This window comes from Streptomyces sp. NBC_00029 (assembly GCF_045160505.1).
GTDB lineage: Bacteria > Actinomycetota > Actinomycetes > Streptomycetales > Streptomycetaceae > Streptomyces.
Genome location: NZ_CP108292.1, coordinates 1857302 through 2085989 on the forward strand (window position 1 = coordinate 1857302; position 228688 = coordinate 2085989).

The 228688-nt window shown below is 72.0% G+C and carries 210 protein-coding genes, 3 rRNA genes, 1 pseudogene and 1 riboswitch (2 of these 215 cut by a window edge); of the genes and pseudogenes, 103 read left to right on the plus strand and 111 right to left on the minus strand.

The genetic code is table 11. The annotated features are described in order from the left end of the window. The 7 genes from OG753_RS08985 to OG753_RS09015 form a co-directional block, all read right to left on the minus strand. Positions 1-697, minus strand: partial view of an FAD-dependent oxidoreductase gene (locus tag OG753_RS08985; protein WP_405787999.1) — the 5' portion only. It extends 995 nt beyond the left edge of the window; only the first 697 of its 1692 coding nucleotides appear in the window; it begins with the start codon at positions 695-697; its stop codon lies off the left edge, out of view. Positions 698-703: 6 nt separating this feature from the next. Beyond that, positions 704-2008, minus strand: coding sequence for an MFS transporter (locus OG753_RS08990; RefSeq protein ID WP_327261279.1), 1305 nt, complete (start codon positions 2006-2008; stop codon positions 704-706). A gap of 8 nt (positions 2009-2016) precedes the next feature. Then, positions 2017-2802 (minus strand): SDR family NAD(P)-dependent oxidoreductase, encoded by a 786-nt coding sequence (locus tag OG753_RS08995; protein WP_405788002.1) that lies wholly within the window; start codon positions 2800-2802, stop codon positions 2017-2019. Positions 2803-2911: 109 nt separating this feature from the next. Beyond that, positions 2912-4357 (minus strand): MFS transporter, encoded by a 1446-nt coding sequence (locus tag OG753_RS09000; protein ID WP_405788004.1) that lies wholly within the window; start codon positions 4355-4357, stop codon positions 2912-2914. Between the two features lie 71 nt (positions 4358-4428). Next, positions 4429-5406 carry a ParB N-terminal domain-containing protein gene (locus tag OG753_RS09005; RefSeq protein ID WP_405788005.1) on the minus strand — a complete coding sequence of 326 codons (978 nt, stop codon included), beginning with the start codon at positions 5404-5406 and terminating at the stop codon, positions 4429-4431. A 195-nt stretch (positions 5407-5601) separates the two neighbouring features. Then, positions 5602-6504: a UTP--glucose-1-phosphate uridylyltransferase GalU gene (gene galU, locus OG753_RS09010; protein ID WP_405788007.1), complete on the minus strand. Its 903-nt coding sequence runs from the start codon at positions 6502-6504 to the stop codon at positions 5602-5604. A gap of 57 nt (positions 6505-6561) precedes the next feature. Continuing rightward, on the minus strand, positions 6562-7164 hold the full coding sequence (locus OG753_RS09015) for a TetR/AcrR family transcriptional regulator (RefSeq protein WP_327261284.1): 603 nt from the start codon (positions 7162-7164) through the stop codon (positions 6562-6564). A gap of 290 nt (positions 7165-7454) precedes the next feature. On the opposite strand from OG753_RS09015, the gene OG753_RS09020 reads away from it, so the two are divergent. Next, positions 7455-8636, plus strand: a complete 1182-nt coding sequence (locus tag OG753_RS09020) for an IS701 family transposase (RefSeq protein WP_405788009.1) — start codon at positions 7455-7457, stop codon at positions 8634-8636. 51 nt (positions 8637-8687) lie between these two features. Here the strand turns inward: OG753_RS09020 and OG753_RS09025 are convergent, their stop codons facing one another. From OG753_RS09025 to OG753_RS09035, 3 genes are all read right to left on the minus strand, one after another. Continuing rightward, positions 8688-10055, minus strand: a complete 1368-nt coding sequence (locus OG753_RS09025; protein ID WP_405788011.1) for a phosphomannomutase/phosphoglucomutase — start codon at positions 10053-10055, stop codon at positions 8688-8690. 105 nt (positions 10056-10160) lie between these two features. Further along, complete coding sequence (locus OG753_RS09030; protein WP_405788012.1) at positions 10161-11111, minus strand: NAD-dependent epimerase/dehydratase family protein; 951 nt, start codon at positions 11109-11111, stop codon at positions 10161-10163. Further along, the gene (locus OG753_RS09035) at positions 11108-11809 is read right to left on the minus strand and encodes a ScbR family autoregulator-binding transcription factor (protein ID WP_327261288.1); all 702 of its coding nucleotides are present in this window, start codon (positions 11807-11809) and stop codon (positions 11108-11110) included. Before OG753_RS09035 ends, OG753_RS09030 begins: the two co-directional genes overlap by 4 nt. A 106-nt stretch (positions 11810-11915) precedes the next feature. Between OG753_RS09035 and OG753_RS09040 the strand changes: the two genes are divergently transcribed. Further along, positions 11916-12923, plus strand: coding sequence for a ScbA/BarX family gamma-butyrolactone biosynthesis protein (locus tag OG753_RS09040; protein WP_327261289.1), 1008 nt, complete (start codon positions 11916-11918; stop codon positions 12921-12923). Positions 12924-13104: 181 nt separating this feature from the next. Here OG753_RS09040 and OG753_RS09045 read toward each other — a convergent pair whose 3' ends face one another. Next, positions 13105-13479, minus strand: coding sequence for a zinc ribbon domain-containing protein YjdM (locus tag OG753_RS09045; protein WP_327261290.1), 375 nt, complete (start codon positions 13477-13479; stop codon positions 13105-13107). Between the two features lie 23 nt (positions 13480-13502). Next, positions 13503-14180, minus strand: coding sequence for a TetR/AcrR family transcriptional regulator (locus tag OG753_RS09050; RefSeq protein WP_405788015.1), 678 nt, complete (start codon positions 14178-14180; stop codon positions 13503-13505). 64 nt (positions 14181-14244) lie between these two features. On the opposite strand from OG753_RS09050, the gene OG753_RS09055 reads away from it, so the two are divergent. Beyond that, complete coding sequence (locus OG753_RS09055) at positions 14245-15768, plus strand: monooxygenase (RefSeq protein WP_405788017.1); 1524 nt, start codon at positions 14245-14247, stop codon at positions 15766-15768. A 116-nt stretch (positions 15769-15884) separates the two neighbouring features. On the opposite strand, the gene OG753_RS09060 is transcribed toward OG753_RS09055, so the two are convergent. After that, positions 15885-16730: a helix-turn-helix transcriptional regulator gene (locus tag OG753_RS09060; RefSeq protein WP_327261293.1), complete on the minus strand. Its 846-nt coding sequence runs from the start codon at positions 16728-16730 to the stop codon at positions 15885-15887. A gap of 221 nt (positions 16731-16951) precedes the next feature. Here OG753_RS09060 and OG753_RS09065 point away from each other — a divergent pair, with 221 nt between their 5' ends. The 4 genes from OG753_RS09065 to OG753_RS09080 all read left to right on the plus strand — a co-directional run bounded on the left by OG753_RS09065 (position 16952) and on the right by OG753_RS09080 (position 21527). Then, positions 16952-18172 carry a serine hydrolase domain-containing protein gene (locus OG753_RS09065; RefSeq protein WP_405792580.1) on the plus strand — a complete coding sequence of 407 codons (1221 nt, stop codon included), beginning with the start codon at positions 16952-16954 and terminating at the stop codon, positions 18170-18172. Further along, positions 18126-18443, plus strand: a complete 318-nt coding sequence (locus tag OG753_RS09070) for a hypothetical protein (RefSeq protein WP_327261295.1) — start codon at positions 18126-18128, stop codon at positions 18441-18443. The genes OG753_RS09065 and OG753_RS09070 overlap by 47 nt, the downstream gene beginning before the upstream one ends. 261 nt (positions 18444-18704) lie before the next feature. After that, positions 18705-20771, plus strand: a complete 2067-nt coding sequence (locus OG753_RS09075) for a discoidin domain-containing protein (RefSeq protein WP_327261296.1) — start codon at positions 18705-18707, stop codon at positions 20769-20771. Between the two features lie 150 nt (positions 20772-20921). Beyond that, complete coding sequence (locus OG753_RS09080; RefSeq protein WP_401285111.1) at positions 20922-21527, plus strand: TetR/AcrR family transcriptional regulator; 606 nt, start codon at positions 20922-20924, stop codon at positions 21525-21527. Between the two features lie 109 nt (positions 21528-21636). On the opposite strand, the gene OG753_RS09085 is transcribed toward OG753_RS09080, so the two are convergent. Then, a complete protein-coding gene (locus tag OG753_RS09085) occupies positions 21637-23361 on the minus strand; it encodes an FAD-dependent oxidoreductase (protein ID WP_405788020.1) in 1725 nt (574 codons plus the stop codon). A gap of 147 nt (positions 23362-23508) precedes the next feature. Between OG753_RS09085 and OG753_RS09090 the strand changes: the two genes are divergently transcribed. Together OG753_RS09090 and OG753_RS09095 are read left to right on the plus strand one after the other, a co-directional pair. Next, positions 23509-24675: a SchA/CurD-like domain-containing protein gene (locus OG753_RS09090; protein ID WP_327261299.1), complete on the plus strand. Its 1167-nt coding sequence runs from the start codon at positions 23509-23511 to the stop codon at positions 24673-24675. Positions 24676-24688: 13 nt separating this feature from the next. Beyond that, on the plus strand, positions 24689-24940 hold the full coding sequence (locus OG753_RS09095; protein WP_314251526.1) for an acyl carrier protein: 252 nt from the start codon (positions 24689-24691) through the stop codon (positions 24938-24940). Between the two features lie 116 nt (positions 24941-25056). On the opposite strand, the gene OG753_RS09100 is transcribed toward OG753_RS09095, so the two are convergent. The 3 genes from OG753_RS09100 to OG753_RS09110 form a co-directional block, all read right to left on the minus strand. Continuing rightward, complete coding sequence (locus tag OG753_RS09100; RefSeq protein WP_327261300.1) at positions 25057-26115, minus strand: methyltransferase; 1059 nt, start codon at positions 26113-26115, stop codon at positions 25057-25059. Positions 26116-26150: 35 nt separating this feature from the next. Beyond that, the gene (locus OG753_RS09105) at positions 26151-27314 is read right to left on the minus strand and encodes a nitrous oxide reductase family maturation protein NosD (protein WP_405788022.1); all 1164 of its coding nucleotides are present in this window, start codon (positions 27312-27314) and stop codon (positions 26151-26153) included. Positions 27315-27511: 197 nt separating this feature from the next. After that, complete coding sequence (locus tag OG753_RS09110) at positions 27512-28057, minus strand: DM13 domain-containing protein (protein WP_405792582.1); 546 nt, start codon at positions 28055-28057, stop codon at positions 27512-27514. 266 nt (positions 28058-28323) lie between these two features. Here OG753_RS09110 and OG753_RS09115 point away from each other — a divergent pair, with 266 nt between their 5' ends. Both OG753_RS09115 and OG753_RS09120 read left to right on the plus strand, forming a co-directional pair. Then, positions 28324-28686 carry a hypothetical protein gene (locus OG753_RS09115; protein WP_327261302.1) on the plus strand — a complete coding sequence of 121 codons (363 nt, stop codon included), beginning with the start codon at positions 28324-28326 and terminating at the stop codon, positions 28684-28686. A 222-nt stretch (positions 28687-28908) separates the two neighbouring features. Beyond that, complete coding sequence (locus OG753_RS09120; protein ID WP_405788023.1) at positions 28909-32796, plus strand: helix-turn-helix domain-containing protein; 3888 nt, start codon at positions 28909-28911, stop codon at positions 32794-32796. Here OG753_RS09120 and OG753_RS09125 read toward each other — a convergent pair. After that, a complete protein-coding gene (locus OG753_RS09125; protein WP_327261304.1) occupies positions 32780-33349 on the minus strand; it encodes an XRE family transcriptional regulator in 570 nt (189 codons plus the stop codon). The two genes, OG753_RS09120 and OG753_RS09125, sit on opposite strands and share 17 nt — an antisense overlap. Positions 33350-33488: 139 nt before the next feature. Between OG753_RS09125 and OG753_RS09130 the strand changes: the two genes are divergently transcribed. From OG753_RS09130 to OG753_RS09165, 8 genes are all read left to right on the plus strand, one after another. Further along, on the plus strand, positions 33489-34268 hold the full coding sequence (locus OG753_RS09130) for an ABC transporter permease (protein ID WP_405788025.1): 780 nt from the start codon (positions 33489-33491) through the stop codon (positions 34266-34268). Beyond that, positions 34265-34984, plus strand: a complete 720-nt coding sequence (locus OG753_RS09135; protein WP_327261306.1) for an ABC transporter ATP-binding protein — start codon at positions 34265-34267, stop codon at positions 34982-34984. Before OG753_RS09130 ends, OG753_RS09135 begins: the two co-directional genes overlap by 4 nt. A 107-nt stretch (positions 34985-35091) precedes the next feature. After that, complete coding sequence (locus tag OG753_RS09140; RefSeq protein WP_405788027.1) at positions 35092-36090, plus strand: ABC transporter substrate-binding protein; 999 nt, start codon at positions 35092-35094, stop codon at positions 36088-36090. Between the two features lie 46 nt (positions 36091-36136). Continuing rightward, positions 36137-37246, plus strand: a complete 1110-nt coding sequence (locus tag OG753_RS09145; protein ID WP_405788028.1) for an aryl-sulfate sulfotransferase — start codon at positions 36137-36139, stop codon at positions 37244-37246. Positions 37247-37426: 180 nt separating this feature from the next. Then, positions 37427-38608 (plus strand): LLM class flavin-dependent oxidoreductase, encoded by a 1182-nt coding sequence (locus tag OG753_RS09150; RefSeq protein ID WP_405788030.1) that lies wholly within the window; start codon positions 37427-37429, stop codon positions 38606-38608. A 72-nt stretch (positions 38609-38680) separates the two neighbouring features. Next, positions 38681-40042 carry an NtaA/DmoA family FMN-dependent monooxygenase gene (locus tag OG753_RS09155; RefSeq protein ID WP_405788032.1) on the plus strand — a complete coding sequence of 454 codons (1362 nt, stop codon included), beginning with the start codon at positions 38681-38683 and terminating at the stop codon, positions 40040-40042. Between the two features lie 91 nt (positions 40043-40133). After that, the gene (locus tag OG753_RS09160) at positions 40134-41270 is read left to right on the plus strand and encodes an LLM class flavin-dependent oxidoreductase (RefSeq protein ID WP_327261311.1); all 1137 of its coding nucleotides are present in this window, start codon (positions 40134-40136) and stop codon (positions 41268-41270) included. Between the two features lie 244 nt (positions 41271-41514). Beyond that, positions 41515-41886, plus strand: a complete 372-nt coding sequence (locus OG753_RS09165; RefSeq protein ID WP_327261312.1) for a peptidase inhibitor family I36 protein — start codon at positions 41515-41517, stop codon at positions 41884-41886. A gap of 62 nt (positions 41887-41948) precedes the next feature. Here the strand turns inward: OG753_RS09165 and OG753_RS09170 are convergent, their stop codons facing one another. Then, on the minus strand, positions 41949-43514 hold the full coding sequence (locus OG753_RS09170) for a hypothetical protein (protein ID WP_405788034.1): 1566 nt from the start codon (positions 43512-43514) through the stop codon (positions 41949-41951). Between the two features lie 130 nt (positions 43515-43644). Continuing rightward, positions 43645-43839: a hypothetical protein gene (locus tag OG753_RS09175; RefSeq protein ID WP_327261314.1), complete on the minus strand. Its 195-nt coding sequence runs from the start codon at positions 43837-43839 to the stop codon at positions 43645-43647. A 289-nt stretch (positions 43840-44128) separates the two neighbouring features. Here OG753_RS09175 and OG753_RS09180 point away from each other — a divergent pair, with 289 nt between their 5' ends. After that, positions 44129-45103 carry a fibronectin type III domain-containing protein gene (locus tag OG753_RS09180; protein ID WP_327261315.1) on the plus strand — a complete coding sequence of 325 codons (975 nt, stop codon included), beginning with the start codon at positions 44129-44131 and terminating at the stop codon, positions 45101-45103. Positions 45104-45165: 62 nt separating this feature from the next. Next, positions 45166-47262, plus strand: coding sequence for an ATP-binding protein (locus OG753_RS09185; protein WP_405788037.1), 2097 nt, complete (start codon positions 45166-45168; stop codon positions 47260-47262). A gap of 155 nt (positions 47263-47417) precedes the next feature. On the opposite strand, the gene OG753_RS09190 is transcribed toward OG753_RS09185, so the two are convergent. Continuing rightward, the gene (locus OG753_RS09190; protein WP_030388211.1) at positions 47418-47603 is read right to left on the minus strand and encodes a DUF5999 family protein; all 186 of its coding nucleotides are present in this window, start codon (positions 47601-47603) and stop codon (positions 47418-47420) included. Between the two features lie 155 nt (positions 47604-47758). Between OG753_RS09190 and OG753_RS09195 the strand changes: the two genes are divergently transcribed. Both OG753_RS09195 and OG753_RS09200 read left to right on the plus strand, forming a co-directional pair. Then, complete coding sequence (locus OG753_RS09195) at positions 47759-48196, plus strand: SRPBCC family protein (protein WP_327261317.1); 438 nt, start codon at positions 47759-47761, stop codon at positions 48194-48196. A gap of 62 nt (positions 48197-48258) precedes the next feature. Further along, entirely contained in the window at positions 48259-49077 is an 819-nt protein-coding gene (locus tag OG753_RS09200; RefSeq protein WP_405788039.1) for a hypothetical protein, read from the plus strand. On the opposite strand, the gene OG753_RS09205 is transcribed toward OG753_RS09200, so the two are convergent. Then, positions 49074-50303, minus strand: coding sequence for an acyl-CoA dehydrogenase family protein (locus OG753_RS09205; RefSeq protein ID WP_327261319.1), 1230 nt, complete (start codon positions 50301-50303; stop codon positions 49074-49076). The two genes, OG753_RS09200 and OG753_RS09205, sit on opposite strands and share 4 nt — an antisense overlap. A 216-nt stretch (positions 50304-50519) precedes the next feature. Between OG753_RS09205 and OG753_RS09210 the strand changes: the two genes are divergently transcribed. After that, positions 50520-51164, plus strand: a complete 645-nt coding sequence (locus OG753_RS09210; RefSeq protein WP_327261320.1) for a TetR family transcriptional regulator — start codon at positions 50520-50522, stop codon at positions 51162-51164. 92 nt (positions 51165-51256) lie between these two features. Here the strand turns inward: OG753_RS09210 and def are convergent, their stop codons facing one another. Next, positions 51257-51823 (minus strand): peptide deformylase, encoded by a 567-nt coding sequence (def, locus tag OG753_RS09215; RefSeq protein ID WP_327261321.1) that lies wholly within the window; start codon positions 51821-51823, stop codon positions 51257-51259. A 123-nt stretch (positions 51824-51946) separates the two neighbouring features. Between def and OG753_RS09220 the strand changes: the two genes are divergently transcribed. From OG753_RS09220 to OG753_RS09245, 6 genes are all read left to right on the plus strand, one after another. After that, complete coding sequence (locus OG753_RS09220; RefSeq protein WP_327261322.1) at positions 51947-53185, plus strand: MurT ligase domain-containing protein; 1239 nt, start codon at positions 51947-51949, stop codon at positions 53183-53185. Positions 53186-53204: 19 nt separating this feature from the next. Continuing rightward, positions 53205-53933 carry a type 1 glutamine amidotransferase gene (locus tag OG753_RS09225; RefSeq protein ID WP_189973550.1) on the plus strand — a complete coding sequence of 243 codons (729 nt, stop codon included), beginning with the start codon at positions 53205-53207 and terminating at the stop codon, positions 53931-53933. A 215-nt stretch (positions 53934-54148) separates the two neighbouring features. Continuing rightward, positions 54149-55174: a 6-phosphofructokinase gene (locus OG753_RS09230; RefSeq protein WP_327261323.1), complete on the plus strand. Its 1026-nt coding sequence runs from the start codon at positions 54149-54151 to the stop codon at positions 55172-55174. 102 nt (positions 55175-55276) lie between these two features. After that, the gene (locus OG753_RS09235) at positions 55277-56233 is read left to right on the plus strand and encodes a cytochrome c oxidase assembly protein (protein WP_327261324.1); all 957 of its coding nucleotides are present in this window, start codon (positions 55277-55279) and stop codon (positions 56231-56233) included. Positions 56234-56265: 32 nt separating this feature from the next. Next, on the plus strand, positions 56266-56424 hold the full coding sequence (locus OG753_RS09240) for a hypothetical protein (protein ID WP_327261325.1): 159 nt from the start codon (positions 56266-56268) through the stop codon (positions 56422-56424). Positions 56425-56508: 84 nt separating this feature from the next. Then, entirely contained in the window at positions 56509-57219 is a 711-nt protein-coding gene (locus OG753_RS09245; RefSeq protein WP_327261326.1) for a lysophospholipid acyltransferase family protein, read from the plus strand. Positions 57220-57289: 70 nt separating this feature from the next. Here OG753_RS09245 and OG753_RS09250 read toward each other — a convergent pair whose 3' ends face one another. From OG753_RS09250 to OG753_RS09280, 7 genes are all read right to left on the minus strand, one after another. Next, entirely contained in the window at positions 57290-58969 is a 1680-nt protein-coding gene (locus tag OG753_RS09250; protein ID WP_327261327.1) for an alpha/beta hydrolase, read from the minus strand. Positions 58970-59160: 191 nt separating this feature from the next. Then, positions 59161-59925: an urease accessory protein UreD gene (locus OG753_RS09255; protein ID WP_405792584.1), complete on the minus strand. Its 765-nt coding sequence runs from the start codon at positions 59923-59925 to the stop codon at positions 59161-59163. A gap of 50 nt (positions 59926-59975) precedes the next feature. Continuing rightward, on the minus strand, positions 59976-60671 hold the full coding sequence (gene ureG, locus OG753_RS09260) for an urease accessory protein UreG (protein ID WP_327261328.1): 696 nt from the start codon (positions 60669-60671) through the stop codon (positions 59976-59978). A 22-nt stretch (positions 60672-60693) separates the two neighbouring features. Next, on the minus strand, positions 60694-61368 hold the full coding sequence (locus OG753_RS09265; RefSeq protein WP_405788043.1) for an urease accessory protein UreF: 675 nt from the start codon (positions 61366-61368) through the stop codon (positions 60694-60696). Positions 61369-61404: 36 nt separating this feature from the next. Then, entirely contained in the window at positions 61405-63126 is a 1722-nt protein-coding gene (locus OG753_RS09270) for an urease subunit alpha (RefSeq protein WP_405788045.1), read from the minus strand. After that, positions 63119-63430, minus strand: a complete 312-nt coding sequence (locus tag OG753_RS09275; RefSeq protein ID WP_327261331.1) for an urease subunit beta — start codon at positions 63428-63430, stop codon at positions 63119-63121. The genes OG753_RS09270 and OG753_RS09275 overlap by 8 nt, the downstream gene beginning before the upstream one ends. A 15-nt stretch (positions 63431-63445) precedes the next feature. Further along, complete coding sequence (locus OG753_RS09280; RefSeq protein WP_327261332.1) at positions 63446-63748, minus strand: urease subunit gamma; 303 nt, start codon at positions 63746-63748, stop codon at positions 63446-63448. Positions 63749-64060: 312 nt separating this feature from the next. Here OG753_RS09280 and OG753_RS09285 point away from each other — a divergent pair, with 312 nt between their 5' ends. After that, positions 64061-64453, plus strand: a complete 393-nt coding sequence (locus OG753_RS09285; protein WP_405788047.1) for a VOC family protein — start codon at positions 64061-64063, stop codon at positions 64451-64453. Between the two features lie 45 nt (positions 64454-64498). On the opposite strand, the gene OG753_RS09290 is transcribed toward OG753_RS09285, so the two are convergent. Then, positions 64499-64948 carry an ATP-binding protein gene (locus OG753_RS09290; RefSeq protein ID WP_327261334.1) on the minus strand — a complete coding sequence of 150 codons (450 nt, stop codon included), beginning with the start codon at positions 64946-64948 and terminating at the stop codon, positions 64499-64501. Positions 64949-65144: 196 nt separating this feature from the next. Between OG753_RS09290 and OG753_RS09295 the strand changes: the two genes are divergently transcribed. Together OG753_RS09295 and OG753_RS09300 are read left to right on the plus strand one after the other, a co-directional pair. Beyond that, positions 65145-66023, plus strand: coding sequence for a helix-turn-helix transcriptional regulator (locus OG753_RS09295; RefSeq protein WP_327261335.1), 879 nt, complete (start codon positions 65145-65147; stop codon positions 66021-66023). Between the two features lie 12 nt (positions 66024-66035). After that, complete coding sequence (locus OG753_RS09300; protein ID WP_327261336.1) at positions 66036-66266, plus strand: DUF397 domain-containing protein; 231 nt, start codon at positions 66036-66038, stop codon at positions 66264-66266. 46 nt (positions 66267-66312) lie between these two features. Here the strand turns inward: OG753_RS09300 and OG753_RS09305 are convergent, their stop codons facing one another. After that, positions 66313-67494, minus strand: a complete 1182-nt coding sequence (locus tag OG753_RS09305) for an 8-amino-7-oxononanoate synthase (RefSeq protein WP_405788049.1) — start codon at positions 67492-67494, stop codon at positions 66313-66315. Between the two features lie 157 nt (positions 67495-67651). On the opposite strand from OG753_RS09305, the gene bioB reads away from it, so the two are divergent. From bioB to bioD, 3 genes are read left to right on the plus strand one after another with little or no spacing between them, the layout of a single operon-like run. Then, positions 67652-68899, plus strand: a complete 1248-nt coding sequence (gene bioB / locus OG753_RS09310) for a biotin synthase BioB (RefSeq protein WP_405788051.1) — start codon at positions 67652-67654, stop codon at positions 68897-68899. Beyond that, entirely contained in the window at positions 68892-70214 is a 1323-nt protein-coding gene (locus OG753_RS09315) for an adenosylmethionine--8-amino-7-oxononanoate transaminase (RefSeq protein WP_405788052.1), read from the plus strand. The genes bioB and OG753_RS09315 overlap by 8 nt, the downstream gene beginning before the upstream one ends. A 1-nt stretch (position 70215) precedes the next feature. Beyond that, the gene (gene bioD, locus OG753_RS09320) at positions 70216-70980 is read left to right on the plus strand and encodes a dethiobiotin synthase (RefSeq protein ID WP_327261340.1); all 765 of its coding nucleotides are present in this window, start codon (positions 70216-70218) and stop codon (positions 70978-70980) included. Between the two features lie 54 nt (positions 70981-71034). On the opposite strand, the pseudogene OG753_RS09325 reads toward bioD, so the two are convergent. Next, a pseudogene (locus tag OG753_RS09325) lies at positions 71035-71304 on the minus strand (helix-turn-helix transcriptional regulator); the annotation flags it as partial. A 142-nt stretch (positions 71305-71446) separates the two neighbouring features. Continuing rightward, entirely contained in the window at positions 71447-71869 is a 423-nt protein-coding gene (locus OG753_RS09330; RefSeq protein ID WP_327261341.1) for a GNAT family N-acetyltransferase, read from the minus strand. Positions 71870-72076: 207 nt separating this feature from the next. Between OG753_RS09330 and OG753_RS09335 the strand changes: the two genes are divergently transcribed. The 5 genes from OG753_RS09335 to mug all read left to right on the plus strand — a co-directional run bounded on the left by OG753_RS09335 (position 72077) and on the right by mug (position 77422). Continuing rightward, entirely contained in the window at positions 72077-73411 is a 1335-nt protein-coding gene (locus OG753_RS09335; RefSeq protein WP_327261342.1) for a hemolysin family protein, read from the plus strand. After that, positions 73408-74433: a hemolysin family protein gene (locus tag OG753_RS09340; RefSeq protein ID WP_327261343.1), complete on the plus strand. Its 1026-nt coding sequence runs from the start codon at positions 73408-73410 to the stop codon at positions 74431-74433. Before OG753_RS09335 ends, OG753_RS09340 begins: the two co-directional genes overlap by 4 nt. 106 nt (positions 74434-74539) lie before the next feature. Next, positions 74540-75319, plus strand: a complete 780-nt coding sequence (locus tag OG753_RS09345; RefSeq protein WP_401689038.1) for an SGNH/GDSL hydrolase family protein — start codon at positions 74540-74542, stop codon at positions 75317-75319. Positions 75320-75437: 118 nt separating this feature from the next. Further along, positions 75438-76871 (plus strand): adenylosuccinate lyase, encoded by a 1434-nt coding sequence (purB, locus tag OG753_RS09350; protein ID WP_327261345.1) that lies wholly within the window; start codon positions 75438-75440, stop codon positions 76869-76871. Then, positions 76868-77422: a G/U mismatch-specific DNA glycosylase gene (gene mug, locus OG753_RS09355; RefSeq protein ID WP_405792586.1), complete on the plus strand. Its 555-nt coding sequence runs from the start codon at positions 76868-76870 to the stop codon at positions 77420-77422. Before purB ends, mug begins: the two co-directional genes overlap by 4 nt. A gap of 341 nt (positions 77423-77763) precedes the next feature. Here mug and OG753_RS09360 read toward each other — a convergent pair whose 3' ends face one another. From OG753_RS09360 to OG753_RS09370, 3 genes are read right to left on the minus strand one after another with little or no spacing between them, the layout of a single operon-like run. After that, positions 77764-78201, minus strand: a complete 438-nt coding sequence (locus OG753_RS09360) for a hypothetical protein (protein WP_327261348.1) — start codon at positions 78199-78201, stop codon at positions 77764-77766. A 40-nt stretch (positions 78202-78241) separates the two neighbouring features. Further along, positions 78242-78991 carry an ABC transporter permease subunit gene (locus tag OG753_RS09365; RefSeq protein WP_405788054.1) on the minus strand — a complete coding sequence of 250 codons (750 nt, stop codon included), beginning with the start codon at positions 78989-78991 and terminating at the stop codon, positions 78242-78244. 38 nt (positions 78992-79029) lie between these two features. Then, entirely contained in the window at positions 79030-79941 is a 912-nt protein-coding gene (locus tag OG753_RS09370; RefSeq protein ID WP_405788055.1) for an ABC transporter ATP-binding protein, read from the minus strand. Between the two features lie 108 nt (positions 79942-80049). Between OG753_RS09370 and OG753_RS09375 the strand changes: the two genes are divergently transcribed. The 3 genes from OG753_RS09375 to OG753_RS09385 all read left to right on the plus strand — a co-directional run bounded on the left by OG753_RS09375 (position 80050) and on the right by OG753_RS09385 (position 83132). Further along, positions 80050-81222, plus strand: coding sequence for a sensor histidine kinase (locus OG753_RS09375; RefSeq protein ID WP_405788056.1), 1173 nt, complete (start codon positions 80050-80052; stop codon positions 81220-81222). Positions 81223-81226: 4 nt separating this feature from the next. Further along, on the plus strand, positions 81227-81877 hold the full coding sequence (locus OG753_RS09380) for a response regulator transcription factor (protein WP_327261352.1): 651 nt from the start codon (positions 81227-81229) through the stop codon (positions 81875-81877). Positions 81878-81977: 100 nt separating this feature from the next. Continuing rightward, complete coding sequence (locus OG753_RS09385; RefSeq protein WP_327261353.1) at positions 81978-83132, plus strand: ROK family transcriptional regulator; 1155 nt, start codon at positions 81978-81980, stop codon at positions 83130-83132. A gap of 57 nt (positions 83133-83189) precedes the next feature. Here OG753_RS09385 and OG753_RS09390 read toward each other — a convergent pair whose 3' ends face one another. Then, positions 83190-83960: a GntR family transcriptional regulator gene (locus tag OG753_RS09390; RefSeq protein WP_327261354.1), complete on the minus strand. Its 771-nt coding sequence runs from the start codon at positions 83958-83960 to the stop codon at positions 83190-83192. A gap of 288 nt (positions 83961-84248) precedes the next feature. On the opposite strand from OG753_RS09390, the gene OG753_RS09395 reads away from it, so the two are divergent. From OG753_RS09395 to OG753_RS09410, 4 genes are all read left to right on the plus strand, one after another. Next, positions 84249-85100 carry an alpha/beta fold hydrolase gene (locus OG753_RS09395; protein ID WP_405788058.1) on the plus strand — a complete coding sequence of 284 codons (852 nt, stop codon included), beginning with the start codon at positions 84249-84251 and terminating at the stop codon, positions 85098-85100. Positions 85101-85351: 251 nt separating this feature from the next. Further along, positions 85352-86920: an alkaline phosphatase D family protein gene (locus OG753_RS09400; protein WP_405788059.1), complete on the plus strand. Its 1569-nt coding sequence runs from the start codon at positions 85352-85354 to the stop codon at positions 86918-86920. Positions 86921-87097: 177 nt separating this feature from the next. After that, the gene (locus OG753_RS09405) at positions 87098-88552 is read left to right on the plus strand and encodes a GNAT family N-acetyltransferase (RefSeq protein ID WP_405788060.1); all 1455 of its coding nucleotides are present in this window, start codon (positions 87098-87100) and stop codon (positions 88550-88552) included. Positions 88553-88810: 258 nt separating this feature from the next. Next, on the plus strand, positions 88811-90526 hold the full coding sequence (locus OG753_RS09410; protein ID WP_405788061.1) for a DUF885 domain-containing protein: 1716 nt from the start codon (positions 88811-88813) through the stop codon (positions 90524-90526). Positions 90527-90630: 104 nt separating this feature from the next. Here the strand turns inward: OG753_RS09410 and OG753_RS09415 are convergent, their stop codons facing one another. Beyond that, positions 90631-91236, minus strand: a complete 606-nt coding sequence (locus OG753_RS09415) for a rhodanese-like domain-containing protein (protein ID WP_405788062.1) — start codon at positions 91234-91236, stop codon at positions 90631-90633. A gap of 94 nt (positions 91237-91330) precedes the next feature. Here OG753_RS09415 and OG753_RS09420 point away from each other — a divergent pair, with 94 nt between their 5' ends. Continuing rightward, on the plus strand, positions 91331-91777 hold the full coding sequence (locus OG753_RS09420; protein ID WP_327261360.1) for an Lrp/AsnC family transcriptional regulator: 447 nt from the start codon (positions 91331-91333) through the stop codon (positions 91775-91777). Here the strand turns inward: OG753_RS09420 and OG753_RS09425 are convergent. The 3 genes from OG753_RS09425 to OG753_RS09435 all read right to left on the minus strand — a co-directional run bounded on the left by OG753_RS09425 (position 91767) and on the right by OG753_RS09435 (position 96656). Then, complete coding sequence (locus tag OG753_RS09425) at positions 91767-94778, minus strand: AAA family ATPase (protein WP_405788063.1); 3012 nt, start codon at positions 94776-94778, stop codon at positions 91767-91769. The two genes, OG753_RS09420 and OG753_RS09425, sit on opposite strands and share 11 nt — an antisense overlap. Beyond that, a complete protein-coding gene (locus tag OG753_RS09430) occupies positions 94775-95944 on the minus strand; it encodes an exonuclease SbcCD subunit D (RefSeq protein WP_405788065.1) in 1170 nt (389 codons plus the stop codon). Before OG753_RS09430 ends, OG753_RS09425 begins: the two co-directional genes overlap by 4 nt. Before the next feature lie 85 nt (positions 95945-96029). Next, positions 96030-96656 carry a YigZ family protein gene (locus tag OG753_RS09435; RefSeq protein ID WP_327261363.1) on the minus strand — a complete coding sequence of 209 codons (627 nt, stop codon included), beginning with the start codon at positions 96654-96656 and terminating at the stop codon, positions 96030-96032. Positions 96657-96709: 53 nt separating this feature from the next. Between OG753_RS09435 and OG753_RS09440 the strand changes: the two genes are divergently transcribed. Then, positions 96710-97234: a hypothetical protein gene (locus OG753_RS09440; protein WP_405788066.1), complete on the plus strand. Its 525-nt coding sequence runs from the start codon at positions 96710-96712 to the stop codon at positions 97232-97234. On the opposite strand, the gene OG753_RS09445 is transcribed toward OG753_RS09440, so the two are convergent. Further along, a complete protein-coding gene (locus OG753_RS09445) occupies positions 97223-97468 on the minus strand; it encodes a hypothetical protein (RefSeq protein ID WP_405788068.1) in 246 nt (81 codons plus the stop codon). The two genes, OG753_RS09440 and OG753_RS09445, sit on opposite strands and share 12 nt — an antisense overlap. Positions 97469-97669: 201 nt before the next feature. Between OG753_RS09445 and OG753_RS09450 the strand changes: the two genes are divergently transcribed. Continuing rightward, on the plus strand, positions 97670-98074 hold the full coding sequence (locus OG753_RS09450; RefSeq protein WP_327261366.1) for a CoA-binding protein: 405 nt from the start codon (positions 97670-97672) through the stop codon (positions 98072-98074). Here the strand turns inward: OG753_RS09450 and OG753_RS09455 are convergent. Continuing rightward, positions 98071-98685, minus strand: coding sequence for a cupin domain-containing protein (locus tag OG753_RS09455; protein WP_405792588.1), 615 nt, complete (start codon positions 98683-98685; stop codon positions 98071-98073). The two genes, OG753_RS09450 and OG753_RS09455, sit on opposite strands and share 4 nt — an antisense overlap. 106 nt (positions 98686-98791) lie before the next feature. On the opposite strand from OG753_RS09455, the gene OG753_RS09460 reads away from it, so the two are divergent. Beyond that, the gene (locus OG753_RS09460; RefSeq protein WP_327261367.1) at positions 98792-99658 is read left to right on the plus strand and encodes a DMT family transporter; all 867 of its coding nucleotides are present in this window, start codon (positions 98792-98794) and stop codon (positions 99656-99658) included. Between the two features lie 15 nt (positions 99659-99673). On the opposite strand, the gene OG753_RS09465 is transcribed toward OG753_RS09460, so the two are convergent. Next, on the minus strand, positions 99674-100450 hold the full coding sequence (locus OG753_RS09465; RefSeq protein WP_405788071.1) for an acyltransferase: 777 nt from the start codon (positions 100448-100450) through the stop codon (positions 99674-99676). A gap of 139 nt (positions 100451-100589) precedes the next feature. On the opposite strand from OG753_RS09465, the gene OG753_RS09470 reads away from it, so the two are divergent. Continuing rightward, entirely contained in the window at positions 100590-101135 is a 546-nt protein-coding gene (locus OG753_RS09470; protein WP_405788072.1) for a gamma carbonic anhydrase family protein, read from the plus strand. Here the strand turns inward: OG753_RS09470 and OG753_RS09475 are convergent. The 4 genes from OG753_RS09475 to OG753_RS09490 form a co-directional block, all read right to left on the minus strand. Beyond that, positions 101132-101821, minus strand: a complete 690-nt coding sequence (locus OG753_RS09475) for an ankyrin repeat domain-containing protein (protein ID WP_405788073.1) — start codon at positions 101819-101821, stop codon at positions 101132-101134. The genes OG753_RS09470 and OG753_RS09475 overlap by 4 nt on opposite strands. Continuing rightward, complete coding sequence (locus tag OG753_RS09480) at positions 101818-102489, minus strand: DedA family protein (RefSeq protein ID WP_327261371.1); 672 nt, start codon at positions 102487-102489, stop codon at positions 101818-101820. The genes OG753_RS09475 and OG753_RS09480 overlap by 4 nt, the downstream gene beginning before the upstream one ends. Before the next feature lie 58 nt (positions 102490-102547). Then, positions 102548-105058 carry a beta-glucosidase gene (locus OG753_RS09485; RefSeq protein WP_405788075.1) on the minus strand — a complete coding sequence of 837 codons (2511 nt, stop codon included), beginning with the start codon at positions 105056-105058 and terminating at the stop codon, positions 102548-102550. Between the two features lie 257 nt (positions 105059-105315). After that, positions 105316-105768, minus strand: coding sequence for a DUF4442 domain-containing protein (locus OG753_RS09490; protein WP_327261373.1), 453 nt, complete (start codon positions 105766-105768; stop codon positions 105316-105318). Positions 105769-105864: 96 nt separating this feature from the next. Here OG753_RS09490 and OG753_RS09495 point away from each other — a divergent pair, with 96 nt between their 5' ends. Together OG753_RS09495 and OG753_RS09500 are read left to right on the plus strand one after the other, a co-directional pair. Further along, on the plus strand, positions 105865-106881 hold the full coding sequence (locus tag OG753_RS09495; protein WP_327261374.1) for a hypothetical protein: 1017 nt from the start codon (positions 105865-105867) through the stop codon (positions 106879-106881). Positions 106882-106950: 69 nt separating this feature from the next. Continuing rightward, positions 106951-108312 (plus strand): MFS transporter, encoded by a 1362-nt coding sequence (locus OG753_RS09500; RefSeq protein WP_405788077.1) that lies wholly within the window; start codon positions 106951-106953, stop codon positions 108310-108312. Between the two features lie 75 nt (positions 108313-108387). On the opposite strand, the gene OG753_RS09505 is transcribed toward OG753_RS09500, so the two are convergent. The 4 genes from OG753_RS09505 to OG753_RS09520 form a co-directional block, all read right to left on the minus strand. Further along, positions 108388-109179: a spermidine synthase gene (locus OG753_RS09505; RefSeq protein ID WP_405792590.1), complete on the minus strand. Its 792-nt coding sequence runs from the start codon at positions 109177-109179 to the stop codon at positions 108388-108390. Positions 109180-109334: 155 nt separating this feature from the next. After that, on the minus strand, positions 109335-110189 hold the full coding sequence (locus OG753_RS09510) for a patatin-like phospholipase family protein (protein ID WP_405788079.1): 855 nt from the start codon (positions 110187-110189) through the stop codon (positions 109335-109337). Positions 110190-110343: 154 nt separating this feature from the next. Next, positions 110344-111525, minus strand: coding sequence for an elongation factor Tu (tuf, locus tag OG753_RS09515; RefSeq protein WP_327261377.1), 1182 nt, complete (start codon positions 111523-111525; stop codon positions 110344-110346). A 287-nt stretch (positions 111526-111812) separates the two neighbouring features. After that, positions 111813-112529, minus strand: a complete 717-nt coding sequence (locus OG753_RS09520) for a DNA alkylation repair protein (protein ID WP_405788081.1) — start codon at positions 112527-112529, stop codon at positions 111813-111815. 49 nt (positions 112530-112578) lie between these two features. Between OG753_RS09520 and OG753_RS09525 the strand changes: the two genes are divergently transcribed. From OG753_RS09525 to lnt, 5 genes are all read left to right on the plus strand, one after another. After that, the gene (locus OG753_RS09525; RefSeq protein WP_327261380.1) at positions 112579-113307 is read left to right on the plus strand and encodes a VTT domain-containing protein; all 729 of its coding nucleotides are present in this window, start codon (positions 112579-112581) and stop codon (positions 113305-113307) included. 48 nt (positions 113308-113355) lie between these two features. Continuing rightward, complete coding sequence (locus tag OG753_RS09530; protein WP_327261381.1) at positions 113356-114234, plus strand: undecaprenyl-diphosphate phosphatase; 879 nt, start codon at positions 113356-113358, stop codon at positions 114232-114234. Between the two features lie 114 nt (positions 114235-114348). Continuing rightward, positions 114349-114525 (plus strand): hypothetical protein, encoded by a 177-nt coding sequence (locus OG753_RS09535; protein WP_199920758.1) that lies wholly within the window; start codon positions 114349-114351, stop codon positions 114523-114525. Between the two features lie 69 nt (positions 114526-114594). After that, a complete protein-coding gene (locus OG753_RS09540; RefSeq protein WP_327261382.1) occupies positions 114595-115062 on the plus strand; it encodes a nuclear transport factor 2 family protein in 468 nt (155 codons plus the stop codon). A 139-nt stretch (positions 115063-115201) separates the two neighbouring features. Beyond that, a complete protein-coding gene (gene lnt, locus OG753_RS09545; RefSeq protein ID WP_405788083.1) occupies positions 115202-116770 on the plus strand; it encodes an apolipoprotein N-acyltransferase in 1569 nt (522 codons plus the stop codon). Here lnt and OG753_RS09550 read toward each other — a convergent pair. Beyond that, positions 116715-117620 carry a Gfo/Idh/MocA family oxidoreductase gene (locus OG753_RS09550; protein WP_327261384.1) on the minus strand — a complete coding sequence of 302 codons (906 nt, stop codon included), beginning with the start codon at positions 117618-117620 and terminating at the stop codon, positions 116715-116717. The genes lnt and OG753_RS09550 overlap by 56 nt on opposite strands. Before the next feature lie 83 nt (positions 117621-117703). Here OG753_RS09550 and OG753_RS09555 point away from each other — a divergent pair, with 83 nt between their 5' ends. Then, positions 117704-118228, plus strand: a complete 525-nt coding sequence (locus OG753_RS09555) for a DinB family protein (RefSeq protein WP_327261385.1) — start codon at positions 117704-117706, stop codon at positions 118226-118228. Positions 118229-118404: 176 nt separating this feature from the next. After that, complete coding sequence (locus tag OG753_RS09560) at positions 118405-118944, plus strand: hypothetical protein (RefSeq protein WP_405788085.1); 540 nt, start codon at positions 118405-118407, stop codon at positions 118942-118944. A gap of 45 nt (positions 118945-118989) precedes the next feature. On the opposite strand, the gene OG753_RS09565 is transcribed toward OG753_RS09560, so the two are convergent. The 18 genes from OG753_RS09565 to OG753_RS09650 form a co-directional block, all read right to left on the minus strand. Then, positions 118990-119580 carry a hypothetical protein gene (locus OG753_RS09565; protein ID WP_405792592.1) on the minus strand — a complete coding sequence of 197 codons (591 nt, stop codon included), beginning with the start codon at positions 119578-119580 and terminating at the stop codon, positions 118990-118992. A gap of 95 nt (positions 119581-119675) precedes the next feature. Further along, positions 119676-120344 carry a uracil-DNA glycosylase gene (locus OG753_RS09570; RefSeq protein ID WP_327266689.1) on the minus strand — a complete coding sequence of 223 codons (669 nt, stop codon included), beginning with the start codon at positions 120342-120344 and terminating at the stop codon, positions 119676-119678. Between the two features lie 124 nt (positions 120345-120468). Further along, positions 120469-122052 (minus strand): ABC transporter substrate-binding protein, encoded by a 1584-nt coding sequence (locus OG753_RS09575; protein ID WP_327261387.1) that lies wholly within the window; start codon positions 122050-122052, stop codon positions 120469-120471. Between the two features lie 152 nt (positions 122053-122204). Beyond that, on the minus strand, positions 122205-122966 hold the full coding sequence (locus tag OG753_RS09580; RefSeq protein ID WP_327261388.1) for an SDR family oxidoreductase: 762 nt from the start codon (positions 122964-122966) through the stop codon (positions 122205-122207). 27 nt (positions 122967-122993) lie between these two features. Beyond that, positions 122994-123755, minus strand: a complete 762-nt coding sequence (fabG, locus tag OG753_RS09585) for a 3-oxoacyl-ACP reductase FabG (RefSeq protein ID WP_327261389.1) — start codon at positions 123753-123755, stop codon at positions 122994-122996. Between the two features lie 168 nt (positions 123756-123923). Further along, positions 123924-124307: a DUF3037 domain-containing protein gene (locus tag OG753_RS09590; RefSeq protein WP_030718859.1), complete on the minus strand. Its 384-nt coding sequence runs from the start codon at positions 124305-124307 to the stop codon at positions 123924-123926. Then, positions 124304-125152, minus strand: coding sequence for a HipA family kinase (locus OG753_RS09595; RefSeq protein WP_401285475.1), 849 nt, complete (start codon positions 125150-125152; stop codon positions 124304-124306). Before OG753_RS09595 ends, OG753_RS09590 begins: the two co-directional genes overlap by 4 nt. Positions 125153-125450: 298 nt before the next feature. Then, entirely contained in the window at positions 125451-126749 is a 1299-nt protein-coding gene (locus tag OG753_RS09600; RefSeq protein ID WP_405788087.1) for an ATP-grasp domain-containing protein, read from the minus strand. A 67-nt stretch (positions 126750-126816) separates the two neighbouring features. After that, positions 126817-127908 carry a dipeptide epimerase gene (locus OG753_RS09605; RefSeq protein ID WP_405788089.1) on the minus strand — a complete coding sequence of 364 codons (1092 nt, stop codon included), beginning with the start codon at positions 127906-127908 and terminating at the stop codon, positions 126817-126819. A 48-nt stretch (positions 127909-127956) separates the two neighbouring features. Next, positions 127957-128691, minus strand: a complete 735-nt coding sequence (locus OG753_RS09610) for an RraA family protein (RefSeq protein ID WP_327261393.1) — start codon at positions 128689-128691, stop codon at positions 127957-127959. Beyond that, positions 128688-130019, minus strand: coding sequence for a hypothetical protein (locus tag OG753_RS09615; protein WP_405788091.1), 1332 nt, complete (start codon positions 130017-130019; stop codon positions 128688-128690). The genes OG753_RS09610 and OG753_RS09615 overlap by 4 nt, the downstream gene beginning before the upstream one ends. Then, the gene (locus OG753_RS09620) at positions 130012-130848 is read right to left on the minus strand and encodes an aminotransferase class IV (RefSeq protein ID WP_327266690.1); all 837 of its coding nucleotides are present in this window, start codon (positions 130846-130848) and stop codon (positions 130012-130014) included. The genes OG753_RS09615 and OG753_RS09620 overlap by 8 nt, the downstream gene beginning before the upstream one ends. 172 nt (positions 130849-131020) lie before the next feature. Next, complete coding sequence (locus OG753_RS09625) at positions 131021-131797, minus strand: TenA family transcriptional regulator (RefSeq protein ID WP_383190040.1); 777 nt, start codon at positions 131795-131797, stop codon at positions 131021-131023. A gap of 65 nt (positions 131798-131862) precedes the next feature. Further along, complete coding sequence (locus tag OG753_RS09630) at positions 131863-132852, minus strand: hypothetical protein (protein ID WP_327261396.1); 990 nt, start codon at positions 132850-132852, stop codon at positions 131863-131865. Further along, a complete protein-coding gene (dapE, locus tag OG753_RS09635; protein ID WP_405788092.1) occupies positions 132849-133949 on the minus strand; it encodes a succinyl-diaminopimelate desuccinylase in 1101 nt (366 codons plus the stop codon). Before dapE ends, OG753_RS09630 begins: the two co-directional genes overlap by 4 nt. Continuing rightward, a complete protein-coding gene (locus tag OG753_RS09640; RefSeq protein WP_327261398.1) occupies positions 133946-135295 on the minus strand; it encodes a hypothetical protein in 1350 nt (449 codons plus the stop codon). Before OG753_RS09640 ends, dapE begins: the two co-directional genes overlap by 4 nt. Continuing rightward, positions 135292-136710 carry an MFS transporter gene (locus OG753_RS09645; protein WP_405788094.1) on the minus strand — a complete coding sequence of 473 codons (1419 nt, stop codon included), beginning with the start codon at positions 136708-136710 and terminating at the stop codon, positions 135292-135294. Before OG753_RS09645 ends, OG753_RS09640 begins: the two co-directional genes overlap by 4 nt. A 548-nt stretch (positions 136711-137258) precedes the next feature. After that, positions 137259-138257 carry a LuxR C-terminal-related transcriptional regulator gene (locus tag OG753_RS09650; protein ID WP_327261400.1) on the minus strand — a complete coding sequence of 333 codons (999 nt, stop codon included), beginning with the start codon at positions 138255-138257 and terminating at the stop codon, positions 137259-137261. A 594-nt stretch (positions 138258-138851) separates the two neighbouring features. Between OG753_RS09650 and OG753_RS09655 the strand changes: the two genes are divergently transcribed. The 12 genes from OG753_RS09655 (at position 138852) to OG753_RS09710 (ending at position 152188) form a co-directional block, all read left to right on the plus strand. Continuing rightward, positions 138852-139238 carry a hypothetical protein gene (locus tag OG753_RS09655; RefSeq protein ID WP_327261401.1) on the plus strand — a complete coding sequence of 129 codons (387 nt, stop codon included), beginning with the start codon at positions 138852-138854 and terminating at the stop codon, positions 139236-139238. Positions 139239-139333: 95 nt separating this feature from the next. Further along, the gene (locus tag OG753_RS09660) at positions 139334-139543 is read left to right on the plus strand and encodes a hypothetical protein (protein ID WP_327261402.1); all 210 of its coding nucleotides are present in this window, start codon (positions 139334-139336) and stop codon (positions 139541-139543) included. Between the two features lie 464 nt (positions 139544-140007). Continuing rightward, on the plus strand, positions 140008-140733 hold the full coding sequence (locus tag OG753_RS09665; protein ID WP_405788096.1) for a TauD/TfdA family dioxygenase: 726 nt from the start codon (positions 140008-140010) through the stop codon (positions 140731-140733). Between the two features lie 86 nt (positions 140734-140819). Continuing rightward, positions 140820-141854 carry a diiron oxygenase gene (locus OG753_RS09670; protein WP_405788098.1) on the plus strand — a complete coding sequence of 345 codons (1035 nt, stop codon included), beginning with the start codon at positions 140820-140822 and terminating at the stop codon, positions 141852-141854. A 103-nt stretch (positions 141855-141957) separates the two neighbouring features. Further along, the gene (locus OG753_RS09675) at positions 141958-143268 is read left to right on the plus strand and encodes a KamA family radical SAM protein (protein ID WP_405788099.1); all 1311 of its coding nucleotides are present in this window, start codon (positions 141958-141960) and stop codon (positions 143266-143268) included. 68 nt (positions 143269-143336) lie between these two features. Next, a complete protein-coding gene (locus OG753_RS09680) occupies positions 143337-144782 on the plus strand; it encodes a GNAT family N-acetyltransferase (protein ID WP_405788101.1) in 1446 nt (481 codons plus the stop codon). Beyond that, positions 144779-146029, plus strand: coding sequence for an Ldh family oxidoreductase (locus OG753_RS09685; protein ID WP_405788102.1), 1251 nt, complete (start codon positions 144779-144781; stop codon positions 146027-146029). The genes OG753_RS09680 and OG753_RS09685 overlap by 4 nt, the downstream gene beginning before the upstream one ends. Then, positions 146026-147360: an acetyl-CoA carboxylase biotin carboxylase subunit family protein gene (locus OG753_RS09690; RefSeq protein ID WP_405788104.1), complete on the plus strand. Its 1335-nt coding sequence runs from the start codon at positions 146026-146028 to the stop codon at positions 147358-147360. The genes OG753_RS09685 and OG753_RS09690 overlap by 4 nt, the downstream gene beginning before the upstream one ends. Continuing rightward, positions 147357-148709, plus strand: coding sequence for a GNAT family N-acetyltransferase (locus OG753_RS09695; protein WP_405788105.1), 1353 nt, complete (start codon positions 147357-147359; stop codon positions 148707-148709). Before OG753_RS09690 ends, OG753_RS09695 begins: the two co-directional genes overlap by 4 nt. After that, positions 148706-149626 carry a branched-chain amino acid transaminase gene (locus OG753_RS09700; RefSeq protein WP_405788107.1) on the plus strand — a complete coding sequence of 307 codons (921 nt, stop codon included), beginning with the start codon at positions 148706-148708 and terminating at the stop codon, positions 149624-149626. Before OG753_RS09695 ends, OG753_RS09700 begins: the two co-directional genes overlap by 4 nt. Positions 149627-149801: 175 nt before the next feature. Then, a complete protein-coding gene (locus OG753_RS09705) occupies positions 149802-151058 on the plus strand; it encodes an ATP-grasp domain-containing protein (protein WP_405788108.1) in 1257 nt (418 codons plus the stop codon). Continuing rightward, positions 151055-152188, plus strand: coding sequence for an alpha-hydroxy acid oxidase (locus tag OG753_RS09710; RefSeq protein WP_405788110.1), 1134 nt, complete (start codon positions 151055-151057; stop codon positions 152186-152188). The genes OG753_RS09705 and OG753_RS09710 overlap by 4 nt, the downstream gene beginning before the upstream one ends. A gap of 120 nt (positions 152189-152308) precedes the next feature. On the opposite strand, the gene OG753_RS09715 is transcribed toward OG753_RS09710, so the two are convergent. Beyond that, on the minus strand, positions 152309-152923 hold the full coding sequence (locus OG753_RS09715) for a cysteine hydrolase (RefSeq protein ID WP_327261413.1): 615 nt from the start codon (positions 152921-152923) through the stop codon (positions 152309-152311). Positions 152924-152999: 76 nt separating this feature from the next. On the opposite strand from OG753_RS09715, the gene OG753_RS09720 reads away from it, so the two are divergent. After that, positions 153000-153458, plus strand: a complete 459-nt coding sequence (locus OG753_RS09720) for a pyridoxamine 5'-phosphate oxidase family protein (RefSeq protein ID WP_327261414.1) — start codon at positions 153000-153002, stop codon at positions 153456-153458. Between the two features lie 113 nt (positions 153459-153571). On the opposite strand, the gene OG753_RS09725 is transcribed toward OG753_RS09720, so the two are convergent. Next, a complete protein-coding gene (locus tag OG753_RS09725; RefSeq protein ID WP_327261415.1) occupies positions 153572-154492 on the minus strand; it encodes a LysR family transcriptional regulator in 921 nt (306 codons plus the stop codon). Positions 154493-154565: 73 nt separating this feature from the next. Between OG753_RS09725 and OG753_RS09730 the strand changes: the two genes are divergently transcribed. Continuing rightward, positions 154566-155567, plus strand: a complete 1002-nt coding sequence (locus OG753_RS09730) for a DMT family transporter (RefSeq protein WP_327261416.1) — start codon at positions 154566-154568, stop codon at positions 155565-155567. A 540-nt stretch (positions 155568-156107) separates the two neighbouring features. On the opposite strand, the gene OG753_RS09735 is transcribed toward OG753_RS09730, so the two are convergent. Then, positions 156108-157442 carry an aminotransferase class I/II-fold pyridoxal phosphate-dependent enzyme gene (locus tag OG753_RS09735; RefSeq protein ID WP_405788114.1) on the minus strand — a complete coding sequence of 445 codons (1335 nt, stop codon included), beginning with the start codon at positions 157440-157442 and terminating at the stop codon, positions 156108-156110. Between the two features lie 37 nt (positions 157443-157479). Between OG753_RS09735 and OG753_RS09740 the strand changes: the two genes are divergently transcribed. Further along, positions 157480-158199 (plus strand): pyridoxamine 5'-phosphate oxidase family protein, encoded by a 720-nt coding sequence (locus OG753_RS09740; RefSeq protein ID WP_405788116.1) that lies wholly within the window; start codon positions 157480-157482, stop codon positions 158197-158199. On the opposite strand, the gene OG753_RS09745 is transcribed toward OG753_RS09740, so the two are convergent. Further along, complete coding sequence (locus OG753_RS09745; RefSeq protein ID WP_327261419.1) at positions 158181-159149, minus strand: EamA family transporter; 969 nt, start codon at positions 159147-159149, stop codon at positions 158181-158183. The two genes, OG753_RS09740 and OG753_RS09745, sit on opposite strands and share 19 nt — an antisense overlap. A 162-nt stretch (positions 159150-159311) precedes the next feature. Continuing rightward, the gene (locus tag OG753_RS09750) at positions 159312-160268 is read right to left on the minus strand and encodes an EamA family transporter (RefSeq protein WP_327261420.1); all 957 of its coding nucleotides are present in this window, start codon (positions 160266-160268) and stop codon (positions 159312-159314) included. 172 nt (positions 160269-160440) lie between these two features. On the opposite strand from OG753_RS09750, the gene OG753_RS09755 reads away from it, so the two are divergent. Then, positions 160441-160869 (plus strand): SRPBCC family protein, encoded by a 429-nt coding sequence (locus OG753_RS09755; protein WP_327261421.1) that lies wholly within the window; start codon positions 160441-160443, stop codon positions 160867-160869. Between the two features lie 87 nt (positions 160870-160956). Here OG753_RS09755 and OG753_RS09760 read toward each other — a convergent pair whose 3' ends face one another. Next, positions 160957-161577: a PadR family transcriptional regulator gene (locus OG753_RS09760; protein ID WP_327261422.1), complete on the minus strand. Its 621-nt coding sequence runs from the start codon at positions 161575-161577 to the stop codon at positions 160957-160959. Between the two features lie 387 nt (positions 161578-161964). On the opposite strand from OG753_RS09760, the gene OG753_RS09765 reads away from it, so the two are divergent. Beyond that, positions 161965-162807 (plus strand): PhzF family phenazine biosynthesis protein, encoded by an 843-nt coding sequence (locus OG753_RS09765; RefSeq protein WP_405788119.1) that lies wholly within the window; start codon positions 161965-161967, stop codon positions 162805-162807. A 40-nt stretch (positions 162808-162847) separates the two neighbouring features. On the opposite strand, the gene OG753_RS09770 is transcribed toward OG753_RS09765, so the two are convergent. From OG753_RS09770 to OG753_RS09780, 3 genes are all read right to left on the minus strand, one after another. Then, positions 162848-163579: a hypothetical protein gene (locus OG753_RS09770; RefSeq protein ID WP_327261424.1), complete on the minus strand. Its 732-nt coding sequence runs from the start codon at positions 163577-163579 to the stop codon at positions 162848-162850. A gap of 89 nt (positions 163580-163668) precedes the next feature. Beyond that, on the minus strand, positions 163669-164508 hold the full coding sequence (locus OG753_RS09775) for a CPBP family intramembrane glutamic endopeptidase (protein ID WP_405788120.1): 840 nt from the start codon (positions 164506-164508) through the stop codon (positions 163669-163671). A gap of 114 nt (positions 164509-164622) precedes the next feature. Beyond that, entirely contained in the window at positions 164623-166155 is a 1533-nt protein-coding gene (locus tag OG753_RS09780; protein WP_327261426.1) for a glutamate-cysteine ligase family protein, read from the minus strand. A 487-nt stretch (positions 166156-166642) separates the two neighbouring features. Between OG753_RS09780 and OG753_RS09785 the strand changes: the two genes are divergently transcribed. Together OG753_RS09785 and OG753_RS09790 are read left to right on the plus strand one after the other, a co-directional pair. Next, the gene (locus tag OG753_RS09785; protein ID WP_327261427.1) at positions 166643-167263 is read left to right on the plus strand and encodes a hypothetical protein; all 621 of its coding nucleotides are present in this window, start codon (positions 166643-166645) and stop codon (positions 167261-167263) included. A 261-nt stretch (positions 167264-167524) separates the two neighbouring features. Beyond that, positions 167525-167713: a DUF5999 family protein gene (locus OG753_RS09790; protein ID WP_030009772.1), complete on the plus strand. Its 189-nt coding sequence runs from the start codon at positions 167525-167527 to the stop codon at positions 167711-167713. A 90-nt stretch (positions 167714-167803) separates the two neighbouring features. On the opposite strand, the gene gcvP is transcribed toward OG753_RS09790, so the two are convergent. Continuing rightward, the gene (gene gcvP / locus OG753_RS09795) at positions 167804-170689 is read right to left on the minus strand and encodes an aminomethyl-transferring glycine dehydrogenase (protein ID WP_405788123.1); all 2886 of its coding nucleotides are present in this window, start codon (positions 170687-170689) and stop codon (positions 167804-167806) included. Between the two features lie 194 nt (positions 170690-170883). Next, positions 170884-170982: riboswitch (glycine riboswitch) on the minus strand. A 112-nt stretch (positions 170983-171094) separates the two neighbouring features. Between gcvP and OG753_RS09800 the strand changes: the two genes are divergently transcribed. Beyond that, a complete protein-coding gene (locus OG753_RS09800; RefSeq protein ID WP_327261429.1) occupies positions 171095-171460 on the plus strand; it encodes a PRC-barrel domain-containing protein in 366 nt (121 codons plus the stop codon). Between the two features lie 74 nt (positions 171461-171534). On the opposite strand, the gene OG753_RS09805 is transcribed toward OG753_RS09800, so the two are convergent. From OG753_RS09805 to OG753_RS09865, 13 genes are all read right to left on the minus strand, one after another. Continuing rightward, a complete protein-coding gene (locus tag OG753_RS09805) occupies positions 171535-172944 on the minus strand; it encodes a DNA polymerase IV (RefSeq protein WP_405788125.1) in 1410 nt (469 codons plus the stop codon). Between the two features lie 43 nt (positions 172945-172987). Beyond that, complete coding sequence (locus tag OG753_RS09810) at positions 172988-173626, minus strand: MerR family transcriptional regulator (RefSeq protein ID WP_383202915.1); 639 nt, start codon at positions 173624-173626, stop codon at positions 172988-172990. 180 nt (positions 173627-173806) lie between these two features. Beyond that, positions 173807-174280 carry a bifunctional nuclease family protein gene (locus OG753_RS09815; protein WP_007262890.1) on the minus strand — a complete coding sequence of 158 codons (474 nt, stop codon included), beginning with the start codon at positions 174278-174280 and terminating at the stop codon, positions 173807-173809. 51 nt (positions 174281-174331) lie between these two features. After that, entirely contained in the window at positions 174332-175105 is a 774-nt protein-coding gene (locus OG753_RS09820; RefSeq protein ID WP_327261432.1) for a MerR family transcriptional regulator, read from the minus strand. Positions 175106-175150: 45 nt separating this feature from the next. Further along, positions 175151-176098 carry an FHA domain-containing protein gene (locus OG753_RS09825; RefSeq protein ID WP_327266691.1) on the minus strand — a complete coding sequence of 316 codons (948 nt, stop codon included), beginning with the start codon at positions 176096-176098 and terminating at the stop codon, positions 175151-175153. 85 nt (positions 176099-176183) lie between these two features. Beyond that, entirely contained in the window at positions 176184-177047 is an 864-nt protein-coding gene (locus OG753_RS09830) for a DUF881 domain-containing protein (protein WP_405788127.1), read from the minus strand. Positions 177048-177052: 5 nt separating this feature from the next. After that, positions 177053-177385 (minus strand): small basic family protein, encoded by a 333-nt coding sequence (locus OG753_RS09835; RefSeq protein ID WP_007262894.1) that lies wholly within the window; start codon positions 177383-177385, stop codon positions 177053-177055. Beyond that, positions 177382-178290: a DUF881 domain-containing protein gene (locus OG753_RS09840; protein ID WP_327261434.1), complete on the minus strand. Its 909-nt coding sequence runs from the start codon at positions 178288-178290 to the stop codon at positions 177382-177384. Before OG753_RS09840 ends, OG753_RS09835 begins: the two co-directional genes overlap by 4 nt. Before the next feature lie 111 nt (positions 178291-178401). Beyond that, positions 178402-180897 (minus strand): mannose-1-phosphate guanyltransferase, encoded by a 2496-nt coding sequence (locus OG753_RS09845; protein ID WP_327261435.1) that lies wholly within the window; start codon positions 180895-180897, stop codon positions 178402-178404. 100 nt (positions 180898-180997) lie between these two features. After that, the gene (locus OG753_RS09850; RefSeq protein WP_327261436.1) at positions 180998-181588 is read right to left on the minus strand and encodes a CDP-alcohol phosphatidyltransferase family protein; all 591 of its coding nucleotides are present in this window, start codon (positions 181586-181588) and stop codon (positions 180998-181000) included. Between the two features lie 140 nt (positions 181589-181728). Continuing rightward, positions 181729-181846 (minus strand): 5S ribosomal RNA (gene rrf / locus OG753_RS09855). A 76-nt stretch (positions 181847-181922) separates the two neighbouring features. After that, positions 181923-185044 (minus strand): 23S ribosomal RNA (locus tag OG753_RS09860). Between the two features lie 283 nt (positions 185045-185327). Beyond that, a 16S ribosomal RNA gene (locus tag OG753_RS09865) occupies positions 185328-186851 on the minus strand. Together the 16S, 23S and 5S rRNA genes form the textbook arrangement of a ribosomal RNA operon. Positions 186852-187591: 740 nt before the next feature. On the opposite strand from OG753_RS09865, the gene OG753_RS09870 reads away from it, so the two are divergent. Both OG753_RS09870 and ptsP read left to right on the plus strand, forming a co-directional pair. Further along, the gene (locus tag OG753_RS09870) at positions 187592-188041 is read left to right on the plus strand and encodes a PTS glucose transporter subunit IIA (protein ID WP_327261437.1); all 450 of its coding nucleotides are present in this window, start codon (positions 187592-187594) and stop codon (positions 188039-188041) included. A gap of 74 nt (positions 188042-188115) precedes the next feature. After that, positions 188116-189786: a phosphoenolpyruvate--protein phosphotransferase gene (gene ptsP, locus OG753_RS09875; RefSeq protein ID WP_405788128.1), complete on the plus strand. Its 1671-nt coding sequence runs from the start codon at positions 188116-188118 to the stop codon at positions 189784-189786. 78 nt (positions 189787-189864) lie between these two features. Here the strand turns inward: ptsP and OG753_RS09880 are convergent, their stop codons facing one another. Both OG753_RS09880 and OG753_RS09885 read right to left on the minus strand, forming a co-directional pair. After that, positions 189865-190812 carry a hypothetical protein gene (locus OG753_RS09880; protein WP_405788129.1) on the minus strand — a complete coding sequence of 316 codons (948 nt, stop codon included), beginning with the start codon at positions 190810-190812 and terminating at the stop codon, positions 189865-189867. A gap of 64 nt (positions 190813-190876) precedes the next feature. Next, positions 190877-192859, minus strand: coding sequence for an acetoacetate--CoA ligase (locus OG753_RS09885; protein ID WP_405788131.1), 1983 nt, complete (start codon positions 192857-192859; stop codon positions 190877-190879). 221 nt (positions 192860-193080) lie between these two features. Between OG753_RS09885 and OG753_RS09890 the strand changes: the two genes are divergently transcribed. The 4 genes from OG753_RS09890 to OG753_RS09905 all read left to right on the plus strand — a co-directional run bounded on the left by OG753_RS09890 (position 193081) and on the right by OG753_RS09905 (position 196912). Next, a complete protein-coding gene (locus OG753_RS09890; protein ID WP_327261441.1) occupies positions 193081-195435 on the plus strand; it encodes a TIM-barrel domain-containing protein in 2355 nt (784 codons plus the stop codon). A 205-nt stretch (positions 195436-195640) separates the two neighbouring features. Further along, entirely contained in the window at positions 195641-196111 is a 471-nt protein-coding gene (locus OG753_RS09895) for an SRPBCC domain-containing protein (protein ID WP_405788132.1), read from the plus strand. After that, positions 196108-196482 carry a metalloregulator ArsR/SmtB family transcription factor gene (locus OG753_RS09900; protein ID WP_327261443.1) on the plus strand — a complete coding sequence of 125 codons (375 nt, stop codon included), beginning with the start codon at positions 196108-196110 and terminating at the stop codon, positions 196480-196482. Before OG753_RS09895 ends, OG753_RS09900 begins: the two co-directional genes overlap by 4 nt. Further along, complete coding sequence (locus tag OG753_RS09905; RefSeq protein ID WP_327261444.1) at positions 196475-196912, plus strand: SRPBCC domain-containing protein; 438 nt, start codon at positions 196475-196477, stop codon at positions 196910-196912. The genes OG753_RS09900 and OG753_RS09905 overlap by 8 nt, the downstream gene beginning before the upstream one ends. 32 nt (positions 196913-196944) lie before the next feature. Here OG753_RS09905 and OG753_RS09910 read toward each other — a convergent pair whose 3' ends face one another. Beyond that, complete coding sequence (locus OG753_RS09910) at positions 196945-197454, minus strand: NUDIX domain-containing protein (protein ID WP_405788135.1); 510 nt, start codon at positions 197452-197454, stop codon at positions 196945-196947. A 29-nt stretch (positions 197455-197483) separates the two neighbouring features. On the opposite strand from OG753_RS09910, the gene OG753_RS09915 reads away from it, so the two are divergent. Genes OG753_RS09915 through OG753_RS09930 form a run of 4 tightly spaced genes read left to right on the plus strand, consistent with a single transcriptional unit; the run spans position 197484 to position 200222 of the window. Next, positions 197484-198164, plus strand: a complete 681-nt coding sequence (locus OG753_RS09915) for a M15 family metallopeptidase (protein ID WP_327261446.1) — start codon at positions 197484-197486, stop codon at positions 198162-198164. Between the two features lie 13 nt (positions 198165-198177). Beyond that, positions 198178-198522, plus strand: coding sequence for a DUF962 domain-containing protein (locus OG753_RS09920; protein ID WP_327261447.1), 345 nt, complete (start codon positions 198178-198180; stop codon positions 198520-198522). 45 nt (positions 198523-198567) lie between these two features. After that, positions 198568-199035 carry a Zn-ribbon domain-containing OB-fold protein gene (locus OG753_RS09925; RefSeq protein ID WP_405788137.1) on the plus strand — a complete coding sequence of 156 codons (468 nt, stop codon included), beginning with the start codon at positions 198568-198570 and terminating at the stop codon, positions 199033-199035. Then, positions 199032-200222 carry a lipid-transfer protein gene (locus tag OG753_RS09930; protein ID WP_327261449.1) on the plus strand — a complete coding sequence of 397 codons (1191 nt, stop codon included), beginning with the start codon at positions 199032-199034 and terminating at the stop codon, positions 200220-200222. Before OG753_RS09925 ends, OG753_RS09930 begins: the two co-directional genes overlap by 4 nt. A gap of 179 nt (positions 200223-200401) precedes the next feature. On the opposite strand, the gene OG753_RS09935 is transcribed toward OG753_RS09930, so the two are convergent. Genes OG753_RS09935 through OG753_RS09950 form a run of 4 tightly spaced genes read right to left on the minus strand, consistent with a single transcriptional unit; the run spans position 200402 to position 204758 of the window. Next, positions 200402-201028: an ATP/GTP-binding protein gene (locus OG753_RS09935; RefSeq protein ID WP_030389931.1), complete on the minus strand. Its 627-nt coding sequence runs from the start codon at positions 201026-201028 to the stop codon at positions 200402-200404. Beyond that, positions 201009-201452 carry a DUF742 domain-containing protein gene (locus OG753_RS09940; protein ID WP_405792595.1) on the minus strand — a complete coding sequence of 148 codons (444 nt, stop codon included), beginning with the start codon at positions 201450-201452 and terminating at the stop codon, positions 201009-201011. The genes OG753_RS09935 and OG753_RS09940 overlap by 20 nt, the downstream gene beginning before the upstream one ends. A gap of 43 nt (positions 201453-201495) precedes the next feature. Continuing rightward, positions 201496-201933, minus strand: coding sequence for a roadblock/LC7 domain-containing protein (locus OG753_RS09945; RefSeq protein WP_030016314.1), 438 nt, complete (start codon positions 201931-201933; stop codon positions 201496-201498). After that, a complete protein-coding gene (locus OG753_RS09950) occupies positions 201930-204758 on the minus strand; it encodes a nitrate- and nitrite sensing domain-containing protein (protein WP_405788140.1) in 2829 nt (942 codons plus the stop codon). Before OG753_RS09950 ends, OG753_RS09945 begins: the two co-directional genes overlap by 4 nt. 465 nt (positions 204759-205223) lie before the next feature. On the opposite strand from OG753_RS09950, the gene OG753_RS09955 reads away from it, so the two are divergent. Then, a complete protein-coding gene (locus tag OG753_RS09955) occupies positions 205224-205655 on the plus strand; it encodes a hypothetical protein (RefSeq protein WP_327261452.1) in 432 nt (143 codons plus the stop codon). A gap of 147 nt (positions 205656-205802) precedes the next feature. Here OG753_RS09955 and OG753_RS09960 read toward each other — a convergent pair whose 3' ends face one another. The 3 genes from OG753_RS09960 to OG753_RS09970 form a co-directional block, all read right to left on the minus strand. Continuing rightward, positions 205803-210512, minus strand: coding sequence for a hypothetical protein (locus OG753_RS09960; protein ID WP_405788142.1), 4710 nt, complete (start codon positions 210510-210512; stop codon positions 205803-205805). Positions 210513-210580: 68 nt separating this feature from the next. After that, entirely contained in the window at positions 210581-211483 is a 903-nt protein-coding gene (locus tag OG753_RS09965) for a hypothetical protein (RefSeq protein ID WP_327261454.1), read from the minus strand. Positions 211484-211703: 220 nt separating this feature from the next. Next, a complete protein-coding gene (locus tag OG753_RS09970; protein ID WP_327261455.1) occupies positions 211704-213209 on the minus strand; it encodes a hypothetical protein in 1506 nt (501 codons plus the stop codon). Positions 213210-213307: 98 nt separating this feature from the next. On the opposite strand from OG753_RS09970, the gene OG753_RS09975 reads away from it, so the two are divergent. The 5 genes from OG753_RS09975 (at position 213308) to OG753_RS09995 (ending at position 217315) form a co-directional block, all read left to right on the plus strand. Further along, complete coding sequence (locus OG753_RS09975; protein WP_327261456.1) at positions 213308-214102, plus strand: 5-oxoprolinase subunit PxpA; 795 nt, start codon at positions 213308-213310, stop codon at positions 214100-214102. Next, entirely contained in the window at positions 214099-214722 is a 624-nt protein-coding gene (locus tag OG753_RS09980) for an allophanate hydrolase subunit 1 (protein WP_405788145.1), read from the plus strand. The genes OG753_RS09975 and OG753_RS09980 overlap by 4 nt, the downstream gene beginning before the upstream one ends. Beyond that, complete coding sequence (locus tag OG753_RS09985) at positions 214715-215602, plus strand: biotin-dependent carboxyltransferase family protein (RefSeq protein ID WP_405788147.1); 888 nt, start codon at positions 214715-214717, stop codon at positions 215600-215602. The genes OG753_RS09980 and OG753_RS09985 overlap by 8 nt, the downstream gene beginning before the upstream one ends. A 73-nt stretch (positions 215603-215675) precedes the next feature. After that, positions 215676-216248, plus strand: coding sequence for an RNA polymerase sigma factor (locus OG753_RS09990; protein ID WP_405788149.1), 573 nt, complete (start codon positions 215676-215678; stop codon positions 216246-216248). Continuing rightward, positions 216245-217315 (plus strand): hypothetical protein, encoded by a 1071-nt coding sequence (locus tag OG753_RS09995; RefSeq protein ID WP_405788151.1) that lies wholly within the window; start codon positions 216245-216247, stop codon positions 217313-217315. Before OG753_RS09990 ends, OG753_RS09995 begins: the two co-directional genes overlap by 4 nt. Positions 217316-217419: 104 nt before the next feature. On the opposite strand, the gene OG753_RS10000 is transcribed toward OG753_RS09995, so the two are convergent. Both OG753_RS10000 and OG753_RS10005 read right to left on the minus strand, forming a co-directional pair. Further along, the gene (locus tag OG753_RS10000) at positions 217420-218817 is read right to left on the minus strand and encodes a HEAT repeat domain-containing protein (protein ID WP_327261461.1); all 1398 of its coding nucleotides are present in this window, start codon (positions 218815-218817) and stop codon (positions 217420-217422) included. Positions 218818-219149: 332 nt separating this feature from the next. After that, positions 219150-219572 carry an ankyrin repeat domain-containing protein gene (locus OG753_RS10005; protein WP_383203908.1) on the minus strand — a complete coding sequence of 141 codons (423 nt, stop codon included), beginning with the start codon at positions 219570-219572 and terminating at the stop codon, positions 219150-219152. Positions 219573-219904: 332 nt separating this feature from the next. Here OG753_RS10005 and OG753_RS10010 point away from each other — a divergent pair, with 332 nt between their 5' ends. Both OG753_RS10010 and OG753_RS10015 read left to right on the plus strand, forming a co-directional pair. Next, complete coding sequence (locus OG753_RS10010; protein WP_007262923.1) at positions 219905-220099, plus strand: hypothetical protein; 195 nt, start codon at positions 219905-219907, stop codon at positions 220097-220099. Positions 220100-220168: 69 nt separating this feature from the next. Further along, positions 220169-221761 carry a hypothetical protein gene (locus OG753_RS10015; protein ID WP_405788154.1) on the plus strand — a complete coding sequence of 531 codons (1593 nt, stop codon included), beginning with the start codon at positions 220169-220171 and terminating at the stop codon, positions 221759-221761. A gap of 57 nt (positions 221762-221818) precedes the next feature. Here the strand turns inward: OG753_RS10015 and OG753_RS10020 are convergent, their stop codons facing one another. Then, positions 221819-223321, minus strand: coding sequence for a PLP-dependent aminotransferase family protein (locus OG753_RS10020; RefSeq protein WP_405788156.1), 1503 nt, complete (start codon positions 223319-223321; stop codon positions 221819-221821). Between the two features lie 225 nt (positions 223322-223546). Here OG753_RS10020 and OG753_RS10025 point away from each other — a divergent pair, with 225 nt between their 5' ends. The 3 genes from OG753_RS10025 (at position 223547) to OG753_RS10035 (ending at position 226499) form a co-directional block, all read left to right on the plus strand. Next, the gene (locus OG753_RS10025; RefSeq protein ID WP_327261465.1) at positions 223547-224317 is read left to right on the plus strand and encodes a glycerophosphodiester phosphodiesterase family protein; all 771 of its coding nucleotides are present in this window, start codon (positions 223547-223549) and stop codon (positions 224315-224317) included. Between the two features lie 66 nt (positions 224318-224383). After that, positions 224384-225811, plus strand: coding sequence for an MFS transporter (locus OG753_RS10030; protein WP_327261467.1), 1428 nt, complete (start codon positions 224384-224386; stop codon positions 225809-225811). A 313-nt stretch (positions 225812-226124) separates the two neighbouring features. Beyond that, complete coding sequence (locus OG753_RS10035) at positions 226125-226499, plus strand: RNA polymerase-binding protein RbpA (RefSeq protein ID WP_007262928.1); 375 nt, start codon at positions 226125-226127, stop codon at positions 226497-226499. A gap of 153 nt (positions 226500-226652) precedes the next feature. Here the strand turns inward: OG753_RS10035 and fxsA are convergent, their stop codons facing one another. The 3 genes from fxsA to OG753_RS10050 form a co-directional block, all read right to left on the minus strand. Further along, positions 226653-227222: an FxsA family membrane protein gene (gene fxsA / locus OG753_RS10040; RefSeq protein WP_405788157.1), complete on the minus strand. Its 570-nt coding sequence runs from the start codon at positions 227220-227222 to the stop codon at positions 226653-226655. 125 nt (positions 227223-227347) lie between these two features. Then, positions 227348-228145: a polyprenol monophosphomannose synthase gene (locus OG753_RS10045; protein ID WP_405788159.1), complete on the minus strand. Its 798-nt coding sequence runs from the start codon at positions 228143-228145 to the stop codon at positions 227348-227350. A gap of 305 nt (positions 228146-228450) precedes the next feature. Then, positions 228451-228688 carry the final stretch of an amidohydrolase gene (locus tag OG753_RS10050; protein ID WP_405788160.1) on the minus strand. The gene runs 1391 nt beyond the window's last position, so the window shows 238 of its 1629 coding nt (coding positions 1392-1629); the start codon falls outside the window, past its right edge; the stop codon is at positions 228451-228453.

The following is a 228688-nucleotide window of genomic DNA, read 5'->3' on the forward strand; positions in this document are numbered from 1 at the left end:
CGGTGTGGGCCCACCACAGCTCCCGGTTCGGGTCGTTCTGCTCCCGGGTGGCCACGACCGTGCGTACGCCGCCCCGGCCGTCCGTCACCACCACCTCCACGGCGTAGAGGTGGTCGACGACGAGGCCGTGGGCCCGGGAGAGGAGGCCGTAGCCGCCGCCGGCTATGTGCCCGCCGGCTCCGACGCTGTAGCAGATGCCGCCGGGGATCGTGACGCCCCAGCCCTTGTACAGGGCCTCGTACACGTTGATCAGGCGGGCGCCGGCCTCCACGACGAACGCCCGGAACTTCGGGTCGTAGCCGACGTGCGTCATCTCCGAGAAGTCGATGATGACCTGGGTGCCGGAGTGCGCGGCGAAGTCGGCGAAGCAGTGGCCGCCGCTGCGCACCGAGACCCGCTTGCCCGCACGGACCGCGTCTCTCAGCGCGCGTTCGGCGTCCGCGGTCGAGCGGACCATCTTGATGTAGTCGGGGCGGGCCACGAAGCGCTGGTTGTTCCCGGTGGTCAGCATTTCGTAGCGCGGATCCCCCGGCCTGACGACGGATCCGGTCCCGGCGGCCGCGGGCGCCGCTCCGGAGGCACCGGGAGCGTGGTCGGCGGCGGCCGCGGCGGGCCCGGACAGTGCGCCGGCCACCGCCGCGCCTCCGACGACGGCCGCGCTGCGGGTGAGCATGGTCCGGCGATCGACACCGTTCATGTGCGTCTACCTCGACTTCTGTTCGACGATGGGATGGGTGCCGTACCCGGCACCGGCGGAAGGGTGCTGTGCGCAAAGCGGTCCGGTGGGAGCGGATGCGTTGGGGAGGGGTGCGGTGGGGAGGGGTGCGGTGGGACGCGATGCGCCCGGTTGCGCATGACGCCCGCGGCTCCTGCGGTCGAGCCGGCCGGAGAGCGCCGCGGTGCCCAGTCCCGCCGCGGCCAGTCCGGCACCGATCCAGGTCGGCGAGGTCCACCCCAGGCCATGGGCGACGGCGAGACCGCCGAGCCAGGCCCCGAGGGCATTGCCGAGGTTGAAGGCCGCGATGTTCGCCGCGGAGGCGAGGGCCGGGGCCCCGGCGGCCTGCTGCATCACGCGCGCCTGCAGCGGTGGCACCGTCGCGAAACCGATCGCCCCGAAGGCGGCCAGGGTGATCGCGGCGGGCACGGTGGCCCGCGAGGTGAAGGTGAAGATCACCAGCACCAGGCAGAGGCCACCCAGGATGAGGTACAGGCTGGGCATCAGGGAGCGGTCGGCGGCCCGGCCGCCGAGTACGTTGCCCACGCACAGACCGACGCCGAAGAGTACGAGGAGCCAGGCGACCGCGCCGTCGGAGAAGCCGGCCAGTTCCGTCATCATGGGCGCGAGGTAGGTGAAGGAGGCGAAGACGCCCCCGAAACCGAGGACGGTCGTGGTCAGCGCCAGCCACACCTGCGGCTTGCGGAAGACGGCGAGTTCGCCGCGCAGGGCTCCGCGTTCCGGCGCCGGCTGCGCCGGGACCAGGGCGATGAGGCCGAGCAGCCCGACGACCCCGATGCCGGTGACCGCCCAGAAGGTCGATCGCCAGCCGAACTCCTGGCCGAGGAAGGTGCCCAGGGGTACGCCGAGCACATTGGCCAGGGTGAGGCCGGTGAACATCAGGGCGATGGCGCTGGCCCGCCGGTCGGGGGCCACCAGGTCGGCGGCCACGACGGACCCGATCCCGAAGAACGCGCCGTGCGTGAGGGCGGCGATCAGCCGCCCGCCCATGAGGGCGGTGTAGTCGCCGGCCAGGGCGCAGAGCAGGTTGCCCGCGATGAAGACGGCCATGAGGACGACGAGCATGGTCTTGCGCGGCAGCCGGGCACCGGCTGCGGTCATCAGCGGTGCGCCGACGACCACACCGAGGGCGTAGCCGGTGACCAGCATGCCGGCGGAGGGGATGGAGACGGACAGGTCGTCGGCCACTTCCGGGAGCAGACCGACGATGACGAACTCGGTCGTCCCGATGCCGAAGGCCCCTATGGCGAGGGCGAGCAGGGAAGCACGCATCGGCCCGGTCAGACCTGTCGCAGGGCGCCGCCGTCGACGCTCCACTCGGCGCCGGTGACCTGGCCCGCGAGGGGCGAGAGCAGGTGGGCGACGGCGCCGGCGACGTCGTCGGGGGTGCCGATGCGGCCGCTGGGGAGTCGGCGCACCTCGCGGATGAAGTGGTCGACGGCCTCGTCGGCCGGGAGGCCGAACCGCTCGCCGAGCTGCTCGGCGAAACCGCCGGGCGCGTCGAAGAGCGCGGTACGGGTGGGCCCGGGCGAGACCACGTTGGAACGTACGCCCCGCGGGCCGAACTCCGCGGCGAGGGACTTGGACAGGGACAGCAGCGCCGTCTTGGTGGCGGCGTAGTCGACGATGCCCGGGTCGGGGAACCGGGCGGCTTCGCTCGCGATGTGCACGAGGGCGCCCGCTCCGGTCTCCAGGAGCGCGGGCAGAGCGGCGCGGGTCATGCGGACCGCGGAGTGGAAGTTGATCTCGAAGGTGCTCTTCCACTGCTCGTCGGTCACGTCGAGGAAGCCGGTACGGGACTGCAGCGCGCCGACGTTGTTGACGAGGCCGTCGAGCCGGCCGTGGCGTTCGATGACCGCGTCGGCCACCTGGCGGGCGGCGGTGGGATCGGTGAGGTCGGCGGCGACGGTGCTGACCCGGTCGCCGAGGGCTTCGGTGTTCCAGGGCTTGCGGGCGACGCCGACGACGGTGGCGCCTTCCGCCGCCAGGAGGCGGACGGTTGCCTCGCCGATTCCGGACGACGCGCCGGTGACGAGGTACACGCGGTCTTCGATACGGAGGTCCATCACGTTCCTTGAGAAGGAGGGAGGCGGCCCCGGCACGGTCGACGGGAGCGGTCTGACGACCGTGCCGGGGGCGCTTCCCGGAGGGAGGGGAATCTCTGCGGCCGGGAAATCAGCCGGCGGCTGCGACGTCCTTCGCGGCCTTGGCGCGGAGGAAGAGGACGGTGGTCAGGATGCCGACGACCACGATGGCGGTGTTGACGATGACCGCGGTGGTGATGCCCGCGTGGATGTCGGTGTTGGCGGCGGCGACCGCCGACATGATGGGCGTGCCCATCGTGATGCCGATCTGCTGCGTCATCGTCGCCAGACCGGTCGCCATGCCCTGCTCGTGATCCGGCAGACCGGTCGTCGCGGTCACCATGAACCCGACGATCACCAGCATGTTGCCGACACCACCCGCGAACGTGGCCATCAGCAGCAGCCACATCGACGCCGAGGTCTCACCCAGAGCCACCAGGCTCAGCGTCGCCACCGCCTGCAGCACACCACCGATGATCAGCGTCGACCGCGTACCCACCGCACCGATCACCCGCGGAGCGATCGAACCACCGATCACCGTGCCCACGCCCAGCACACCGAACGACAGACCAGCCGTCAGCGGCGAGAAGTCCAGCACCTCCTGCAGATACAGCGTCATCAGGAAGACCAGACTGGTCTCCGTCAGGAACGCGATCAGACCCGCGATGTTCCCCCACGCGACCGTCTTCTTCTTCAGCACCGAAACCGGAACCAGCGGATCCGAACTCTTCGCCTCGATCGCATAGAAGACGACCAGCAGCACCACACCCGCCGCCAGCCAACCCAGCGCCGACGGAGCACCCCAACCGTGCTCACCCGCCTGCGTCAACCCATAGATCAGAGCCAGCAGACCCAGCGTCACAGCCGTCGCACCCGGCAGGTCCAGCTTCGGACGCACCGACGGACGCGACTCCTTGATCACCGTCGGAGCGATGAACAACACCGCCAGCGCCACCGGCACGTTGATGAAGAACGCCCACCGCCACGAGAGCAGATCCGTCAGAACACCACCCAGGATCGCCCCCGTCGTGAAACCCGCCGACATCAACGCACCGTTCAGGCCGAGGGCCTTCTCACGGAGCGGACCCTCGGGGAACGAGGTGGTGAGCAGGGACAGACCGGCCGGCGTCACCGCGGCGGTCGCAAGACCCTGGAACACTCGCGCCGCGATCAGCATCTCCGGCGACGTCGCCAGACCGCCCACGAGCGAGGACAGACCCAGTACCGCAAGGCCCACCAGGAACAGCCGTCGACGACCGAACAGGTCAGCCACCCGCCCGAACAACAGCGTGAAACCAGCAGCACACAGCGCGAACGACGTCGCGATCCACTGCAGATTCGACAACGAGAAACCAAGCCCGTCACCGATCACCGGCAACGCCACATTCAGAATCGAGAAATCAACCGCCAGCATGAACTGCGCCACCAGCAGCACCACAAGAACCAACTTCAGACGCCCGTCCAGACGAACGGGCCCCTCGGCTCCTCCCCCCTCCCCTGAACCCGCGTCAACACGCGCTCCCTCGACAACCGACATCGCCATACGTCCTTTCGATCACAACTGGGGGCCTTCCACGTCGAAGGCCGGTACTCGCCGGGGAAACCGGCTCAGGCAGGGGTGTGCGCCGAGGCGCGGCGCCGTAGTTCGTCGGACAGCTCCTGCCAGTCCCGCGCGCACTGGGCGGCCGCGGCGGCGGCCGTCTCCACGCGGTACGGGGGTATTGCGGCGACGATCCGCTCCCACTGGCGCAGCCCGCTCACCTGGAGGTCGAGCATGCGCAGGAGGAGCCTGCCCGCCTCGCTCAGCCTGAGCAGGGGGTCCTTGCACAGGCCGGTGACCAGTTCGGGCAGCGGCTGCCCCCGGCCCCGCGGGGGTACCGGGGGCGGGGCGGGGGCCGGGGTCCCGGCGGAACGCCGCTGGGCGGCCGGTACGGGATCGGCGCCCTCTCCGATCCGGCGCCGCACGTCCCTTACGGTGGAGGGCGCGATGCCCGCCTCCCGTGCGATCTGCCGCAGGGACGCCGTGGGCCGGCCGGCCAGCAGCCTGGCGGCGGCCTCCCGGCCCCGGATCGGATCGGCCGGCCGGAGACGGCCGTCCTGGCCGACGCGGCCCGGCGGTGCGGGCCCCGGCGGCTCGCGGCGCCGTAGCGTCGCGACGGTCCGGGCCGCCAGTCCGGTCCGCCGCGCGATTCCGCGGTCGGACCAGTCGGGGTGGGACCGCAGGATCCGTAGCGCCGCCGAGGTCCGCTCCGCCTGGGTCAGCGGGAGTCCGTGACTGATGTTGGCCTCGACCGAGAGCACGAACGCGTCCTCGGCACTGCCGTCGAAGAACGTCACTCCCACGGTGTCCTGCCCGCGCAGTACGGCGGCCCGCAACCGGTGCGTTCCGTCGATGACCCGCATGGTGGGGCGGTGCACGAGCAGCGGCGGCAGCGTCCGGCCCGAGTGGGCGAGGGCCTGTGCGTGGCTCTCGTCCACGTGCACGGTGCGGGGGGAGTCGCCGGCGAGCAGGGTGCCGACCGGTACGTCGACTGCGACAGCGACGCCGGGGGTCTGCGGCTCACGTCGCGGGTTCGCCCTGTCCATGTGGTTCACCTCCTTCCCGGCAGTCGGTGGTTCGGATGCCGCTCCGTTCGGCGGCCACGGGGAAGAAATTACGTAATTACCGTTCGGTAACCCAGCTGGAGCCCGAACCCCGCTGAGATTTGGGCAAGTTGGCGAGGCAGGTGCTGGTGGGGCGGGCGACCGCGGAAGTTCACCGGTCGCCCACCGAGCTGCGACTCAGACCGCCACGAGCTCTTCCGTACGTACGAACTCCCGCAGCCAGGACAGGAATTCGGGGCCGAGGTCCGCGCGCTCACAGGCGAGCCTGACCGTCGCGCGCAGGTACTCGGCGCGGTCCCCGGTGTCGTAGCGCCGGCCGGAGAACACCACGCCGTGCACGGGACGCCCGGCCCGGACCAGCGCGCGCAGCGCGTCCGTGAGCTGGATCTCTCCGCCGCGCCCCGGGCTCGTGGCCCGCAGGACGTCGAAGATCTCGGGGTCGAGGAGGTACCGGCCGATGATGGCCAGGTTGCTGGGCGCGGTGCCGGGCTCCGGCTTCTCCACCAGCTCGGTGATGCGTACGCCGTCGCCGCCCGCCGAAGGGTCCACCGCGGCGCATCCGTACAGGTGGATCGCCTGCGGATCCACCTCCATGAGGGCCACGACGCTGCCGCCGAGCCGTTCCCGCACCTCGGCCATGCGGGCGAGCAGGGGGTCCCGGGGGTCGATCAGGTCGTCGGCCAGGAGGACGGCGAAGGGCTCCCGGCCGACATGGGGCGCGGCGCACAGGACGGCGTGTCCGAGGCCCTTGGGATCCCGCTGGCGCACGTAGTGGATGTCGGCGAGCTCGGTGGAGGCGCAGACGCTCCTCAGTTTGTCCTGATCACCCCGGCGCTGGAGGGCCTCCTCCAGCTCGTAGTTGCGATCGAAGTGGTCCTCCAGCGGCCGCTTGTTGCGGCCGGTGACCATGAGGATGTCGGACATCCCCGCCGCGACGGCCTCTTCCACCACGTACTGGATGGCCGGCTTGTCGACCACCGGAAGCATTTCTTTCGGTGTGGCCTTGGTCAGCGGGAGGAATCGCGTGCCGAGCCCCGCGGCGGGGATCACTGCCTTGGTTATCCGGTGAGGTGAATTCATGCCACCGACGCTAGAGCGCCCCGCGTTCCGGCGGCTTGAATTACCCCGCTTCTTCTCCTACTTGGGCAATTCCATTTCTGTCGGCGCCGCGATGGCCCGCCGGATGAGCCGCCACAGGTCCCCGAGTTCGCCGGTCACCGCGCCGGGGGGCTCGCCCCGGCCGCGGCGCGCCCTGGCGACGACTCCCCCCACCAGATGCGCCGTCAGCAGGGTGGCGGGGCACGGATCGACCTCCGGGTCCAGCTGCCCCTGTTCCGCGGCCTGCACCATGAGCTCCTTGACCTGCGGGAGCCAGCATCCGCACCAGTCGGGTCCGGCGCCGACGCGCTCCTGGGTCAGCCGCGCCGCGGCGCGTACGGCCGCGTCCGTCTCGATCAGCCCGCCGAGGGCGAGGACGAGCGCGGAAACGGTGTCCAGCGCCGGGCCGCCACGGGACGTCACGCCCTCGACCACTCTGCGGGTGGCGGCCCGCCCGGAATCCTCCACGGCCGAAGCCAGCTCTCCTTTCGCCGCGAAGTGAAAGGTGAGAGCCCCGATCGAAATTCCGGCGGAACGGCTCAGCCGGGAGAGGGAGGTCCCGTCGTACCCATTGCGGTCGAATTCAGCGGCAGCCACCGAGATCAGATGACTACGGGTGCGTACGCCGCGCTCTTGCTTCACCACTGCACTATCACTGCCATCCAGGTCGTTCCTCACTCGCCATTGCGCCCGCGGGGAGATGGCGACCTCCAGCGTCGCCCCGGCGACCGCCTCCCACAACGCCGACTTGTCGAAGAAGCGCCCCTGCCCCGCCACCACGCGCCGACCCCGTCACCGGCGCCGCCGGCTCCCCCGCCCAACGTGCCGAAGTCGCGGGGAGGGCGCCATACGTTCTCTAGAAAAAAAACGAACGTTCTGTATTCTACGAAGGCGACGGCGCACGCCGACGTCCACAGTGGAGGGGGAGACGGATGACGACACGGACAAGGACCAGAGCCCGGGCCGCCGGCGACACGGACCTGGCCGAGTTCACGGAGCGCCTCTTCGGCCACTTACCGAGGGCCGACCAGCGACGCTGGGCCCGGGTCTACCTGCAGGGGCTGCTCACCACCCCGGGGAAAAAGTCCGTACGCAGGCTCGCGGCGTCCGTGACCGAGTCGCCCACCGCCTCCCAGTCCCTGCAGCAGTTCATCAACGCGAGCCCCTGGGACTGGAATCCCGCCCGCACCGAGCTGCTGCGCTGGGTGGAGGAACGGCACCCGGTACGGGCCTGGACGATCGGGCAGGTGTGCTTCCCCAAGCGCGGTGAGCACTCGGTCGGCGTGCACCGCCGCTTCGACCCCGCTGCCGGACGCATCGTCAACTGCCAGCTGGGTTTCTGCCTCTTCCTGTCGCTGGACGGCATGACCGTGCCCGTCGACTGGCGCCTCGCGCTCCCCGAGACGTGGGTGGCGGATCCCGTGCTGCGCCGCCGGGCGCGCATCCGGCCCGAGGTCGCCCACCAGTCCCCGGAGGCCCTCGTCCTGGAGCTCGTCGACTCGATCGCGGCCCGCACCACGTCGGCGCATCCGCCCGTGGTCGCCGACCTCAGCCGCCTCGGCGGCGCCGCCGGGCTGATCGGCGTACTCGGCCGCCGCGGCCACGACTTCCTGGTGTCCGTCCCGCCCGCCCTCGCGGTCCGCGCCGCCGGCCTGACCCAGGGCGGCGACGCCACCGCGGGCGACTTCGCCCGCCTGGGCAACACCAGCCACCCCTGCTCCGCGCCGCTCACCGGCCCCCACGCCCGCCCGCAGCGGCAGCGCATCCACTCGGCCCTGGTCAGGGTGCCGGAAGGCGAACCGGGGGCCCGTGGGACGCACCAGATCTACCGGCTGTTCGGCGAGCGGCGGCAGGGGCCGGGCCGGCCGGGCGGGCCCGTCTGGCTCACCAACATGAACCGTCACCGGATGGACGATCTGTTGCACCTGGTGCGGGAGGCGGGCCGGTCCACCGCGGTACTGGGCTCACTGGCGAACGACTTCGGCCTCCTCGACTTCGAGGGGCGCTCCTTCCCCGGCTGGCACCACCACATGACGCTGATGTCGGCCGCGTACGCGTACGCCCTGCGGCAACGGCAGGAGCATGGAGGACTCGGCGGGCGGCGGCCCGCCTGAGCGGGCGCCCCCGGAGGAACCCGGCTCGGCGGGGAACCGGGCTCCAGTGGCTCAGGCGCGGATGAGGGTGAGGACCTCGTCGCGGACCTTGGCCAGGGTGGCCTCGTCCCGCGCCTCCACGTTCAGCCGCAGCAGGGGCTCGGTGTTGGAGGCACGGACGTTGAACCACCAGTCCCCGCCCGTCACCGTCAGGCCGTCGAGCTCGTCGAGGGTGACACCCTCGATATCTCCGTAGGCGTCCTTCACCGCGGCCAGCCGGGCCTTCTGGTCGCCAACCGTCGAGTTGATCTCACCCGAACCCGCATACCGGTCGTAGGAAGCCACCAGCTCCGACAGCGGACCGTCCTGACCACCCAGCGCCGCCAGCACGTGCAACGCGGCCAGCATGCCCGTGTCCGCGTTCCAGAAATCCTTGAAGTAGTAGTGCGCCGAGTGCTCACCACCGAAGATCGCACCCGTCCTCGCCATCTCCTCCTTGATGAAGGAATGACCCACCCGCGTACGCACCGGCGTGCCGCCGTTCTCCCGCACCACCTCCGGCACCGACCAGGAGGTGATCAGGTTGTGGATGACCGTCCCCGAACCGCCGTTGCGGGCCAGCTCACGCGCCGCGACCAGCGCAGTGATCGCCGACGGCGACACCCCCACACCCCGCTCGTCCACGATGAAACAGCGGTCCGCGTCACCGTCGAACGCGATCCCCAGATCCGCGCCCTCCGCCAGCACACGGGCCTGGAGATCCACAATGTTCTTCGGATCCAGCGGATTCGCCTCGTGGTTCGGGAACGTCCCGTCCAGCTCGAAGTACATCGGCACCACATCCAGCGGCAGCCCCTCGAACACCGTCGGCACCGTGTGACCGCCCATGCCGTTGCCCGCGTCCACCACCACCTTCAGCGGCCGGACCGACGCCAGGTCCACCAGACCCTTCAGATGCGCGGCATACCCGGGAAGGGAATCCAGCTCCGTCACCGTGCCCGGGGCCGTGCCCTCGGCAACCACCGGAGCACCGTCCTGCGACCACTTCTCCACCAGCGACCGGATCTGCGACAGACCCGTGTCCTGACCCACCGGAGCAGCACCCGCACGACACAGCTTGATGCCGTTGTACTGCGCCGGATTGTGCGAAGCCGTGAACATCGCACCCGGCAGACCCAGCGAACCCGACGCGTAATACAGCTGATCCGTCGAACACAGCCCGATCAACGTCACATCCACACCACGCGCCGCCGCACCCCGCGCAAAAGCAGCCGACAGACCCGGCGACGACGGACGCATGTCATGACCGATCACGATCGCCACAGCACCCGTGACCTCCACGAACGCCCCACCGAACAACTCGGCCAGCGACTCGTCCCACTCGTCCGGCACAACGCCACGCACGTCATACGCCTTGACGATGTTCGAAAGATCGGGCATTTCCACTCCTTCAGGGGTGACGGGATGTGCTTCGGACGCTACCTGCCGCCCGGCCCGGCGCGGCCCGTCCACGCCCCATCCCGCTGAGGCTTTGGCAGATAGCCGTCACCCCGGGGCGACCCCGCCCCGCTCCCTGTACCACTGCGCCGCCGGGCCGAGCCGGCTCAGCGGACCGGGCCCGGGTGCGGTCCCGGCGAGTTCCCATGCCGCGTCGGCGCGGTACCAATGGTCCCGGGCCAGCAGCGTGAACTGACGTTCGCTCACCCATCCCGGGGTCGCGGCCAGGGCGTCCAGGCATCTGAGCCACGACCAGTCGGTCGCGGGCCGCGCCGGCAGTATGCGGTGCCCGGCCAGGGCTTCCATCAGGTCCCGGTTGCGCACCGGCTCCGGGTGGTGGGCGTGCAGGACGCCGCCGGCATCGGCCGCGGCGCCGAGCGCGAACGCCGCGATGAGCCGCGCCAGGTCGTCGACGTCGACGAAGGAGGCCATCCCCTCCCCGCCGCCCCACCGGGCCGGCACCCGCCGGAAGGCGTCGACCAGGGCCGGCACCGCCCACCGGTCGCCCTTTCCCAGTACCAGCCCCGCACGCAGGACCAGTCCCCCCGCGTCGAGCACCGGCGCCTCCCCCGCCAGCCGGGCGGCGCTGGCCGCCGACACCGGGGCGGGTGTCAGCGCGCCGATGTCCTGCCCCCGGTGCGGTCCCGGCCCGTAGACGGCGCAGGTCGACAGGTGGACGATCCGTCCCGCCCCGGCCCGCCGGGCCTCTGCCACCAGGGCCGCGATTCCGGCGGAGTTGACGGCGGCGCACCGGCCGGCGTCCGGCCCGACGTAGGAGGCCAGGGACAGCAGGACGTCCGCGCCGTCGCAGATGCCATGGAGGGAGCGCCCGTCGGCGAGGTCCGCGTCCACCCAGCGCGCGCCGTACGCGGCCGCGGGGGGCGGCGTACGGGACACCGCGCGCACCTGGGCCTGCGGGTCCTGCGCGGCCAGTCGGCGCAGTACGGCCGACCCCACGAATCCCGTCGCGCCGGTGACGACGATGCGACGGGTGCTCAAGCCCGCTTCCCCGAAGCCGGCTTCGGCTCGGACTCCGGCTCCGGCTCCGGCTCCGGCTTCGCCTTCGGTGCGGCCGGTGGGAGCGTCAGGCGCAGGCCGCCGCGAACGGCGTCGGCCGCCACCGCCGGCAGCAGGTAGCGCCACAGCGAGGCGATCCGCTGCGGCAGATCGGCCCGGCCGGTGGAGGCCTGGGAGAAGAGCTGCGCCCCGGTGAAGGAGCTGACCAGCACCCAGGCCAGTTCGTGGTCGTCGACGTCCGGCTGGAGCTCTCCCTTGGCACGGGCGAAGCGCAGCTGCTGGCGGAACTCCAGGACCCAGGCCTGGTAGGCGACGTCGTCGCGCAGACCGAACTCACCCTGCTCCACGGCCAGTCGTACGCCGGCCCGGAGCACCGGATTGTGCTGGAGCTGCTCGGCGAGGTAGAGCGTGATGTCCACCAGGTGCTGCAGGCCGTCCTCGCCGGCGGGGAACTCCAGGCCGTCTCCCTGGCCGACCATGACGGCGTAGGCGAGTTCCTCCTTGGAGCTGAAGTGGAAGTACATCCCGCCCTGCGTGACGTCCGCCCGCTTCATGATCTTGCTGATGCTGGCTCCGCTGAAGCCGAACTCGTCGAAGACCTCGGCCGCGGCACGCAGGATCGTTGCTTTGGTCTGAACTGCCCTGAGTTGCGGGGCCCGTTGTTGCTTCCGTTCTGACATGAGCACCTAACTAATCTCGACAAAAAAAACGAACATCCTTTATTTTAGGACCTGCGCCGAACAAGCACCAGCCATGTCCGACGTCCAGGGGGGCTCAACCATGACCATGTCTACTGATCACTCCGCCTCACCCGTCGCAGCGCTCAGCAGCGCCTTACCGCGGGAGTACGTACACAAGAGCGCACACTCGGAAGTCCTGCTCACCGGGTGGCGCACCGTCGCGCCGGACGAGTACGTCGTCACCGCCCAATGGCCCCGCACCCACAGCTTCTACACACCGGACGGGGGCCACCACGACCCCCTGCTCCTCGCCGAATCCGTCCGCCAGGCCATCCCGCTCCTGAGCCACGTCGCGTACGACGTGCCCTTCGGCCACCGCCAGATCTGGGACACCTTCAGCTACTCGACCAACGCCGAGGCACTCACCGTCGGCGCGACCCCGGCCGACATCTCACTGCACATCCGCTGCTCCGGCATCTCGCGCCGCGGCCGCAGACTCGCGGGTCTCACCATGCACGTGACCGCGACGCGCGACGGACAGTTCCTCGGCACCGCCGAAGCCGGCTTCACCAACCAGCCGGAAGCCGTCTACCAGCGCCTGCGCGGCGGGAACGCGGACCTCGACGAAGTCGCCGCCCGCACCATCCCGCTCCCGCCGCCGCTCACGCCCCGCCGCGTGGGCCGCGACCGCTTCCACGACGTGGTCCTCTCCCCCACCAGCTCCACCCGGCGCGCCCAGCTCCGCGCCGATGTCACCCACCCGATCCTTTTCGACCACCCCGTCGACCACGCCCCCGGCATGCTGCTCCTGGAAGCCGTGCGCCAGGCCGCGTACCGTTCCGCGTTCCCGCGACGGGGAGTCCTGACCGACATGGAGATTCGCTTCTTCCGCTACGCGGAGCTGACCTCAGCCTGCTGGATCGAGACGCTCCCGACCGTCGGCCGGGCAACCGATCCGGACCGTCACCGCCATCCCGTGAGCGTTGTCGCCCGCCAGAACGGCGAGGAAGTCTTCACCGCGACGGCGACCATCACCGCCACGGCGGCCACCACCGGCGCGGCGGCCACCACCGGCACGGCGCCCGCGCCCCTGCGGGTCTACGCCACGCCCTGACCGTCCGCCTGTACCCACCCGCATGCCGCCCGCAGGGGAGGGCCGTTCGGTGAGGTCCTCGGCCCCTGAGCGCGCCGGCTCATGAGCCGCCCCTCCCGAACGGCCCGGCCCCGGCCGCCGGCAGGAACGACGAAGGCGCCTGATCGGGACGTGCCCGACAGGCGCCTTCACCCTGCGCGGGTCAGACCTTCCTGACCACGCTGGACTTCAGCTGCATCGGGCCGAACCCCTCGATCCTGCAGTCGATGTCGTGGCCGTCGACACCCTCCACCAGGCGGATGTTGCGCACCTTGGTGCCCGCCTTGATGCCGCTCGGGCTGCCCTTGACCTTCAGGCCCTTGACGACCGTCACGGTGTCGCCGTCGGCCAGCACATTGCCGACCGAGTCCTTGATCACCCGCTCCTCGGCCCCGTCGCCGGACTCACCGGACCGGCCGGGCTCACCCTCGGCGGGCGGCCACTCGTGCCCGCACTCGGGACAGACCAGGAGCGCCCCCATCTCGTAGGTGTACGCGCCCGCGCATTCGGGACAGGGAGGCAAGGGGTTCTCAGTCACCTCGTCAGTATATTTCAGGGGCATCACCGCAGGTCGGCGCCCGTTCCGCGCAGGGTCCGCAGCCCCTGCAGGAGCAGGGACAGGCCGAATTCGAAGTGGGCCGCGTAGTCGGTGCCGGTGAGCGTGGGCAGTACGGCCGCGAGCTGCGGGTACCGCTCCGGGTCGGCGGCCAGCCGCAGGCGCCGCGGATCCGCCGCCGCGTCACCCGGTGACGACTGGAGCGCGGCCTGCTCCTCCAGCGTGTGGCCGATGGTGAAGTGGACCACCGCCATGAGCGTGCGCGCCGCGCTCTCCCCGCCGAAGCCGCCCGTGCGCAGCACCCCGATCACCGCTTCGGCGAACCCGAGGGTGTGCGGCCCGGTCGCGTGCGTGCCCGCGTAGACCCGTGCGCCGTCCCGGCGGGCGAGCAGCGCCGTACGCATGGCCCGGGCGAGGGCGGCCAGCTGCTCGCTCCAGTCGCCGTCGGTCCGCGTCGCCGCAAGGCCCTCCAGCATGCGTTCCGCCATGGCTGTCAGCAGGTCGTCCTTGGTGGCGAAGTACCGGTACAGCGCCCCGGCCTGCACCTCCATCGCATCGGCCAGGCGGCGCATCGTCAGCGCGTCGAGGCCGACTTCGTCCAGCAGGTCCAGGGCCGTGCCGACCGTCCGGGTGCGGTCGAGGCGGGCCGGGCGGCCCCGGGCGGGGGTTGACGGGGAACTCATGGCCCTCACTATAGTGAACAGCGTTCACGTGAACACTGTTCACTAATTGTGGGAGGCATCATCGATGGATACCGATGTGATCGTCGTGGGCGCGGGCCCGACCGGGCTGATGCTCGCCTGCGAGCTGGCCCTGGCGGGCGTACGGACCCGGGTCTTCGAGCGGCGCGCCGAGCCCCAGCAGGACTCCCGGGCGCTGACCCTGCATCCGCGCACCCTGGAACTGATGGACCTGCGCGGGCTCGCCCCCCGCTTCCTCCGCCTCGGCCGGACCCTGCCCGGCTGGCACTTCGCCGCCCTCGACACCCCGCTGGACTTCGCCGCGCTCGACAGCCGCCACGCGCACACTCTCTTCCTGGCCCAGGCCCGCACCGAGGAGCTGCTGGCGGAGCGGGCACACGAACTGGGGGTGGAGATACACCGCGGGCACGCGCTCACCGCCCTGCGGGCGGACGAGGACGTGGTCGAGGCGGAGGTTCGCGGTCCGGACGGGGCCCCGCGGACCCTTCGCGCCGCGTACCTGGTGGGCTGCGACGGCGGGCGCAGCTTCGTACGGCGGGCCGCCGGAATCGACTTCCCGGGCACGGACGAGACCCTGACCGGGGTACTCGGCGACTTCGCCGCGGTCGCGGCCGATCCCGTGGCGCTCGCGGCCGCGCGCGACGCGGGCGTACTCGTCGTTCCGCTGGAGGGCAGCCTCACCCGTTTCGTGTACGTCGATCCGGAACGAATGCGGACGCCGTCGTCGGTGCCGGTCACCCTGGAGGAGTTCCGTGCGGCGCTCGTCCGGATCTGCGGCTCTGACCTCGGGGTCGACGGACCCCGCTGGCTCTCGCGCTTCGGCAACGCCACCCGGCTGGCGGCCGCCTACCGCTCCGGCCGCGTACTGCTGGCCGGCGACGCCGCCCACATCCACTTCCCCGCTGCGGGTCAGGGCCTCAACACCGGGCTCCAGGACGCCATGAACCTCGGCTGGAAGCTGGCCGCAGAAGTACGCGGCTGGGCTCCGCCCCGTCTCCTCGACACCTATCACGCCGAGCGCCACCCCGTCGGCCGGTCCGTCACCGAGAACACCGAGGTGCAGACGCTGCTCGCGGAACTGCCGCTCGTGGCCCGGTACCGGCGGCCGGCTGCCGCGCTGCGCGGGCTCTTCGAGGACCTGCTGCGCATCCCCGAGGTCAACCGCCGGATCGCCGGCCAGGTCTCCGCGCTCGGCACGGCCTACCCGGCCACCGACCCCGACGCCGATCCGCCGGCCGGCCGCAGGATGCCCGACATCGGTCTGAGCGCTGCCGGTTCGGAGGCGACACGGGTCTACGAGCTGTTGCACCGGGGCGGCTTCGTCCTGCTGCGTCTCGCCGGGGTGCGGGACCCGCACGTGGAGCCGTACGAGTCCCCCGCCCGTCATCCGTACCTCAGCTGCGTCAGCGCCCGCGCGGCCGAGGACCACCCGGACCTCGACGGGGTGCGCGAGGTCCTGATCCGCCCCGACGGGCACGTCGCCTGGGCCACGCGCAGCGACGACGCCGGCCGGCGTGCCATCGACCGCGCCACGGCACTGACCGCCTGGATGTCACCCCCCGCGGCCTGACCCCGCACACGTCAGCGATCCCTGCGCCACAGGGGCCCCTGTGCCGGTGGTCGAATGACGCGGCTCTCCGGACGACGGTAGGACAACTGCACGGCATACCGGCGCTCGTGCTCGGCTCACCCTTCGGCGCAAGCCGATCGGCGGGCCGCGGCGGTCGGCGTGCCGGCGAGGAGGGTGAGGGCGCGGGCGCTCGGGGTGTCCGGTTCGGCGTGGTAGACCACCAGTTGCTGGCCCGGCGCACCGCGCACGTCGAAGGACTGGAAGGTGAGCGAGAGCCGGCCGACGTCGGGGTGGTCGAGTTCCTTGGCCTCGTAGGTCTTGCCCCGGACGGTGTGCGCGGACCAGAGCGCGGTGAAGTCGGCGCTTGCAGCGACGAGTTCGCGGACCAGGGCGCGCAGTCGCGGGTAGTGCGGGTCGAGGCCCGTCGCGTGGCGCAGCCCGGCCACCACCGCCTCGGCCGCGCGGTCCGGGTGGACGAAGAACCTTCGGGCCGCGGGGTCGAGGAAGGTCATCCGGGCGAGGTTGTCCCGCCGCGCGAACGGCGCGAAGAGCGCGTCGGCCATCGCGTTGGCGGCCAGCAGATCGGTGGCCGGGTTGAGGACGAACGCCGGGGTGTTCGTGTACCCGTCCAGCAGTTGCCTCAGCGCGGGCCCGACCGCCTCCCGCGGCTGCGGCCGGTCACCGCCCGGTGCGGTACCCGCCAGCCTGAACAGGTGTTCCCGCGCGGCTCGGTCCATCCGCAGGGCGGCGCTGAGCGCGTCGAGGACCTGCGAGGAGGGGCCGCGCTCGCGCCCCTGTTCCAGTCGGGCGTAGTAGTCGCTGTTCACTCCGGCCAGAACGGCGACCTCCTCGCGGCGCAGCCCTGCCACGCGGCGGCGGCCGTAGGAGGCGAGCCCCACGTCGCCGGGCCGCAGGTGTGCGCGCCGGGCACGCAGGAAGTCTCCGAGATCGCTGCTGGTCACACCTTCAGGTTAGGAGGCGGCTCCGGGTGGCGGAACTGCCCTTGCTTTTTGGCGCGTTCCCGCTCCTCCGGTGCCCGCCCGAGCTGATGATCTTGCGTAGGCTCGTGAGCGACCGACCTGACCCGCTCGCCACCGACCCGGCCGGCTCGCCACCGACCCGGCCCGGTCGGCACCGGACGACCGGATTCCGCCCCCACCGGAGGAGCATCGTGCCCCTGCCCATGAACCGACGCCTGGCCCTCGGCGCAGCCCTGCTGGCGGTGACGGCCGCCGTGGCTCCGGCGACCACCGCCCACGCCGCCCCGGTCACCCAGGCCCCCGCCCCGGCCACCACCCCCGACCTCGAGGCGCTGACGCAGGCGCTGCGGAACACCACCGCCGCCGGAGCCCCCGGCGCCATGGCCCGCTTCAGCGGCCCCGGCGGGGTCAGCGTCCGGACGGAGGGAGTGCGCGACAAGGTCACCGGCTCGGCGATGGACCCGCAGGCCCGGTTCCGGATCGGCAGCGTCAGCAAGACGTTCACCTCCGTCGTCCTGCTGCAGCTGGTGGACGAGGGCCGGATCGACCTGGACACCTCCGTCAACCAGTACCTGCCCGGACTGCTGCCCGACGACCGGATCACCGTCCGTCATCTGCTGAGCCACCGCAGCGGGCTGGCGGACTACACCAACGCCATGTTCGAGCACACCGTGCCGGGCTTCGAGTCCGTGCGCAACAAGGTGTTCAGCTACCAGGAGCTGGTGAACCTCTCGCTCCGCGAACCGCGGACGAACGAGCCCGGAGCCACGTACCGGTACTCGAACACCAACTTCGTCGTGGTCGGCATGCTCATCGAGAAGGCCACCGGCAACGGCGTCGCCCAGGAGTACGAGCGACGCATCATCAAGCCGCTGAAGCTGCGCAACACCTCCTACGTGCACCCCGGCACGCAGATCAAGGGTCTGCACGCACGCGGCTACCTCCACCCCGACGAGGCCGGCGCGCCGTTGGTCGACTCCACCGAGCAGACCGTGTCGTGGGCCCAGTCCGCCGGCGCGGTGATCTCCAACCCCGCCGATCTGAACACCTTCACCTCCGCGCTGCTCCGCGGTCGGCTGCTGCCCGCGCGCATGCTGGACGCCATGCTCACCGTGACTCCGACCGACACGACGAACACCCGGTTCTACGGACTCGGCCTGCGCCGCTACGACCTGTCGTGCGGCACTTCGGTCTACGGGCACACGGGCACCGTGCAGGGCTTCTACACCTACGCGTTCTCCACCCGCGACGGCCGCCGCAGCCTCTCCGCGATGGCGAACACCTCGAACAAGGGGGAGGCGAACACGGCCCTCGGCGGGACCCTGGAAGCCGCGTTCTGCGGGAAGCCGGCCGCGAAGACCACGGCGCGCGGATTCGGTGTCGCCCCTGCCGAGATGGACCTGCTCGAGCACAACGCGCGCTGATCCCCTGCCCGCCCCCGGCCCTTCCCGCCGAATCGACAGCGGGAAGGGCCCCGTCGAGGCGGCGAGCGCCTGCCTCCGGGACGCCGCCGGCCTGCTCGGGCTCGAGCGGCCGCAGCTGAACGACCTGCGGGCGCGAGCCCGGTCCACGGCTCCCGAGCCCACGGACGTCGAGTACCGGCTCGAGGACGACAAGCGGCTCTTCCACGCGGCGACCGCCACCTACGCCCGGACCTTCCTCGGCGTGCCGACCTTCCGGCCGGAGTCCGGCTGACCGCGGCGGCCCCGCCGCACACCCGCACGCACCGGCACGGTCACACCGGCGCACGGCCGCACGGCCGCACAGCCACACCGGCAACTGACGATTCATCAGGTCAAGCGTCCCGGACTATTGACTCCGTCGACGGCAGTCGAGATTCTCGTCCCACCGTTTGTGCGGTCCATGACAAGCCACGCCTGTGGCCGTGACGCGTCGTGCCCTCGAACGGATCCGGCTCCCCGACCGTGCCATCCGGCTGACCTTAAGACGTGAGTGATGACCATTTCTCGACAAACGCACCACAGGCGTAGGCCCCTGGCGGTCCTGTCATTGCTCCTCGCCGTGGTGGCCATGGTGCTCGGCCCCGTCCCCAGTTCCGCCGCCGACCCCGGCTGGTGGAACCCGGTGGCGCGCCCGGCACCCGACTCCGACATCAACGTCACGGGCGAGCCCTTCAAGGGAACCGACGCCCAGGGACGGGTCCGGGGCTTCGTCGACGCGCACGACCACCTGATGTCCAACGAGGGCTTCGGCGGCCGCCTCATCTGCGGCAAGCCGTTCTCCGAGGCGGGGGTCGCCGACGCGCTCAAGGACTGCCCCGAGCACTACCCCGACGGCACGCTGGCCATCTTCGACTTCATCACCAAGGGCGGAGACGGCAAGCACGACCCGAACGGCTGGCCGACCTTCAAGGACTGGCCCGCCCACGACTCGCTGACCCACCAGCAGAACTACTACGCCTGGGTCGAACGGGCCTGGCGCGGCGGCCAGCGCGTGCTCGTGAACGACCTCGTCACCAACGGCGTCATCTGCTCGGTCTACTTCTTCAAGGACCGCGGCTGCGACGAGATGACCGCCATCCGGCTCGAGGCGCAGAAGACGTACGACATGCAGGCCTACATCGACAAGATGTACGGCGGCCCCGGTAAGGGCTGGTTCCGGATCGTCACCGACTCCGCGCAGGCCCGCGACGTGATCCAGCAGGGCAAACTGGCCGTGATCCTCGGGGTCGAGACCTCCGAGCCCTTCGGCTGCAAGCAGATCCTGGACGTCGCGCAGTGCAGCAAGGCGGACATCGACCGCGGCCTGGACGAGCTGCACCGCCTCGGGGTGCGCAGCATGTTCCTGTGCCACAAGTTCGACAACGCCCTGTGCGGGGTGCGCTTCGACCAGGGCGCTCTCGGCACCGCCATCAACGTGGGCCAGTTCCTGTCGACCGGGACCTTCTGGAAGACGGAGAAGTGCACCGGCCCGCAGCACGACAACCCCATCGGCCTGGCGGCGGCGCCCTCGGCGCAGAAGGAACTCCCCGCCGGCGTCACGGTCCCGAACTACGCCGCCGACGCCCAGTGCAATACGCGCGGGCTCACAGAACTCGGTGAGTACGCGGTGCGCGGCATGATGAAACGCAAGATGATGCTCGAGGTCGACCACATGAGCGTGAAGGCCGCGGGACGCTCCTTCGACATCCTGGAGTCCGAGTCGTACCCGGGTGTGATCTCCTCGCACGGCTGGATGGACCTGGACTGGACCGAGCGGGTCTACAAGCTCGGCGGCTTCATCACCGCGTACATGAGCGGCGCCGAGGGCTTCAGCGCCGAGGCGAAGCGGACGGACGCGCTGCGCGACAAGTACAACGTCGGATACGGCTACGGCACCGACATGAACGGCGTCGGCGGCTGGCCCGGCCCGCGGGGGGCAGACACCCCGAACCCGGTGCGCTACCCCTTCCGCAGCACCGACGGCGGCTCCGTCATCGACAAGCAGACCACCGGTTCGCGCACATGGGACCTCAACACCGACGGCGCCTCGCACTACGGGCTGGTCCCCGACTGGATCGAGGACATCCGCCTCGTCGGCGGCCAGGGCGTGGTGGACGACCTCTTCAAGGGTGCTGAGTCCTACCTGACCACCTGGGGGAACTCCGAGAAGCACAAGTCCGGGGTGAACCTCGCCGCGGGCTCCTCGGCCTCGGCGTCGAGCGCGGAGTGGTGGAACCCCTTCGTGAACTTCTCCGCGGGCCGCGCCGTGGACGGGGACGCGGGCTCCCGCTGGGCGAGCGAGTGGAACGACAGCCAGTGGCTGCGCATCGACCTCGGGTCCGCGAACCGGGTGGGGCGCATCACCCTCGACTGGGAGGCCGCGTACGCGAAGGCCTACCGCATCGAGGTCTCGACCGACGACACGAACTGGCGGACCGTCTGGTCCACGACCGCGAGTGACGGCGGTCTGGACACGACCCGCTTCTCCGGGGTGTCGGCACGCTACGTCCGTATCCAGGGGCTCCAGCGCGCGACCCAGTGGGGGTACTCGCTCCACGAGGTCGGCGTCTACAGCAGCTGATACCGCTGAGCGGAAGTCCACGGGCCGGGGCCGGCCGGATCTGCTGATCCGGCCGGCCCCGGCCGCCTTCCCGGGCCACCTCACCACGCACCACGCATCACCGCACACCGCACACCGCACACCGCACAGCACGAACCGAAGGGAACGCCCATGGCACGGATGCCGTCGGCCGAGCGACGCCGGCAGCTGACCGAGGCCGCGATCCGCGCCATGACCCGCGACGGTGTCGCCGGGACGACGACCAGGTCGATCTCCGCCGAGGCGGGCGTGTCCCTGAGCGTCTTCCACTACTGCTTCGACTCCAAGCAGGCCCTGCTCGAATCCGTCATCGCGGCGATCACCGATCACAGCGTCACGCTGGTGCTGGAGGCGATCCAGCCGAAGGCCACCCTCAGGGAGACCGTCCGGGCGGGCTTCCAAGCGTACTGGGACCATGTGTCCGCGCACCCGGGCGAACACATGCTCACCTACGAACTCACCCAGTACGCCCTGCGCCGCCCGGGCTTCGAGCACCTGGCACGACGGCAGTACGAGCGGTACTGCGACACCTACACCGAGCTGATCGAACAGCTCCGGGACCACATGGCCTTCGAACTCCGCGTGCCCGTGCGCGTGCTGGCCCGCTATCTGGCCGCCATGACCGACGGACTGACGCTGAACCACCTCGTCCTCGGGGACGACAGGATCGCGGCAGACATCATCGACATGATCACCGACCACGTCGCCGGCCTCGTCGCCGGGGAAGGGACGGCGTAGTCCGGAGCGCGCTTCCCCGGCGCCGCCGCGTGGATCTCCCGGCGCGTGCATGGCCGGAGGGCGCCGCCGCGTGGGGAGATCCACGCGGCGGCGCCCTCCGGCCGTTGCGTCAGGCCCGGTCCAGCAGGGTGGTCAGGACCTCGTGGAGCACCGCCTCGGGGTCCGCCACCGCCTGCGGTGAGCGCCAGGCCACGAAGCCGTCCGGGCGGACGAGGATCGCGCCCTCCGGGGTCGTGCCGTGCACCTCGGTCCAGTCGGCGCCGTTCGCGGGGATCAGGTCGGCCTCCGGCCCGGCGCCGATCGCGTACGCGGCCAGGGGCACGCCCAGTTGTTCCGCGACGGACCGTGCCGCGGCCCGCCACGGGGTGCCCTCGGAGCTGAGCAGGACGAAGGAGCGCTCGTAGAGGTCCACGGTGGAGATCGGCTCCGGCTCCCCCGGCCCGCAGAGCCACATGTGCGGTGCGCGGCTGCCCGGGTCGCCGCAGAGCCGCATCCGTTCGGGTACGACGGGCTGCTCCGGGTCGGTACCCAGGACCGCGCCCCGGGTGTAGCGGTAGCCCATGGCCACGGAGAGGACCCCGCCCTGCCGGCCGGCGCCGCCGCGCGGGGCGGCCTCGGCGGCCCCTGCCTCGGACGGGGCCTCGGGCTCGGACAGCGGCAGCGGCGCCGGAATCGCCTCGGGAATGATTTCCGGGTCCGGCTCGTATCCCGGGTGGCTGTGCTCCGCAGAACGGGCCGAGGCGCGCTCGCTCGTCGCCCGGGCCACCGGAAGCCGCTCGGCTTCGTAGGTCTGCAGCAGCCCCGGCCCGGCCGTGCCGTCCAGCACCGCGGCGAGCTTCCAGGCGAGGTTGTGGGCGTCCTGGATGCCGGTGTTCGAGCCGAACGCCCCGGTCGGGGACATCTCGTGGGCGGAGTCGCCGGCCAGGAAGACCCGGCCGGCCGCGTACTTCTCCGCGACGCGCTCGGCGGCGTGCCACGGGGCCTTCCCGGTGATCTCGACGTCCAGGTCGGGAGAGCCGACGGCCCGGCGGATGTGCTCGATGCATCGCTCGTCGGTGAAGTCCTCCAGCGTCTCGCCCCGGTCGGGGTGCCAGGGCGCGTGGAAGACCCACCGCTCGCTGTTGTCGACCGGCAGCAGGGCCCCGTCGGCGTCGGGCTTGGTCAGGTAGCACACGATGAAGCGCCGGTCGCCGACCACGTGGGCCAGCATCCGGGACCGGAACGTGATGCTCACGTTGTGGAACAGGTCGCCGGAGCCGCTCTGGCCGATCCGGAGCTCCTCGCGCACGGGGCTGCGCGGCCCGTCGGCCGCGACGAGATAGTCCGCGCGCACCGTGCTGTGCTCCCCGGTGTCCCGGTTCTTCACGATCGCGGTGACCCCGCCCGGGTCCTGGGCGAAGGAGAGGAGTTCGGTGGAGAAGCGCAGGTCGGCCCCGAGGGAGGGGGTCACGGACATCAGGACCGGCTCGATGTCGTTCTGGCTGCACAGGCACCATGACGACGGGCTGAAGCGCGCGAGCGCCCCGCCCGGGTCGATTTCCTCGAAGAGCCACTCCTGATCGTCACCGGTCAGCGAGCCGCCCTGCAGGATGCCGTGGTTGTCCGCCAGGACCGCGGCGGCCTGTCGGATCCGGTCCTCGACACGGGCGACCCGGAAGAGCTCCATCGTCCGTACGTTGATACCGCGTCCGCGTGGGTGCATCGAGGTACCCGCGTGCTTCTCGACCACCATGTGTCTGATGCCATGCCGGCCGAGGAAGAGCGAGGTGCACAGACCCACCAGCGAGCCGCCCACGATGAGGACCGGGACGTGGTGGTCGACGTTTTCCTTCATGGCTCTTCCATGCCCTGTACGAGGCCGTTTCCCTCGCCCGTTCACCCGCTTGGTTCTCCCCTCTCGCGCCGCACGGCTCAAGGGACAACGATCGGGTCGGGTGGCGCCGCCCCGTGGCGACCGTGTGGTCTCGAAGGAGTGTGAACGATGACAACCTTGTCGGAACGGATATCCCAGTCCGCCTTCGACGGCTCGAGGCTTCGGGTCGTGCTGCTGCTGGATCTGTACGACGGTGCGCAGAATCAGTTCCTGGAGGTGTACGAACATCTCCGCAAGCAGGTGTCCTCCGTCCCCGGACACATCAGCGACGAGTTGTGCCAGTCGATCGAGAATCCGTCGCAGTGGCTCATCACCAGTGAATGGGAGAGCGCACCGCGGTTCTTGGCCTGGGTCAACAGCGAGGAGCACGTCGCCTCGGTGCAGCCGCTCCACGGCTGCGTACGGGACACCCGCTCGCTGCGTTTCAGTGTGCTGCGGGAGACCGGCAAGGGTCCGGGTCCCGCCCCCTCCTTCTCCGGCCCGTTCTCGGCCGCCACCTCCCCGGACGCCGCGGGCCAGGCCCGGGGCAGTCTTCAGGTGGCTCCGCGGCGCGGGGACGGCGTGGTCCGCCACGCGCTCACCTTCACCGTGAAACCGGGCAGCGAGCCGGTGGTGGCGGAGCTGCTGGCCGGGTACGCGTCCCCGCAGGCCCAGGTCGACGAGGGCACCCGGCTGCGCCGCACCTCGCTGTTCATGCACGGCAACCGTGTCGTCCGGGCGGTCGAGGTCGAGGGCGACCTCCTCGCGGCCCTGCGCCACGTGGCCCGGCAGCCCGAGGTGCGGGCCCTGGAGGAGGCCATCAACCCGTATCTGGAGCAGGACCGGGACCTCAGCGATCCCGGATCGGCCCGGGTGTTCTTCACCCGGGCGGCCCTCCCGGCGGTGCACCATGTGGCGGCGGGCGGCCGCGAGAGCCCCGACGTCCGGCGGCACGCGCTCTTCTACCCCGCGAAGGACGGGTGCGGCATGGCGCTCGCCCGGCTGCTCGCCGGGCAGGACGAGGCGGCCGTGGACGACCCGACGAGCCCCATCGAGGGCAGCACCGTCTTCCAGCGCGACGACATCGTCGTCCGGCTCCTCGATCTGCGCGGCCCGCTCGACGCGCGGCCCGCGCTGGCCCTCGGCGTCGAGGGCGGCCACAAGGCGGCCGTGCTCGCCCGGCTGCTCGACAGCGCCAAGGACGGCGTCCCCACCACCGACCAAGAGATCGCACGCTTCCTCGCGCGCTCTGAAATGCGCCTGATCACCGACCGGCGAACGCCGGCCCAAGCCTGAGGAGTTGTCCGACATGACCGCTCGACTGACCATGGAAGAACTGGCCGCTCTCATGAAGAAGGGGGCCGGCGTCACCGTCGACCCCGCGGCCATGGCGAGCCGCCCCGACTCGGGCTTCGACGAGTGGGGGCTGGACTCCCTGGGGCTCCTCGGCATCGTCGGTGAGCTGGAGAACCGGCACAGCAAGCCCCTCCCCGCCGATGCGGACCGGTGCAAGTCGCCGCGTGAGTTCCTCGACCTCGTCAACAACGCCCTGGCGGCCTGAAGCCGGCTCCCGGGCACGTCACGCGCGCCCCGGACACGCCCTCGAGACCGGCTCCGTGCCGGTCTCGAGGCGTGTGCGGGCCGACTGCCCCGCCGGCCGTCCTATGCCGGACGGCATCACGCGGGCACGGTGCACTCGAACGCGTGCAGGTACGCGTTGACCGGCCGGATCTCGCCGATGACCAGTCCGGCGTCCTCCATGCGGGAGCAGAGGCTGGCCTTGGTGTGCTTGGCGCCGCCGACGTTGAGCAGCAGCAACAGGTCCATGGCCGTGGTGAACTTCATCGACGGGGTGTCGTCGACCAGGTTCTCGATGATCACGACTCTGGATCCGGGGCGGGCCGCCTCGACGACGTTCCGCAGGGTCCTGCGGGTGCTGTCGTCGTCCCACTCCAGGATGTTCTTGATGATGTACATGTCGGCGTCGACCGGGATGGCCTCACGGCAGTCCCCGGGAACGATCTCGGCCCGCGCGGCGAGCTCGCCGCCCTCCCGCAGCCGGGGGTCGGCGGTGGCCGCCACGCCCGGCAGGTCGAGCAGGGCGCCCCGCAGCATCGGGTGCTTCTCCAGCAGGCTCGCCAGTACGTGCCCCTGGCCGCCGCCGATGTCCGCGACCACCGAGATCCCGGTGAGGTCGAGGAGCTCCGCGACGTCCAGCGCCGACTGCATGCTGGAGGTGGTCATGGCCCGGTTGAACACGTGGGCCGACTCGTGTGCGTCCTGGTGCAGGTAGTCGAAGAACCCCTTGCCGTACAGCTCCTGGAAGACGCTGCCGCCGGACCGGACGGCGTCGTCGAGCCGCGGCCAGGCCTGCCAGGTCCAGGGCTCCGTGCACCACAGGGCGATGTAGCGCAGGCTGTGCGGGTCGTCCTCGCGCAGCAGGCGCGACATCTCCGTGTGGACGAACTTCCCGTCCTCGGTCTCCGCGAAGATCCCGTAGCAGGACAGGGCCCGGAGCAGCCGTTGCAGGGGCAGCGGCTCGGCGTTGACCGCCGCCGCGAGTTCGGCCGCGGTGGCGGGGGACTCCCCGAGGGCGTCGGCCACCGTGAGCCGGGCCGCCGCGCGCACCGCGGCGGCGCAGGCGGCGCCGAAGACGAGCTCCCGCATGCGCATGGCCGGCTGGGGGGTGTGCTGGGGGGCGGGGATCGGGGTGGGGGTGGGACTTACCGTGGTCATGCGGCCTCGATTCTGCTGATCAGGGGGATCACGCGTCAGCACATCCCGGCCGGCACGGAGGACCCGCACCGGTTGTTGACGAACCGGTTGCCCGTGCCTGTGCCCTGGTTGGCCAGGTCGGCCGGCTTGTTGTCCCGCACCACGTTGTCCCGGATCACGTTGTCGGTGTTCGTCGCGCCCACGAAGCTCTTGAACAACAGGATGCCGCCCGACAGCGGGGAGGCTCCGACGTTGCCGCGGATGGAGTTCGAACGGACGACCGTCTCTTCCGCCCCGGTGAGGACGATGCCGACGCCCTGGATGTCGGGGAGGCGGCTGTTGCCCTTGCAGAACTTGTTGTTCTCGTGGATCCGGTTGCCTCGGATGGTCATGTCCCCGGCGCCGGGCTCGCCCTCGTCGCCGACGACGAAGATGCCGCCGCAGTTGCCGGTGACGCTGTTGCCGTAGACCGCGAGATTCCTCACCCGCCGGACCGTGACGCCGATGCGGTTGCCGGTCAGCGTGTTCCTGCGGACCACGGCGCCCAGGGTGTCGGTGGCACCGCCCTCCCGGTCGACGGTGTTGGCGATGAACAGGCCCGACTCGGCGTTGTCGCGGGCGACGTTGTCGCGGAAGAGCCCTCGGGTGGACCTCTCCTGGGCAATGCCCCAGGTGCCGTTGTTCTCGGCGGTGACCCGCTGGACGCTCAGCCGGTCGGTGTAGGAGGCCCATACGCCGTTCCGCTTGAAGCCCGAGACCGTCAGCGACCGGATGTCCACGCCGACGACGGGCTGCTCCGCCGTTCCCATGACGCAGATGCCGGTGTCGGCCTGGGAGCAGGCGAGCGCCCGGCCGGACGCCCCCGGTGCCACCGGCGCCCCCGAAGCGCCGGGGGCCGGCGCCACGGGCGCGCCCGGTGCAGTCGGCGTGGTCGGCCTGGCCGGCGTGGTCGGCGTGACAGCCGTGACCGGCGGCTTGATCACCGTCCCGGCACCCCACCCCCGCAGGGTCAGCCTCTTGGTGATCAGCACGTTCTCGTAGTAGGTGCCGGGCATCACGGTGATGATGTCGCCCGGCCTGGCGGAGTTCACCGCGTCCTGGATCGAGTCGCCCGGGTGCACTCGGCGTCCGGCCGCGGACGCGGACGGCGCGAGCACGCCGAGACCTGCGGCCATGACGACTGCGATGCACGTGAGGGACTTGATTTGTCGGTTCGTCACGATCCCGAAGTTATGGGCCATGACGACCTCTCGCCACACCCCGTGAGCGGATGGATACATCCCGTGGGCAAACGGCCGTATTTTGACGTCCGGAGGAGTGGATAGTCGTACTCCGGGCGACGGCCGAACGGGGGTGACGCCCGATCAGCTCCGGCCCTACGGCGTGTCGCCCGGCCCGCGGCGGGCCCGGCGGCCGGTCACACCGCGGCGAGAACCGCCGCTCCGAAGGAGACGTCGAAGCGGTCGCACCAGATGGTGACGCTGGAGAAATCGGCCACGTTCACGCTCGCGGGGACCTGGTAGTTCTGGTCCCCCTTGTTGCCCTTGAGCTTGCCGAGGCTGACGTACTTGCCGTCGTCGAAGACGCGCCAGCCCGCCACACCCTCCTTCACCGGGGCGTCGGTCAGCCAGACCCTCAGATCCGGGCCGTTGCTGGTGTCCAGGTTCGACAGGCGCAGGGTGTGGGACCCGTCGGGGAGCCGGATGAGCTCCGCCTCGCCGGTGGTGCTGTGCTCGTGGCTGATGAGCGCGCCGCGGGCGACGGTCACCGGAGCGGCCGGGGCGCCACCGGGTGCGGCCGTGGGAGCGCCGGAGCCGGTCGGCAGGGCGGCGGCCGGCAGCGCCTCGCGCACGGTCTCGTCCTGCCACAGCTTCCACGGCTGCAGCCAGTACAGCCCCGCCGCCAGCACCACCGTCACCGCGATCGCCACCGCGGCCCACAACCGTCCGCGCCGCCTCGTCACTGTCACCGTCACTGCCGATCCCTCTTCCTCACCTGGTCCGTCGTTACGGATTCAACGCGGCCGGGCCGCCCTGCGCCAGGCCCGCTCCCATGACGAAAGTCTTACGTCCGCCGAACCGGGCCGTTGCCCCCTGCTCCGTGTCCGGGCTGGTGGCAGGGGGTTTCCCGGGCGGCGGGGCGATGGGCAACGGGCAACCCGTCGACCCCGGTGCGGGGCCGGGGCAGGCTGAAGCCGTCAGCACGAGGCAAGCACCCCAAGGGGACATCATGCGCAAGATCTTCCGCGGCGCCGCCGCGCTCGCCACCTCCGTCGTCGCCGTGATCGCGCTCAGCGGCACGGCCTCGGCCGCACCGGCGGACGCTTGGGCGGGCTGCCCGGACGGGGCGGTCTGCATCTACCCTCAGAACCAGAACCCCGCCGTCAAGCCGACGCACGTCTTCTACGCCTACGGGGCCCACAACCTGAGCAACCAGTTCGGGAACCACTGGGTCCTCAACAATCAGTACGGCGGTGCGACCGCAAATCTGTGCACGGGCTCCGGAGGCCGGGGCTGCGGCGGCAACATCGCTGCCAAGACCGGGGTCTACGCCGACCTCACGCCCATCAACTCGATCCGGCTCAACCCCTAGCGGCACCCCTGCCCCAGGAGCGCGCGGAGCCTTCGGACCGATGGCTCCACGCGCTCGTGTGCTGGTCATATCGGCCTGAAGGTGCGGCCGTCGGACCCACCCCCGCTGTACCCTGGGCGCTGCCGTACCGCTGCCTGGGCGCGCATTGCCATGGGGGATGTCTTGGGGGATCCGGACCACCGGCGGAAGACCGGTCACCAGCACGAATCCGACGACGCCGCAATGCCCTTTCCCGCCCAGTTGAGGCGTCTGCGGGTGCAACGCGGTCTGTCCCTCGCGGACCTCGCCCGGCAGACGCATTACAGCAAGGGCTATCTCAGCAAGATCGAGACCGGCTCGAAGCGCGTCACCGTCGACGTCGCGCGGCGCTGCGACGACGTACTGCGGGCGGGCGGTGAACTTCTGCGGATGGTCCACGAAACGGGTCCGCGCGACGCCGGGAGCGACGGTGCCGCCGGCGGCGGCGGTGCGGGGCTCCGGGCAGGCCGGGGCGGGGCCTGGGCGGACGCAGGTCCGCAGGCCGGGGGCGAGTGCCCGTACCGCGGTCTGCCGGCCTTCACCGCGCGGGAGGCGCGCTGGTTCTTCGGGCGGGAGCGGGCGACGGCCGAGCTGGTCGAGCGGGTCTTCGAACGGATCGGCGGCGGGCCGCTGATCCTGGTCGCCCCCTCGGGGGCCGGCAAGTCCTCCTTGCTGAACGCCGGTCTGGTGCCGGCGCTGCGGCGCGGCGGCTTCCCGATGCCGGGCTCCGACAGCTGGCCGGTGCTGCGGTTCACGCCCACGGCGCGACCGCTGGAGGAGCTGCTGGACTGCGCCGCGAAGGTCCTGGGCGGCGATCCGGGTGTCACCGCGGCCGAGGTCCGGGAACGCCCGGACGCGCTGCTCGAGGCCGTCCGGCGGCTCTCGGGCCGTCCCCCGGCGGACGGCCCGGACCGGAGGCCTCCGCCTCCGCGTCCGGTGCTGCTGGTCGACCAGTTCGAGGAGCTGTTCACGCTCTGCTCCGACGAGGGCGAGCGGCGCGCATTCGTACGCGTTCTCTGCGCGCTGGCGGCCGGCCGGTCCGGGCCGGCGGGCCCCGGTCCCGACGGTCCCGGGCCGGACGACGCCGGACCCGACGGTGGCGAGCCGGACGGCGCAGAGCCGGACGGTCTCGATCCCGCCGTCGTCGTGCTCGGCGTACGGGCCGACTTCTCCGGGGACTGCCTGGACCTGCCGGAGCTCGCGCCCGTGTTCACGGGTGGCCTGTTCGTGCTCCCCCCGATGTCCCCGGCGGAGCTGCGGGAATCGATCAGCCGTCCGGCCGAGCTCGCCGGTCTCACCCTCGAACCGGGCCTGTTCCCACTGCTGCTGCGCGATGCCGGCCTGCGCGACGATCCGCCCGACCGGATTCCCTCCGGGGTGCTGCCCCTGGTCTCGCACGCCCTGATGGCCACCTGGCGGCAGCGCGAGGGCTCCACCCTGACGGTCGCCGGGTACGAGCGCACCGGCGGGATCCAGGGTGCCATCGCCCGTACCGCCGAAGAGGTGTTCACCCGCCTGTACCCGGCCGAGCAGAACACGCTCCGCCGCGTCCTGGTGCGACTGGTGCACGTCGCCGACGGTACGGGGGCCACGCGCCGCAGGATGGGCCGGACCGCCCTGATGGAGCAGCTGGCGGACGCGGGCCCCGCCGCGGCCGCCCTCGACACCTTCGTCCGGGCCCGTCTGATCACCCTGGACAGCGACTCCGTCGAGATCACCCACGAGGCACTGCTGCACGCCTGGCCACGGCTGCGCGGCTGGATCCGCGCCGACCGGGCCGGGCTCCTGATCCACCAGCAACTGGCCCACGCCGCCGCCGAATGGGAGCGCGAGGGCCGCGACCCGTCGGCGCTCCACCGCGGCACCCGGCTGGACACCGCCCGGGCATGGGCCGACGAGCACGACGGCCGGAGCCGGCTCGGCCCGCTGGAAGCGGCCTTCCTGCGGGCGAGCCAGGAGGCGCACGACAGCCGTGAGCGGCAGGCCGGGCGTCAGGTGCGGTTACGGCAGCGGATGCTGGCCACGCTCGTCGTCCTGCTGGTCCTCGCCGTGGGCGCCGGGGGCCTCGCCTACCAGCAGCGCTCGGGTGCCATCGGCCAGGAGCGCGTCGCGCGTTCGCGGGCACTCGCCCTGCAGTCCGCGGCGCTGGCGGCGGGCCGGCCCGAGGCGTCGATGCTGCTCGCCGGACAGGCGTACCGGGCCTCGGCGACGAGCGAGGCACGCGGGGCGCTGCTGAGCACCCAGTCCCAGCCGTTCATCGCCCGCCTGGGCGGGCACGGCGGGCCGGTCAACGCGGTGGCCTTCGGGCCGGGCAACGGCCTCCTGGCCACGGCCAGTTCCGACGGCACGGTGGCCCTGCTGCGAGTGGCCGACCGCCGGACGACCGCGAGCTTCAGCATGCCGGGGCGGGTGCGTTCGGTCGCCTTCAGTCCCGACGGCGGGACCCTCGTGGCCACGTCGACGGACGGGGCGGCGCGGCTGTGGGACACCGCCGGCCACGGCCGGCGGGCGCAGCTCCCGGCGAGTACGAAGGGGGCCCGGGCCGTGGCCTTCTCGCCCGACGGGCGGACGCTGGCCGTCGCCGGCGCCGACGGGACGATCGGGCTGTGGGAGGCGGCCGGGGAGCACCGTTCCCTCGGGTCCCTCACCGGCCACACCGGGCGGGTCAACGCCCTGGCGTACGCCGCCGACGGCCGGACGATGGTGTCGGCCGGGGCCGACCGGACCGTACGCCTGTGGGACGCGGACCGGGCCGTTGCGCTGGCCGTCCTCACCGGGCACACCGACGAGGTGCTGGGCGCGGCCTTCGCCCCGGACGGCCGTACGGTCGCCACGGGCGGAGTGGACCGCACGGTGCGGCTGTGGGACGTGGCGGGCCGCCGGACGACCGCCACGCTGACCGGGCACAGCGACGACGTCAACGGCGTCGCCTACACCCCGGACGGGACGACGGTCGTCAGCGCGGGCGGCGACGGTACGACCCGGCTGTGGGACGTGGCCGGGGGCCGGGCGACGGCGACGCTCGCCGGGCACACCGACTACGTCCTCGGGGTCGCCGTGGACGGCGGTGGCGGGGTGCTGGCCACCGCCGGTTTCGACCAGTCGGTGGTGCTGTGGGACCTGCGGGGCGCGGTGCTGACCTCGCGGCCGTTCACGGAGATCTGGCACGCCGCGTACAGCCCGGACGGGAAGCGGCTGGCGACCGCGGAGGCCGATCACGCGGTCCGGCTGTGGGACGTGGCGGAGCGCCGGGTCCTGGCCACGTTCGAGGGGCACGGCGAGACGGTGTTCTCGGTGGCCTTCGCACCTGACGGGCGGACCCTGGCCTCGGCCGGGTCGGACGGCACGGTCCGGCTCTGGGACACCGCGGCCGGCGCGAGTACGGCCGTGCTCACCGGCCATGGCGGCACCGTGTTCGCGGTGGCCTTCGCCCCGGACGGCCGGACGCTGGCCTCGGCCGGGTCGGACGGCACCGTACGGCTGTGGGACGTCGCGCAGCGCCGCCCCCTCGCCGTCCTCGCCGGCCACACGGACTTCGCCAACGACGTGGCGTTCAGCCCCGACGGGCGGACCCTGGCGAGCGCGGGGGACGATCTGACGGTCCGGCTGTGGGACGTGGCGGGGCGCCGTCCGCTGACCGTCCTGACCGGCCACCGGGGTGCGGTGCGCGGGGTGGCCTTCAGTCCGGACGGGCGAACGCTGGCGAGCAGCGGCAACGACGGGACCGTACGGCTGTGGGACGCTCAGCGCCACCGCTTCGAGGCGGCGCTGTCCGGTCACACCGGTTCCGCACGGGGCATCGCCTTCTCCCCCGACGGCCGGACCCTCGCGAGCAGCGGCAACGACCGCACGGTCCGGCTGTGGGACGTGGCCGGGCGCCGAACGGTGGCCGCGCTGTCCGGTCACACGAACGCGGTGTGGGGCGTCGTCTTCGCCCCGGACGGGCGGACGGTGGCCAGCAGCAGTACGGACGGCACCGTTCGCCTGTGGGACCTGGACGTCGGGGCGCGGCTGGCGGCGATCGGCCGGCTCCGGGAAGGATCCGAGGGGCGGGACGGGGGTCCGCCCCTCGGGCTCAGGCGTTCGCGATGACCAGCAGGGTGCGTGCCGCGTCCGGGCCCGACAGGCGGCAGCGGTGCGGGACTTCGCCCCGGTGGTGGGCGCTCTGTCCGGCGCGCAGGGTGAGCGGGTCCTCGCCCTCGACCTCCAGGACGATCTCGCCCTCCAGGACGTAGAGGAAGTCCTCGCCGGGGTGTTGGAACCAGCCGCGCTCGCCGCGGCCGGGCTCGAAGTGGTGCTCGTACGCCTCCATCAGGGTGCTGCGGCCGCCGGGGATGAGCACGTGCGCGACCTGGCCCGCGGCCTCCTCCACCCGGATCACCTGGGGATCGCTCTCGTGGCTGACGGCGCCGGGCCGGCCGGGCGGCCGCAGGAAGGTGCCGGGGGTGACGTCCAGGGCCTCGGCGATCCGGTAGATCGAGCTGAGGCTTGGCGTGGCGAGTCCGCGTTCCAGCTGGCTGAGGAAGGGCTGGGAGAGGCCCGATCGGGTGGCGAGGACGGCCATGGAGACGCCGCGCTGTTTGCGGCAGCCGCGGATCACCCTTCCGACCTCGATCGCTTCGGGCGTGGGTTCGGGGCGAGACACGCAGGTGAACGTACCCCATCGCCCCTTCGGCGCCGGGGGGCCTCGGGAGGTTTCGCACTGCCGCAACACTCCCGTCATAAGCGTGGTCAATTATTGACCTCACTTATCAACGCGTCCGGAACGAACGAGGAGCCGCCCCGTGCACGCCACCCCCTCACCCCCCGGCCGGGGCCTCGCCGGGCTCGGCCCGGCCCTGGGCGCGGCCGGCGTCGTGCTCACGCTCTGGTACCTCCTGGCCCGCTTCGGCACGGTGGCCCCGGGGCTGCTGCCCACACCGGGAGAGACCGCGGCCGCCCTCGTGGACAGCGCCCGGAGCGGCGCCCTGGCCGCCGATCTCGGCGCCAGCCTGACCCGGGCCGGACAGGGCTTCGCGCTGGGCGCCGTCATCGGCAGTGCCCTCGGCTTCACCACCGGTTACCTGCCGAAGGTCTCCGCCGCCGTCACCCCCGTGGTCTCCTTCCTCCGGCCGATCCCGGCCATCGCGCTGGTGCCCCTCGCGACCGCCTGGTTCGGCATCGGCGAGAGCGCCAAGCGCCTGCTCATCGCGTACGCCGTCCTGCTCGCCGTCTGGCTGTACGTGCACGACGGGGTGTCCCGGGTGCCGGTCTCCCACCTGCGGGCGGCCCGGTCGCTGGGGGCTCCGCTGCACCGGCGGTTCACCGAGGTGCTGCTGCCGGCCGCCGCCCCCGCCGTGCTCGCGGCGCTGCGCTACGGGGCCTCGGTGGCCCTGCTCGCGCTGGTGGCGGCCGAACTGGGCGGCGCGGACAGCGGGCTGGCGTACCGCCTCCAGGTGGACGGCCAGTTCCTGCGGGTGGACCGGATGTTCGCGGGGCTGCTCGTCCTCGGGCTGCTCGGGGTGGCCGTCGACCTCCTGCTGGCCTCCGTGGGCCGCCGGTTCGTGCACTGGAGCGCCTCATGAGCCTGGACGTAAGGCTGGAGGGGCTGTCGGCCGGCTACGGCACCGCCGCCCCGGTGCTGGAGCGCACCGACCTGGAGTTCCCGGCGGGCTCGTTCACGGCGCTGCTCGGGCCCAGCGGTTGCGGCAAGTCCACGGTCCTCAACATGGTGGCGGGCTTCGTACGGCCCGCCTCCGGCACGGTGACGGCCGGGGGCCTGCCGGTGCACGGGCCGGGCCCGGAGCGGGGCGTGGTCTTCCAGCACTACGCGCTGTTCCCGTGGCGCACGGCCCGCGGCAACGTCGAGTTCGCCCTCAAGCGCCTCGGCCTGCCGCGCGCCGAGCGCCGCCGGCGGGCCCTCGCGGCACTGGCCGAGGTGGGTCTCGCGGACGGCGCGGAGAAGTACCCGGCACAGCTGTCGGGCGGCATGCAGCAGCGCGTGGCGCTGGCCCGGGCGCTGGCCGCCGAACCCGAAGTGCTTCTGATGGACGAGCCGTTCGGCGCGCTGGACGCGCTGACGCGGACCCGGATGCAGAGCCTGCTGCGGGAGCTGTGGCAACGCCGCGGCACCACCGTCCTGTTCGTCACGCACGACATCGACGAGGCACTGGCGCTGGCCGAGCGCGTGATCGTGCTCGGCGGAAGTCCCGGGCGGGTGCTCGCCGACCACGCCGTGCCGGCCGGGCCGCCCGACCCCGGCCTGCGCTCGCTGATCGCACGCCATCTCGGATCCGGATGACCGGGGTGCCCGATCCCCCTAACGACCGCCCGCCCGCCCATCCGCCCGTCACGGCCCACGGCCGACGCCCCACGAACCCCCTCTTGTCCCCGGAAGGACTGCTCGCCATGCTCAGACCCCGCGCGGTGGCCGCCGTACTGCTGGCCGCCCTGCTGTCCCCGTTCGCTGCGGCCTGCGCCGGCTCCCCGTCGAGCGCGCGCGACGGCGGGCGCCCGGCCGTCACCATCGCCGCGAGCGACCACCTCGGCGGCGCCCCGGTCCATGTCGCCGAGGAGGGCGACCTCTGGTCGGCCGAGGGCATCGGGGCCACCGTCACCACCCACCCCACCGGCCGGGACGCGCTGAACGCCGTGCTCGGCGGCCAGGCCGAGCTCGGGGTCGTCGGTGACCTGCCCGCCGTGACGGCCGCGCTGGGCGGGCGCGAGCTGCGGATCGTCGCCGACCTGTCCCGGTTCTCCGACTGGCGCCTGCTCACCCGCACCGACCGGCGGATCACCGGCTTCGCGGCGCTGAAGGGCCGCAAGGTAGGAGTCCCGCAGGGCACGAACGTCGAGTACGCGCTGTCGCGGATGCTCGCCTCGGCGCAGCTCGCCGCGGCGGACGTGACCGTCGTCAACCTCGCCCCGAACCAGGTCACTCCGGCCCTGGCCCGCGGGGACATCGACGCCGGGGTCACCTTCCCCAGCTTCTACGACGCCGCACGCACCGCGCTGGGCGGCGCCTACGCCGAACTGCCCTTCACCGGATACACGGCCAGGACCCTCCTGGTCGCCGGACCCGCCGCGACCGAAGAGGGCACCGCCGCCGTCCTGCGCACCCTGCTGCGCGCGCAGCGCGAGCTCGCCGCCGACCCGGCCGCGGCGCGCAAGGCCGTACTCGCCCAGTCCGACGGTGCGCTGCAGGCCGGCTACGTCGACACCTACCAGCCGCGCTACAGCTACGGCGCCACCCTCTCCCCCGAGCTGCTGACGCAGCTGGAGGAGGAGGCCGGCTGGGCCAAGGCCGCCCAGGACCTGCCCGGCGCCGCCGACCGCGCCGCACTGCTGCGCCACCTGACCCCCGGCCCCCTGACGGCTGTCGACCCGGCCGCCGTCACCGTCCGCTGAGCCACAGCCTCGTACGCCCGCCCCACCGAGCCCAGGAGAGATCCCCATGACCGTCGACCAGAACACCCTGCGCCGCCGCGGCGTCGGCCTGATCGCCCACGACCCCGAGCGCAGCTACGGCGGCCTCACCCTCTACACGCCGATCACCAGCGCCGGCGAGATCCACCTCGTCGACATCGAGGGCCGCCCGGTGCACACCTGGACCTCCCCGCACCCGCCCGGCCGCCAGGCCCAGCTCCTGCCGAACGGGAACCTCTTCTACGCCGCCAAGGACACCGGCGGCCCGACCCTCTTCCCCATCTGGGACGTCTACCACGGCGGCATCTTCCAGGAGCTGGCCCCGGACTCCACGGTGCTCCGCGAAGTGCGGCACCCCTTCCACCACCACGACGCCTCGCTCCTGCGCAACGGGAACCTGATCATCGGGGCCGTCGAGCCGCTGGACCCGGCCGACGCGGCCCGGATCCGGGGCGGCATCCCCGGATCCGAGGCGCCCGGCGGGGTGATCTACGGGGACGTGGTGTACGAGCTGACCTGGGACGGGGAGATCGTGTGGCGCTGGGCCGCCATCGAGCACCTGGACCCGGCACAGGTGCCGCTGAACAGGCACTTCGCCCGCAACCACTGGCCCATGGCCAACACCGTCAACGAGAGCGCCGACGGCTCGATCGTGGTGGGCTTCCGCAGCGCCTCCACCACGGTGTCGGTCGACCGCGCCGACGGGTCGGTCCGGTGGCGGATCGGCCCGGACGTCCTGGCCCAGCAGCACCACCCGCACGAGCTGCCCGGCGGCACCGTCCTGGTCTTCGACAACGGCACCTACCGCGACACCACTTCGGTGCCGTACTCGCGGGTGCTGGAGCTCGATCCGCGCACCGGCAAGGAGGTGTGGTCGTACGAGGACAACCCGCCGCAGAACTTCTTCAGCCCGTACATGTCCAGCGCGCAGCGCCTGCCCAACGGGAACACCTTCGTGGCGGAGGGCTCCTTCGGGCGGCTCTTCGAGGTGACCCCCGCGGGGGAGGTCGTGTGGGAGTTCGTGGTCCCGCAGTTCCGGTCGTTCGGCGACGGCGTGGGGCTGGAGTCCTCGGCCGGCGCCCAGAACTCGGTCTTCCGCGCCTACCGGTACGCCGCCGAGCGGTTTCCCTGGCTGTGAGGAACGCCCGGCCCCGGCCGGCGGCCCGGGCAACACCACTGCCAACTTCTCTTAATATTGCGGTCATTGTATGGCACAGGTGTCAGGCGTAGCGTTTTCGGCAGAAATCGATGGCGGTTCGGAGACGTGACCCCGCATCGGCTTCCTTTCCGAACGCCGAGCAGGAAGGCGCTATTCCACGTGTCCGATTCCTCAACGCCCCCGGCACCCCTGCACCTCGCCGTCTCCCTCGACGGCGCGGGCCGGCACCCGGCCGCCTGGCGCGAGCCGGGTGCCCGGCCCGCCGAGCTGTTCACCGCCCGCTACTGGGCCGGTCTCGCCTCCGAGGCCGAGACCGGACTGCTCGACTTCATCACCTTCGAGGACGGCCTCGCCCTCCAGTCCTCGCTGCCCGAGGCATTCGACGAGCGCCCGGACCGGGTGCGCGGGCGTCTGGACGCGGTGCTCACCGCGGCCCGTGTCGCACCCCTGACCCGGCACATCGGGCTGGTCCCGGCCGTGACGGCCACCCACACCGAGCCCTTCCACATCTCCAAGGCCGTCGCCACGCTCGACCACGTGAGCCGCGGCCGCGCCGGCCTGCGGGTCCAGGTGTCCGGACTCCCCCACGAAGCACGCCACTTCGGACGGCGGACCGTGCCGCTCGCCGACACAGAGCTGTACGCGGAGGCCGCCGACCACGTCGAGGTGATCCGGCGGCTGTGGGACAGCTGGGAGGACGACGCGGAGATCCGGGACGTGGCAACGGGCCGGTTCGTCGACCGCGACAAGCTGCACCACATCGACTTCGAGGGCCGTCACTTCAGCGTCAGGGGGCCGTCGATCACCCCGCGCCCGCCGCAGGGGCAGCCCGTCGTCAGCGCGTCCGGCGCCGGCGAAGCCTCGTACGCGCTCGTCGCCCGGTCCACCGACGTCGGGTACGTGGCCGCGCACGACGGCGACCGTACGCGCGCCGCGGTCGCGGCGATCCGGCGCGCCCGGGAGGCGACCGGGCTCACGGCGGACCCGCTCCACCTCTTCGGGGAGCTCACGGTGTTCCTGGACGAAGATGCCCCGGCGGCCGGCGCTCGCCTGGAACGCCTCGACGCGCTCGCGGGGCTCCCCCACGGCGCCGACGCCGGGGTCTTCACCGGAAGCCCCGGACAGCTGGCCGACCTGCTCCTGGAGCGGCGGGAGGCCGGCCTGTCGGGCTTCCTGCTGCACCCTGGCGTGATCGCCCACGACCTGCCCGCCATCACCCGGTCGCTGGTGCCGGAGCTCCAGCGGCGCGGCGTCTTCCGCCGGGAGTACGAGGCGGACACCCTGCGCGGCCTGCTCGGGCTGCACCGCCCGGGCAGCCGTTACGCGCGCCGGGCCGCCTGACCGCCTCCCGGTCCGCCTCGCGACCCGCTTCCCGACCCGCCGCCCGTCCCGGACCTTCCGGAAGGACGAACCATGAGCAGCAAGCCGCTCAAGCAGATCCATCTCGCGGCCCACTTCCCGGGCGTCAACAACACCACCGTCTGGAGCGACCCGGACGCCGGAAGCCATATCGACTTCGACTCGTTCATCCACTTCGCGCAGACCGCCGAACGGGCCAAGTTCGACTTCCTCTTCCTCGCGGAGGGACTACGGCTGCGCGAACAGGGCGGCCGGATCCACGACTTGGACGTGGTCGGCCGGCCCGACACCTTCACGGTGCTCACGGCCCTGGCGGCGGTGACCGAGCGCCTCGGCCTCACCGGCACCATCAACTCCACCTTCAACGAGCCCTACGAGGTGGCCCGCCAGTTCGCGACGCTCGACCACCTCTCGGAGGGCCGGGCCGCCTGGAACGTCGTCACCTCCTGGGACGCCTTCACCGGCGAGAACTTCCGGCGCGGCGGATTCCTGCCGCGCGAGGACCGCTACTCCCGCGCCCAGGAGTTCCTGGCCACCGCCCACGAGCTGTTCGACTCCTGGGACGGCACCGCGATCGCCGCCGACGCCGGGTCGGGGACCTTCCTGCGGGACGCGCGGGCCGGGACCTTCGCCCACCGGGGCCGGCACTTCGACATCGAAGGCCGGTTCAACGTGCCGCGCAGCCCGCAGGGCCGACCGGTGATCTTCCAGGCGGGCGACTCCGAGGAGGGCCGGGAGTTCGCCGCGGCCGGCGCGGACGCGATCTTCGGCCGGTACGGGACCCTGGAGGCGGGCCGGGAGTTCTACGCGGACGTCAAGGGCCGGCTCGCCGCGCACGGCCGTACGCACGACCAGCTGAAGATCCTGCCCGCGGCCACCTTCGTCCTCGGGGACACCGATGCCGAGGCACGGGAGACCGCCCACGAGGTGCGCCGGCTCCAGGTCAGCGGGCAGACCGCGATCAAGTACCTGGAGCACGTCTGGAACCGGGACCTGTCCGCCTACGACCCGGACGGCCCGCTGCCCGCGATCGATCCCGAGCCCGGGGAGAACACCATCGCCCTGGGGCGGGCGAGCGTACGGCAGTTCCGCGACCCGCTCGCCACCGCCCGGCGGTGGCGGGAGCTGGCCGGGGCCAAGAACCTGTCGATCCGCGAGCTGGTCATCGCCACGACCGCCGAGCAGACCTTCGTCGGCTCGGCCGCCACGATCGCCGGGGCCATCAACGACCTGGTGCAGGCGGACGCCGCCGACGGGTTCATCCTCGTCCCCCACATCACCCCGGGCGGCCTCGACGGCTTCGCGGACTCCGTCGTCCCGCTGCTCCAGGAACGGGGTGTCTTCCGCGCCGAGTACGAGGGCTCCACCCTGCGCGACCACCTCGGGCTCGCTGCTCCGGCCCCGGCCCCACGCTGAGCCGGCGGGCGGCCACCGCGCGCCGCGCACGTCGCAGCAGGCGGTGGCTGCATACCGTCCCCTTCCTCTCCGACCTGCAAGGAGTCCGGCCATGCCCGGCATCCCCCTCGGGGTCCTCGACCTCGTCCCCGTGTCGTCCGGTTCCACGGCCGCCGAGGCCCTGCGGCACAGCATCGATCTCGCCCGGCGGACGGAGGAGTTCGGCTACGCCCGCTACTGGTTCGCCGAGCACCACCTCAACCCCGGGGTCGCCGGGACCTCCCCGGCCGTCGTGCTCGCCCTGACCGCCTCCGCGACCTCGGCCATCCGGCTGGGCTCGGGCGCCGTACAGCTCGGGCACCGCACCGCGCTGTCGACGGTCGAGGAGTTCGGCCTGATCGACGCGCTGCATCCCGGGCGCATCGACCTGGGGCTGGGCCGCTCGGCGGGCGGGCCCCGGCCGTCGGAAGGTCCGGCCGCGCCCCCGGTCACCCCGGTGGTGGACGGGTACGCCCCGAACGGGCTGCGGATTCCGGACCGCTTCTCCTTCGCCCATCTGCTGGGCCATCCGCGGGTGGCCCTCCAGCAGCAGCTGCTGAACCTGCCGGGGGCGCGCCCGCAGGAGTACGGCGAGCAGGTCGACGACGTGCTCGCGCTGCTGCGGGGCGAGTACCGCTCCCCGGAGGGGCTGGAGGCGCATGCCGTTCCGGGCGAGGGGGCCGACGTACAGGTGTGGATCCTGGGCAGCAGCGGCGGGGTGAGTGCGGAGACGGCCGGCCGCAACGGGCTGCGGTTCGCGGCCAATTACCATGTCAGCCCCGCTTCGGTGCTGGAGGCGGCGCACGGGTACCGGGCAGCATTCAAGCCGTCGGCCGAGCTGGAGCGGCCGTACCTGACGGTGTCCGCCGACGTGGTGGTGGCCGAGGACGAGGAGACGGCGCGCGAGCTGGCCACGGGGTACGGGGCCTGGGTGCGCAGCATCCGTACGGCCGAGGGGGCCATCCCCTACCCCACCCCGGCCGAGGCGCGGGCCCTGCCCTGGACCGACGCGGACCGGGAGCTGGTGGCCGACCGGACGGAGACCCGGTTCGTCGGTTCCGCCCGGACCGTCGCCGATCATCTGGAGCGGCTTCAGGAGGCGACCGGTGCGGACGAACTGCTGATCACCACGATCACTCACGGCCACGAGGACCGGGTGAGCTCCTACCGGCTGCTGGCGCGGGAGTGGCGCCGCCGGGGGCTGAGCTGACGAAGTCCGTGACGCGTACCGGCCGTCCGGTTCCGCCGCCGAGGACACATGCCCTCGGCAATGGCGCGTAAGCGTGGCCCGCTGACGGAAAAGCCTCTACCGTAGAGACAGTTTCCTCCTACATCCTTGTGGGGTCGGGGCGGACGACGGATCGCGTTTCGCGCGCCCTGCCGAGCACGACCGGTAGTCCCCATCTTCTTCGGGCCGGTGCCCGTACATGATTCCGAAAGGGACTGACTCAGCCATGCGTCGTATTACCTCATTGGCCGCCGCCGGATTCTCTCTCGCCATTGTCCTGGGGTCCGCGCCCCTTGCCGCGGCAGGTGAGAGCCGTGCCGCCGCGTACACGTGCAACTCCGGGAACTTCTGTATCTACAGCGACTGGAACGGCGGCGGGGACCGCTGCGAATTCCCCGACGCCCAGCGGGCGAACACGGCCGACAACTGCGGGTTCATTCAGCGGGGGGCCAATGTGCGCTCCGTGTGGAACGGAAAGAACAACCGCGTCCAGTACTACACGAACACCAACTACAAGTCGCGCGTCGGATCAACCCCGGGCGGTGAGGGCGGCAATCTGATGGGCAACTACCAGATCCGGTCCTTCAAGAAGCAGTAGGGCCCCGGGAGCGCCGTTTCCTCCGCCGGGGCATCGCCGGGCGGAGGAAACGGCGCTCGCCGTCAGCTGTCGCGGACCGAGACGATGCCGTTGAAGACACCGACGTAGGCGGTGCCGTCGGGACCGAGGGTGATCGGGGCCCAGTTGTTGTCGTAGAGCGGACCGGTGCCGGTCAGCTGCCGCCAGCGGCGCTCACCTGTGCGGAAGTCCACAGCCGTGAGGTACCAGGCGTCGATGCCCAGGAAGTTGGGCTCCTTCTCGTAGAAGTAGAGCAGCCCGTTCGCGGTGGAGAGCTTCGGGACCACGGAGGGAGCGCGGATCGAGCTCTCCCAGACCGTGTCGCAGCCGCTGCCGTCGGCGCGGACGTCGATGCGGGTCACTCCGCCCACGACGGACTTGCCCAGCAGCAGGGTGGTGGGGTTCTCGTAGCCGTAGTTGTTCTCGACGACGATGCTGTTCCCCCAGGTGATGAGGGAGTTGTCGGTGGTCGAGGCGCCGGATCCGAACACCGGCACCTTGCAGACCAGCCGGCGGTCCGCGGGGACGTCCGCGCCCCACCGGTAGACGAGGACGTTCATCCGGTCGTCGGCGTTGTCGGTGATGGCGACGTAGTCCCGGCCGAAGAGGTCCGGGGTGGTGCCCGACCCCTGGTTGACGGAGCCGGGCTTGGCGGCGGTGCCGCGGTCGTACGTCTGGCGCCACTGCACCTCGGGGGTCCCGTCGGCGGCGGCGCGGAAGCTGTAGAGCGCATGGTCGGAGACGATGGAGACACCGTCCTCGGCGACCGAGAAGGAGTTCTGGATCTCCTCGCCCCGCAGCTGGACGGAGCGGATCTGCGAGGTCGCCGGGTCCACCGTGCCGACGCGGCCCTGGCGGGTGACCCACCAGATCCGCCCGCTCCAGTCGGGCATCACGGAGGTGACCGGGTCGCAGGTGCCGCTGGGCCACAGATTGGTCCAGGTCACGCAGTCGTGCGGGACGTGTCCGGTGAGGTCCCAGTCGTTGTCGACCGTGAACTTCCAGCTCCCGTCCGGGCTCCGGGAGTGGGACAGGCGCAGGACGTGCTGGCGGGAGTCGGCCAGTACGGCCCGGTCCCGGTCGTCCAGGTAGAAGTAGGCGCCGCCCGAGGTGTCCTTGAAGATCTTCGCGAAGTCGAGCGAGGTGATCGCCTCGACCGTCGACGAACGCTGCGGGAGGGGGTACTCCGCGAGCGTGGCGAGCGTACGGGGCTCCAGGAGCTTGACCTTGAAGCCGGAGAAGGTGCCGCACACCGTGACCAGCCGGCCGGCGGAGTCGAAGGTGGCGGTCGCGCACTCGCCGCCGAGGGCGGCGATCTTCTCGCTGGTCACCTTCGGGTTCCGGCCGAGCGGCCCCGCCCAGGGGGAGGTGGCGCTGCCCGCCGCGTCGGAGTGCATGCCGCTGCGGCCGTTGGGCGCGAGGTAGGGGTGCTGCGGCGGCGCCTGGCCGGGCAGCGGGCCGGCGGCCGCGGGGCCGCCCTCGTAGTGGGTGACCAGGCGGTGGCCCGGGGCCTTGGGTATCTCGTCGGCCTGGGCCGGAGAGCCGCCGTACATCACCGTGAGTGCGGCGACGACGGGCAGCACGGCGCAGTTCAGCGATCTTCGGAACATCCGGACCTCCTCCATGTCTCTGCAGCGTTGTTGACGTTGCGTCTGATGTCGCGCCGCCGCCAGACGCTAGATCGCACCGCTCGAGGAGTCCATGGAGTCGCCGGATGATTCACGAAGGCGCAACAGTCGATCACGGATTGAGGCTGGAGACCACGTTCGCGGTGGCCGTCAGGCCGTCGTTGATGGTCGCGGCCATGCTGCTGCTGGCGAGGTAGAAGCCGAGCAGCACGCAGACGACCGCGTGCGAGAGCTTGAGCCCACCGCCCCGCAGGAAGATCCACGCCAGAATCAGGAGCAGGACGACCACCGAAAGGGAAATCACCATCGAAACCTCCTTATTCGCCGCCATGGTGGCGCAGGAGGGGGTGCCTTCGGGCGAAAGACGTGTCCGCCGTACGGGTGTTGACCGTCCGTGACGGCAGGTCAGTCCTTGACGATCTCGCCCCGGCGGGTCGTTCGGCAAGGCACCCCCGGCTGCCGGACCTGAGCAGAAGAACACGAACCCGGTCACACCGCGGGCCCGGGCCCGCGGGGGTCCCGCAAGGGTCTTGTGGCGTCACCGCGCTCCGTGCCATATATGTCTAGACCTTTAAGGAAGCCGAGGAAGGCACCCCGTGCGACGCAGCGCCCCCACGCTCGCCCTCCGCCTGGCCGGCCTGGGCCTGACCGGCCTGCTCGGCCTCACCGGCCTCACGGCCTGCACCGCGCCCGACACCGAGCCCCCGCCCGCCCCCGCCGGTCTGACCGCCCAGGCCGGCAGCGCCACCAGCGTGCACGTCATGTGGAACGCGGCGGCCGACCACGACGGTGTGATCGGCTACCAGGTCTTCGAGGCCGGCCACCTGGTCCGCGAACTCCCCGCCGAGAAGACCATGGTGGACATCACCGGCCTCACCCCGCAGACCGGCTACACCTTCACGGTCCGGGCCGAGGACGCCGCCGGGAACCTCTCCGGGCCCGGCCCGGCCGCCCTCGTGACGACCCCGGCGGTCAAGGCCGAGGACCGCACGGCCCCCACCGCCCCGGCCACCACCACCGCACGGGCGACGGGCCCCCGTTCCGCCCGGGTGTCCTGGACGGCCTCGACCGACGACACGGGCGTGACGGCCTACGACGTCTACCAGGGCGGCGTCCGGATCCACACCGCCGGCCCCGCCGAGAGCAGCACCGCCCTCGACGGCCTCCAGCCCGACACCGTCTACACCCTCACCGTCCGGGCCCGAGACGGGGCGGACAACTCCTCGCCCGACGGCCCGGCGGTCGACGTGACGACCCCGCCCGCGTCCGGCGACGGCCCGGGCACCGCCCCCGCCGAGTTCACCGCGGCCGCCTCCCCGGGGACGGTCACGCTGACCTGGACCGCCCCGGACACCGGCCGCCCGACCACCGAGTACGAGCTGTACGTCAACGGACTGCCCACCACCGTCATCCAGTTCGGCGCGGGTGCAGTGCCCAGCGGCCGGGCCGAGCACCGGCTCACGGTGACCGAGCCGGCCGGCACGGTGTGGGCCGTGAAACTGCGGGCCAGGCTCCCCGACGGCAACTGGGGATCCTTCTCCGCGGAGCGCCGGATCACACTCGCCGCGTGAAAGAAGGCACCGATCCGGCCTGAACGGCACGGCCGGACGGGAAGATCGCGCACAATACATCCGTGTTCGGTGAGTACTCGTTCCATGACAGTCAGGCAGACTCCGCAGACGGCGACCCCGGTCCGGGACCCTGCCCGGTGCCGGGCAACCTGCCCCCGGAACCAGCGAGCTTCGTCGGCAGGGAGTGCGAACTCCAGCTGCTCGACGGCCTGTTGCGCGAGCGAAGACTGATCACCCTCACGGGGGTGGGCGGGGTCGGCAAGTCACGGCTCGCCCTGCGGGCGGTCGCGACCGCCCGCCAGACGCGGCCCGACGGGGTCTGGTGGGTCGAGCTCTCCCCCCTGCGCGATCCGAGCCTGCTCACCGCCACCGTCGCACATACGGTCGGGCTCGCCGACCACTCCCCGCGCCCTCCCGACGAGGAGCTGTGCGCGTGGATGGCCGACAAGGAACTCCTCCTGGTGCTGGACACCTGCGAGCACCTGGTGGCCGACTGCCGCCACCTGGTCGGCGAACTCCTCCAGTCGGCCCCCGGACTGACGGTGCTGGTCACCTCGCGGGAGCCGCTCGGCATGCCGAGCGAGGAGGTCCTGCGGGTCCGGCCGCTGCCCTGTGACGGCCCCGAAAGCGACGCGCTCGCCCTCTTCCGGGCCCGCGCCCTGGCCGCGGCCCCGCGGGCGGCGGCCGTCTTCACCGACCCCGCCCGGACCGAGGTGGCCGCCGAGGTGTGCCGGCGCCTGGACGGCATCCCCCTCGCGCTGGAACTCGCGGGCGCCCGGATGCGGTTGTGGTCGCTGGAGGACGTGGCCGAGCGGATCGGCCAACGCTTCGAGATGCTCTCGGACGCCCGGGCCGCCCAGCCGCGCCGGCACCGGACGATGCGCACCACCATCGGCTGGAGCCACGAGCTGTGCGAGCCGCTGGAGCGGCTGCTGTGGGCCCGGCTCTCGGTCTTCACCGGCGACTTCGACATCGCCGCGGCGCGCGCCGTCTGCTCGGGCGGCCCGCTGCCCGCCGCCCGGGTGGAGCGGGTACTGGCGGGCCTGTCCGCCAAGTCCGTGGTCCTGCGCACCGAGGAACGCGGTACCGGGCCCCGTTACCGGATGCTGGACACGATTCGCGAGTACGGGCAGGACTGGCTGGACGAGCTCGGCGAGGCGGGGATCGTCACCGACCGGCACGCCCACTGGTACGCGGCGCTCTCCCAGGCCGCCGACCGGGGCTGGATGGGCCCGGGGCAGGTGGACTGGTTCCGCAGGATCTCCGCCGAGCACGCGCAGCTGCGCACCGCCCTGGAACACCTGCTCACCGCCGACCCGACGGCGGCCCTGGAGATGGCCGGGGCCCTGTGGTTCTACTGGTTCGCGTGCGGGCACGTGAACGAGGGCCGCGGCTTCCTGGAACGGGCCCTCGGGGCCGCTCCGCGCACGGGGACCGCGTACAACCAGGCCGTGTGGGCCCTCGGGCTCACCGCGCTGCTCCAGGGCGACATGGACGCGGCCCGGCTGCTGGGGGACGAGTGCACGCGGGACGCGGCCCGGCTCGCGGACCCCGAGCGGGAGCTGCGTGCGGCCTACCTCGCGGCGTCGTCCGTCCTGATGCCCGGCGACCCCGTGCGGGCCCTGCGGCTCGCCGGTCCCCGGGCCCGGGCGGGCCACGGCGGGCGGACGAGCGGCACGGGCTGGCTGATGTGCCGGCTGGCCAACAGCTACGCCCTGTGCGACCTGAAGCGCTTCGAGGAGGCGACCGAGGAGGCGGGGGCCCTGCGGGAGGCGTGCGCGGAGCTCGGCGAGCGCTGGCTGCGGGCGTACGCGGACTACGTACTGGCGGTGGCCGCGCTGGGCCTGGGCGACCACGGGGAGGCGGCCCGGCACGTACGGGCCATGCTCTCCGGAAAACGCCTGCTCGGCGACCGATTCGGCATCGCGCTGGGCCTGGACCTGCTGGCCACGGCGGTGGCCGGGCTGGGTGACGGGGAACTGGCGGCGCGGCTGCTGGGCACCGCGCACGCCTGGTGGCGCACGGTGGGCCGGCCGCAGATGGGCTCGCCCTCGCTCACGGCCCTGCGGGACCGGGGCGAGCGGCAGGCCCGCGCGGCGATCGGGGACGCCGCCTACGAGACGGCGTTCCTGGGCGGCGCGGCTTCGCCCACCGGCTGACTGGTGGCGGCCGGTGGGCCTGGAGAACTGCCTAAATCCTGGGCTCCCGTCAGTACGGGAGGGGTCTGCCCGACGGTGTGCGCAGGTCCAGGTCTCGGGGGGCGGGCTTCGGAACGGGCTTGCGGATCAGCTGCTGGCGCATGCTGCCTCCTCGCTCAGACCAGGGCCGGGCGGCGGGGTTCCACCGTGCGGCTGTCGGGGAGCAGTTCACCGGTGTCGTCGAACATCACGACCCCGTTGCACAGCAGGCTCCAGCCCTGTTCGGGGTGAGAGGCCACAATGCGGGCGGCGTCGTGATCGGCGCTGTCGGCGGTAGGGCAGGGTGGCTGGTGGGAGCACATGGCGCACCTCCTCGCGAAGTGGGGCGGGAGCGCCGGTGGTCACCCGGTCGATTCCGCGATCCACGGTGGCGGTGAGTATTACTGATCGCCGCCCCCGGACGGAACCCATATTCGCCGTCCAGTTCAGGGTGTGTATGCCCGATTACCATGCGCTCATGCCCGCTATCCGGATCGTTCACCACACGTCTTTGCCGCCGGTCGAGGCATGGCCGAGGCTCACTGACTGGGAGCGCCACGGCGCACAGGTCCCCCTCACCCGGACGATCATCGAGACGCCTCCCCCGACGCACGCCGGGACGATCTTCACGGCGCGCACGGGCGTGAGCAGGATCACGTTCGACGACCGCATGGAAGTGGTGGTCTGGCGACCCCCTGCGGAGGGTTTGTCGGGATTGGTCCGGCTGGAGAAGCGCGGACGGACGGTGACGGGCTGGGCGGAGATCGAGATCCGTCCCCTCGCCGCGGGCGGCTCGGAGATCCACTGGCGCGAGGAGCTGCGCTTCCGGGGCCTCCCCCGCGCCCTGGACCCCCTGGTCGCGGCGGCGGGCCGGTTCCTCTTCGGGCGGGCCCTCGCCCGGCTGCTGCGACCCTGACGGCAGGGCTTATCGTGCCGTGATCACCACGCCGGTGATCACGACGCGAGCGAGGAGATCCCGTGGCCACTCCGCCACAGCCGGAGAACGGCGCCGGCCCGTACAACCCCTACACCGCACCCGTCCCGCCGCAGAGCGGCCCTCCGGGCCCCGGGCACGCCGGAGGGCCGTCGTACGGCGCGTACGGCGCCTACGGCGCGCACCCGGAGCCGGGCCGGTACGGGTGCCAGGTGTGCGGGGCGTGGCCCGCCGCGCACGCGACCGTACGGGGCCACCAGGGCATCGTCGTGCTGATGCGGTTCCTGAGTGTGCGGGGACCGTTCTGCCGCGACTGCGGGCTCTCCACCTACCGCCGCATGTCGTCGGACACCCTGTGGCAGGGCTGGTGGAGCCCCCTGTCCGTCTTCATCGCGCCGGTGACCCTGCTGATGAACCTCGGCCCGCGCTCGGCCTACCGCAGGCTCGCTCCGCCGTCGGGCGGCCACCGGCCCGCGCTCGACCCCGGCAGGCCGGTGTGGCGCCGGGCCCCGGCGCTGATCCTCATGGCGCCGGTCCTGCTCGTCCTGCTGGCCGTCCCCGCCCTCATCCTGCTCGGGATGGTGGTCGACGACCCTCGGCTGGCGACCGGGCAGTGCGTGCGCAACGAGGGCGACTGGGCCGAACAGGACCTGCGCGTCGAGTCCTGCGCCTCGCCGCGCGCCGAGTACCGCGTCACCCAGGGGCCGGACACAGCCGGTGCGCCCTGCGCCCCGGGCGATTACATCGCCGACCCCAAGTACGGCCCGGACGCGTTCACCACGTTCTGCCTCACCGGGCTGGGCCGGGCGCAGGGTACGGTCCCGGCACCCGGCGCCCCGCCCGCCGGCGTCCGGGCCGCCTAGCGGATCGGCATGCCGGAGATCGTCCGGGCGATGACCAGGCGCTGGATCTCGCTGGTGCCCTCGAAGATGGTGTAAATGGCGCTGTCGCGGTGCATGCGCTCCACCGGGTACTCGCGGGTGAAGCCGTTGCCGCCGAGGATCTGGACCGCCTGGGCGGTCACCTTCTTGGCGACCTCGCTGGCGAAGAGCTTCGACATCGAGCCCTCCGCCGACTCGAACGGCCGGCCCGCGACGGCCATCCAGGAGGCCCGCCACACCAGCAGCCGGGCCGCGTCGATCTGCGTGCGCATGTCGGCGAGCTGGAAGGCCACGCCCTGGTTGTCGATGATCGGGCGGCCGAACTGCGTGCGGGTCTTCGCGTAGTCGAGGGCGACCTCGTACGCCGCGCGCGCCGTGCCCACGGCCATCGCGCCGACCGCGGGCCGGGAGGCCTCGAAGGTGGCCATGGCCGCGTTCTTCACGCGCTCGCCCCCGCCGCTGCGGGCGCGCTCGTGGGCCCGCGCGAGGCGCTCGTCGAGCTTCTCCTTGCCGCCGAGCAGGCAGGAACCGGGGATCCGTACGTCCTCCAGCACCACCTCGGCGGTGTGCGAGGCGCGGATGCCGTGCTTCTTGAACTTCTGGCCCTGGGACAGGCCGGGGGTGTTCGGCGGGACGATGAAGGAGGCGTGACCCTTCGTTCCGAGCTCCGGGTCGACGACGGCCACGACGATGTGGACGTTGGCGATGCCGCCGTTGGTCGCCCAGGTCTTGGTGCCGTTGAGCACCCACTCGTCCTTGGCCTCGTCGTACACCGCGCGGGTGCGCATCGAGCCGACGTCGGAGCCGGCATCGGGCTCGGAGGAGCAGAAGGCGGCGACCTTCACGTCGTTCTGGTCCCCGTACATCTGCGGGATCCAGGTCCCGATCTGCTCCTCGGTGCCGTTGGCGACGACGCCGATGGCCGCGAGTCCGGTGCCGACGATGGACAGCGCGATGCCCGCGTCGCCCCAGAAGAGCTCTTCCATCGCCATCGGGATGCCGAGGCCCGTCGGGTCGAAGAACTGCTGGGCGTAGAAGTCCAGCGAGTAGATGCCGACCTTGGCGGCCTCCTGGATGACGGGCCAGGGAGTCTCTTCGCGCTCGTCCCATTCCGCGGCGGCGGGGCGCATCACATCGGCGGCGAAGCCGTGGATCCAGTCCCGTACCTGCTTCTGGTCGTCGTTCAGCTCCATGGTGAACTCCGCCATGTCCCCTCCACCTGTCTGTACTCGTCCACTGCGGAAGTTACTAGCGGTAACCTACGCGAAGGCCACAGTCTGTTACCGGCGAGTAAGCACTGTCAAGCACCGCCGCCACAGCCACGAAGCCGGACGGGGTGTCCGCCGATTCGATCGTCAGGGCGCGCCGGGTGTTACGTTGCGTGGGCGTCAGGCACATCGCAAGGGCGGGGAGAGAAACGCGTCATGGAGACCACTCAGCAGACCGGGGAACCGGGAGCGGCCGAACGCCGTCGGCGGGAGCTGCTCGAAGCCGCCGACCGGGTCGTGCTCAGGGACGGCCCCAAGGCCTCCATGAACGCGATCGCGGCGGAGGCCGGCATCACCAAGCCCATCCTCTACCGGCACTTCGGGGACAAGGCCGGCCTCTACCAGGCCCTGGCCGTCCGGCACACCGACGCCCTGCTCGACTCCCTGCGGGCCGCGCTCGACGCCCCCGCCGAGCGCCGCCGCCGGGTGGAGGCGACCCTCGACACCTACCTCGCCGCCATCGAGGCCCGCCCGCAGGTCTACCGCTTCCTCATGCACCCGGCCGAGGACTCCCACAGCGCGGAGCGCGGCTTCGACGTCGGCCTGCACTCGGCGCCGCTGCTGCGCCGGCTCGGCGAGGAGCTGGCCGAGGTGATCGGCGAGCGGGTGGACCTCGGACCCGGGGGCGAACGGCTCGCCCGGATCTGGGGCCACGGCATCGTCGGCATGATGCACGCGGCGGGCGACTGGTGGCTGGGCGAACGCCCCTGCGACCGCGCGGAACTGGTCGCGGGCCTCACCGACCTCCTCTGGGGCCGCCTCGCCACCGCCGGCAACCGCACCGACGGCCCGGGCTTCTAGGCCGTCTCCCAGCGGTAGCCGGGGGAGGGTCCGGGCGGAGCCAGGTGCCCGGCGGAGCCGGGTTCCTGGGGCCCGGCCCCAGACCCCGGGCCTCAAACGCCGGCGAGGCCGGAAATGCCGTCGGCACCCCAGGGGGTCTTGCGGATGGCACGCCGCAGGCGACGGGCTCGCAGGCCCGTCACGCGATCCGCGTACACCGTCCCGTCGAGGTGGTCGCACTCGTGCTGCAGGCACCGCGCGAAGAAACCGGTGCCCGAGATCCGGACGGCCGCCCCGTCGGAGGTGACTCCCTCCACCACCGCGTGGTCGAAGCGGAGCGTGCCCGCCTCCAGCCCCGGCAGGGACAGGCAGCCCTCCGGCCCCAGGAACTCGTCCCCGTCGGCCGACACCAGCCGCGGGTTGACGATGTGCCCGACGTGGCGGACGTCCTCGTCGTCGGGGCAGTCGTAGACGAACACCCGCTGTCCGACGCCGATCTGGTTCGCGGCGAGCCCGACGCCCTCGGCGGCGTACATCGTGGCGAACATGTCCTCGATGAGCCGGTCGAGATCCGGGCCGAATTCGGTGACCTCCGCGCACGCGGAGTGGAGCACCGGATCACCCAGCAGGCTCATGGTGCGGACGAGGCCGGTGGTACCGGGGATGGGGCGCTGTCGCATGGCCGTAAGCCTACGACGGGCGACTATATGAGGAGATCCGCGGCGGGGCGGGGGCGCCGCGGTCAAGGCTCCGGCCGGTACTGGATAGGCTGGGGCCGACCGACGCAAGGAGGACAAGGGACGATGGCAGGCAACACGGAGCCGCTTTCGCCGCGGGCCAAGCTGGCCGTGACGGCGGGCAAGGCCGCGGCGGCGGTGTCGCGGGCCGCGGGACGCGGAAGCGGATCGGTGATCGGTGGCAAGGTCGCACTCAGGCTCGACCCCGATCTTCTCGGCGCGCTGGCGCAACATCTCGATGTCGTCCTCGTCTCCGCGACGAACGGCAAGACCACGACGACCCGGCTGATCGCGGAGGCCCTGCGGGCCAGCGGTCCGGTCGTCTCCAACGCCCTCGGCGCCAACATGCCGGCCGGCATCACCTCCGCGCTGGCCGGCGGCTCGGACGCCAAGTACGGCGTCATCGAGGTCGACGAGAAGTACCTGGCCGGAGTGGCCCGGGACGTCACCCCCAAGGTGATCGCCCTGCTCAACCTCTCCCGCGACCAGCTGGACCGCGCCGCCGAGACCCGCATGCTCGCGGAGAAGTGGCGCGAGGGGCTCCAGGGCTCCAAGGCGGTCATCGTCGCCAACTGCGACGACCCGCTGATCGTGTGGTCCGCCTCCTCCTCCCAGAACGTGGTGTGGGTCGCGGCCGGCCAGGAGTGGAAGGACGACGCCTGGTCGTGCCCCTCCTGCGGTGGCGTCATGCAGCGCCCGGGCGACGACTGGTTCTGCGGCGAGTGCGGCTTCCGTCGCCCGACCCCGACCTGGGTGCTCTCCGGCGACCACGTCCTGGACCCGCACGGCAGCGCCTGGCCGATCCACCTCCAGCTGCCGGGCCGCGCCAACAAGGCGAACGCGGCCACCTCGGCCGCCGTCGCCGCCGTCTTCGGCGTTCCGCCGCAGGTCGCGCTGGAACGGATGTACCAGGTGCAGGCCGTCGCCGGCCGCTACGACGTGGTGAGCTTCCAGGGCCGTGAGCTGCGGCTGCTGCTCGCGAAGAACCCGGCGGGCTGGCTCGAAACGTTTTCGCTGATCGATCCGCCGCCGACGCCGGTGATCCTCTCGGTGAACGCGCGCGGCGCCGACGGCACCGACACCTCCTGGCTGTGGGACGTGGACTACCCGCGCCTCGCCGGTCACCCGATCTTCGTGATCGGTGACCGCAAGCTGGACCTCGCGGTCCGCCTCGAGGTCGCCGGCCTGGACTTCCGGGTGTGCGAGAGCCTCGACGAGGCCGTGCAGCTCGCGCCGCCCGGACAGATCGAGCTGATCGCCAACTACACCGCCTTCCAGGACGTGCGCCGCCGCGTCGGCAACTAGTACCCATAAGGACAAGAGCATGAGCGACAACAGCCTGCGTCTGGTGTGGGTCTACCCCGACCTGCTGAGCACGTACGGAGACCAGGGCAACGCCCTCGTGGTGGAACGCCGGGCGCGCCAGCGCGGCCTGGACGTGCAGCGCGTGGACGTGCGCAGCGACCAGCCGATCCCCACCTCGGGCGACATCTACCTGATCGGTGGCGGCGAGGACCGTCCGCAGCGCCTGGCCGCGGAGCGCCTGCTGCGCGACGGCGGTCTGGAGCGTGCCGTCTCGAACGGGGCGATCGTCTTCTCCGTCTGCGCCGGGTACCAGATCCTCGGCAAGGAATTCGTCAACGACCAGGGGCAGCGCCAGGAGGGGCTCGGCCTGCTGGACGTCGTCACCGTGCGCGGTGAGGGCGAGCGGTGCGTCGGCGACGTCCTCGCGGACATCGACCCCCGTCTGAACCTGCCGCAGCTGACGGGCTTCGAGAACCACCAGGGCGTGACCCACCTCGGCCCGACGGCCAGGCCGTTCGCCCGGGTGTCCATGGGCCGCGGCAACGGCACCGGTGACGGCACCGAAGGCGCGTACAACGACACGGTGTTCGGCACCTACATGCACGGCCCCGTGATGGCCCGCAACCCGCAGATCGCGGACCTGCTGCTGAAGCTGGCCCTCGATGTGAACGCGCTGCCGGCCATAGACGACCGGTGGTACGAGGCGCTGCGCGCGGAGCGCATCGCCGCCGCGACGCAGCCCGCGTAGCACCCTCCGGACCGCTCATCGGGGCGGCCCCGCAATCATGTGTTCGGCCCGGTTTTCCCTAGGGGGAACCGGGCCGACGTGGTTTCGTACGACGAGTACGACCAGCATGTGGAGGATGGTTCAGTCCACCGCTCCGGCGCTTGTAGGGTGGCCGTAGTTCCAACCGGACGACGTGGTCCGGTCGTCGGCCCACGTTGCAAAGGTCCGTTCCTGCCATGCGCATAGGTGTGCTCACTTCCGGTGGCGACTGCCCCGGTCTCAACGCCGTCATCCGCTCCGTCGTGCACCGTGCCGTGGTCGACCACGGCGATGAGGTGATCGGCTTCCACGACGGCTGGAAGGGCCTGCTGGAGGCGGACTACCGCAAGCTCGACCTCGACGCCGTCGGCGGCATCCTCGCCCGCGGCGGCACCATCCTCGGCTCCTCCCGGGTCCAGCCCGCGCACCTGCGCGACGGTGTGGAGCGCGCCCGCGGCCACGTCGCGGACCTCGGCCTCGACGCGATCATCCCGATCGGCGGCGAGGGCACCCTGAAGGCCGCGAACCTGCTCTCCGAGGCCGGTCTGCCGATCGTCGGCGTCCCGAAGACCATCGACAACGACATCGCCTCCACCGACGTCACCTTCGGCTTCGACACCGCCGTCGGGGTCGCCACGGAGGCGCTGGACCGGCTGAAGACCACCGCCGAGTCCCACCAGCGCGTGATGGTCGTGGAGGTCATGGGCCGCCACACCGGCTGGATCGCCCTGCACTCGGGCATGGCGGCGGGCGCGCACGCGATCGTCGTCCCGGAGCGCCCCTTCGACATCGACGAGCTGACGGCGATCGTCGGCGAGCGGTTCTCCGCGGGCAAGCGGTTCGCGATCGTCGTGGTGGCCGAGGGCGCCAAGCCCAGGCCCGGCTCGATGGACTTCGAGGAGCGCGGCAAGGACATCTACGGCCACGAGCGGTTCGCCGGCATCGGCAACCTGCTCGCCGTGGAGCTGGAGAACCGCCTGGGCAAGGAGGCCCGTCCGGTGATCCTGGGCCACGTCCAGCGCGGCGGCACGCCGACCGCGTACGACCGGGTGCTCGCCACCCGCTTCGGCTGGCACGCGGTGGAGGCTGCGCACCGGGGCGAGTTCGGCATGCTGACCGCGCTGCGCGGGACGGACATCGTGATGGTGCCCCTCTCCGAGGCCACCTCGACCCTCAAGACGGTTCCGGCCGAGCGGTACGACGAGGCGCAGACCGTTCTCTGACGTCCCTGTTCTGCGCCCCTTTTGTCCTGGGCCGCCCCCGCGCGCAAGAGCGCTCGGGGGCGGCACTAATGTGGTGGGGCACCACATCAAGGGAGTGAACAGATGGATCACAGCGGGCACGGCATGGACATGAACATGGACTTGCCGCCGTTCACTCTCGGGCGTGGTCTGGAGTTCTCCTTCGACGCCTTCTTCCTGTTCGCCTCCCTGGCCGGGCTCGCCCTCTACGCGTGGGGCGTGCTGCGGCTGCGCCGGCGCGGGGACTCCTGGCCGCCGGGCCGGACCATCGCCTTCACGGCGGGCGTGCTGACCGTGATCCTCGTGATGTGCACCAAGCTGAACGACTACGGCATGGTCATGTTCAGCGTGCACATGGTCCAGCACATGGTGATCAGCATGGTCACCCCGATCCTGGTGCTGCTGGGTGCTCCGGTGACGCTGGCCCTGCGTGCGCTGCCGCCGGCCGCCCGCGGCTCCAAGGGGCCGCGCGAGCTGCTGCTGATGCTGCTCCACAGCCGGTACATGAAGGTGGTCACCCACCCCGCGTTCACGATCCCGATGTTCATCGCGAGCCTGTACGCGCTGTACTTCACGCCGCTCTTCGACTTCCTGATGGAGAGCCGCACGGGGCACATCGCGATGATGGTCCACTTCCTCGCGGTCGGCCTGATCTTCTTCTGGCCGATCATGGGAATCGACCCGGGTCCGCACCGGCCGGGCTATGTGATGCGGATGCTGGAGCTGTTCGCGGGGATGCCCTTCCACGCGTTCTTCGGCATCGCCCTGATGATGGCCAGCCAGCCGATGATCAAGACGTACGCGAACCCTCCGGCGTCGCTCGGCATCGACCCGCTGCTCGACCAGCAGTGGGGCGGCGGCATCGCCTGGGCCTTCAGCGAGATCCCCTCGGTGCTGGTCCTGATCGCCCTGGTGTACCAGTGGTACCACTCCGAGCAGCGGGCCGCACGACGGTCCGACCGCGCCGAGGACCGCAACGGCGACAAGGAGCTGGAGGCGTACAACTCGTATCTCGCCTCGCTCCAAGCGCGTGGCCAGTAGCGCGATCCCGCCTTCGCGCGCCACCATGGGGCATGACCGGATCCGTTAAGGCGATGGCCGTCATGACCTTCGCCGCACTGGTGGCCGTAGCCGCGTACTCCGTGGCCCTCGGCAGCAACGGCTGGCTGTGGTTCGGCTGGGTGGTGCTGGGGCTGCTGACCGCCGGGATGGCCGCTTCGCGCAATGTCTGAGCAAGGTCTCGTCCGCCCCCTGCATCCCGCGACTCACCGTCCGTAAAATGGCGGTGACAACGGGATATCGACAGGAGCGGCCTGGTGTTCTACCACTTGCTCAAGCACGTGTTGCTCGGTCCCATGCTGCGGCTGCTGTTCAGACCCAGGATCGAGGGCCTGGAGAACATCCCGGCCGAGGGCGCCGCGATCGTCGCGGGCAACCACCTGTCGTTCTCGGACCACTTCCTGATGCCCGCGATCCTCAAGCGCCGGATCACCTTCCTGGCGAAGGCCGAATACTTCACCGGCCCCGGGGTCAAGGGCCGGCTCACCGCCTTCTTCTTCCGCAGCGCCGGGCAGATCCCGGTGGACCGGTCGGGCAAGGACGCCGGACAGGCCGCGCTGCGCGAGGGGCTGGGAGTGCTGGCCAAGGACGAGCTGCTGGGCATCTATCCGGAGGGTACGCGCTCGCACGACGGCCGGCTCTACAAGGGCAAGGTGGGTGTGGCCGCGATGGCCCTGGGCGCCGGGGTGCCCGTCGTGCCCTGCGCGATGGTCGGCACCTTCGAGATCCAGCCGCCCGGGAAGAAGATCCCGAAGATCCGGCGGGTGACGATCCGCTTCGGTGAGCCGCTGGACTTCTCCCGGTACGCCGGGATGGAGGGCGAACGGGCCGTCCTGCGGGCGGTGACCGACGAGATCATGTACGCGATCCTCGGACTCTCCGGCCAGGAGTACGTCGACCGGTACGCCGGCGAGGTCAAGGCCGAGGAGGAGGAACAGCGGAAGAAGGCCCGGCGCTCCGCGCGCTGAGCCTCCTCCCGCCCGTCCGCTCCCCGCCCGTCCTGCCAGGGACGGGCGGGGAGCTCCGTCCCGACAGGGCCTAGCGGACGGAGGGGAGCTCCTGCGGCGCCGGGAAGACCGGGGGGCCGGCCGGGGCGTCGGACGACAGCGACTTCGCCGCGGCCGGGGCCGGGGCCACCGGGGTGGCGTGCGGGTCGCACGTCACGTCCTTGGCGTCGACCTTGCCGGTGAGCAGGTAGGCGTCCACCCGGCTGTTGATGCAGGGGTTCAGCAGGCTGGTGACACCGTGCGAGCCGGCGTTCTTCTCGGTGATCAGACGCGAGCCGGCGAGGCGGCGGTGCAGCTCGACCGCGCCCTTGTACGGCGTGGCCGCGTCCCGCTCGGACTGGACGATCAGCACCGGGGGCAGCCCGCGCTTGGCGCCGACGGCGATCGGGGTGCTCTGCTTGGACTTCCAGGTCGCGCAGGGCAGGTTCATCCACGCGTTGGACCAGGTCAGGAACGGGTACTTCTGGTGCAGCTTGGTGTTGTCCCGGTCCCACTTGGACCAGCTGGTGGGCCACTTGGCGTCGGCGCACTCGACGGCGGTGTAGACGGCGTTGCCGTTCTCCGAGGACGCGTTGCCCTTGACGTCCGTCATGTCCGGGGCGATGGCGTCGATGAGCGCCTGCTCGTCACCGGCGGCCCAGGCGGCGAAGGTCTGGGCGACGGGCACCCAGGAGGAGTCGTAGTACGGGGCGCCCTGGAAGAAGCCGATGAGCTCGGCCGGTCCGACGATCCCGCCGAGCGGGTTGGCCTTGGCCTTGGCGCGCAGCTCCTGCCACTTGGCCTCGACCTTGGCGCGGGTGTTTCCGAGGTGGAACACCGCGTCGTTCTTGGCGACCCAGTCCTGCCAGTCGTTCCAGCGCATCTGGAAGGCGACGTCCTGGCCGAGGTTGGCCTCGTACCAGATGTTGTCCTGCGACGGGTCCACCACGCTGTCGACGATCATGCGGCGCACATGGGTCGGGAAGAGGGTCGCGTAGACCCCGCCCAGGTAGGTGCCGTAGGAGACGCCGAGGAAGTTCAGCTTGGACTCGCCGAGGCCGGCGCGGACGACGTCGAGGTCGCGCGCGGTGTTCGGCGTGGTCATGTGCGGCAGCATCTCGCCGCTGCGCTCCTTGCAGCCGTCCGCGTACTCGGCGGCGAGCTTGCGCTGGGCGCGCTTGTCGGCCTCGGAGTCCGGGACCGGGTCGGCCTTCGGGGCCTTGACGAACTCCTGCGGGTCGATGCAGGAGATCGGCGCCGAGTGACCGACACCGCGCGGGTCGAAGCCCACGAAGTCGTAGGCCTTGGACGCATTGACCCACAGCGGGCTCTTGGTGGTGACGCGGCGCGGGAAGCGCATGCCGGAACCGCCGGGGCCGCCGGGGTTGTAGACGAGCGCGCCCTGGCGCTCCTCCTTGGTCCCCGTGCTGCCGATCCGGTCGACGGCGATGTCGATGGTCTTGCCGTACGGCTTCGCGTAGTCGAGCGGGACCTTCACCCAGCCGCACTGGATGGGCTTCTCCAGGCCCCAGTCGGCCGGGCAGTCCTTCCAGTCGATCCCGGTGCGGGCGGCGCGGGCGGCGGCGATCTGCACGCCCAGGGCCTCCGGCAGCCTGATGTCGTGGTCGGCGGAGGCGGAGGCCGCCACGGCCGGCGGGGCCAGCAGCAGGCTCGCCGCGAGCGTTCCGGTGATCAGTGTGGCGGCGCTCGCCAGCGCCGCGTTGCGTATCACGTGGTTGTTCCCCCTGCGTCAGATGCCGCCGTGGGCGGCCTGGTTGGTCGGGTCGGTCGGATTCGGTCGTCGGGGTGCAGAGGGATCTTGTCTTCTGACCGGGACCCGGCGACAGGGCCGGATCGACTTCTTTGCCAACCCGATAACCGGAAAGGCGTGTACCGCTGAGCGGTGCCTGATGCGTCCCGCTTTCACCGGCCGTAGGTGCGGCAGGCCACGTCGAGCAGCTCGCGCACCCGCAGGGCGTCCGGGGCCAGGGCCGTAACGAGCACGGCGGGACCGGCCAGCGGTGTCACGGCGGCGAACTCCCCCAGGACCGCCGCCGCGGGCGGAGCCCCGGCGAAGGCGGGGTCCACGACGAGGAGTTGGCCGAGGGCCCGGTGTCCGGCCAGGCCCGCCGGGCCGTCCCAGCCTCCGGGTGCGCCGGGGCCGCAGGCGAGCTCCTGGTCCAGCAGGGGACGCCCGCCACGGTCGACCGTGAGACGGCTGCGCAGCAGGCCCGGAGCCTCCCCGGTGCGGCCCAGTACCTGCTCCTCGCGCAGCACCAGGCGTGCGGTGGGAGCCAGCCGGACGTGAGTGCGCACCCTCAGGTCGCTGCCGCGCACCGAGACCAGCGGCTCGGGCAGCCACCGCACCGACGCCTCGTCCTCCAGGGTGAGGTGCACGTCGTAGCGTGCGGGCCTGCCCGACCGGCCGGGCAGGGCCAGCGTGGCCGCCGCCGAGGAGAGCGCGAGGTGCGCCCCGGGGCCGGCGGTGGCCTCGACGGTGAGGTGGTCCCCGCCGAGCGGGGCGCTCATCGCGCCGACCAGCACGACCCCGGCCCGGGCGGCCGAATCCGAGCGGGTGCGGCGCAGCGCGAGCGGGCCCTCCCCTGCGAGCAGTGGGAGGGCGGTGCCGCCCCGGCCGTCGGCCACGGCATGGATGCGGGCGGTGGCGCGCAGCCCGGCCGGGGGCACCGAAGGCGCCTGCTCGGTGTCCTCGGTGCTGGTGGTGCCGGTCGCGCCGCTCACCGCGTGGACCAGGCGGCGATCCGCTCGCGCACCCAGGCGGCCACCGGGCCGACGCCCTCGGGGCCGCGCAGGGACTGGAAGGCGACGGGGAGTTCGCCGCGCTGTGCGGCGGCGTCGCGGGCCATCCGGTCGAGGTCGGAGCCGACGTGCGGGGCGAGGTCGGTCTTGTTGACGACGAGGAGGTCGGCGGTGGTGACGCCGGGGCCGCCCTTGCGGGGGATGTCGTCCCCGCCCGCCACGTCGATGACGAAGATCTGGGCGTCGACGAGTCCGCGGGAGAAGGTGGCGGTGAGGTTGTCCCCGCCGGACTCGACGAGGATCAAGTCCAGTCGGCCGTTCTCCCGGAAGGCGTCCTCCAGTTCCTCCACGGCCTCCAGGTTGGCGGAGATGTCGTCGCGGATGGCGGTGTGCGGGCAGGCGCCGGTCTCGACGGCGGTGATCCGCTCGGGCGGCAGGACGGCCTCGCGGAGCAGGAACTCGGCGTCCTCACGGGTGTAGATGTCGTTGGTGACGACGGCCATGGACAGTTCGGTGCGCAGCGCGCGGCACAGGGCGGCGACGGTGGCGGTCTTGCCGGAGCCGACGGGTCCGCCGAGTCCGATGCGCAGGGCCCGCCGGGTGCCGTCGGGCCGCAGGGGATCGGCGCTGCGCGTGTGCCGGTGGGGGTAGGTCACCGCGTGGTCGAGGTGCATGGGGGGTGTCTCCTTCGGGGGGTCAGGAAGCGAAGAGGCGTACCGGCCAGTCGGCATGAACCTCTGCCGAGATGTCCAGCAGTGGCGAGGAGGCCGCGGGCAGCGCGTCCGGGCCCTGTGAGCGGGCCCGCAGCGCGGCCCGCTCCGCCCGGGCCGCGACGGCGTCGAGCTCGGGGGCCAGACGGGCCAGTACCCCGCTCGCCTCGAAGGGGTCCAGGCCCAGCAGCCGTACCGTCGCGGTGGCGGGCCCGCCGACGCTCTCGTACGCCGCCACGTGCGCGGCGTCCTTGGGCCCGAGCCCGGCCGCCCGGGCGGTGACTCCGAGCACCACGGGCTGGTGGGCCCCGCGCGGGAACGCCTCGGCCAGGGCTTCGAGTTCGGTGGCGGGCCAGGTGGCCCGGGCGGCGCGCATCAGCTGCCGCCCGAGCCGCCGGGCCGCGGTGCGCAGTGCCGGCGAGGGGGTGCGGGCATCGGCGGCGGCGTCGAGTACGGCCGGGTCGAGCCCGAGGGCGGCGGCCGCGGCGAGCGCGGCGGCGGTGAGGCCGGCGGTGTGCAGCCGGCCCCGGCAGAAGTCCTCCAGGGTGGCGGCGTCATGGATCCGGCCCGCCTTGCAGGCGGCCTCCGCCCCGCCGGAGTGGGCGTGGCCCCCGGCGGGGAAGCGGCCGTCCGCGAGGACGAGCAGCGCGGCGCGGCTCATCGCAGGAATCCTCGTCTCAGAACAGATCAGAACAGGTCAGAACAGGAAGTAGCGCTGGGCCATGGGCAGTTCCGCCGCGGGCGCCGGTTCCACGGCCTCCCCGTCGATGGTGACCGTGAAGGTGTCGGCGTCGACCTCGACCCTCGGCATGGCGTCGTTGCCCCGCATGTCGGCCTTGCTCAGCTTGCGGGTGCTCTCGATGGCCACGAACTGCTTGCCCAGGCCGAGCCGTTCGGGCAGCCCGTCGTCGAGCGCGGCCTGCGCGGTGAAGTTCAGGGAGTTCAGGCCGGGCGCGCGGCCGTGGCTGCCGAACATCGGGCGGGGCAGGACGGGCTGCGGGGTGGGGATGGAGGCGTTGGCGTCGCCCATCTGCGCGTAGGCGATCTGGCCGCCCTTGATGACGAGTTCGGGCTTGACCCCGAAGAAGGCGGGGTTCCACAGCACCAGGTCGGCCAGTTTGCCGGTCTCGACCGAGCCGATCTCGCGGGCGAGCCCCTGGGCCACGGCGGGGTTGATCGTGTACTTGGCGACGTAGCGGCGGGCCCGGTGGTTGTCCGCCGGCCCGTCGCCGGGGAGAAAGCCGCGGCGCTTCTTCATCACGTGGGCGGTCTGCCAGGTGCGCAGCACGACCTCGCCGACGCGGCCCATGGCCTGGGAGTCGGAGGAGATGATGGAGATGGCCCCGAGGTCGTGCAGGACGTCCTCGGCGGCGATGGTCGAGGGCCGGATCCGCGATTCGGCGAAGGCGAGGTCCTCGGGGACGGCCGGGTTGAGGTGGTGGCAGACCATCAGCATGTCGAGGTGTTCCTCGACGGTGTTGACGGTGTGCGGCCGGGTGGGGTTCGTGGAGCTGGGCAGTATGTTCGGCTCGGAGACCACGGTGATGATGTCGGGTGCGTGCCCGCCGCCCGCGCCCTCGGTGTGGTACGAGTGGATGGTCCGCCCGCCGATGGCTGCGAGGGTGTCGGCGACGAAGCCTGCCTCGTTGAGCGTGTCGGTGTGGATGGCGACCTGGGCGCCGGTCTCCTCGCAGACCCCCAGGCAGGCGTCGATGACGGCGGGGGTGGCCCCCCAGTCCTCGTGGATCTTGAATCCGAGGGCGCCGCCGCGCAGTTGGGAGTGCATGCCCTCGCGGGACATGGTGTTGCCCTTGCCGAGCAGGCCGATGTTGACCGGGTAGGCCTCCAGGGCCGCGAACATCCGGGCCAGGTGCCAGGGCCCGGGGGTGACGGTGGTGGCCTTGGTCCCTTCGGCCGGTCCGGTCCCGCCGCCGACGAGGGTGGTGATCCCGGAGGCGAGCGCCTCCTCGATGACCGTCGGGGAGATGAAGTGCACGTGGGCGTCGACGGCACCGGCGGTGAGGATCTTCCCGTTGCCCGCGATGATCTCGGTCTCGGGGCCGATGACCAGTGCGGGGTCGACGCCGTCCATGGTGTCGGGGTTGCCGGCCTTGCCGATGCCGCAGATCCGGCCGTCGCGGATGCCGAGGTCGGCCTTGACGATGCCCCAGTGGTCGAGGACGACGACCCCGGTGAGCACGGTGTCGGGGGCGCCCTCGGCCCGGGTGGTGCGGGCCTGCCCCATGGATTCGCGGATCACCTTGCCGCCGCCGAAGACGGCCTCGTCGCCGGCCCGCCCGGGGCCTCCGGCGAGGTCCTGCTCGATCTCGACGAACAGGTCGGTGTCGGCCAGCCGGATCCGGTCGCCGGCCGTGGGCCCGAAGAGGTCGGCGTACACCTGGCGGGAGAGCTCAGCCATCGAGCGGCCCTCCGGTCTCCCCGCGCAGCCCCGGTACGGTGCGCAGCCCGCCCAGCGGTACGAGTTCCACCGCGACCGGGATGCCCGGCTCGAAGCGGACGGCCGTACCGGCGGCGATGTCGAGCCGGAGTCCGCGGGCGGCGGAGCGGTCGAAGTCGAGGCCGGGGTTGGCCTCGGCGAAGTGGTAGTGGGAGCCGACCTGGACCGGCCGGTCGGCGGCGTTGAGCACGGTGAGGCGGGTGACGGGGCGGCCCTCGTTGAGGGGTACCGCGCCGTTCCCGTGGACGATTTCGCCGGGGATCATGCGGGGCACTCCGTTTCAGACGATCGGGTCGTGGACCGTGACGAGCTTGGTGCCGTCCGGGAAGGTCGCTTCGACCTGGACGTCGTGGATCATCTCGGGGATCCCCTCCATGACCTCCTCGCGGGTCAGGACGGTGCGGCCCGAGGCCATCAGCTCGGACACGGTCCGGCCGTCGCGGGCCCCCTCCAGGAGGTGCGAGGTGATCAGCGCGATCGCCTCCGGATGGTTGAGGCGGACCCCGCGCGCCCTGCGCTTCTCGGCCACATCGGCGGCCACGTGGATGAGCAGTCTCTCCTGCTCGTGCGGTGTCAGTTGCACGCGTATCACCAAGTTTCCGGGACAAGATCAACGAAGGGCGGGGCGACCCTACCGGTCGTCAACACTTTGTTGACCTGCGCATATCCGAGCCAAGCGTCTCTTGCCCAACACGGGGAAAGGCTTTCCGTCCCGACCACCACCGCTTTACCGGATCATGGATGATCATTGGCGGTCGAACGTGGCCGCCACGCTAAGCCCCGCGCTTTTCCGCTGGGTTAACCCAGGTTTCGGGCGGGTACCCGGTTCAACTCCGTTGTCCCACGGGCCCGATTCCGTATACAGCACCGCAGACAGATCTCATCGAGGAGACAGATGTTCGTCAACGCCGTCAGGCACATCACCTTCGACGCTCTCGACCCCTACCGGATCGCCGAGTTCTGGTCCGCCGTGACCGGCTTCGCGATCCACCCCGACGACGTGGAGGGTGACGACGAGGTCATGCTGGAGTCGGGGCAGCAGGGGGTTCCGGGCCTGTTGTTCATCCGGGTCCCGGACTCCAAGTCCGTGAAGAACCGCGTCCACTTGGACATCCAGCCGCCGACCGGCACCCGCAACGAGACCGTCGAGCGCCTGATCGGGCTCGGCGCGAAGCTCGTGGACGACCGCCGCGACGCGGACGGCGTGGCGGGCTGGGTGGTGCTCGCCGACCCCGAGGGCAATGAGCTGTGCATCGAGCGCAGCGCGCCCGAACGCGGCCTCGCCTGAGCCGGATCCGAGTCCCGGTCCGGGTCCGCGCCCCGGCCTTGCAGGTCAGCAGCCGGTGACGCTCGGCGTCGGAGCCCCGACGCTCCAGGGGAGCGCGATCCACACCGTCTTGCCGCCGTCCTCGGTCGGGGTGACCGAGAGCCGGCCGCCCGCCTCCGCCGTCAGCCAGCGGATGATGACCATGCCCCGGCCGTTGTCCTGCTGGACGGCGGCCGGGAGCCGCTTGGGCCAGCGCGGGTGGCTGTCGGTCACCCCGACGCGCAGCCACTCCTGGCGCTCCAGCCGGATGTCGACGGTGAAGGTGGGCGACTTGCCGAAAGTGTGCTGTACGGCGTTGGTGGCCAGTTCCGAGACGATCAGCCGGACGCTGTCGGCGGTGTCGGCGTCATCGGGGAGTCCCCATTCGCCCAGCACCTCCGCGACATAGCGTCGGGCAGTGGCGACCGAGGCGGGATCGCTCGGCAGAGTGACGGATGCTTCCTGGTGATCTGCCATGGCGACGGTCCCTTTCCCACCGGGGCGAAAAGCCCCGGATCTGTGCTGGACGCCAGAGTGCCACCCATCGTGCCGTCAGATCTGCCTTTCCCCCAAGATATGCATATATCTGTCGCTCGATGCGGTGAACTCTGCTACGGAAGAGCGTATTTGGACGGCAGACTGGTGCGAGCTGTGCCGGTGGAAGGAGGCGGGTGTGCAGCACGGTCCCGCGGTGCGCCGACGCAAGCTCGGTGAGGAACTGCGTGCCCTGCGCGACCGGTCCGGACTCACCAGTGGTGAGGCGGCCCGGATCATGGGGTGGCACCAGTCGAAGATCAGCCGTATCGAAACAGGCCGCAGCGGCGTGAAGCCGGAGGACATCCGGCTGCTCCTCGACGCGTACGGGGAGATCGTCAGCCCCGAGCAGCGGGCGCTGCTGGAGGCCCTGTCGGCCTCGGCCGCCGGCCCGGGCCCTGCGGGCGGGCGCGGCCGCCAGTGGTGGCACGACTATCGGGGGCTGCTGCCGCAGGAGTACCGGGACTTCATCAGTCTGGAGGCCGGGGCCCGCTCGGCCCGCACCGTGGAGCTCTCCGTGGTGCCGGGGCTGCTGCAGACCCCGGGGTACGCACGGGCCGTGACCCGGGCCGCGCTGGGCGGGCTGCCGGAGCCGAAGGTGGACGCGCTGGTCGACGTACGGCTGGCGCGGCAGTCGGTGCTGCGGGCCGATCCGCCGCTGGAGCTGAGCGCCGTACTGGACGAGGCGGTGCTGCGCCGGCAGATCGGCGGGCCGGGGGTGATGGCGGGGCAATTGCGACACCTGGTGGAGGTGTCCCGACTGCCTCAAGTACGCCTGCAGGTGCTTCCGTTCAGCGTCGGAGGGCATCTCGGCCTGACCGGACCGTTCGTTATTTTTTCATTTCCGGACATCGCTGATCTGGATGTGGTGGTACTCGACCATTTGACGAGTAGCCTCTATCTCGAGCGGAAGGAAGACCTTGAGGCGTACGGCGCCGCGTTCCGCACCATCCAGGAGCACGCCCTCTCGCCCCAGGACTCGTCGGATCTCATCAGCTCACTCGCTGACGACGCGTAAGGAGGCACCCCCGTGTCCGCAACCCCCTTATCCCCCGGCGGACTTCTGATCGGCGCGCGGTGGCGGCGGAGCAGCCGCAGCACCGGAATGAACAACTGCGTGGAAGCGGCCGTCCTGCGGGACGGCCCCGGCGGCCTGCTGGCCGTCCGTGACTCGAAGCGGACGGACGGCCCGGCCGTGCTCTTCACCGGGCCCGTCTGGACCGGCTTCCTCGCCTCCGTACGGGCCGACGCGCACGCGTAGCGTCGCCCACGACGTGCCGGAAACCCAGGACTTCGGCCGATACGGCCTACCGGCCCTGGCCGTCCGTGGCTCCGGCGGGCGCGGTCGCGAGGATCGTCCCCACCGCCCGATCGATCTCGTCCCCCGTGAGGTCGGCCCGGGCGGTCAGCCGCAGCCGGGAGATGCCGTCCGGCACCGACGGCGGGCGGAAGCACCCCACGGACAGACCTGCCTCGCGGCAATCGGCGGCCCAGCGCAGTGCCGCCGACGCCGACGGGGCCCGTACCGACACCACGGCCGCGTCCGGCCGGGCCGCGGTCAGGCCGGACGCGGTGAGCCGCCCGTACAGCCGGTCGGCCACCTCGCGGGCACGGTCCGCCCGCTCCGGCTCCCGCCGGAGCAGGCGCAGGCTCGCCAGCGCCGCGCCCGCGGCGGCCGGGGCGAGGCCCGTGTCGAAGATGAAGGTGCGCGCGGTGTTAATCAGGTGCCTGATCACCCGGGCCGGGCCGAGCACGGCTCCGCCCTGGCTGCCCAGGGACTTCGAGAGGGTCAGGGTGGCGACCACGTACGGCGCCCCCGCGAGCCCGGCGGCCTGCAGCGCGCCCCGGCCGCCCTCGCCCAGCACACCCAGCCCGTGGGCGTCGTCGACGACCAGGGCCGCCCCTTCCTCCCGGCAGGCAGCGGCATAACCGGCGAGCGGGGCGGCGTCCCCGTCGACCGAGAACACCGAGTCGCTGACGAGCAGCGCCCGGCCCTCGTGGGCGGCGAGCGTCTTGCGCGCGGTGTCGGGGTCGGCGTGCGGGATCACGGCCGTCTCGGCGCGCGAGAGCCGGCAGCCGTCGACGATCGAGGCATGGTTCCCGGCGTCGGAGACGACCAGCGTGCCCCGGCTGCTGAGCGCGGTGACGGCGGCGAGGTTGGCCGCGTACCCGGAGGACAGGACGAGCGCGGCCTCGAAACCGCAGAAGGCGGCGAGCTCCCGCTCCAGCTCGGTGTGGAGCTCGGTCGTACCCGTCACCAGACGCGAGCCGGTGGCTCCGGCGCCCCAGCGCTCGGCGGCCTCCTGCGCCCCCCGGACGGTCTCGGGATGCCGGGACAGGCCGAGGTAGTCGTTGCTGGCGAGGTCCAGCAGCGGCGACGCCGACGGCCGGGGGCGCAGCGTGCGGACGAGGCCGGCCTCCTCCCGCGCGCGCTCCGCGTCGTCGATCCACGCGAAGACGTCCAGCGGGTCGGGAGTGAGCTCGGGCATCGGCACGTCCTCGTGTTTTGTCGGCAGTCCACAGACCTGCCCCGACCCTAGCTCGCGTCACCGCTGCGCCAGGTGTGGTGATACACACACACCCATCCGGCCATGTTGTGCGATCTCTCCTTGGCCGGGAGCGGGGGTGTGGTCCAGGATCGGGTTCATGGACCTGCTGAACACCCTGGTGGACAAGGGGCTGCGGCGCGAGCTGCCGACCCGCGAAGAAGCACTCGCCGTACTGGCGACTTCTGACGACGAACTGCTCGACGTGGTGGCCGCGGCCGGCAAGGTGCGCCGCCAGTGGTTCGGACGTCGGGTCAAGCTGAACTACCTGGTCAACCTGAAGTCGGGCCTGTGCCCCGAGGACTGCTCCTACTGCTCCCAGCGCCTGGGGTCGACGGCCGGGATCCTCAAGTACACGTGGCTGAAGCCCGAGGAGGCCTCCCAGGCCGCCGCCGCCGGTGTCGCGGGCGGCGCGAAGCGGGTCTGTCTGGTCGCGAGCGGCCGCGGGCCGACGGACCGGGACGTGGACCGCGTCGGCAAGACCATCGCCGCGATCAAGGAGCAGAACGAGGGCGTCGAGGTCTGTGCGTGCCTCGGCCTGCTCTCGGACGGCCAGGCGGAGCGGCTGCGGGACGCGGGCGCGGACGCCTACAACCACAACCTCAACACCTCCGAGGCCACGTACGGCCAGATCACCAAGACCCACACCTACGCGGACCGCGTCGACACGGTGCAGAAGGCGCACGGCGCCGGTCTGTCCGCTTGCTCCGGTCTGATCGCGGGCATGGGCGAGAGCGACGAGGACCTGGTCGACGTCGTCTTCTCGCTGCGCGAGCTGGACGCGGACTCGGTGCCGGTCAACTTCCTGATCCCCTTCGAGGGCACCCCGCTGGCCAAGGAGTGGAACCTCACCCCGCAGCGCTGCCTGCGCATCCTGGCGATGGCGCGCTTCGTCTGCCCCGACGTCGAGGTCCGCCTCGCCGGCGGGCGCGAGGTGCACCTGCGCTCGATGCAGCCGCTGGCCCTGCACGTGGTCAACTCGATCTTCCTCGGCGACTACCTGACCAGTGAGGGCCAGGCCGGACAGGCCGACCTCGACATGATCGCGGACGCCGGTTTCGAGGTGGAGGGTGCCGGTACGTCGACCCTTCCCGCGCACCGCTCCGACGTGGCGGCCGCGAGTGCCGGCGGGGGCTGCGGCTCGAACGGCGGCGCCTCCCTCTGCGGTTCGGGCGAGGCCGGCGACGCCCCGGCGGCGGGCTGCGGCTCCGCGTGCAGCGGCTGCTCCGGCCACGCGCCGGCGGCCGAGGCGCCCGCACCGGTCCAGGCCGAGGCCGGAGAGGTCCGGCCGGAGCTGGTGGCGGTCCGCCGACGTGGCGCGGGGACGGACGTCGCCCCCAATGCCTGACCGGCGTACACCGTCGACGGCCGGCGCGGAACTGCTCGCGCTGGACCGGCAGCACGTCTGGCACCCGTACGGCCCGATGCCCGGGCGGCAGGAGCCCCTGGTCATCGCCTCCGCGTCGGGGGTGCGGCTGCGGCTCGCCGACCCGTCGCAGGGACACGGCCACGAAGAGCTGGTCGACGGCATGTCCTCCTGGTGGTCGGCGATCCACGGGTACAACCACCCGGTGCTCAACGAGGCCGCCACCGCGCAGCTGGGTCTGATGTCGCACGTGATGTTCGGCGGGCTCACCCATGAGCCCGCCGTCCGGCTGGCCGCGAAGCTCGTCGAGATCACCCCGCCGGGGCTGGAGCACGTCTTCCTGTCCGACTCGGGCTCGGTCTCCGTCGAGGTCGCGGTCAAGATGTGCCTGCAGTACTGGCGTTCGCTGGGACGGACGGGCAAGACCCGGCTGCTGACCTGGCGCGGCGGCTACCACGGGGACACCTGGCAGCCGATGGCCGTCTGCGACCCCGACGGCGGGATGCACGAGCTGTGGCAGGGTCACCTGCCGCGGCAGGTCTTCGCGGACGCGCCGCCCGCCGGTTTCGACACGCCCGTGGACCCTGCGTACGCCGACCACCTGCGTGCGACGGTCTCCGCGCACGCGGACGAACTGGCCGCGGTCATCGTGGAGCCGGTGGTGCAGGGCGCGGGCGGCATGCGCTTCCACCACCCGGGCTACCTGCGGGTGCTGCGCGAGCTGTGCGACGAGTACGGGGTCCTGCTGATCCTGGACGAGATCGCCACGGGCTTCGGCCGTACGGGCTCGCTCTTCGCGGCCGACCACGCGGGGATCACCCCTGACGTGATGTGCCTGGGCAAGTCGCTGACCGGTGGTTACCTCACGCTGGCGGCGACCCTGTGCACCGAGCGGGTGGCGAACGGCATCTCCCAGGGCGAGGTCCCCGTGCTGGCGCACGGGCCGACCTTCATGGGCAACCCGCTGGCCACGGCCGTGGCCCTGGCCTCCGTCGAGCTGCTGCTCGGCCAGGACTGGGCGACCGAGGTCAAGCGGATCGAGGCGGGGCTGCGCGAGGGCCTGGCTGCGGCGTCGGACATCCCCGGTGTGAAGGACGTACGCGTCCTGGGCGCCATCGGCGTGGTCCAGCTCGACCACGAGACCGACGTGGTGGCGGCCACCCGGGCGGCGGTGCGCGAGGGCGTGTGGGTGCGCCCGTTCCGCGACCTGATCTATGTGATGCCGCCGTTCGTGACCGGCGACGAGGACGTGGCACGTATCTGCCGTGCGGTGTGCGCGGCGGCGCGGGAAGGCTGAGATGTCCGTAGTGATGGTGTCCGGGACGGGCACCGAGATCGGCAAGACGGTGGTCACGTCGGCGATCGCGGCCGCCGCGGTGGCGGCCGGCCGCTCGGTGGCGGTGCTCAAGCCGGCGCAGACGGGGGTCGGCCCGCAGGAGCCGGGGGACGCGGCGGAGGCGGTCCGGCTGGCCGGTCCCTCCGTCACGGCGGTGGAACTGGCCCGCTACCCGGAGCCCCTGGCCCCGGACACGGCGGCCCGCCGCTCGGGGCTGGCGACGCTCGCCCCGGCGCAGATCGCGGAGGCCGCGGACCGGCTGTCGCAGGACCATGACCTGGTCCTGGTGGAGGGAGCGGGCGGACTGCTCGTCCGCTTCGACGAGGCGGGCAACACGCTGGCCGACGCGGCCCGCCTGCTCGGGGCGCCGACGCTGATCGTCGCCCCGGCGGGCCTGGGCACGCTCAACTCCACGACGCTCACGGCGGAGGCTCTGCGGGCCCGTGAACTGACCGCGCTGGGCGTGGTGGTGGGCAGCTGGCCGCAGAGCCCGGACCTGGCGGCCCGCTGCAATCTGGCGGACCTCCCGGACTCCTCGGGACTGCCGCTGCTGGGCGCGGTCCCGGAGGGCTCGGGGAACCTCGCGCCGGAGCGTTTCCGCGCATCGGCCGCGTCCTGGCTGGCCCCGGCCCTGTCGGGCACCTGGTCGGCGGATTCCTTCCTGTCCGCCTGGCGCCCGGCGGCCTTCGTCCCGCCCGCCCCACACCCGGGCCCCGTCGGCGTGTGAGGCGCGGGTCCCGCATCGTCGGGTGGAGCGGCTCCGGAGCACCGCCGACGCGGCCCGTGCGGCACCGGTCTTCCGGTGGATGCGGCCCAGGTGGGATTCGACCGTGCGCGGGCTGATCCAGAGCCGGGCCGCGATGGCCGGTGTGGTCGGGCCCGCGCTCACCGGGGCCGCGACCTCGCGTTCCCGCGCGGTGAGCGAGGCCAGCACCGGATCGGGCGCTTCGGCACCCGCGGACGGCTCCGGCGCCGGGGGACGGACCAGGTCCGACAGCCCGGTCGGCCGGCGGCCCCTCCCGCCGTGGCGAGGCGGCGTACACCGTCGCACAGTGCCCCGGCCCGCTCCGGGTGTCCCGCGGCCGTGGCCGTCGGCGCCCCGCCGAGCAGGCCGACCGCATCGCTTGTGCCGATCGCTTGTGCCGATCGATCCTGCCGGGCTCCGAGCCCGGCAGGATTCCGACGGCGCGCGCTCAGCCCAGCGGCTTGACCCAGCGCGTCCACTGCTCCTGCGGCCGGTAGCCCGTCGCGTCCCACACCCGGTGCGCCCGCTCGTTGCGGTCCAGCACCATCGCGTCCGCGCGCCGCCCGCCCAGCGCCGCGAACCGCTCCTCGGCGGCGGCCAGCAGGGCGGCCCCGATCCCCTGCCTCCGGTGCCCGGGGTGCACGGCGAGCCTGTAGAGGTGACAGCGCCACCCGTCGAACCCGGCAATCACCGTCCCGACGAGTTCCCCCTCGCGCCGGGCGAGCAGCAGCGCCTGCGGGTCGCGTTCGTGGAGACGCTCGACCCCGGCGAGATCGTCGCTGATACTCGTTCCCTCCGCGGCGGACTTCCAGAAGTCCAGGACAGCGCCGAGGTCGGCGGCCGACGCGGGGCCGATATGAAGATCAGTCATGTCCGGATCCCATCATCCGGGCCGCGCTCCGCCAAAAGAATGATCCGCTCTCTTTGCTCGTCCTTTACCATGTGGTGAAAGGTCCCTCTTGAGTGAAAGGTGTGAGCGTCCGCCCATGGGCGAGCCTCCCAGTCCACGACATACCCGTTCGCGACATCGCGCGGTCCCCCTCCTCCTGGCCGATCATGGGACGGAGGTGATCGACCGATGACCGAAGTGCTCCTGCTCCTCGTGGCGCTGCTGCTCTGTCTCGTCTGTGGAGTCTTCGTCGCGGCTGAGTTCTCGCTGACGACCGTCGAGCGCAGCGAACTCGAACGAGCCGTCGAGCGCGGCGAGCGCGGCGCCGACAGCGCCCTGGCCGCCGTCCGCACGCTGACGTTCCAGCTCTCCGGAGCCCAGCTCGGCATCACCGTCACCGGCCTGGTCATCGGCATGATCTCCAAGCCGTCGATCTCCGCCCTGCTGCAGGGCCCCTTCGAGGCCATGGGCCTGTCGGCCGCCACGGCGTCCTCCGCAGCCCTGATCCTCGGCACCGTTCTGTCGACGATCGTCCTGATGGTGGTCGGCGAGCTCGTGCCCAAGAACTGGGCGATCTCCTCACCTCTGGCGATCGCCAAGCGCGTGGCGACCGCGCAGCGGGTCTTCAGCCGGGCCTTCAAGCCGCTGATCAGCCACCTCAACACCACCGCGAACCACATGGTGCGCCGCTTCGGCATGGAACCCGCCGAGGAGCTGGCGTCCGCCCGCACCCCGCAGGAGCTGGTCGCCCTCGCGCGTCACTCCGCGAAGGCGGGCGCGCTGGAGAAGGACACGGCCGAGCTGTTCGTCCGGACCCTGAACCTCGCCGACCTGACCGCGGAGAACGTGATGACCCCGCGCGTCCAGGTCACCGCACTCGACGTGCAGACCACCGCCGAGGACGTGGCGAACGCGACGCTGGCCACCGGCCTGTCCCGCTTCCCGGTCTACCGGGGCAGCCTCGACACCGTCGTCGGCACCGTCCACATCAAGGACGTACTGGCCCTGCCGGCCGCCGAGCGCCGCCGCCGGCCCGTGTCGCAGCTGCTGCGCGAGCCCCTCCTCGTACCGGAGTCGCTCACCGTCGACCGGCTGCTGGACCGGCTGTCCGGCAAGCAGACGATGGCCGTGGTCATCGACGAGTACGGCGGCACGGCCGGAGTGGCCACGCTGGAGGACATCGTCGAGGAGGTCGTCGGCGAGGTCCGCGACGAGCACGACCCGCACGAGACCCCGGACCTCGCCCCGGCCGGTACGGACGAGTCCGGCCGCCTGCTCTACTCCGCCGACGGCTCGGCGCGTACCGACCAGCTCCGGCGGATCGGCCTGCGCGTGCCGGACGGTCCGTACGAGACCCTGGCCGGCCTGATAGCGACCGAACTGGGCCGGATCCCGGAGGTCGGCGACCGCATGGAACTGGACGGCTGGCGCCTCGACGTGGTGGACGCCGTCGGGCGCCGGGCCTCGCGCGTGCTGCTGCACGCCCCGGCCGAGCCCGTTCAGGGAACGGAGGAGGCCCGATGACGGTCATCCAGCTGTTGATCGGCCTGGCGACCCTGGTCGTCAACGCCTTCTTCGTCGGCGCGGAGTTCGCGCTGATCTCGGTCCGGCGCAGCCAGATCGAGCCGTATGCCGAGCAGGGCGACCGGCGCGGCCGCGCCGTCCTATGGGGCCTGGAACACGTGTCGGCGCTGATGGCGGCGGCCCAGCTGGGCATCACGCTGTGCACCCTGGTGCTGGGCGTGGTGGCCGAGCCGGCCATCGCGCATCTGCTGACGCCGTTGTTCGACCTCGTCGGGGTACCGGCCGGGGTGACCCACGCGATCTCCTTCGTGGTGGCGCTGGCGCTGGCGACGTACCTGCACATGCTCTTCGGCGAGATGGTGCCGAAGAACGTGGCGCTGGCCGAGCCCGTGCGCACCGCTCTGCTGCTGGGGCCGCCGCTGGTGACCCTCACACGGGGGCTGCGCCCGGTGATCTTCGCGATCAACGCCTTCGCCAACGCCCTGCTGCGTCTGCTGCGCGTCGAGGTCAAGGACGAGGTCGCCGCGACCTTCTCGGACGACGAGCTGGCCCGGATGGTCAAGGACTCCAGTGATGCGGGGCTCCTCGACGACCGGGCGAGCGAGCGTCTGCACGACGCCCTGGAGCTGGGCCGGCGGCCCGTGACCGACGTGGTGCTTTCGGCGGACCGGGTGGTCACGGCCCGGGAGGGCATCACCCCGGCCGGGCTGGAGCGGCTGTCGGCCGACTCGGGGTACTCCCGGTTCCCGGTGGTCGACGCGCAGCACAAGATCCTGGGCTACCTGCACGTGAAGGACACCCTGGACGCGGACGACGAGGCCCGGGACCGGCCGTTCCCGGTGTCGGCGCTGCGGCCGATCGCGCAGGTGCGCGCGGAGACCCCGCTGGACGACGTGCTGACCGCCATGCGGCGCAGCCGTACGCACCTGGCGGCGGTCCTCGGGGCGGAGGGCGCCATGACCGGCCTGGTGACGATGGAGGACGTGCTGCGGGAGCTGTTCGGCAGGCCCGCGGCCATGTGAACCGTGCGATCCGTGCACTCCGCGCCCTCCGCGCCCTCCGGCGGGACGTGACATGCGGTCCCCGGCCCTGCGGGGCCGGGGTACCGCGCGGTAACATCACTCCGCCATGGAGATGAATGCCTCTTACACCAGTTTCGTCGCGGTCGGCGACTCCTTCACCGAGGGAATGTCCGACCTGCTTCCGGACGGCTCCTACCGCGGCTGGGCCGACCTGCTGGCCGCCCGCCTCGCGGCACGGGAGCCGGGCTTCCGCTACGCGAACCTCGCGGTCCGCGGGAAGCTGATCGGCCAGATCGCCGAGGACCAGGTCCCGGTTGCGGCGGCCATGGGCGCCGACGTGGTGACCCTGGTGGGCGGGCTGAACGACGCCCTGCGACCCAAGGTGGACATGGGCCGGGTCCGCGAGCACCTGGAATCGGCCGTGGAGCTCCTCGCCCCCTCCTGCAAGCGCCTCGTCCTGATGCGCTCCCCCGGGCGCAACGGGCCGGTGATGGAACGCTTCCGGCCGCGCATGGAGGAGCTCTTCGTCATCATCGAGGAGCTCGCCGCCCGGCACGGCGCCGTGGTGGTGGACCTGTACGGGGCTTCCGTGCTCGCCGACCAGCGGATGTGGGACGTCGACCGGCTGCACCTGACCGCCGAGGGCCACCAGCGGGTGGCGGAGGCCGTCTGGCAGGCCCTGGGCCTGCCCGCCGAGCTGGACTGGCGCACCGAACTGCCGGTCGCCGCTCCTCCCGGCTGGACCGTACGCCGGTCCCAGGACCTGAGCTTCGCCCGGCAGCACCTGCTCCCCTGGATCGGCCGCCGCCTGACGGGCCGCTCCTCCGGCGACGGCCGTCCGGCCAAGCGCCCCGAGCTGCTGCCGTACGGGGACCCGTCGCTCTAGGGGTGTCCTGGCACCGTCCTGCCGGACGGGCCGGCCCCTCCTCGTAGCAAGCCACAATTCAATGTGGTGGCCCTACCTGCGTAAACACACAGCGGTGGCCCAAGTAGAATCCCTCCACGTGACTGCCAAGCCCCGCATCCCCAATGTCCTGGCCGGCCGCTACGCCTCCGCGGAGCTCGCCGTCCTGTGGTCCCCCGAATACAAGGTGACGCTGGAGCGGCGGCTGTGGCTCGCCGTGCTGCGCGCCCAGAAGGACCTCGGTATCGAGGTCCCCGACGCGGCCCTCGCCGACTACGAGCGCGTCCTCGAGACCGTCGACCTGGCCTCCATCGCCGAGCGCGAGAAGGTCACCCGGCACGACGTGAAGGCCCGCATCGAGGAGTTCAACGCCCTCGCCGGTCACGAGCACGTCCACAAGGGCATGACCTCCCGCGACCTGACCGAGAACGTCGAGCAGCTGCAGATCCGGCTCTCGCTGGAGCTCGCCCGGGACCGCACGGTCGCCGTCCTCGCCCGCCTCGGCAAGCTGGCCGGCGAGCACGCCGAGCTGGTCATGGCCGGCCGCTCGCACAACGTGGCCGCGCAGGCGACCACCCTGGGCAAGCGCTTCGCCACCGCGGCCGACGAGCTGCTCGTGGCCTACGACCGCCTCGAGGACCTGCTGGGCCGCTACCCGCTGCGCGGCATCAAGGGCCCCGTCGGCACCGCCCAGGACATGCTCGACCTGCTCGGTGGCGACGCCGCCAAGCTGGCCGACCTGGAGCAGCGCATCGCCGCGCACCTCGGCTTCGCGCAGGCCTTCACCTCCGTCGGCCAGGTCTACCCGCGCTCGCTCGACTACGACGTGGTCACCGCGCTGGTGCAGCTGGCCGCCGCCCCGTCGTCGATCGCCAAGACGATCCGCCTGATGGCGGGCCACGAGCTGGTGACGGAGGGCTTCAAGCCCGGCCAGGTCGGCTCCTCCGCCATGCCGCACAAGATGAACACCCGCTCCTGCGAGCGCGTGAACGGCCTCATGGTCATCCTGCGCGGCTACGCCTCGATGACCGGCGAGCTGGCCGGCGACCAGTGGAACGAGGGTGACGTCTCCTGCTCCGTGGTCCGCCGCGTGGCTCTGCCGGACGCCTTCTTCGCCTTCGACGGCCTGCTGGAGACCTTCCTGACGGTCCTCGACGAGTTCGGCGCCTTCCCGGCGGTCGTCGCCCGTGAGCTGGACCGCTACCTGCCGTTCCTCGCGACCACCAAGGTCCTGATGGGCGCGGTGCGGGCCGGCGTGGGCCGCGAGGCCGCCCACGAGGTCATCAAGGAGCACGCGGTCGCCTCCGCACTCGCCATGCGCGAGCAGGGCGCCGAGCGCAACGAGCTGCTGGACAAGCTGGCCGCCGATGACCGGATGCCGCTGGACCGGGCCCAGCTCGACGCCCTGATGGCCGACAAGCTGTCCTTCACCGGCGCCGCCGGCGACCAGGTCGCGGTGGTGGTCTCCCGCATCGAGGCGATCGCCAAGCAGCACCCGGAGGCCGCCGGGTACGCGCCGGGGTCGATCCTCTGACTCCCGACGAGCTGAACGCCGCCCGTGACCGCGTCCTTCCGGACGTGGTCACGGGCGGTCTGCGTGTGCTCTTCTGCGGGATCAACCCCGGACTCCTCTCCGCCGCGACGGGTCACCATTTCGCCCGCCCCGGCAACCGGTTCTGGCCCGTCCTGCACCTCTCGGGTTTCACCCCCCGCCGGCTGGCCCCCGCCGAGCAGGAAGAGCTGCTGACCTACCGCCTCGGCATCACCAACGTCGTGGCCAGGGCGACGGCCCGCGCCGACGAGCTGAGCGCCGAGGAGTTCCGCGAGGGCGGCCGCATCCTGACGGCCAAGGTGGAACTGCTGCGCCCCCAGTGGCTCGCGGTGGTCGGCGTCACGGCCTACCGCACCGCCTTCGGCGAGCGGAAGGCGAAGATCGGACCCCAGGAGCGGACGATCGGCTCCACCCGCATCTGGGCCCTCCCCAACCCGAGCGGTCTCAATGCCCACTGGACCGCCGAGTCGATGGCCCAGGAATACGCCCGCCTGCGCACGACCGCCGAAGCCGACGAGGCTCAGAGCTCCTGACGGAATGACCTCATCACCTCGCCTCGCGGATGCCCGGGAACCGCAGGGATGTCGCTACCTGATGCGGATTCAGGACCGCGGCTTCAGCTTGAACAGCGACGGCTGAGGCACGAGTTTCATCCGGCGCCGCCGGCAGATGGTGCAGCTGGCGAGCTCGAGGAAAGCGCCGTGCATACCGTCGCGGGTCTCCCACCAGATCCTCAAGGCATCGGGACCGGTGCAGGTGGGCGAATGCGCGCTCCACGACCCAGCGGCGGATGCCGATCCCGACGGAACGGCTTCGAGCAGCGGAACGAGCTGGAGGTGTCGGGGGCGCCAGGTTCTCGCCGCGAGGCAACGACTCAGGGCGGGTCGACGACCGTGACCCCCGCCATCAGTCGGTACGGGTCGTCGCAGTCCCACTGCGCCACGTAGACCACCAGCCAGTGGGCGCCGACCCGCCACAGGTGCACGTGGTCGGTGCTGTTGCCCATCTCGCCCCACGGCTGCGGTATCTCCTCGCCGGCGAGCCCGCGGTCCATCAGCGTTCCCAGACCGAAGACCTGCGCCTCCCCCCACCGGTCGGTCGCTGCCTGGGCGAGCGCTCCGTACTCGGCACCGATCTGGTCCGCCGACTCGATCCGGCCGGAACCGTCGTCGTCCCAGAAGTCCCGCGTCCGGGCGAGCTGGACCAGGTGGAAAGCCGGGCCGCTGCTGTTTCCTCCGGTCCGGACCGGCTCGGGCGGGAAGTCCTTCGCCCGGAGCCGGTCGATCGTCTCGAGGTGCTCTGCCGTGGTCATGCCGTCAGTATCCCGAGGGCCACTGACAACTGGCCCGACGTCACGCGTCCCGGCGCCGCACCGCCAGCCACCCGCCCAGCACCGCCGCTGCCGCCCAGAGCGCGAGCACACCCAGCCCGGCCCAAGGGCCGAGGTCGCCGTAGTGCTGACTGCGCATCATCGCCTGCCCGGCCCGGTCCGGCATGAACTGTCCCACCCCGCTCGCCGCCGAGCCGACGATGAAGGACACCATCACGACGAAGGGTATGAGGATGCTCAGGACGGCCACCCCGCTGCGCAGCACCGCCGTCAGCCCGGCCGCGAACAGCGTCATGAGCGTCAGGTAGAGGCCGCAGCCGACGACGGCCCGCAGGGTGCCGGGGTCACCCAGCTCGAGTGCCCCTCGCCCCATGAACGCCTGGCCCACCACGAAGGTCAGCAGCCCGGCGAACTGGCCGACGCCCAGGGCGAGTGCGCCCAGCATCGAGATCTTCGACAGGTAGAACCGCGTGCGGTCGGGCACAGCGGTGAGGCTGGTGCGCAGGGCTCCGTCGTGGAATTCGGCGGAGAAGGCGGTCGCGCCGAAGGCAATGGCCGCTATCTGACCGAAGTTGATTCCGTAGAAAGCGGCCAGGAGCGGATCGTCCCCCATGCTGCCCTCCTCGGCCTGGCCCAGCGCCGCGGCCGTCAGCGTCTGGATGCCCACGGTGGCGACGAGGATGGATATCAGCGACCAGAAGGTGCCCCGGAGGGACCGGATCTTGATCCATTCCGAGTGCAGTACGGGGGTTGTGAGCAGAGCGGCGCTCATGGCGGAGCCTCCTGAAGGTGCGAGAGCGGACAAGACGGTCAGTGGGTTGCGGTGAACTGCGCGTGGTCGGCAGTGAGGTCCAGGTAGGCCTGTTCCAGCGAGGCCCGCTCGTCGGAGAGTTCCAGCAGCGGGATCCCCTCGCGGGCGGCCAGAGCGCCGAGCTGCTCGGCCTGTACGCCCTCGACGGTCCATCGCCCGTCGCCCTCGGTCTCCAGCGCCAGGCCGTCCCGGGCCAGGGTGGCCCGCAGCCGGATCGGATCGGAGGTCCGCAGTCGTACCTTCGGGGTGCTGCGCGCGTCGATGAACTCCTCCATCGAGGTGTCGGCCAGCAGCTTGCCGTTGCCGAGGACGACCAAGTGGTCGGCCAGCGCCGAGGTCTCCGACATCAGGTGGCTGGACACCAGGACGGCTCGTCCTTCGGCGGCGAGAGAGCGCATCAGCTCGCGGATCCAGATGATGCCCTCGGGGTCGAGGCCGTTGGTGGGCTCGTCCAGCAGGAGCACTCCGGGGTCGCCCAGCAGCGCGGCGGCGATACCGAGGCGCTGACGCATGCCGAGTGAGAAGGACTTGATCCGCCGCTTGGCGACGGAGGCTATGCCGGCCTGCTCCAGGACCTGAACCACCCGGCTCGGCGGGATCCGGCCGGCCGCGGCGAGCAAGCGGAGGTGGTCAAGGGCGGTGCGCCCGCCGTGGGCCGCCTGGGCGTCCAGGAGGGCGCCGACGCGGTGCAGGGGGTCCTGCAGGTCCAGATAGCGCCGGCCTCCGATGGTGGCGCTTCCGGACGTGGGCCGGTCCAGGCCCAGGAGCAGGCGCATCGTGGTGGACTTCCCCGCGCCGTTGGGGCCGAGGAATCCGGTGACCCGCCCGGGCAGGACATCGAAGGTGAGGCCGTCCACCGCACGGTGGGTGCCGTACTGCTTGGTGAGTTCTCGGATCTCGATGCTGTTCATGGCTCAAGACTCGCCGCCGGCCCCACCCCCCTCCCTCCCCCATGCGAGGGTGCCGTCTCCCCCACGTGGGGGAGACGGCCGTGAGCGGGCCGCTGAGACCATGGAGTCATGTACCGACTGTTGCGGGCTCCCTTCCAACCAGTGACCTACTCACGCTGGTTGCACCTGTGCGTGCCTCTGCTGCTGCTGGCCATATGGATGTTCATCGTCCCCGAGTGGCCGTGGGGGCCCATGCTGCTCGTCCTGCCCTTCGGGCTGGTGCCCTGGGTGCGGCTGGCCGAGGGGCTCCAGGCGCAGTTCCTGCTCACGCCGTACGACCGGGACTCCGCCGACAGCGCGATAAGCCTGGCTCCGTCGGCCCACTGGGGGGACCGCTGGCGGACCGTGCTGTGGCTGGAGACGCGGATGGTCGTCGCGGTCGGTGCGGTCGGCGCCACCGTCTGGCTGCCGACGATCGCGGTGGAACTCGTCGCGATCGCGCTCGGGCATCCCGTGGGCAACGACTTCCTGCCGTTCGTGCCCGGGCGCTGGGCCGCCGCGCTGCTCGTGCCCGTACCGCTGGTCCTGCTCATCGTCATCGTGTCACTGCTCGGCGAGTTGATCACCGCGGCCGCCACCCGCCTGCTCAGCCCGTCCACGGCCGAGCGACTGACCGCGCTGGAGGCACGCACCGAGCAGCTGCTGGAGCGCACCCGCATCGCGCGGGAACTGCACGACTCCATCGGGCATGCCCTCACCGTGGCCGTGGTGCAGGCGGGGGCGGCGCGCGCCGCGGGTGACGCCGCCTTCACGGAGCGGGCACTGTGCGCGATCGAGGAGACGGGCCGGGCCGCTCTGGAGGATCTGGAACGGGTGCTGGGGGTGCTGCGGGAGTCGGGGCAGCCGCCGTCGCAGTGGCCGACGCTGGTGGAGGCCGACCGGCTCCTGGAGTCCGCACGGGCCTCCGGCTCCGCCGTGGACGCGCAACTGACGGGAGAGCTGGCGAATCTGCCGGGTCCGGTCACCCGGGAGGGGTACCGGATCCTGCAGGAGGCGCTGACCAACGTGCTGCGGCATTGCGGACCCGTGCCGGTGCGCGTGCGGGTGGAGATGACCGCCGGCCGCCTCGACCTGGAGGTGACGAACCCGCTGCCGGAACGCCCCGGCGTCCTGCTGGGCAGCGGCAGCGGGCTGCGCGGGATCCGGGAGCGGGCCGCGCTGCTGGGCGGGAAGGCCGAAACCGGTCTGTACGAAGGGGGTTGGAGGGTGCGCGCCCGGCTGCCGCTGGAGCGAATACGCTGACCGGATGCCGGTTACCGTACTGCTCGTCGACGACGAACCCCTGGTGCGCGCGGGTCTGCGCGCCGTCCTGGACGCCCAGCCCGACATCGAAGTGGTGGGTGAGGCGGCCGACGGCGCCTCCGTGATCCCGCTCGTCCGCCAATTGCGGCCGGACGTGGTGGCGATGGACGTGCGGATGCCGCTCCTCGACGGGATCGAGGCCACCCGGGCGGTGCTGCGGACGGTGGATTCCCCGCCGAAGATCCTCGTGGTGACCACGTTCGAGAACGACGAGTACGTCTACCAGGCGCTGCGGGCGGGAGCCGACGGCTTCCTGCTGAAGCGGGCCCGGCCTTCGGAAATCGTGCACGCGGTCCGGCTGGTGGCGGAGGGCGAGACGCTGCTCTTCCCGGCGGCCGTGCGGGCGCTGGCGGCGGAGTACGGGAACCGGCAGGCCCGGGCGGTGCTGGAGCGGGCCGCCCTGACCGAGCGGGAGGAGGCGGTCCTGCGGCTGATGGCGCGGGGGCTCACGAACGTGGAAATCGCCGCAGAGCTGATCATCGGCACGGAGACGGTCAAGTCCCACGTCAGCGCGATCCTGGGGAAGCTGGGGGCGCGGGACCGGACACAGGCGGTGATCACCGCGTACGAGTCGGGGTTCGTGTCCCCCGCCTGAGGGAAGGGTTGCTTCCGGCCGATGGGGGGCTGCTTCTCGCCGACATGGCGGGTGGGCAGTACGATCCGGCTGACAAGCTCGCTAGCTGGGAGGACACACGTTGGGGCAGCTGACCGGCGGGGATCCTTCTCTGCTCCGACGGATCAATTCCGCCGTGGTGCTGCGCGCACTGCGGTCGGCCGGTTCGCCGACCCTCACCGACCTCACCCGGCTGACGGGGCTCTCCCGGCCGACCGTCGAGGGTGTCGTGGAGGGACTGATCGGGACCGGGCTCGTCGTCGAGGCGGATGCCGAGGAGGGCGCGCGACGGCAGGGACGCCCGGCCAGGCGGTTCCGCTTCCGCACCGAGGCGGGCCATCTGCTCGGTATCGAGATCGGCTCGCACCGGATCGCGGTGCTGCTGTCCGGGCTGGACGGCCGCGTCATCGGCGCCGGCACCAAGGACGTCGCGGAAACGGCGTCCGCCGACGAGCGGCTGGAGCGGGTACGGGCGGCCGTTGCCGACCTGCTGCGCCGTGCCGGAGTGCCGCGGGACTCGCTGCGGGCGGTCGGGGTCGGCAGCCCCGGGATCGTCGAGGCGGACGGTACGGTCCGCCTCGGCACCGCGCTGCCCGGCTGGACCGGTCTGCCACTCGGGGAACGGCTGCGGCGCTCGTTCCGCTGCCCGGTCCAGGTGGAGAACGACGCCAATGCGGCGGCGGTCGCCGAGCACTGGAAGGGTGCGGCACGGGACACCGGCGACATGGTGTTCGTGATGGCGGGTCTCAGCCCCGGCGCCGGCTCACTGATCGGTGGCCGGCTGCACCGGGGCTTCGGCGGCGCCGCCGGCGAGATCGGCGCCCTGCACCTGCTGGGCCGTGAGGTCACGCCCGAGCGGTTGCTGTCGACCACCGGTGAGCCACTGCATCCGCTGGACGAGCCGGCCGTCGCCGAGGTCTTCGCCATGGCCAAGCGCGGTGACGAGCGGGCGGTGGCCGCCGTGGAGCGGTTCCTGCAGCGCCTGGTGCACGACGTGGCGGCGCTGGTCCTGGCGATGGATCCGGAGCTGGTGGTCGTCGGCGGCTGGGCCGCAGGCCTGGACGGGGTCCTGGAACCCCTGCGCCATGAGCTGGAGCGCTACTGCCTGCGCCCGCCGCGGGTCGCTCAGTCCATGCTCGGCGAGGCCGCGGTGGCGACCGGCGCCCTCCGGCTCGCGCTGGACCACGTCGAGGAGGAGCTCTTCGCGGTGGAGAAGACGGTCACCGCCCGCCCCTGACGCGTATGACGCGCGACGGCCCGGCCCCACGGTATGGGGCCGGGCCGTCGCGCGACGTCAGGAGGCGACGCGCGGCTCGTGGGTGATCTCGACGTTGCCCGAGTCGCCGAAGGTGAGGCGGCAGGTGTCCGCGCGGTAAGTGGCCACCGAGACCGCCGCGGTGCCGGCGGTGGTGAAGTAGCGCGTGGTGACCAGGAGCACCGGTGCTCCGGGCAGCCGGTCCAGTTCCTTGGCGTCGTCGGCGCGGGCGGAGCCGAGCTCCACCGAGCGGTCCTGACCGTCGAGGACCAGTCGCTGCAGTTCGCGCAGGACGGCGCGGGCGCGGGCCGGTCCGGCCGGGGCCTCGATGGCGGGCAGTCCCGGCACCGAGGCGGCCGGGACGTAGAGGAGCTCGGCGGCGACGGCCTGGCCGTGGGTGACCCTGGTCCGGCGCACCGTGTGCACCGGCTGGTCGGCGGCGAAAGCGCCGCCGGTGCCGAGGAGCTTCAGTACCGCGGGCGTCGGCAGGGTCTCGGCCGCGTCGACCGGCTCCCATCCGTCGACGCTCTCGCCGGGCCAGCTGTGCTGGGCGCTGCCGACGGCGACGCCGACGCGCGGCGGGGCGACGGTGGTGCCCACCCCGCGGCGGCGCTGCAGCCGGCCTTCGAGCTCCAGCTGCTCCAGCGCCTGACGCAGGGTCGCGCGGGCGACGCCGAAACGGGCGGCCAGCTCACGCTCGTTGGGCAGCACCTCGCCGACGGCGAAGTCCTGGTCGAGCGCCTCGCTGAGGACGGTCTTGAGGTGCCAGTACTTCGGCTCCGGCGCCGTTTCGAGCTGCGTGGTCCCCACCCTGACTCCTCCTGCCATCGCCGCACTCGCCGTGTGTTCCAGCGGCAGTTCCGCGCCTTTGTTTATTAAAGGTTCCTGCACTATCCCTGCGACGATAGGACGGCGCACCCCCTTGGTCAAGACCAATGCTCGTACCTTTGCCGGGCAGAACGGGCATACGTATCAAGCCGTTCACGGGATGTTCTCGTGGGCCCGGAAGGCTTGTAGTCAAGGGCTACCGGACGGTAATCATGGCGGTAGGCACTACTGACAGCCTGTCTCGCACGCGTCCAACCGACGAGGAGCAGCATGACCGCCACGGTCTCCTTCACGATCGATTCGCCGCTCGGCCCCCGCACCACCACCGTCGCCTACGAACGCAAGGGCGCCGGCGAACCCCTTCTTCTTCTGCACGGCATCGGCCACCACCTCCAGGCCTGGCACCCGGTGATCGACATCCTGGCCGCCGAGCACGACGTGATCGCCGTCGACCTGCCCGGCTTCGGCGCCTCGGAGCCCCTGCCCAAGGGTGTTCCTTACTCCCTGGGGACCGTCGCCCCGGCCCTCGGGGCGCTCTGCGCCGCCCTCGGTGTCGAACGCCCGCACGTCGCGGGCAATTCGCTCGGCGGTCTGCTCGCCCTCGAAATGGGCCGGAGCAACCTCGTCCGTTCGATCACCGCTCTCTCCCCCGCCGGGTTCTGGACCGAGGGCGAACGCCGCTACGCCTTTGCCGCGCTCCTCGCGATGCGGGCCGGCGCCAAGGCGCTGCCCGTCCCCGCCGTCCGGCGGCTCTCGCGCACCGCCGCCGGCCGCGCCGCGCTCACCGGCACCATCTACGCCCGCCCGTCGCGCCGTCCGGCCGAGGCCGTGGTCGCCGAGACCCTCGCCCTGCGCGATGCCACGGGCTTCGAGGACACGCTGGCCGCGGGCGGTTCCGTACGGTTCACCGATGACGTACCCGGCCTGCCGGTCACCATCGCCTGGGGCACCCGCGACCGGCTGCTGCTGCGCCGCCAGGGCATCCGGGCCAAGCACACCCTCCCCGGCGCCCGGCTCGTCCGGCTCCCGGGCTGCGGCCACGTCCCGATGAACGACGATCCGGCGCTCGTCTCCCGGGTGGTGCTGGACACGGCCCGCAGCACGCGGCTCGCAGCCGCCTGACCGACCGGCCGTCTTACCGACCGACCGACCGACCGACCAACCGACCAACCGACTGACCGACCAACCGACTGACCGACCAACCGACCAACCGACTGACCGGCCGGCCGGCCGGCCGGCCGACGACTGAACAGGTGAACGAAATGAGCGGCTGACGGCTGTTCATCCGCGGTTCGCGTGGGCGACGCGGCCGGGCCGGTGTGCGACGGCACGCTGGTCCGACCCGTCCTCGCCGGCCCCAGGAGACGTACCCGATGGCATCGATCCCGCACACCCGACGGTCCCTCATCGGCGGTTCCCTCGCGCTGTCCTCCGCGCTGATCGCCTCTCCCGCGCTCACCGTCCCCGCCTTCGCCCGCTCCGGCCGGCCGAACGCGCTCTGGGGCGTCCAGTCCGGCGAGATCACCGCCCACTCGGCCACGGTGTGGACCCGCAGCGACCGCCTGGCGCGGATGTACGTCGAGACCTCCCCGAGCGAGGCGTTCCGCTACGCCGTACGCCGCCACCACGGCCCGCTGCTCGGCCCGTCGAGCGATTTCACCGGAACCACCGTCCTGCGCGACCTGCCGCCCGGCCGGCAGATCCACTACCGGGTCGTCCTGACCGACCCCGACGACCCCCGCCGCAGCTCCGCGCCGGTCCACGGCACCTTCCGCACCACCCCCGTCTCCCGCCGCCACGACGTCCGCTTCCTGTGGTCCGGCGACCTGGCGGGCCAGGGCTGGGGCATCAATCCCGATCTCGGCGGCTACCGCGTCTTCGAGGAGATGCGGCTGCGCAACCCCGACTTCTTCCTCTTCAGCGGGGACACCATCTACGCCGACGGGCCGATCAAGGCCTCCGCCCCGCTGCGCGACGGCAGCCTCTGGCGCAACGTCACCACCGAGGAGAAGGCGAAGGTCGCCGAGACGCTCGCCGAGTTCCGCGGGAACTTCCGCTACAACCTGCTCGATCGTAATCTGCTCGGATTCAACGCCCAGGTCCCGGTCCTCGCCCAGTGGGACGACCACGAGGTGCGCAACAACTGGTACCCCGGCCAGCTGATCGACGACCCCCGCTACACCGTCAAGGAGGCCGACGTCCTCGCCTCCCGCGCCCGCCGCGCCTTCGGTGAGTACTTCCCCGTCACCGACCTGCGCGGCGGCCGCGCCGAGGGCCGGATGTACCGGGTGATGCGGTACGGCCCGCTGCTCGACGTCTTCGTCCTCGACATGCGCACCTACCGCAACGCCAACTCCCCCGGCACGCAGACCGACGACCCCGTCGGCATCCTCGGCCCCGAGCAGCTGGGCTGGGTCAAGCGCGAGCTCTCCCGTTCCCGCGCCACCTGGAAGGTCATCGCCGCCGACATGCCCCTGGGCATCGTCGTCCCCGACGGGGCCGCGAACTTCGAGGCGGTCGCCCAGGGCGACCCGGGCGCCCCTCTGGGCCGCGAGCTCCAGATCGCCGAACTCCTGCGGCACATCAAGCACCAGCGCATCACGGGCACCGTCTGGGTCACGGCGGACGTGCACTACACCGCCGCGAACCACTACGCGCCCGAGCGGGCCGCCTTCACGGACTTCGCGCCGTTCTGGGAGTTCGTGTCCGGCCCGATCGGCGCCGGCGGCTTCCCGGCCGGGCGGCTCGACGCCACCTTCGGCCCGGAGACCGCGTACGTACAGTCGGCTCCGTTCTCCAACATGTCACCGTCCGAGAATCCCCCCTACTACGGCGAGGTCGACATCGACGGCGACAGCGGGGAGCTGACGGTCCGGTTGCGCCGCCAGGGAGGAGACGTACTCTTCACCCGGACGCTCCAGCCCGGGCGCGTGGGCCAGTAGGCCCCGAATCTCGGAAGCCACCAAGCCCTGAAGGCCCGAGGGACCGAGGACTCGACGGACCGAGGGCCCGACTCCGAGCATCCCGGAAAACTGGATGAAATCGGCCAGATGGACACTTAACCAGTCGGTCACAGATCGTTCGTGATCACGCAACACCCCTGCGCCACAGTGGTGTGCATGACTGACCGTGACCTCACCTCCGCCCAGCGTCCCCACCGTCACCACCACTGGCGCCGCGACGTCGTCGAACTCGCCGCACTGTTCTGCGCCGTCGCGGTCGCCGACGCCATCGCCAATCTCGTCGTGCACGGCCCGAGGGGCCCGATCCTGCTCGTCGCCTCGGCCGTCACACTCCTGGTGACGGCGGCTTTTCACACCTGGTGGGCCCGGCGGCACAGCCATGCACCGCCGCCCCGGAGCAAGGCGCCCACCGATCCGGAGCAGCTCCCGCCCGCCACCACACCCTCCGGCACCACCGGCGCCACCACGACCGAAAGCAGCACCGCGCTGTGGCGCATGCGCACGACCGTCCGGGACGAGCCCGGTTCCCTGGCAGCCCTCTGCACCGCCTTCGCCCGTAACAGCGTCGACATCCTGACCCTCCAGACCCACCCGCTCCCGGAGGGGGGCACGGTCGACGAGTTCCTGCTGCGCGCCCCGCAGGAGCTCCCCTCCGCCGACCTCACCCGGGCCGTCTCGCGCGCCGGCGGCCACAGCACCTGGATCGAGCGCGCCGACGCGCACGACCTGGTCGACACCCCGACGCGGGTCCTGGGCCTGGCCACCCGCACCGCCCTGGACGCCGCCGAGCTGCCGCTCGCACTGCGCCAGCTGCTCGGCCGCTGCACCATCCACTCGATCCCGGCGACCACCCTCTCCGGCCGCCCCAACGCCGGTGCGGACGCCCCCGTCGAGGGCGTCCTGGAGGCCACGGTCATGCGGCTGCGCGATCCCTCCGGCGGCGCCATCACCGTGGAGCGGCCCTACCTCCCCTTCACGCCGACCGAGTTCGCCCGGGCCCGCGCCCTCGTCGAGCTCGACGCGCGGCTCGGCCCCCGCGTCCCGCGCAGCCAGGACGTGCTGACCCTGCCCGAGGGCAACGAGATCACCGTGCGCCGTGCCGACGGCTCCGACCTGGCCGCGGCCCGTGCCATGCACGACCGCTGCTCGGACCGCACCCTGTCGCTGCGCTACCACGGCCCGGTCTCCGACGCCGACCGCTACCTCGGCCACCTGCTGAGCCCCCGCTTCGGCCGCACCCTCGCCGCGACCACCGCCTCCGGAAAGCTCGTCGCCCTCGGCCACCTCCTGTGGGACGGCGACGAGACCGAGATCGCGCTGCTCATCGAGGACGACTGGCAGCGCCGCGGCGTCGGCTCCGAACTGCTGCGCCGGCTCCTCGCGATGGCCGTCGAGGCCGGCTGCGACAGCGTGTACGCCGTCACCCAGTCCTCCAACACCGGCATGGTCGCCGCGATGCGCGGCCTCGGCCTCCCCCTCGACTACCAGATCGAGGAAGGCACCCTGGTGATCACGGCTCGGCTGGACGCGACCCCGGTCGCCTCCAGGCTCGCCTACGAGCTGCCCCGCGAGCTCCCCCACGAGCAGCCGGCTCCGCAGGGCCGGCGCTGAACGATCCGTCCGGACCGGGACCCTCCACGGGTACCCGGCTCCGGCGGGATCCGACGGGAGCCGACGGGAGCCGACGGGATCCGGCCAAACTGCGAGCGCCCCACCACCGTCCAATGGCTCCCGGGACCGCGAAGTCACTTGCAGCGTAGGCCTGTTGGCCGTTCGCCGCCCCCACCGGCGCCCCCACTCCGGCCCACGTCAGCAGCCCGCCGCCAATGGGTGATGACGGGAACCCGTCTCACATACGAAGATGGCCGCATGTCAGAGATCCTCCACAACGGCAGCGCACCCCAACTGCCCCGCCAGGTGGCCGACGCGTACGTCGACGACCTCATCGCCCTCGACCCGATCACGGGCACCTACCTCGGTGTCGCCGCGAGTTCGGGCAAGCTCCCGGACTTCTCCCCGGCGGGCCGTGCGGCCGTCGCCGAGCTCAACCGCGAGACCCTCGAGCGCCTCGACGCCGCCGAGTCCGTGCCCGGCGCCGAGAGCGACGCCGAGCGCCGCTGCGCCCGGCTGCTGCGCGAGCGCCTCACCGCCGAGCTCGCCGTCCTCGAGGCCGACGAGGACCTGTGCGCGGTCAGCAACATCCACAGCCCCGCGCACTCCGTCCGTGAGGTCTTCTCCCTGACCCCCGCCGACACCGACGAGGACTGGGCGGCGATCGCCGAGCGTCTGCGCGCCGTACCGGCCGCCTTCGACGGCTACCGCGAAAGCCTCGCCCTCGGCCTGGAGCGCGGCCTGTTCGGCGGCCCCCGCGCCACCACCACCATGATCGGCCAGCTCACCACCTGGGCCGGCCAGGACGGCTCCGAGGCGCCCTTCTTCGAGGGCTTCGTCTCCGCCGCTCCGCAGTCCCTGCACGCCGAGCTGCGCGCCGAGCTGGACGCCGCGGCCGCCGGCGCGACCGCCGCCGTCATCGGACTGCGCGACTGGATGACCTCCGTGTACGCCCCTGCCGTCGAGGGCAGGCCGGACACCGTGGGACGCGAGCGGTACGCCCGCTGGTCCCGCTTCTTCAACGGTACGGACCTGGACCTGGACGAGGCCTACGCCTACGGCTGGTCGGAGTACCACCGGCTGCTCGCCGAGATGAAGTCCGAGGCGGCCAAGATCCTCCCGGGCGCCGGGCCCTGGGAGGTGCTCAAGTACCTGGACGAGCACGGAGCCCACATCGAGGGCGTGGACGAGGTCCAGGCCTGGCTCCAGGGCCTGATGGACGAGGTCATCGAGAACCTCGACGGCACCCACTTCGAGCTCGCCGAGCGCGTGCGCAAGGTGGAGTCCCGGATCGCCCCGCCCGGCGGCCCGGCGGCCCCGTACTACACGTCCCCCTCGGAGGACTTCTCCCGCCCGGGCCGCACCTGGCTGCCCACCATGGGCCTCACCCGCTTCCCCGTCTACGACCTGGTGTCCACCTGGTACCACGAGGGCGTGCCGGGCCACCACCTGCAGCTCGCGCAGTGGACGCACGTGGCGGACCAGCTCTCCCGCTACCAGGCGACCGTCGGCATGGTCAGCGCCAACGCCGAGGGCTGGGCGCTGTACGCGGAGCGGCTGATGGACGAGCTGGGCTACCTCAAGGACGCCGAGCAGCGCCTGGGTTACCTGGACTGCCAGATGATGCGCGCCGCGCGGGTCATCGTCGACATCGGCATGCACGTGGGCCTGAGGATCCCGGCGGACTCGCCGTTCCACCCGGGCGAGACCTGGACGGTGGACCTGGCGCAGGAGTTCTTCGGCCTGCACAGCGGCCGGCCTGCAGAGTTCGTGGAGAGCGAGCTGACCCGCTACCTGTCGATGCCGGGGCAGGCGATCGGATACAAGCTGGGCGAGCGCGCCTGGCTGCTGGGCCGGGACAACGCACGCGCCGCGCACGGAGATTCCTTCGACCTGAAGGCCTGGCACATGGCGGCGCTGTCGCAGGGGTCGCTGGGCCTGGACGACCTGGTGGACGAGCTGTCCAAGCTCTGACACGCGGGGGGGGCGCTGCCGCTCCGGCCGGCCGCCCCGCCGCGAACGACGGACGGGCCGCCCATCCCCCGGGGAAGGGCGGCCCGTCCGCGTCGCCGGGCACCTCAGCAGCCGCAGTCGTCCGAGTCGGTCGGCGCGGTCAGCGGGTCGGCGCCGGCGCGCTGCCGGCTGCCCTCCCAGGTCTCGACCTCGAAGCCCTCGCGGATCCAGTACTCGATGCCGCCGAGCATCTCCTTGACCTGGAAGCCGAGTTCGGCCAGGGCGAGGGCGGAGCGCGTGCCGCCGTTACAGCCCGGCCCCCAGCAGTACGTCACCACGGGGATGTTCCTGTCCAGGAGCCGCTCGGCCTGCTCGGGGATGAGGGCGGTGGGCAGGTGGACGGCGCCGGGCACGTGGGCCTGGTCCCAGGACGGGGTGGAGCGGGAGTCGACGAGCTGGAAGCCGAGCTCAGCGCCCTGCTCGCGGTGGGCCTTGAACGCACTGGCGACGTCCGACACGTCCGCGTGGAAGGCCAGGCTCGCGGCGAAGTAGGCGGCGGCCGCGGCCGGGGAGGCCGGCGGCACCCGGAGCACGGGGTTGGCCGCGGGGGCCGGGGCGAAAGCCGAGCCGGTCACGGAAACCGGGGCGGTCGCGGAAGCCAGGGCGGGCGCGGAAGCCGGGGCGGAAGCGGCGGGGGCAGCGGCGGATGAAGGGTTCTGCGTCGTCGTCATGGCAAGAAATCTACGATCCGCTGATCATCACAGGAAGTGACTTTCCCCGGCCTTTCGCTTGTCCGGCCGGGGAAACCCCTGCTAGTTCTAGAACATGACCGACTATTCCCCTGACGCCACCGACTGGCGGATCCTCGAAGCCCTCCAGCGGGACGGACGCGCCAGTTTCACCGAGCTCGCCCGCTCCGTGTCCATGTCCGCGAGCGCCGTCACCGAGCGGGTCCGACGGCTGGAGGAGACCGGCATCATCACCGGCTACACGGCGGTGGTGGACCCGGAGAAGCTCGGCAAGTCGATCCTCGCCCTCGTCCGGCTGCGCTACCCGCACGGCAACTACAAGCCGTTCCACGACTTCCTGGAGGCCGCCCCCGAGATCCTGGAGGCGCACCACGTCACCGGCGACGACTGCTTCGTGCTCAAGGTCGCCGCCCGCTCGATGGCCCACCTGGAGGAGGTCACGGGCCGGATCTCGGGCCTCGGCCCGGTGACGACGAGCGTCGTCTACTCCTCGCCTCTGCCCCGCAGGCCGCTCAGTCCGTGAGCGCCGCCGTCCGGTGGCGCACCACGGAGCCGCCGCGCTGCTTGACGATCTCCAGCTGGGCCTGGACCCGGGTGCGCAGGTCGGCGACGTGGCTGACGATGCCGACACTGCGGTCCCGCTCGCGCAGCGAGTCCAGGACGTCGAGCACCTCGTCCAGGGCCTGGTCGTCGAGGCTGCCGAAGCCCTCGTCGATGAAGAGCGTGTCGAGGCGCATCCCGCCGGCCTCGTCGGTCACCACATCGGCGAGGCCGAGCGCCAGGGCGAGCGAGGCGAAGAAGGTCTCGCCGCCCGACAGGGTGGCGGTGTCCCGCTCGCTGCCCGTCCAGGCGTCGACCACGTGCAGCCCGAGGCCGGAGCGGCCCCGCCCGCTCGCCCGCGCGTCGGAGTGGACGAGGGTGTAGCGGCCGCCGGACATCCGCAGCAGCCGTACCGTCGCGGCGGCGGCCACCTGCTCCAGGCGGGCGGCCAGCACGTAGGCCTCCAGGCGCATCTTGCGCTCGTTGTCGGCGGAGGTGCCCGCGGTGAGTCCGGCGAGCCGCGCGACCCGGTCGTAGGCCTCCCGCAGCGGGCCGAGCGCGCGCAGTTCCTGGTCGGCCTGCCGGGAGAGCCGGTCGAGCTCCGTGCAGCGCACCCGGGCCGCGTCGGCCGCCGACCCTGCTGTACGAAGCTTCGCCGCGGCCGAGGCCGCGTACGCCTCGGCCGCATCCGGCGCGGCCGGAGGCAGGGCTGCCGCCTCGGCGGTGCCGGTCTCGTCGCGGCGGTCCGCCAGCAGGGCCTCCTCCGTCTGCCAGGCGTCCAGCCGGTGTTGGAGCGCAGTGCGTTCGTACTCCGGGAGCACCGCGTCGGCGGCGGCCTCGACGGTGTCGAAGCCGGCCTTGAAGGCGGCGTCGGCGAGCTGGTCGTCGGCCTCCTTCAGCCGGGCGGCGGTGCTCTCGGCCCGGCGCAGCGAGGCGGCCGCGCCGGAGACCATCCGGACCCGGTCGTCCAGGGTGCGGGCGCGGGCCGCGACGGTGGGCGCGCCGTCCCGTACGAGGGCGAGTTCGGCCTCCAGTCCGGCCTGTTCGCGGTCGAGGGCCTCGCGCCGGGAGGCCCGGGCGGCGGCCCGGGTCTCGGCGCCCTGCCGGTCGGCGCTGCGCGCGGCGTGCTCCGACTCGGCCCTGGCGAGCTGCTCGCGGGCCGCGTGCAGTCCGGCGGCCGCGGCGTGGGCGGCGGCGTGGCGGGCACTCAGGTCCGCGGTCAGGGCCAGGAGTTCGGCGGTGGTGGCGTCCCCGGCGGCGGCCGCGGCCTCGGCGCGGGCCTCCTGCGCGGCGGCGAGCCGCCGCTCGACGGCGGCCCGGGCCTGCTCGGCCCGTTCGAAGAGGGCATGGGAGGTGTCCTCGGCGGCGCGGTCCACGTGGCCGGGGGCCGGGCGGGCCGGAGCGGGGTGCTCCGCGGACCCGCACACGGTGCAGGCCTCCCCCGCCACCAGTGCCTCGGCGAGCTCGGCGGCGATTCCGCGCAGCCGGGCTTCCTTGAGCTCCAGCCAGCGTTCCCTGGCGGCGGCCGACTCCTCGCGCAGGGTGAGCAGTTCGCCCGCGGCGCGCTCGGCGCCGGCGTCGAGCTCGTCGCGCCGGCGGGCGGAGTTCAGCTGCATGCGGGCGGGTTCCAGCCGGCCCGCGAGCTGCTCGGCCAGCGTCGCGGCCTGCTGCGCGGAGTCCGCCCGCTCCTGCAGCGCCGTCCGGGTCGCCTCCCAGCGCTCGAGCCACTCGGCGGACTCCCGGTGCTGCTCCTCGGCGGCCCGGGACTCCCGTTCCAGGTTGGCGCGCTCGCGGCCGATCTCGGCGCAGCGCTGCTCGGTCCGCTGGGCGGCGGCCAGTGCGCCCAGGGCTTCGCGCAGCCGCTGCTCGACGTCGGCCAGCTGCTCGGTTCCCGCTTCCTTCAGCGTGGGCGGGAGCTGCGCACGGGCGGAGGCCTCGGCGTGCGCGGCGGCGAGGTGGGCGGCCGAGGCCGCACCGCGCAGCTCCAGGGCGGGGGCGACCAGGGCGCCCCGCCTGGCCCGGTCGAGGAGGCCGCGCACGCGGTCCCGCTCGGGGGCGGCCTCGGCGAGCCGGGCGGCCCGGCGGACGGTCTCCGCGTGCCGGCGCTGGAGCCGGTCGAGCTCGCGGGCGTCCTCGGCGGCCCGCCGGGCGGCGGCGTGCCGGCTCTCGACGGCGGCCAGCGCGTACTCGGTGACGTCGAGTCGCTCGCGGGCCGCGCAGCGGGCGACGGCCGCCCAGGCGCGGACGGCCTCGGCGAGCCCGGGGTCGCCCGGCTGGTGCCGGGGCATCGGCCAGGCCCGCAGGTCGGCGCTGTCCCCGGCGGCCTGGGCGAGCCGCTGGGCGGTGTGGAGCACCTTCTCGTCGCCGGCCCGGACCTTCGCCTCGGCGGCCCGGCGACGTTCGCCGAGCAGGGCTTCGACGGCGGCGAAGCGGCGGGTGTCGAAGAGCCGGCCGAGCAGGCGGCCGCGGGCGGCCTCGTCGGCGCGCAGGAACCGCGCGAACTCCCCCTGTGGCAGGAGCACGACCTGGCAGAACTGCTCGCGGCTCATGCCGAGCAGCTGCTCGATCTCCTCGCCGATCTCCTGGTGGGAGCGGCTGAGCGGTTCCCAGCCCTCGCCGGTGTGCTCGCGCAGCCGGCTCTGGGCCTTGTCCCTGGTGGTACCGGTGCCGCGCTTCTTCAAGCGCTCCTGTTCGGGGCGCCGGGTGATCTCCAGGCGGCGGCCGCCCGCGGTGAGTTCGAGGGTGACCTCGGTCGGGGTGCGGTCGGCGGCGTGGTCGCTGCGAAGGCTGGTGCCGGGGGCCTGGCGGGGGCCGGGGACGGAACCGTAGAGGGCGTAGCAGACGGCGTCGAGTACGGAGGTCTTCCCGGCGCCGGTGGGCCCGTGGAGCAGGAAGATCCCTGCGCCGGACAGGGCGTCGAAGTCGATCTCCTGGGGTTCGGCGAACGGACCGAAGGCGGTGACGGCGAGCCGGTGCAGCCTCATCGGTGGGTCTCCCGGTGGCTGTCGTCGGCCCGCACGTCGTCGAAGGCGCCCTGGAGGACGGCCCGTTCGGCCTCGTCGGCATGGCCGCCGCCGCGCACGTGGGCGACGAAGTCCTCGGCGATCTCCTGGTCGCTGCGGCCCTTGAGCCGCTGGGCGTAGGAGGCGCCGGTCTCCTCCTGGCGGCCCTCGGGGTCGAAGGCGAGGGTGAGGGTGTGCGGGAAGCGGGCGGCGAGCCGGGCCATGGGGTCGTCCGGGCGGACGGGGTCGGTGAGGGTGGCCTCGACCCAGGCGTCCTCGTGCACCTGGTGGGCCGGATCCTCCAGCAGGTCCTCCAGCCGTCCGCGCAGCCGGGCGAGGGTGCGCGGGACGGGGGTGTCGAGGCGCTCGGAGCGGATGATCTCTCCGTCCGCACCCAGCTCGATCAGCCACATGGTCTTGCGGTGGTCGGCCTCGGAGAAGGAGTAGGCGAGCGGGGAACCGGAGTAGCGGACCCGTTCGCCGATGGTCTGGCTGCCGTGGAGGTGGCCGAGGGCGACGTAGTCCACGCCGTCGAAGACGGAGGCGGGTACGGCCTCGACCCCGCCGACGGTGATGTCGCGCTCGCTGTCGCTGGCCTGTCCGCCCGTGACGAAGGCGTGCGCGAGGACGATCGAACGGGTGCCGGGCGCGCGGGTGGCCAGGTCGGCCCGGATCCGGTCCATGGCGGCACCGAGTACCGCCTCGTGGCTCACCTTCTCCGCACCGAACTGGTCCTTGACCAGGGCCGGCTCCAGGTACGGCAGGCCGTACAGCGCCACGTCGCCGTGTACGTCGGCCAGTACGACGGGGTCGGCGCAGCCGGCCGGATCGGTGCGCAGGTGGATCCCGGCCCGGTCGATCAGCCCGGCGCCGACGCCGAGGCGGCGCGCGGAGTCGTGGTTGCCGGAGATCATCACCGTGGGCACGCCGAGGTCGGCGAGGCGGTGCAGGGCCCGGTCGTACAGCTCGACGGCGGGCAGCGGGGGCACGGCCCGGTCGTAGATGTCACCGGCGACGAGGACGGCGTCGACCTCGTGCGTGCGCACGGTCTCGATGAGGTGGTCGATGAAGACCGCCTGGGCGCCGAGCATGTTGACCCGGTGGAAGGCCCGGCCGAGGTGCCAGTCGGAGGTGTGCAGGAATTTCACTCGCCGGCTCCGTCGCGCATGCCGTCTCCCCCTGGTCGTCTCCCGCTCGCTGAACCCCTCTACGCTAACCCGTCCCCGGGGGCGCTCAGGGCGCGTACGTCTCTCCGCCGAGGGTGAGAGCGGCGCTGCCCGCCGTGGTGTCGGCGAGCCAGGCCTCGAAGGCCGGTAGATCCGCCTCGGGGAGGGCCACCTCGATCTCGACCTCGGCGCCGTAGCGCAGGTCCACCACGGTCCGGCCGGTGGAGCGCAGATCGTTCTGGGTCTTGCCGGCCCGCTGGTGGTCGACGGTGACGGTGGCCAGCCGGTATCGGCGGCGGGTGACGGTGCCGAGCTCGTCGAGGGCCTCGCCGACGACTCCGCCGTAGGCCCTGATCAGGCCGCCGGCGCCGAGCTTCACGCCGCCGTAGTAGCGGGTGACGACGGCGACCGCGTAGCGGACGTCGCGGCGCATGAGCATCTGCAGCATGGGTACCCCGGCGGTGCCTCCGGGCTCGCCGTCGTCGCTGGCCTTCTGGATCGAGGCGTCGGCTCCGACGACGTAGGCGAAGCAGTTGTGCGTGGCGGTCGGGTGCTCCTTGCGGATGCGCGCGACGAAGTCCTGCGCCTCCTGCTCGGTCGCGGCGGGCGCGAGCGAGCACAGGAAGCGCGAGCGGTTGATCTCGGACTCGTGCACGCCCTCGCGGGCCACCGTCACGTACTGGTCTGCCTTCACCTCACAACCCTAAGCGCTGGTGAGGGGCGGGACTCCCCCCTAGGTTGGCGGTCATGGACCTGCAGGGGAGGAGCTACCGGTACGTGGGCCCGGCCGAGCTGAGGGCGCTGGTCCGGCCGGGGGCGGAGGGCCGCGGCATCCGCTCGGCGGCGGACTTCGAGGACTGGACCTCGGGCCGGCCCGGGGCCGAACTGTCCGAACCCTTCACGTTCGTCGTGGACGCCGCCGGGGTGCTGCGGCTCGCACCGCGGCGCAGCGAGCACGTGGTCTGCGCGGGCGGTGGCCCGGTGCTGAGCGCCGGGGAGATGGGCTTCGGGCGGGAGTCCGGGCGGTGGGTGGTCCGCACGGTGAGCAACCAGTCGACCGGGTACTGCCCGGACGTCGCCTCGTGGCCGGCCGTCGCGGGCGCCCTGGCCGCGGCGGGGATCGGGCATCCGGCCGGCTTCACCCACGAGGTGGTCTTCCGGCGCTGCCCGGCCTGCCGCGAGCTGAACATCGTCCGGGAGGGGGACTTCGTCTGCGTCTTCTGCGACGCGTCCCTGCCACCGGCCTGGAACGTGGACCCGTCAGCCGGGTAGGCCCAGCACGGCCCGGAAACTCTCGCGCCCCGCCGCGACGCTCGCTTCCCACAGACCGGCCGCGTCACCGCTCAGCGAACGGGCCTGCAGGGATTCCTCCTGGGCCAGGAAGCCGCCGCCGGCAGCCACGTTCCGGTCCAGCAGGCCCATCGCGGTGAGCACGGTGTGACGGACCGCCTCGTCGTCACCCGTGCGCAGGGCCTGTGCGACGGCCCCCTCCACCAGGAGGTCCACGTCGTACCCCTCGTGCCGTCGCGCCCTCGTGCCGTCGAACGGATCGACAGACTACGGGGCGGCCCCGGGAGCGGAAGCGGGCACCGGCGCCCGGGAATCGCGGCCGCCGGTTTTCGGTTGATGCCGCTGAGCGCCGGTCCTACGCGGTGGAGAAGCAGCCGACAGGGCCGGCGGGGACGAGAACACCAGGAGGCGGCACACGTGTACGGCGACCCGGCAACCATCCGCAAGATCCTCACCGAGCTCGGCGACACCTGGGCCGTGGTGGGTCTCTCGAACAACCAGGACCGCGCGGCCTACGGGGTGGCCCGCGTGCTCCAGCGTTTCGGCAAGCGCGTGGTCCCCGTGCACCCCAAGGCGGAGACCGTGCACGGCGAGCCCGGCTACGCCTCGCTGGCGGACATCCCGTTCAAGGTCGACGTGGTGGACGTCTTCGTGAACAGCGAGCTGGCCGGCCCGGTGGCCGACCAGGCGGCCGCGGTCGGCGCCGAGGCCGTTTGGTTCCAGCTCGGTGTGATCGACGAAGCCGCGTTCGCCCGCACCCGCGAGGCGGGACTGGCGATGGTGATGGACCGCTGCCCGGCGATCGAGATCCCCGCGCTCTAACCGGCCGACGCGCCCCCGTGCGCATGCGCGGACAGCGGCGCCGACACCGGGGGCACCGACACCGCGAGGGTCATCTCCATCGGTACAGAGCCGTCGTTGCGGTAGGCGTGGGCGAGGTTGGCCTCGAAGGCGGCGGCGGCCCCGGCCGGTACGCGGAACTCCTCGTCCCCGACCACCAGGGTCAGCTCCCCGGCCGTGACGTGCAGCATCTCGATGGTGCCGGACGGGTGCGGGACGGAGTCCGTCCCCTCGCCCGGCACCAGGTGCCAGGTCCACAGCTCCATCGGCCCGCGCTCGTCGGTGCCGATCAGCATCGTGGTCGAACTGCCCGCCTCGCTGGACCAGATCCGGACCACCTGGTCCGGCGGGACGATCCGGACCTGCGGGCCCCGGTCGTGGTCGAGGAGCGCGGAGATGCTGACCCCCAGTGCGTCGGCCAGCCTGACCGTGGTGCCCACGCTGGGGTTCGTACGGGCCTGCTCGATCTGGATGATCATCCCTCGGCTCACTCCCGCGCGGGCCGCCAGGGAGTCCAGGGTGAAGCCGCGCTCACCGCGCCACCGCTTGAGGTTCCGGGCGAGCGCCTGGGTGAGCTGTTCGAGATCCGACACCATTCCGTCCAATATTTTGGATGACACAGTCCAACAGAGTGCACTAACGTGTTCTGTATTCGATGCTGCACTCCAGCGTTCACTGCACTGTACTGCGAGGACCCCCATGACCGCCCTCTTCGCTCTGGCCACAGCCGTGCTGTGGGGGCTCGCCGACTTCGGCGGCGGGCTGCTGACCCGCCGGATACCGGCGCTCACCGTGGTCGTCGTCTCGCAGATCGTCGCCGTGGTCGTGCTCGGCGCGGTGGTCCTCGGCACCGGCGCCTGGCGGGAGGCCGGACCGCAACTGTGGTTCGCGGTGGGTGCGGGCCTGGTCGGGCCGGTCGCCATGCTCAGCTTCTACAAAGCGCTGGCCCTCGGCCCGATGGGCGTGGTCTCGCCGCTCGGCTCCCTCGGCGTGGTCGTGCCCGTCACCGCAGGGCTGATCCTGGGCGAGCGGCCCGGACTCGGCCAGTTCGCGGGGATCGCGGTGGCGGTCGTCGGCATCGTCCTCGCAGGCGGCCCCGAGCTGCGCGGCGCGCCCGTCCAGCGGCAGGCCGTCATCCTCACCCTGGTCGCGGCCTTCGGTTTCGGTGCGGTGATGGCCCTGATATCAGAGGCGTCCAGCACCATCACCGGGCTGTTCCTCGCCCTGTTCGTACAGCGGGTCACCAATGTCACCGTCGGCGGCGCAGCCCTGTGGGCGCAGACCCGGCGCGGCATACCAGCCCTCCCGGCGGGCACCGGCCCGCGGGTCCTGTGGGGGCTGCTGCCCGCGCTGGCCTTCGTCGGCCTCGCGGATGTCGCGGCGAACGGCACGTACTCCATAGCCGCCCAGAACGGTCCGGTCACCATGGCCGCCGTGCTGTCCTCGCTCTACCCGGTGATCACCGCGCTGGCCGCCTTCGCCGTGCTCAAGGAACGGCTGCGCACGGTCCAGGCGGCGGGTGCGGGCCTCGCCCTCGCCGGAACGGTTCTCCTGGCCGCGGGCTGACCCACCGGCCCACCCCTACGCGTGCTCGGCCTCCGTGAGCTCGACCTCCGTGAGCTCGGCCTCCGTGAGCTCGGCCAGTCCGCGCAGCTGCTCCGGGGTCATCCCGTCCGGGATCGGCACCGGCGCGGGCGTGCGCAGCGGCGGCTGCCAGCCCGTCTCGGGCTGCCAGCGCCGCACGATGCGCGCCGGGGCCCCCGCCACCACGGCATGGTCCGGTACGTCGCCCCGTACGACGGCCCCCGCGGCCACCACGACGTTGCGCCCGAGCCGTGCGCCCGGCAGGATCACCGCTCCGGTGCCGAGCCAGCACCCCGGGCCGATCTCCACGGGCTCGCTGCGCGGCCACTGCCGGCCGACGGGCTCGTGCGGGTCGTCGTAACTGTGGTTGGTGGACGTGATGTAGACCCCGGGACCGCAGAAGGTGTTCGACTCGATGGTGATCCGGGCGTCGGCGATGACATGGCTGTTGCGGCCGATGACCACCCCGTCGCCGAGCACGAGCATCGGCTCGGCCCCCAGGTCGAGGTCCGGCATCATCCCGGCGGTGAGGGTGACCTGCTCGCCGATGATGCAGTGCGAGCCGATCCGGATCCACCGCTCGCCGAAGACCGTGCCCTGCGGGAAGGCGAGCCGGGTGCCCTCGCCGATCGCACCGAACCGCAGCCGCCCCGGGGTCTGCGCGGTCACCGCACCGGCCTGCTGCATCCAGCGCCAGCCGGTGTGGACCACGCGGCTCGCCAGCCGGCGGCGCGCGGCCGTCAGAGATGAGAACGTGTTCTGTTTCTTCGGCACCCGGCCACGGTAGTGCGCCGGACCCCGGACGCCCCGGCCACACTCCTGTGATCTTCACCCCATCGCGGATCCGGCGGTGCGCGTGGCCTACGGTGCCGTTAGCGCGGCAACCGGACGACAGACGGCAGAGGAAGAGAACATGACGCACCAGGCGGCCCAGGCACTCGTGGCGGGTGTCGGCGGCAAGAACCCCGACATCGACCCGACGGCCTTCACGGCCCCGACCTCGGTCGTGCTCGGCGAGGTCACCCTCGCCGCCGGAGCGAGCATCTGGTACTCGGCGGTGCTGCGCGCCGACTGCGGCCCGATCACGCTCGGCGCCGACAGCAACGTGCAGGACAACTGCACGGTCCACGTGGACCCCGGTTTCCCGGTCTCGATCGGCGAGCGCGTCTCCATCGGCCACAACGCCGTCGTGCACGGCTGCACCGTCGAGGACGACTGCCTGATCGGCATGGGGGCGACCGTGCTGAACGGCGCGGTCATCGGCGCCGGTTCCCTGGTGGCCGCGCAGGCACTGGTCCCGCAGGGAATGATCGTCCCGCCCGGCTCGCTGGTCGCGGGCGTGCCCGCCAAGGTCCGCCGCGAGCTGACCGACGAGGAGCGCGAGGGCATCAAGGTCAACGCCCTGATGTACGTGGAGCTGGCCAAGCAGCACCGCGCCTCGGTCAGCCCGGACGCCTAACGGGAATTCCACGCGGCCACGAGCAGGGCTCTGACGGCCCGGTACTCGTCGTGGCGCGCGCCCGGGCCCGGCCTCGTGCTGCCGGTGGCCCTCTGTCCCGCAACGCCTTCCCGGAAGGTCCGCTCGGTGAGGGCGGCGCCCCGCTCGAGGAGCCGTTCCACCGTGGCCGGGCAGCCGGAGCGGGCGGCCCAGTCGAGCGCGGTGCAGTCCCGCTTCATCTCCTCGATGTCGGCGCCCCGGTCCAGCAGCAGGTCCACGAGCTCCGGGCTCCCGCCCTCCGGGGTGGTGGCCGCCAGGATCAGCGGCACGGAGCGGATCCGGCCCGCGGGGCCGCCCGGTGGGGCGCCGGCGTCGAGGAGGGCCCGGGCGACGTCCGCGTACCCGTTCATCGCGGCCAGGACCAGCGGCGTCGCCTCGTCGTAGGGGCCCGCGACGATCCGGGGGTCGGCGCCGGCCGCGAGCAGCAACCGGACGACCTCCGCGTGCCCGGCGCAGACGGCCAGGTCCAGTGCCCGCCGTCCTCCGGGGACCCAGGCGTCGACCTCGGCTCCCCCGGCCAGCAGGGACCGCACCCGGGCCGAGTCGCCCTTCTCCGCCGCGCGGCCCAGCCCGTTCGCCAGGGGGTGGTACTCGTCCGACCGGCCTTCGTCGGACCAGTCCGGCTCGGTCGGCTCCGCTGCCGTCACTCGCCGACTGTGGCCGGGGCGGACTGCTGCGCCGGGATCTCCGCCTCGGCGGCCCCGACGGCCGCGGCCGCCTTCTTCATCCTGCTGCGCACCACCAGCGTCACCGCGAGCCCGAACAGCACCGCGAGCCCCAGGGCCAGCCAGGAGAACCGCTTGAGCCACGGCTCGGCGACGATCCCGACCGAGTAGATGACGGCCGTGGTGCCGCCCGCCCAGAGGATGCCGCCGAGGACGTTCGCGACGAGGAAGCGCCAGTACGGCATGTGCAGCACGCCCGCCAGGGGCCCTGCGAAGATCCGCAGCAGCGCCACGAACCGGCCGAAGAAGACGGCCCACATGCCCCACTTCTCGAAGGAGCGTTCCGCCAGCGCCACCTGCTGCGGTCCGAAGTGCTTGGGGAAGCGCCGGCCCAGCCGTTCCAGCAGCGGCTTGCCGCCCCGGCGGCCGATCGCATAGCCGATCGAGTCGCCGACGATCGCCCCGGTGATGGCGCACAGGCCCAGGATCACGGGGTCGACCTCCCCGTGCTGCGAGGCCAGCAGGGCCGAGCTGACCAGGATGATCTCTCCCGGCAGCGGGATGCCGAGGCTCTCCAGCCCGATGACCAGACCCACCAGGAGATAGATGCTGACCGCCGGAATCGTCTCCAGCCATTCCTGGATGTGCACCGGTACGTCCTCCCGAGTCGTCGCCGGCGCGCCCCCTGTGACACGCCGAACGGGCAGCCTATCGGCTCGTCACGACCGCCTTGGACCTCAGTGGCAGTTCGCGCGACGAACGGCCGGCGAACACCGTCCGGCGGCCGGTGCCGAGCACCCAGCGGTGCTGCTCCGGGTCCCATGACGACAGCGCCCGCGCCGCGATGTCGACGGTGACCCGCTGCGCCTGGCCCGGTGCCAGGACGAGCCGCCGGTAGCCGGCCAGTGCGCGAACCGGCTGGTCGAGTTCCAGTTCCGTGGACGGGCCGACGTACACCTGGGCCACTTCGGTGCCCTTGCGCCGACCGGTGTTGCGGACGGTGAACTCCGCGCGCAGCCCTCCGCGCTCCGGCCGGACGGTGAGCTGCTCGTACTGCCAGGTGGTGTACGAGAGCCCGTGCCCGAAGGGGAACAGGGGGGTCACGCGCTGCGCGTCGTACCAGCGGTGGCCCACGTGGACGCCCTCGGAGTACTCCTGCCTGCCGCCCACCCCCGGGTAGCGCAGCGGGTCGCCGCCGACCGGGGTCGACCGCTCGTCGGCCGGGAAGGTCTGGGTGAGCCGCCCGCCCGGGTCCACGTCCCCGAAGAGCAGGTCGGCGGTGGCTCCCGCGCCCTCCTGTCCCGGGTAGTACATCTGGAGGACCGCTCCGGTACGCGGGAGCCACGGCATGGTCGTACTGGAGGAGGTGTTGAGCACTACGGTCGTACGGGGGTTGGCGGCGGTCACCGCCTCGATCAGCCGCTCCTGCCCTCCCGGCAGCGCCAGCGAGGTCCGGTCCCTGCCCTCGGTGGCGTCCTCGTAGGCGAACAGGACCACGCTGCGGGCCGACTTCGCGGTCCTCACGGCCTCGGCGAGGTCCGCGGCGCGGATCGCTCCGGTGGTGTGCCGGAGCCGGAAGCGCTGGCCCTTGTCCCCGCCCTCTGCGGTCACGGCGAGCCGGTGGGTGCCCGCCTTGAGGGCGAGGGTGCGGCGGCGGACGCTCATGCCGTCGGGCGCGGAGCCCAGCAGCCCTCCGGCGAAGTACTCGGCCACGCCCTGGCGGACGGGGAACAGCTCCTCCCCGTCGAGGCGGACGACGGGCCTCTTCCCGGTGTAGTGGACGAGCAGGGTCCACTCGTCGTCGGCCGCGAGACGGAACTCCCCCTGGTGGCTCCAGACGCGCCCGGGGTCCACGGCCCGCTCGTCGAGGTCGGCGGCCGGGGTCAGCAGCCCCGCCGGGAGCGGGCGTCCGTAGAGGTCCTCGCCGAGGGCGTAGCGCACGGCCGCGCCCTTCCCGGCCCGCTGCCGGATGGCGGTGAGCGGGGCGGCGGCCCCGTCGGGGATCACGTGTGCGCTGCCGCCGCCGCTGACGAAGGGCACCTGTCCGGTCGGCCCGATCACCGCGATCGAGCGGGCGGCGGCGCCCGTCAGCGGCAGGGTGCCGCGTTCGTTGCGCAGCAGCACCGCCCCTGCTGTGGCCACCTTGCGGGCGGTCCGCGCCCCGGCGGCGGCGTCGCGCGGGGGCCGGGCGGCGGGCCGGGCCGCGAGCAGCCCGAAGCGGTCCATGGTGGTCAGGATCCGGTGGACGGCGAGGTCGACGGCCTCCTCCGGTACGGAGCCGCCGCGCACCGCCTGGCGCAGCGGCCCGCCGAAGTGGGTGCCGCCGGGCATCTCCATGTCGAGGCCGGCGCCGATGGCGGCGACGGTGCTGTGGGTGGCGTCCCAGTCGGACATCACCCAGCCGTCGAACCCCCAGCTTCCGCGCAGCAGTTCGTCGAGCAGTGGCTTGCTCTCGCAGGCGTGGACGCCGTTGACCTTGTTGTAGGCGCCCATGACGGCGCCCGCGCCGGCCGCCACGGCGGCCTCGAAGCCGCGTAGCTCGGTCTCGTGCAGGGTCTGTTCGGCGGCGATCACGTCGACGGTGTCGCGGCCGTGTTCCTGGTTGTTGAGGGCGAAGTGCTTCACGGTGGCGATGAGGCCCTCGTCCTGGATGCCGCGGATCATCTCGCCGACCAGGTCGGCGGTGAGCCCGGGGTCCTCGGCGAAGGTCTCGAAGTTCCGGCCGGCGTACGGGGTGCGGATCAGGTTGGCCATGGGCGACAGCAGGACGTCCTGGCCGAGCGCCCGGCCCTCGCGGCCGATGACCCGGCCGTACTCGCGGGCCAGCGCCGGGTCGAAGGCGGAGGCGAGCAGGACCGGCGCGGGCAGTGCGGTGGCGGGTCTGGCGACCCGTACCCCGGCGGGTCCGTCGGCGAGGCGCAGCGCCGGGATGCCCAGGCGCGGCACGCCGGGCACGTATCCGGCCTGGCCGAGCGGGGCGGGGTCCCGGGCGCCGTGCAGCAGGGCGGTCTTCTCGTCGAGCGTGAGCCGCTCGAGGAGGGCGTCGATGCGGGCGGCGCCCTTGGGCGCGGGGACGGCCGGAGCGGCCGGCGGCACCTCCGGGGCGCCCGCGCCCGGCGGTACCCCGGGTGCGCAGGCGCCGGTTCCGAGGGCCGCGCCCGCCGTGCCCGCCGCCGCGAGCAGTCGCATCGCGGAACGTCTGGACACGGCGTCGCTCATGGGCGCTCCCTGCGGCGTGGGTCGGCGGGAGCGGCCCGCGCCGGACCGCTCCCGCGCCCACTGTGCTCCGTACGCCCGCCGGGTCCGCCGGGGCGCGCCACCGCGGCGCCCAGGTTCAGCCCTCCGGCAGCGGCGCTGCGCCGTCGGCGTCGCGCCGGGCGACCGCGGCTACGGGCGCTCCCTCCGTCGTCGTGCGACGGACTCCAGGGGGTACCGGCCAGTGGACGCGCTGCTTGCCGTACGGCGCTCGCCGGTCGCTACGCGTTGGGGCGCAGGGTCCAGATGACAGTCATCTCGCCCGTCACGGCCTCGTCCTCGCGCTGGATGGCGATGGTGACCGGGAACTCGGGGCGGCCGCCGGCATCGAGTTCGGCGACGACCTCCGCGGCCGGGCGGCCGAGGGTGGCGGTGGCGGTGACGACGCCCTTGGCGAGCTTCTTGTAGCCGATCTCGGCCCTGACGGCGAGCGGCACGGCGCGCGAGAGCTGGTCGCCGAAGGCGGCCAGGACAATCGCGCCGCTCGCGGACTCGGCGAGGGTGAACATGGCGCCGGCGTGCGGGCCGCCGACGTGGTTGTGGTAGTCGGGCTGGTCCGGGAGCCGGACGACCGCGCGCTCGGGGGTGGTCTCCAAGAACTGGAGGTTCAGGGTCCGGGCCATCGGCACCGTCGCGGCGAGCAGTTCGCCCACGTTCATCTGATCTGCGCTCATGAAACGCGATGTTACCCGCGGGTAGTCCTCGTTGGCCAGAGCTTGCCAGGGGGTGGCCGTGGCTCCTCGCGGTCACGGCCACTATCGTTACCGGCCATGTGGCCAGGACAGCAGCAGCCGCCCGGGGGCGAACAGAACCCTCAGGACGCGCAACAGAACCCGTACCAGCAGCAGCCGGGGCAGCCGAACCCGTACCAGCAGCAGCCCGGCTACGGATACCCGCAGCAGCCGGGGTACCAGCCGCCGCAGGCCGTTCCCGGCCAGCAGTGGGGCCAGCCCCAGATGCCCCAGCAGCCCCAGGGCGGCGGTGGGAGCCCGTACTCGACGAAGACCGTGGCCATCGTCGCCGCGGCCGCGGTCGTCGTGGCGGCCGCCGGGACCGGCGCGTTCGTCCTGACCCGGGACGACAAGAACACCGAGGCCAACGACAAGCCGCCGGCGGCCAGCTCCTCGGCGCCGGTCTCCGACGCACCCGCCCCGGCCGGCAGCAGCGCGAACCCGCGGGCCGGCGGCAGCGCCCAGCCCGTCATCCCGGGCTGGAAGGTCGTCGTCAACACGAAGTACGGCGTCGCCTACGACGTGCCCCCCGAGTGGAACGTCAACGAATCCGGAGTGTCCCTCTTCTACGAGGACGAGGTGAAGAAGGACGGCAGCCCCGTCATCACCATGAGCGGGACCGCCACCTTCAAGGGAGAGTGGTGCACGGTCGACAAGAACGCGGACGGCCGCGTCGAGAAGTTCTCGATCGCCGACGCCGGCGTCAAGGGTGCCCAGGGCGCCAAGGACACCGGTCAGGCGGCGCACGACAACACCGGCACCTGGGCCTGGGCCGCGTTCGCGCAGAAGGAGCCCAAGGGAACGGTCAAGGTGACCGACCCCAAGGAGTTCACGTCCGCCTCCGGCCTCAAGGGCCACACCGTGGTGGCTACCGCTGCGAACGTGAAGAAGGAGCACAAGTGCTCCACCGACGGCAAGGCGATCGGCTTCGCCTTCAAGAACACCGTCGGTGACTTCGCCAGCTTCGCGCTCATCAGCGCGTCCGGTGTGAAGGAAGAGGTCCAGGCCGACGTCTACGACAAGATCCTCAGCTCCGTCCGGCTCACCACCCCGTGATCCCCGCGTCCCGTGTCCCGGGTCGGAGATCCGTTTGGATTCTCGGCCCGGGACGGGGATAGTCCGGGGGTGAGCTCTCCCCGCACCGCAGCACCCCGTACACCCGCAAGCCGCCGCCCCGCCTGGGCCGGACGCAACTACAGCCTGCTCACGGGTGCGGCGATCGTGACGAACCTGGGGAGCCACGGGGCGCTCATCGCGGCCGCCTTCGCGGTGATGGAGGCCGGCGGATCCGGCGGCGACGTCGGTCTGGTCGCGGCCGCCCGCACGCTGCCGCTCGTACTCTTCCTGCTCATCGGCGGCGCGGTCGCCGACCGGGTGCCCCGCCACCGCGTGATGGTCGCGGCCAACACCCTCAACTGCCTCTCGCAGGCCGCCTTCGCCCTCCTCGTCCTCACCGGCGATCCCCAGCTGTGGCAGATGATGCTGCTGACCGCCCTGTGCGGCACCGGCACCGCCTTCTTCAACCCCGCGGCCGAGGGCATGCTGCTGTCCACGGTCTCCGGCGAACACGCCAACCGTGCCTTCGCCCTCTTCCGCATGGCGATGAACGGCGCCGGCATCGGCGGCGCCGCCCTCGGCGGAGCGATGATCGCCGCGATGGGACCGGGCTGGGTCCTGGCGGCCGACGCGGCGGCCTTCGCGGTCGCCGGCGCCCTGCGCGCCTTCCTCGACGTCAGCCACGTCCCCGACCGGGCCCCCGGCGGCGGCCTGCTGTCCGATCTGCGCGAGGGCTGGGTGGAGGTCCGCACCCGCCCCTGGCTGTGGAGCATCGTGCTCCAGTTCTCCGTCGTGGTCGCCGTCGTGGGCGCCGCCGACGCGGTCTACGGACCTCTGGTCGCCCGGGACCAACTGGGCGGGCCCGCGCCCTGGGGCGTGGCCCTGGCCCTCTTCGGGGTCGGCACCATCGCCGGGGCGGTCCTGATGATCGCGTGGAAACCGCGCCGGCTGCTGCTGGTCGGCACCCTGTGCGTGTTCCCGCTGGCGCTGCCCTCGGCGGGACTGGCCGTGCCGCTGCCCGTGTGGGGGCTGTGCGTGGTGATGTTCATCAGCGGCGCCGCGATAGAGGTGTTCGGCGTGAACTGGATGACCGCCATGCACCAGGAGATCCCGGAGGAGAAGTTCTCCCGGGTCACGGCCTACGACTGGTTCGGCTCGGTGTCGATGCTCCCGCTGGCCACCGCCCTCGCCGGGCCGGCCGAATCGGCCTTCGGACGCACCCAGGCCCTGTGGGGCTGCGCGCTCCTGGTCGTCCTGCCCACCGCCCTCGTGCTGCTGGTCCCGGACGTCCGCCGCATGACCCGCAGGTCCCACGGCAAGACCCTCGCGCCGGCCGGTCAGATCCCGACGCCTGCGGACCCCGCACCGGTCGGCCCGGCCCGGGCTCCGGCCGATCCGGCGCCGTCCCCCGCCGACCCGGCCGGTCCCTGACGCAGCACCCGTTCCTGACGCATCGCCCGTCCCTGCGCTCTGCCCGGCCCTGACGCAGCGGTCGGCGCCGGCGGATCAGCCCAGGCTGAACGCGCCCTCCGGCGGCGCCGGGGAGGGGGCCGCGTCCGCATCGGCCACGGGCACCGCCCCCTTCCTGAACCGGCTCAGCCCGTCCCCGTACTCCACCCTGGCGGGAAACGCGTCGGACGCGCACCGCCGGGCCAGCGCGCCCACCTCCAGCGGGGCGTCGGAGGTCAGCAGCACGGCGTTCCCGAAGCGCCTCCCCCGCAGCACCGCCGGCTCGGCGATCAGCGCCAGCTCACCGAACGCCTCCGCGAAGTTCGCCACCTGCGCCCGCAGGAAGTCGAAGGGCGCCCCGTCGGCGAGGTTCGCCGCGTACAGCCCGCCGGGCCGCAGCACCCGCGCGGCCGCCCGCGCGTACTCCACCGACGTCAGCTGCGCCGGCACCCGCGAGCCGCCGAACACATCGGCCACCACCACGTCCACGCTGTCGGCGGGCGCCGCCTCCAGCCAGGCCCGGGCATCGGCCGTGTGCACCGTGACCCCGGATTCCTCCGGCAGCGGCAGGTGCTCGGCCACCAGCTCGACCAGGCCCGCGTCGAACTCGACGACGCTCTGGCGGGATCCTGGCCGGGTCGCCGCGGCATAGCGCGGCAGGGTGAGCGCGCCCCCGCCGAGGTGCAGGACGTCCAGCGCGAGACCCGGCCCGGCGACGCAGTCCAGGACGTGCGCGAGGCGGCGTACGTACTCGAATTCCAGGTGCTGCGGATCGTCGAGGTCCACATACGACTGCGGGGCCCCGTCGACGGTCAGCAGCCACGCCCGGTCCCGGTCCACGTCCGGCATCAGCTTGGCGGTGCCCTGGCCCACGTCCCGGACGACCGGGATCTGTTCGTCGCTCACCGCTCCATTGTCCGGCAGGGGCCACGCGGGCTTCGGGCGGCCTCCGGGCGGCCCCGGGCCCATCCCTTCGGGCAGGCACCACAGGCACCACAGACACCTCAGGCCGCGTCGGCCGACCAGAGCGCAGCAGCCTCCCGGGCGTGCTCCTCGGCCTGCGCCAGGCCCGCCCGAGCCGCCGGGTCCCGCCGTGCCGGATCCAGCACGTTGCGCCCGAACACCTTGCGGGCGGCCGACGACGGGGTGATCAGCAGCACCCGCGCACCCGCCTCCCGCAGCCGGGCGGCCTGCGCCGACGGGCTGGGTACCAGCCCGGAGCCGAGCGACATCGGGGCGAGGATCACCACACGTCCATAACCGGCAGCCAGGTCGGCATTGGTGGCCGAGCGGATTCCGCCGTCGATGAAGCGGCGGCCGCCGACCGTCACCGGCGGCCACACCCCCGGCACCGCGCAGCTCGCCGAGACCGCGTCGACGAGCCCGCCGCCGCCGCCCCGTTCGAACGCCTTGAGCTCACCGCTGAGCGCGTCCACCGCCGTGACGACGAGCCGCCGCTCCGGCCACTCGTGCGAGACCAGCCGGGCGGCCAGGACCTTGCGCCGCTCCGCCTCCGCGCCGGTGTCCGCGGCCAGCGCCAGGGCGCCGACCCGCTGCCGGTAGGCCGTGGCGGAGCGCGAGCGCGCCATCGCGACCGCGTAGCGGGCTATGAGCCCGGCCCCCAGCTTCGCCACGGCCTCGCCGACCGGGTCCCCGAGCTGGCGCTCGTACAGTTCCTGCGCGGTGAGCAGTCCGGAGGTCAGCTGGGCCCCGACCACCGAACCGGCCGAGGTGCCGACGACCAGGTCCGCGGTGGTGAGGTCCACTCCCGCGCGGGCGAGCCCGTACAGGATTCCGCACTCCCAGCCGATACCGGTCAGTCCCCCGCCGCCGAGCACCAGTGCCGTGTCGCCGCCCATCTCCGCCCGCCCCTCCGCTCATGCCTGTGGTGACGGCAGTCTGGCGCAGCCGGGCCACCGTCACCACAGAGGGGTCCGTATCGGACCCGCACAAGAGCCTCGTCGGTCCGGGGCCGGCCCCGGACCGGGCCCAGAAGACCCGGTCGGGCCCGGATCACCCCAGTACGGCCGTCACCGTCCCCGCACCTACGGTCCGCCCGCCCTCACGGATCGCGAAGCCGAGCCCCGACTCCAGCGGGACGTCCCGGCCGAGCTCGACGGTCATCGTGACCGTCTCCCCGGGCCGGGCCACGGCGGCCCCGCCCAGGTCCACGTCCCCCACCACGTCGGCGGTGCGGATGTAGAACTGCGGCCGGTAGCCGCTGGCGACCGGCGTCGTACGCCCTCCCTCGCGCCCGGAGAGCACGTACACCTGCGCCGTGAACCGGCGCTGCGGCGTCACGCTGCCGGGCGCGGCCACCACGTGCCCGCGGCGCACGCCGTCGCGCGGCACTCCGCGCAGCAGCAGCGCGACGTTGTCCCCGGCCTCGGCGGACTCCATCGGCTTGCCGAAGGTCTCCAGCCCGGTGACGACCGTCTCGACGGGCTCGCCGTCGCCGCCGAGGACCGCCACGCGGTCCCCGAGTCGGACGGTGCCCCGCTCGACGGCGCCGGTCACGACGGTCCCGCGCCCGGTGATGGTCAGCACGTTCTCCACCGGCAGCAGGAACGGCGCGTCCGTGTAGCGCACCGGGGTCGGCACGTACGTGTCCACCGCGTCCAGCAGCGCCTGGATCGCCTGCGTCCACCGCGGGTCGCCCTCCAGCGCGCCGAGTCCGGAGACCCGTACGACCGGCGCGGCGTCACCGCCGTAACCGTGCGCGGTGAGTAGCTCGCGGACCTCCAGCTCGACCAGGTCGGTCAGCTCGGGGTCCCCGGCGTCGGCCTTGTTGAGCGCCACCACGATGTGGTCGACGCCGACCTGCCGGGCGAGGAGCACGTGCTCGGCGGTTTGTGGCATGACCCCGTCGAGCGCGGAGACGACGAGGATCGCCCCGTCGAGTTGGGCGGCGCCCGTGACCATGTTCTTGATGTAGTCGGCGTGACCTGGCATGTCCACGTGGGCGTAGTGCCGGGTGTCGGTCTCGTACTCGACGTGCGTGAGGTTGATGGTGATGCCGCGCCGGGACTCCTCGGGCGCCCGGTCGATGCGGTCGAACGGGACGAAGGAGGCGCCGCCGCTCGCGGCGAGGACCTTGGTGATGGCGGCGGTGAGGGTGGTCTTGCCGTGGTCGACGTGACCCATGGTGCCGATGTTGAGGTGCGGCTTGGTGCGCACGAAGGCCGTCTTGGCCATGATTCATTCCCGTGTCTTGAAGCTGGAACGGGACCCCGGAAGCGAGCCGACCCTCCCCCTGCGGGGTCCGCCGGACGATCCGGGAAGGGTCAGCTTCGTGCGCCGTCGAATGCGGCGGAGACAGGTGCGAAGAACGCTGCGAAGACGGATGCACCTTCGACTGCGGCAGCCTTCGGCGCGTCCGCGACTGCGGACGGCGCTGCGAGGAAGGCGTACCGGTTCATGCCCCTGATCCTGCCGGACGCTCCGGGGCGCGTCGAATGAATTACCGCTGAACCGCCGCGCGGTCAGAGGTGCTTGAGCGCCTCGCGCACGGACAGCGGGGACAGCGTGTCGCGTTCGGCCTCGACGAAGGCGCGCACGGCGCCCGGGTCCGTCTTCGCATACTCCCGCAGGGCCCAGCCGATCGCCTTGCGCAGGAAGAAGTCCGGATGGCCGGCCTGCCGTCGGCAGTAGCCGAAGAGCCGCCCGGTGTCGGTGGCGGACTTGAAGCGGAGCTGGTGGAGCAGGGCGGTGCGGGCGAGCCAGAGGTTCTCGTCCTCGATCCACTCGTCCATCACGGCCGCGAGCCCCGGGTCCGCGGCGACCAGCGGTCCGGCCGTGTGCGCGGCCAGCAGGTCGACGGTGTCCCACCAGGGGACGGTGACGATGAGGTGGCGGACCACCGGCAGGAGGCCGGAGGAGCAGCGCGCGACGTGGCGGCGCAGGTAGTCCACCGCGAAGTAGTGGTACTCGCGCTCCGGGAGGAGCCAGCAGCGCAGTGCGAGCGCCGCGCAGTCCGTCCCGGAGGGCTTCGGAGTGTCCTTGGTCACTGTCCTCGACAGTTCCCGGCGCTGCGGGGTGGGGATGCCGAGGAAGGGTGCGACGTCCTTCATGTAGGCGGCCATGGCCCGGGCCCGCTCGGGGTCGGCCGCCGGCGCGTACGTCCCCGTCAGCCGCTCCAGCAGGGTGTCCGCGAGGTCGCTGCGGGGAACCTCCGGGGGTCGCTCGCCGTTCGACAGCATGAGGCCCAGATTACGGCGCGACGCCGCATACGTCGGCTACTCTCCCGGGATGTCCCTCCTCCTGGCGCCGTGGACCCGGCTGTCGCTGCTCGTCGTGCTGCTCGTGGCGGCCGGCGTGTGCGTGCTGCTGTACGAGCCCCAGCGCATCCTCTCGGAGGGCTGGCCCCCGGGGCTCCCGGTGGGCACCGCGGTCCTGCTGTTCGCAGCCGCGTACGGCGTGTGCGTGTCGGCCTTCGTGCCGCGCCCCCTGCTCAATCTGGCCGCGGGAGCCGTCTTCGGCACCCAGTTCGGCCTCGTGGCGGCGGTCGGCGGGACGGTGCTCGGCGCCGGTATCGCCTTCGGGCTGGGCCGGATCATGGGCCAGGAGGCTTTGCGGCCGTTGCTGCGCGGGCGCTGGCTCGAGGCGGCCGACGGCCAGCTCAGCCGGCACGGTTTCCGCTCGATGCTCGCCGTCCGGCTCTTCCCCGGAGTGCCGTTCGTCGTGGCCAACTACTGCGCCTCGGTGTCCCGCTGCGGCTGGGGCCCCTTCCTCCTCGCCACGGCGATCGGCGTCGTCCCGAACACGACCGCGTACGTGATCGCGGGCGCCAGTGCCTCCTCCCCCGGATCGCCCGCGTTCCTCGTCTCGTTCGGCTTCATCGTGGTCTCCGTGGTGGGCGCAGGAGTCGTCGCGTGGCGCAAGCGGCACCGCCTGGCACCCCCTCGAACCCAGGATCAGGTGCCCGAACTGACGCTTCAGCACCCCCCTGTGGTCATGGGCGCTTCGCACGGGCCCTAGCATCGGACGCGAACTGCCCGACGATCACAAGGACGAGCGCACCCCGACATGAGCTGGTTCGAATCCCTAATCCTCGGTCTCGTCCAGGGGCTTACGGAGTTCCTCCCGATCTCCTCCAGCGCCCACCTGCGGCTGACCGCGGCGTTCGCCGGCTGGCACGACCCAGGAGCGGCCTTCACCGCGATCACCCAGATCGGCACCGAGGCCGCCGTGCTGATCTACTTCCGCAAGGACATCGCGCGGATCATCTCCACCTGGTTCCGCTCCCTGTACACCAAGGAGCTGCGCTCCGAGCAGGACGCCAAGATGGGCTGGCTGGTGATCGTCGGCTCGATTCCGATCGGCGTGCTCGGTCTGGTCTTCAAGGACGCGATCGTGGGCCCGGCCCGCGACCTGCGGCTGACGGCCACCACCCTGATCCTCATGGGCATCGTGCTCGGCATCGCCGACCGGCTGGCCGCCCGCGACGAGGAGGGCGGCCGGCACCGGGCGATCCGCGAGCGCAAGACGCTCCAGCAGCTGGGCGTGAAGGACGGCCTGATCTTCGGTCTCTGCCAGGCGATGGCCCTGATCCCGGGCGTCTCCCGGTCCGGCGCGACGATCTCCGGCGGTCTGCTGCTCGGCTTCACCCGCGAGGCCGCGGCCCGCTACTCCTTCCTCCTCGCGATCCCGGCGGTACTGGCCTCGGGAGCGTTCGAGATCAAGGACGTGATGGAGAACCCGGGCCACATCTCCTGGGGTCCGACGATCTTCGCGACGGTCATCGCCTTCTTCGTGGGCTACGCCGTGATCGCGTGGTTCATGAAGTTCATCTCGACCAAGAGCTTCATGCCCTTCGTGATCTACCGGATCCTCCTGGGCATCCTGCTGTTCGTGCTGATCGGCACGGACGTGCTGAGCCCGCACGCAGGTGAGTCCGGCTCGTAGCGGAGCCCAATTCCACCACTTCGCGTGAACCGCAGGCCGCTCGGGAACGTTCCCGGGCGGCCTGCGCGTCGTTGTCCCTGAAGAGAGCGGAAGGCAAGAAGCAGGGGGTGTCCCATGGGTCGAGTGGTGCTGGAGCGGTTTCCCGCCGGAAGTCCGAGGGGAAGCTGGCCCGCCGAGGAGTATGCGGCGCAGCGGATGCGCGAGGGCGTGCCGGCCGAGGTGGTCATGGATATGGACAGTGACGCGTTCCTCGTCGTGGTCCGGCAGCGGGAGTCCCGTTCCGGTCACTGACCGGCCGCGGGAAGATCCGGTGGGCGCACGGCCCTTGGCCTCGCGTCCGCGCAGCCCCACACTGACCCGATGACTCAGCGTGTGGATCTCGCGACGGTAATGGACCGGCTGGCGATCGACGAGGTGGTCTCGGGCTATGCGGTGGCTGTCGACGACGGTGACTGGGCCGCCTACCGGGCCCTGTTCACCGCCGGCGGGAGGGCCGACTACAGCTCGGCGGGCGGGATCGAGGGGTCGGTCGCGGAGGTCGCGGACTGGCTGGCGCAGACCATGACGCTCTTCCCGGTGCGCCAGCACCTGATCGTCAACCGGCTGATCCGCCTCGAGGACCTGGGCGGGTCGCCCGGCGACAGCGCCGAGGTGGGGGCGGACTTCCTCAATCCGATGCGGCTGGCGGGTCCGGACTCCGACGCCGCGCTCACCTCGCCCAACTTCGTCGCCGCCGGGCGCTACACCTTCGCACTGGCGCGCACCCGCGACGGCTGGAGGCTCACGCGCGTCACCGTGCACGAGAAGTGGCGGCACATCTCGGTGTGATCCGGGCGGGCCCGGTCCGGCCCGGGACGGGCCCGGCCGCTCTCGTCCCGGACGGGCCCGCCCCCGGCCGTGACCGGATCGGACCCGCCCGGCTCGGCCCGGACGTCCTGCACTGCCACACTGGAAGCGGAGGCGCGCCATGATCACGATGCCCAAGGGGTGGTGGTCCCCTCGATGGCGCGCGCCCGCCGCGCTCGCCGCCGGGGCACTGCCCGCCCTCGCCTTCCCCGCCCCCGCCCTCTGGTGGTTCGCCTACGTCGCCCTCGTGCCCTGGATGCTGCTGCTGCGGTCTGCCCCCACCGGACGGCGGGCGGCCCTGGAGGGCTGGCTGGGCGGCGCCGGGTTCATCCTGGCCGTCCACCACTGGCTGCTGCCCAGCCTGCACGTGTTCCTGCTCCCGGTGGCCGCGCTGCTCGGGCTGCTCTGGATCCCCTGGGCACTCCTGGTGCGGGAGCTCCTCGGCGGGGTCCCGGCCGCGGGCCGGGCCTGGTGCGCGCTCGTCCTCGTGCCTGCGGGGTGGCTGCTGTCGGAGCTGGTCCGGTCCTGGCAGGGGCTGGGCGGGCCGTGGGGCCTGCTGGGGGCGAGCCAGTGGCAGGTGACGCCCGCGCTGCGGCTGGCCTCGGTGGGCGGGGTATGGCTGGTCAGCCTGCTGGTGGTGGCGGTGAACTGTGCGCTGGTGCTGCTGATCGCGGTGCCGGGAGCGCGGATCCCGGCGGTGGCGGGGGTGACCGGCTGCGTGGTGCTGACGGGGGTGGTGTGGGTCTGGGCGGCGCGGCCCGCGGAGACGGGCACGCTGCGCGTGGCGGTCGTACAGCCGGGACCGGTGCCGGACGGCCCGGACAGTGCGGAGCGGCGGTTCGATCTCGGTGAGCGGCTGACCCGGCCGCTGGCCGGGCAGCGGGTCGACCTGGTGGTGTGGGGCGAGAGCAGCGTCGGCGCGGACCTGACGGCCCGCCCGGACCTGGCCCGGCGGCTGGCCGCGCTGTCGGCGGAGGTGGGGGCTCCGCTGCTGGTGAACGTGGACGCGCGGCGGGCGGACCGCCCCGGGATCCAGAAGAGCGCGGTGCTCGTGGGACCTCAGGGGCTCACCGGCGACCGGTACGACAAGATGCGGCTCGTCCCCTTCGGCGAGTACGTGCCGGCCCGTGCGCTGTTCGGCTGGGCCACCTCGGTCGGCCGGGCGGCGGGCGAGGACCGCGTGCGCGGCGACACCCCGGTGGTCATGGACCTGCCCGGGCGGGCGGACGGGCCCGCCGACGTCCGCGTCGGCCCACTGGTCTGCTTCGAGTCGGCCTTCCCCGACATGAGCCGGCGCCTGACCCGCGACGGGGCCTCCCTGCTCGTCGCCCAGTCGGCGACCTCCTCGTTCCAGGAGAGCTGGGCCCCGGCCCAGCACGCCTCCCTCGCCGCGCTGCGGGCCGCCGAGAACGGCCGGCCGATGGTGCACGCCACCCTGACGGGCATCAGTGTGGTGAACGGCCCGTCCGGCGCGCGGATCGGCGCCGCCCTGCCCACCTCCGCGAGCACGGCGGCGGTGTACGAGGTCCCGCTCGCCCGGGGCACGACCCCCTATGTCCGCTTCGGTGACTGGCCGGTGGCCGCCTCCCTCGCCGCCCTCGCGGTGTACTGCGCGGTGGCGGGCGGCCGGTCGCTCAGGAGGCCTGCTCCAGAGCCGAGCCCACCACCTTCTCGCACAGCTCGTGGGTGAGCAGCGCGTCGCGGGCGCTGAGCGTGGTGCCCGCCGCGACGGCGTCCAGGAAGTGGTCGACGATCTGCTCGATGCCGCGCTGGCGGGCGACCGGGACCCAGTCCCCGCGGCGCCGCACGGTCGGCTGGCCCTTGTGGTCGATGACCTCGGCGAGGTTGACGACCTGCCGCTTGGTGTCGCGGCCGGAGACCTCCAGGATCTCCTCGGTGGAGCCTGACAGGCGGTTCATGATGCCGAGGGCGGTGAAGCCCGCACCGGACAGCTGGAGCACCACCTGGTGCATCAGCCCCTCGCGCACCACCGCCCGGACGTCGAAGTGGTCGGCCTCGCCGGGAAGCAGGAACCGCAGGGTGTCGACGACGTGGATGAAGTCGTCCAGGACCAGGGTCCGCGGGTCCTCGGGCAGCCCGACCCGGTTCTTCTGCATGACGATCAGCTCGCGGGCGTGGTCGGCGCACTGCGCGTAGCCGGGCGCGAAGCGGCGGTTGAAGCCGACGGCGAGGCCGACCCCGAGCTCCTCGGCCCTTTCCACCAACTGCCGCGACTGCGCGATCCCGTAGGCGAGCGGCTTGTCCACGTACGTCGGCACGCCGGCCTCCAGCAGCCGTGTGACGATCTCGGGGTGGGCCACGGTCGCGGCGTGCACGAAGGCCGCGTCGAGCCCCTCGGCGAGCAGGGCGTCGAGATCGGTGTGCCGGCGGGCGGCCGGGACGTGGTGGGTCGCGCCGACCCGCTCCAGGGTGTCGGGGTTACGGGTCTGCAGGTGCAGCTCGATGCCCGGGCGGGTGGTGAGGACGGGCAGGTACGCCTTCTGCGCGATGTCGCCGAGTCCGATGCAGCCGACCTTCACCGGGCGCCTCCAGGTTCGTTCCTTGTGGGATTCCCGCAGCTTAATCCCTGGTGGCGGGGGCCTCGTTCGCCGAGGATGAGCCCATGACCACCAGTTCTGGATCACATCGCAACGAACCCGCCACCACCGCCGACGAGCGGGAGATGCTGGACGGCTGGCTCGACTACCACCGCGCCACCCTTGTATGGAAGTGCGAGGGGCTCCAGGACGAACAGCTGCGCCGCACCCCGCTCGCGCCCTCCGAGTTGAGCCTCCTCGGCCTCGTACGGCACATGGCGGAGGTGGAGCGCTACTGGTTCCGGGAGATCATCCTGGGCGAGGACCTCCCCGAGCTGTACTGCACGGGCGACGACCCGGACGGCGATTTCCACTTCACCGAGAAGGCCACCTGGGCCGAGGCCGAGCAGGTCTGGCAGACCGAGGTCGAACTGGCGCGCCAGGCCGTCGCGGGCCGTTCGCTGGACCTGGTGTCCGAGGCAGGGAGCCACCACCGCGGCGAGGTGTTCAGCCTGCGCTGGGTGTACACCCACATGATCGAGGAGTACGCGCGTCACAACGGTCACGCCGACCTGGTGCGCGAGCAGATAGACGGTGCCACCGGCGACTAGTGCTGTGGCCGGAAAGGTGTGCCGGGCGCCGCGACCCGGTGGACCTTTCCGGTCACAGCACCAGGTCGTGGACCGGTCCCGAGGGGACGATCCGGCGGGTGTGGCCGTCACCCGTGCGGGGTGAATATCCGCTCCGGGTTTTCGCAACGGGGTCCTCGCACAGCAGAGTTGCGCGAGTGCATCCAACCCGAACCACGACAAAGCTGCTGCTCGGAGTCGTCTGCGCCGTCTCGGCGGTCTCCGGCTGTGTGAATGTGAGCCCCGGACCCGCGCGGCCGGCGGGGACCCCCGCCGCCGGGGTACCACCCCGCCACGAGCCGCGCGGTGGGCCGGGGGCCGCCCCCGTGGTCGTACGGGCGCCCGCCCTGGAGGCGCTGGAGGCGGTGGAGACCGCCCCGGAGCGGCCTGCGGCCCCGGCGGCCCCCGCACCCGCCCAGCGGTCCGCACAGCGCCCCACAGCGGGCGGCGCGGGCGGGCTCGCGCAGGAGGCGCCGCCGGTCCCGGACATCCCGGAGCCGCGGCGGGCCGCTGAGCGCGCGTCCGGGCGGCCGGACGGCCGTCCGCAGCGCGCGCGTCCCGATGCCGAGGTGGAGCGTGAGCTGGTGCGCAAGCTGCCGGTGCGGCCGGCCGACGTGTGCGCGCTGGGCCGCCGGCACGGCCGCTGGCACCCCGACAGCCCGGAGGCCCGGATCTGCGCGGGCGTGCACGCGGACTGACCGCCCGGCGGCGGCGCGGGCCCGGTGCGGTCCGGGGACGACGGTCTACGGAGACTGCTCGGGGAAAGGCCGGGGTCCGGCTCCGGATCCCGGTTCCGCGGCCAGGCGCCGCTCCAGCCGTGCGATGGCCGCCCGTACGCCGTTCCCGTACCCGTCGTCGGACAGGTCGCCGGTGGCCGCGCGGGCCCGCGCCAGGTGGACCCGGGCCGCCTCGGGCCGCTGCAGTTTCACGTAGTCGGCGGCCAGGCTCAGGTGCAGGGACGGGTAGAACGCGCGCATCGCCGGATGCGGCTCCCGCTGCACGGGCCGGTCGTCGCCGGACCATCCGTCCCCGGGCCGTCCCTCCCCGGGCGGCCAGGTCCCCGGCCCGTCACCCGGTACGTCGGCCGGTACGTCGGCCGCGGCGGTCAGGGCCCGCAGGTCCCAGGCCAGCTCATCGGCCGGGTCGTCCTGGGCGTCGGCCATGTAGTGGGCCAGGGTGCACCTGTGGAGGGAGTCCCCCTCCTCGCCGATCTCGGACCAGATCTGGCCGAGCCGGTTGCGGGCCTCCTCGCGGTCCCCGGCGTGCAGAAGGATGACCGCCTGGCCGATCCTGGTCATGACGGCGTCTTCCGACGCCTCCTGCTGCTCCGTCACGACGGCCTCCGGCTTGCTCTGCCAGACCTGCTCCGGTCTGATCATCAAGAAGCTAGCCGGAGGTACCGGCAATGGCGCCCAGGCGCGGTGGGAGGTCAGCCGAGGTCGGGAATCCGCCAGTCGATCGGCTCATGGCCCTGGGCGGCGATGGCCTCGTCGATCTGCGTGAAGGGCCGGGACCCGAAGAACTTCTTGGCCGACAGCGGGGAGGGGTGGGCGCCCTTGACGACCACGTGCCGCTCCTCGTCGATCAGCGGGAGCTTCTTCTGGGCGTACGCGCCCCACAGGACGAAGACGGCCGGGTCGGGCCGCTCGGACACCGCGCGGATCACGGCGTCGGTGAACTTCTCCCAGCCCTTGCCCTTGTGCGAATTGGGCTCGGCCTCCCGGACCGTGAGCACCGCGTTGAGCAGCAGGACTCCCTGCTCGGCCCACGGCATCAGGTATCCGTTGTCCGGGACCGGCAGACCGAGCTCCTCCTTCATCTCCTTGTAGATGTTGCGCAGCGAGGGCGGGGTCTTGACCCCGGGCTGCACGGAGAAGCACAGGCCGTGGCCCTGGCCGGCGCCGTGGTACGGGTCCTGGCCGAGGACGAGCACCTTCACCCGGTCGAAGGGAGTGGCCTCCAGGGCCGCGAACACCTGCTCGCGGGGCGGGTAGACCGGCCCGTTCGCCCGTTCCTTCTCGACGAACTCGGTGAGCTCTTTGAAGTAGGGCTGGTCCAGCTCTCCGCCGAGGACGGGGAGCCAGGACTCGGGCAGCATCTGGGTCACGGCGACAACCTCCGGTACAAGTTGGTGCAACTGCTCGTGCAACTGCTCCAGAACCTACCGGGGCCCACTGACAATGCGTCGGCCGCCCAGGGCGGCCGACGCACCGGTGCCGGTACTACCAGCTGGTCTTGCGGTAGAACTCCCACATCTGCATGACGGTCTGCGGGTCCAGCGCACGCTCGGAGCCCGCGATGTCCTCACGTGCCGCGACGTGCAGCTTGCCCTGCCACAGGGGCAGCAGCCGGACGTCGTCGGCGAAGATCTGCTGCGCCCGCTCGAACTGCTGGACGCCGGCCGAGCGGTCGCTCTCGCGGCGCGACTTGGGCAGCAGCTCGGTCAGGATCTCGTTGGCCTCGTACGCGGTGCCGACCGCGTTCTCCTTGCCGACGAACGGTGCGATGAAGTTGTCCGGGTCCGGGAAGTCGGGGAACCAGCCACGGCCGAAGATCGGGTACTCGCCGCTCTTGTAGCCGGTCTGGAAGGTCTTCCAGGGCTGGCTGCGCAGGGTGATCCGGAAGAGGTTGCTCTCGTCCAGCTGCCGCTTGAGCTCGGTGAACTCGTCGGCGGTGGACGAACCGTACCGGTCGGTGGTGTACCAGAAGGTCAGGTCGACGGGCGTGGTGATCCCGGCGTCCTTGAGGATCTTGCGGGCCTTGGCGACGTCCGCGGCGCCGTACTTGTCGTAGAAGGGCGTCTTGTGGCCGACGACGCCCTTGGGGACCATCGAGTACAGCGGCTCGGCGGTGCCCTGGTAGACCTTGGAGACGAGCGCGCCGCGGTCGACGATCTGGGCGATGGCCTGGCGGACCGCGAGCTTGGCGACCGTCTGGTCCTTGGGGTTGAAGACCAGGTAGCGGATCTCGGCGCCGACGTTCTCGACGACCTGGACGCCCTGGGCCTGGGCCGCGGGGGTCTGGAGGTCCGTGATCTCCGCGGCCGTCAGGCCTCGGTAGGTGGCGTCGACCTCCTTGGACTTCAGCGCCGAGACCATCTTCGGGGAGTCCGCGAAGTAGCGGATGGTCACCCCGTTGTTACGCCGGTCGGCGAAGCCGGTGTAGTTCGGGTTCTTGGTGAGGACCGCCTCGGCGCCCTCCTTGTACGAGTCGAGCACGTACGGGCCCGACCCGGTGATCTTGTCGCCCTCGCGGACCTTGTCGGCCGGGTAGTCCTTGGGCGCGACGAGGGAGGCCGCGGGCGAGCCGAGGACGTAGGGGAAGGTGGCGTCCGAGGTGTTCAGGTGGAAGACGACCGTCGCCGCGTCCGGGGTCTCGATCTTGTCGAGGGTGCCGAAGAGGTCCTTCGGGCCGACCTTGGAGCCGATGGTCCTGATCCGGTCGAGGGAGTGCTTGACCGCCTTGGCGTCGAGCGGCTCGCCGTTGGAGAACTTCAGGCCCTTGCGCAGGGTGCACCGGTAGGCCTGGCTCGCCGCGTCGGTGAATTCGCAGCTCTGGGCCGCGTCCGGCTGGGGCTTGCTGGAACCCGTCGGGAAGGCCAGCAGGGTCTGGTAGACGTTCCGGTACAGCTCCCAGGAGCCGTCCCACGCAGCCGCGGGATCGAGGGTGCTCGGTGCGCTCGTGGTACCGACAACGATCCTCTTCTTATCGTCGCCGTCGTCCTCCGACAGCAGGCCGCATCCGGCGAGCAGGGATATGGACGCAAGGGCCGCAGTGATCTGCAGGCATCTGGTCCGGTTGAACACGTGCACGCTCCTCGATCAGCCAGGGGTGCGGCAGACCCTACCGCAGTGCCCCACGAATCCAATGGGTTGGTTTCGTGAGGCACTTGACCGGTTCCGTGCATATTCGGTACGCATTCACCTCCCTTTTGGAGGCAAATTCGTCCGATTATCGGTCAGTGGACCCCGGCATTGAGGAACATCCCGCCATCGACGACGAGAGTTTGCCCGGTGATCCATTCCGCTTGTGCAGATGTGAGGAAGGCCGCCGCCCCGCCGATGTCCTCCGGGAGCCCCAGCCGGCCGAGCGGATAGGCCGCCGCGGCCTCCTGCTCGCGGCCCTCGTAGAGCGCCTGCGCGAACTTCGTCCTGACCACCGCGGGGGCGATCGCGTTCACCCGGACCCCGGGCGCCATCTCGTGCGCGAGCTGGAGGGTGAGGTTGACCATGGCGGCCTTGCTCATCCCGTACGCGCCGATGAAGGGCGAGGCGGAGACGCCGGCGATGGAGGCGATGTTCACGATCGCCCCGCCGTTGTCCTTCTGCCACGCGTGCCAGGTCCGCTGGGCGAAGCCGAGCGCCGAGATCACGTTGGTCTCGAAGACCTTCCGCGCGACCCCGAGGTCCAGGTCCGCGATGGGCCCGAAGACCGGATTCGTGCCCGCGTTGTTCACCAGGAAGTCGACGCGGCCGAAGGCCTCCATCGTGCGCTCGACGGCGATGGCCTGGTGGGCCTCGTCGTGCGCCTTGCCGGCGACCCCGATCACCCGGTCCGCACCGAGGCGCTCGACGGCCTCCTTGAGGGCCTCCTCGTTGCGCCCGGTGATGCAGAGCCGGTCACCGCGGGCGACCAGCGCCTCCGCGATGCCGTAGCCGATGCCCCGGCTCGCTCCGGTGATCAGTGCGACCCTGCCGCTGTCGATACCGCTGTACGTCATGTCTGCGCCCTGCCTCTCGTGGACTCGTCAGCTGAGCGGGCCGCCGGCCACGTACATGACCTGGCCGGAGACGAAGCCCGCGGCCTCGCCGGTGAAGAAGGCGATGGCGTTGGCGATGTCGTCCGGACGGCCGACGCGCTGGACCGGGATCTGGGTGGCGGCGGCCGCCTGGAAGTCCTCGAAGCCCATGCCGACGCGGGCGGCCGTCTGGGCGGTCATCTCGGTGACGATGAACCCGGGGGCGACGGCGTTGGCGGTGACGCCGAACTTGCCGAGCTCGATGGCGAGGGTCTTGGTGAAGCCCTGCAGACCGGCCTTCGCGGCGGAGTAGTTGACCTGGCCGCGGTTGCCGAGCGCCGAGCTGCTGGAGAGGTTCACGATGCGGCCGAACTTGGCCTCCACCATGTACTTCTGACAGGCCTTCGACATCAGGAAGGCGCCGCGCAGGTGCACGTTCATGACCGTGTCCCAGTCGGTCTCGCTCATCTTGAACAGCAGGTTGTCGCGCAGCACACCCGCGTTGTTGACCAGGATGGTCGGGGCGCCGAGCTCGCTCGCGACGCGCGCGACGGCAGCCTCCACCTGCGCCCCGTCGGAGACGTCGCAGCCGACCGCCAGGGCCTTGCCGCCGGCCGCCGTGATGGCCTCGACGGTGTCCTTGCAGGCCGCCTCGTCGAGGTCGAGTACGGCGACGGCGCGGCCCTCGGCGGCCAGGCGTACGGCGGTGGCCGCGCCGATGCCCCGGGCCCCTCCGGTCACGATCGCGACGCGCTGCTCGGTGGTGGACATGCTGGATCTCCTCGCCCTAGAGAGACGGCCGCCCAGAGGTGAGCAACCGCTTAGTAGCTTCAGCTGAGGAGACGCTAGGAGCCCTGGCACCCGGTGTCAACGCCACGCAGAACGGCCCGGCCGGTGTGGGACGTGCGGGAGTCCGGGGGCGGAGCCCCCGGACCCTCGTCAGCGGACCAGCAGGTCCAGCAGCCGCTCCACCTCCGCCGCCGGATCGGCCGTCAGGCCGGTGTGCACCGGGCCCGGCTGCACCACGGTGCTGCGCGGGGCGATCAGCCAGCGGAACCGCCGTCCCGCATCGTCCCCGGCCGCCTGTCCCGCATCGGCTCCGCCGCTGCACACGCCCTCGACCCCGCGCAGAGCGGCCCGTACCCCGGCCACGTCGGCCCCGGGGTCCAGCGCGAGGAGCTTTGCCTCGTCGAGGTGGGTGCGCGCGGCGACGTACGTGTGCGCCCGGCAGTAGACGATCACACCGGCGTTGAAGCACTCGCCCCGTTCCATCCGGGGCACCACGCGCACCAGCGCGTACTCGAATACGTCCCGCTTGGTCACTCGCTGTCGCTCTTCTTCCGGTGCGTCTTGTGGGGCCATTCGGGCAGGTGGTCGGTGAGCCAGCCGGGCGGTCCGGCGGGCGCCTTCACCTCGGCCTCCATGGAGATCCTCTCGTGGATCGTGGCCGCGCGCGGCAGCAACACCTCCACATAGGCGCGGCGCAGCGCGTCGGTGGTGTCGAAGCCCGGCTCGTCGACCAGCCATTCGTCGGGGACGTCGGCGGCGACCTCCGTGAGGAGTTCCTCGGTCACCAGCGGCGCGAGCGCGGCGGCCGCGGCGGCGATGTCCGGGCCCACGGGGGCCAGTACGTGGTCGGAGGCGTTGTACGGCTTGGCGGCCGCGGCCGCGGCGGTGGGCCAGTTGTGGTGCCAGATCATGGTGGCGCCGTGGTCGATGAGCCAGGCGTCCCCGTGCCAGACGAGCATGTTCGGGTTGCGCCAGGACCGGTCGACGTTGTTGATGAGGGCGTCGAACCAGACCACGCGACCCGCCTCGACCGGGTCCACCTGGTAGGCGAGCGGGTCGAAGCCGATCGAGCCGGGCAGGTAGTCCATGCCGAGGTTGAGCCCGCCGCTGGCCTTGAGCAGCTCCTGGACCTCCTGATCGGGCTCGCCGAGCCCGATCACGGGGTCGAGCTGCATCTGCACCAGCCGCGGGACCCTCAGCCCCAGCCGCTGGGCCAGCCGGCCGCAGATGACCTCGGCGACCAGGGTCTTGCGGCCCTGGCCCGCTCCGGTGAATTTCATGACGTAGGTACCGAGATCGTCGGCCTCGACGATTCCCGGGAGCGAGCCGCCCTCACGCAGGGGCGTGACGTAGCGGGTCGCTGTGACTTCGGTCAGCATTTTCCCAGGCTATACGGCGCCGCATCCTTTACATCCTCGGGACACCAGCGGGCACTCTCCCCCGGGCCGGCCCCCTCTGGACCGCCTGGGAAATCGGGGGAGTTCAAGCTCGAGCCCCGGAACTGCCGCTCCCCCGGCAGCTCATGGAACCCTCCGCGCCACGATGCCCGGCCCCATGTGGGAAGTTGCGCAGAGTGACCGCGGAGATCTGCGCCCCACTGTGTCGGGCGCAGGAGGTGAACCACCGGCGCAACGTGCCCCTACCGATGGTGGCGGCAGCTCCGGCGCATCGGTCTCCTCAGGCAAGGTCGCCCGGTGCCGGTACTGCCTCGATTTCGATACGCAGGGACGCAACGGCGGCATCGAGACGCACCCGCAGCTGCCGTTCGTCGTCCGCCCGCGCGATGACGTGGCCCAGCCTGCTGAGGAAGCCGCGCGGGGGCAGCTGGACGTGCCGCCCTTCCTCCACGTGCCAGACCATCTCGCGCCAGAGGTGGCCGGCGGGCTCGGGTGCCCCGAGCGCGCGGACCACACCGTCGTGCTGCGGGTAGAGCATCCGGATCCCGGCGACTCCCGGGCGGACCCGGCCGGGGTCGGTGTCCGCCCAGAGGTCCGCGTCCGCCTCGGCCCGGGCACTCTCCGTCCGGTCACTCTCCGTCCCGGCACCGCCGGTCAGCGCCTCCACGGTGAGGGCGACCATGTCGACGCCCGAGGCCAGCCGGTGGACGTACGGGATCTGGTCGCCGCCAAGCCGCGCCGCCACCTCGATCATCCGAGGTCCGTCCGCGGTCATCCTGAGCTCACTGTGGGTGGCGCCGACGGTGATGCCGAGGGCTCGGTGGGCGGCTACCGCCGTATCGATGAGCTGCTGGTCGTGGGGCCCTGTCCCCGGGGCCCGGCAGACGTGCCCCAGCTCCTCGAAGTAGGGCGCGAACCCCACCGTCTTGTCCGTGATCCCGCAGACGAGCACCCGGCCGTCCCTGACGACGGACTCCACGCTGTACTCCGGTCCGTCGAGGTACTGCTCGACCAGCACCCCCGGCTCCGGGTCGATGCGCGCGAAACCGGCCTCCGCCGCGACCTTGAACACCGCGCGCAGTTCGCGCTCGTCGTCGGCGCGGACGACCCCGATGCTGCCGCCCAGGTTGCGGGGCTTGACCACCACCGGGTAGCCGAGTCCTGCGGCGGCGGCCGCGGCGCCCTCCGCGTCGTCGACGAGCACGCTGCGGGCCGACGGCACACCGGCGGCCTCGAAGGCGGCCCGCATCGCCCGCTTGTCCCGGCACCGCGCCGCCGCCTCGGGCGACAGCCCGGGCAGCCCCAGCAGTGCCGCGACATACGCCGTCAGCTCCACCTGCGCCTCGTCGTAGGTCAGTACGCCGTCGAAGGGCGCGTCCCTGTGCAGCGACAGGGCCGCCTCGCCGACCGCGTCCCGGTCCCGCAGATCCACCTTGACGCCCGCGCGGACGAAGGGCTCGGTCCAAGGCCGCGGCACGGTGTCGATCAGTGCCACGTCGTCCCCGCGGGCATGCAGGGTTTCCAGGATGTACTTGCGGTAGATGTCGATGCCCGCACCGAGCATCAGAAGCCGCGCCATGACGTTTCTCCTTGGTCTGGAGGGAGGGAAGGGGCTGGGTGGAGGAGGGGGGCGGGGGCGGGCGGGGTCAGTTCTGCGGGGGCGGCAGAAGCCCGCTCACGCCCAGGCCGGGCCCTGTCGGAAGGTCCAGGGCCGGCCCCCGGTAGGTGGCCCCGCCACGCACCGGGGAGGCGCCCAGCCACAGGGGCGCGTCCAGGTCGACGTACGTGACCGCGGAGCGCGCCGACACCACGCTCGCGGCGGCGGTAACGGAGATCTCCGTCTCCAGGGAGCAGCCCACCATGCAGCCCAGACCGGCTGCCTCGGCGATGGAGATGATCCGGAGCACGTTGCGGATGCCGCCGCACTCCTGCAGCTTCACGCTCAGCACGTCGGCCGCCTCGTGCCGTACGACCTCCAAGGCGTCCCGCGCGGTCAGCACGCTCTCGTCGGCGACCACCGGGGTGGCGACGCGCTCCCGTACGAACCGGAGCGCGCCGAGGTCCCGGGCCGCGACCGGCTGTTCGATCAGTTCGATGTCCGCGCCGCCGTCCTCCAGGCGCCGGACCGCCCGCACGGCCTCCTTGGCGGTCCAGCCCTGGTTGGCGTCCAGGCGCAGCCGGATGCCCGGGCCCACCGCCTGCCGGACCGCCTCGACGCGCCGGACGTCGAGTTCGACGGCGTGGCCGACCTTCAGCTTCAGGGCGGTGAAGCCGTCCGCCACCAGTCCGTGCGCCCGCTCGGCCATCTCGTCGGCTGTGCCGAGCCCCACCGTGATGCCGGTCTCCAACTCCTTCTGCGATCCGCCCAGCAGACGGAACACCGGGATCTCGAGCATCTGGGCGAAGGCGTCGTGCAGGGCGATCTCCACGCCGGCCTTCGCCCCGCCGTTGCCCGCCGTGCAGCGGTCGACCCGGGCGCAGTTCTCCCCCAGGTCCTCGACCCGCCGACCGACGACGGCCTCGCGCAGCGGGCCGTGCAGGAGCGCGGCCGCGCTCTCCGGCGTCTCACCGGTCACCGCGGGCATGGAGACGGCCTCGCCCCACGCGGAGCGCCCGTCCCCGTAGACGAGCTCGACCAGGGTGACCCGGGCCTCGCGGACGGTGCCGCGCACCACCGACCTGTACGGGACGCGCAGCGGTACGCGGCGCGGGTGCACGACAAGGTCATGAATGAGCATGGACTCTCTCCTGTTGGGGCTTGTTTGTCACGGTTGCCGGGCTGCCTCTTACGGCTGCCAGGGCTTGCTCTCCACCGGCCGGGCCAGCCCGTGGTACCCGAACTCCCTTCGGGCGGCGGCCAGCGAACGGCCCGCCAGCGCGGCGGTGACGATCCGCTCCTCGCGCTCCCTGATGTCCGCCACCAACTCCGCGACCCGCTCGGCCTGTCGGCGGTCCACCACGACCACACCCGACTCGTCCGCGCAGACCAGATCCCCGTGCGCGACTGCGACGCCGCAGACCTCGACGGTGGAACCCACCGCGCGCAGCCGTACGCGGTTCTTCCCCGAGCGCATGAACACGCCCCGCGCCCACACCGGGTACCCCACCGCGCGGGAGCCGCCGATGTCCCGGCACACGCCGTCGATGACGGTCCCCGCCACCGCGCGGTGCCGGGCGACGCGGCTCAGGACGTCGCCCCAGACCGTGGCCCCGGTCCGGCCCTCGTTGGCGATGACGACGACGGACCCCGGGGGCACGTCGTCGAGGAAGTCGCCGGCGGGCCCCGGCTCGCCCTCGTCCACGGGCTCGTAGCGAAGCGTGAAGGCGGGCCCGGCCACGAAACCACGGCCCGACAGATGGCGCAGACCCGGAAGGCAGCCGTCGATCCCCAGCATGTCCAGGGCGTCGCTGACCGCCGCGGTATCGGTGGCGGTGAGGCCGGCCGGTACCGCCGTGCCGGATTCGGCTGCTGCGGCTTCCGTGGCCTCCGCGACCGCCCTTGCTTCCGCGGCTCTGGTCATGGCAGGTCTCCTGACACTCGTACCGACAACTTCCGTCCGCCCTGGAACACGTTCACCCGGTCCGAGGTCGACGCCTTGGATCCGAATCCGACAAAACGACCTGCCCAGACGAACGAGTCCAGGCTCACGGCCATGGGTACGGTCCTGCCGTCCTCGCACAGGACGGGGACGCCGACCGGGGGCACGTACTCCTGGAGGAGGAACCCTTCCCGCCCGCCCCGCGCGACGGCCGCGGCCCAGTCGTCCGCGCGGGCCGAGCGGCCCACCAGGACCCCGTCGCCCCTGATGTCGTAGGGCTCCTTGATGACGAACTCCGGGGCGCGGGCGCGGATCTCCGCCTCGTCCGGCAGATCGGTGCAGGCGCGCAGGGAGCGGGACCACGGGAGGAGTTCCGCCACCAGGGCGCGCTCGGCGGTGTCGAAGTGCTGCGTGAAGCCCGGGGTCTGCACCAGGGCGAGGGCCACCTTGTTCTCCGCCACGTAGCGGGACGCCATGGAGTTGAGGTGCAGGAACCCCTCGGAGGCCAGCGCCCGGCACCAGAGGTCGACCAGGGCGGGCGACGACTCCACGAGCCGCTGCCACAGCACGGTGTTCACCTTGTTCCAGCACAGGTCGGCCTGGCGGCCGGCGAAGCCCACCTGTCGGCCGCTCACCTCCAGGTCCCGGGGGTCGGCCAGGAAGGCGGTGGCGCCCAGGGAGCACAACTGCGCGACCAGCTCGGCGGATTCGGCACCGACCGCGTCCCGGGGCTGCAGCACCGCGATCCGGGGGGCCGCCACGGAGGAGGCGTGGCGCCGGGCCTCCTCCAGGAGCAGCGAGGCGAAGGCGCGGTCGTCGCGGAAGGGGTACGCGCCGTCGGCGCCCCCGTCCAGCCCCAGCCTGCGGTGGACGACGTCCACCGCGGTGTTGATGCGGGGGGTGAAGACGGCTCCGGCCGGGGCGTCCGCGTTGTTCTCCAGGACGCGCAGCCGGTCGGACACCAGGTCCAGATAGCCGTCGATCCGCGCGACCGTGACCCGGTCCAAAGACTCCTCACCCGCGTGTATCAGCCGCTCGGCAGCGGTGGGGAGGCCGAAGAACGCCCGCACTCGCGCGTCCGACCGGTACAGGGCGAGCACCTTGTCCAGCAGGGCGACATAGGACTCGACCCGCGATGCGTGCGCTCGCGCGCGGGGCCCCTCGAGGAAGAGGGCGGTCGGCGACAGGGCGAAGTGCCGGTTGCGCAGCGGCGGCCCGGCCGCCACCTCCTCGGCGGTGACGGCCAAGGCCTGTTGCGGGTCCCTCGCCAGCTCCGCCATCGCCGTACCCGTCCGGATCCAGTCAATCAACGGAACTCCAGCGCACCTCGGTGGCCCGGGTCTCGCCCCGGACCTCGGCGAAATACTTCTCGGCCAGCCGGGACATGACCGGGCGGCGCTCCCAGTCCGGCACGGTCACCGAGTCGAGTGCGCGCACCGGGGCGAACTCCAGGCCCGTGCCGCACAGGAACACCTCGTCCGCCGCGCGCAGCCGCGCCACGTCCGTGCTGCGCGGCTGCGCCTCGATCCCCAGGTCGCGGCACGCGGCGAGGACCCAGGCCCGTGTCACCCCGGGCAGTACGCCGTCGGTGAGCGGCGGCGTGCTGAGCGCGCCGCCGTGCACCGCGCACAGGGTCGCGGTCGGAGCCTCGGCCACCCTGCCTTCGGGCGTGGTCAGCAGGCACGCGTCGTACCCTGCGGCCTTCGCCTCGGCCAGGGCGATGCGTGAACCGGCGTACTGGGCGATGCTTTTGGCGTGCGTCGGCAGTACGGCGGCGGACGGCCGCTGCCACCGGCTCACACCGAGCCGCATGCCGTCGGCGCCGTTGAGCCAGCGTTTGCGGCCCATGGGACGCAGGGTGACGCTCAGCACCCCTTTGACCTCGTCACCGATCAGTCCCGGCCCTTCTGCGCTGACGCTGATCCGGCAGTAGGCGTCGTCCGTGATGCCGTTGCGGGCGGTGAGTTCCGCGACGATGCCGGGGATCTCGTCGACCCCCGGGTCGGGCAGCAGCATGGCGGACAGGGACGCGCGCAGCCGATCGAGGTGCTGGGGCAGCAGCCAGGGGCGGACCCCGCCGCCGGCCAGGCGGTAGACCCGGACGCCCTCGAAGACGGACAGCCCGTAGCGCAGGGCCATGCTGTCCACCCGCAGGGTTGCCTCGTGGGCGGGGACCAGGCGCCCGGCGTGGAAGACCGTGTCCGAGGGCGGGGCGCCTTGCGGAGGGCTTTGCGGAGGGCTTTGCGGAGCGCCGAGCGGTGAGACATCCGCAGGGCCGGGCAGCGCGCCTTGCGGGGCTCCGGGCAGCGCGTCAGACGGTGGCATGCGCGGCGTCCGCCTCGTACCGGAAGGGCTGCTCGGCGGGGTCGTACGACGTCGCGAGGATCATGTCGAAGTGCCGGTGGCGCAGTTCGAGTGCCCGCGCCAGTGCGTCACGCGCCGCTTCGCGCAGCTCCTCGGTCGTGCAGTAGCGGCGCAGCAGCTCGCGCGCCGCCTCGGCATGCTCGTCCTCCAGCTCGCTCACCCCGTCCGCCCCCTCGTCGGCGGAGGCGTGATGCACAAAGAACTCCAGCCCGCTGGAGGGGAGTTGATACACGTCGCGCATCACCGCGAGCATGCTGCCGCCCTGCTCGTCGACGATGGGGGGCTGGCCCTCCATGAGCAGCAGCACGGAGGCGACGCCTGCCGTGAAGTGCGCTTCGGAGGAGTTGCACACCGAGATGTTGTGGTCGATCACGGCCCTGGTCTCCGGCCGGGGGTCGTCCGTGGTGAGCGAGTCGCGATCCACACCCACGGCGGCGCCGAAGTCGGCGAACGTCTCCAGGTGGCGCTTGCTGCGACTGAGGGCGCCCGTCTCCTCCTCGTACACGTTCTCCACGAGGGAGGCGCGCAGCCGGTAGTCCTCGACACCGGAGGCGATGCCCAGGATGTTGCGGGTCCACATGTTCTTGATCGGCCAGCGGTGGCGTACGAATCCGGCGAGGAGCGGCTGCGACGCCCGGCCCGCCAGGATCGTCCGGTACAGCGGGCTGGTCATCTTGCGCCGCGCGCGGATCATCTGGTCGAGATCGTCCACAAAACCGGTCATGTCAACTCCGATACGGGGGAAGGGGCGGGGGTCGGGAAGGTACTGGGGTGAGGGACGCGCCCGGGCTATCGGCGCGCCGCCGGGGAATCGACGAAGGCGAGGACCTCGTCGAGCGGCAGGTCGAAGACGGGGACCGCGCGCTCCATGTCCAGGTCGAGCAGGCCGGCCGCCCACGCGCCCTGCTCCTGGCTGCGCTTCACTGCCGTCTCCGCCTCCAGGATCTGCGCGAGAGGGGCCAGCGGCCGGAGCATGAGATCGTCGCGGCCGGCCGACCGCAGGGCGCCGAGGAGCAGTTCCAGTACGAGGTTTCCGCCGCCCTTGCCGAGACCGGCGAAGGAGGCGTCCACGTGTACGGCGCCTGCCGCGAGCGCGGCCAGGGTGTTGGCGAAGGCCAGCCGCAGGTTGTCGTGGGCGTGGAAACCGAGCGGAACCGGCACCGACGAGTGCAGCGCACGCATCAACTCCCCTACGGCGTCGGGGGTGAGGCTGCCGTTGGAGTCGGCGACGTACAGCGCCTGCGCCCCCAGCTCGGTGGCGCGGACGGCTGCTGCCACCGTCAGGTCGAGGGGGTGGGCGCTGACCCGGATCAGGTTGACGACCGCCTCCAGCCCTGCCTCCCGAGCCCCGGCCAGCAGCGCTGCTGCCTCGTCGACGCGGGTCACGGGGAGCGGGAAACGCACCCCTCCCACGCCGCAGGCGGCCAGGGCGTTCCAGTCCGGGGCGCCGGCGAAGGGTTTCACCATCATCAGGACGGTGGCGGGCGAGGCAGCGTCGACGAGGGCGCCGAGCAGTTCCGCCGAGGGGGAACCGCCGCCTCGGTTGCCCGGTGCTTCCCCGGTGCGCCGGACGTCCGGGACGAAACCTTCCGTGTAGCCGACCTCGATGCGGGGGACTCCGCAGGCGGCGACGGCGCGGACGACCGCGTGCGCCTGCTCGTCCGTCCAGGTGTGGCCGTTCAGGTAACCGCCGTCACGCAGGGTCACATCGGTCACCAGGACGCGGGAGGCGCGCTGGACGGGCTGCCGGCCGAGCTGGGCGAGTGTGGGCGCCGTCATGAGCTGAGCACCTGCTTCAGTAGGTGGAAGACCTCGAAGAGTTCCCGGCGGCCGACGCGTTCGTCGGGGCCGTGTGCCAGCTCGGGGTCTCCGGGGCCGAAGTTCGCCGCGGGGACGCCGAGCTGTGCGAGCCGGCCGGCGTCGGTCCAGCCGAGTTTCGGCCGCACCCTGCCCTCGGCCAGGGTGCTCAGCCGACGCAGCACCGGATGCTCCAGGGAAGGATGGGCGGCGGGCGAGTCCAGCGTGATCACGAGTTCCTCGGCCTCCGGGCCGAGCAGCTTCTCCACCTCCGCGAAGGCCTCCTCGCGGCTGCGGTTCGGGGCGTACCGGGAGTTGACATGCACCACGCACCGGTCGGGCACCACATTGCTGTCGCCGCCCGCCTCGACGCCCACGATCTGCAGCGCCTGCGGATAGGTCAGGCCGTCCAGCGTCACGGGCTGCGGCTGGTGGTCCGCGCACCGTGCCAGGGCGGGCAGGGCCCACTCCACCGCGTTCATCCCCTGCCAGGGGCGGGCGGTGTGTGCGGCGCGCCCGGGGAAGGACGCACGGACGCGCAGGCTCCCCTGGCAACCGGGTTCCACCCAGCCTCCGGTCGGCTCCAGGAGGACCGCCGCGTCGGCCCGGAGCAGTTCGGGGTGGCCGGCGGCGAGGTGGTGCATGCCGCTGAGGTGGCTGCCGGACTCCTCCCGGTCGTAGAAGACCAGAGTGCAGTCGTACCGGGCCTCGGCCACGGCGTGCTCGGCCAGTGCGAGCAGCACCGCGAGGCCGCCCTTCATGTCGACGGCGCCCCGGCCGGTCACCTCGTCGCCGTCGAGCGCCGTGGGCTGGGGCGGCGCCGCCGCGCGCACGGTGTCCAGGTGCCCGGCGAGCAGGACCCGTGCGGGGCGACCGCGGTCGCTGCGGGCGATGACGCAGTGGCCCAGCCGGACGACCTCCAGGTGGTCCAGCTTCCGCAGCCGTTCTTCCACGAAGTCGGCGATCGCCGACTCGTCGCCGCTCTCGGACGGTATGTCCACCAGACGCAGGGTGAGTTCACCGAGAGCCCCGGCCATGTCCGCGATCTCGGGAGCCGTGGCCCCGGCGGGCGGCGTCACACTGCACCGCTCTCGTCCTCGCGGTGGAAGCAGCAGCCGACCCTCGCACCCGCCCCCATGCTGACCACGCTCACGTCCGGGTCGCCCACCCCGCGCACCACGGACCCCGCGTAGTGGTCACCGGCCATGAAGACGCCCCAGTTCAGCACCTGCGACGCGGTCTCCCCCCGGTCCGGGAAGGGCTCGGGGGCGGGTGCCACCCTGCGCTGTACGACAAACGGGCTCCGGAAGGCGTCGTCGAGCGCTTCGCGCCACTGCGCCGGGCTCATCGACCAGCCGGTGGCGACACCCGCGCCGCCGTGCAGAAGACTGGGCTTGAGCACGAGGGACGCCTGGTTGTCCAGGCAGTAGGACTCCAGATCGACGTGGTCCCCCGCCACCTCGACCTGGCCGCGCCGCAGGCGTCTCGTCCAGGGGACGAAGCGGTCCACCAGTTCCCGGTCCCCGCCGGACAGGGTCGCCCTGACCTGCTCCTCGCCGAGGAGCGCGAGGGCCCGCTTGTTGCCGTACATCTCGGTGTCGAGCGGGGCGAACACGGTGACGCCGCCGGCTTCGTGGCAGCGCAGGATCGGGTCGATGAGGTCGATCTCACCCTGCTCCTCCAGCAGGTCCTCGATGATGAAGAACCGGTAGACGATGTCGACGGGGCGACCGTCGGCGAACAGCCGTCCGCCCTCCTCCTTCAGCTGACCCGTGTGGCAGGCCACCGCGTCGACGCCGTGGTCCGCCAGCAGCCGGGCCATGAAGCCGAGCCTGCGTTCAAGACCCGCGAAGCTGCCGGGCGTGTCGACGATCGCGACGAACGGCCGGTCGCCCCACCAGGGCGCGCGGGCGGAATCGAGCATGACGCGGACGATCTCGCCCAGCGTGTCGGCGTACCGCAGGCGCTCGCGCTGCGTGAAGTCGGCCACCGCGGGGACGTCGAGCAGCGCCCGGTTGATCTCGGCGTTCTCGAAGCCGCCGAGAGCGCTGCTGAGGTTGAACTCCAGGAGCCGGAACCCGTCGCCGTCGTGGTAGAGGTCGGCCCGTCCCAGCGGTACGGGGTCGGCGCCGGCCGTCCGGCGTACGGCGTCGGTCTGCGAGCGGGTCATCCCCACGAGTTCGCAGTAGCGGCCGAGGTCACCGTCCGCCACCCGGTCGGGAAGGGTGGTGAGCAGCCGGAACAGTGCCGACAGGTCGCGCCCCAGGCCTTCCTGCTGCGCGTGTTCGAGGAAGAGGGGCCGGTTGAGGAACGCTCCGCCGTAACCCGTGCTGAGGAGAGGCGAGTCGACGGCCTTGCGGATCGCCTCGCCGGTGGAGCGGTGGTCGACGGTGGCGAGGTAGTGCTGTGTGATGCCGTTGGTCACGGCGTCTCCCTGGTTTCGCTGGTCTCGATGGCATGTGCGGTGGAGTTCTCCGCGGCGGGTGAACGGGAGTTCTCCATACCGGGCGTGGCGGATGTGGCAGAGGTGTCAGGTGTGGCAGCGGTGGCGGGTCGCTGGTCCGTGCCCGGCCGCTGCGCCGGGTCGGGTGGACGGTGCGTGCCGCCCCGCAGGCCGAACGTCCAGGCAGCAGCGGTCGTCAGGACACTGAGTACGCCGGCTGCCATGAACACCGGCCGGGGGTCGCCGTGGTTCATCGTCGTCAGCGCGCCGCCGGCGAGCGCACCGACCGGGCTGGCCGCCAGCGCGGCCACCTTGGCCGTGGCGGTCACCCGGCCCAGCAGGGGTCGGGGCACGAGGCGTTGACGCAGGGAGCGGATCAGCACCACCGCGGTCACCGTGGAACAGCCCAGCAGCAGGTTCAGCAGCAGCAGCGGAACCAGTGACGTCGCCACCCCGAGCAAGGCCAGCGCCACGCCCAGACCGGCCGCGCTGAGCGCGATCAGCGTTTCGTGCCGCATCCTGGCGCCGAGCCGGACCGCCACCGCCGCCCCGAGCACCCCGCCCGCACCGCCCGCGGCGACGACGGCACTCGCCGCGGAGGTGCCGAGGTGGAGGGTGTCGCGCAGGTAGAACACCAGCAGGTAGCCGACGGCGAGGAACAGGTTGGCGCTCGCCTGGAGGCAGGTGACCAGGAGGACGACGCGCAGGGACCGCAGGCAGCGGAACCCCTCGGCCAGGTCCCCGCCCACCCCGCGCAGCGCTTCCTTCAACGGCGGGGAGGGGGCCCGGTTCGCACGCTTCCTGCCGCGCAGGGCGTGCAGGACGGTGGCGAAGGACACGGCGAACGTACAAGCATTGACCACCAGGGCCACTTGGAGGCCCCAGAGCGCCGACAGCACACCGACCAGTCCGGGCCCCACGATCTGTGCGCCCTGATTCGCCGCTTCCAGCAGCGAGTTCGTGCGTACGAGCCGTTCCTCCGCGACCAGGTCCCGCACCGCCACCGTGAGCGCGGTCTCGAAGAAGACCCCGGCCCCCGCCGCCACGAAGGCCAGGGCGAGGATCACCGGGACGCGCAGCTGCGAGGTGGCCGCGAGCAGGGCGAGGCTGAGGAAGACCCCGAACCGTACGGCGTCCATGGCCAGCATGACGTTGCGGGGGTTCAGCCGGTCCACCAGGGCCCCGGCGGGCAGGCCGACCAGCAGATATCCGACGGTCCGCGGGATGGCGGCCAGCACCGCGGCGTACGGGGACCCGCTGACCTGGAGGACGACCAGCGGGATCGCGAGGATCGCGAGGCCGTCGCCCATCAGGGACACGCTCTGTCCACCGAGGAAAATGCGGAGCGCCAGGGGCGAAGGGTGGACGGGCGCCGCTGTGGTGATGTCCTTCGTCATTCGGGCCAACCGTCTCTGCCGAGCGTTCTGGATTCTTCGGATTCCGAAGTCGTGTAAAGGAATCGAGGCGCGATGGCGACATCGATACGCCGCGGAATTCCGTTCTTCACGGAATTCGTGGCGCCGTACACGCAGAACACGATGGGACGGGCAGTGATCCCGGGGCAACCGTTTCGATGTGGACGGTAGCGGCCATGGCATTCACGGGCCAGCGATATATCGGACCAAATGGGACAGAATCGGCTGGAGTTGATGAATCTTTAACCAACGAGAAGCCGCACCACGACCGCTCCGCCGTGCGCGGGAATTGTCCGAACGCGGGAATCGCGCGGGCGGGAATCGCGCAGCGGGAATTCACCCCAAGGGGATCACACCCTGGGGATCGCGCGGATGGCACGGGAGGCGTTCCACAGAATTCGCGCACGCCCGGGGGACCCCATGGATCACATCGGGAACAGGAACGGCCCCCGCGCCCCTCTGCGCCCGGAAAGCGAAGGGAGGCGGGTCGCGGCCCCGGGCCGGGCCGGGTCAGGTCAGGTCAGGTCAGGTCAGGTGCGGTTCGGGGGGAGCCAGCCGTTCTGGACCGCATGGACGCCCGCCGCGAACCGGCTGCGCGCCCCCAGGGCGTCCATCAGTTCGGCCGCGAATCGCCGGGCCGTACGAGAGGACACTCCGAGCCGCTTGGCGATGGCCTGGTCGGTGAGCCCCTGGGCGAGCAGCCGAAGAGCCTCGTGGTGCTGGCGGGTCAGCCCGTTGGTGTCGCGTTCGACCGCGGGACCCAGCGGGCTGGCGGCCTGCCAGGTGTTCTCGAACAGCTCGCACAGGGCCGTGGTGATGCCCTGGCCGGTGAGGACCACGGCGCCGCTCTGGGCATCGGTGGTGTCCAGCGGCAGAACGGCCTCGTTCCGGTCCGCGATGATCATCCTGATGGGCAGGCTGGGAGCCGTACGGACCTGGCCGCCGTGCTGGTGGAGCCAGTCGACGTGGCGCAGGGTCGGCTGATGGTTGCGGACGCTGTCGAGGTAGATGGTGCGCATGGTGACACCGCGTTCCAGCAGCTCCGCGTTCGGCCCGCGACTGGCCTCGAGGTCGCTCTCCGTGTGCGCGCCGCCCGGAGCGAAGGTCATGATCTCGTGCTCGACGCCGGCGGCGAGCCGGGCGAGCCGGGCGCGTATCTCCTGCGCGCCGGTCAGCTGCTCCGCGCGGAGCCCGGCGGCGGGCCCGCGCAGAGCGGAGCATTCGGCGACCAGTTGCGCGGCTGCGGCCCGAGCGGACTCGACGCGCTCCTGGTGGGCGGCGAGCTCGGCCTGCTGGCGGGCGAGCAGCAGGTTCATGGCCTGTTCCGGCCCCATCACCCGGAACGCGGTGTCGGCCTGGCCGGACGGCCGGACGAGCGCCAGGGAGCTGAGCCGGTCGAGGCAGTGGCGCAGCGTGTCCTCGGGCAGGCTGAGGCGCTGGGACAGTGCGGCTATCCCGTCGTCGGGATGGGCCAGCATGGCGCGATAGACGCGTTCGGTATCCGTGTCAAGTCCAAGCGCAGCCAGCATGGGTGGGAACTCCGGTCAATGATCGCGTATGTGGACGGGTGGTGAAGGATCGGTGCGGTGTTCGGTGAGGGACAACGGTGATCCTGCCTGAGGGGATGCCTCAGGGCGACGTCAGGTTGCCTCTCGGCGCGCCCGGTTGGGACCACGGCCCCGGCGACCGGGGTCCGCCCCGGTGACGGTTGCGTCCGGAAAAGAATCACCGCGGCTGCGTCGGAGGTGTATCAATGGGCAGTCGGACCTCGGGGGGACGTCCGGCCCGCGGGCCCGTGGCCGGAAGGGCCTCAACTACCCTGGCCGATATCCGGCCTCAGCAACGCGCGCACCAGGACGGGGACCCCGGTGGTGCACCCTGCGGTCTCGGTACAACCGAGCCAGCGGACCCTGCACGACACTTGAGCCCTGGCCGCGTCCCGCCACAGGCCTGGCGCCGATCCGTCCGACAGACGCTTCCGCAGGCGGATCACCCGCGGACGTCCGGTGCCGCGAAGCGCCCGGCACGCAAAGCCACGGCACCGCACCGCACCGCACAACACGACACAGCACCGCACCGCACGGCACAGCACGCAATTACGCGCGAGAGACGAAGGGGGAACCGTGTACCTCGTACATGTCCGTCTCGACGGGCCTGCGGACATGCCGCTGCCCGAGGAGACGGGAGCTCTCTTCACCTGCTGCGCCGATCCCGACGACGGCCTGGAACACATCAGCCTGCACCCGGACGCCCCCGGCGGACCGGTCGTCGGTCTCTTCCTCACCGCACCCCGCTTGGCCGCCGCAGAACTCCGGGCCGCAGCGCTCTGCATTCGTACGCTCGCCGCCCATTCCCGGCTGGCGTCCTTCCGGCTGGCTTCCTGCGGCGTGGTGCTGGTTCCGGAGTACTGGGACGTCCTGGCCTCCCCGTCACCGGTGGACGGGATAGGACACGACATGTTCCGTCCACCGGTATCCCCTTCCGACACCACCGGCGAGACGACAGAGTAGGTACACCGGCGAGGCGGGAAGAGGAAATGCGCTTCCGGGCGAACGTCGGTTGTCCACCGCCAGAACAGAAAGCAATTCACGAAGGGCCCCTTTCTGTGAGATCCACACCGACTCTCAGGACCGTCGCCGCCGGCTTCATCGCGCTCGGCGCCCTCCTCTTCACCCCGGCGGCCTCCCAGGACGGCGCGCCGTCCCTCTCTCAGATCCGGGCGGACGGTCCGCTCCCGGTGACCGTGCCGACCGGCAGCACGCTCCACCGCAGCACCGGTCCCATCGACCCGAGCGACGTGACCTGGGGCAACTGAGCCCCGGCACCCCTCCTCGGGTCCGGGGCCCGTGAGTACGACCGCCGCTCGGGCCCACGGCTCCCGGCGGACCGGGCGGGCCCCGGCACCGCTTCACCACTTCACCGCTCAGGGCCGGGCGTCGGCCGACCCGCCCCGGCACCCCTGAGCCGCCGGCACGCGCGCGGACACCGGGCCCTCCTCCCCGGCTGCGGCGCCGGCCCGGAGACCGCGTAGGTCTCCCGTGACCCCGGACGCCCCGGACGCCCCGGACGCCCCGGTCACCTCCGGCACCTCGGGCGCGCCGAGCACCGGCCACTTCACGGCCGCATCCCTCGAGGAATGCCTCCTCACGGTGCGCCGGACCCCAACTCCCTTCAAGGGCGCTCCCCTCAGGAAGCCTCCTCTCAAGGGCAGCATGTCCCTCCCGGTGCACCCGTCCCATGCGTCCCCACCCCAGGAAGAGACATGGAGCAGCGCAGACCATGACGACCGCCACCACACCGCGTACCCAGGAACTTCTCGACCAGGGCTACACCCTGCTCGAGAACATCACCACCGACGAGGAGGCCGCCGACGCCCTGCGCGACTTCGGCACCCTGATGCCGCAGTACGACGGGCAGTTGCGCTACCAGGTGAAGGCCGCGCCCGGCTTCGAGGACCGGCGCTATTCCAAGAGCACCAACACCATCCTGGTGCACACCGAGGCACCCGGCTGGAACCCGCCGCCCCGGTACCTCGCCCTGCACTGCCGGGTCCAGGCCCGCTGCGGCAGCGGACACACGGAGCTGGCCGACGCCTACGCCCTCACCGCCTCCCTCAGTGAGGCGGAGCGCCTGGCCGTGCACGGCGAGGGCGTCGACTGGGTGGGCCACAACACCGGAGGAACCGGCACCGCCGGAGTCCACCGCCCGGTGGTGGAGCGCACGCCCGAAGGCCGCGACGTCGTCCGGTTCAGCTACAACCTGCTGACGGCGGGCCACTACGATCCGCCCGTCGACGCCGACGTACCTGCCGACGAGCTGCCGCTGGGCGCCCTCGGCCGCGAACTGGCCGTGCGAGCCGAGGCGTTCTTCCGCGTGCACAAGGTCTCCGTCCTCATCCCGGAGAACTCGGTCCTCGTCTGGGACAACCACCGGATGCTGCACGCCCGCTCCTCCTACGGCGACGCGCGGCGCCACCTCACGCGCTACTGGCTCCGGGAGTCGTGAGCCCCGCCGCGCACCACCACCGCCGGAAGGCGGCGCCCCGACCACCAGCCGTGCCGACAGGCACCGCCCCCCCTGTGAGGAATGTGATGAACGGCGATTCCCCGACCGCCGAACGCCCCGACGAAGCGGCCGACCAGGAGTTCCCGGGCCCCCCGCTTCCCGAGGGTGTCCCCGACTTCGACCCGAACGACCCGGTGGAGAGCGCCGTGATCCGCCGCCTCGTCGGGAACTGGCACCGCAGGGCCACCGTCAAGCGGGACGAACCCGACCTCGACGAGCTCTTCGACCCGGCGCGCGCGGACTACCCCGAACGCATCCTGCCCTTCCACGACCACCCGACCTACCGGGCCCTGAGCCCGGAGAAGCAGTCCGAACTGCTCAGCTGGGCCTGGATCGCGTACAACCGGCACACCGTCATGGCCGAGCAGAAGGTGGCCAACCCCGCCTTCGCCCTGGTCATGGAGGGCGAGTACCCGGGCCTCGGCGGGGAAGCGCTCAACCTGTCGCTCGCCCAGGCCATGGTCGACGAGCAGTACCACACGCTCATGCACCTCAACGCGAGCGCGGTGACCCGCCGCCGCCGGGGCCGCGCCATGCCGGACAGCGCGCTGCCGCTCTCCCACACCGCACGCGTCCACCAGGAACTGCGGGACCAGGCCGTGGAGCGCTCGGAGAAGTCCCTGACGACGCTGGCCTTCGCCACGGTCTCCGAGATATCCATCAACGCGTACCTCGACCTGCTCGCCGAGGACACCGCGATCCAGCCGATCAACAGCACGACCGCGACGCTGCACAACCGCGACGAGTACTGCCACGCGTCCATCTCGCACGTGCTCGCGGAGATGGTCTACGCGCACCTGAACACCTCTCAGCGCAGGTATTTCCTGGACATGCTGATGGAGGGGCTGGACGCCTTCGTGGCCAACGACTACTCGACCTGGCACCGGATCGTCGACCTCGCGGACGTCGCGGGCGGACACGAGATGCTCGCGGACTGCCAGGCGCAGGCGGGCCGCGGACGGCTGGTCCGCGACTACACCGGACTGCACAAGCTGGTCGAACAGATGGGCGTGGCCGACCAGGTGGACTTCGACTGGTCCCGCTCCCGCGTCGATTCCTGATGTTGAGCTCACACACCACGGCCTGAGGCTGCCCCCGTACGAGCTGCCCTCGCACACGACAGGTGGCGGACACCCCGCCGCCGAGGACCACTGAGGATTCCGGGTGAAGACCTACTCCCACGAACGCCTGGCGGCGCTCGCTCGCGACCGCGGCATGTCCGACGAGTACCTGCGCGACCTGCGAATCGTCTCCTCCGTCCTGCCCTTCAAGGTGAACGAGTACGTCGCCGACCAACTCGTCGACTGGTCGGCGGCGCCCGACGACCCGATCTTCCGGCTCACCTTCCCGCACCGCGACATGCTCCCGCCGGAGATCTTCGACAGCATCAGGGCGCTGCACGACGCCGATGCGCCGCGCGACGTCCTGCGCAAGGCCGCCGCCGACGCCCAGGAGCTGCTCAACCCGCACCCCGGCGACCAGCTGGAGGCCAATGTGCCGACGCTGGAGGGCCGCAGGCTCGACGGGCTCCAGCACAAGTACGCCGAGACGCTGCTGGTCTTCCCCTCGCAGGGCCAGACCTGCCACGCGTACTGCGGATACTGCTTCCGCTGGGCCCAGTTCGTCGGCGTGGCCGAACTCCGCCAAGCACTGCGCGCGCCCACCGACCTCACCGGCTACCTGACGGCCCATCCCGAGGTCACTGACGTCCTGTTCACCGGCGGCGACCCGATGATCATGAAGACGGAGGTGCTGAAGCGCTGGATCGAGCCGCTGCTCAACCCGGCCATGGACAGCGTCCGCACCCTGCGCTTCGGCACCAAGGCGCTCTCCTACTGGCCGGCCAGGTTCACCACCGACTCCGATGCCGACGACCTCCTGCGCCTGCTGGAGCGCTGCGTCGCGGCGGGCCGCCACGTCGCGGTGATGGCGCACTTCTCCCACCCGAGGGAGCTGGAGACTCCTGTCGTACGGGAGGCCATCGCCCGCGTCCGTGCGACCGGCGCGGTGATCCGTGCCCAGGCACCCCTGATCGCGCACGTCAACGACAGCGCGGACGTGTGGTCCTCGATGTGGCAGCAGCTCGTGGAGCTGGGCGTCGTGCCGTACTACATGTTCGTCGAGCGGGACACCGGCGCCCGCAGCTACTTCGGCGTCCCCCTCGCCAAGGCGCTGGACATCTACAACGACGCCATCCGCGGGGTCTCCGGACTGGCCCGCACCGCCCGCGGCCCGGTGATGTCGGCGGCCCCGGGGAAGGTGCTCCTGGACTCCGTCAGCACCATCGCGGGGGAACGGGTCTTCTCGCTGCGTCTGCTGCAGGCCCGTGACCCCCAGCTGGTGGGCCGGCAGTTCTTCGCACGCTACGACCCGGCCGCCGAGTGGTTCGACGACCTGCGCCCCGCGCTGGGGTCCTGGTTCCCCGGACTGCCGGACCCGGCGGCGCAGCAACCGTCACGTGTGTACGCCCGATGAGGATCACCGCGCACGAAACCAGCCTGACGCAGCGCCACCTGTGGCGTTCCGCCCGGGAGGCCATCCCGATGACGCGGACAGTGATCGTCGAGGTCGAGCAGGACGGTGTGTCCGGCTACGGCGAGGCGTCCTGCTTCATGACGGACCATTACAACTCCGGCCTGGAGCGGATGCACGCCGACCTACGGCGGGTCGCGCCACTGCTGGCCACGCTGAACCCCGGTGAACCGGGCGGGCCGGGCGATCCGGGTGGTCCCGGCGGCGTCTGGCGCCGTCTCGCCGCCGCGCTGCCCGCGTCTCCCTTCGTGCTCGCCGCCCTCGACACCGCGACGACCGACCTGCGCGCCCGCCTGCTCGGCCTCCCGCTGTGGGCATCCCTCGGCCTCGACCGACCGCAGGGCCTGCGCTCCAGCTTCAGCATCGGACTCGACACCCCCGAGACGATGGTCCGCAAGCTGCGCGAGCGGCCCGGCTGGTGCGCGTACAAGGTCAAACTCGCGGACCCCGGCGACCTGCGCATCCTGCGGGAACTGCGTGAACAGACCGACGCGCCCTTCCTCATCGACGGCAACTGCGGCTGGGAACTCTCCCGGCTCGTGCCCGCCCTGCCCGACCTGCGGAACCTCGGAGTCCGGCTGATCGAGCAGCCCTTCCCGCGCGCCGCCTGGGAGGAGGCCCGCACCCTGAAGGAACTCAGCCCGATCCCCGTCGTCGCCGACGAGAGCATCACCTCGCCGGCCGATCTGGACGCCTGCGCGGAGGCCTTCCACGGCATCAACGTGAAGCCCATGAAGGCCGGCGGCATCACCCCGGCCCTCACCTTGCTGCGCGCCGCCCGGGAGCGCGGCCTGATCACCATGCTCGGCTGCATGCCCGAGTCCGCCGCCGGGGTCTCCGCCACCGCGCACCTCGGCGGCCTGGCCGACCATCTCGACGTCGACGTGGTCGACCTCCTGGCGGTCGACACCGGACAGGGCCTCGCCCTCGATGCCACCGGGCACGTCACCCTGCCCGACCGCCCGGGCTCCGGTTACCTCCCGGACCCCGCGGCCCACGGCTGGTACGTCCACCGCGTACCGGCCGCCCGCGTGCACCCGGTCCGCCAGGAGGTGCTCGGGCCCGCACACCCGGCGGAGGGCCGCGCCCACCCCGGGGACGGACTCCCCGCCACCCGTCACCTCGCCGCCCTCAGGCAGGGCCGTGCGGTGGGCTGCGCGTCCCTGTACGCCGAGGACCCGCCGGACGGGTGCGCCGTGCCGGGGTCCCGGCCCGGACGCGGGCGGCGGCTGCGCGGCATGGCCACGCTCGGCGAGGTGCGCGGCACCGGCGCGGGCACCGCGCTCCTGCGGACCGCCCTCACCCTCTCCGCTCTGGACGGCGCCGACACCGTCTGGTGCCGCGTCGACGACTCGGCCGCGGGCTTCTACCGCAAGCACGGCTTCGAAGTCCTCGGCCGACCCCTGGACCTGCCGGAAACCGGCGTCCATCACTTCATGCACAGGAGCATCCGTTGAGCGCTGAAGACCCGACCGGGACACCCGACGCCGAACCCGCCCCGCCCCGCGGGGGCCAAGTGATCCATGCGCGGCAGGCACGCGTGCTCGCCCGAGAGGCGTTCGCGTCCGCGGGCCTGCCCGCCGAGGCCGCGGAGCAGGTGGCCGACGCGCTGGTCATCACCTCGCTGCGTGGCATCGACACCCACGGCCTGCGCCTGCTCCCGCAGTACCTCACGGAGCTCACCACCGGGGTGGCCCGGGCGACGGCGTCTTCGATCGTCGTACGGGACAGGGGTGCCGGGCTGCTGATGGACGCCGACGGTTCGCTGGGCGTGCTCGCCGGGCTGTCGGCCGCGCGTCTCGCGGCCGAGCGGGCCGCGGAGTTCGGCGTCGCCGCGGTCGGCGTGCGCAACTCCAACCACTTCGGCGCCGCCTCCGTCTACACACGGCAGCTGGCGCGTCAGGGACTGGTGGGCATCGCGCTCACCTCGGCCGCGTCCCGGGTGGCGCCGTACGGAGGCATCGAGCCGCTGTTCGGGACCAACCCGATCAGTGTGGCCGCGGGTGGCGGGGACGAGGAGTTCGCCCTGGACATGGCCACCAGCCAGGTCTGCTTCGGCGAGGTGAAGCAGCGCAGGGCCGAGGGCCACGGTCTGGACGGAGGCTGGGCGACCGATCGTCAGGGGCGGCCCACGTCGGACCCCGAGGAGGCATACGCGCTGTCGCCGCTGGGCGGTTACAAGGGGCAGGGTCTGGCGATGGCCGTCACCCTGCTCGGAGCCGTCCTCACCGGCACCGCACCCGACTGGCGACTCGCCCAGGTCGGTGCGGGCGGCGCGGGACGGAGCCGGGGGATCGGGCACCTGGTACTCGCTCTGGACCCGGCCGCGTTCACCGGTACGGAGGACTTCGGCGCCGGACTGACGGACCTGCTGGCCACGGTCCGTACCGCGGCCGCCGCCACGGACGGGCCCGTCCTGGCCCCGGGTGACCCCCAACGCGCCCACGAGCGGTACCGGGAGACCCGTGGCATCCCCCTGGACTCCCGCACCGCGGCGGTGCTCGCCGAACAGGCCGAACGGCTCGGCGTCCCGGGGCCCGTACCCGCGTCCGGCCCGGTCGGCGGGACGGTCCGGGTGGCCACGGCGGCTCCCGTACCCGGCGCCTGCGACGGCAACGCGTTCAACGCTTCCACCGCGGCCGCCCCATCCACCGCGTCCACCGCGTCCACCGCGTCCACCGCGTCCGAGGAGGTTTCCGCATGATCCTCGTGCTGATCAGCCCCCGCCAGGCGGGGCTGCCCTTCGCCGCCTGGCTGCCGGAGGAGGCGGGCCGGCTGGTCGCGGTCACCGCCGCCGGGACCGACGTGGGCTCCGGCTTCGCGGAGGTCGTCACCGTCCCCGACTACACCTGCGACGACGCCGTGCTCGCCGCGGCCGGGGAAGCCGCCCGAAGGCACCGCCCCCGCGCCGTACTGGCCCTGGCGGAGGCCGACGTCGAACGGGCCGCCCGACTGCGGAGCGAACTCGCGCTGCCCGGCCTCGACACCACCGCAGCCGCCGCGTACCGCGACAAGGTCCTGATGAAGGAGTACGCGCGCACCGCGGGAATCCCGGTGCCCGCCTTCGCGCCTGTCGCCACGGTGCGCGACATCACGGACTTCATGGCCGCCCACCCCGGCCGGGTCGTCGTGAAACCACGAAGCGGCTCCGGTTCCACGGGCGTGCACGTGATCGACGCACCCGGCCGGGCGGCCCCCCTGGCCGACCTGCTGGCGGACGGCTCGTACGAGGTCGAGGAGTTCGTCGAGGGCGCCCTGCACCACGTGGACGTCTTCCGGGTGGGGGGCGAGCAGGTGGCCGCCGTGGCGTCCCGGTACACGGGCGCGGGCTGCCTGACCCACTGGGCCGACGCCCCGCTCGGCTCCCGCAACCTCGATCCCGCCGACCCGCTGCACGAACGACTGGTCGCGCAGACATGGCGGTTGATCGACGCGCTACCGTCCCCGGACACCATCTGCGCGCACGCCGAGTTCTTCGTCACGGGCAGTGGGAGCAGCAGCGGCACCCGTAGCGGCGACGCCGGCAACGGCCGGATCGTGCTCTGCGAAGTGGCCGCCCGCGTGGGCGGCGGCCCCATTCCCACGATGCTCCGCCACATCCTGGGCGTCGACCCGCGAGAGCTGTGGGCCCGTGTGGAGTGCGCGCTGCCCGTCGCGCTCGACCGGGTACGGGAACACGCGCGCACCGCACCCCGCGCCGCCTTCTGCGGCATCCCACCGAAGCGGGGCCGGGTGCTGCGGCTGCCCGAAGCGCCGCCCGGCGCACAGGACTTCGCCGTCCACACCCACATCGGGGACGACTGGAGCGGGGAACGCTACCGCCTGCGCAAATCCGGCGACTTCCTGGCCAGTTGGGTGGTGACCGACCCTGACGCCGCCGCTCTGGACGCCAGGCTCGACGACACGGCACAGCAGGTCAGCGCAGGCTTCGGCTGGGAATACCCGCAGGAGACCGCTTCGTCCGCGATCCCTTCTCCCACGGCGGCCGTGCCCGCGACCGCCGGACCGGACCCGGCCGAAGGAGGCCCGCGATGACCGGAACGCGACCAACTCCCGCCCCCCCGGCGCCGGACGGCCCGTACACGGCGCGTCTGCTGCCACCCGGCCACTTCCCGCAGAGCAGCGATGTCACCGGCCCCGGCGGCCCGGACCTCGTCTGGGACGACCCCCGCTGGCTGCGCTTCACCGCGCGCACGGACCTCCACGAGGTCCGCTGCCTCGAAGTACTCGAAGGGCAGCGCCCGGTGGCCCTGGCCACGCTGCTGGTCACCGCCGAGGCGGGCGGACTGCTCTTCTACGACGCCCCACGGCTGGCAGGCACGCCGTCACCCATGGCCGAGCCCGAACTCCTCGACCCGGCCGACCGCGAACTCTGGGACAGGTACACGGCGTCCCTGCCCGAAGGCCGCCCGGACCACTACCCTTCGCTGGCCCTCGCCACCTTCGGCAACCACCACGGTGTGACCCACTCCCCCGGCCGCTCCCCCCGCCAGCGCACGGCAGTCATGGCGGCGCTCCCCGCCCTCCTCCAGCGGGCCGCGACCGAACTGGGCTGCCGCAGCACCGCCCTGCTGTACGTGGGCGAGCCCGACGCCGAAGCGATGGACGCCGCCGCCGCCCGGGCCGGGTACCACGCCACACTGCTCGGCGCCGAGGCCGTGCACCAGCTGTACGCGGACAGCACGGCCAGTGCGGCCAGTGCGGACACCGCCGACAGCGCTGACACCGAGGACGCCGCGGACCGCTGGGAGTCGTACGTCGCCGGGATCAGCAGCCGCCGTCGCCGGGGCCTGCGCAAGGAGGTCGCGGAGTACGAGCGGGACGGCTTTCGCACCGTTGCCACCACCGGCCCGGGAGCCGTCGACGACACCGTAGTCGCGCTCCAGGTGGCCCACCGGGCGAAGTACGGACTGCCTGGAGGGCACGATCGGGTCCGCCGCGACTTCGACGCGCTCCGGCAGGAGATCGGCGAGTCGTGCGTGGTGCTGGGCGCCGTGCGCGAGGACCGGATGCTCGGCTTCGCGCTGTACCTCAGAGCGGGCGACTCGCTCTTCCTGCGGACCGTGGGCTTCGCCCCCGAGGCCGCGGGCTGCTACCTCGCCCTCACCTACCACGAGACGACCCGCTGGGCGCTCGAGAACGGCATCCGCCGCATCCACTACGGGCTCGCCACCTACGAGGCCAAGTTCCAGCGCGGCTGCACACTGCGGCCCCGCTGGGGCTGGTTTGCCTTCCACGGGCCGGACGCCGACAGCTACCGCGAAGTGCTCGCCCTTCAGTCCCGGAGCGTCGAACGCCGCCTGGAACGGGTGGGCAGCCCCGCCACCCCCGTACCGTCCCGCCTCCCTTCCTCCTCGCACCCGCCCTACGGAGCCGCCCGATGAAGCTCACACCCACCAGCGACATCTGGATGGACGGCAAGTTCGTCCCCTGGGACGAGGCGCAGGTCCACGTCCTCACCCCCAGCCTCCACTACGGATGGGGTGTCTACGAAGGCATCCGCGCCTATCCCACGGCCCGGGGCACCGCCGTCTTCCGGCTGCGCGACCACCTCAGGCGGCTGCACGACTCGGCGCGCGTCTACCTCATGGACCCGGGCTACAGCGTCGACAAACTGACCGAGGCCAGCGTCGAACTGCTGCGCCGCACCGGCCTGGGGGCCGGGTACCTCCGCCCGCTCGTGTACCTCGAGTACGGCACGATGGGCGTGGCACCCCGGCTGGACAGCGCCAGGGTCGCCATCGCCGCCTGGCCCTGGGGCTCCTACCTGGGAGAGAAGGCCGATCAGGAGGGCTGCCGACTGGCGGTCAGCAGCTGGCAGCGCAACGGTGTCCACTCCGTGCCGCCGCTCGCGAAGGCCACCGGCGCGTACGTGAACTCCGCACTGGCCAAGGTCGCCGCGGTGCGCGCCGGGTACGACGACGCCCTGATGCTCACGCCCGGCGGGCACGTGGCCGAGGCGTCCGCCGCGAACGTCTTCGCCGTACGGAACGGCGTGCTGCTCACCCCGCCGGTCAGCGACAACATCCTGCCGGGCATCACCCGGGACACCGTCATCACGCTCGCCCGCGACCTCGGCCACGAGGTCAGGGAACAGAGCCTGACCCGCAGCGAGCTCTACGTCGCCGACGAGGCGTTCCTCACCGGCACCGCCGCCGAGATCGTCCCGATCGCCTCCGTCGACGACCGCTCGGTCGGCGGCGAGGGCTGCGGGCCGGTCACCCGGCAGCTGCGCGAGGCCTTCCAGGACGTGGTGCACGGCCGGACGGCCGGCCGCGACGACTGGCTCACCCACGTATGACAACCCCCCTTTGACCAAAAGCAGTCGAGAGCACGCACCGGAGATCTCCCGAGGGAGATTCCGCGCACGGGTCCGCGCGGGCCCGCATGCGGGTCCGCGTGCGGGCCACCGTGACGCGTGCGCGCCAGCCACCGTACGAAACCCCCGTACATCCCTTACACCGAGGTGAAGAGTCATGTCCGAGCACGTCCTGGTCATCGGCAGCGGCCGAGACCTCCCCACCCGCCTCCGCCGGGCCCGGCCCGGCACCCGGACGACCGTCATCTGCCGTCTGGACTACCTGTCGAGACTCCGCGAGACCACGGAGCACACCCGGGTCATCGGGGTGCGTACCGACGCCCCCGACGACGAGTGGATCGCGCTCGCCCGGACCGTGCACGCCGGCCATCCGTTCACCCGCATCGTGGCCTTCGGCGAACGCGACCAGGACAAATGTGCGGTGGTCGGCGAGGCGCTGGGCCTCGCCGCGCACTCGCCGCGGACCGTCGGGCTGGTGTATGACAAGCAGGCCATGCGGGCCCGGCTGCGCGAGGCCGGGATCGACTCCACCGCCTGCGCCCTGGTCTCCGACGCCGGCGAACTCCGGGCGTTCCTCGCCGCGCACGGCACCCCCTGCATCGTGAAGCCGGGCAGCGGCTCCTTCAGCAAGGGCGTCGCCCTGGTCCGCGAGGAGGACGAGGCCGAAGCGGCCTTCGCCAGGGCCGGCGGGGAACTCGGGGACTTCCGCGGCGCCGAGGTCCTGGTGGAACAGTTCCACGAGGGCCCGCAGTTCAGCGTCGAGGCGTTCTCGGAGGCGGGTGAGCACCAGATCGTCGCGATCACCCGCAAGTACTCGGACCCGCTGACCTTCGTCGAACTGGGTCACGTCTCGCCCGCCGACCTCGACCCTGACCAGCAGAAGCAGGTCCACGACTACGTGGAGCGGATCCTGGACGCCCTGGGCATCGGGTCCGGGGCCACCCATACCGAGATCGTCCTCGGCGAAGCGGGACCGCAGGTGATCGAGACGCACGTGCGCATGGGCGGCGACGAGATTCCAGCGCTGGCACACGACGTGACCGGCGTCGACATCGCCGAATGCCTCATCCGCCACACCCTTGGCGAAACGGTCCTCCCCGGCATTCGCGCCACGCTCGCCGAGCCGCGCACCCCGCGGAGTTCGGCGATCTGGTTCGCCGCTCTTCCCGCACCCGGAGTGCTCGCCGCGACCTCGGGTCTCGAAGAGGCCCTCGACGTGCCCGGGGTGACCGAGGTGCACCTGCTCACGCCGGCCGAATCCACCGTCGGCACCCTGGAGTCCTCCGAGTCGCGCGTCGCCTACGCCCGCGCGCTCGCCCCGACTCCCGAAGCGGCGCTGTCCGCCGCCCAGGAAGCGGTGAACCGCCTGAGCTTCCAACTGCGAGTACGGGCCGCGGGCAGAGGAGCACTGTGACCCCCTCCCCACCTGCGCGGTCCGCCCCTCAGCACCCCCACCGCATCACCCTGGCCGATTTCCGTGCCGCCGCCCGCGAGGTCCTGCCCGCCACCGCGTTCGACTACCTGGAAGGCGGCGCGGCGGACGAACGGACGGTGCGATGGAACGCCGAGGCCTACGAACGGCTGGCGCTGCTGCCCCGGGTCCTCACCGGCACCTCGGGCGTGGACACGCGCCGCACCCTCTACGGCACGGAACTCCCCTCGCCGATCGTGCTGGCACCGACCGCCTCGCACGGGCTGTTTCACCCCGAGGCGGAAGCGGCCACCGTACGCGGCGCCGCGGCCACGGGAGCGCTCACGACCGTGAGCACCTTCTCCACCCTGACGCTCGAAGAGATCGGCGCCGCGGCCACCGGGCCGTGGTGGTTCCAGCTGTACGTGCAGAGGGACCGGGCGCTCACGGAGGAACTGGTGCACCGGGCCCGTGAAGCGGGGGCCGGTGCTTGCGTGGTCACCGTCGACACGCCGGTGACCGGCCTACGGGAACGGGACCTGCGCAATGGATTTGCCCTCCCCTCCCACGGGACCCCCGCCAACCTGGCAAGTCCGGGCGGCCCCTCGGCCGGCTCCTCGACCGGCTCGCGCCCCTGTGCACCCGGATCCACGCACCAGGGCATCCACGACCCGCGGATCGACCCGGCGGTCGGCTGGTCCGACCTCGAACGGCTGCGCACGGTGTCCGGGCTGCCGGTCCTGGCCAAGGGCATCGTGCGCCCCGACGACGCCCGCCGGGCGGCCGAAGCCGGAATCGGCGTCTGGATGTCCAACCACGGGGGCCGCAACCTGGACACGGCAACCGCTCCCCTCGCCACACTGCCCGCCGTCGCCGACGCGGTGGCGGGCCGGGTTCCGATCGTCGTCGACGGCGGGATCCGCCGCGGCACCGACGTGGTGAAGGCGTTGGCGCTCGGGGCGGACGCCGTGGCGATCGGCCGTCCGTACGTCTGGGGCCTGGCCGTCGACGGCGCCGACGGCGTCAGCGCCACCCTGCGCGCCCTGCACCGGGAGACGGAACTCGCCCTCGCCTTGCTGGGCGCCCCGGACCTGGCCTCGCTGACCCCGGACCTCGTGGGCCCGGCCTGGTGAACCTCCGGCTGCGAGGCCGGGGCCGCCTGATCCGTCAGGCCTCGATGCGGGCCACCACCACGACGGTGCGTCGAGTCGGCACGCGATCACTTCGGACGGCATCCGCCCCGGTTGCGGGGGTCAGGTCGCGGGAGCCCACTGCTCGAGCAGTTCCTCGGCCGTGGTGATGGCCGCCACCAGTGCGAGGGAGTTGCGGATCACCTCCGCGGTGCAGGAGGCGGGCACTCCGGCGATGGCGTCGGCGGGGACCACCACCTGGTAGCCGAGGTTCACGGCGTCGAAGACGGTGTTCGGGATCGCGATGTTGGAGGAGACCCCGGTGACGACGAGGGTGCGGATCCCGAGATTGCGGAGCAGGGCGTCCAGATCGGTGCCGGCCATCGGGGAGAGCCCGTGCAGCCGGCGCACCACCAAGTCCTGCTCGGCCACCGTGATGGGGGCGGCGACCTCCACCGCCGGGCTCCCGGTCAGCTGGCGCACCGGCAGCTTCCCGGCGGCCCGGAACAGCCGTGCGTTGGCGTTCGCCCCGCGTCCGTCGGGCCGCCGCTCGGCGACCGCGTGCAGCACCTGTACGCCGGCCCCGCGCGCGGCGTCGGCCAGCGCGGCCACACGTGCCAGCATCCCGGAGTCCCGCGCCTCCTTGGCCAGTTCGGGCAGCGCGCTCTCCTCGCCCACGACACCGTTCTGGCACTCGACGGTGAGCAGCGCGGTGGTGGCGGGATCGAGATCCGGCATGGCTCCCCCTGGCGTGGCGACGGAAGAGCCCTCATGATTCCTGACACATAGTCAGATGTGAAGGGGCGCGGGACGGATGGACGAGACTCAGCGGCGGGGCCGCCGCATCATGATGAGCGACGCGGAAGTGGACGCCTTCCTGCGTGAGCAGCGGACCTGCCGGGTGGCGACGGTCTCCCCCGACGGGCGCCCGCACGTGGGCGCCCTGTGGTTCGCGTGGGACGGCAGCTCGCTGTGGCTGTACTCGATCACGCGCAGCCGGCGCTGGTCCGACCTGCGGGGGGACCCGCGGATCTCGGTGGTCGTGGACGCGGGCGAGTCGTACGACGAGCTGCGCGGCGTGGAGCTGTCCGGGAGCGCCGTGTTCGTGGGCGAGGCTCCGCGCACCGGCGAGCCGTGCCCCGAACTGGCCGAGGCCGAACGGATCTTCCCGGTCAAGAACTTCGGGATCGAGCAGATGCCGCACGACGGGCGGCACGCCTGGATCCGCCTCACACCGGAGTCGGTGGTCTCCTGGGACTTCCGCAAGCTGTAGCGGCCCGCGTGGCCGAAGGTGCTCGACGGAGATCCTCGGCCGAGGTCGTCGGCGGAAGCCGTCGGCGGAGGTCCTCGATGGAGAGCGGCGGCCGAGGTCGTCGGCGGAAGCCGTCAGCGGAGCCCGGCGGCCGCCTGCTGCAGGCTGTCGACCGCGGCCCGGATGGAGGGCCTCCGGTCGGCGTCCGCACGCCAGACGGCGTACACGTGGCGGCGCACGCTGTCGCAGACCGGCAGCAGCCGCACCCCCGGCGGCACGGGGCCGCGGCCCAGCTTCGGCGCCACGCACACCCCGAGGCCGGCCTCCACGAAGGCCAGCTGGGTGTGGTGCTCCTCGGCGATGTGCGCGATGCGCGGCTCGATGCCCGTCCCGCGCAGGGTGAACACCAGCCACTCGTGGCAGAACTGCCCCTCGTTCCAGGAGATCCAGTCGTCGTCGCCGAATTCGGCGAGGGAGATCCCGGCGCTCCGGGAGATGCCCGTACGGTCGGCCAGCGGGTGGCCGGCCGGGACCGCGATGTCGACGGTGTCGTCGAGCAGGTGTGTCCGGGTGAGCTCGGCGGGCACCGGCATCCGCTTGTTGTGCCAGTCGATCGCCAGCGCCAGGTCGAGATCCCCGCGCACGACGGCCGCCATGCTCTCCTCGGGCTCCTGCTCGCGCACCCGGACGCGCAGCTCCGGATGGCCGGTGCGCAGCGCGGCCAGGGCCTGGGGCAGCAGCCCGCGCATGGCGGTCGGGAAGGCGCCGATGCGCAACTCGCCCACGGCGCAGCCCCGCTGGGCCTCGACGTCGGCCTGGGCGAGTTCGACCTGGGAGATGATCCGGGCGGCGTGGTCGGCGAGCAGCCGGCCGGCGTCGGTGAGCCGGACCCCGCGCCCGTTGCGGGCCAGCAGGGGCTGGCCGATCTCTCGCTCCAGCTTGGCCATCTGCTGGGACACGGCGGAGGTGGTGACGTGGAGCCCGTCGGCCGCACCACTGACCGAGCCGTGACGGGCGAGGGCGTCGAGGGTGCGCAGCCGCTCCAGGTTCAACATGTAAGCAATGCTACGCCGTCACTCAGAGAAACTCTCGCTTGTCCTACGAAGTTGATACGAGCACAGTAAGGGCATGAGCGCACCGACCACCCCCGGGCCCGCCCGCCCGGCCCCCGCCCCGACCGCCGCCACCGTCGGCGCCACTGCCACTGCCACGGCCGTCGCCCCCACCCGGCCGCGCCGCGGCGGCCTGCTCGACTGGCGGATCCGGTTCGCGATCCTCTCGGTCGTCTGGGGCTTCAGCTTCCTCCTGATCAAGGTCGGCACCGAGGCGTACGCGCCCTTCCAGGTGGCGCTGGGCCGGGTCCTGTTCGGCGCGCTCGCCCTCCTCACCGTGCTGCTGGTCCGCCGGGAGCCGCTCCCCCGCGGGCTGCGCACCTGGGGCCACCTGAGCGTGGCGGCGCTCCTGCTCAACACCGCCCCCTTCTCGCTCTTCGCGTATGCGGAGCTGAGCATCCCCTCCAGCCTGGCCGGCATCTGCAACGCCACCTCGCCGCTGTGGGGCATGGCGCTGTCGCTGGTCGCCCTCTCCGAGGACCGTCCGACCCGCCGCCGCTTCGCCGGGCTGGGCCTGGGCTTCCTCGGCGTCCTCACCGTGCTCGGTGCCTGGCAGGGCTTCTCCGGCGTCGACGCCAAGGGCACCGCGTTCGCCCTACTGGCCTCCCTCTGCTACCCCATCGGCTGGATCTACGTCCGCCGCACCCTGGCCGGAACCCCCGGCTCCCCGGTGGCCCTGACCGGTGGGCAGCTCATGGTCTCCACGCTCCAGCTCGCGCTCGTCAGCGCCGTGTTCACCTCGGCGCCGGGCTCGTTCCCGCTCTGGCCGACCCTGTCGGTGATCGCGCTGGGCGCCCTCGGCACGGGCATGGCCCTGCAGATGCAGTACGGGCTGGTCACGGAGGTCGGCCCCACCACCGCCCAGATGGTCACCTACTTCATCCCGGTCATCGCGACCACGGCGGGCGTCCTGGTCCTCGGCGAGCAGCTCCACTGGAACACCCCGGTCGGCGCCGCGATCGTGCTCGCCGGAGCAGCCCTCACCCAGACCCGCCCCGGGGCCCGCAAGCCCGCCTGAGCCGGCCCGACACCCTCCGGGCGATCATCACCACGCCTGGAGGGCACCCCTTGGGGGTGTCTTCCCGATCACGCCGGGCTCGCGGGCCCTGGCACCGCGCCTCGTCCGCCCTGCGATCCACGGCACCAGAACCCGCTCCCTGATCCGGCCCGATCGACAAGACGCCCCCCTGGGCCCGGCCATCGTCCTGCTCACCGTCGGACCTGCCGACGTCCTCGCGGGCAGCTGGGTCACACCGAAGATCCGCGGCGCCGCAAGGCCACCGGAGTGCCGGGCGGCGGCCGAAGCCGAGCTCCGGACGCACGCCCGGGGAGACCTCGGTCCGGCCCGTCGGGTCGCCTCCGCACCCGTCCACCGCTTCCTGGGCTCGGCGGTCACCCTCGGCGGGATCGTCTTCACCCCGGGCGGCCTCCTGCGGTCGCGCGACCTGGACAGGACCGCGCGGGGCGAGCCGGCCGGGCCCGTCAACACGGACCGCGTCAAGGTCCCGGCCGGGCCGACCCGCCGGGGCCCGCCGGCCCGGAGGCCCGCCGCGCGCGGTCAGTCGTACCGGACCCCCGCCGCCCCCACGCTGGCCGCCGCGGCCACCGCGTCGGCCAGGACCGGCACCTCGGCGACCGCCAGCTGCGAGACCGTCAGCCGGACCCCTGGCCCCGCCTCGACGCGGAAGACGGCCCCCGGCGACACCGCCCAGCCGGCGCCGAGCAGCCGCGTCACCACCACCGTCTCGTCGACCACCGGCACCCAGACGTTCAACCCGCTCCGCCCGTGCGCCCGCACCCCCCGCTCCCGCAGCGCCTCGACCAGCGCGTCCCGCCGCTGCGCGTACGAGCGGGCCACCGCGGCCGGGTCCACCGCGCCGGAGCTCCACAGCTCCACCACCGCGTACTGCAGCAGCCGGCTCACCCAGCCCGGCCCCAGCCGCTGCCGCCCCCGCAGCCGGTCCAGCGTGACCGCGTCACCGGTCAGCACCGCCAGCCGCAGGTCGGGCCCGTACCCCTTCGCCGTGGACCGGATCAGCACCCAGTGCCGGGTCACCCCGCTCAGCGGGTGCAGCGGCAGATCGACGATGCCGTGACCGTGGTCGTCCTCGATCAGCAGCACCTCGGGGTACTGCGCCAGCAGGGCCCGCAGTTCCTGCGCCCGCTGCGCGCCCACCGCCGCCCCGGTGGGGTTCTGCGCCCGCGCGGTCACCATCAGCGCCCGCGCCCCGGCGGCCAGCGCGCGGGCCACCGCGTCCGTCCGGGGCCCGTCGTCGTCCACCGCCACCGGCAGCACGCGCAGCCCGAGGGCCGGGACCAGGTCCAGCGCCCCGCCCCATCCCGGGTCCTCGACGGCCACCGCGTCGCCCGCCCGCAGGTGGGCGGTGAGTACCCGTTCGATCCCGTCCAGCGCGCCCGATGTCACCGCCACCGGCCCCGGCGGCACGCCGTCCGCGTCGAAGCCGGCCCGGGCGAGACGGGCGAGCTCGGGGGCGACCGGGCCCTCCCCGTAGAGGGCCGGCGCCTGCGCGTACCGCCGGGCGGACGCCGCCAGCGGTCCCTCGAGCGAGGGGAGCAACGAGACGTCCGGGTTGCCCTCGGCAAGGTCCCGTACGCCCTCCGGCACCACCATCCGCAGCGCGTCCCGCGGCGTGCTCGACGGGCGGGCGCGCACCCGGCTGCCGCGTCGCCCGTCGGTCTCGATGACCCCGCGCTCGCGCAGCGTCCGGTACGCGGCGGCCACGGTGTTGGGGTTCACCCCCAGATCGCCCGCCAGTTCCCGCATCGGCGGCAGCAGCGAACCGGGCGGGAGCGCGCCCGAAGCCACGCCCGCCTCCACCCCGGCCGCGATATCCGCTGCACGCCGTCCTGTGATCCGATAGTCTCCTAGCACAAACCACAGTATGCACTAGTGCAATGGAGTTCGCACGATGACCGCCACGCCTGCCGCCACGCAGACCTCCGGGACGAGCGACCGCACCGACCGCACCCCGTCGACCGGAAGCTACGAGCCCACGGCCCGCACCGTCCCGACCCGCTCACGCGACCGGGCGCGCTACGACCGCGAGACGGTGCACTCGATACTCGACGCGGCCTTCATCTGCCACCTCGGCTTCGTCCGCGACGGCGCACCCGTGGTCCTTCCCACGCTGTTCGCCCGGGTCGGCGAATCGCTCTACATGCACGGCTCCACCGGCTCGCGCCCACTGCTCGCGGCCGGCCGTACGGACCCGGGTCTGCCCGTCTGCGTCACCGTGACCCACGTCGACGCCCTCGTACTGGCCCGGTCGGCCTTCCACCACTCGCTCAACTACCGCTCGGTGGTGGTGCACGGCACCGCCCACCAGGTCACCGACGAGGAGGAGTGCCGGACGGCCCTGGACGCCATGGTCGACTCCGTCGTCCCGGGGCGCTCCGCCGACGTCCGGCCCGCCAACGCCCGGGAGCTCGCCGCCACCGCGGTGATCCGCGTGGATCTGACCGAGGTGTCGGCGAAGCTCCGCAGCGGCCCGCCGAACGACGACGCCGAGGACCTGGACCTGCCCCACTGGACGGGCTTGATCCCGGTCGCCCCGGCGTACGGAACCCCGGTGCCCGCCGCGGACCTGGCCCCCGGCATCGCCGTCCCGGACTACCTCACCGCGCTCTGAGGACTCCGCCGCACGACGGTGGGCGCGGCCGCCGCCGGCCGGCGCGACTCCGCCGCGATCAGCGCGCCCACCGCCGTCAGCAGCAGCACGGTGCCCAGCACCACGGCGCCGGTCAGCCGCTCCCCGAGGACCAGGACCGCGATCACCGCCGCGCTCACCGGCTCGATGAGCATGATCACCGACACGGTGGCGGCCCGTACGGCGGCGGCTCCGGTGAAGTACAGCGCGTACGCCAGCGCCGTCGGCACGGTGGCGACGTACACCAGCAGCCACAGCACCCGGCCGAGGTCGGCGGTGTGCGGCAGCAGCCCCTCCACCGCGGCGAGCGGCAGCAGGCAGACGGCGCCCACCGCGACCGACCAGGCGGTGGTCACCAGCGGGTCACCGCCCGCCCCGCGCTGCCCGAGCCACCGGGCCCGCAGGGTCATCCCGGCGTACCCGGCGGCCGACAGCAGCGCCCAGCCGACACCGAGCGGCCGCACCTCGCCGCCCCCGCTGCCCAGCACGAGTACGGCCAGCCCCGCCAGCGCACCGACGACGGCGGTGACGCCACCCGGGCCGAGCCGCTCCCCCATCCAGCGGCGGGCACCGAGCGCGATGATCACGGGTCCGGCGCCGAGGGTGACCACGGTTCCCACGGCGAGCCCGGTGTCGCGCACGGCGGCGAAGTACGCGGCCTGGAAGACGGTGAACAGCAGCCCGGTCACGATCAGCGAGCCGGCCGAGGGGCGCGCCCGGGACGGGACCGGCCGGGACCGGGACCCGCGGACGGCGAGCACGGCGAGCAGCACCGCGAGTCCGCCGGCGCAGCGCCAGAAGGACAGGGCGAGCGGGCCGAGGTCACTGGCCAGGAAGAGGAGGGAGGCGGCCGCCCCGGCGGTGCCCCAGGCGGCTCCGGCGACAACGAGGTACAGCAGACTGCGCCCGGCAGCGGGCGAATGGTTCGACACGAGATGTCTCCGCGCATGCGTGAAGGATGAAAGAAGCAGGTCATCGCTTCGCGGGCAGCACGGACCCGCCCAGGGTGTCCCCGGGCCGGGTTCCTGACGTGGTGGCGCCGCCCGCGCTAGGCGGCGGGCGGCGAAAGCACGGTCGAATACATGGGTGCCACCCTAGGCCGTCGTCGTCTCGCGGTCCAACACGGCGGGGAGGACGTCGGCCGGCGGGGCCGGCCGGGAGGACTGTGCGATGAAGGCGCCGCCCAGCACCAGGCCGCCGCCGACGATCTGCCAGGTCGAGAGGTGTTCGCCGAGCAGGATCCAGGCGAACACGGTGGCGACGACCGCCTCCAGGAAGGCCACGACGCCCGCGACCTGCGGCGAGAGCCTGCGCACCGAGACCACACCGGTCACGTAGGCGAAGACGGTCGCGACGAGCACCACCCAGGCGAGCAGGACCGGCGCGGGCATCAGGGTGCCGCCCACGGAGGCCTGGCCGCCCAGTACGCGCCAGTCGATCTCCCACGGCCGGGCGATGACCGTCATCACCAGGGCGCCGATGAGCATGCCGTACGCGATCACCCCGAGCGGGTCGGGGGCATCGTCCTTGTCGGCGCCCTGGTCCGCGAAGACGAAGTAGAAGGCCTGGCAGCAGGCGGCGGCGAGACCGAAGAGCACGCCGAGCGGGTCCAGGCTCAGCCCGGCCCAGATCTCGACCACGCAGGCCAGGCCGACGACGGCGACGGCCGCGCCCGCGGCGGCGCCGCGCGTCACGGGCTTGCGCTGCACGAAGCGGATGTAGCCGAGCAGCAGGGCCGGGCCCAGGTACTCCAGGAGCAGGGCCACGCCCACGGGAATCCGGGACAGGGAGGCGAAGTAGAAGGCCTGCACACCCGCGACGGCGATCAGCCCGAAGCCGGCGAGCAGTGCGGGCCTGCGCAGGAGGAGGTCACGGTGGCGCCAGGCGAGCGGGGACAGCACGAGCGCCGCCCCGGCCACCCTGAGCCAGACCATGTGGAGGGGGTCCAGACCCGCCTCGATCAGCGGCTTCGCCGCCACTCCGGAACCACCGAACGCGAACGCCGAGACGAGGGCGAGGCCCAGTCCGGCATTTCTCCCTGTCGCTTGCATCCGGCCATCATGACAGGGCCGGTCAGTAGCGTCACGGGCATGACACCTGTTGAGACGGAGTCGAGATCACGACTCGCCGGCCCCCGTGATATCTGACAGGTCGTCAGTATTGAATGTTCCGCCCGCCGGGGCTACCTTCCGCCGCACGTAACCGACGCGAAGGGGTGGTCGCATGGCCGAAGTCACCGCGGAATCACGCATCGAGGCGTCCGCCGCGCAGCTCTGGTCCCAGCTGACGGACTGGGACGCGTACGGGCAGTGGAGCATGACCCACACGAACTTCCCCAAGGGCGGCCCCGAGACCCTCGCGGTCGGGGCGACCTTCGCGGAGAACATGAAGATGATGGGCTTCCCGGCCGAGGTCGTCTGGACCGTCTCGGAACTGGAGGCGGAGCGGCTGTTCGCCATCACCGGCAAGGGCCCGATGGGCGTGGCCGTCCTCACCCGCTACACCCTGACCCCGGACGGCGGGGCCACCACGGTCCGCATCGACGGCGAGTTCACGGGAGCCGCCGTCTCCCTGATGGCGGGCAAGCTCAAGGACTCGGCGACCGCCGCGCTGAACGAATCGCTGCGCAAGCTGGCCGGCCTGGTCGTCTGACGCCCGGGCCACACCCGCCCCGCACGCAGGCGCGTCCCGCGAGTCGGACTCGCGGGACGCGCCTTCGCGTACGGCGGCCGGTCGGGCTCAGTGCTCGTCGGCCAGGATCAGGTAGAGCTTCTTACGGGCGTCGTTGATGACCCCGAGCGCCTTCTCGCGCTGCTCGGGCGTGCCGGTCTTGAAGACCTGCCCGAAGGCTTCCATCAGGCCGAATCCGGCCGTCCGGACCTCCTGCATCGCTTCGAAGTCGAAGCCGCGCCCGGCATCCGCCCAGGGGGCGTCCGGGCCCGACTCGGACTCGGCGCGGCCGGCGTCGGTGAGCGTGAACAGCTTCTTGCCGCCCTCGCTCGCGCTCGTGATGAGCCCCTCGTCCTCGAGCAGCTGCAGGGTCGGGTAGACCGAGCCCGGGCTGGGCTTCCATGCCCCGCCGCTGCGCTCGCCGATCTCCTGGATCATCTCGTAGCCGTGCATCGGCCGGTCGGCGAGCAGCGCCAGGATCGAGGCGCGCACATCGCCGCGCCGCGCCCGGCCCCGCGGCCCCCCGCGTCCGCCGCGGCCACCGAAGGGACCTGCGCCGAAGGGCGGCCCGAACGGCCCGAAGGCGGCGCGCAGCCCCTTGAAACCCTCCCGACGATCGGGCCCGCAGTGGTCATGGCCCCGTCCGTGGTCATGTCCGCGGTCGTGGCCGTGCTGTCCGTGTGAACGCATGACTGCGCTCCTTTCGTCACGTTGTCGTTGCTTCATCGGTGGTCCGATATCTCTACTATCGGAGAAGACTCGCGACGTGTCAACGATATATCGGAACGTGTCGGCGACAGTCGAGCCGTGAATCCGTCATGAAGTGACCTGCCGCCGCCGTCCGTTCCGCAGCGCTGCTCCTCGTACTGCCGGGCCCGGCCACGGCCGACGGCTCCCGGCGGCTGGTCGGCAGCCGGCTCAATCCGCACCGGTGCGTCCCCTGCTCCGAGGCTCGGAGGCCGGGGCGCCAACGTCTCGAACTCGCCCGGCACCACCCCCGAGCAGGCCCACCCGACAGGGCCAGTCACCCCCGATTGGCCTTTGTCGATGATCAAGGAACCGTCCTACCGTCGGGGCATGCGCATCCGAATCGTCGACGCCTTCACCGACCGCCCGTTCCACGGGAACCCCGCCGGAGTCCTGCTCCTCGACGCCGCGTTCCCGCCCGACGCCTGGCTCCAGCAGGTCGCCTGCGAGATGAACCTCTCCGAGACCGCCTTCGCCCACCCCCTGCCGCCCGGCGGGGACGCCGACTGGGCGCTGCGCTGGTTCACCCCGGCCGCCGAGGTCGACATGTGCGGCCACGCCACCCTGGCCACCGCGCACGTACTGGCCACCAGCGGGCTCGCCACGGGGCTGATCCGGTTCTCCGCACGCTGCGGGATCCTCACCGCCGAGACGGCCGAGGACGGCACGATCACCATGGACTTCCCGACGTCCTCGCTCACCCCGGTGCCGGCGCCGGCCGCCGTGGACCACGCGCTCGGCGGCCCCCCGATCCTCTCCGTGCACGACACCGCCGATCACATCGGCGATCTCGTCGTCGAGCTGGCCGACGAGAAGACCGTCCGCGAGCTGGAGCCGGACCACGCCGCCCTGCGCGCCTTCGCCAGGCGGGGAGTGATCGTCACCGCGCCCGCCGAGGATCCCTCCCTCGGATACGACTTCGTCTCCCGCGGCTTCTTCCCGGCCTTCGGTATCGACGAGGACCCGGTCACCGGCAGCGCCCACACCGCGCTCGCCCCGTTCTGGGCGCAGCGGCTGGGCCGCACCGAGCTGACCGGACTGCAGGGCGGCGCGCGCCGGGGTCTCGTACGGGTGACGCTGGCGGGCGACCGCACGCTGCTGGCCGGCCGGGCCGTCACCGTCGTCGACGGCGAGCTGCTCGCGTCCCCGCCCGGTGCGGGCGGGGCGCAGTGACCACGGGTCGCGGCCGCGGGCACCGGCCGATCGGCTCGGCTCAGCCCGCGGAGCCGCCCCCGCCGCCCTTCCCGTCCCCCTTCGACCGCACCTGCGACCGCGACTTCGCATCGGCCTTCGCGTGTGCGGCACTCCGCCGCTTCTCCTCCTGCTCCACCCAGGCGGCCGAGTCGATCCGCTTCCGGTAGACCTGCGACGGCTCCGCCTTGCCCATGTGCACCGTCCATCCCCACAGCACGGCCGACACGACGAAGAGGACGCCCGCCAGCCCCAGATAGGAGGCGATCTCCTCGGACTCGGAGGCTCCCTCCTCGTGAAGGAAACCGGGTACGCCGGCAACGAGCAGGTTCACGCACCACGCGAGCGCCGCGTTGAACAGGGCGAGGGAGATCCAGTAGAAGACCCGCACGGTCCTCGCCGGACCGCTCAGCTCCCCCAGCAGCAGGAGGCGCCGCAGTGTGACCGGCCCGGTCCGGTGGCGGTTGCCCGTGTCCGCCTTGGCCCGGAGCACCGACGCGTAGCACTCGTCCAGCCAGCGCCCCGGGTCCGGGTCCGCGGGCGGGGAGTCGGTCGGCGCCAGCTGCTTGGCCTGGATCCAGCCGTTGAGGAACTGGATCTCCAGCTGCGCCTTCTCCAGGCGCCTGCGGTAGTGGTGGTCGGAACTGCGCGCCTCGCGGCGGTCCCGGACGAGGAGGCTGATGCCGCCCACCACGCCGGTGACCACGGGCACAAGGAAGGGCGCGAACGGTACGAGGGTGTCCACTACAGCCACCGGGCGCGCCTCCTTGCTCGCCTCCAGCGTCGCACCGCCGCGGCGTCCGGCACCGCCCGGAAGGGCCGATCGGGTGGCCCCGTGCCGGATCAGGGCGTCGGCAGCCAGCCCACCTTGCCCGCGAGCAGGGCGTATCCGCCGAAGGCCACGATGTCGAGGAGCGCGTGCGCGACGACGAGCGGTGCCACCCGGCCCCAGCGCCGGTAGGCGAGGACGAAGACGACGCCCATCACCATGTTGCCGACGAAGCCGCCGATGCCCTGGTAGAGGTGGTACGAGCCGCGCAGCACCGAGCTGGCCGCCAGGGCGGCGAGCGGGGACCAGCCCAGCCGGTCGAGCCGGCGCAGCAGGTAGGCCAGCACGATGATCTCCTCCACCAGCGCGTTCTGCAGCGCGGAGAGGATCAGTACGGGGAACTTCCACCACACGTCGGGCAGCGCCTCCGGCACCACCGTGAGATTGAATCCGGTGGCCAGGGCGCCCAGGTAGAAGGCCAGCCCGGCGCTGCCGATCCCGGCCGCGACGAGGGCGCCGCGGCCCAGGTCCCACCAGGGCCGGCTGCGGTCGAAGCCCAGCACCCGCAGGCCGGGAGCGCCCTCGCGGGTCAGGAGGTGCGCCACGAGCAGTACGGGCACCAGGGCGCTCGCGATGCCGAACAGCTGCCAGGCCAGGTCCAGCCAGGGCCGGCCGGGCGCGTAGGAGCCGTTGAGGGTGGCAGCCTGGTCCTTGAGGCCACCCGGTTTGGTGAGCGAGCCGATGAAGCTGATCAGCGCCGAGACCCCGCTCGCGCCCAGCGACAGCGCGAGGACGAGCAGCGTCTCGGTGCGAAAGAGACTCCGCCGCCCGTCCTCGCCCAGTTCCACGAACACCGGCTCCGGCTCCGCCCGCACGCCCGACTCCGTCCTGCCATCCCGTTGTGACCACCCCATACTGCCTCCTCGGCGGGCCGGGAGGATCACTGCGGGGTCAGCACGGGGATCACCAGGATCACGGGGATCACAGGGATCACAGGGATCACCGGACGGTGTCGGGCGCGCGGCCGGTCAGCGGGCGACGGGCACCGAGGCGGTCACCTCCTCCGTCAGCCCGACCGGCCAGGTGTGCACGGGGTCGCCCTTGTGCATCAGCTCGCTGTACCTCCGGGTCGTCGCGGCCAGTGCCTCGTCCCGCTCCAGCCCGGAGGCCAGCGCCCGGTGGTAGGTGTCCACCTGCCAGGTCGCCCCGTTCACCCGGCGCCGGCAGCGCTCCTCGATGATGCCGAGGTAGTGGTCCCGGTCCGCGGGTTCGATGCCCCAGGCGTCCAGCCCCGCCGCCGCCATCGGCAGCAGCTCGTCCAGGACCAGCCGTACGGCGGGCACGCTGGCCAGCCCCCCGGCCCGGCCGCGGCGCGGCCACCGCAGCCGCGCGTCGATCCCGTACCGGCAGGCCGCGTCGAAGTTCGCCTCCGCCTCGGCGAAGGGCAGCCGGGTCCACACCGGGCGCGGTTCGTCCGCGAGGGTGCGTACGAGCCCGTAGTAGAAGGCGGCGTTGGCGACGACATCGGCGACCGTCGGCCCGGCCGGCAGCACCCGGTTCTCCACGCGCAGGTGCGGCACCCCGTCGGCGACCCCGTACACCGGCCGGTTCCACCGGTAGACGGTGCCGTTGTGCAGGACCAGCTCCTGCAGAGCGGGCACCCCGCCCTCGGCGAGCACCCGCAGCGGCTCCTCCTCGTCGCATATCGGCAGCAGCGCCGGGAAGTAGCGGACGTTCTCGGCGAAGAGCTCGTACGCCGAGTCCACCCACCGCTCCCCGAACCAGGTGCGCGGCCGCACGCCCTGTGCCTGCAGCTCGGGCGGGCGGGTGTCGGTGGCCTGGGTGAACAGCGGAGGCCGCGACTCCCGCCACAGCTCACGCCCGAACAGGAAGGGCGAGTTGGCGCCGACGGCTATCTGTGCGGCCGCCACCACCTGAGCCGCGTTCCACACCGCCGAGAACCGGGCCGGGGTCACCTGCAGATGCAGCTGTACGGAGGTGCAGGCGGCCTCCGGCACGATCGACCCGGAGGTCCAGATCAGCCGTTCGACGCCGTCGATGTCGAGCGTGAAGTCCTCCCCGCGCATCATCAGGATCTGCTCGTTGAGCAGCGAGTAGCGGTCCACCGCCGAGAGGTTCGCGGTGACCAGGTCCGCACGCGAGATCGTCGGCAGAATGCCGATCATCACCACGCCGGCGTCGATCTCCGCGGCCTGCCTGTGGGCATAGCCGAGCCCGGCGCTGAGTTCCTCGGCGAGCTGGTCGAATACCCGGCCGCCGAGCCGGTGCGGAAGGACGTTCACCTCCAGATTGAACATTCCCAGTTCGGTCTGGAAATCAGGGCTCGCAATCCGCTCCAGCACCTGGGCATTCACCATTCTCGGCAGCCCGTCGGAACCCGCGAGATTCAGCTCGATCTCCAGTCCCATCATGTTCTTCGGACGATCGAACCTCTTCTCTGCCAGGAGTCGCTCCAGCCCCTCCAGGCACTCGTGAAGCTTCCTTCGATACCGCTGCCGATCGGACAGGTCGAATCCGCCCGCCACGACCTTCTCCCCCATCGAAGCGTCCCTCCTCGAGTGGGCCTGGCCCGGGGCATCCAGGCGCGCTGTACGGTCGATGATGCCCCGGCAGCATGATCCATAACGCGCTGGGGGCGTGCGTGGCGAGGAGCGCGCGCCGGTTTGGCCGAAGGGCGCTTCGGCACATTCATCTGGCAAGTCGCTTCGTGCAAATTCCCCTTCGACTTTGCCTTGTTCGGATAACCGACGCTTTCCAGCCGAGCCCCCGTCCGGTAACCTCCGAGGTCAGCGCGACATGTTCGCGCGCATCCGGCATGAATGCCATGTCAGCGGGTCCGGTAAGCGCCTTGTCGGCAATAGGCGGGACAGCTAGCCGAAACACTGCGTGAACACATGTCGTATAAACTCCGCAAACGAGGCAGAGAGTTGGCGCGCGGCCATTGCCCCTCGGCCCCCCTCTGACCCCAGAATGCGAGTCCGCACCTGCCCCCGTTCCACCGGTCTCCCAAGTGAGAGGCGACCCACCATGCCGCTGCATGTCCCTCCGGCTCCCGCGCCCGCCCTGCGCAGCGTCCTCGCGGCACTCGGTTCCCCCACCGCCGTCCACGAGGCGCATACCCCGGCCCTGCGCGCGGTCCAGGGGCCGCTGACCGCCGAACTCCCCCTCCCGGTCCACGTCCTCGACCGGCTGGGCATGTCCAACCTCGCGGCCGGCGGCAGGCCGCCCCGTACGCGGCTCATCGGCTGGCGGTTCCTGATCCGCAGCGGGGACCGCCACATCGCCGCCGCCGACACCCGGCTGACCGCCGACGGCTGGGTCTTCTCGCACTTCTTCGAGGGGCCCTACGTCGCGGCAACCGAACGCGCCCTGCGCCAGGCGGAGTCCCTCACCACGGGCTACCAGCCGCGGCTGCTGTCGGTGCCGGAGCTCTACATGCTGACCCTGTGGCTGCACGGCGCCGTCGGCGCCGACGCGGCCGCCGGTCTCCCGGCCGGCGAGGACCTGCTGGTGCCGCTCGCACCGGCTCCGCCCGGCATCGCCCCGTACCGCCCGCATCCCGTCTCCGAGCTGCTGCCCGTGCTGACCCGCCGGCTGACCCCGGCCCCGGCGTCCGCCCCTCCGACGCTGGCCGCGCCCGCCGCCTGACCCGAATCACCCATTCGGCCTAGTCCGCCCGGGCCACTTGCGAACCATCCGAAATGACAGGGGAGTTGGCCTGAACCGCCCGCACGAGTGATGCGTCATCAATCTGTGAGGACAGCTGCCGGGAAATCCCTGCGAAGCGGCTGTCATGGGGGAACACTGATGACACGCTCCCCGCGGGTGCGGGGATGACCCAGGGGGACGGCCATGAACCACGCATCGAGCCGTAGCACGCAGACCACACCGCAGCGAAAGAACGCATCCATGTGCCAGCACCAGCCAGCCTGCCCGTCAGCCGAATCCGCCGACCGGGAGGCCGCGCGCCCGGTGGCCAACCACCCGGAGCAGGGCTGGAGCCTGCTGTGCAATGGCGTCCTGCTCTTCGAGGACACCGGTGAACTCCTGCCGGACGGCCAGATCATCGCCCCGCACCGGCCGCTCGCCGCGGCGTAAGGCGATACGGCCCGCCGGCGGGCCGACCGGCCTGAGAAACGACGAAGGGGCCGGTCCGGGAGACTCTCCCGGACCGGCCCCTCACTCATGTCAGGCGTCGTACTCGTCCAGCGGCGGGCAGGAGCACACCAGGTTGCGGTCGCCGAACGCACCGTCGATGCGGCGCACCGGCGGCCAGTACTTCTCGGCGGCGGTGACCCCGCCCGGGAAGACGGCCTCGTCCCGGGTGTACGGGTGGTTCCACTCGCCGCCCAGCGCCGCCGCGGTGTGCGGGGAGTTGGCCAGCGGGTTGTCGTCCACCGGCCACTCGCCGCCCGCGACCCGCTCGATCTCGCCGCGGATGGCGATCATCGCGTCGCAGAAGCGGTCGATCTCGGCGAGGTCCTCGGACTCCGTCGGCTCGATCATCAGCGTGCCGGCGACCGGGAAGGACATGGTCGGCGCGTGGAAGCCGTAGTCGATCAGACGCTTGGCGATGTCGTCCACGCTCACGCCCGTGGACTTCGACAGCGGACGCAGGTCGATGATGCACTCGTGCGCGACCAGGTTGCCCGGGCCGGTGTAGAGCACCGGGTAGTGCGGCTCGAGGCGCTTGGCGATGTAGTTGGCGCCGAGCACCGCGACCTGGGTGGCGCGCTTGAGGCCCTCGCCGCCCATGAGACGCACGTACGACCAAGAGATCGGCAGGATGCCCGCCGAGCCCCACGGGGCGGCCGAGATCGGCCCGACGCCCGTCTCCGGGCCCGCGGTGGGCTGGAGCGGGTGGTTCGGCAGGTACGGGGCCAGGTGCGCCCGGACACCGACCGGGCCGACGCCCGGACCGCCGCCGCCGTGCGGGATGCAGAAGGTCTTGTGCAGGTTCAGGTGCGAGACGTCGCCGCCGAAGTGACCCGGCTTGGCGAGGCCGACCAGGGCGTTCAGGTTGGCGCCGTCGACGTAGACCTGGCCGCCGGCCTCGTGCACCTGGGCGCAGATGTCGGCGACGTGCTCCTCGAACACACCGTGAGTCGAGGGGTACGTGATCATCAGCACGGCGAGCTCGTCGCGGTGCTGCTCGATCTTGGCGCGCAGGTCGGCCGCGTCCACCTCGCCGTCGTCGGCGGTCTTGACGACGACGACCTTCATACCGGCCATCACGGCGCTGGCGGCGTTGGTGCCGTGCGCGGAGGACGGGATCAGGCAGATGGTGCGCTGCTCGTCGCCGTTCGCGCGATGGTAGGCGCGGACGGCCAGCAGGCCGGCGAGCTCACCCTGGGAACCGGCGTTCGGCTGGATGGAGACCTTGTCGTAGCCGGTCACCTCGCAGAGACGTTCCTCCAGCTCGGTGATGAGCGTGAGGTATCCCTCGGCCTGCTCCACCGGGGCGAAGGGGTGCAGCTGGCCGAACTCGGGCCAGGTCACCGGCTCCATCTCGGTCGTCGCGTTGAGCTTCATGGTGCAGGAGCCCAGCGGGATCATGCCGCGGTCCAGCGCGTAGTCCTTGTCCGAGAGCTTGCGCAGGTAGCGCAGCATCGCGGTCTCGGAGCGGTGCTGGTGGAAGACCGGGTGCGTCAGGTACGCGTCCGAGCGCAGCAGGCCCTCGGGCAGGGTGTCGGCCGTGGCCGCGTCGAGCGCCTCGATGTCCGCGGTGACGCCGAAGGCGGCCCAGACGGCCTCGATGTCGGCGCGCAGGGTGGTCTCGTCACAGGCGGCGGAGACGAGGTCGGCGTCCACCTGGAAGAGGTTGACCCCGCCCTCGCGGGCGGCGGCGACGACCTCGGCCGCACGGCCCGGGACGCGGGCGGTGATCGTGTCGAAGTAGGAGCCGTGCACGATCTCGACCCCGCCGGCCGTCAGACCGGCGGCGAGCAGGGTGGCGTAGCGGTGGGTGCGGCTCGCGATCGTCCGCAGGCCGTCCGGGCCGTGGTAGACGGCGTACATGCCGGCCATGACGGCGAGCAGCACCTGCGCGGTACAGATGTTGCTGGTGGCCTTCTCGCGGCGGATGTGCTGCTCACGGGTCTGCAGCGCCAGGCGGTAGGCCTTGTTGCCGTCCGCGTCCACGGAGACGCCGACGAGGCGGCCGGGGAGCGAGCGGGCGTGCTTGTCCTGGACGGCCATGAAGCCGGCGTGCGGTCCGCCGAAGCCCATGGGGACACCGAAGCGCTGGGTGGTGCCGACGGCGATGTCCGCGCCCAGCGCGCCCGGGGAGGTCAGCAGGGTCAGCGCGAGCAGGTCCGCGGCGACGGCGACGATCGCGCCGAGCTCGTGCGCCTGGTCGATGACCGGCTTGATGTCCCGCACGGCACCGGAGGCACCCGGGTACTGGACCAGGACGCCGTAGATGCCGCGCTCGGCGACCTCGGCCGGGATACCGGCGGACAGGTCGGCGACGACGACCTCGATGCCGATCGGCTCGGCGCGGGTCTCGATGACGGCGATGGTCTGCGGCAGCGCGTCGGCGTCCACCAGGAAGATGTTGCCCTTGGCCTTGCCCACGCGGCGGGCCAGCGTCATGGCCTCGGCGGCCGCGGTGCCCTCGTCGAGCAGCGAGGCACCGGAGGTCGGCAGCCCGGTCAGGTCGGCGACGACCGTCTGGAAGTTCAGGAGCGCCTCGAGGCGGCCCTGGGAGATCTCCGGCTGGTACGGCGTGTACGCCGTGTACCAGGCCGGGTTCTCCATGACGTTGCGCAGGATCACCGGCGGCGTGAAGGTCCCGTAGTAGCCGAGGCCGATCATCGGGGAGAGGACCTGGTTGCGGTCGGCGAGCGAGCGCAGCTCGGCCAGCACCTCGGCCTCGGTCCGCGCGTCGGGCAGGTTGAGGCCCTCGGCGGTCTTGATCACATCCGGCACCGCGGCGGCGGTCAGTTCGTCCAGGGAGCCGTAGCCCACCTGGGCGAGCATCTTCGCCTGCGCCTCGGCATCCGGGCCGATGTGGCGCTGCTCGAAGGGGATGCCTCGCTCCAGCTGGGAGAGCGGAATGCGGTTGGCGGTCATTACGGAGGCCTCCTGGTCGTATGACCTGCGAGGGCACCACGGCGCGGGCACCCGGACGGCCTCCCCCTCTGTCATCTGCACCTGAGAGTTTCACCGGAGTCACGGGGGTCTCCCGAGAGATCCGGCTTTCACCGTCGGTGAGGTGTGGGACCGGCACTGCTCACCCGGTACCCGCTCCTGCTTTCCAGAGTGGCCTCGTCCGTGCGGTACGTATGCCTGAGAGATTCCGGGGAGGATTTGCTCCTTCGGCGCCTCCGTCTCGTTCACTCGGAGGACTCTCCCGCACAGGGTCGACAGCCGTTCACCAGCGTACCAGCGAGGTTCAGGACCCTCCCCGAGTGGCCTCCGCTGCAGATATGCACTTCTGTAGTCATTACGGAGCAGTTGCGACCTTTTGGAGGGACCGTGCAGACCGACATCGATCCGCGCAGCCTGATCGGCCGCAAGGCGTTCGACCGCAACGGCACCAAGATCGGCACCATCGACGAGGTCTACCTCGACGATGCCACGGGCGTCCCGGAATGGGCCGCGGTCCGGACGGGGCTCTTCAGCCGCGATGCCTTCGTCCCGCTGGAGCCGAGCGAGATGGTGGGCGAAACCCTCCGGGTGCCCTTCGAACGCGCCCTCATCCGCGACGCCCCGGACTTCGGTGTCGGACGCCACCTCTCGCCCGAACAGGAGCTGCAGCTCTACCACCACTACGGCCTGGACACGACCCTGCCGTCGGACTTCCACCACGACTTCGGCCACCTGGCGGGCGACGAGAGCTAGGCGACCGGTAGGTCCTGTCGCCAAAGTCCCGCTTGGCCCGCGGCGCCCGACCGGCGCTCCTTCGACGACAGGACCTAGGGGGTGCCCTCGGGCGGACCGCTCCGGTCACCGGCCCCCACCAGTGGCAGCGGGTCGGACGGCTCCAGCTCGGGGTCGTCCACCCGGAAGGTCCGCACCCGGCCGGGCTCCGATCCGGGCCGCTCGAACCGTACGGTCACCCGCCCGACCCCGCTGCCCTGCACCCACCCGGGCCCGTACACGGCGTGCCGGACGTCGCTCCCGGCCGTCCAGCGCCGCTCGGGGGACGGCTCCGGCTCCCCGGGCGGCTGCGTGGCCTCAGGGGCCCCAGACGCTTCAGGGGCCCCTTCTGCCTCCCCCTCGGCCGTCACCGCGTCCCCGTCCGGCTCAGCGGCGAGCGACTGCGCGAACAGGTCCTCCTGCGTGTAGTCCGCCAGGCCGGTCACCCCCACCCCCAGCAGTCGCACCCCGCCGGTGGTGTCCACGCCCTCCAGCAGCCGCGCCGCGGCCTCCCGCACCACCCCCGGATCGTCCGTGGGCCCGCGCAGCGTCTCGGACCGCGTCAGCGTGGAGAAGTCGTACCGCCTCACCTTGAGCACGATCGTGCGCCCCGAGTGCCCCGAACCCCGCAGCCGCTGCACGCACCGGTCGGCGAGCCGCTGCACCTCGCCGCGGATCCGCACCCGGTCGTGCAGGTCCACGTCGAAGGTGTCCTCGACCGACACGGACTTCGCATCCCGCTCCGCGACCACCGGCCGGTCGTCCAGCCCGAGGGCCATCCGGTACAGCCCGGCCCCCGCCGAGCGGCCGACCATGCGGACCAGCTCGTCCTCCCCGGCCTCCGCCAGCTCCCCCACCGTGGTGATCCCGGCCCGGCGCAGGTGCTCGCCCGTGGCCGGTCCCACCCCGGGCAGGGTCCGTACCGACATCGGGGCGAGCAGCTCGCGCTCCGTCCCCGGCTCGATCAGCAGCAGCCCGGCCGGCTTGGCCTCCTCGGACGCCACCTTGGCCAGCATCTTCGACCCCGCCAGCCCCACCGACCCGCTGAGGCTCGTGGCGGCCCGGATGTCGGCCCGCAGCCGCTCCCCCGTCTCCCGTGCGCTCTGCGAGTCGAAGGCGACCCCACCCGCCTCCAGGTCCACGAAGGCCTCGTCCAGGCTCAGCGGCTCCACCAGCGGCGAGAGCTCCCGCAGCATGGCCATCACCACGTCGCTGACCTGCCGGTAGAGGCTGAAGCGGGGGATGAGATACGCGCCGTTCGGGCAGAGCCGTCTCGCCTGCCCCATCGGCATCGCGGAGTGCACCCCGAACCGCCGGGCCTCGTACGAGGCGGTGGCGACGACCCCGCGCGGTCCGAGCCCGCCGACGATGACGGCCCTCCCGCGCAGGCTCGGCTTCGACGCCTGCTCCACGGAGGCGTAGAAGGCGTCCATGTCCAGATGCAGGATGGTCGGCGCGGCTCTCACAGCCCGATGCTGCCCTACGCCACTGACAACGCCCGGGCTCCGGTCAGACGGCCCGGTTGCGGCGGGCGGCCAGCTCGTCCGTCGGGTTGTGCCTCACCAGCGTCTCGCCGGTGTCCACCCGCTCGCCGTGCAGCTGCGACAACGCGCTCTCGACGTCGCGCCACACCACACCCACGGCGATGCCGAAGACGCCCTGCCCGCCCTGGAGCAGGCTCACGACCTGGTCCGGCGAGGTGCACTCGTACACGGTGGCGCCGTCGCTCATCAGCGTCATCCGTTCGAGGTCCGGGATACCGCGGTCCTGCAGGTGCTGGACCGCCGTACGGATGTTCTGCAACGCCACCCCGGTGTCCAGGAAGCGCTTGACGATCTTGAGGACCACGACGTCGCGGAAGCTGTAGAGCCGCTGTGTCCCCGTCGCGTAGGTGGCCCGCACGCTGGGCTCCACCAGCCCGGTCCGGGCCCAGTAGTCGAGCTGCCGGTAGGTGATGCCGGCCGCGGCGCACGCCGTCGGCCCGCGGTATCCGATCTGCTCGGGCTCCGGGTCACCGCTCACCGGCCCGACCGGCGTCGACTCCGGCTGACGGCGCGCGGAACCGACCGCACCGCCGTGCAGCGGGTACGGCCCAGCCTCGCTCCGTGCGGGGGTACCCCCGGTCGTACCGTCGCCCGTGATCCTCACGCCGACCCTCCGTCCTTGACCTGCCCACCTTGAAGGTAGGCAGTCACCAGGGGTGCGTCAACGATCGCCACACTCGGCACGCCGAGTGATAATCACCCTGAGAGTGGTTTCCCGTATCCCTTTGCGGGGAAAGGCTAATCGAATGGGCTGAGGTTCTCCGAGGACGACGCGGCCGACACCTCACTGCGGGCCGGTACCGAAGTCCTCCGGCGAGATCTGGTCGAGGAACTCGCGGAACTTCTCCACCTCGTCCTCCTGCTCGTCGGGAATGGCGATTCCGGCGTCGTCCAGCACGCCGTCACTGCCGTAGATCGGCGTCCCTGTCCGCAGGGCGAGGGCTATGGCGTCGGAAGGCCGCGCACTCACCTCGACCCCACTGGCGAAGACGAGCTCCGCGTAGAAGACGCCCTCCCGCAGATCCGTGATGCGGACCTCGGTGAGCTCCTCGCCGACCGCCTCGAGCACGTCCTTGAACAGGTCGTGCGTCAGCGGTCGGGCAGGGGCCATCCCCTGCTGCGCGAAGGCAATGGCGGTCGCCTCCCCTGGACCGATCCAGATGGGGAGGTACCGATCGCCTCCCACTTCACGCAGGAGCACGATCGGTTGGTTGGAGGGCATTTCCACCCGGACACCCACAACGTCGAGCTCGTTCACACAGCAACCCTAGGACCTGCTCGGCAGGTTTGGGTAGTCGGGCCCCCCACCTCAGGGCAGCCGGACCCCCAGAGCGGTCTGTACGAGGGCCTCGTGGAGCCGTACGGAGAGCCCCGCGAGCTCCTTCAGCGTGGCCTCCGCATGAGCCCGGGTCTGCGGGTTGCGGTGCCTGCGCAGCGGTGCCACGACCTGCTCCACCAGCCCCGCCTCGCGGTCGGCGGCGGCCTTCATCGCGCGCAGGTGCCTCGGCTCCAGTCCGAATCGCCCCAGGTCGGCCACGAGCCGGGCCACCGTGACGGCCCCGGCGTCGAATCCGCCCTCCGGGCCCTCGGCGAGCAGCCCGTAGGACTCCCATTCGATCAGCTGGACCTCGTCCACGTCGGCCGCAGCGAGCAGCTCCGCCCGGCCCACGCGGGCCACGGTGGTCCGCTCCCGGCCCACTTCGCCGTAGACGGCCGCCGGTCCGGCGGGATCGGTCGACTCCCCGTGCGCCGTGGGCGCCGGGATACGGATCTGCTCACCGCGGGCGAGCGCGTCGAGCTGCTCGCGGATCACCTTCAGCGGGAGGTAGTGGTCGCGCTGCAGACGCAGGATGCGGGCGAGCCGCTCCACGTCGTCGGTGCTGAACTTGCGGTATCCCGAAGGTGTGCGTCGGGGCTCGACGAGCCCCTCCGCCTCCAGGAACCGGATCTTCGAGATGGTGACTTCGGGGAACTCGTCACGCAGCGTGGTGAGCACCGTGCCGATGCTCACCAGCCGCCCCGCCGGGCCTGCGGTGCCGGCGGCACCGTTTCTCGGGGCACCGCCGGTCGGGGTACGCAGCATGGAACCTTCCCTCTGGGGGTACCCCCGGACGGAGTCCGGGGAGGATCAGATGCCCCGCAGGCTTGCGTAGAAGACCACCCGGTACTTGCCGATCTGCACCTCGTCGCCGTTGTTCAGGGCGACGGAGTCGATCGGCTCACGGTTCACGTACGTGCCGTTGAGGCTGCCGACGTCGGCGACGGTGAAGCCGCCGTCCTGGCTCCTGCGGAACTCGACATGGCGCCGGGAGACGGTGACGTCGTCCAGGAAGATGTCGCTCTGCGGGTGGCGGCCGGCCGTGGTCAGCTCGCCGTCCAGCAGGAAGCGGCTCCCGGAGTTGGGACCGCGGCGCACGATGAGCAGAGCGGAACCGGGCGGCAGCGCCTCCACCGCGGCCTGGGCCTCGGGGGACAGCGAGGAGGACGACACGTGCGGTTGTCCCGACACCTCGGCCTCGTAGGCCTCGAGGCCCGAGATCGAAATGGTGGACGTGGTCTCCGAGGCACGCTCCGGCGTCAGGCCCGCCCGCAGCGGCGCACCGCAGTTGGAGCAGAACCGACTGGCCGCATCGCTGCGGTGTCCGCACCTGCTGCAAATCTGCTCGGCCGACATGGACGGCTCCTCGCGCCGCGGTTGCCCCGCGGATGCATTGGTGGCATACGGGTCGGGGGCAAACCCTCCACCCGCACTTGAGGTTGATGGTTCACCGAAACCTATGCGTCCGGTACCAGCAGGGTCAACAGCCGACGCGCCGGGGGCACCCGAAACCTCGCCCGGGCCGGCCACCTCGTCGCGGAAGAGCGGCCGGTCGCCCTGCCCTTCCACCTCCCCGTGGCCGGCGCGGTGCCGTGCCGCGCCGCCTTCCTCGCGGTTCTTCTTGCCGAACAACTTCTCAAACAACTTCACGGGCGATTCCCCTTGACCGAAACAGACCCGCCCGTGGGGCAGGACGAACTCCGAATACAGACACCTGCCGACCCGGACATTCTCACAACGTCCGTAACCACCAGACAGTTTCCACCACGCACCGCGACTTCGGTGCGTCGACCCCCCGCAGGCATCCGCCCGCGTGAGCCGCTCCACTCTCCACTGTGCTTCATCACGATGACGACCGAGCGTAGTCAGGCTGCTTCGCAGCCCGCAAGGCATCCACAACGATCTTCGCCGACCGTGTGACGGCGACGGTGGCCTGCTCCTTCTCCAGCGTCTGGACGACACCGCCGGGGATGTTCAGCGCGGGCTCCAGATCCTGGGGCTTGCCGATCACCTTGAACTCATACGGCTGTGTGATCTTCGTACCGTCGATGGCCACCCCACCGTTCTCGTCCGAGAAGTACGAGCCCGCGACGATGCGCACCCCGTTGATCTGGATCGCCTCGGCTCCGGCCGCCCTCAGCTCCTGAAGCGTGTCCAGCAGCTGGTCGGACTGCACCTGCCCCGTGGGATCCGTGATCTTCAGCGTGATGCCCGGCCCCTGGGCTGCCACCGTACCGGCCAGGATGCCGAGTTGGCGTTCCTTCTCCACGGTCTGCTTACGGGCCTCCTCGGCCTGGTTGGAGCTGCTCTCCAGCTCCCTGCGCTGGTCCTCCAGCTGCTGCTTCTCGTCCTCCAGGCGCTTGGTCCGCCCGTCGAGCTCGTCGAGGATCCGTACGAGGTCCTCCTGGCGGGCTCCGCGCAGCGCGCTGGAGTCGCTGTTGGACCGGACCTGGATCGCCAGACCCAGCCCCAGGACGAACAGCAGCAGCGCCACGATCAGTTGGGCCCGGCTCACCCGCGGCGGCCACAGCCCGGCCGCGAGCCGCTGCCGGCCGGTCTCCCCGGGCTGTTCCGGCGCCTTCTCGGGGGTCTCCGAGGGGCCCGGGCCCTGGGGGGCCTGCGCGGGTTCCGGGGACGGCGCTGGCGGGGGCGACTGCGGGGGGCCGCCCGCGGCTCCCGGCTCCTCGGGACTCTCGTTCGTACTCATCGGCCTCACGCCCGGAACACGTGCCGGCGGATGGCCGCGGCGTTGGAGAAGATGCGGATGCCGAGGACGACCACCACACCCGTGGACAGCTGCGAGCCGACCCCGAGCTTGTCGCCGAGGAAGACGATCAGCGCCGCCACGACCACGTTCGACAGGAAGGACACCACGAAGACCTTGTCCACGAAGATGCCGTCCAGCATCGCGCGGAGCCCCCCGAACACCGCGTCCAGTGCCGCCACCACGGCGATCGGCAGATAAGGCTCCACCACGGCCGGTACTTCGGGCCGGACCAGAAGCCCGACCACCACTCCGGCCAAGAGGCCCAGTACCGCGATCACGATGCACCCTTCTGCTGTTCTGCCGGTGTAGCTGTACGTACGGTCAGACTCGACGCGGCCGGCAGCCGCAGGTCGTCGGCCGGGGACAGGGAGTAACGGATCCCGTAGCTCTCCTGCAGCACGTGCAGGTACTGTCCGTCGGCCGAGTCCTGGAAGGCCGTGCCGAGCCTCTTCTTGTCCCCCACCGCCAGCACCTCGTACGGCGGCACCAGCGGTCTGTTGTCGACCAGTATCGCGTCACCCGCGGCCCTGATCGCCGACAGTTCGGTCAGCCGCTGCCCGTTGATGGAGATGGCTTCCGCCCCGGACTGCCACAGCCCGTTGACGATCTTCTGCATGTCACGGTCACGGAGCCGGCCGGTGTCCGAGAAACCGGAGCTCTCCCGCGGTTTGCCGCCACCGCCCGACGAGGCGCCCTTGGCGTCGTCCACCACCAGCTTGACCCCGGGTCCGCGGACCTCCGTGGCACCTGCCAGCAGGGCCACCAGCTCGCCCTGGCCGCCGCCGGGCTGCTTCAGCGCCGCGCGCTGGCGTGCGGCGACATCGGTCCGGAGCCGCTCGATGTTGCGCTCCAGGGCGTGGACGCGGTCGTCTGACCGCTCCACCCGGTCGATCAGTTCCTGGCGCTCCTTGGCCAGCACCGGCGCCGCTATCCGCGCTTCCGCCGCACCGAGCGTGACGACCATGGCGGTGATGACCAGCCCGGCGGCGAGACCGAGTTTGGCCTTGAGGGTGCGCGGGAGACCCGCCGTGCCGTCCGCCTCGCGGCGGGCTGTCGCCTCCGCGTATCCCTCGTCGAGGCTGTTGTCCATCACGTGCGTCAGCAGCGACATGGAAGCGTCGGGGCGCGTGGGCGCAGAAGACGCCGTAGTCCGGTTGTGGGGCGGCTGCGACATGCCGCACATCGTCGCATGTCGGCACCGCACACACCCAATGCGTCCATCCGGTGGGCCGGGCAGGCACTCTCCGTGCCCGGCCCACCGGACGTCCGCCCTACGTCATCGCACGTCGGGGGCTCATTGCCCGGCGCCTTCCACCACGGCCGCCCACTCGTCGAGCAGGGCCTGCGCGGTGGCATCGTCGGGGCCCTCGGCCCACAGGTGCGTGACCGCTTCCGCCGGGTCCGGCAGGACCAGTGCCCACCGTCCGTCGGTCTCGACCACCCGCACTCCGTCGGTGGTGTCCACCTGCCGCTCGCCCGCGGCCTCCACGACCCGCCGCATGACGAGCCCCTTCACGGCCCACGGCGTCGAGACGTCCCGCCTGAGCACGTGCGCCCGCGGAATCCGGGCATCGATCTGGCTCAGCGTGAGCTGGGTGCGCGCCACCAGCCCCAGGAGCTGCACGAAGGCCGCCGAACCGTCGAAGACGCTGCTGAACTCCGGAACGATGAAGCCGCCCCGGCCGTCTCCGCCGAAGATGGTGTTCTCCGCGCGCCCGACCCGGGTCAGGTCGTCGGGCGAGGTCGTCGTCCACTCCACCTGCGTGCCGTGGTAGGCCGCCACCTGCTCGGCCACCCTCGTCGTGGTCACCGGCAGCGCCACCTTGCCGCTGCGCTTCTCCGCGGCCACCAGGTCGAGCATCACCAGCAGGGCCCGGTCGTCCTCGATGATCCGCCCGCGTTCGTCCACCAGCGAGATCCGCTCGCCCACCGGGTCGAAGCGCACGCCGAACGCGGCCCGCGCCGAGGCCACCATCTCCCCCAGCCGCACCAGCCCGGCCCGCCGGGACTCCCTGGTCTCCGTCGGCCGGGACTCGTCGAGCCCGGGGTTGATCGTCAGCGCGTCCACACCGAGCCGGCCCAGCAAGCTGGGCAGAACGAGACCGGCGCTTCCGTTCGAGGCGTCCACGACCACCTTGAGCCCCGCATCGGCGATGCCGGTGGTGTCCACCCGCCGCAGCAGCGAGCCGGTGTAGGCGTCGAAGACACTGCCCGGGAACTGCAGGTCTCCGATCTCCCCGGGGAACGCCCGCCGGTACTCCTGGCGCGCGTACACCCGGTCCAGCTTGCGCTGTCCCTGGAGCGAGAGGTCCGCTCCCCGCTCGTCGAGGAACATGATGTCCACGGAGTCCGGCACCCCTGGCGAGGTCCGGAGCACGATCCCGCCGGCGCTGCCGCGCGCGGTCTGCTGCCGGGCCACGGGCAGCGGTACGTTCTCCAGGTCCCGTACGTTGATGGCGCTGGCCTGGAGCGCCGAGATCACGGCCCGCTTGAGCGCTCTCGCGCCTCGGGAGTGGTCACGGGCCGTGGTGACGGTCGCCCCCTTCTTCAGGGTCGTGGCGTACGCGCCGGCGAGCCGGACCACCACCTCCGGGGTGATCTCCACGTTCAGGATTCCGGAGACCCCGCGCGCGCCGAACAGATGCGCCTGGCCGCGGGACTCCCAGATCACCGACTCGTTGACGAAGGCGCCGGCCTCGATGGTCTTGAACGGGTAGACCCGCACGTTCCCCTGAACGATCGATTCCTCACCGATGAGGCACTCGTCACCGATGACGGCGCCGTCCTCGATGCGCGCGGCCCGCATGATGTCGGTGTTCTTCCCGATGACACAGCCACGCAGATTGCTGTGGGGGCCGATGTACACGTTGTCGTGGACGACGGCCCGGTGCAGGAAGGCCCCGCTCTTGACGACGACGTTCGACCCGATGACGGTGTGCTCGCGGATCTCGGCGCCGGCTTCGACCTTGGCGTAGTCCCCGATGTAGAGCGGCCCGCGCAGCACGGCGTCGGGGCTCACCTCGGCCCCTTCGGCGATCCAGACCCCGGGGGAGATCTCGAAGCCGTCCATCTCGATCTGGACCTTGCCCTCGAGCACGTCGGCCTGCGCCTTGAGGTAGCTCTCGTGCGTGCCGACATCCTCCCAGTAGCCCTCGGCGACATAGCCGAAGATGGGCTTGCCTTCCTTCATCAGCTGCGGGAAGACATCACCGGACCAGTCCACCGACACGTCCGGGTCCACGTAATCGAAGACCTCGGGCTCCATGACGTAGATGCCCGTGTTGACGGTGTCCGAGAACACCTGCCCCCAGGTCGGCTTCTCCAGGAACCGCTCGACCTTGCCCTGCTCGTCCACGATCGTGATGCCGAATTCCAGCGGGTTGGGCACCCGGGTCAGGCACACCGTGACGAGGGCGCCCTTCTCCTTGTGGAAGCGGATCAGATCGGTGAGGTCGAAGTCGGTGAGCGCATCGCCGGAAATGACGACGAAGGCATCGTCCTTCAAGGCCTCCTCGGCATTCTTCACGCTGCCGGCAGTGCCGAGTGGCTTCTCCTCGTGGGCATAGGTGAGCTCCATTCCGAGCTCTTCGCCATCCCCGAAATAGTTCTTGACGAGTGACGCCAGGAACTGCACGGTGACCACGGTCTCACTGAGCCCATGCCGCTTGAGCAGCCTGAGCACGTGCTCCATGATCGGCCGGTTGGCCACCGGCAGGAGCGGCTTGGGCATGCTCGAAGTCATGGGGCGAAGACGCGTGCCCTCGCCACCGGCCATCACGACGGCCTTCATGTCGGAAGAGTCCTCCTTGAGAGACGACAGTCGTACCGAACTCCGCCCGTCTCGGTCGGTGACTTCGCAACTCCTCCGCGTCATCCGGCGCCGGGCGGGCTCAATCGGCCGTGGAGTCAGCCTTCACCAGACGGCGGACTTGAACCACGTAAAGGATTCCTGCCCACCAATAGAGGGTTGTACCCCATACGGCGAACGCCCATCCGAAAACTGCGGCCAACCAGGCCAACCAGCCGCTTCCATCACTGAGCAGGAGCAAGGGAAACGCGTACATCAGGTTGAAGGTCGCGGCCTTGCCGAGGAAGTTGACCTGCGGCGGCGGATATCCGTGACGGCGCAGGATCCACACCATGACCAGCAACATCAGCTCGCGCGCCAGCAACGCTCCGGTGAGCCACAGCGGCAGAAGCTCGCGATAAGTCAGACCGAACAGCGTCGACAGGATGTAGAGGCGGTCCGCGGCCGGATCCAGAAGCCGCCCGAGCTTGCTGATCTGATTCCAGCGCCGTGCGAGCTTCCCGTCGAGGTAGTCACTGATCCCGCTGAGCATGAGGACCGCCAGGGCCCAACCGTCGTACTCCGCCAGGATCAGCCACAAGAACAGGGGCACGCCGGCAAGACGAGCCATGCTCAGGATGTTCGGAATGGTGAAAATTCGGTCAGTCTGAACCCGAGTCTCCTGGACCTCCACCCGGGGGCCTCCACTGTGACTGTAGAAATGGTCGTTGCGATGCCCCCTGACCCTACAGGAGACCGCACACGTGCCCGTAAACGCAGAAAAGCCCCGCACCGAACCCCTGAGGGCTGGTGCGGGGCTTTCCCACAATGATTGTTCGGCGGCGTCCTACTCTCCCACAGGGTCCCCCCTGCAGTACCATCGGCGCTGAAAGGCTTAGCTTCCGGGTTCGGAATGTAAACCGGGCGTTTCCCTAACGCTATGACCACCGAAACACTATGAAATTTGAACGCTGGTGTTTTCACAGCTGTTCGTTATTTCAGAACTAACACAGTGGACGCGAGCAACTGAGGACAAGCCCTCGGCCTATTAGTACCAGTCAGCTTCACCCGTTACCGGGCTTCCACATCTGGCCTATCAACCCAGTCGTCTACTGGGAGCCTTACCCTCTCAAGGAGGTGGGAATACTCATCTTGAAGCAGGCTTCCCGCTTAGATGCTTTCAGCGGTTATCCCTCCCGAACGTAGCCAACCAGCCATGCCCTTGGCAGGACAACTGGCACACCAGAGGTTCGTCCGTCCCGGTCCTCTCGTACTAGGGACAGCCCTTCTCAATATTCCTACGCGCACAGCGGATAGGGACCGAACTGTCTCACGACGTTCTAAACCCAGCTCGCGTACCGCTTTAATGGGCGAACAGCCCAACCCTTGGGACCGACTCCAGCCCCAGGATGCGACGAGCCGACATCGAGGTGCCAAACCATCCCGTCGATATGGACTCTTGGGGAAGATCAGCCTGTTATCCCCGGGGTACCTTTTATCCGTTGAGCGACGGCGCTTCCACAAGCCACCGCCGGATCACTAGTCCCGACTTTCGTCCCTGCTCGACCCGTCGGTCTCACAGTCAAGCTCCCTTGTGCACTTACACTCAACACCTGATTGCCAACCAGGCTGAGGGAACCTTTGGGCGCCTCCGTTACCCTTTGGGAGGCAACCGCCCCAGTTAAACTACCCATCAGACACTGTCCCTGATCCGGATCACGGACCGAGGTTAGACATCCAGCACGACCAGAGTGGTATTTCAACGGCGACTCCACAACCACTGGCGTGGCTGCTTCAAAGTCTCCCACCTATCCTACACAAGCCGAACCGAACACCAATATCAAACTGTAGTAAAGGTCCCGGGGTCTTTCCGTCCTGCTGCGCGAAACGAGCATCTTTACTCGTAGTGCAATTTCACCGGGCCTATGGTTGAGACAGTCGAGAAGTCGTTACGCCATTCGTGCAGGTCGGAACTTACCCGACAAGGAATTTCGCTACCTTAGGATGGTTATAGTTACCACCGCCGTTTACTGGCGCTTAAGTTCTCAGCTTCGCAACCCCGAAAGGCCACTAACCGGTCCCCTTAACGTTCCAGCACCGGGCAGGCGTCAGTCCGTATACATCGCCTTACGGCTTCGCACGGACCTGTGTTTTTAGTAAACAGTCGCTTCTCGCTGGTCTCTGCGGCCACCCCCAGCTCACGGAGCAAGTCCGATCACCAGTGATGGCCCCCTTCTCCCGAAGTTACGGGGGCATTTTGCCGAGTTCCTTAACCATAGTTCACCCGAACGCCTCGGTATTCTCTACCTGACCACCTGAGTCGGTTTAGGGTACGGGCCGCCATGAAACTCGCTAGAGGCTTTTCTCGACAGCATAGGATCATCCACTTCACCACAATCGGCTCGGCATCAGGTCTCAGCCTTAATGAGGGACGGATTTGCCTACCCCTCGGCCTACACCCTTACCCCGGGACTACCACCGCCCGGGCTGGACTACCTTCCTGCGTCACCCCATCGCTTACCTACTACCACCTTGGGTCAGCGGCTCCACCACTTTCCTTTCCCCGAAGGGTCCGGAACGGCTTCACGGCTTTAGCATTAGAGGATTCGATATTGGGCGTTTCAAAGCGGGTACCGGAATATCAACCGGTTGTCCATCGACTACGCCTGTCGGCCTCGCCTTAGGTCCCGACTTACCCTGGGCAGATCAGCTTGACCCAGGAACCCTTAGTCAATCGGCGCACACGTTTCTCACGTGTGTATCGCTACTCATGCCTGCATTCTCACTCGTGAACCGTCCACAACTAGCTTCCGCTGCTGCTTCACCCGGCACACGACGCTCCCCTACCCATCACAGCGGGCGTTGGCCCTATTGCTGCAATGACACGACTTCGGCGGTACGCTTGAGCCCCGCTACATTGTCGGCGCGGAATCACTTGACCAGTGAGCTATTACGCACTCTTTCAAGGGTGGCTGCTTCTAAGCCAACCTCCTGGTTGTCTCTGCGACTCCACATCCTTTCCCACTTAGCGTACGCTTAGGGGCCTTAGTCGATGCTCTGGGCTGTTTCCCTCTCGACCATGGAGCTTATCCCCCACAGTCTCACTGCCGTGCTCTCACTTACCGGCATTCGGAGTTTGGCTAAGGTCAGTAACCCGGTAGGGCCCATCGCCTATCCAGTGCTCTACCTCCGGCAAGAAACACACGACGCTGCACCTAAATGCATTTCGGGGAGAACCAGCTATCACGGAGTTTGATTGGCCTTTCACCCCTAACCACAGGTCATCCCCCAGGTTTTCAACCCTGGTGGGTTCGGTCCTCCACGAAGTCTTACCTCCGCTTCAACCTGCCCATGGCTAGATCACTCCGCTTCGGGTCTAGAGCGTGCAACTCAATCGCCCTATTCGGACTCGCTTTCGCTACGGCTTCCCCACACGGGTTAACCTCGCTACACACCGCTAACTCGCAGGCTCATTCTTCAAAAGGCACGCAGTCACGACCGTTGTTCCGAAGAACAACGGCGACGCTCCCACGGCTTGTAGGCACACGGTTTCAGGTACTATTTCACTCCGCTCCCGCGGTACTTTTCACCATTCCCTCACGGTACTATCCGCTATCGGTCACCAGGGAATATTTAGGCTTAGCGGGTGGTCCCGCCAGATTCACACGGGATTTCTCGGGCCCCGTGCTACTTGGGAGATTCTTAAGCAAGCCGCTGATGTTTCGTCTACGGGGGTCTTACCCTCTACGCCGGACCTTTCGCATGTCCTTCGACTACATCAACGGTTTCTGACTCGCCGACCGGCCGGCAGACCGATCAAAAGAATTCCCACAACCCCGCATGCGCAACCCCTGCCGGGTATCACACGCATACGGTTTGGCCTCATCCGGTTTCGCTCGCCACTACTCCCGGAATCACGGTTGTTTTCTCTTCCTGCGGGTACTGAGATGTTTCACTTCCCCGCGTTCCCTCCACACTGCCTATGTGTTCAGCAGTGGGTGACAGCCCATGACGACTGCCGGGTTTCCCCATTCGGACACCCCCGGATCAAAGCTCAGTTGGCAGCTCCCCGGGGCCTATCGCGGCCTCTCACGTCCTTCATCGGTTCCTGGTGCCAAGGCATCCACCGTGCGCCCTTAAAAACTTGGCCACAGATGCTCGCGTCCACTGTGTAGTTCTCAAACAACGACCAGCCACCCATCACCCTGATCCCTTACGGACCAAGTTCACTGGGGCCGGCACTGAAGACATGACCTTACGGCCGTACCTTCAGGACCCAACAACGTGCCAAGCACGACCATTCAAGATCTCGTCACTTTCCACGCCGAAGCAGTACTTGTGAAGGACTCTCATGACCGTGCCAACTAATCAACGTTCCACCCATGAGCTGACCGTGCAGAACGTTTGTCTGCAATCGGTACTGTGCTCCTTAGAAAGGAGGTGATCCAGCCGCACCTTCCGGTACGGCTACCTTGTTACGACTTCGTCCCAATCGCCAGTCCCACCTTCGACAGCTCCCTCCCTTACGGGTTGGGCCACCGGCTTCGGGTGTTACCGACTTTCGTGACGTGACGGGCGGTGTGTACAAGGCCCGGGAACGTATTCACCGCAGCAATGCTGATCTGCGATTACTAGCAACTCCGACTTCATGGGGTCGAGTTGCAGACCCCAATCCGAACTGAGACCGGCTTTTTGAGATTCGCTCCACCTTGCGGTATCGCAGCTCATTGTACCGGCCATTGTAGCACGTGTGCAGCCCAAGACATAAGGGGCATGATGACTTGACGTCGTCCCCACCTTCCTCCGAGTTGACCCCGGCGGTCTCCTGTGAGTCCCCATCACCCCGAAGGGCATGCTGGCAACACAGGACAAGGGTTGCGCTCGTTGCGGGACTTAACCCAACATCTCACGACACGAGCTGACGACAGCCATGCACCACCTGTATACCGACCACAAGGGGGGCACTATCTCTAATGCTTTCCGGTATATGTCAAGCCTTGGTAAGGTTCTTCGCGTTGCGTCGAATTAAGCCACATGCTCCGCTGCTTGTGCGGGCCCCCGTCAATTCCTTTGAGTTTTAGCCTTGCGGCCGTACTCCCCAGGCGGGGAACTTAATGCGTTAGCTGCGGCACCGACGACGTGGAATGTCGCCAACACCTAGTTCCCAACGTTTACGGCGTGGACTACCAGGGTATCTAATCCTGTTCGCTCCCCACGCTTTCGCTCCTCAGCGTCAGTAATGGCCCAGAGATCCGCCTTCGCCACCGGTGTTCCTCCTGATATCTGCGCATTTCACCGCTACACCAGGAATTCCGATCTCCCCTACCACACTCTAGCTAGCCCGTATCGAATGCAGACCCGAGGTTAAGCCTCGGGCTTTCACATCCGACGTGACAAGCCGCCTACGAGCTCTTTACGCCCAATAATTCCGGACAACGCTTGCGCCCTACGTATTACCGCGGCTGCTGGCACGTAGTTAGCCGGCGCTTCTTCTGCAGGTACCGTCACTTTCGCTTCTTCCCTGCTGAAAGAGGTTTACAACCCGAAGGCCGTCATCCCTCACGCGGCGTCGCTGCATCAGGCTTTCGCCCATTGTGCAATATTCCCCACTGCTGCCTCCCGTAGGAGTCTGGGCCGTGTCTCAGTCCCAGTGTGGCCGGTCGCCCTCTCAGGCCGGCTACCCGTCGTCGCCTTGGTGGGCCATTACCCCACCAACAAGCTGATAGGCCGCGGGCTCATCCTTCACCGCCGGAGCTTTCAACCCCGCCCATGCAGGCAGGAGTGGTATCCGGTATTAGACCCCGTTTCCAGGGCTTGTCCCAGAGTGAAGGGCAGATTGCCCACGTGTTACTCACCCGTTCGCCACTAATCCACCCCGAAGGGCTTCATCGTTCGACTTGCATGTGTTAAGCACGCCGCCAGCGTTCGTCCTGAGCCAGGATCAAACTCTCCATGAATGTTTACCCGTAATCGGGTGCACACATCACTTAGAGCGGGCACGTCATGTCGGAATAAGACCGACGCGCCACAACGTCCTCGCTGTGTTGTTGCCTGCCAGTGCCCGAAGGCCCGACAGGTCTTTTTCAAAGGAACCTCATCCACCGAAGTGGACGGGGTATCAACTTCTGGCGTTGATTTTTGGCACGCTGTTGAGTTCTCAAGGAACGGACGCTTCCTTTGTACTCACCCCCGCGTCATCCGCTGGGGCTTTCCTCCGGGCTTTCGTTCTGTTCTTGCGTTTCCGACTCTATCAGACTCTTTCGTGTCCGACTTCCTCGGCGCTTTCCAGGTATTCGCTTTCGCGTTTTCCCTTTCCGGCGGTTCCGACTCTATCAGTGGTTTTCCGTCTCCCTGACCACTCGACGCATTACCGAAAAGGCATACGAAAAGCAGTGGGATTCAAGATCGACACTTAAGAGGAGGAGTCCCGTCCATCGGCCGTTCGCGAGAAGTTCACACGGGGCGTCCTGGCGGGAGTCACGACAGTACAGCTCTGGGGGTGCCCAAGCAAATCGATTCAGGCGTATGGTCTAGTCCACCGGTCTAGTCCACTAGTCTCCGTGCCAAGGGACCAGCCCGGATCGGGATCCAACATCGGGCGAACCCGAACATCTTGTGCCATATCCTTCTGAAGAGTACGCCGTTCGCAACAGGTAGTGACGGCGACACGAAGAGCCCCACCCCCTGGGAGGCCCCCATGACCAGCGTGACGTCCCCACTTGCCGGACGCGCCATCGGACTCGCGGCAGTGCCCGATCCGGTGTTCTCCGGCGCCATGGTGGGCCCGGGCACCGCCATTGATCCCGTGCGCGAGCCCTCGGAGGCGGTGTCCCCCGTTGATGGTGTGGTCGTTTCCCTGCACCCGCACGCGTACGTAGTCGTCGACAGCGAGGGCCACGGTGTACTCACGCACCTCGGGATCGACACGGTCCAGCTCAACGGCGAGGGCTTCGAGCTCCTCGTGAACAAGGGCGACACCGTGACCCGCGGCCAGGCCGTCATCCGCTGGAACCCCGCTGCGGTCGAGGTGGCCGGCAAGTCGCCGATCTGCCCCGTCGTGGCGCTCGAGGCGACGGCCGACTCCCTCTCCGACGTCGTCGAATCCGGCGACGTGAAGGCTGACGACGCTCTCTTCAGCTGGCAGTGACGCGTCCGTCCCTACAGGCGAGTCGGATATCCACCGCGGCGGCTCGGCCCGCCGCTCAATCGGAGACGGGTGAAATGGAGACAACGCTGCGAGGCGTCGGCGTGAGCCACGGGGTGGCGATCGGCGAGGTGCGGCACATGGGCACGGCGGTCCTGGAGCCGCCGGCCCGGCAGATCACCGCGGACGAGGCGGCGCGCGAACAGGGGCGCGCCCGTCAGGCCGTGAGTGCCGTGGCTGCCGATCTGATCGCGCGTGGCCAGCTTGCCGGTGGCGAGGCCCAGCACGTGCTCGAGGCCCAGGCGATGATCGCCGAGGACCCCGAGCTGATGGCGGACGTCGACCGGCGGATCGCCGTCGGCAGCACGGCCGAGCGCGGCGTGTACGACGCGTTCGCCTCGTACCGCGATCTGCTCGCGGGAGCCGGCGAGTACATGGCGGGCCGCGTGGCCGACCTGGACGACGTGCGCAACCGCATCGTGGCGCGGCTGCTGGGTGTGCCGATGCCGGGTGTGCCCGACAGCGACGAGCCGTACGTACTCATCGCGCGGGACCTGGCTCCCGCCGACACCGCACTGCTCGACCCGGCGCTCGTCCTCGGATTCGTGACCGAGGAGGGCGGGCCGACCAGTCACAGTGCGATCCTCGCGCGGGCGCTGGGCGTGCCGGCGATCGTGGCGCTGCCGGGTGCCGGTGAGATCGCCGAGGGCACGGTGATCGCGGTGGACGGCAGCACGGGTGACCTGTTCGTCGAGCCGTCGCCGCAGAAGCGGGCCGAGCTGGAGGCCGCGGCCGCCGAGCGCAAGGCGGCTCTGGCCGCCTCGTCCGGTCCCGGTGCGACCTCCGACGGTCACAAGGTGCCGCTGCTGGCCAATGTCGGCGGTCCCGCCGATGTGCCGTCCGCCGTCGAAGCCGGGGCGGAGGGTGTGGGTCTGTTCCGTACCGAGTTCCTGTTCCTGGACGACAGCAAGAAGGCGCCGTCCGAGGAGAAGCAGGTCGAGTCCTACCGCAAGGTGCTCGAAGCCTTCCCCGAGGGCCGCGTGGTCGTGCGGGTGCTCGATGCCGGCGCCGACAAGCCGCTGGACTTCCTGACCCCGGGCGACGAGCCCAACCCGGCGCTGGGTGTGCGCGGGCTGCGCTCGCTGCTGGACCACCCGGAGGTGCTGCGGACGCAGCTCACCGCGCTGGCCAAGGCTGCCGAGGGGCTGCCGGTCTACCTCGAGGTCATGGCCCCGATGGTCGCCGACCGCATCGACGCCAAGGCCTTCGCGGACGCCTGCCGGGAGGCCGGGCTGAAGGCGAAGTTCGGCGCGATGGTGGAGATCCCCTCAGCTGCGCTGCGGGCGCGTTCCATCCTGCAGGAAGTCGAGTTCCTGTCGCTGGGCACGAATGACCTGGCCCAGTACGCCTTCGCCGCCGACCGGCAGGTCGGTGCCGTGTCCCGGCTGCAGGACCCGTGGCAGCCGGCGCTGCTCGACCTCGTCGCCATGTCGGCGGAGGCCGCCAAGGCCGAGGGCAAGAGCTGTGGTGTCTGTGGCGAGGCCGCTGCCGATCCGCTGCTGGCCTGTGTGCTGACCGGTCTGGGTGTCACCTCTCTTTCGATGGGTGCCGCTTCGATTCCTTACGTACGGGCGACGCTCGCCAAGTACACGCTGGCCCAGTGCGAGCGTGCCGCGGCGGCCGCTCGTGCGTCGGACAGCGCCGAGGAGGCCCGTGTGGCCGCGCAGGCGGTGCTGTCCGGCGAGTAGCCGGTGGCCGCACGGCGCGGTGTTCGTACCGAGGGGTCCTCGCCGGTGGCGGGGGCCCCTCGGTGCGTTCCGGACGGGTCAGTGGTGCGGTCCCGGTGCGTCGACCTCGTACCCCGGGCAGTATTCGACGCCCGGTTCGGGGGCGACGGGGTCTCCGGTGTCGGCGTCGGTGCAGTAGGCGTTGAAGACGGCGGCGGCCGAGAGGACGGTGAGCCGGCCGCGGTCCAGGCGCCAGCCGTGGACCCGGTCCCGCCGGCCCTCGGCGGTGGTGCGGACCACCAGTCCCCCGGGGCCGCCGAGGGCGAGTCCCGCGGCGAGGACCGTCACGAAGTCCAGGCCTTCCCGGCCCTCGATGCGCGGTGGGGTTTCCGGGTCGCCGGTGGTGTCGGCGTGCAGGACGGCGACGAGCTGTTGTGCCTCGGTCGGGATGCTGCAGACGAAGTGGTGGTGGCCGGGGCCGGCGCCGGCGACGAGTCGTTTGAGTGCGTCGGCGGCGCGGTCGAAGGAGGCGTGGCCGATGTCCTCGCCGCAGTCCGCGCAGTGGCCGACCTCGGCGAGGAGGCCGGTGGCGTACTCCCATGTGGCCTGGCGGACGGCCTCGTCGACCAGGAGGGGGACCAGCTGGTCGATGGGCTGGCCGGCGTAGGGGAGGACGGCGCCGTTTCCGGCGAGCTCGGCCGTGAAGCGGGCGCGGGTCAGGGCGGTGTCCGGGTCGAGGCCGTTGTCCCCGCAGTACTCGGCGTACTCCTCGGGATCGAAGAGGGCGACGGTGGTGTGGATGCCCTGGGCCGCGCGGGAGCGGAGCAGGCCGTCCACGTGGTGGAGGTAGTCCTGGTGGTCGTCGAAGGTGAAGCTGCGGTAGCCGCGCATGGCCGCGAAGTCCCCGGCGTCGGCCAGCAGGCCGATGGTGCCGGGGACTTCGCGGCGCAGCGTGCGGCGCCGGTCGCTGGTGCGGGTCCGGTGCGTGCCGGTGTGCGGGCCGGTGTGCGTGCCTGCGGTCGTGTCGGTGTCGTTCTTGCGTGGCATGACTTCCCCCTGAGTGGCGCAATCGCTTGCTCACTCAGAGTAATCACCGCCACTGACAGTGAGCTCAGCCGTGGTTGCGGGTGCGGGCCAGCTCCTCGTAGAAGTGGAGGAGGTCGAGGTTGTCGACGGAGCCGGGGTTGACCGCCTTGGCCAGGGGGGCGCCCTGCAGGAGGCGCTTGACCGGCACCTCGATGCGCTTGCCGGTGAGGGTGTGCGGGATGCCCGGGACCTCGATGACCTCGTCGGGGACGTGCCGCGGGGAGAGCTCCTCGCGGATCGTCGCCTTGATACGGGCCCGCAGGTCGTCGTCGAGGGCCGCGCCGGGCACGAGGTGGACGAACAGCGGCATCCAGTAGCCGCCGTTCGGCTCCTCCAGGCCGATGACCAGGGATTCCTTGATCTCGGGGAGGCGTTCGACGGCCTCGTAGATGTCGGCGGAGCCCATCCGGACGCCCTGGCGGTTGAGCGTGGAGTCGGAGCGGCCGTGGATGATCACCGAGCCGTGGTCGGTGATGGTGATCCAGTCGCCGTGGCGCCAGGCTCCCGGGAACATCTCGAAGTAGCTGTCGCGGTAGCGGCTGCCGTCGGGGTCGTTCCAGAAGTGGATCGGCATGGACGGCATGGGGTTGGTGACGATGAGCTCGCCCACCTCGCCGATGACCGGCTTGCCGGAGGGGTCCCAGGCCTGGAGGTCCGTACCGAGGCACGCGGCCTGGAGTTCGCCGATGTGCACCGGGAGCGTGGGGACGGCGCCCGCGAAGCAGCTGCACACGTCGGTGCCGCCGCTGACGGAGGCGATCCAGAGGTCCTCGGCGACCTCCTCGTGGAGCCAGCGGAAGCCGTCGGGCGGGAGCGGGGAGCCGGTGGTGGCCACGCACTTCACGGCGGAGAGGTCGAAGTCGCGGCCCGGGTGGACCTCGGCCTTGCGGCAGGCCATCACGTAGGCGGCGGAGGTGCCGTAGAGGGTGGCGCCGGTGCGCTCGGCGATGCGCCACTGGGCGCCGGTGTCGGGGTAGCCGGGGCTGCCGTCGTAGAGGACGACGGTCGTACCGGTGAGCAGTCCGGAGATGAGGAAGTTCCACATCATCCAGCCGGTGGAGGTGTACCAGAAGAAGCGGTCCTCGGGGCCGAGGTCGCAGTGCAGGCCGAGCTGCTTGAGGTGCTCGAGGAGGATGCCGCCCTGGGACTGGACGATGGCCTTGGGGAGGCCGGTCGTACCGGAGGAGTACAGCACCCAGAGCGGGTGGTCGAACGGGACCGGTTCGAAGACGGGCTCGGTGTCGGCCGAGGTCAGCGCGGACCAGTCGAGGGCGCCGTCGGGGGCGGGCGTGCCGAGCAGCGGGATGTGGACGACCGCGCGCAGGGAGGGCAGGTCGGCGCGGAGCTCGGCGACGGTGTCGCGGCGGTCGTGCTCCTTGCCGCCGTACCGGTAGCCGTCCACGGTGAACAGGACGACGGGCTCGACCTGCTGGAAGCGGTCGAGGACGCTGCGGGCTCCGAAATCGGGGGCGCAGGAGGTCCAGACGCCGCCGACGGCGGCGGTGGCGAGGAGGGCGACGGCCGCCTCGGTGATGTTGGGGAGGTAGCCGCTGATCCGGTCGCCGGGGCGTACGCCGAGGGCGCGCAGTTCGGCGGCGAGCGACCCGACCTGGCGGCGGAGCTCGGCCCAGGTGACGGGGACGACCTCGTGGGTCTCGTCCACGTACAGCAGGGCGGGGTCGCCGGCCCGGGCCGGGTCCTCGGCGGCGCGCAGCGCGTGCTCGGCGTAGTTCAGGGTGGCTCCGTCGAACCAGCGCGCGCCGGGCATGGAGCGGTCGGCGAGGACCGACTGGTAGGGGGTGGTGAAGCGGACGTCGAACCACTCGGCGACGGCCTGCCAGAAGGTGTCGAGCTCGTCGACGGACCAGCTGTGCAGCGCGGGGTAGCCGCCGTCGGCGGGAGCTCCGTGGTGCTCGGCGGCCCAGGCCTGGAAGGCGGTGATCCGGGCCGCGGCGATCCGGTCGGGGCCCGGCGCCCAGAGGGGTTCCGGCTGCGTGGCTGAGGTCATGGGTCGGCTCCCGGTCAAGTCTGCGGCTCGCGCTTCGTGTGCGTACGGTGCCATCGCGCGGGGGTGTGGGCGCGGCGGCTCACAGGGACCATGCCATGTGATCGTCCGCTGCACCAGGGCTGTCCTGGCGGGTCGGGTGATCGGCGCGGGGGTGCCGCTGCCGGGTGAACGGCAGTTGAACGCCGTCCCCTCGGCCGGGGGCCGGTGGCAGGGTGAGCGGCATGGACGGTCGTGATCTGGTGCGTGCGGTGAAGGACATGGGTTCGGCGCGCGGTCGGCGCGCATGGCGCTCGGCATGGCGCCATCGGCGCGCGGACGCGGTGGGGCTCCAGCGCCGGGGCGCGGAGCGGGCGCGCGTGCCGGGACTGCTGACCGGTACGGAGGCCCGGGAGGGCGGGGGCGTACTGCGGTTCGCACGGTCGGACCTGCTGGTACGGGTCATGGTGGGCGGTGCCGTGTTCTGGAGCTGGGACGGGGCCGGGCCGACGCCCTCCTACGCGGTGGTGGGCGGCGGGCCAGAGCCGGATCCGCGGGCCGTGCTGGAGCCGGACACCGGGGGCGGCTGGCGGGTGGTGTCGGAGCGAGTGACGGTGGCGGTGTCCCGGCACGGGGCGGTGGAGGTGCGCACGCCCGGCGGGACGGTGCTGCGGCGGGAGGCGCCGCCGCGGTGGTGGGAGCCGGTGGATCCGCGGATGGGCGGGGCGCGGTGGCTGCTGCGCAGCGAGGTGCCGGCGGACGCGCGGTTCTTCGGGCTGGGCGGCCGGGCCGCGGGGCCGCGGCTGCGGGACGGGGCGTACCGGCTGTGGAACACGGATCCGAAGGGGGGCTTCGGGCCGGGGACGGATCCGCTGTACCTGACGATGCCGGTGCAGATGGTGGTCGCGGACGCGGGGACGCATCTGGTGTTCCACGACAACCCGTGGGACGGCCGGGTGGTGCTGCGCGAGGGTGAGGAGGGCGCGGGGTCGGGGGCGGACCGGCCGGGGGCGAGTGAGCTGCGGATGGAGGGCGGTCCGCTGCGGTGCTGGGTGCTGGTGGGGACGCCGGCGCGGGTGCTGCAGGGGTGGTCGGGGCTGACCGGCGCGGCCGCGGTGCCGCCCGAGTGGGCGCTGGGGTACCAGCACGCGCGGTGGGGGTTCGGGAGCGCGGAGGAGGTGCGGCGGGTGGTCGCGGGGTACGCGTCGCACGGGCTCGCGCTCTCGGCCGTACACCTGGACATCGACCACTACGACGGGCACCGGGTGTTCACGGTGGACGAGCAGCGGTTTCCCGATCTGCCGGGGCTGGCGCGGGAGTTGCGGGAGCTCGGGGTGCGGCTCGTGTCGATCGTGGACCCGGCGGTGAAGGCGGGCGACGGGGTGCACACCTCCGGCCTGTCGGTGGGGAGGGGCGGCGCCTTCGTGCGGGACGCGCGGGGCCGGGAGGTCCGCGGTGAGGTGTGGCCCGGTGAGTGCGCGTACCCGGACTTCACGGATCCGGCGGTGCGGGAGTGGTGGGGCGGGCTGTATGAGGAGCGGCTCGCGCAGGGCTTCGCGGGTTTCTGGCACGACATGAACGAGCCGGTGTCCTTTGCGCCGTTCGGGGACAACACGCTGCCCCGGTCGGCGCGGCACGCGATGGACGGGGCGGGTGGCGACCACCGGGAGGGGCACAACGTGTACGCGCTGGGGATGGCGCGGGCGGGGTGGGAGGGACTGGTGCGGCTGCGGCCGGCCGAGCGGCCGTTCCTGTTCTCGCGGTCGGGGTGGGCGGGGATGCAGCGGTACGGAGGCACGTGGTCGGGGGATGTGGAGTCCAGCTGGGAGGGGTTGCGGGCCTCGTTGGCCCTGGTTCTGGGGCTCGGGCTGTGCGGGGTGCCGTATTCGGGGCCGGATGTCGGCGGGTTCGGGGGCTCCCCGTCGCCGGAGTTGTATGTGCGGTGGCTGCAACTGGGGGCCTACCTGCCGCTGTTCCGGACCCATTCGGCGATCTGGGCGGGGCGGCGGGAGCCGTGGGAGTTCGGGCCGGAGGTGGCGGAGCAGGCCGGGGCGGTGATGGCGGAACGGGAGCGGCTGCGGCCGTACTTCGTGACGCTGGCCCATCTGGCGCGGCGTACGGGCGCGCCGTACGTGCGGCCGGTGTGGTGGGGGGCGCCGGAGGATCGGCGGTTGCGGGACTGCGAGGACGCGTTCCTGCTGGGCGATGCGCTGCTGGTGGCGCCCGTGCTGGAGTGCGGGGCGGACCGGCGGGCGGTGCGGCTGCCGCGGGGGCGGTGGTACGACACCGAGACGGGGGCGGCGTACGAGGGGCCGGGCCAGATCCTGCTGGACGCCCCGCAGGGCCGGATCCCGGTGCTGGCGCGGGCGGGGGCCCTGCTGCCGGTCCGGTCCGGCTCCGGCGACGGGGTGGAGCTGGAGGTCTGGGCCCCGGCGCGCGGGCGTACGGGGGGCGGGGTGGTGATCCGGGAGCCGGGGCCCGGCTTCGAGGCGGGTGAGGTGGAGCGGTACACGGTGCGGTGGCTGGGGGACGCGGTGGTCGTGGAGGACGAGGCGGGGAACCCGGTGGAGGGGGTCACCGTACGGGGGTTGCAGGGGTAGGGGGCCGGAAGGGGCTGGAGGGGCCGGAGGGGGCTGGAGCCGTGCGGGGGCCGTGCGGGACCTGGAGGGGGTACGGGCCGTGGGGCGCGCCGCGGCCGCCGGACCGCGGTCGGCCGCCACCCGCTTACGCAACCATCGGTTGCACATTCCTCGGCGGCAGGCTAGCTTGATATGCAACCGAAGGTTGCGAAAGGTGGAAGCGGTCATGGAGTACGGGAGCATCGAGCGCGAGCTGCACATCGAAGCCTCGCCCGAGGTGGTGTTCGAGGTGCTCAGCAGCCCCGAGCACATCCGGGACTGGTGGAGCGCCGAGACCGCGTTCGAGCCGGAGGCCGGCGCCACCGGCACCCTCACCTGGACGGACCCGGACACGGGCCGGCACGAGTCGTCGCCGTTCACGGTCGTGGAGGCCGACCCACCGCGGACGTTCTCGTTCCGCTGGACGTACGACGAAACACAAACGGAGGCCGCGGGACCGGGCAACTCCCTGCTGGTGACCTTCGAGCTCGTCCCCGACGAGAAGGGGACCACGGTCCGTTTCCGCGAGAGCGGCTACCGCGAGCGGGGCTGGGAGGCCGCCGTACTGGAAGCCCACTACAACGACCACCGGCAGGGCTGGGACTTCTACCTGCCGCGCCTGGCCGCGAGCGCCGAACGGCTGGCGGCCCCACGATGAGCACCGCCGTGGACGACGACCTCTGGTCCGCGATGGGCGACCCGACCCGGCGCCGCATGATCGACCTCCTGCTGGCCGAGGGCCAGGGGACCGCGACGACCCTCAGTGCGCACCTGCCGGTGACCCGGCAGGCCGTGACCAAACACCTGGCCGTCCTCGACCGGGTCGGGCTCGTCCGGTCCGCGCCGTCCGGGCGGGAGAAGCGTTACCGGGTGGACGAGGCGCAGCTGGCCCGTGCCGTGGCGCAGCTGAACTCCGTCGGAGAGATGTGGGACGCCCGGCTGCGGCGCATCAAGAGCCTCGCCGAGGCGGTCCAGCGAGCCAAGGACGAGCAGACACCGATCGAGGAGCGAGGAGAACGAGATGGTTGACATCCTGCACCGGGTGGGAATCACGGCGAGCCCGGAGAAGGTCTACGAGGCGCTCACCACGGTCGAGGGTCTGGCCGCGTGGTGGACGACCGACACGAGCGGCACCGGCGACGGCGTCCTGGAGTTCCGCTTCGGCGACGTCGGCGGCTTCGACATGAAGGTCCTCGACCTGCAGCCGGACGCACGGGTGCGGTGGGAGGTGACCGACGGACCGGCCGAGTGGATCGGGACGACGGTGGACTTCGAGCTGGCCCGCGAGGGCGAATGGACGATCCTCCTGTTCACGCACGCGGGCTGGCGCGAGCCGGTCGAGTTCATGAGCCACTGCAGCACCAAGTGGGCGATCTTCCTGATGAGCCTGAAGTCCCTGGTGGAGACCGGTACCGGCGCTCCGCATCCGCGTGACGTGCAGATCAGCAACTGGCACTGACCGGGGACGCATGCCCTGCGGGCCCGCCCGCCTCAGGCGTACTTCCCCGCGAACCAGGACGCCGCCGCCCGGGTGTGGAGGGGGAAGGCCAGGACCGAGGGGGTCCGCAGGATGTGCCAGCCCGTGGTCTCGTCCGTCGGCTTCGACTCGGGGAGGTCGGCGGCCGGGCGGGGCGGGAGGAGGCCGAAGAGGAGGAGGTGGCCCGCCGGGGAGCTCAGGGCGTCGGCCAGGGTCACTTCCGAGGCCGGGGCGGTGATGCCGGTCTCCTCGAAGAGTTCGCGGACGACCGCGTCGCGCCAGTCCTCGCCGAAGTCGATGAAACCGCCGGGGAGGGCGACGCCGCCGAGGGCCGGTTCGATGGTGCGGGTGATGACCACCAGGCCGGTGCCGTCCGCGTCCTCCACGGGGAGGAGGGTGACGGCCACCGGGAGCGGGTTGCGGTAGGCGGTCGCCCCGCAGGCCGCGCAGGTGCGGGGCCACGTAGGGGTGGAGTACGGCGCTCCGCAGGTGGAGCAGTGCGAGTCCTTCAGGTGTGCCGGCATCCGGCGATGGTATGCCAAGGGGTATGCGGATGACGGCTGTTGCGGGACTGCTCGCGGTGCTGGCCGGCGGGGCTGCGGCGCCGGACGGATTCGTGGTGCTGCGCGAGGTGGATCCGGGCATCGGGCAGGACATGCGGTACGCGGGTGCGCGGAACTTCACCGGCGGGGTGGTGGACGGGTACGAGGAGCCGGAGTGCCTGCTCGCGCGGCCCGCGGCCGAGGCGCTGCGGCGGGCACAGCGGCGGCTGCTGCGCAGCGGCCGCTCGCTGCGGGTGTACGACTGCTACCGGCCGCAGCGGGCGGTCGACCGGTTCGTGCGGTGGGCGCGGACGCAGGACGGCCCGGGCGACCGCGCGACGAAGGCGGAGTTCTACCCGAACGTGGAGCGGGACCGGCTGATCCCCGACGGGTACATCGCGGAGAGGTCCGGGCACAGCCGCGGGAGCACGCTGGACGTGACCCTGGTGGAACTCACGGGGCGGGAGGCCGACATGGGGACGGCGTTCGACTTCTTCGATCCGCTCTCGCACACCGACGATCCGCGGGTCACGGGCGCCGCCCGCGCCAACCGGCAGTTGCTGAAGCGGGTCCTGGGCGAGCAGGGGTTCGTGAACCTTCCCGAGGAGTGGTGGCATTTCACGTACAGGCCTGAGGCGTATCCCGACACGTATTTCGACTTCCCCGTCGCTGTCGCCTCCGTCCGGCCGTGAGTACCGTGCCCGCATGACTTTCAGCTCGTACGAGGAATTCTGGCCGTACTACGTCGCGATGCACTCGCGCGCCGCCACCCGCTGGGTCCATCTCACCGGCACGCTCACCGGCCTGGCCGTCGCCGCCTACGGGCTGGCGCGCGGCCGCCGGCGCTACCTCGCCGCCCTGCCGCTGATCGGGTACGGGACCGCCTGGCCCGCGCACTTCCTGATCGAGGGGAACAATCCCGCCACCTTCGGCCATCCGGGATGGTCGCTGCGCGGGGACGCGCAGATGATCCGGATGATGCTGGCGGGGCGGGACGCGGAGCTGGGCGAGATCGCCCGGAAGTGGCTCGCCGAGAACGGGTGCCCCTGAGGGCCCTCTCGTGACAGACTCCTGACGATCCGTCAGCTATCTGGCATGGGAGGGGTCTTGGCACGCACACGCACACCCGTCGTGAACGGGTGGTTCACCGGGTCCGCCGAGGACGGCGGCTTCCGGCTGCTCGGCACCCGGTGCTCCGCCTGCACCGCGGTGTTCTTCCCCCGCGAGGACGCGTACTGCCGCAATCCGCACTGCCGCGGCGGGGGCGAGCTCGTCGAGGTGCCGCTGTCCCCGCGGGGCCGGGTCTGGTCCTACACCGACGGGCGCTACCGGCCGCCCGCCCCGTACGTGTCCGACCCGGCCGAGCCTTGGGAGCCGTACACCCTGGTCGCGGTGGAGCTGGAGGCCGAGGGGATGGTGGTGCTGGGGCAGGCGGCGCCCGGGGTGGGGGTCGCCGATCTGGCGGTCGGGATGGAGGTCGAGGTGGTCGGGGGCGTGCTGGGCGAGGATGCCGGGACCGTCTGGACCACCTGGCACTTCCGGCCCGTGGGAGGCACCGGGTGAGCGCCGACATCGCGGTCCTCGGGGCCGGCATGCACCCCTGGGGCAAATGGGGCCGCAGTTTCGTCGAGTACGGACGGGCCGCGGCGCGCGAGGCGCTCGCCGACGCCGGACTCGACTGGACGGACGTGCAGTCGATCGTCGGCGCCGACACCGTGCGTTCGGGATACCCGGGCTACGTGGCCGGCGCCACCTTCGCCCAGGCCCTCGGCTGGCAGGGCGCGCGGGTGACCAGCGTGTACGCGGCCTGCGCGTCCGGTGCCCAGGCGATCGGGGCGGCCCGCGCGCAGATCCTGGCGGGCCTGGCCGACGTGGTCCTCGTGGTCGGCGCGGACGCCGCGCCCAAGGGGTTCTTCGCACCGGCGGGCGGCGACCGTCCCGACGATCCGGACTGGCTGCGGTTCCGCGTGCTGGGCGCCACGAACCCGGCGTACTTCGCGCTCTACGCCCGCCGCCGGATGGCCCTGTACGGCGATACCCTGGAGGACTTCGCCCAGGTCAAGGTGAAGAACGCGGCGGCCGGACTGCTCAATCCGCACGCCCGCTACCGCAAGAAGGTCACCGCCGAGGAGGTCGCGGCCTCGGCCGTCGTCGCCGATCCGCTCCGGCTGCTCGACATCTGCGCCACCTCCGACGGGGGCGCGGCCCTCGTGCTCACCAGCATGGACTTCGCGCGGGCGCGCGGGGTGACCGATCCCGTGCGGATCCGGGCGGTCTCGACGGTGACGCCCACGTATCCGCGGACGGTGCTGGACCTGCCGGACATCGCCACCGACTCGTCGGTGGCCGTGGCGCCGGCGGCCGGTTCCTTCCGGTCGTCGATCGCTCGCGCCGCCTACGAGGAGGCGGGGCTCGGCCCGGACGACCTCTCCTTGGCCGAGGTCTACGACCTGTCCACCGCCCTCGAACTGGAGTGGTACGAGGACATCGGGCTGTGCGGCGAGGGCGAGGGGGCGAAGCTCGTACGGGAGGGAGCGACGGCTCTGGGCGGCCGGATCCCGGTCAACACCAGTGGCGGGCTGGCCTCCTTCGGGGAGGCGGTGCCGGCCCAGGCCATCGCGCAGGTGTGTGAGCTGACCCGGCAGTTGCGCGGTACGGCCGGGGAGCGGCAGGTTCCCGGTGCGCGGGCCGGGATCACCGCCAACCAGGGGCTGTTCGGGCACGGTTCGGCCGTCGTCGCCGTGCGCTGAACGGCCGGTGTTGTCCGAACGCTTGACGGCCCCCGGCGGCAGGTTCACACTCGCTCCACAGTCCCGCGCCGCGACCGGGACCCGGAACCCCCCGTGAGAGCAGCGGCCCGTACCCCAGTCGGCGGGGGTACGGGCCGCCTCCGTGCCGGGCCCCGGTGCGGGCACGCGGGCCGATGGTGTCAGGCTCCCGCCGAGAGGCTCCGGCGCCGCTCGCGCGCCAGGGACATCGCGTGTTCCACGACCCCCACCAGCACGTCCTTCACGGACTCCCGGTCCCGCGCGTCGCACAGCAGCACCGGCACCCCGGGATCGAGGTCGAGTGCCGTCCGTACGGTCACCACCGGGTGCCGGTCGGCTCCGTCGAAGCAGTTGACCGCGACCACGAAGGGGATGCCGCGCCGTTCGAAGTAGTCGATGGCGGCGAAGCAGTCGGCGAGGCGACGGGTGTCCGCGAGGACGACGGCGCCGAGCGAACCCTGCGCCAGCTCGTCCCACAGGAACCAGAAGCGGTCCTGCCCGGGCGTGCCGAACAGGTACAGCACCAGGTCCTCGCGGAGCGTGATGCGCCCGAAGTCCATGGCCACGGTGGTGGTGCTCTTGCCCTCCACTCCCCCGGTGTCGTCGACACCGACGCCCGGCTCGGAGAGCCGTTCCTCGGTGCGCAGGGGTCTGATTTCGCTCACCGCACTCACCAGGGTGGTTTTGCCCACCCCGAAGCCGCCCGCGACCAGGATCTTCAAGGTCAGCGGTTCGACCGGCGACACCGCGTGCATGGCACCGGTGCGGCTAAAGCGCCCGAAGGCCATCGATCACCTCACGCAGAATGGATTCATCGGGCAGTTCGGCCGGGGGTACCGGCCTGGTCACGTGGACCAGTTCCTCGTCGACCAGGTCGCCGATCAGGACGCGGACGACCCCGACCGCGAGGTCGAGGTCGGCCGCCAGTTCGGCGACCGACTGCGGTCGGCCCCGGCACAGCCCGAGGATGTGGGCGTGTTCCGGAGAGAGGGTCATGTCCCAGACCGGATCGTCGGCCGCCGGTTCGGCGACGACGAGCGCGATCAGGTCGAGGCGGTGCTGGCCCGCATGGCTGGTCCGGCCGCGGGTCATGGCGTACGGGCGGACGACGGGGCCTGCATCGTCGTCGAACCAGTGCGCGTGGTCGGGGTCGAGCTCGAGCTCGGGGTCCGGCTCGGGGTAGGACGGGTCGACGGGGAAGCCGGCGGGAATGCCGGCGGGGTGGTCCTGGCCTGAATCGCTCATGCCCTACGACTCACCCTCCGGCTGGCAGCCCGGTGCGCGGGGCGGTCGCCAGGTGGTCGCCGACGCGCTTGACCATGAGCGTCATCTCGTACGCCACCTGGCCGACGTCTGAATCGGCGTCCGCCAGCACGGCCAGGCAGCTGCCGTCGCCCGCGGCCATGACGAAGAGGAAGGCCTCGTCGAGCTCGACCACCGTCTGGCGCACCCGGCCGGAGTCGAAGTGCCGGCCGACGCCCTTGGCGAGGCTGTGGAAGCCGGAGGCGACCGCCGCCAGGTGCTCGCTGTCCTCGCGGGTCAGGTCCTTGGAGCTGCCGGTGGGCAGGCCGTCGCCGGACAGGACCACCGCCTTGCGGATGGAGCCGACCCGGTCGACGAGCTCGTCGAGGAGCCAGTTGAGCGGGCCGGAGCCGCGGCCCCTGGTGTCGTTGCCGGTCTGCGGTGCGGTCATCGACCGTCCCCTTCGTTCTCGTTCGCGGGACCGCCGGCGGCGGAGCTGCCCGCCTCGGTCTCGGACTTCTGCTGTGCGTGCTGGTTGCGGCCCGCCGTCCAGCCACGCTGGAGTGCGGACATGCGCGTACGTACGTCGTCCGCGTCGCGGTCGGCCACCTGGTCGGGGGCGGCTTCGGCGGGGGCGGCCGACAGGTTGTTCTTGAGCTGGGGCGCCAGGTTCGCCTGGCGGACGCGGCGGGGCAGCCCGCCGATGCCGGGGCCGGGTGCGGCGGCCCCGCCGGAGCCGGCATCGGCCCCGGGCGCAGCGGCCTGGCCGGGCTGCGGGACCACGGACACCGGGCGGGGCTCCACCCGGCGGCCGTGTTCGGCGACCAGAGTCGGTGTGGGGCGGCGGCGCGGCAGCGGTACGGCTCCCTGGGAGCGGGCGGCCTCCGCACGTGAGGCCTCCACGCGCTGGGTGTCGAGCCGGACCGGGCCGGTGGGGGCGGGCGACTCGCGGTCGTGATCGCCCTTGCGGGCGCCGTGGCGCTCCGCGTGCCGGTCGGTGTGCGGCCGGTCCGCCGGGCGCAGGCCCAGCAGGGCGCTGCGCGGGGTGCCGTTCGGCGGGGTCTCGTCGTCGAGCGTCGCCATGACCGGGCGGGCGGAGGAGCCGTTGCGGCTCGTGATCGCCGTGGGGGCGTCGTCGAGCACCGCGGCGTCGTCGAGGCCGTCCAGCCGGTCCAGGCCACCGCCCACGAGCGGGGCCTCCAGCTCGACCGGGCCGCGCAGTTCGGCGGCGGGCAGCGGGCGGCCGGAGGGCGCGCGCTCCATGGCGGCGGGCGTGGGCCGCTCGGACCCGGCCCTGCCGAAGTGGCCCGGCTTGTCGGACCTGCCGGGCTTGACCGCGGCGCGGGCGCCGTCGAACCGCGCGCCCGATCCGTTGGTCTCGGGAGCCTCGGTCAGCAGGGACACGGGGAGGAAGACCACCGCGGTGGTGCCCCCGTACGGGCTGGGCTGGAGGACGACCTTGACGTTGTGGCGCTGTGCGAGGCGGCTGACGACGAACAGGCCGAGACGGTCGGTGTCGGAGAGTTCGAACTCGGGGGTCTCGGCGAGCCGGAGGTTCGCGTCGAGCAGTGCCTCAGGGGTCATGCCGAGGCCGCGGTCGTGGATCTCCAGGGTGAAGCCGTTGGCGACGCGCTCGCCGTGCACCTGGACCGCGGTGTGCGGCGGCGAGAACACCGTGGCGTTCTCCAGGAGTTCGGCGATGAGGTGCGTGATGTCGGCGACGGCCGGGCCGACGATGCCCAGACGCGTGAGCCGGCGCACCTCGATGCGCTCGTAGTCCTCGACCTCGGCGACGGCGGCCCGTACGACGTCCATGAGCTGGACGGGCTTGCGCCACTGGCGGGAGGGCGCCGCGCCGGAGAGGATCACCAGGCCCTCGGCGTGCCGGCGCATGCGGGTGGTCATGTGGTCGAGGCGGAAGAGGTCGGCCAGCTCCTCGGTGTCCTCGGTACGGCGTTCCATGGTGTCGAGGAGGGTCAGCTGGCGGTGCAGCAGCACCTGGTTGCGGCGGGCCAGGTTGACGAACACCTCGGAGACGCCGCGGCGCAGGTCGGCCTGCTTGACGGCGGCCTCGACGGCGGCGCGCTGGAGGGTGTTGAGGGCCTGGCCGACCTGGCCGACCTCGTCCTTCTCGTACTCGAGGTGGGGCGACTCGGTCTCCACGTCCACGTGCTCGCCCGCGGCGAGGCGGCGCATGACGCTGGGCAGCCGGACGCCCGAGGCCTCGTGGGCCTCCTTGCGGAGCCGGGAGAGGTCGCGGACCAGGTCGCGGCCGATCCGTACGGAGAGGACCAGGGACACGATCAGGGCGAGGAAGCCGAGGATGCCGGCCGCGGCGGCCTGGACCATGACGTCCATGGCGACGGGCTCGATGCGCTGCTGGTAGCGGTTGCCGGCTTCGGTGTTCATGGCCGCCAGGTCGTCCAGGACCTTCGCGGAGGCCTGGTCCCACTGCTCGGCGGTGACGCTGCGCGGCTTGTTGACCGCGCCGCCGGCGATAAAGCGCTCCTCGGCGTCGCGCAGGGGCTTGGTCTCGGGGTCCTTCCAGTACTGCTCGAAGCGCTCGCGGTCCTCGGCGGGGAGGGTCACGAGGTTGAACTCGTAGAGCAGGGTGCGCTTGGCGGCGAAGTCCGACACGTGGCGGACGTCGGAAGCCGTGACGTTGCGGGCGGCGAGGGCCGAGGCGATGACGGCGTCCTCGCGGGAGAGCAGTTCGCGGGCGCGGCTGATGCCGACGAGGGCGCGGCCTTCCTTGTCCACCTCCACGTTGTCCAGGCCGTGGAGGTTCATGAGGAAGTCGTAGCAGGGGTCGACCAGCCGGTTGTAGAGCTCCAGGGCCTGGGTGGGCTCCAGGGCGTTCTGGTCGACGGAGCGTCGCATGGAGCCGATGCCCTGGAAGGCGGAGACGATCGAGCGCAGCCGCTGGGCGCTGTCCGTGCTCAGCTCGTCGATGACCTTGGGGTCGCGGGCGCTGACGCTGATCTTCTCGACGGCCTCGTCGGTTTCGGCCCGGCGCTTGGTGAGTTCGGCCGTGGCGGTGGCGGCCCGGGGGTCGCCGAGGACGACGAGGGTCTGGCGCCGCTCCTTCTGGATGACGCGGGCGACGTCCTCGACCGGGTAGCCCACCTTGTCGATGATGTAGGCCACGTCGAAGAGTTGGATCGCCTCACGGCCGGTGATGACCGTGGCGAAGCTCCAGAGCGCGGTCAGGGAGACGAGCGGCACAAGGAGCAACGCCACGATCTTCCGGCGGATGGACTTCCCGCGAAAGCGCATGGCCTCCCCAGCCTCCCCCAGGTCAACCCCGTTGCCGGGGGTCGGTGTTCCGTCATTTAAACGGCGTGAGCCTACTACTGCTGCGGAGCAGCTTCGAAGGGGTGTCCGGACGTTTTCGGCCTGCCACCGGGGCGAAGATCACCAGTTGTCCGACACTTCCGGTCAAGTGCGGCCCGATATGTGGCAGATGACACTTGGTGAGGTGTCGGTTCCTGCAACCCGATGGATGGCTGGAATTGTTCGTTCCGCGATCAATCGAGCCCGCGGAGGGTATCCGCGATTCGGGAATCTCTCGGCATCTCCGGACGTCTGTCTGTTCGAGGGGACACGTCGGAACCGGCGTGGTGGGTAGACGTGGTGAGTGGACGCGACGAACAGGCACGGCGAGTGGGTACGACCAGTGGGTACGACAAGTGGGCATGGCGAGTGGGCATGGCGGACCGCGCGGTGGGGAGTGAGCGGACCATGAGCAGGGACGAGGGCGGGCGCGCGGGCGCGAGCACCGGCACGGCAGGGCGGGGACTGTGGGTCGAGGAGCCGGCCCGGCGGCGGCGGATGCCGGATCCGGTGCGGACCTCGGCGGTACGGGCGGTGCTGATCGTGTCCGTGACGCTGACGCAGGCCACGATCACGTTCTTCCTGACCCTGGCCGGGTCCTGGCTGGCCCTCCCGATGGCGTTCGGCGCGATCGCGGGGACCATCGTGGCCACCTGGGGCGTGCTGGACGTGTGGATCACCCGGCAGACGTGGAACCAGCGGTACGGGGTCCTGTCGGAGCCGAGCAGTACGGCGCGCAGGCGCCGTCGTGAGGCCCGCCGGGCCGCCAGGGTGGCGCGGGAGCCCGCCAAGGGCCGAATACCCCGCGAGGACGGCCCTCTGGCGGCCTCAGGGCGCTGATCCGCGCGCCGGCGTGCCCGGGGCCGCTCGCGGGGTGGCGTGCCCGGCGCCGGCGCGCGGGCCGGCGTGCCCGGGCCTCGCGCGGGGTGGTGTCCTCGTGCGTCCCGGCCGGGCCGGCCGGGACGTGCGGATGCGTGCGGGTGTGCCTCAGGAAACGCCGCTGCGGCGGAACATGCGGGTCGCCGTGATCTCGCCGTGGATGGTCTCCGCCTCCGGGGACTGCTGCGGCAGACCCGGACGCAGGTGTTCCTCGACGCTGATGTACTTCAGACCCGCCCGCAGGTCCGCGTCGTTGCGCAGACGGATCACCAGCGGGAACTCGGCGAGCGCCGTGGTGTCGAACAGGCCGGTCGTGTACAGCAGCTGGACGCCGAGCGCGTCGGAGACGGCCCGCTGGAGCTCCAGCAGGTACGTGGCGTTCGCGCGGCCGATCGGGTTGTCGAGGAACAGCGTGCCCGCGTGCCGGTGCTTGTCGCGGCCGCGGTCGTTGCTGCGCAGCGCCGCCATCGTGCAGTACAGCGCGATCGCGGCGGTCAGCAGCTGCCCGCCGGAGAAGACGTCGCCCATCTGCCCCACCGGCACCCGCTCGGCCCGCAGCACCGCGTCCGGCTTGAGGATCTCCACCGAGATGCCCTTGGGCTCCAGGGCCGCCTGGACACCCCGCAGCAGCAGGGACATGCCGTCCCGGCGGCCCTCGCCGAAGGAGGCGCTGCTGTTCTTCTTCACGGCCGCGCGCGTCGCCTCGTCGATGACCTCGCCGAGCCGCTCCGTGAGCGTGGCCTGGTCGGGCTCCTCGAAGCGGATCCGCAGGAACTCCTGGCCCGACCATTCTCCGAGCCCCTCCGGGAGCTGCGAGAGGCGCTGCGCCGAGCGGAGCGTGGCCAGGGCCGATTCGACGAGGCCGCGCAGGCGGTCGACGATGCTGTCGCGGTTGCGCTCCAGCTGCGCCAGTTCGTCGGTGAGGACGCGCAGCCGGGGCGCGAAGGCCGCCGCCCAGGCCGCCGCGTGCTCGGGGAGGGCGGAGGCGGGCAGTTCGCGGATCTGCTGGCGCGCGGGGGTGCGTACCTGCTCGTAGCGGGTCGCGTTGGCGTGCCGGACCAGGATGTCGCTCGCCTCGCGCACCGCGGACTCGGCGGCCGAGAGGTCGGCCGAGCAGCCGCGCAGGGAGCGGCGGGCCTCGGTGGCCGACTGGCGGGCCTCCTCCAGGGTGCCCTGGTGGGGCACCGGCTCCTGCTCGTCGTCCTGGTGGGTGTGGTCGCGCAGCAGGTCGCGCAGGAGCGCCGCGGTCTCGTCGAAGCCGCCGGCGCCGTCCTCGGCGGTGCGGTGGGCGCGCAGCAGGTCCGCGTGGGCGGCCCGGGCGCTCTCCACGGCCGCACTGTGGGCCGCGAGCTGGGCGGTGGCCGTGCGCAGCAGGGCCTGGGCCTGCTCGACGCCCTCGGGGACGAGCTCCTCGGGGAGTTCGGTGTGCGCCTCCCCCTCGGCGGGGGCGTGCCGTTCGGCCTCGCCGCGCAGTCGGCCGAGCTGCTCGCTGGCGGTGGACGCGCGGGTCTCCAGCATCTGTACGAGGGCCTCGGCGCGGGCGGCCGCGGCCTGGCGGGAGGGGCCGTCGGCGCCGTCGGTGCCTTCGAGAAGCTGGGCGGCCCGGGTGCGGACCTTGTTGGTGAGGCGGTCGAGTTCGGCCAGGGCGGCGCTCTCGTCGCTCTCGGCGCGGGCCTGTTCGGCGCGCAGGTCGGCGCCGACGCCGACCTTCTCGTAGAGCTGGGAGGCGGCCCGGTAGGCCTCGCGCAGGTCGGGCAGTGGCGCACGGGAGCCCTCGCCGGAGCCCTCGGGCAGCGGGTCGGGGGCGCCGGCGATCTCGGCGCGTTCGGCGCGCAGGGCGCGGGCGGTGCGACGGGCGTCGTCGGCGGCCCGCTGGGCGGCGCGGCGGTCCTCGTCGGCGGCGCGGGCCCGGTCCAGGCACACCTCGGCGCGGGCCTCGGACTCGGCCGCGTCGTCGGCGAGTTCACGGAGCCTGGCCTGCCAGCCGGCACGCTCGCGGAGCCGGAAGGCGAGCCCGGCGAGGGCGTCGGCGGCGCGGCGGGCCCGCTGGGCGGTGTCCTGGCGCTCCTCGCGGACACGGGCCGCGTCGGCGGCGGCCTCGTCGGCCTCGGCGCGTACGGTACGGGCCTCCGCGAGCTCGGCGTCGGTCTCCTCGGCGAACATCCGGGCGGCGGCGGCCGCTTCCGCGAGTTCGGTGAGGCGGCCGGGCGGGCAGCCGTTGCGCCAGGAGGCGAGGCGGGCGGCGAGTTCACGGTCACCGGCGAGGCGGGCGGCGAGGTCGCGGATCTCGGTGTCGCGGGCGCCGGCGCGGGCGCGCAGCGCCTGGCGCTCCTCGTCGGCGGCGTGCTCGTCGTGCATGGCCGGGTTCGGCGGTACGAGGAAGACCCCGGAGTCGGAGTCGGCGTCGGCCGGCAGCGGGGCCAGCAGGGCGGCCGCCGTACCGACGGCGACGGTGGAGCGGGGCAGCAGGGCGGCGCCGGACAGGACCTCGCGGGCCCGGCCGTGGGTGTCGGGGTCGGTGATGACGACGCCGTCGACGAGTTCGGGGCGGGCGGCGAGGACGGCGGCGTGGTCGGCGGGGTCCACGGACTGGGCGAGGTAGCGCCAGCCGGGGAGGGCGGGAATGCCGTGCTCGCCGAGGTACTCGACGGTGGCGAGGACGTCGGGGCCGGGCGGCAGAAGGCCGCCGTCGCCGAGCGCGCCGAGGATGCGGGCGTCGTCGGCGGCGGCGGTGCGCAGCTCGAAGAGCTGGCGCTCGGCCGCGGCGACCCCGTCCGTGAGCAGGGTGTGCAGGTCGTCGGCGTTCCGGTCGAGGTCGGCGACGGTCAGGCCCTCGCCCTGGGCGGTCCCGGTGTGGCCGGGGGCCGTGGCGCCGGCGGCGGCCGGGCGCCCGGCCGCGCCGGAGGCGGCGGCTCCGACGGCGGCGTCGGCCTGCGCACCCGCGCGCGGGTGCGGGAGGAAGGCGTCGGGGACCGACGGGAGACCCAGCAGCTCCGCCAGGCGCGGGGCGGTGGCGAGGGAGGCCGCGGCCCGGTGCTCCGCGTCGTGGGCGGCCTCGGCCGCGTCGGCGGCGTCCGCCGCGCGGGCGGCGGTGAGCTCGGCGCGGGATTCCGCGGCTGCGGCCTCGCGGGCGGCCTCGGCGGCGGCCCGGGCGGCTTCCCGGGATTCGTCCCAGGCGGCCACCGCGGTCTTCTCTGCGTCGGTGGCGGCGAGGGCCGCGCGGGCCGGGTCGGCGTCGGGGGCGGTGTCGTCGAGCCAGCCGGCGCGGACGGCCTCGGCGGTCTCCTGCTGGACCTCGGCGAGCCGCGAGCGCAGGTGCTCGGCCTCGCTGCGGGCCCGCTGGGCGGCCGTGGCGGCGGCGGTGGCATCGCGGTGGGCGGCCTCGCCGGTGGCCTGGAGGACGGCGGACCGCTCCTCCTCCTCGTTGGCGAGGCTCTCGCCGTGCTCGGCGGCGGTGTGCAGGGCCCGGACGAGCTCGCCGGCCGCCGTGGCGCGGGCGGCCAGCGCCGGGGCGGCGTCCCGCTCGGCCTCCAGGATCGCGGCGGCGACCCGGGAGGAGCGGTCGGCGGCGGCGCGGTGGCGCAGTACGTTCTCGGCGGCCTGCCAGGCGGAGTGCAGCGTGCGGGCTTCGAGGAGTTCGCGGCGCTGGGCGGCGGCGGCCTTGTCGGCGACGGTCAGGGCCAGCGAGGCGTGCCGGTAGGCGAGTTCGGCGGAGACGGCGGCGCTGCGGGTGCGGGCGGACTCGGCCGCGGTGACCTGGTGGGCGGCGCCGGTGACCTGCTGGGCGAGTTCGGCGGCCCGGCCGCGCTCCTCGGCCGCCCGGGCGGACAGCCTCCGGGCGAGGGTGCGCGTACGGCGTTCCGCGCCGGCGTGGACGTCGCGCAGCCGGGAGCGGGCCTGGGCGGCCTCGACGATGCGGGTGAGCAGGTCCACCGAGCCGGCGGTGAAGTCCCGTTCGGCCATCAGCTCGGCGCGGCGGCCGAGCTTGTTGCCGAAGCCGTGGACGAGGTCGGCGAGGCCGTCCGTGTCGCGGGTGTCGGTGACGGCGCGCAGCAGGAGGTCGGTGAAGTCGGAGTCCTTCTTGACCGCGAAGAGGCCGGCCGCCTCGCCCTCGTCGGCGTTCATCTCGCGCTGGTAGCGGAAGAGTTCGGGGTCGAGGCCCAGTTCGGTGAGGTGCTCGTTCCAGCGGTCGTGGATCTCCTCGAAGTACACCTCGAGGTGCGGGTACGCCTTGCCGGCCTCGGTGAGGGCGTCGCGGAAGCCCTTCATCGTGCGGCGGCGGCCCTGGGCCCCGGAGACGCCCTCGACGGGCGGGCGTACGGAGGTGGCCTCGGCGACGGGCAGGCTGTCGAGGCTCAGGCCCGGTCCGGGGCGGAAGGAGTACCAGGCCTCGGCGAATTTGCGGGGGTCGCCGGAGACCTGGCGGCCGCGCCATTCGCTGACCTTGCCGACGACCACGCACTCGCCGGTCTGGGTGTGCTGCCACTCGAGGGCGACGTGTCCGCAGTCGTCTGCGAGCAGGAACTTGCGCAGGACGCCGGAGCTGGCGCCGCCGAGGGTGTTGCGGTGGCCCGGGAGCATCACCGAGAAGATCAGCTTGAGGAGGACGGACTTGCCGCCGCCGTTCTCCAGGAAGAGCACGCCGGCGGGCGCGGGGCGGCGCGGCGGTCCGGTGGGCTCGTCCTCGAAGAACTCCGCCTGGGCCGGCGCCGGGTGGGGCACCGGTTCGCCGACTCCGCGCAGGTCGAGCACGGTGTCGGCGTAGCGCGCACCGGCGGGCCCGATGGAGTAGAGGCGGATCCGGGACAGCTCGTACATGGCGGCGGACTCTCGTGGGGTGTCTGGGTGAGGCAGGGGGTACGGGGACCGGGCTCTGGGCGCGGTGCTCAGGAGTGGAACGGGAGCCCGGCGTCGGCGGCCAGGTCCAGGTCGTCGCCCTCGGGCGGCGGCAGCAGGGTGGCGGAGCCGTCGGTGACGGCGACCACGCCGAGCTCCAGGAGCTCGGCCATCGCCGCGCTGCCCGCCATGTCGCGGACCTGGAGCTGGTAGCGGGGGGTGGTGCGGTAGGTGCCGCCGGCCTCGTCCCCGGTGCGCTGGAGGAAGCCGGACTCGGTGAGGAAGGCGGCCGCCTTGCCGACGATGCCGGTGGTGGAGCCCGCGAGGCGGCGGGCGTCCTTGGTGGCGCCGGTCGCGCTGCGGCGGGCGTAGACGCGCCAGGCGGCCTCCAGGCCGGGGGCGTCGGAGGCGGGGTCGGTGTTCTCGCCGAGCTCCTCGGCGCGCTCCTCCAGGCGGCGGCAGGTCTGCCGGACGAAGGCGTCGACGCCGTTGACGGTGATGCGGCCGATGTAGCCGTCGTCGGCGAGGTCCTCGGGGCGCGGGAAGGCGAGGGCGGCCACGGCGAGGTGCGCGAGGCCGTGCAGGAAGCGGTCGGCGGAGTCGGCGGCGGTGCGGCGGGCGTAGTCGCCCATGCGGACGGCGAAGACGGAGTCCTCGCCGGCGGCCACGGCCATGCCGGCCCGGGGGGACACCTCCAGCACGACGAGGCCGAGGCCGGTGGCGACGGCGTCGGCGAGGCGCCCGAAGGCGGGGTCCTCGCGGTAGCGGCGCAGCAGTTCCGCGTATTCGGCGTCCCGGGCGGGGAGCAGCTTGGGCTGCAGCCCGAACGCGACGAGCCGGGCCGCGTCGGCGGCGTCTGCGGGGGTGACGGCCCCGGGGGTGGCGGGCACGGCGGGAGCCGACGGCGCGTCGGGCTCGCTCCACGCGGGGTGCTCGGCGTGGTGGTCGCTCACGAGTACGTCTCCTCGGCGGTGCGGGTCGTTCGGGCGGTACGGGGTCCACTGCGTGGCGCCGGGCATTCAGGCCTCGCCGGCGTTTGAGGCGCGGGGTCCGGGGCGGCGCCCCAGGAAACCCGGCTCCGCCGGGCACCGGGCTCCGCCCGGACCCTCCCCCGGCTACCGCCGGGAGGTGCCCCTTGCTCAAACGCCGGCGGGGCTGAAGATGCGGCGGCGCTCACACCGCCTCCGCGCGGTCGGCGGCCATGCCGGCGGCGTCCAGGAGCGCGGTGCCGACGATGAGGTCGGCGCCTCCGAACTCGGGGTCGTCGAGCTGCGTGCCGTCGTCCACCGCGAAGAGCAGCCGCTCCTCGCCCTGCCGGTAGGCCGTGCCGACGGCCGGGCTCGCCGCGTGGACGGCCAGCAGGGCCACCAGGTACGGCAGGTCCGGATCGCTGCGGCGGGCCTCCGCCAGCAGCCCGGACAGCCTGCGCGGGGCGTCGTGCGGGAGGTCCAGGAGCTCCTTCGCGGCGGCGAGCTGCTCCTCGCTGAAGCGGCTGTCGTCCGGGGTGGCGATGAGGTCCGGCTCGGGCATCTCCGCGCCCAGGTGCTCGCGCTCCACGGGCGGCGTGAGCAGGATCTCGACCAGGTCCGCCACGCGTACCGAGACGGGCGTGCGCAGCCCCGCGCCGGAGGCGAAGAAGGCGGCGGTGACCCGGCCCGCCTGCTCCAGGGGAAGCGGCAGGAGCGGGGCGACGAGCTGCCCGTACAGGTCGATGCCGGAGCGGGGCGCGGGGGCCGCGAACGCCTGTCGGTCCTGTTCGGCACGGAACAGCGGTCCGGCGTCCAGCAGCCGGGACTGGAGCTGGGTGTGCCGGCGGATGCAGTCCTTGACGATGTCGACGAGTTCGGCCGCGCGGCGCTTGTTCTCCGGCTCCTCCGCCTCGTCGCGCGCCTTGCGGATGTTGGTCAGGATCGCGTTCTCGTGGCGGTAGCGGTCGGCGACGTGGTCCAGGGCCTCGGCGATCATGTCGGGCACGGCCTGGAGCCAGTCCACCGCCCGGACGTTGCGGCGGGTCGCGTCCAGCGTCCGGCGCAGGGTCTCGGCGTACTGGACGGTCCGGTAGCGGGCCTGCTCGGCGGCGAGCTGGGCGTCGGCCAGCCGCCCGCGGCTGATCAGCACCTCCAGCTTGACCTCGGCGGCGATCTGGGCGCTGGTGACGTCGGTGTCGAGGGCGCCGACCAGCACGTTGACGGCCTCGTCCGTGGTGCGCAGGTAGACCACACCGCCGTGGCCGAGGACCTCTTCGATCAGCTTGAAGTCGTAGTCCCGGCGGACGTAGACGCCGTCGGGGCCGAAGGTGCCGTAGATCGCGCGGAAACCGCGGTCCACGCTGCCGACGTTGATCAGGTTCTCCAGCACCCAGCGGGCGACCCGCTCGTGCTCGGCCGCCGGGCGGGACGGGGCCTGGGCCGCGACGCGCGGCAGCAGCCTGGCCACTATCTGCTCGTGGTCGGCGCCCGTGTCGAAGTCCATGTTGAGTGTGACCAGGTCGATCGCGGCGAGCGCGACCTCCGCCATCGCGTAGACCCCGTACTCGCCGGCCAGATTGGCCTTGCGGACGTCGAGGTCGTGCAGCGGGGCGGTGCAGGCGAGGGCGCGCAGCCGCCGGGCCAGGCCCTCGTCGGCGGCCGGGCCCGGCGCCGGGGACGGAAGGGTCTTCGCCGGGGCAGGGAGAGTCACGCACAAAGACTAGGTCCTGTTGCTGACAACATCCCAAACGGCATGGTTCGGCCGGATCGTCCCGGGGCCGTACCGCCCCGCTGCTCTACGCTCGGCGCATGGATTCCATGATCGCATCCGATCCCGTGATCGACCTCAACGCCGACCTCGGCGAGGGCTTCGGGCGCTGGACGCTCACCGACGACGAGGCCCTGCTCTCCGTCGTCACGAGCGCCAACGTGGCCTGCGGCTTCCACGCCGGCGACCCGTCCATCATGCGCCGGGTCTGCGAGCTGGCCGCGGAGCGGGGCGTACGGATCGGCGCGCAGGTGTCCTACCGCGATCTGGCCGGCTTCGGGCGGCGCTCCATGGACGTGCCGCCCGGCGAACTCGCCGACGAGGTGGCCTACCAGATCGGGGCGCTGGAGGTGTTCGCGCGGGCGGCCGGCTCCCGGGTGTCCTACGTGAAACCGCACGGCGCGCTCTACAACCGCACCGTGCACGACGCCGGCCAGGCCGCCGCCGTGGTCGCGGGCGTCCGGCTGGCGGCCGGGTCCGGCGCCACCGGCGGCCTGCCGGTGCTCGGTCTGCCCGGGTCACTGCTGCTCGCCGCCGCCGAGGAGGCCGGGCTGGCCCCCGTACCGGAGGCCTTCGCCGACCGTGCCTACACGCCTGCCGGGACGCTGGTCCCGCGTGGCGAGCCGGGCGCCGTGCTGCACGACCCGGACGCGGTGGTGGAGCGGGCCGTGCGGATGGCCGCTGAGCGGGCGGTGACGGCTGCCGACGGGTCCGCGGTGCGCGTGGCCGCGCGCTCCCTGTGCCTGCACGGGGACACCCCGGGGGCGGCCGGACTCGCCCGCCGGGTCCGCGAGGCGCTGGGCGCGGCCGGGGTCCGGGTGGAGGCGTTCGCGTGAGGCCGCTGGTGGTGGGCGGTGAGGCGCTGCTGATCGAGCTGGACTCGGCGCAGGAGGTCGCCGCGCTCCACGCGGAGCTGCTGCGCCGCCGGGACGCGGGCGAGCTGGGTCCCGTACGGGACCTCGTACCGGCCGCACGGACCGTACTGCTGGACGGCGTACGGGACCCGGCCGCGCTCGGGGCCCGGATCGCGCGGTGGGAGGTGCCGCCGCTCGCGGAGACGGAGGGACCGCTGGTCACCGTCCCGGTGCGGTACGACGGCTCGGACCTGGCGGAGGTGGCCCGGCTGTGGGGGGTCGCCCCGCGGGAGGTCCCGGGGATCGTCGGCGCGACCGTCTTCCGGGTGGCCTTCTGCGGCTTCGCGCCGGGCTTCGGCTACCTGACCGGCCTGGCGGAGCGTTTCCACGTCCCGCGGCGGGACACGCCCCGTACGGCCGTCCCTGCGGGCGCGCTGGCGCTCGCCGGGGAGTACGCGGGGGTGTATCCGCGCGCCTCCCCCGGTGGCTGGCAGCTGATCGGCTCGACGGACGTGGTGCTCTGGGACCCGCTGCGGGAACCGGCGGCGCTCTTCGCGCCTGGGGTCCGGGTCCGGTTCGCGGAGGGGGACGGCCGTGGCTGAGGGGCTGCCGGGGCTGCTGGGGCTGCTGGTGGTGCGGCCGGGGGCGCTGACCACGGTCCAGGACCGGGGCCGCCCGGGCCGGGCGCACCTGGGGGTGCCCCGCTCGGGAGCCCTCGACACGGCGGCGTACGCGCTGGCCAACCGGCTGCTCGGGAACGCCCCGGACGCGGCTGCGCTGGAGACGACCCTGGACGGGGTCGCCCTCCGGGCCCTCGTTGCGACGACCGTGGCGGTGACGGGCGCACCCTGTCCGGTACGGATCTCCGGGCGCCCGGTGGCCTGGGGAGCGCCGGTCCGGCTCCCGGCCGGGGCGGAGCTGGAGGTCGGCCGGGCGGAGTCGGGCCTGCGGAGCTACGTCGCGGTGCGGGGAGGCCTGGCCGTTCCGCCGGTCCTGGGCAGTCGCTCGACGGACCTGCTGTCGGGACTGGGCCCGGAGGTGCTGTCGGCCGGGATGCTGCTGCCGGTGGGCCCCGCGGGCCCGGATCCGGCCCCGGGAGCGGACGCCTGCAGTCTGCCCGGGGCGCCTTCGGAGCTGCTGCTCCCGCTCCGCCTCGGCCCCCGGGCGGACTGGTTCACCGGGGCCTCCCTGGCCGGGCTGTGGCGTGCGGAGTTCCGGGTGTCGGCGCGGTCCAACCGCATCGGCCTGCGTACGGAGGCCGGTTCCGCGCTGGTCCGCGCCCGGCAGGGGGAGCTGCCGAGCGAGGGCATGGTGCTGGGCGCGGTCCAGGTGCCGCCGGACGGGCTCCCGGTGGTGTTCCTGGCCGACCACCCGGTGACGGGCGGCTACCCGGTGGTGGGCGTGGTCCCGCCGGGCCCGGCCCTGGACGCGGCGGCGCAGGCCCGGCCGGGCATCCCTGTCAGGTTCGTGCGGGCTCGATGAAACGTTTTCGGGGGCTGCGGCCAAGTACCGGGTGAGGGGGCCGGCCGGGTCCCCGAGGCAGGGGAGGAACCGGGTGCGCAGCCCACGACACGAGACCGGACCGCCGGATCTCACCACGCCCGAGGGGTTCGCGGCCTTCTACGAGGAGCACATCGACGCCGTCCTCGGCTTCGTCACCCGCCGGGTCGCCGACCCGCACCTGGCGGCCGACCTGACGGCGGACATCTTTCTCGCGGCGATGGGATCGGCCGGGACCTACCGGGGCCACAGGGGAGCCCCGGTCGCCTGGCTGTTCGGCATCGCCCGCAACATCCTGTCGGGGCACGCCCGGGGGCTGGCCCGCGAGAGCGGAGCACTGGCCCGGCTGAGCGGGCGCCGCCTCCTCGACGAGCAGGACGTCGCCGCGCTGGAGGAACGCATCGACGCCGAGCGGGCCTTCCGCGACCTGGCAGAGCGCCACGCGGCCCTCTCCGAGCCACTGCGCGCCGCGCTCGACCTGGTCGTGATCGACCAGCTCACCCCGGCCGAGGCCGCGCAGGCCCTCGGCGTCACCCAGGCGACGGTCCGCGTCCGCCTGCACCGGGCCCGGCGCGCGCTGCGCGGCCCGGACCCCGTCGCCGAACCCCAGTTGGAGGCAGCCCGATGAGCACCCGGCCCAGCGGCTTCGAGGACCGGCTGAAGGCCGCGCTCCTGGCCCGCCTCCCGGATGTCCCGCCGGCGGCCCCCGCCCGGTCCTTCGCCCGGCGGTTCGGCATCCCCCTCGCGGTGGGCGTCGCGACGGCATGTGTGGTCGCCGTCATGGCGCTGCCCGGCAGCACCCGCAACGGCTCGCTGCCCGCCGAGGCGCCGAGTTCCGCACCCGAGATCAAGAAGGATCCGGACGGATCGCTCCGGTTCAAGCTGCCCGAGCACGATCAGATCCCGGCCCTGGTGGACCGGCTGAAGAAGCTGGGGGTCCAGGTCTCCCTGGTCCCGAAGCGGCCCCCGTCCCAGTGTTCCGAGCCCGGCGGCGGTTACCGCGGTCCACAGGCGGGCCCCGAGGCCGAGGTCATGCAGCACGGTGATGACGACTTCGACCTCAAGGTCAACGCGAAGACGGTCCCGCCGGGCTACACGCTCACGTTCACGTGGGCGGACTACCACCCGCTGGGTGATCATGGGATCGGCGTCGGCGTGATCGAGTCCTCCAAGGTCCCGTCCTGCTCGATCGACTACTACGAGGGTCTGGACGAAGCGCTGAAGGCGCGCTCGGAGCCCCCGAAGGACCCTGGCAGGACCATCGAGATCCCCGCGCCCAAGCCCGACGAACTGTCCGAGGTGGTGCGGAGCCTCCAGGAGCAGGGGGTCAGCGTCGCGGTGACCGAGAAGAAGCCCGCGTCGGAGTGCACGCATGTGGGTGGCGGCTACCGAGGGCCGCAGGCCGACCGCGAGGCCGAGCTGTCCCGGGAACGGATGGGCTCCACCTTGAAGATCAACTCGAAGACGGTTCCTCCGGGGTACACGCTCGTGTTCTCGAAGCCGGCCAGGCCGTCGAGCCCCGGCGCCAGGGTCGGGTACGGCGTGAAGGAGACGTCGAAGGTCACGCCCTGCGAGATCGACTTCTCCCCGAGCGACGAGGAACGGGCCAGGTTGGAGGCGGATCTGCAGGCCAAGCTCAAGGAGCGTCAGGGCATTCCCGCCGCACCGCCCGCCGGCACGTCGTCGTCGCGGTAGGACCGGCCTCGTCCGCCCCGGCCCCTCAGGGCCGGGGCGGACGCGCGTCCGCGCGCGGGCGGGAGCGGGATCAGCCGGGTCCGGGGATCGTCGCCCCCGGGGTCCTACACGGCCGATTCCGGGGTGATGCGGCTGCGGACGGCCGACTGGACGTCCTCCTCCTCCGCCGGATCGGCGGCCAGGCGGCGCAGCCGGGGCGCCACGCGGGCGTCGGCCGTTTCGGCATGGCGGGCGGCCACCTCGCGGGTGGTCTCCTCGCAGTCCCACAGGCATTCGACGGCGAAGCCCGCTGCGAAGGTGGGGTCGGTGCTGGCGAGGGCCCGTGCGGCCCGGCCGCGCAGGTGGGAGGAGGCCGTCTCGCGGTAGATGTGGCGCAGCACGGGGGCCGCGCAGCCGACGGCGAGCCGGCCGGCTCCGTCCACCAGGGCGAACAGGCGCGGGTTGTCCGGGCCGGCGCCGCGGACCGTGGAGCGCAGGGCTCCCAGGACCAGGGCCGCGTCCTCGGCTCCGCCGCGGGCGGCCAGGACGGCCGCGGCGGCCTCTCCCAGGGCGTCGGGTCGGTGGATCCAGCGTCGGGCCCGTTCGACGGCCTCGGGGCCGCACATGCGCTCGTAGGCGGCCACGGCGGGCTCGTCGGCGGCGGCCTCGATGAGGTCCAGGACGGCCGGGTTGCCCGGCTCGGCGAGGACCAGGTGGTGCAGGGCGGTGGCCCGGGCGGCCTCGCCGTCGGCGCCGGCGGCGGCCGCGAGGATCGCGGAGCGGTCCTCGGGCTGGGCCACGGCGGCCAGGCAGCGGGCTGCGGGGACGTGCAGCGGCGTGCCGCGGCGCAGGCCGTCGGCGGCCCAGTCGAAGACGGCCTGGACGCCCCAGCCGGGACGGGGCCCGCTCGGGGTCATCTGTCGCTGCCAGCGGTCGAAGGAGCCCTGCTGACGGGCGGCGCGCAGGCGCTCGCCGTACTGGGGGGTCTCCTCCCACAGGCACCACGGGCGGGGCTCGTAGGCATCGCGGACGGCGGCGGCCAGCCGCGCCTCGCCCTCCGCCGTGGCGGGGAAGCGGGCGAGGACGGGCGCGGCCAGGGACCGCAGTCCGTGGTCGTCGTCGCGCAGGGCGAGCTCGTCGAGTGCCCAGGCCCAGTTCGCCCCGGTGGCCGCGTAACGGCGCAGCAGCATGAGCGCGTCGTCGCGGCCGTACGAGGCCAGGTGGCCCAGGACGGACAGGGCGAGGCCCGTGCGGTGGTCCTCCTCGTCGACGAGGTCGTCGGCGCCGAAGAGGTGGGCCTCGATCTCGCCCAGCGGACCGGCGAGGTCCAGGTACAGCCGGGCGTAGTACAGGGAGCGGTTCTCGACCTGCCAGTCCTGGCGCGGATCGCGGAGCACGCACTGGTTGAGGGCCTCGAGGGCCTGGGCCCTCGGTGCCGCGAGTGCGTGCAGCGTGCCGTCGCCACGGCCCCGCTGAAGGAGCCCGAGCAGGGTACCGCTCGGCGCTATGACTGGTTCGAACATGGGAATGGCCTCAAATCAAGCTGGGGACGCAACCGGGAATCGGGATTCACAGGGCCGCGTAACAGCATGTGAGGACGTCCGCCGTCATGTTCCGCTTGATGTAGACCATTGCCTTCTCACTCTCGTCGGTGCTTCGTGACCATGGAGGCCGGGCCGGGCCGGCACACCCTTCGTGTCCTGCCCGCTTCTGCCCGTCCCCCGTGCTCGCGAATCGAATCCGACGCCATGATGACCCAGCCGGTTTGTGCGCCGCGACCACATTTATGGCCGCCGTGACCAACCTGTGAGGTCGGGATGCGCCCGGGCCGGGCCAGATCCCCGGCAAAACCGGACTACTTGGCTCCGAAAAGTTCCAGCAGGTCGGCCTTGGCGAACATGCGCGCAGTGTCCACGGCGGAGGGGGTTCCGGCATTCGGATCGGCCCCTCCGGCGAGCAGGGCGCGGATGACGGCCTCCTCGCCCTTGAAGACGGCGCCGGCGAGCGGGGTCTGGCCGCGGTCATTGGCGCGATCGGCCTCGGCGCCGCGGGCCAGCAGGGCCGACACGGCGTCGGCGTGGCCGTGGTAGGCGGCGAGCATGACGAGGGTGTCGCCGCGGTCGTTGGTGAGGTTCGCCGGGACCCCGGCGTCGAGGTAGGCGGTGAGCGCCCCGGTGTCACCCTGGCGGGCGAGGTCGAAGATCTTGGTGGCCAGCTCGATGACGTCCTCGTCGGGGACGTCCTGGGAGCCGGAGCCCTCTGCGGCGTGCTCGCTCATCGTTTCGTACCGCCTTTCACTCGTTGCTGACATGGTCCGCCCGCCCGTTGCGACGTCGAAGACCCCGGTCGCGGGCCGCGTGGGCAGGGGGGTGCACGGCGCTGCGTCCGTACGGGTGAATCGCCAGAGTAGCGCCCTGGCCTGCACATGTCCGGGTCGGGCCGAGGCAATGATCACCCTCGAGCCGTTGCGTGCCGGGCGCGCCAGCCGGGCTGAGCCGGTCAAGTGAAAAACCCCTGAATTCACCCGTATGCACCTTTTGTCGCATTGATACTTGCTGTGAGCCTGGAAGAACTGATGGTGACTGTCCCCACCAACCAGGAGAAAACCTCATGGTCCTGTCCATCTCAGGCGTGGTCCTGCTCGGCATCATCTGCTTCCTGTTCTTCAAGAAGGACGGGATGAAGCTGACGCACGCGTTCGTCTGCGCGCTCTTCGGCTTCTTCCTCGCCGGCTCCGCCATCGCCCCGAGCATCACGGCGAGCACGGCGAGCCTCGCGAGCCTGCTCGGCGGGATCAAGCTCTAGCCCGGCCATCACGCAGAGACACCAGCAGCACCCGGAACAACGTCACACCCACAACTCCAGGAGACGCCCGTGGCCCGGCGCCCACTTCCCCGCATCCTCAGCAGCGGCACCGCGTCGCTGACCCGGGGCCGCGACCTCGCTCGCACGGCTGCCGACAGCGCCACGGACGTCCTCCATCCGCTCCTCGTCATCGGACGCGGCCTGCGCATCCTGGCCGCGTCCGGACGGCGCCGGTGGTCCGAGACCCCCAAGGACAAGCGTGGTCCCGCGCTGTTCCTGGGAGCCGCCTGCGTCCTCGTGGTCGCGCTCGTCCCCTACGGTCCGCTGCTCGCCCTGATCACCCTCATGGCGGCGGCGGCCTGGCACGGCCGCGACCGCACCCCGGCGAAGACCGGACCCAGCGATGCCGAGACCGAACGGCTCGGTTCCCTCTACGAAGCCCTCGTGCCGTACTTCTCCATTCCGGAGGACCCGAATCCGCTCTTCGCCCACGGCGGGGACTGGGACAAGGCCTTCAGCGGCTACGAGTTCGACGAGGCGGGCCGCATCACCCGGCTCCACATCCGCTACCCGGCCTACTTCACCGACGGCGAGGCCACCTCACGGGCCCAGATCGAAACACTGCTGCACGCCAAGTCCGGGCGCGGACGGGAGTATCTCTTCGACTGGGACGAGGAGGGCAACCAGCTCGACCTGAGGGTGCTGGCGGCGCTGCCGACGTGCATCGCCGCCCAGCCGTTCGTCACCTCCCCCGGCGAGACCGTGCTCGGCTTCACCGACGCGGGCGGCGTGCAGCGCACCCTGCCCGTCCTGGAGGGCGACGAGCCCCGGGACGTACCGCCGGTGATCTGGCGCACCGGGCCCCGCTCCACCGAGCCCCACCTGCTCGCCGTCGGCCAGCCCGGCAGCGGCACCTCGACCCTGATGCGCTCCGTCGCCCTGCAGGCCCTGCGGCAGGGGGGCGACGTACTGATCGTCGACGGCGGCGGCAGCGGCGAGTACTCCTGTCTGTCCGGCCGGTCCGGCGTCCTCGCCGTCGAATGCGGACCGACCGGGGCGCAGGCCACCCTGGAATGGGCTGCGCAGGAGACCGAACGGCGGCTCATCGCCACCCACCGGGCCCGGGAGGTCGGACGGCCCGCGCCCGAGGACACCCGGCGGCCCCTGTGGATCCTGCTGGACCAGCCGAGCGTGCTGGCCCACCTCGCCGTCGCCGAGGGCGGCCCCGACCTGCTGGCCCAGCTGCAGGTGCCCCTGCGGCACGGCCGGCCAGCCCACGTCACGGTGGTGGTGGCCGAGCAGTTCGGGCACCTGGAACTGCTGCACGACGCCGTCTGGCAGCACACCCGCGCCCGCGTCGTGCTCGGGCCCGCCTCCGTCCAGCAGGTCGCGGACGTACTGGGGCTGCCGCCGCACACCACCCCGACGGCCCAGGTACCGCCGGGCCGCGGGTACGCCCGGCTCGGCACCGGGCCCGTGCACCGCTTGCAGGTGCCCGCCACGCCGGACCCGTACGACGAGGCCACGCACCCGGCGTACCGCCAGGCCGTGCTGGAACTGCTGCCGGAACGGCAGCAGGGCCCGGACCGCGTCGCCTCGGCCACGTCGCTGCAGGCGCAGGCCCTCGACCCGCAGCCGGGGGTCGCGGCGGAGGCCCCGTAGGCCGTCTCTTTCGGATCCGGTCGGACCCGCACTGCCCGGCGAGGGCCACGGCGCCGGCTACGCCACGAAGGTGCGCGGCGGCTCCGCGCCGCTGCCGCCCGCCCCGGTGCCGACCAGGAGGGCCGCCGCCGCCAGCCGGGAGGCGGCCTCGTCGGCCACCGGCCCGCCCACCGTGAACGGCAGCCGGACGTAGCCCTCGAAGGCCCCGTCCACGCCGAACCGCGGCCCCGAGGGGACCCGTACGCCGACCCGCTCCCCCACCTCGGCCAGCCGCGAGCCGGAGAGCCCGCCCGCGCGGGCCCACAAGGTCAGCCCGCCCCGGGGGACCTCGAACTCCCAGTCCGGCAGCTCCCGGCGCACCGCCGTGACCAGCGCGTCGCGGTTCTCCCGGGCCTGCTCGCGGCGGATCCCGACGGCCTCCTGCCAGCCCCCGGTCCGCATCAGCCAGTTCACCGCGAGCTGTTCCAGCACCGGGGTGCCCAGGTCGGCGTAGGCCCGGGCGGCGACCAGACTGCGGATCACGTCGGGGGCCGCGCGGACCCAGCCGATCCGCATGCCCGCCCAGAAGGCCTTGCTGGCGGAGCCCACGGTGATGACCGTGCTGCCCGCCGGGTCGAAGGAGCACACCGGGCGGGGCATCTCCAGGTCCGGGTCCAGCTGGAGCTCCAGCATGGTCTCGTCGGCGACCAGGACGGTGCCCGCCGACCGGGCGGCCTCGACCATGGCGCGTCGCTGATCCTCGGAGGCCAGTGCCCCGGTCGGGTTGTGGAAGTCGGCGACCACGTAGGCGAGGCGGGGGGCCGAATCGCGCAGCACCTGCCGCCAGACGTCCATGTCCCAGCCGCCGAGGCCGTCGGCCATGGCGACGGGAACGAGGCGGGCCCCGGCGGCGCGCATGAGCTGCAGGATGTTGGCGTAGGAGGGGGACTCGACCGCGATCCGCTCACCGCGACCGGCGAAGAGGCTGCAGATCGCGTCGATGGCGCCCATCGCGCCCGTGGTGACCATGATCTGCTCGGGCATGGTCGGAATGCCCTGCTCGGTGTAGCGGTCCGCGAGCATCCGGCGCAGCGCGGGGAGGCCCGCCGGGTAGTCCCCGTGGGTGTGCGCGTACGGGGGCAGCTCCTCCAGGGCGCCCTGGACGGCCTTGGTGAGCCAGGGCTCGGGGGCCGGCAGGGCGGCGCAGCCGAGGTCGATCATCGAACCGAGCGACTCGGGCGGCAGCGGCTCCAGGCCGCGGGCGGGCAGCGGATTGCCGGCCGGTACGGAGGTCCAGCTGCCGGAGCCGCGGCGGGACTCCAGGAACCCCTCGCCGCGCAGGGCCTCGTACGCCGCGGCGACGGTGGTGCGGCTGAACGACAGGGCGACGGCCAGTTCCCGCTCGGCGGGCAGCCGGGCGGCGACCGGGACGCGGCCCTCCAGGACCAGGAGGCGGATGCCGTCGGCGAGGGTCCGGTAGGCGGGGAGCTTGCGCGCCCCGGGGACGCCGGGCCGCTCCTGCTGGGAGGTGATCAGGCGGGCGAGCTGTGCGGCACCGACCGCTGAGGTCCATTCGGCCATGCTGTCCGGTCCACCTTCATCGAATTGGCCCCGCCCGAGCGCGTGCTCCGCCGGTATTGGATTGCTTCTGCGCCCACAGCCTGTCACGCCGGGGGCCACTCGGGCCAGGGGCAGGGCTGTCCGGACGCCCGGCTGTGCGGGCTGCGGCACCTGCGCGGTGGCACGTTCACCGGGCAGCCGTCCGGCCGCACCCTTCCCACGGGTGACAGGAGGCATACTGCCGCCGTGACGCACGCACGCCTTCGCCATCCGTATCTGGACCACCCGGCTCCGATCCCCTTCGCGCACCGGGGCGGTGCCGCGGACGGGCTCGAGAACACCGCCGCCGCCTTCCGCAGGGCCGCCGAGGCGGGCTACCGGTACTTCGAGACCGATGTCCACGCCACGGCCGACGGGAAACTGGTCGCCTTCCACGACTCCACGCTGGACCGGGTCACCGACGGCCGCGGCCGGATCGCCGAGCTGCCCTGGAAGCAGGTCCGCGAGGCGCGCGTGGCGGGCACCGAGCCGCTGCCGCTCTTCGAGGAGCTGCTCGAGGAGTTCCCGGACGCCCGCTGGAACATCGACATCAAGGCCGAGTCGGCGCTGCACCCGCTGGTCAACCTGATCGCGCGGGCCGGGCTCTGGGACCGGGTCTGCGTGGGGTCCTTCTCGGAGAGCCGGGTGGCCCGCGCCCAGAGGATCGCCGGCCCCCGCCTGGCGACCTCCTACGGGGTGCGCGGGGTGGTCGGCCTGCGGCTGCGCTCGTACGCGATTCCCGCGGCGCTGCGCGTGGGCGCGGTGGCGGCGCAGGTTCCGGAGACCCAGGCGGGCATCCGTGTGGTCGACCGCCGGTTCGTACGCACCGCACACGAGCGGGGACTCCAGGTACACGTCTGGACCGTGAACGAACCGGAACGTATGGAGGCTCTCCTCGACCTGGGTGTCGATGGCATCATGACCGACCGGATCGACATCTTGCGCACGGTGCTGGATCAACGCGGGGCCTGGGCCTGACTCGCCCTTGACCCCCGCGCGGACCGGGCGGCCGCTGCGGCGAGGTACCAGCGAGGGGGACACCGCATGAGTGCGGAAGACAGCAGCAGGACCGAGGAAGCGGAACCCGGGGCGGAGGACGGCAGAACGACGGCCGCGGGGAAGGGCACGGCGGGCGCGACGGCCGAATCCGTGGCGACCGCCGAGCGCAAGCGCGAGCAGCGGGGCTGGTACTTCTACGACTTCGCCGTCTCCGTCTACTCGGCGAGCGTCCTGACCGTCTTCCTCGGGCCCTACCTGACGGAGCTGGCCAAGGCCGCGGCGGACCCCGAGGGCTTCGTCTACCCGCTGGGCATCCCGGTGCGCGCCGGGGCCTTCTTCGCCTACTCGGTCTCGGCCTCGGTGATCCTGGCCGTGCTGATGATGCCGATCGTGGGCGCCGTCGCCGACCGGACGGGGCGCAAGAAGCCGATGCTGGCGGCGGCCGCGTACACCGGAGCCGCGGCGACGACCGGAATGTTCTTCCTGGGCGGGGAGCGCTACCTGCTGGGCGGTCTGCTGCTCGTCGTGGCGAACGCCTCGCTGTCGGTCTCGATGGTGCTCTACAACGCCTACCTGCCGCAGATCTCCACCCCCGAGGAGCGCGACACCGTCTCCTCGCGGGGCTGGGCGTTCGGCTACACCGCGGGCTCCGTGATGCTGGTGGTGAACCTGGTCCTCTTCATGGGCCATGACTCCTTCGGCCTCACGAAGGGCGAAGCGGTCCGGATCTGCCTGGCCTCGGCGGGCCTGTGGTGGGGCGCCTTCGCGCTGATCCCGCTGCGCCGGCTGCGGGACCGGGCCGTGGTCCGGGATCCGGGAGCGGCCCCGCCCGTCAGCGGCTGGAAGCAGCTCATCGCGACCCTCAAGGACATGCGGCGCTACCCGCTGACCCTGTCGTTCCTCCTCGCGTACCTGATCTACAACGACGGCGTGCAGACCGTCATCTCCCAGGCCTCCATCTACGGCAAGGAGGAGCTCCAGCTCGAGCAGGGCACTCTGATCGGGGCGGTGCTCCTGGTGCAGATCCTGGCGGTGGCCGGCGCCCTGGGCATGGGCCGCCTCGCGCGGATCTACGGAGCCAAGCGGACGATCCTGGGTTCGCTGGCGGCATGGGCGGTGACGCTCGCGGCCGGCTACTTCCTGCCGGCCCGGACCCCGGTCTGGTTCTTCGCGCTCGCCGCGATGATCGGGCTGGTACTGGGAGGCAGCCAGGCGCTGTCGCGTTCGCTGTTCTCGCATCTGGTGCCGGCGGGCAAGGAGGCCGAGTACTTCTCGGCGTACGAGATGAGCGACCGCGGTCTGAGCTGGGTGGGGCCGCTGGTGTTCGGCCTCACCTACCAGCTCACGGGCAGCTACCGGGACGCGATCATCTCGCTGGTGGTCTTCTTCGCACTGGGATTCGTGCTGCTGGCGCGAGTGCCGGTGCGGCGCGCGGTGGAGGCGGCAGGCAATCCTGTACCGGAGCGGATCTGAGAGTGGGTCCGCGAGTGCGCCCCGCCCGTATCCACGAACGAATTCCGAACGAATTTAGACGTTGAAGCAAAGGGCCGGTAGTGTACGCCTTTGGCCTGCCAGGCGGACCGTTACTGCGCGCTCAAGAAGCGTGGACGTTGGGTGACATCTGCTGCCAGATGTGACAAAACGGGCACTGGTGGGTACAACAAGGGGCGGCACGACGGGCGACGCACGACCCGGAGCGGGAATCTATACCGCCGACCGGACGTTGACCGGATGACGACGACAGCGACACCTGTCCTGTGGGCGACAAGCCCGGGAGGCACGATTCATGAGTGAGCGAGCTCTCCGCGGTACGCGCCTCGTGGTTACCAGCTACGAGACGGACCGCGGCATCGATCTGGCCCCGCGCCAGGCGGTGGAGTACGCATGCCAGAACGGACATCGATTTGAGATGCCGTTCTCGGTTGAGGCAGAAATTCCGCCGGAGTGGGAGTGCAAGGCGTGCGGCGCCATGGCACTCCTGGTGGACGGGGATGGGCCCGAAGAGAAGAAGGGCAAGCCTGCGCGAACGCACTGGGACATGCTCATGGAGCGACGCACCCGCGAGGAGCTGGAGGAAGTGCTGGCCGAAAGGCTTGCAGTCCTGCGTTCCGGCGCCATGAACATTGCCGTGCATCCGCGGGACAGCCGCAAGTCCGCCTGACAGCCGGACGGATACACAAGCCGAGGGGCCCCGCCACACACTGTGTGGCGGGGCCCCTCGGCTTTTCCACGGATCTGCAGGGACCGGGCGGCCGCACGGGGCCGTGCAGGCCTGCGCCGCCCGCACGGCCCCGTGCGAGCGGCGGATCCCGGCCTACGGAGCCAGCGGAGGGCGGTACGCCGCGTCCGGGCCGTCCTGCTGCCCCCGGTCCTCGCGGATGACCTCGCCCTGGACGACCTTGCCGTCGGGGTAGTGGATGCGGGCCTGCTGGAAGGCGTCGCCGAAGCTGCCGGCGGAGGCCGAGGCCATCTTCCGCTCCAGCGAGCGGGCGGCCCTGCGGCCGATCCAGCCCCGGACGGGCGGGAGCAGCAGGACCAGGCCCGCCGCGTCGGAGATCAGGCCCGGCATCATCAGGAGCAGGCCCGCCAGCATGGTCAGGCCATTGCCCTGGCCGGGCTGCTGCGGGGTGGGCTGCTGCCCCTGCTGGGCCTGCTGGAAGGTGCCCGCCAGGTTCTTGAAGGCTCGCCGTCCGGCCCGCTTGATGACCACCGCGCCCAGGACCATGCCGCCCGCCAGCAGCGCGGCCACGGCGAGCCCGCCCGCCGCCTCGGCGACCACGATGAGCAGCCAGATCTCCAGGATCAGCCAGGCGGCGATGGCCAGGGGGAGGAACGTACGGGCGGGCGAGCGCCGCCGGGGGGCCGTGGAAATACCGGTCGTCATACCACCCAGTGTGCCTGGGGCCGAGTAAAAGCGGCCTCAGCCGGAGGTACCGGACATCCCCTAAGGGGTCCTCGGCGGACCAGGGCCCGTCCGCGGGCGGATCGGGCCCGCGCCCTCGGGCGGGATCAGGCCCCGCCGGTCTCCTTGCCGGTCTCCTTGCCGCTCTCCCGGCCCAGCAGCCGGGACGCCTGGGCCTTGATGCCCCACTGGGTGACCCGCCACAGGGCCTCCACCACGATGTCCTTGCTCATCTTGCTGTCGCCGAACTCACGCTCGACGAAGGTGATGGGCACCTCCACCACGCGGAAACCCTTCTTCACGGCCCTGCGGGCCAGGTCGACCTGGAAGCAGTAGCCCGCCGAGGCCACCTCGTCCAGGCCCAGGCCCTCCAGGGTCTCGCGGCGGAAGGCGCGGTAGCCGCCGGTGACGTCCCGGATCGGGACGTTCAGCATCAGCCGGGAGTACGTGGACCCGCCGCGCGAGAGGAACTCCCGGCTCTTGGGCCAGTTGACGACGCGGCCGCCCGGAACCCAGCGGGAGCCGAGGACCAGGTCCGCGCCGGCCAGGGCGGTGAGCAGGCGGGGCAGCTCCTCCGGCTGGTGGGAACCGTCGGCGTCCATCTCGACGATCACGCCGTAGCCGGCGTCCAGGGCCCAGAGGAAGCCCGCCAGGTAGGCGGCGCCGAGCCCCTCCTTGCCCTTGCGGTGCAGGACGTGGACGTGGTCGTCGCCGATCGCGAGCTCGTCGGCGAGCTTGCCGGTGCCGTCGGGGCTGTTGTCGTCGGCGACCAGGATGTGTGCCTCGGGAACCGCCGCGCGGACGCGCCCGACGATCAGCCCGATGTTCTCCGCCTCGTTGTAGGTCGGAATGATCACCAAGGCCGTACCGAGCGGCCCGTAGGCCCGCTGTCCGCCGTCGCTCACTGAGTCCCCTTTTGTGCGCTTGCACGTCCTGTACGTCTGGTCGCAGAGGATGACTTTAGAACAGGGATCGGGGCCCGCGGTCCTTCGGGCCGGTCGGACGCCCGCTGGCTGCGGGCCGCCATGACCGTTGTCTACTGGACCGCGCGGCCCCGATCCGGGGCCACCCGCCGCCCGGCGAAACCTTCCCTCGCCCCCGAGGCGCGGGCGCGCTGCGCAGACGGAGTCGTCCGGCACGGACATCCTGTGGTGGACCCGGCCGAACCTATCCGGGTCCGACCGCCCGTACCGAACCGAGGCCCGCCGGATCACCCCTGTGGGCGTACGAATACCTCCCGCCCGCCGACGACGGTGGCGAGGCACACCGGCAGGTCGGATCCGGGGGTCAGATCGGGCAGTCCGGGGGTGCCCGAGCGGGGGTCGGTGGACCAGCGGGCGACCCGGTCGTCGGGGGCCTGTACGACCAGGTCACCCGTCTGCCAGACCGCGTAGTCGGCCGGCGCGCCGGGCACAAGGACGCCCGCGTCGTCGCGGCCCAGGGCCCGC

Coding starts and splice junctions, on each gene's coding strand:
- OG753_RS09065 (WP_405792580.1), top strand. CDS start 16,952: ATGAACCGACGCCTGGCCCTCGGCGCAGCCCTGCTGGCGGTGACGGCC.
- OG753_RS09555 (WP_327261385.1), top strand. CDS start 117,704: ATGACCACCAGTTCTGGATCACATCGCAACGAACCCGCCACCACCGCC.
- OG753_RS09265 (WP_405788043.1), bottom strand. CDS start 61,368: ATGAGCCGCGCCGCGCTGCTCGTCCTCGCGGACGGCCGCTTCCCCGCC.
- OG753_RS09095 (WP_314251526.1), top strand. CDS start 24,689: ATGACCGCTCGACTGACCATGGAAGAACTGGCCGCTCTCATGAAGAAG.
- OG753_RS09470 (WP_405788072.1), top strand. CDS start 100,590: ATGACGCACCAGGCGGCCCAGGCACTCGTGGCGGGTGTCGGCGGCAAG.
- OG753_RS10005 (WP_383203908.1), bottom strand. CDS start 219,572: ATGAGCGAGCACGCCGCAGAGGGCTCCGGCTCCCAGGACGTCCCCGAC.
- OG753_RS10010 (WP_007262923.1), top strand. CDS start 219,905: ATGGTCCTGTCCATCTCAGGCGTGGTCCTGCTCGGCATCATCTGCTTC.
- OG753_RS09715 (WP_327261413.1), bottom strand. CDS start 152,923: ATGCCGGATCTCGATCCCGCCACCACCGCGCTGCTCACCGTCGAGTGC.
- OG753_RS09595 (WP_401285475.1), bottom strand. CDS start 125,152: ATGCTGACCGAAGTCACAGCGACCCGCTACGTCACGCCCCTGCGTGAG.
- OG753_RS09535 (WP_199920758.1), top strand. CDS start 114,349: ATGGGTCGAGTGGTGCTGGAGCGGTTTCCCGCCGGAAGTCCGAGGGGA.
- OG753_RS09630 (WP_327261396.1), bottom strand. CDS start 132,852: ATGACGGCGCCCACACTCGCCCAGCTCGGCCGGCAGCCCGTCCAGCGC.
- OG753_RS09670 (WP_405788098.1), top strand. CDS start 140,820: ATGAACGGCGATTCCCCGACCGCCGAACGCCCCGACGAAGCGGCCGAC.
- OG753_RS09750 (WP_327261420.1), bottom strand. CDS start 160,268: ATGCAAGCGACAGGGAGAAATGCCGGACTGGGCCTCGCCCTCGTCTCG.
- OG753_RS09540 (WP_327261382.1), top strand. CDS start 114,595: ATGACTCAGCGTGTGGATCTCGCGACGGTAATGGACCGGCTGGCGATC.
- OG753_RS09935 (WP_030389931.1), bottom strand. CDS start 201,028: ATGGCCTTCGGGCGCTTTAGCCGCACCGGTGCCATGCACGCGGTGTCG.
- OG753_RS09765 (WP_405788119.1), top strand. CDS start 161,965: ATGCGCATCCGAATCGTCGACGCCTTCACCGACCGCCCGTTCCACGGG.
- OG753_RS09645 (WP_405788094.1), bottom strand. CDS start 136,710: ATGACGAAGGACATCACCACAGCGGCGCCCGTCCACCCTTCGCCCCTG.
- OG753_RS09720 (WP_327261414.1), top strand. CDS start 153,000: ATGGACGAGACTCAGCGGCGGGGCCGCCGCATCATGATGAGCGACGCG.
- OG753_RS09530 (WP_327261381.1), top strand. CDS start 113,356: ATGAGCTGGTTCGAATCCCTAATCCTCGGTCTCGTCCAGGGGCTTACG.
- OG753_RS09440 (WP_405788066.1), top strand. CDS start 96,710: ATGGACCTGCAGGGGAGGAGCTACCGGTACGTGGGCCCGGCCGAGCTG.
- fabG (WP_327261389.1), bottom strand. CDS start 123,755: ATGTCCACCACCGAGCAGCGCGTCGCGATCGTGACCGGAGGGGCCCGG.
- OG753_RS09050 (WP_405788015.1), bottom strand. CDS start 14,180: ATGAGTTCCCCGTCAACCCCCGCCCGGGGCCGCCCGGCCCGCCTCGAC.
- OG753_RS09955 (WP_327261452.1), top strand. CDS start 205,224: ATGAGCAGGGACGAGGGCGGGCGCGCGGGCGCGAGCACCGGCACGGCA.
- OG753_RS09730 (WP_327261416.1), top strand. CDS start 154,566: ATGAGCGCACCGACCACCCCCGGGCCCGCCCGCCCGGCCCCCGCCCCG.
- OG753_RS09365 (WP_405788054.1), bottom strand. CDS start 78,991: ATGAGCGCCGCTCTGCTCACAACCCCCGTACTGCACTCGGAATGGATC.
- OG753_RS09055 (WP_405788017.1), top strand. CDS start 14,245: ATGGATACCGATGTGATCGTCGTGGGCGCGGGCCCGACCGGGCTGATG.
- OG753_RS09625 (WP_383190040.1), bottom strand. CDS start 131,797: ATGACCGGTTTTGTGGACGATCTCGACCAGATGATCCGCGCGCGGCGC.
- OG753_RS09025 (WP_405788011.1), bottom strand. CDS start 10,055: ATGCCCGATCTTTCGAACATCGTCAAGGCGTATGACGTGCGTGGCGTT.
- OG753_RS09485 (WP_405788075.1), bottom strand. CDS start 105,058: ATGAGCGACGCCGTGTCCAGACGTTCCGCGATGCGACTGCTCGCGGCG.
- OG753_RS09375 (WP_405788056.1), top strand. CDS start 80,050: ATGTACCGACTGTTGCGGGCTCCCTTCCAACCAGTGACCTACTCACGC.
- OG753_RS09400 (WP_405788059.1), top strand. CDS start 85,352: ATGGCATCGATCCCGCACACCCGACGGTCCCTCATCGGCGGTTCCCTC.
- OG753_RS09490 (WP_327261373.1), bottom strand. CDS start 105,768: ATGAGCGCAGATCAGATGAACGTGGGCGAACTGCTCGCCGCGACGGTG.
- OG753_RS10000 (WP_327261461.1), bottom strand. CDS start 218,817: ATGTTCGAACCAGTCATAGCGCCGAGCGGTACCCTGCTCGGGCTCCTT.
- OG753_RS09700 (WP_405788107.1), top strand. CDS start 148,706: ATGAAGCTCACACCCACCAGCGACATCTGGATGGACGGCAAGTTCGTC.
- fxsA (WP_405788157.1), bottom strand. CDS start 227,222: ATGACGACCGGTATTTCCACGGCCCCCCGGCGGCGCTCGCCCGCCCGT.
- OG753_RS09960 (WP_405788142.1), bottom strand. CDS start 210,512: ATGTACGAGCTGTCCCGGATCCGCCTCTACTCCATCGGGCCCGCCGGT.
- OG753_RS09335 (WP_327261342.1), top strand. CDS start 72,077: ATGACCGAAGTGCTCCTGCTCCTCGTGGCGCTGCTGCTCTGTCTCGTC.
- OG753_RS09405 (WP_405788060.1), top strand. CDS start 87,098: ATGACTGACCGTGACCTCACCTCCGCCCAGCGTCCCCACCGTCACCAC.
- OG753_RS09695 (WP_405788105.1), top strand. CDS start 147,357: ATGACCGGAACGCGACCAACTCCCGCCCCCCCGGCGCCGGACGGCCCG.
- OG753_RS09275 (WP_327261331.1), bottom strand. CDS start 63,430: ATGATCCCCGGCGAAATCGTCCACGGGAACGGCGCGGTACCCCTCAAC.
- OG753_RS09620 (WP_327266690.1), bottom strand. CDS start 130,848: ATGGCCCTGCGCTACGGGCTGTCCGTCTTCGAGGGCGTCCGGGTCTAC.
- OG753_RS09945 (WP_030016314.1), bottom strand. CDS start 201,933: ATGACCGCACCGCAGACCGGCAACGACACCAGGGGCCGCGGCTCCGGC.
- def (WP_327261321.1), bottom strand. CDS start 51,823: ATGCGACAGCGCCCCATCCCCGGTACCACCGGCCTCGTCCGCACCATG.
- OG753_RS09370 (WP_405788055.1), bottom strand. CDS start 79,941: ATGAACAGCATCGAGATCCGAGAACTCACCAAGCAGTACGGCACCCAC.
- OG753_RS09190 (WP_030388211.1), bottom strand. CDS start 47,603: ATGTGCTCCCACCAGCCACCCTGCCCTACCGCCGACAGCGCCGATCAC.
- OG753_RS09175 (WP_327261314.1), bottom strand. CDS start 43,839: ATGGTGATTTCCCTTTCGGTGGTCGTCCTGCTCCTGATTCTGGCGTGG.
- OG753_RS09165 (WP_327261312.1), top strand. CDS start 41,515: ATGCGTCGTATTACCTCATTGGCCGCCGCCGGATTCTCTCTCGCCATT.
- OG753_RS09305 (WP_405788049.1), bottom strand. CDS start 67,494: ATGCCCGAGCTCACTCCCGACCCGCTGGACGTCTTCGCGTGGATCGAC.
- OG753_RS09885 (WP_405788131.1), bottom strand. CDS start 192,859: ATGACCTCAGCCACGCAGCCGGAACCCCTCTGGGCGCCGGGCCCCGAC.
- OG753_RS09705 (WP_405788108.1), top strand. CDS start 149,802: ATGTCCGAGCACGTCCTGGTCATCGGCAGCGGCCGAGACCTCCCCACC.
- gcvP (WP_405788123.1), bottom strand. CDS start 170,689: ATGACCGCCAACCGCATTCCGCTCTCCCAGCTGGAGCGAGGCATCCCC.
- OG753_RS09840 (WP_327261434.1), bottom strand. CDS start 178,290: ATGTGCGGCATGTCGCAGCCGCCCCACAACCGGACTACGGCGTCTTCT.
- OG753_RS09650 (WP_327261400.1), bottom strand. CDS start 138,257: ATGCTGGCTGCGCTTGGACTTGACACGGATACCGAACGCGTCTATCGC.
- OG753_RS09600 (WP_405788087.1), bottom strand. CDS start 126,749: ATGGCGCGGCTTCTGATGCTCGGTGCGGGCATCGACATCTACCGCAAG.
- OG753_RS09900 (WP_327261443.1), top strand. CDS start 196,108: ATGAGCACCGCCGTGGACGACGACCTCTGGTCCGCGATGGGCGACCCG.
- OG753_RS09820 (WP_327261432.1), bottom strand. CDS start 175,105: ATGCTGCGTACCCCGACCGGCGGTGCCCCGAGAAACGGTGCCGCCGGC.
- OG753_RS09020 (WP_405788009.1), top strand. CDS start 7,455: ATGACGACACGGACAAGGACCAGAGCCCGGGCCGCCGGCGACACGGAC.
- OG753_RS09845 (WP_327261435.1), bottom strand. CDS start 180,897: ATGAAGGCCGTCGTGATGGCCGGTGGCGAGGGCACGCGTCTTCGCCCC.
- OG753_RS09080 (WP_401285111.1), top strand. CDS start 20,922: ATGGCACGGATGCCGTCGGCCGAGCGACGCCGGCAGCTGACCGAGGCC.
- OG753_RS09995 (WP_405788151.1), top strand. CDS start 216,245: ATGAGCACCCGGCCCAGCGGCTTCGAGGACCGGCTGAAGGCCGCGCTC.
- OG753_RS09360 (WP_327261348.1), bottom strand. CDS start 78,201: ATGACCACGGCAGAGCACCTCGAGACGATCGACCGGCTCCGGGCGAAG.
- OG753_RS09740 (WP_405788116.1), top strand. CDS start 157,480: ATGACCGCCACGCCTGCCGCCACGCAGACCTCCGGGACGAGCGACCGC.
- OG753_RS09195 (WP_327261317.1), top strand. CDS start 47,759: ATGCCCGCTATCCGGATCGTTCACCACACGTCTTTGCCGCCGGTCGAG.
- OG753_RS09345 (WP_401689038.1), top strand. CDS start 74,540: ATGGAGATGAATGCCTCTTACACCAGTTTCGTCGCGGTCGGCGACTCC.
- OG753_RS09000 (WP_405788004.1), bottom strand. CDS start 4,357: ATGTCGGTTGTCGAGGGAGCGCGTGTTGACGCGGGTTCAGGGGAGGGG.
- OG753_RS09040 (WP_327261289.1), top strand. CDS start 11,916: ATGTCTACTGATCACTCCGCCTCACCCGTCGCAGCGCTCAGCAGCGCC.
- OG753_RS09225 (WP_189973550.1), top strand. CDS start 53,205: ATGAGCGACAACAGCCTGCGTCTGGTGTGGGTCTACCCCGACCTGCTG.
- OG753_RS09140 (WP_405788027.1), top strand. CDS start 35,092: ATGCTCAGACCCCGCGCGGTGGCCGCCGTACTGCTGGCCGCCCTGCTG.
- OG753_RS09410 (WP_405788061.1), top strand. CDS start 88,811: ATGTCAGAGATCCTCCACAACGGCAGCGCACCCCAACTGCCCCGCCAG.
- lnt (WP_405788083.1), top strand. CDS start 115,202: ATGATCACGATGCCCAAGGGGTGGTGGTCCCCTCGATGGCGCGCGCCC.
- OG753_RS09290 (WP_327261334.1), bottom strand. CDS start 64,948: ATGGCAGATCACCAGGAAGCATCCGTCACTCTGCCGAGCGATCCCGCC.
- OG753_RS09425 (WP_405788063.1), bottom strand. CDS start 94,778: ATGAGGCTGCACCGGCTCGCCGTCACCGCCTTCGGTCCGTTCGCCGAA.
- OG753_RS10020 (WP_405788156.1), bottom strand. CDS start 223,321: ATGGCCGAATGGACCTCAGCGGTCGGTGCCGCACAGCTCGCCCGCCTG.
- OG753_RS09760 (WP_327261422.1), bottom strand. CDS start 161,577: ATGCGTTCACACGGACAGCACGGCCACGACCGCGGACATGACCACGGA.
- bioB (WP_405788051.1), top strand. CDS start 67,652: ATGGACCTGCTGAACACCCTGGTGGACAAGGGGCTGCGGCGCGAGCTG.
- OG753_RS09690 (WP_405788104.1), top strand. CDS start 146,026: ATGATCCTCGTGCTGATCAGCCCCCGCCAGGCGGGGCTGCCCTTCGCC.
- OG753_RS09210 (WP_327261320.1), top strand. CDS start 50,520: ATGGAGACCACTCAGCAGACCGGGGAACCGGGAGCGGCCGAACGCCGT.
- OG753_RS09135 (WP_327261306.1), top strand. CDS start 34,265: ATGAGCCTGGACGTAAGGCTGGAGGGGCTGTCGGCCGGCTACGGCACC.
- OG753_RS08995 (WP_405788002.1), bottom strand. CDS start 2,802: ATGGACCTCCGTATCGAAGACCGCGTGTACCTCGTCACCGGCGCGTCG.
- OG753_RS09240 (WP_327261325.1), top strand. CDS start 56,266: ATGACCGGATCCGTTAAGGCGATGGCCGTCATGACCTTCGCCGCACTG.
- OG753_RS09155 (WP_405788032.1), top strand. CDS start 38,681: ATGAGCAGCAAGCCGCTCAAGCAGATCCATCTCGCGGCCCACTTCCCG.
- OG753_RS09830 (WP_405788127.1), bottom strand. CDS start 177,047: ATGAGTACGAACGAGAGTCCCGAGGAGCCGGGAGCCGCGGGCGGCCCC.
- OG753_RS09330 (WP_327261341.1), bottom strand. CDS start 71,869: ATGACTGATCTTCATATCGGCCCCGCGTCGGCCGCCGACCTCGGCGCT.
- OG753_RS09270 (WP_405788045.1), bottom strand. CDS start 63,126: ATGGCTGAGCTCTCCCGCCAGGTGTACGCCGACCTCTTCGGGCCCACG.
- OG753_RS09170 (WP_405788034.1), bottom strand. CDS start 43,514: ATGTTCCGAAGATCGCTGAACTGCGCCGTGCTGCCCGTCGTCGCCGCA.
- ptsP (WP_405788128.1), top strand. CDS start 188,116: ATGGAGACAACGCTGCGAGGCGTCGGCGTGAGCCACGGGGTGGCGATC.
- OG753_RS09205 (WP_327261319.1), bottom strand. CDS start 50,303: ATGGCGGAGTTCACCATGGAGCTGAACGACGACCAGAAGCAGGTACGG.
- OG753_RS09610 (WP_327261393.1), bottom strand. CDS start 128,691: ATGACCAGAGCCGCGGAAGCAAGGGCGGTCGCGGAGGCCACGGAAGCC.
- OG753_RS09890 (WP_327261441.1), top strand. CDS start 193,081: ATGGACGGTCGTGATCTGGTGCGTGCGGTGAAGGACATGGGTTCGGCG.
- OG753_RS09605 (WP_405788089.1), bottom strand. CDS start 127,908: ATGCTCATTCATGACCTTGTCGTGCACCCGCGCCGCGTACCGCTGCGC.
- OG753_RS09665 (WP_405788096.1), top strand. CDS start 140,008: ATGACGACCGCCACCACACCGCGTACCCAGGAACTTCTCGACCAGGGC.
- OG753_RS09925 (WP_405788137.1), top strand. CDS start 198,568: ATGGGAGGGGTCTTGGCACGCACACGCACACCCGTCGTGAACGGGTGG.
- OG753_RS09505 (WP_405792590.1), bottom strand. CDS start 109,179: ATGCCGGACGTGGACCGGGACCGGGCGTGGCTGCTGACCGTCGACGGG.
- OG753_RS09115 (WP_327261302.1), top strand. CDS start 28,324: ATGCGCAAGATCTTCCGCGGCGCCGCCGCGCTCGCCACCTCCGTCGTC.
- OG753_RS09920 (WP_327261447.1), top strand. CDS start 198,178: ATGACTTTCAGCTCGTACGAGGAATTCTGGCCGTACTACGTCGCGATG.
- OG753_RS09755 (WP_327261421.1), top strand. CDS start 160,441: ATGGCCGAAGTCACCGCGGAATCACGCATCGAGGCGTCCGCCGCGCAG.
- galU (WP_405788007.1), bottom strand. CDS start 6,504: ATGAATTCACCTCACCGGATAACCAAGGCAGTGATCCCCGCCGCGGGG.
- OG753_RS09725 (WP_327261415.1), bottom strand. CDS start 154,492: ATGTTGAACCTGGAGCGGCTGCGCACCCTCGACGCCCTCGCCCGTCAC.
- OG753_RS09510 (WP_405788079.1), bottom strand. CDS start 110,189: ATGGGCGGCGACACGGCACTGGTGCTCGGCGGCGGGGGACTGACCGGT.
- OG753_RS08990 (WP_327261279.1), bottom strand. CDS start 2,008: ATGCGTGCTTCCCTGCTCGCCCTCGCCATAGGGGCCTTCGGCATCGGG.
- OG753_RS09235 (WP_327261324.1), top strand. CDS start 55,277: ATGGATCACAGCGGGCACGGCATGGACATGAACATGGACTTGCCGCCG.
- OG753_RS09395 (WP_405788058.1), top strand. CDS start 84,249: ATGACCGCCACGGTCTCCTTCACGATCGATTCGCCGCTCGGCCCCCGC.
- OG753_RS09230 (WP_327261323.1), top strand. CDS start 54,149: ATGCGCATAGGTGTGCTCACTTCCGGTGGCGACTGCCCCGGTCTCAAC.
- OG753_RS09910 (WP_405788135.1), bottom strand. CDS start 197,454: ATGCCGGCACACCTGAAGGACTCGCACTGCTCCACCTGCGGAGCGCCG.
- OG753_RS09780 (WP_327261426.1), bottom strand. CDS start 166,155: ATGGGGGAGAAGGTCGTGGCGGGCGGATTCGACCTGTCCGATCGGCAG.
- OG753_RS09380 (WP_327261352.1), top strand. CDS start 81,227: ATGCCGGTTACCGTACTGCTCGTCGACGACGAACCCCTGGTGCGCGCG.
- OG753_RS09100 (WP_327261300.1), bottom strand. CDS start 26,115: ATGACCACGGTAAGTCCCACCCCCACCCCGATCCCCGCCCCCCAGCAC.
- OG753_RS09680 (WP_405788101.1), top strand. CDS start 143,337: ATGACGCGGACAGTGATCGTCGAGGTCGAGCAGGACGGTGTGTCCGGC.
- OG753_RS09775 (WP_405788120.1), bottom strand. CDS start 164,508: ATGGGGTGGTCACAACGGGATGGCAGGACGGAGTCGGGCGTGCGGGCG.
- OG753_RS09085 (WP_405788020.1), bottom strand. CDS start 23,361: ATGAAGGAAAACGTCGACCACCACGTCCCGGTCCTCATCGTGGGCGGC.
- OG753_RS09570 (WP_327266689.1), bottom strand. CDS start 120,344: ATGCTGCCCGAGTCCTGGCTCCCCGTCCTCGGCGGAGAGCTGGACCAG.
- OG753_RS09420 (WP_327261360.1), top strand. CDS start 91,331: ATGACCGACTATTCCCCTGACGCCACCGACTGGCGGATCCTCGAAGCC.
- OG753_RS09090 (WP_327261299.1), top strand. CDS start 23,509: ATGACAACCTTGTCGGAACGGATATCCCAGTCCGCCTTCGACGGCTCG.
- bioD (WP_327261340.1), top strand. CDS start 70,216: ATGTCCGTAGTGATGGTGTCCGGGACGGGCACCGAGATCGGCAAGACG.
- OG753_RS09075 (WP_327261296.1), top strand. CDS start 18,705: ATGACCATTTCTCGACAAACGCACCACAGGCGTAGGCCCCTGGCGGTC.
- ureG (WP_327261328.1), bottom strand. CDS start 60,671: ATGCACCTCGACCACGCGGTGACCTACCCCCACCGGCACACGCGCAGC.
- OG753_RS09950 (WP_405788140.1), bottom strand. CDS start 204,758: ATGCGCTTTCGCGGGAAGTCCATCCGCCGGAAGATCGTGGCGTTGCTC.
- OG753_RS09785 (WP_327261427.1), top strand. CDS start 166,643: ATGCCGCTGCATGTCCCTCCGGCTCCCGCGCCCGCCCTGCGCAGCGTC.
- OG753_RS09975 (WP_327261456.1), top strand. CDS start 213,308: ATGGATTCCATGATCGCATCCGATCCCGTGATCGACCTCAACGCCGAC.
- OG753_RS09035 (WP_327261288.1), bottom strand. CDS start 11,809: ATGTCAGAACGGAAGCAACAACGGGCCCCGCAACTCAGGGCAGTTCAG.
- OG753_RS09315 (WP_405788052.1), top strand. CDS start 68,892: ATGCCTGACCGGCGTACACCGTCGACGGCCGGCGCGGAACTGCTCGCG.
- OG753_RS09495 (WP_327261374.1), top strand. CDS start 105,865: ATGTGGCCAGGACAGCAGCAGCCGCCCGGGGGCGAACAGAACCCTCAG.
- OG753_RS10030 (WP_327261467.1), top strand. CDS start 224,384: ATGAGTGCGGAAGACAGCAGCAGGACCGAGGAAGCGGAACCCGGGGCG.
- OG753_RS09120 (WP_405788023.1), top strand. CDS start 28,909: ATGCCCTTTCCCGCCCAGTTGAGGCGTCTGCGGGTGCAACGCGGTCTG.
- OG753_RS09340 (WP_327261343.1), top strand. CDS start 73,408: ATGACGGTCATCCAGCTGTTGATCGGCCTGGCGACCCTGGTCGTCAAC.
- OG753_RS09005 (WP_405788005.1), bottom strand. CDS start 5,406: ATGGACAGGGCGAACCCGCGACGTGAGCCGCAGACCCCCGGCGTCGCT.
- OG753_RS09460 (WP_327261367.1), top strand. CDS start 98,792: ATGACCGCCCTCTTCGCTCTGGCCACAGCCGTGCTGTGGGGGCTCGCC.
- OG753_RS09580 (WP_327261388.1), bottom strand. CDS start 122,966: ATGACGTACAGCGGTATCGACAGCGGCAGGGTCGCACTGATCACCGGA.
- OG753_RS09905 (WP_327261444.1), top strand. CDS start 196,475: ATGGTTGACATCCTGCACCGGGTGGGAATCACGGCGAGCCCGGAGAAG.
- OG753_RS10035 (WP_007262928.1), top strand. CDS start 226,125: ATGAGTGAGCGAGCTCTCCGCGGTACGCGCCTCGTGGTTACCAGCTAC.
- OG753_RS09520 (WP_405788081.1), bottom strand. CDS start 112,529: ATGCTGTCGAACGGCGAGCGACCCCCGGAGGTTCCCCGCAGCGACCTC.
- OG753_RS09415 (WP_405788062.1), bottom strand. CDS start 91,236: ATGACGACGACGCAGAACCCTTCATCCGCCGCTGCCCCCGCCGCTTCC.
- OG753_RS09220 (WP_327261322.1), top strand. CDS start 51,947: ATGGCAGGCAACACGGAGCCGCTTTCGCCGCGGGCCAAGCTGGCCGTG.
- OG753_RS09525 (WP_327261380.1), top strand. CDS start 112,579: ATGTCCCTCCTCCTGGCGCCGTGGACCCGGCTGTCGCTGCTCGTCGTG.
- OG753_RS09145 (WP_405788028.1), top strand. CDS start 36,137: ATGACCGTCGACCAGAACACCCTGCGCCGCCGCGGCGTCGGCCTGATC.
- OG753_RS09870 (WP_327261437.1), top strand. CDS start 187,592: ATGACCAGCGTGACGTCCCCACTTGCCGGACGCGCCATCGGACTCGCG.
- OG753_RS09915 (WP_327261446.1), top strand. CDS start 197,484: ATGACGGCTGTTGCGGGACTGCTCGCGGTGCTGGCCGGCGGGGCTGCG.
- OG753_RS09895 (WP_405788132.1), top strand. CDS start 195,641: ATGGAGTACGGGAGCATCGAGCGCGAGCTGCACATCGAAGCCTCGCCC.
- tuf (WP_327261377.1), bottom strand. CDS start 111,525: ATGGCCAAGACGGCCTTCGTGCGCACCAAGCCGCACCTCAACATCGGC.
- OG753_RS09880 (WP_405788129.1), bottom strand. CDS start 190,812: ATGCCACGCAAGAACGACACCGACACGACCGCAGGCACGCACACCGGC.
- OG753_RS09285 (WP_405788047.1), top strand. CDS start 64,061: ATGTTCGTCAACGCCGTCAGGCACATCACCTTCGACGCTCTCGACCCC.
- OG753_RS09790 (WP_030009772.1), top strand. CDS start 167,525: ATGTGCCAGCACCAGCCAGCCTGCCCGTCAGCCGAATCCGCCGACCGG.
- OG753_RS09160 (WP_327261311.1), top strand. CDS start 40,134: ATGCCCGGCATCCCCCTCGGGGTCCTCGACCTCGTCCCCGTGTCGTCC.